Below are 226,099 nucleotides of genomic sequence, written 5' to 3'. Positions count from 1 at the left end.
GGCGCGAAGCTGGCGGAGGCGCTGATCAAGCTGATCACGGGCGGCGAGCTCATCGACGCGCGCCATCTGAACAAGGGCTTCTTCTCGTTCCTGCCATCGTTCAAGGTGACCATCTCGGGCAACCACAAGCCCAAGATCACCGGCCATGACGACGGGATATGGCGGCGCGTCATGCTGGTGCCGTGGGACGTGCAGATCGCCAAGGAGGCAGTCGACAAGGCGCTGCCGGAGAAGCTGAAGAAGGAATCGTCCGGCATCTTCAACCGGCTGATGGAGGGCCTTCTCGACTGGCGTGAGCACGGTCTCGTCGAGCCCGACAGCGTGATCGCGGCGACGGCCAAATACCGCGAACAGAGCGATCAGCTAGGCCGGTTCCTCGACGAGTGCACCAAGGCGGTCGCTGGAGCGCGCTCAAAGTCGTCGGCGCTGTTCGACCTGTTCAAGGCGTGGTCCAAGGCCAGCGGCTCGGCGGAGTGGCAGACACAGGGCTTCTCGAAGGCGATGGAGGATCGCGGGTTCGAGAAGAAGCCGTCGAACGGCATCCAGTGGCTCGACATTGAGATGACGAAGTCGGTTGCCGACTATGTCGACGCCGATGCTGGCCGCTCTGGATACGGCGGTGATCCCGGACCCTACTTCGATGATGAGCCGCTTTAAGCTGAATTTGGAAGGGGTTTGCCTTCCGGCTGGAACTACGATTGGAAGGACAAAAATGGCGGTTTTCTGCGGGCTTGGAAGGGGTGGAAGAGCTTTGCTTGGTCTCCCCGTCATGTGCGCGTGTGCGCGCACATGCGCACACGAAAGACCCTAAGTTATCATTCCACCCCTTCCAATCTCTTCGATCGAACAGATTGAACCAAACAGAAACGGCGGAAATCCGCCAATCATGCGAACCAGAAGGACCGATATAATGGAAGGACCACCCGCCGACGTATCCCCTCCGATGGAAGGACAGCCCCTTCCACGCGCGTTCATGTCATTCGACGACGTGCAGGATCGTCTCGTGGAGGCCATGCTCACGTGCTGGCGCTACCCGGACCGCGAGCGTGGATGGCAGACGCTGCGGTGCGCGTGGCCTGAGATTAGTCGAGACGTGTCGGCTGGTGACTATGACGCGCGCGGTGGCGACGGGACCAGTGCCGACGTCGCCCTACGTCCGGCATCGCAGACCCGTGAGGATATTGCCGAGATGGAAGAGGCTTTCGGCTGGCTTGATGCGATTGCGCCTGATGATCGCAAGCTAATCGGGCTGGCCATCCACGAACTGGCGCGTGGCAGGCGCGAGATCCCGTGGCGGCGGCTGATGCCGAAGCTGGGCGTGCGCATGGGGGTGACGGGCGTGCAGATGCGTTACTCCCGAACTATCACCGCCATCTGCAACGCTGTGAACCGCACAAATCCTAGTCCGCACGTGTCAAGAGGGTGAAAATCAATGGCCGCAACATTCTCTTGTGGTCCTATCGCGCCAAATCCATCTATTTATTGACACGCTGGGTTGGGCCTTCGGGTTCGCAGCATCCCTCCCCTGATGACCCCTTCGACGGGCGGCGCGGCTTCGGTCACGCCGCCCGTCGCCGTTTAGGCATATGCGCATGGGCCGACTGAAGAGCCTGCCCCCTCGCCTATCCGCGCCTGCATCCCGGCTGTCATACCTGCCGGGCGATCGTCAGGCGTTCGATCGGGACCGTGACCAGCAGGGCTGGCGCAAGTGGTACAAGACGGCACGGTGGCAGAAGCTGCGCATGTCCGTGCTCATTCGAGATCTGTTCACGTGCCAGATGAAGGGATGTGGTCGGATCGAAGGCGATACATCGCAGCTGGTTGCCGATCACCGGCTTCCGCATCGCGGCGACGAACGGTTGTTTTGGGACGAGGGAAACCTCCAGTGCTTGTGCAAACCATGTCACGATGGACCTAAAGCTCGTGCTGAGGCTGGCAGTTAGCCTTTCGACTCCGCTTCATCGAAAGCGGCTTCGAAACGTGCTAGAGCTTCATGCATGCGCTCTCTGTCTACTGATGGACTGGTTCGCCAAGTTACTTTGAAACTTGATTTGCATTTATCGCAAGCAAACGTCTGATCCGTTCCACGATCAGCCGCTGTCTTATTTCCAGACACGTTGCCCTTAAATTGCATGAAGGACTTAATACCTTGTTGGAAGCAGCTTATGCAAAGCCAATGCGGAGGCTCGCCTTGCTCCATGCCAACCTTCGGCACGTAAGCCATAGCACCTCTTCCAATATCGTGAAGTTTGTAGCGCTCCTTCTCTGCGCTCCAGTCTTTCATTTGCACGATTTGCTGTTCAAGCTCTCGTATGCGGCCGGTGCTCGCAGACTGCGCCTCTTGTGCAGCAAACAAGCTTTGTTGGGCATCGAGCATATGACCCTGCAGCGTGAGCTTGACGTCATTGATAGCAGCGCCTGTCTGCATACCGTTCATGGCTTGGATCAAGTCCTTCGCCGCCTTCAGGCTGCCAAGGCCCGCGCTGATCTCTGCAATCATTCGTAAGCTCCCCCTCGAATCACTGGACGAACGGTAGCCGAAGCAAGGCCGCTGCCCAAGTCGATGCCAAAGGGGGGGGGCGAAACCTCGGGAGGGCGTCGGCGCCTAGACCGCTACCGTTCTCACGCGGAGATTTTATTTCGTCATGGCTGAAATTTCGGGGCTCGATCTCTTCGGTGACCCCGTCCAGCCGGACCGGGAGACCCGTGGGAGGCCCGAGCATTCGTGGTCGCTCGCGAACTCAAACAAGGTTCTGATCGCGTTCGCGCGCGGTATGACGGTGAAGGAAGCGGCAGTGGCGATCGGGGTCTCGGTCCCGACGCTGCGCAAACATTATTTTGCCGAGGTCGCGAAGCGACAGGCAGCGCGGGTCCGGATGGAGATCGCGCAGCTGGCCCGCCTCAACGACGCCGCGGCAGACGGCAACGTCGCTGCCGAGAAGGAACTGTTCAAGCGGATGGACAAGGCGGCGCTCGCCGACCTGGCCGAACGCGTGGCAGATCGAGGCTCGCGGACGCCAACGCCGCAACCCAAGCTTGGCAAGAAGGCGTCGGCGAAGGCTGCGGCCGATCTGGTCACGGGCAAGTTTGCCCCGCCGCCTCAGCCGAAGCTGCTTAATTGACGCCGGTCTGGTCGACAGCCTGCCGAGACTGGGAAGATCGGATCGTCCAGCGTCGTTCGCTGATACCTTTCGATCCACTGTTTCCTGACGAGGCTGCTGCCGCCCTGGCGGTGTTCAAGTCGCTGCATATCGTCGACCTACCGGGCAAGCCGACGTTCGGCGAAGCCTGCGACCAGTGGGTGTTCGACTTCGTGTCGGCCATCTTCGGCGCGTATGATCATCAATCCGCACGACGTCTGATCCGTAAGTTCCTCCTGCTGATCAGTAAGAAGAACTCGAAATCGACAATCGCCGCTGGGATCATGGTGACGGCACTGATCCGCAACTGGCGATTCAATGCCGAATTGCTGATCCTGGCGCCGACGATCGAGGTTGCTGGCAACAGCTTCGACCCCGCTGCCGGCATGGTTCGCCACGATCCGGAATTGAACGCGCTGCTGCATGTCGTTGACCACCAGCGGCTCATCAAGCACCGGACCACGGAAGCCGAACTGAAGATCATCGCCGCTGACAAGGATGTCGTCAGCGGCACCAAGGCAGCGTTCGTGCTGATCGACGAGCTTTGGATCTTCGGCAAACGCGCCAACGCGAAGGCGATGCTGCGTGAGGCAACCGGCGGTCTCTCGTCGGCACGGGAAGGCTTCGTCATCTACTTGACGACGCACAGCGACGAAGAGCCACGGGGCGTCTTCAAAGACGAGCTCGACCATTTTCGCGGCGTCCGCGACGGCACGATCAACGATCCTGCCAGTCTGGGCGTCCTCTACGAATACCCGCCAGCGATGCTGGATGCGGATGAATACCTCAAGCCCTCGAACTTCTACGTCACCAACCCGAACATCGGGCGATCGGTGCACGAGGATTGGATCGAGAACGAACTTGCGCAGGAACAGCGCGGCGCGGGTGAAGGGTTGCAGATCTTCCTTGCGAAGCATCTCAACGTGGAGATCGGCACCCGGCTCAGCCGGGATCGCTGGACCGGCGCCGAGTTCTGGGATGGCGCGGTCGACAAAACGCTGTCGGTCGCCGAACTGATACGCCGCTGCGAAGTCATCGTGGCAGGCGTGGACGGGGGCGGTCTCGACGATCTGCTCGGGCTCTGCCTGATCGGACGCGAGAAGGGCTCGAAGCGCTGGCTGGTGTGGTGCCATGCCTGGGCATGGTCGATCGTGTGGAAGCGCCGTCAGGACATCGTCACCAAGCTCAACGAGCTGGTCGGCGAAGGGTCGTTGACCAAGTGCCTGATGCCCGACGACGTCACGATCGACATCGATCGCGACGACGCCGACGAGGAACTGACCGAGGATATTCGCGGCGTCGTGGAGATCCTCGTGCAGGTTCGCGACGCCGGTCTCTTCCCGGATAAGGAAGCGATCGGTCTCGATCCGGTCGGTGTCACCGCGATCGTCGACGAGTTGGCGACCAAGGATTTCACCGACGAGCAGTTCTCGGCGATCGGACAGGGCTTCAAGCTGTCCAGCGCCGTGAAGGGCTCGGCACGCAAACTCGCAGCGCGGACGATGCGTCACGACGGCTCCGCCATGATGTCGTGGTGCGTCGGCAACGCGAAGATGGAGCCGCGCGGCACCAGCGCGGTCGCCATCGTCAAGGCGTCCGCCAGTGCGAAGATCGATCCGCTTGCCGCGATGTTCAACGCGGTGATGTTGATGACCAGAAACCCGGAGGCGAAGATGAACACGGATGACTGGATCGCAAGTTTCGCCTGATGAGTCGCAGCTTCAACATCACGTACGCTAATGGCGTCGCCGAGGCTGAGCGCGTCATGTCTGGCACGCGCGCCAAGGATATCGAGCCCTGGCGTGGTGGCGCAGCCTCGACCGAGAACGGCAACAACTTCGTAACCAACCAGGTGACGGTGGCTGACTGGTCGGACACGCGGTCGCGCGGGTCGCATGGCATGCTCGGTCTGTCCGCCGTCTGGGCATGCATCAACCTGCTGGCCGGCACGATCGCCAGCCTCCCGCTGATGATCTACCGAACCGATCGGAACGGCGTCCGCACTATCGCGCGCGACCATCCGCTCTATCTGCTGCTCCACGACTCGCCGAACTTTGATCAGACGGCCGTCGATTTCTGGGAGCTGCAGGTCGGCGCGATCGAACTGGCGGGCAACGGCTATGCGATGATCGATCGTCGTCAGGACGGTTCAATCATCGCCTTGCGCCCACTTCGCCCTGACCACGTCAAAGCGACGCGGACGAACGGCCGCCTCGAATATAGCTGGATCGAAGACGGCGACCGCGTGACGCGGCCAGCCAGCGCCATCCTTCATGTCCGCGGTCCGCTCGGCGATGCGTTGTCGGGTTGTTCGACGCTTTCTGTCTGTCGCGGCGCATTTGATGCAGCCGCATCGACCAACACCGCCGCTGCAGCCGTGTTCGCGAACGGTGCCCGCCCGTCGGGCATCCTGTCGACCGATCCTACCGTCGCGCTGAAGAAGGATCAGCGCGATGATCTCGAGGGTCTGCTGAACGAAAAGTTCGTCGGCGCTATGAAGGCAGGCCGGCCGATGCTGCTCGACCGCGGTATGAAGTGGCAGCAGCTGGACCTCAATCCCGAGGACGCGCAGATGCTGGAAAGCCGGCGCTTCTCGGTCGAAGAGATCTGTCGGATCTTCGGCGTGCCGCCTCACATGGTGGGGCACACCGAAAACAGCACGTCATGGGGCACTGGCCTCGAGCAGCAGACGCTCGGCTTCGTGAAGTTCTCTTTGCGGCGCCGACTGAAGCGGATCGAGCAGGCGCTCGAAAAGCAGCTGCTCACCGCGCGCGACCATGTCCAAGGCATCAGCATCGAGTTCAACCTCGAAGGCCTGCTGCGCGGCGACAGTGCCGGTCGCGCCAGTTTCTATCAGTCCGGCCTCAATAACGGCTGGATGACGATTAACGAGGTACGTCGGTTGGAAAACCTGCCGCCTGTCGAAGGCGGTGACGTGCCGCGAATGCAGTCCCAGAACGTGCCGATCACGGCAGCCGGTCAGCCGGCAAAGGAGGTATGATGAGGACGATCGACTTCCCGCTGGAAGTAAAGGACGTCGGCGAAGACGGCGTTATCGAAGGCCTCGCGGCCGCCTATGGCAACCTTGACCTGGGTGGTGACATCATCCTGCCCGGCGCTTTCACCAAGACGATCCGCGGGCGCAAAACCCTTCCGATGCTGCTCTATCATGACACGCGCCGTCCCGTCGGGGTCTGGACTGATTTCGAGGATAGCGCTCGTGGGCTCAAGCTGAAAGGTCGGATCACCACCGCCATCTCGGACGGTGCCGAAGCTCTCGCCATGGCGCGCGACGGCGTGCTCGCCGGTCTTTCGATCGGGTACCGCGCGGTGAAGGAGCGCTACACCGAAAGCGCGCGTGAGCTGATCGAGCTCACGCTGCTGGAAACGTCGCTTGTCGCCGTACCGATGAATGACAAAGCCGGCATTACGAAGGTCAAGCATATCGCAGGCGATGGGCAATTGCCCACGCTTCCGGATTTCGAAGAGTTCCTGCGCGAGGCAGGCTTTTCGCGAACGCAGGCCACTGCCGTCGCCGGCAAGGGCCTGTCGCATCTGCTCCGGGGTGAGCCCGGCGATGCATCCGGCGCCGACTTCCTGTCGGCTCTTCGGGCGGGCCTTTCCGCCCAGCTCACCTAACCACGGAGAATACCATGCGTAAGTATATGATGCTGGGTAGCGCAGCCGCGCTGCTCGGAGCGATGACGCCTGCCGAGCGCGCACGTGGCCGCTACATGCGCGGCCCCGAGGGGCATTCCGAAACCAAGTCAGCCACCCAGCTCGCGGCCGAGACCAAGGACCTCGTCGACCGCAAGTTCGACGAGGTTAAGGGCATCGCGGAGCGCGCGATCGCCATGGCCGAGAAGGGGCAGCAGCTCTCGCCCGAGGATAAGGCGAAGGCCGACGAAGCGCTGACGACGGCCAACGAGGTCAAGGGCCTGCTGACCCAGCTCGAGCAGCGCGTCGCCAGCGAAGCTCGGCAGACACAGGCGCACGCGTCGGCCGGCGAGCGCTTCATCGAAGACGAAGGGTTCAAGTCGTTCGCCGGCCAGACCCGTCCGCGTGGTCGCGCGATCGTAGAGGTGAAGGACATCACCTCGCTGTCGACCGACGCGGCTGGATCGGCAGGTGCGCTCATTCAGTCGGACCGCCGTGGCCTGCAGGTCGAACTGCCGCAGCGGCGCCTTACGATCCGTTCACTCCTGCTTCCTGGTACCACCGTCAGCAGCCAGATCGAATATGAGCGCGAGAAGCTGTTCACGAACAATGCCGCGGCGGTCGCGGAGGGCAACCTGAAGCCGCAGTCCGAGCTGCAGTTCGAGGACGTAACCGCGAACGTGCGCACGATCGCGCACTGGATGCGCACCTCGGTGCAGATCCTTGCCGATGCACCGGCACTCCGCTCGATCATTGATCAGCGACTGCGCTATGGCTTGTCGTACGTCGAGGAGCAGCAGCTGCTCAACGGTTCGGGCGTCGGGCAGAACCTGCTCGGGCTGGTGACGGCCGCGACGCCGTATGCCGCAGCCGGCGGCCTCGTCGCCGCATCGCAAGTCGACATCATCCGCCTGATGATCCTGCAGGCGGCTCTCGCCGAGTATCCGCCGAACGGGATCGTGCTGAACCCGATCGACTGGGCGGCGATCGAGATGGCGAAGGACGGTCAGGGCCGTTACCTGATCGGCAATCCGCAGGGTACGATCTCGCCGACGCTCTGGGGCCTTCCAGTGGTCGCGACGCAGGCCATGGGAATCGACAAGGCACTGGTCGGCGCGTTCAACCTCGCCGCTCAGATTTTCGACCGGCAGGATGCTACGGTCGAGGTGTCGACCGAGGATCAGGACAACTTCGTCCGCAACAAGGTCACGATCCGCGCCGAAGAGCGCTTGGCGCTGGCGATCTATCGTCCGCAGGCGATCGTCTACGGCGATTTGGGTCGCGTTCCCTAATTACCTCGGGGGCGGTTCGCCGCCCCCGTTTTTGTGAGCGCCGTCCGCGACGCTCACAAAAACGAAGGAGGCTACCATGAACGTCAATGCCATTCTGCTGAAGCCGCTCGACGGATATGCGCCCGGTTCGCCGCGCCAGTTCGACAAGGCCGATTTCGATCGCCTGCGCGGTATGGGTGCCGTTCGCGAGGCGGGTGACAACGATGACGTCGAGGAGGTACGGCACGACGATGCCCATCTGCTCGAGCAGTTCCGCGACCCTACCAAAGGGCCGACCCTGCTCGCTGAGTTGAAGACGTCGTTCGAGACGCTTGGCACCGCCAAGGCGCTGTTGGAGACTGACCTGCTCACCGCCCGAAAACTCGGCGACGATGCTATGACCGCGCGCGACCAGGCTATCGTGGAACGCGACACGGCGATCGTGGATCGCGATACGGCACGGCACGCGCTGAAGGCGGCAGAGACGGACCGCGACCGCGTCCAGGCCGAGCTGGACAGCTTGCGGAATACAAAAGCGAATCCTGTTGTCACGCCGAAAGCGAAGACGGGCGCCTGACTGTGGTCGATGCCGTCACGCTCGAAGAGCTCAAGGCCCAAGTACGAACGGACGGCGATAGCGAGGATGGGCTGCTAGAGATCATGCTGGCAGCGTCTACCCGGACCGTTGAGAACAGGACGGGTCGGACATTCGCAGACGGCGAAAATCCAATTGCGGCCATTGATGCTGACGTCGCACGGATGGCAGTGCTGCTCCTCGCGGCTCACTGGTTTCGGAACCGGGAGACCGTGACGGTGGGAGTGATGGCTTCCGAATTGCCAATGAGCGTCGAATACTTGATCGCGCCTATCGCGAAACTGGCCGTCTGATGTCGGGAGTGGCAGCAGGAAGCCTCGATCGTCGCGTCATAATCGAGCGCCCAGTCACCAAGGTGGGCCTGCTGAGCGCAGGATCGGGCACCTGGGAACCGGTCGCTACTGTCTGGGCAAGCGTGCAGGATGCCCTGCCGAGCCGAGCCGAGCGGCTTGCCGATGGCATCAATGTCGCATCGCGCCCGGCGCGCGTCCGGATGCGCTATCGCAGCGATGTAACGCCGGCGATGCGCTTCGTCATGGGCAACCGTATCATGCAGATCATAGCTGGGCCTGCCGAACTAGGCAGGCGGGAAGGCCTTGAGTTCATGGTCGAGGATTACAGCGTCGCCGGCAATCCCGCCTGATGGCGAAGCGCAGAAGCAACGCGAACGTACTGCGCAACCTCGGAGAGTTACCCGCGCTGCTCGTGAAACGCGTCCTGCCCGGCGCGGCTCGTGCCGGCGCTCAGGTCATTGCGCAGGAAGCCAAGAGCCTGCTGGGCGGCAAGCGCGCCGATGGCGGTGGTGGCGGCAAGGTGCTGATCGCCGACGCGGTCAAGGTGCGCGCGCGCAAACGTAGCGGCCTGATCGTCGCGCGCGTCATGCTCGACGGTCCCGGCGCCTATGTCGGTCGGTGGTTGGAATACGGAACGGACCCGCACTTCATCAGTGTTGATCCGGGCCTGCGGGACGGCATGACGGCTCGGCGGATCAACAAGCGGGTCAAGGGCGGCGATGCTGCCCTGCATTCCACGCTGATGATCAACGGCAAGCCGGTCGGGACAACCGTGCACCATCCCGGTGCCGCTGCTCACCCGTTCCTGCGGCCCGCGCTGGATACCAAGGAGGCCGAGGCAAAGGCCGCGGCGCAGGCGTACATCCAATCACGCATCAGTCGCGCCGGCATCGTCGGCAGCGACGACGGGGGCGATCAATGACCGGTGTGGAGATCGTCGGCGACCTGCTTTCAAAGCATGAAGCCCTGCTGGCCATCGTGCCGGTAGAGAACATGAAGGCGGGGGCTTTGCCGGACGGCGTGACGCTGCCGGCCATCCTGTTGCGTACCGTCAGTGTCGTCGATTTCCAGCCTCTCAAGCGCGGTGGCCTCGTGCGATCGACGGAACGCGTATCCGCTGCCGTCCGCGCCGCCAGCTATGCCGAGCAGAAAGCCGTGATCCGCCTGATCCGCGCTTGCTGTGCAGGACGCACCGGCGACATTGCCGGCGGGCGCAACGTCTCGATCCTGACCGCCGGTACTGGCCCCGATATCGGTGGCCCCGCCAACAGTTTCGAGCAGACCCAAGATTTCCGCGTCTCGTTTGACGCACCACCCTGAAGGAGACCGACCATGTCGACTGCCAAATCCGAAGCAAGCCCCAAGAAGATGTTCGCGACGCGCGATTTCAATGATGCGGGCGCCGAGAAGGCCTTCCTCGCCGGCAAGCAGGTTGAGGCCGACGAGGCAACGCTCGCCAATTACGCCGCAGCCGGCCTCGTCAGCGCCGAGCAGCCGAAGGGCGATCAGCCCGCCGCCTAACCTATTTCCCCCGGTGCCCGCCGGGTGAACCACTCGCCGGCCCGCGCCGGCATATTTTTCCAGGAGAATGACTATGGGTCTTCAGACCGGAGCGGGCTCGGCGATCGCGATCAGCGTCGCCGCTCCCGCCACGCAGGACGCTACCGGCTACGCAGCGCTGTCCTACACGGAGGCAGGAAACTGCGAGAAGATCGGCACGATCGGCGCCACGTTCGCCAAGACCGAATTCCAACCGCTCAAAGGTCCCAAGCAGAAGCTGAAGGGGAGTGCGGATTACGGCTCGCTCCAGCCGCAGTTCGCGCTCGACGACGCAGATGCCGGACAGACGCTGTTCCGTACGGCTGCCGATGACGAGACCAACGCGCTCTACTCGGTCCGCGTCACGTACCAGTCGGGCGCCAAGCGGTATTTTCAGGGCCGCGTATTCGGCTGGCCGGAAACGGTCGACGGCGCCGATCCGGTGATGATGGCGACCCCGACGGTCGAGATCTGCACCAAGGTGGTGCGCGCACCCGCCGCTTAACCCCCTCCCGGCGCCCGCGACGCCGGCTCTACCTCATGTGTCGACCTGCCCCGCTATCGCGGGTTGCGGGGCGGGCCGGCGCACCATCTTCCCGCGAAGGATGAACCATGACCAAGCTTTTCAACATCGCCGCCCTGGCCGTTACCGCGACCGCCTCGCTCCACGTCAAGGGACCGACCGGCGAACCGCTGTACGCGAACGGTGACCGCAACCTGCCCGTGCGTATCCACCTTTATGGTCCCGGCAGCGACGTCGCGGGCGAGATCGAATCGCGTCAGTCCGCGCGCGCGCTCAAGCGCATGCAGGATAACGACGGCAAGATCACGGCCGCCACGCGCGAGGAACGCGTCGCCGAGACGTCGCAGGATCTCGCGCTGCTCACCGCGCGCTTCGAGAATTTCGAGTATCAGCCGGAAGGCGCGACCGAACCGCTGGTTGGCGAAGCCATGTTCCGCGCGGCCTATGCCGACCAGTCGCTTGGCTTCATCACCAAGCAGGTGGCGAAGTTCTTCGGTGACTGGGGAAACTTCAGCGCCGCGTCGGTAGCGGCCTAACCCTCTACGTCCGGCAACTGGCGTGGCTCGGTGCCACGCCAAAGCCGGCCGCTGGCACCAAGCGGGCAAAGATCGCCGACGATCAGCCTCGCCTCAGCCGGATGGAAGAGATGAAGCGGCGCAAACTGACGCCGCAGATGCCCCCAAACCCTGCTCCGCATATCTTCGACTGGCTGATCGAGATCGGCCTGACGGAGGCGGCCGGCATGGGTGCGGCGCCTATCAGTTCGCTCGAACTGGCGGCGTGGCAGGCCAATACCTGCGTGCGTCTGGCGCCGTGGGAAGCGCGGCTGATCCGCGATCTGTCGAAAGCCTACCTCGCCGAAGGCCGACGTGCCGAAGACGAGACCTGTCCGGCGCCATGGAAGGCGCCGGTGACGGAGCGTGAGCTCGAAATCGAGGAAGCCCAGCTGCGCAGGCTGCTTGGCTAGAAACCGGGAGGATTGCCATGAACGATGACGACTCTACCGGCCTCGGCGTAGATTTCACGATCAACCCGTCCGAATCGTTCGAGCAAATGGCGAAGCTGCTCGCGGTCATGTCGTCTGCCGAGGGTAAGATCCTCGCCAGCGCGACAAAGATCGAGGGCAGCACGTCCTACATGGTCAAGCTCGACGGTCCGGCCGCGAGCGTAAAGCAGTTCGCCAGCACCGCGACGCGCGAGATGAACACCGTTCGCTCCGCGCTGGACGGTGCGGGGCTGTCTGTCGAAGCCTTGGCGCGCTCCGCCAGCCAGATGGCCGGAATGTCGATCGTCGGTCCGGCGACGTCGCGTGACGCAGCGGCCGCAACTCGTGAGGTCAACCGGACCGAGAAAGAGATCGAGAAGCTGATCGTCACGATGGACCGTGAAGCGGCATCGGTCGGCAAGACGCGCGACCAGCTGCGCGACCAGCGTATCGAGACGCTCGCGCTCACGGCGGCCGAGCATAACCTCGGGGACGCCAATGATCGCCTGCTTGCGAGCCGGCGCAACCTCGAAGCGGTTCGGCAGAGCCATGCCGAGGACAAGGGCGCGGCCGAGAATGCGGAAGCCGCAGCCGTCGCCCGCGAGGCGCAGGCCCTGCGTGACGCTGCGTTCGCCTTTGACCGGTTCGAGGCAGCGGCCCGAAAAGGCGCGGCAGCCCAGCGCGAATTCGAAGCCGCCCAGGCAGCGTCCGCACGCGATGATGAAGCGCAGCGCCTGCGTGCGGCCGCGTTTGCGCATGATCAGTTCGAGGCGACGGTCCGTCGCGGTGCGCAGGCCATGCGCGAGGAAGAGGCTGCCGCGGCAAGCGATGCGGCGGTGCTGGCACGCCTGCGCGCCATGCTCGACCCGGCTGCAACCGCGCAGGCGCGACTCAATGCCGAACTGGTCGAGGCGCGGCGCGTGATGACCGCGGCCGGTGCCTCGGCGGAAGACCTTGCACGCGCGGAAAGCATGCTCGTCGATCGGGCGAACCTCGCCACGCAGACGCATGGCGCCATGGCGGGTGCGGCGCGTAAGAGCGGGACCGCACTACAAACGATCGCCGTCCAGCTGCCCGATATTACGCAAGGGCTCCTGACCGGGCAGAAGCCCATGCAGGTCTTTATTCAGCAGGGCGCCCAGATCTTTCAGGTAGCCCAGATGGGCCAAGGCGGCCTGCGGGGCTTCGGCAAAGAGGTAGCCGGGCTGGCCGTCCGTTTCGCACCGTTCCTCGTTGGCCTGGCCGCGGCCGGCGCAGGGTTCGCGCTGTTCAACCGGTGGGTCAACGAGGGCGTCAAGTCCGATCAGCTGACCCGCGACCTCGGCAAAATCACGGGCGGTGCCAACGCGACCAAGGCAGAACTGTACAAGCTGAAGGACGAGACGATCACCTGGGCGGATACGTCCAAGGCCCTGTTCAGCGTCGTCGGCAAGGACATCTCGGATTACTTCGTCGGCGACATGAAGGGCATGTCGAAGGGCGTGAAGGGCGTTCTCGACGATCTGACGTCGTACATGCGCCAGACGCTCGCCGGCATCTATGCAGGCGTCGCCGGGACCAAGGCCTATCTCGGCGAGATCGAGAAGGGCGGTGTGCTAGGCCTCGGAAAGATGCTGATCGGTCAGGGCGACCCCAAGTTGCTCGAAAAGACCTACGGCGCCGCATACGACGCAGCCGACAAATATCTGACGAAGCTGGGCGCTCGGGTGAAAAAGGGCGCCATCGACAACGCGCGTGACCGCATCGCCAAGTCGATCGGGTATAACGACATCCCGAAACCCAAGACCGACAAGCATGCCGAGCAGCTGGCCCGCGATGCGGAGGCCACCGAAGCGCAGATCCGCAACCTGTACAAGCTTGCCGACGCCTACGGGGTGTCGGGTGCGGCAGCGCTGATCGCCGAAGCGCGCGTGAAGGCCGAGAGCAAGGCAATCAAGCAGCGCGCCGACATCGAGGCTGCCGTGAACCGCGAGATCCGGCTCGATATCGCCCAGCGCGTATCGGATTCGGCAAAGTCGTCCGCATCGATGCGCGACCAGGCGCGGATCCAGACCGAGGTCAACGCTATGGTCGCTGCCGGAAACGTCCCGGCCGAGCGCGCCGCAGCTCTCGTCCAGGAGCGCATTGCCGAGCTTCCGCTGCTCGCCGCGATCGAGGCGGCGCAGCAGCGTGGGCTGAAGGACGAAGCCGATCGGGCGACCAAGGCGCTGGGCGACCAGCGGGCGGCGCAGGCATCGGTGAAGGCTGCCGCGATCGGCGAACGGTTCACGCAGGCCGACACCGCTGCTGACAAGCGCCTTGCCGAGTTGCGCGAAGAGCTTCGCCTCGTCGGCGCCACGGATGCCGCGCGCGTCCATGCGCTCGCCACCTTGCGTGCAACGCAGGAGGCTGACGCCAACTATGAGCCCGGCTCGTATCACGACGAGTATATCCGCAAGCAGGTCGAGATCGCCGACAGTCAGCAGGCGATCAACGATCAGCAGGCCGCCTTCAACGCCTCGCTGACCGCAACGTCGGACCTGTTCGACACGATCGACGACGGCGCGCAGCGGGCGGCTCAGGGCATGGCGGACGCGTTCGGCAATGTCGGTACCGTGATTGGTGACGCCCTGACCGTGATGACCGGGTATTACGCCGATCAGGCAAGGTTGCAGGCAGCCCACAAGGCCGCCATCCGCGAAGCCGGCGATGATCAGGAACGGATCGCGCGCGAGAACCGCCTGTATTCGCTGCGATCGTCGTCGCAGCAGATCGGCGCGTTCGGCGACATGGCAGCAGCCGCCAAGGGGTTTTTCAAGGAAGGCTCGGCCGGCTACAAGACGCTGGAAACGGCGGAGAAGGCATTCCGTCTCGTACAGTTCGCACTGTCCGTCCGTGCCATCGCGCAGGACGCGATCGAGACCGGCACCAAGATCGCCAACAGTGTCGCGCGTATCGCCGTCGGCGCGACCGAGGCGGTGGTCAATGCAATCAAGAGCCTGCCGTTCCCGCTGAACCTAGCGGCCGGCGCTGCGACGATCGCGGCGCTTGCCTCGATCGGTGTGTCGATCGCCGGCTCGTTCGGCGGTGGCAATAAGAACACGCTGGCGCCGACGAACACCGGCACCGGCACCGTACTCGGCGACACGTCCGCCAAGAGCGACAGTATCAAGAACGCCATCGACGCGCTGAAGGAGGTCGACACCGTGACGAACACCTTCGCCCGTCAGATGGCCGCTTCGCTTAAGTCGATCGACAGCCAGATCGGCAACGTCGCGTCGCTGGTTGTGCGCGCCGGCAATATCGATGCGTCGTCGGGCGTGACCGAGGGGTTCAAGTCGAACGCGATCGGCTCGGTACTGAGCAAGATCCCTGTCATCGGTGGCCTGCTGGGTGGCCTGTTCGGATCGAAGATCAGTGTCATCGGCAGCGGGCTGTACGGTGGGGCGCAGTCCGTCGGCAGCATCCTGGGCGGCGGGTTCGACGCCTCCTATTATTCCGACATCGAGAGGAAGAAGAAGCTGTTCGGCATCACGACCAGCACGAAGACCTCGACGCAATATAGCGGGGCCGATGCGGGCCTCGAAAACCAGTTCACGCTGATCCTGAAGTCGTTCAACGATGCAATTGCAGCCGCAGCCGGACCGTTGGGTGTGGCAACCGGTGACGTCCAGGCGCGCCTGAACGGCTTCATCGTCAATATCGGCAAGATCGATCTGAAGGGGCTGACGGGCGCCGAGATCGAGGAGAAGCTTTCGGCCGTGTTTGGCGCCGCGGCCGATGGCATGGCTGCCGCGGCGTTTCCCGGCCTCGAGCAATTCCAGAAGGTCGGCGAAGGCGTGTTCGAGACGCTCGTCCGTGTCGCATCGACCGTCGAGGCGGTCGGCGCATCGCTCGACCTGCTCGGCACGAACACGCAGGCGATGGGGATCGGCGTGAAGCTGGCGCTGGCGGATCAGTTCGACAGCGTGTCGGCCTTGACCGATGCGGCCGGCGCGTATTTCCAGACCTACTATTCGAAGGAAGAGCAGGCCGCGGCGAAGACCGCACAGATGGCAAGGGTATTCGGCAGCCTCGGCGTCGCGATGCCGGCAACGCTGACCGCGTTCCGCCAGCTGGTCGAAGCGCAGGATCTCACCACCGCGGCGGGTCAATCGACCTATGCCACGTTGCTGAAACTAGCGCCGGCCTTCGCTGATCTGCAAGCGTCGATGGAGGGCGCCAAGAGCGCGGCCGACATCGCCAGCGAGCGGCAGGATCTCCAGCGTCAGCTGCTCGAATCGCAGGGCGATACCGCGGCAATCCGCGCGCTCGACCTCGCCAAGCTCGACGCCAGCAACCGCGCCCTTCAGCAGCAGATCTACGCCGTGCAGGACGCGCAGGCTGCGGCAACGGCCGCCAAGGCGCTGTCCGATGCCTGGACGTCGGTTGGCGACAGCATCATGGATGAAGTGAAGCGGATCCGTGGGCTGACCGATGTCGCGGGCGGCAATAGCTTCGCGGTCCTGCAAGGCCAGTTCAACGCGGCGACGGCCGCTGCGCGTGGTGGCGATCAGGACGCGGCGAAGAGTCTGCCGGCGCTGAGCCAAGCCCTGCTCACGGCCGCGTCGGAACAGGCCACGAGCCGGCAGGAACTGGCGCGCGTGCAGGCGCAGACTGCTGCCAGCCTGGAAGCAACCTACGGTGTCGTCTCCGCTCTTACGAAAAGCGCCACCACGCCGACGTCGACCGCACAGGCACTAGGGGCCGCCTCCGTATCGCAGCCGGCGACGGCAACGGCTGCGACGAACGATGACATGGCTAGCGAGATCCGCGCGCTACGTGACGAGATCGTGCAGCTGCGTACCGACAACAATGCTGGCCATGCCGCCACCTCGAGCAACACCGGTCGGATGGCGCGGAAGTTCGACGACGTCACCGCCGCCAGCGGTGGCGAAGCGATCAGCGTTGCCGGAATTGCGGCATGAGGGTCGTTACAGACGGCGGCGTGTCGATCGATCTTGGCACGGTCGAGACTGCGCCGACGATCGGCATCATCGACTATAGCCGGCGTGTTACCGACGACTTTGGCGTGACGACTATTGTGGAGCGTGGATTCGCGCGGCGGATGTCGGTGAAGCTCGGCGTACCTTTCGACGACGTCGACACGCTTCAGCGCCAACTTGCCGATCTGCGCGCGACTCCCGCTAATTGGATTGCTGACGATCGGTTCGAAAGCCTGACCGTGCGCGGGTTCTATAAGGACTTCGCGCTAGACCTCGCCACGTCGCCGCTTAGTTATTGCACCTTGACTGTCGAAGGGCTGACAGTCGGTTCAAATATCGTCGACAACGGCGGAGATCCTGCACCGGTCGGCCAGCCGTCAACGTTGCAGCTGCTTGCACCGATCACGGTTACGGACGCCGTGTTTACGTCCAGTTCGGTTGACGAAGCTGACTATCCAGCCTGGGCGGCCAGCGTGAGTTATCCGCTTGGGACTCGTGTCATCGTAGCAGCGGCGCACCGCGTTTACGAAAGCGCAACGGCGGCAAACGTCGGCAATGACCCCGTCGGCACGACAGGCATGTGGCTTGACGTAGGCCCGACAAACCGCTGGGCAATGGTCGACCAGGCGCTCGGTACGGCAACGATTGCCGGTGCGCCCATCGAAGTCGCGCTCGTCCCCGGCGTCCCGACGTCGGCACTCGCGATCCTCGACACGAACGCGGGGACGGTGCGCGTGCGCGCGCAAAACTACGATCGGACCCAAACGCCCAACCGGGCAGGCAAGGTGCTGTTCCTCGATTTGGCAGTCGCCGCAGGCGCAAGCGTCACCGTGACGGTAACGCCGGCCTCTGCTAACCCTGGGCCTAGACGGTGGGATGACGGTGCAGCCTGGTTGGACGAGGGGGTTTGGCGCGACAGTCTCGCGGCAGGCGATGGCACCGTGACTGTTGGCACGCTGCTGATCGGCTCGATCATGGGTCTGGGGGTTACCGAGGCGGCGCCAACCGCCGGCATCATCGATTACAGCCGCAAGGTGACCGACGAGTTTGGCGAGGTGACGGTTGTTCCGCGCGCCTGGGCCAAGCGGATGACTGCTAACGCGCTCATCGACACCGATGCGCTAGATCTTGTTGCTGGTCGGATCGCAGCTGTCCGAGCGCGGCCCGCGTTGTGGATCGGAGAAGTCGGGCTCGACAGCCTGACGGTTTATGGCTTCTTCAAAGACTTCTCGATCGAGGTCGGCGTCAGCGTCAGCAAATTGTCGCTTGCGATCGAGGGGCTGAGCCAAGCAGCCCCGATCGTTCCATTCGCGCCAGGCGGGTCGGTTGCATGGCCGGATATCACGGATCCGAACGGCACCAAGCCAACCAACAACGCGGACAAGACCAGCGACAATACCTCCAAGGATACAGCCGCGGTCGGCGGCAAGCCGGTCAGCGAGGTGCTTGCCACCCTCGACAAGATCGTGCCGATCGAGGCGCGCTTCGAGCCAATCGAAAGCGACATCTTCGCACTCGAATTCGCCAAGGTCGGTACCGATGCGTCGCTCGAATCGCTGACCCGCGCGACCGTCGACCAGGACGCAGTATTGCGGCAGATCGAGCGTGACGCGGGGCGTCTCGACGAGACGTTGCTCCGCCTGCTGTCGGAGAGCACTCGCACCCGCGCAGTCCTGCGCGACGCCGGCATCATCGTCGATCCGGTCACGGGCATTGCGCGGATCTACGCTGTCGACCAGCTGGCCGACCGTACCTCGCGCGCCGAGCTCGCGATCGATGGCGTCAACGCCAAGGTCACGACCAAAGCGTCGGTCGAGTATGTGAACGAGAAGATCGCCTTGGCGGTGCTCGATCCTGTGCAGGCAGCGCAGTTGGAGCCGATCATCGCGCGACTGACATCGGCCGAGCAGACGATCGATGGCCTGAACGCGGTTGTTGCGCTGAAGGCGGAGGCGATCGAACTGACCCGCGTGTCGGGCAGCGTCACCACGGTTCGGCAGGATCTCAACGCACTGGCAGGCACCGTATCGACCAAGGCGGAAAAAACTGTCGTCGACGCGCTGGGCATCCGCACCGGCTCGGTCGAGCAGACGCTTTCGACGCTGGGCAACGTGTCGGGAATATCGGTCACGATCCGGCAGGCACAGGCGGCCGCAGACGGCGCGGCGACGGCCGCTCTGAGCGGATTGCTTGCCGGCGAGAATGCCGATCGCCGTCGCATCGTGGCGCAGAGCGAGATACGGCAAGAACTCTACACGAAGATCGTCGACGGCCTTTCGGCCGAGGCCGTCGCGCGCACGCTGCTGTCGGTCAAAGTCGGCGATCTTGATGCGCGATCGGTGCAAGAACGGACCGTAAGGGTTGGTGCGGAGAAGGCGCTCGCCGAGAGTATCGACGCGCTCGGCATCGTCAGCCGTGACCAGGCTGCGGCGATCGCAACCCTTACGCAGGCGTCGATCGGCGCCGGGGGCGGCGTCGCTGGTATTCAGACCACCATTCGTCAGCAGGTCCGCGACCAAAACGAGACGGCCGAGGCACTGCTCGGCTCACTGATCGCCGGTGACCAAGCGGGCCAGCGTCGCGCGGCGCAGCTCGTCCAGATCCAGACTGAGTTCACGACCACGCTGGTAGCCAATGAAGCGGCGTCCGCGATCGCCCGGCAGGCGCTGCTGGCGCGCATGGGTGTGGCCGAGGCCGCGATCGTTACGACGTCGAAGGTTCTGGCGGACACGAAACAGGCTTTAACGTCGCGCATTGAGGCGGCCGAGGCCGTGTTCAACGATGCCAATACCGGCCTCGCCGCGACCCGCGCCCGACTCGTGCGCGAGGAAGGTCTGCGCGGAGCGGGCGACCAAGCGAACGCGTACGATATCACCGTACTCGACGCTGAACTGAGCCACCCCACGACCGGCCTTCCGGCCACGCGGGCGACCGTCGCAACCAACAAGCAGGCGCAGGTAGACGGAGACAGTGCGAATGCGCGGTCGATCGAGCAGCTGAGTGGGCAGGTCTTCGACCCTTCGACCGGCCTTCCGGCTGCCATTGCGCGCATCGATCGGGAGCGTGAAGCGAGCGTCCAGCGGGACAACGCAAACGCGATCGACACCAGTGTCCTGGCGGTCGAACTGCACGATCCAACAACCGGCCTTGTCGCCACCCGCGCCACAGTCGCGTCGGACCGGCAGGCCAGCGTTGATCGCGATAACGCGAATGCGAAGTCCGTCCAGCAGGTTGCCGCTCGACTGGACGGTGTCGGCGGTGTCGGCGTCGAGCAGGCGATCTCGGCCACCACAGACCGTCTCGGCAAGATCGAGGGCCGGTATACCGTCACGGTGGATGCGAACGGCAACGTCTCGGGCTTTCAGCTGATTGGGTCCGACGCCGGTCCTGGCTCCCTCAACCTCATCAATACGGATCTGCGCATGGGCATTGGACGCATCATCTACAATAATGGCACGTACATGGAGGTGCAGGGCGTCGCCTTCGGCATCGCGCGTGACCTCCTGGAATGGTTCGGCCCGACGATGCCGATCGACCAGTGCAGCCGCGCCAACGCCAAGATCTACAAGGCGATCGACGGCGACGCGTATTTTGGCGGTTCGTTGTCGGCCGGAGTTCTGCGCAATGCGTCCAGTTCGAGCGGCCTTTCGGTCAGCGAGGTGGCTCAGATCGGTCCGTTTGGCTCCAATGGCCGGCCGGTCAAATATGTCGTCAGCTGGTCGTATCGCACCACGATCACCGCGACTTATCCGCCGACTGCTCAGGGCCTTCAGCAGTACAACGCGGCCGCATCGGGGGCCAATGCGCCGAGCGACGGCGCCGGCGGAAACTTCGGGTACAAGACGATCGAGCAGGCCGGTTCAAGTATCACGCTTTCTCGCGCGTTCGGCGGTGGCTCGTTTGCACAGATCGACCAACGCAGCTTCACGACGCAGACCTCGACGTTCTCGGGCACCGCGCCGTCGCCTGGCGACGCTCCTGGCCGTGCCGACATCACGACAACGATCGGCGGCGGCTTCACCGTAAATGATCCCGTCCAGTCCGCCAGCGACCGAACCGTCAAACTGACGCTCGCTCGTGGCTTCAGCGCCAGCGGAGACACGGTCTCGCAGCGCCTCACTATCGTCGCAACCGAGGAATAATCATGGCATGGTATCGCGCAGGCACCGTCAGCGTAACGAACGGCAGCGCCGTCGTCACGGGCGCCAACACTGACTTCGTCTCGAACACGCAGCAAGGCGAAGCGTTTCTCGGACCGGACGGCCGTGTTTACGAAGTCGGTCTGGTCATCTCTGCCACGCAGCTGACGCTGGGCGGCAACTACCAGGGGGCCAGCGCAGGCGGCCAAGGTTACGCCGTGCTGCCGACGAGCAGCTTTGCCCGTGATCTGGCGCTGCTTGCAGCGCAGCTGCTCAACAGCTTCGCAGGCGTTCGCGATGGGATCGGCGCCGGTCTGCTCCCCGACGGTACGGTGGCAGCCCCCGCGCTCCGCTTCGCCGCCGACCAGGATACCGGAATCAATCGTCTCGCGGCAAATGTGCTGTCGTTGGTGGCCGGTGGCGTGGTGCGCGCGAGTGTCAACGGCGACGGCCTCACGGTCGCCGGGGCTGTATCGATCGGCAATGGTACGTTTGCGGCAACCAACTTTTCGACCAATCTCGCCAACTGGTCCTGCGGCATCCCGGACGGTGCCAACCGCTGGCGAGTAATCGAAAATCAGTTCGGGTCCGAAAAGCTGGCTATCGAGAGTGGCGGCGCTGTTCGGCCGGGGGGCGACAACGGCCAATCGCTCGGCGCCGGTGCTTACCGCTGGTCTGTCGTGTACGCCGGCACCGGATCGATCAACACGTCCGACGCGCGGACCAAGGAAGACATCGAGCCGGTACCGGATAGCTGGCTCGACGCCTGGGGCGATGTAGTCTGGTCGCGCTTCCGCTTTCGCGATGCAGTCGAGCACAAGGGCAGCGACGCGCGCTGGCATCTTGGCCTGATCGCGCAGCACGTCCGCGATGCGTTCGCCGCGCGCGATCTCGATGCGACCGAGATCGGTCTCCTGTGCTTCGATCGCTGGGATGCAGTGACGGCTTCGCCAGCTACCGAAGCGACGCGAGATGCAGACGACAAGGTGATCGTTCCCGCGAGCCCCGGCACTCCCGCCCGTGCGGCAGGCGACCGGTGGGGCCTGCGCTACGACGAATGTCAGGCCGTCGAAGCGGCTTGGCAGCGGCGACGGATCGCACGGCTGGAAGCACGGCTGAACCTGTTGACCGACAACGACCAAAGCTGAGGAGCAGCATCATGAGCAATACCAGCTTCGCGGCCCAGGCTGTCGCGAACGGACCCCGCACGATTGCGCAACCCAGCTTCGAAGGCATGGGATGGTTGGTCGTCATCAACCTCGCGGTCATGACGGTCGCAACACTGATCGGTGTGATGGTCGTGGTAAAGCTGGCCGGCGATGCCTGGAAACACCGGCGCCTTGACGTCTGGCTTTCACCAGCGTGGATCTACCGCGCGCTCGGCATTCTGTTCGCTTGCGGCATCACAGTTCGCTGCGGTGCCGAGGCGCTGACACTCTGGGGGTACGATCCGCGAGATCCGGTGATGACCGGCATGTTCGCGACGGTGAAGCGCCTGTTCGATCCGTTCGCCGTCGCCTGCGGGATCTCCGGGCTTATGCTCTACATTTGCTCGGAACCCGGCATGATCGAGCAGCAGCGCAAAGAGCCGTTCCCAATCGATATGTGGCTCGCCTGGCCGATGGTCCGGCGCATGCTGTGGCTTGGTCTCTTCACATTCATCGCCGCGATCGGCGTGGTCTCCACGCGATGATCGGCACTGACGGCATTTACAAAGGGGGCGCAACGATGGCGGCTACACTACCTGTCGCCGCAGCTGCGCTGACAGAGAAAGGCGCGACGATTGCAACGTCGGTGCCGGTGATCTGGCACTTCCTTGGCTACCCGTTCGAGGCGGCGGGCATGATCGCAGCGCTGTTCGCCTGCTTCGCGGCGCGGTTCTGGATCGGTGCTGCCCAGGCCGTCCGTCAGGAGCATCGATGGAGCCTCGACATTCCCGTCACCGGCATGGCGCTAGCGGTATCCGCGGCGATCGTCATTGCGATGCGCCCCGAGCCGCTGGGTGGTCTGCTCTACGGCGCCGGGCTGGGCGTGCTCGGCGAGGGCATCTTCAAAATTGCCGAGAAGTATCTGCAGAAGGCTGGCGCTGTGTTCGGCGTCGAGACCGACAAGCCAGCGGGATAACGGCCCGCCCCCGGGGGTTCGGAAAAGCGGGCCGACCAAGGTCAGGTGCGATCCGAACACTCAGCCACGGTTGAACGGGTCGACCCCGGAAAAGCCTCACATCGAAGGGAAGAATTATGACCGACCGTAAGGTAGGAGCGCCTGCGCGCGTCACGACGGCGATCGAGGCGGCAGCGCTGGCGATCGTCGACAAGGATCTCGACACCGATGAGGGCGTGATCCCCTACGTCTACCTGGACAGCCTCGGCTTTCAGACGATCGCCCGCGGCATCCTCGTCGACAAGCGCAAGGGCGGGAAGCTGTTTCCCGAAGAGATCGCGTTCATCAACCGCAACCGGCTGGGTATGTTGCTCGCCGGGGTGGTCGACGAGCCGTGGTACCCGGCCGTCGCGAATGACCCCGTCCGCCTTGCCGGCATCCTCAACATGCAGTTCCAGCTCGGCAGCGGCAGTGACGAGGCCTTCGTGAACTCGTTTCGCTTCATCGCCGCGCGCGACTGGAAGGCGGCAGGGGCGAACCTTCGTAAGTCGCTGTGGGCGAAGCAGACGCCGGCCCGCGCAGCTCGCGTGATCGCAATGATCGAGACCGGCAAGCACGCCTGACATCGCAATCCTCAACCTGGAGAAGACCCATGAATATCGGAAAACTGCTCGGCGCTGCCTTCAAGGCGATCAAGGCCAACCCGTCGCTCGTGATCAGCGCGGTCACCGCGATCGGGCCCGTCGTGAAAGCCGTGAAAGCGGAGATCAAGAAGCCGGCGGCGTAATCCCTACAGACGATAGGAGACCATGATGGCCGACCCGTTCAGCAGCGTCTTTTCCGGTATATCGGATCCCGGTGAACGGGCATTGGCGATCGTCCCAAGCGATGCCAACGATCTGCCGGAAACGCCTAAGGCAATCTACGTCGGCACGGCCGGCGATATCGCGATGATTGGCGACAACGAGGCGCCTGGCGCCGAAGCCGTCGTGTGGACGAACGTGCCGGCCGGCGCGATCGTGCCGTTCCGCCCGCGGCGGGTCATGGCAACCGGCACGACCGCTGCCGACATGATCGCGATCTACTGATGAGGCTCGGCCTGGGCATCACTTCCCTGCGAGGACGACCGACGCTCGCGCTCCTCCTCGCGGGCACCGCACTACCAATGATCTTCGCCCGCTGGTCCGACGTCGGCAGCTGGGATGACACCAAAGCTTGGAGCGACCGCGCATGACTGTCCTCAATACCATCCCGAACGGCGCGTCCAATAAGGACATCCGCGATACCCTTAACGATGCGCTCGCTCGCATCTTTACGCTTGAGGGGATGCCGGCACTGCCGACACCGACGCCGACGCCGACGCCGACGCCGACCCCTACGCCAAGCATGACAATCACCCGCTCCTCGGCCAACGCGGCTGCGCGTCCCGGCCAGGGTATCGGCACCTTCCTCGGTTTGGAGCGGGGGGCAGCCCTTTCGCTCGTCGACAACGCAGGCGGGGCAGTTTCTCTGTTCGGTTACGAGCTGTCACTAGGCGCAACCGTGCCGCAGGCTGCTGCAACGATCACGCCTATCGTCCGCAAGACGCTTAACAGCGTGACGACCGATTACTCGATCCCAATCAACGTCGGTGTCGCGTCGTACATCACCGATGCCCTCGCCGGCGCAGCGGGTACCGCGCTAATCGGACGCACCACGACGACCGGAGCCAAGACTTGGTCAGGTCAAGCCGGTTGGACGCTCGACGGCAGCGGCCGCGTCGTCTCGCCAGCTAGCTCGGGCAATGTCACCTTCGACGCGGCTCGCACGAGCTACAACCTGTCGAGCACATTGCGGTCCTATTCGTCGGCGGATTTTGTCGTGTCGCTGGCGAACCTGCTGTTCCGCTTCGTCGACAACAGCAACTATTTCTACGTACGGACTGAAAGCCGCGCGATCAACGGCGGCACCACCGGCATGGTAGTGCTCAATAAGGTCATCGGCGGTACAGAAACAGAACTCATCGCAGCCGGCCACACCTACAATTCTGGTGACGAGGTGAGGGTCGCCGTCCGGGTCATCGGATCGCAGCTAACCTTGTTCGTCGAAGGCGTTGAGGTCGCGACCGTCGTAGATGCCGATCTGATTTCGGCGACGCGCGTCGGTGTCGGTGTTGGCTATGCTGGCTCGCCCCCAGGACAGGCCACGTTCGGCCAGATTGATGTCGCGCCAATCATGGGCACGTCGATCAACTGGCAGGCGTATGCAAACACCTCAACTACGACACCAACACTGCCCAAGGGCGCGTCCGGCGAGTGGGACAGCACCGACCTCAACAATCCGAATGTCATCCGCGATCCGGTCGCGAACCGGTGGGTCATGGATTACACGGGCTATCGCAATGATGGCTCCGACGATGGCGTGCAGCATGCTGGTAATGCGTACGCCAGCAGTCTCGCTGGACCGTGGACGAAGGACCCGGCTAATCCGGTGTTCCTTGCTGGGGAAAACGGGAAGTTCGGCATGAACGGTGGCCGGATCTGGTCGCCGTCGCGTGGGCTCTTTATCCTCGCGTACGGCTCACACAGTGCTGGCGCGATCAGCATCGCCACCTCACCGACCGGAGCGGCCGCCAGCTGGGCGCGGCACGGACTTGTAGTCAGCAACGATAAGCCGTGGAAGAGCGACGGCGTGTTCGACGCCGCGTTGTATCGGACCAAGGATGGCCGCCTCGAGCTATGGTATTGCGGACAGGGCGCCGCCGGGCCGCAGCACCGGTCCTTTGGCCGCATGGTCAGCGTCGACGAGGGAGTCTCGTGGACCGACGACGCCAACAATCCACTGTTTACGCCCATCAGCAGTGCTCAGAACGGCGGCGAGGGCTCGCTCTTCCAGAACTTCATCGGGGAAGGTTTCGTATCCTCGACGGCTGGCGCGGAGGTCAACCACCACCTGATAACGTTCGATGGCATCAAGGGCATCTCGCAATTTACGGGGCCGACGTACTTCTACAAGGAAGAGCGCACTCTGCATCAGGCGGTCACGCTCGACGATGGCAAGACGTGGCACAGGCGGGTCGATGCGCTGCGTCCCGCAGGCAGCGGGTTCATGTCAAAGCAGGTGTTCGACAGCTGCATCTATGACGACGGCACGACGACGCACCTTTACCACTCGGCATCGGATGTCGCGGGACCGGCGCTCAACCTGAACATCCAGATCGGCCACGCGACCGCGCCATCGGTTGCAACGCTGGTCGCAGCATAGGGAATCGGCATGCGATATATCCTCATCCTCGCCTCGCTGTTGATGGCCAGCCCCGCGGTCGCGCAGAGCCTTACCCTGACGAACCTGAAGGCGCCGATCGCCAAAGTGTCGGGCAAGGCGCCGGCAAAATCGGTTGCGGAGCTTTGGGCGCAAATTAACGGCTTAGTGGCCAGGGCCGCGCCGACGCCTGCTCCCACCCCGCTACCCACGCCGGTCGCCGCGTTTACTGACTGCGCCAAGGAAGGAGAAAGCTGCAAAGGTCTCGGCTGGGGCGAGGTCCGCTATGGTGCAGGCGACCAGACGCGGCGGCTGACGGTCCTCGGTGACGTCCGCTGCGACAACGTCACGATGGGCGATCCGGCACCCGGCGTCGTGAAGCGGTGCGTGCGCCGGTCCGTTGCCGCGCCACTGCTGCCGACGAGCATTGTGCCGATCGCCAGCAACTTCGACCTAGCGAGCTTCCTTTCGCCAGGTGCCAATGCGGTCGTACCATCCGGCAAGCCGGACGTGGTCGGCGCCTTCCGGATGATCTGCAACGCTGGCCAGATCAACCAGGACGATCCGATCCTCTACCCGGGTCAGCCCGGCGGCTCGCCGCACCTCCACCAGTGGTTCGGTAACACCCGCGGCAATTACGCCTCGACATACGCCAGCTTACGCTCAGGAGGGGATAGCACCTGCTCGAACTCGCTCAACCGATCGGCCTATTGGGTGCCCGCGCTCATGACCGCGGCCGGCAAGATCATCCAGCCCGATTTTATACAGCTCTACTACAAGCGCTTGCCCGACAATGATCCGGAATGCCTCAGGGAGGCGGCCAAGGGCTGCACCGGTTTGCCAACCGGTCTGCGCGTCGTCTCCGGCTTCGACATGAAACGCATGGGGGAGAAGCAGCCGGAAAACTCCACGTTCCACTTCCGCTGCATCACCGCGGGCAGGCCGTCCGACCATCGCCTGCTGATCGGTGAGGCCATCGGCGACTGCGGCGGGGCAGGCCAGGTTATGGCAATGATCGGATTTGGCAACTGCTGGACCGGCACGCTCGACAGCGCAGATCACCGCTCGCACCTGACCCATGGGGCCTACGGACAGATGACCGGGCAGCTGCGCTGTCCCGACAGCCACCCCTACATGATCCCGGAGCTCACGCAGGGCGTCGTCTACACGATCGAGAAGAGCGACGGCGAGGTGTGGTTCTCGTCGGACCGGATGGCCGGCATGCGAATGCCGGGCGGCTCGACCTTCCACGCTGACTATATGGAAGGCTGGGAACCGGAGGCGCGCGAAACCTGGAACCGCAACTGCATCGGTAGGCTGCTTAACTGCAGCGACGGCGAACTTGGCGACGGTACGATGCTGAAGCGTGGAACGCTCAACTATCGCGCCGCCTCGCGTTTGATGGTCGCACCGGTGCTTTAAGCTGCGAACATGACAAAGCCGCCACCCTCTCCCGAGGGGGCGGCCTGTCGGCAGTCGATTTGGTCTCTTACGAAGCCGCGATCGCGCGCACGTGGTTCGTGAAGTTTACTTCCGACACCTTGATGCGGCGACGCATGGCGAAGCCTACGGCGCCCATGCCGAGGATCATCATCGCCCAGGTTGCGGGTTCAGGCACTGCGCCTGGCGAAGCTGCTGCTGCGAACGTAATGTTGCTTCCTACGCCAGCAGGCGCTCCAGTGACATTTCCCCGATAAGCGATCGTGTAAAGCCCTTGGTTTAGCTGAAACTGATCGAGCGACGCCCTGCGGGCATTGCCTTCCGCCGTAATCAAACCGCTCTGAAGTAACTGACCAGCCACGCCAGTTCCGGCGTAAAGCGCGATCGACGTAAAATCGAAAACACCTGTTCCGCCGATCGAACTGTTCGTGAAGCTGCTAACCGTCAGCGTCATGGCCTGCGAAATTGCAAATTCGAAGTTCGCTCCGTTCATTCCGGCTTCGAGAAAGGTCAAACCAGGAGTAAACGTTTGCGTTGGCGGCACGATAATTACGCCGATTGGAATGTCGTAGACCACGGCTGAGGCAGGGGCTGCCATTAGTACGGCAGATCCAAATAGTCCGGCTACTGCAAAAAAACGCTTCAATGCCATAACAGCCTCCACATCCGTGGCGAATCATCTACCACTTATTTAGATGTTAATCTCATATTAACGATGAAGAGTCGAATCACTAGTAGTAAATTTATGTTAATTTCGTCATGTACGAGACCGCGTTGATCGCATCGACAGCCGCAGCAACGCGGCGCCAGTCCTCGACCGCCGTACGATCGCCGAGCACGTCGCCCAGCTGCTCGGTGATATACTCGGCAGTCAAAGTGCCATGCTCAGCGACGATTGCCCCGGCCTTCACCCACACGTCGCGCTCGCTCATCATATGTCGAGGTTACTCCGCTCGATCTCGGCGAGCAGCGCGTTGGCAACCATGTCTTTCGACCGCCCGGTCATCTGCTGATACGCGCGCAGAACTTCGGCGTCTGCCATGTCGTCGGCTACGGTGTCGGATCGCCCATGGCCGGAACCTATGCGCGATACCCCCTGCCTTACAAGCTATTGATATCCCTTGCGCGTGATATGCGGTTCCGTCGGGCAAACGTCTCTGAAAACAAACGAGATTACGGCTCCACGGCTAAAGCGCGGTTACGATGCGGCATGAATCAAAGCGTTCGACTGCCGTTATACTAATTTACAGAGCAGCGTCCGTGTCAACTGCAACCGCCTGACTTCCACCTAGAAGCGTCATGCTCCCAAATCGGAACCCGTCGTTAGTTACCGTGATAATTGTGTCAAATGATACACCAGTCATCTCTATAAAGGACTGCTTCTGTTCGATCACGAACCCTCTTTTAACGAGGCTAGCCATTAGTTCGGCAGCAATTTTATCCCCTCGACCACGACTTCGCCAGAGAATAGAAACCGGCCTGTTAATGTCCAAATTAGCAACAATCCTATCTACTTCGTGATCACTCATCTCAAATCGAGGCTGCCCGATATTCACCGAGTCGGCTATAATGTTATGGCCTACGCCACTATGGTTCTGTTGATAATTTTTCGTGGCTGACATGACAGACTCCCCTTTGATCGGTTCAGCTTTTGAAAGCACACTCCACATTAAAACTCCTAAACTTACAAGAGTCAATGAGATCGGCAAACCTATTGGCGAGTTTGAAAGAGTCTTGAGCGCGTCACTCGCGTCTGACGGCATATTTATAATGGACAGAGTCGAGCTGATGAGCGTCCATATAATGCCAAATGTCGAAACCGCCCCACTTACCACGACTTTTTTCTGAAGCATGATTCACCTGCTTTAATAATTCCAAAGCTGTCGTTGCCAGCCTACCTAGACCTATAATCGATAGATAACGTAAATATCCCTGCCTTATACAATTTCATTCGGATCAACTAAACTAGCAACACCCTGAAGAATTTTTACCCAGACTTGATTTTTAGTATCTTTTGTTGGCCAGACCAATCTGTATTCCTGCTGCCAACTATCCTGCTGACCTTTGAGAAAATGACCTCTCTCCACACCATCGGTGTATTTAACCGCTCCAACGAGGCATGATGCCCCCATCTGCGAATTCAACGTTTGTATAAGTTGATGTAAATTGTTTATTTCTAGGCAAATCTTTTTTCCCAACCGCTTCATCAACGATTCAGAGCAAGCAGTAGAGAAACACAAAATGTACGCATCTTCATTATATGAATTAATGGTACCATTTACTGCTTTACCGTTGAACGTACAGTTCTTGAAAACCAAACTCCGCGCATCAACGTTTGGGCCTATTTTGATACCAAGCGCGTCAAGAGCTTCCTGGCCTCCCCCTCCCGGAAATTCAAATTGCCGGACCTCGTCGGGGGTGAACGTTTCGCGCCTCTCGCTCGATAAGTATGTGCTCGCAAGATTTAGTGGCACCTCACCCCCATGCAGCCAAGTGTCAGCGTATGCTTCTTTCTCCAGATATAAATATAGCTGCCCTTCGTAAGCCCCCGGTGAATGCCTACTACTTGCGCGTATGTCTCTATAATTTTCTAGATCGGTTGGCTGATTCAACAGAGGAGGTACGAAAGCGTGTTGCAAGCTTCCAGAATGCGACGGCTGGGTGCTGTACCTACGACCCAAACGCCGCTGATTTCGCTTCGACGTCATACTTCCCCCTTGAATAATACATTGCGGCAAACCCTGAAACAAACATCCACACGGCCAATTATTGCTATCGAAATTAGATTCGGTTTTACGGAATTGTCGCCCCCATACTGGTCGTGTCTCCACTGGATAAGGTTGCAGCGCAAGCGAGACGATGATCCAGCGCGCTGTCCACCATCCGCGACAGCAACAACCACAATCGTCATTTGGTCGGCTGAACGGTCGGCCGCAAATTGGGGGAGGGCGCGCAACATCCGAACGGTTGGCTGCGGGCGGTTTCCAACGGCTGCTAACGAACGACCGCCGTTCCCAGCGCGAACCCGGTTGGTATCGCGCTGGTATCGCAAACTGCCCATAGTGACCGTTCCTCTTCGCAGTTCTCGTGCGTGCTTCCCTCATATCGCGCTTGAAAGCGCAGTACTGGGAGCAATCGCACTGCAGCGCTCACCCAGACAAAGGAGGTGATAGGAATCGCCTCGAGCGCCGCTCTCAGCTAGCACGTTGCCTATCATGATCATAAATTCGATATCGACCGTTCCAGGAAGCCAAGCGAACTCGCTGACTTGGTTACGACTACGCCGATTCCAGAATGTTCCATACGTTACCGGATTCCTGATGGATCTTCATCAGCTGCCTGCCAGCCTACGTAGCAATGCGAAAAAACAGGCCGAACAAATCCGATTTTGCCTAATCCAAGCCGAAGAATACCTTATCGCTGCTAGAGCTGTCAGCCTAGCGACTAGACCACTCCTTACCTATTACGGCGTCATGAGTTTTGCTCTGGCCGAAATACTATTAAAGCAGTCGGGGGACAGTAGTCTTGACCGAGCGCGCGCGGAGCACGCTCACCATGGACTCATTTTAAAGCAATCCAAGGATCCTTCAAAGTATGAAAACCTCGCGGATAGTGCCAGTTCGCTGATAGCAGCGCCAATGATCAACGGAGTATCACGGCAAGGCACGTTTGATCTCTGGCATAGATCGGCGCGCGAAACACCCGCCGTCGGAAAAAGGATCACAGCGTTCGCAGCAAACACTGAGGAAGGGTCTGAGCTTTTACTTGGCCCCGTCGACGATCGGTTTGAACTTATACCTGCCGGCGGAAGAACGTTATTGAGCGTCTTATCCAACCTGCCGGGAATGGAGCAAACGTTAAGAGAATCGGGGTTGCACGCAAACGTTATACGCGCGACTGGCACGTCGACGCACAGTACCATTGATCGCACATCCAACTATACGTTAGTAATCCATCCAAGTCACCCTGACACCCTAACGCTTATGTTAGATCTCTTTTCATTCTCACCAAATGCGTTCCCTAATATCAGTATTGAAGAGTTAGCACGAGGGTATCGCATAAACTGGAATTATGCGCCGGATTTACCGTTGGGTCACTGCAGGTTTCCGCAATTATTCCAACGCAACGTCAGCGAGATAAAATTCACTGCCGAGACGTCAGTGAACGAGTTCGGTCTCATATATTTGGCTACGTACATTCTCGGTAATTACGCCAGATATTTTCCTGATCAATGGATGAAGGAGGTAGAGACTGCCTCGGCGCTTTCGCTCGCAGCGTCGACGGTCGTCGATATTGCTATTGAACGCGCGCCATTCCTGACAATGTGTGAGCTCGGCCGAAGATGGTACTTTGAAACCTAACGGTCCCTTAGGTTCGCCATCACTGTCGCGCGCCAGAGCAAACATGCTCAGGCGAGGCAATGCTAGCCATCGGAAACTACTAATTTCGCTGAATTATTTGGGACCCGGTCGAAACCACACCTAGACTCGAACGCTGATTAACAGGAGGCTGGAAACCACCGCTGTTTGCGATGGAGCGGGTGAAGGGAATCGAACCCTCGTCACTTGCTTGGGAAGCAAAAGCTCTACCATTGAGCTACACCCGCGAGCGGCGTCTACGCCGGTCGGGCCGGGTAACGCCCCGGCTTTCGATGGTCGGCCGAGTGCCACAACCCTGGCGGCAACGTCAACGCCAAATCGTCCGGCGTTTCTCCGACGCCCCTTCCGCGGATCGCCTAGCCGCGCAGACCAAACACCTGCGAGCGGTCGGCTTCGGGCACCAGTCCTTCCAGTACCGCCCAGAACCCCGATACCGCGCTTTGCCCGGCGCTCGCATACGCCTCGGCCATCCGGACCCGCGCGGCCTCGAACAATTCCCGCTCCATCTTCGAACCTTCTGCCGTCAACCGCAACAACCGCTGCCGACGATCACGCTCGCCGGGGCGCGTTTCAACGAGCTTGCGGTCCGCCAGTTCGTTCAGCACCCGTCCCAGCGACTGCTTGGTGATCGCCAGCAGCGACAGCAATTCACTGACCGTCATGTCGGGCTTTCGCGCGATGAAATACAGCGCACGGTGGTGCGCCCGCCCTAGCCCCTCTTCGGCAAGACCCTGGTCGATCGACCGGGTCAGGTGGCTATAACCGAAGTACAGCAGCTCCATGCCGCGGCGGAGTTCGGGTTCGCGAAGGAACAGGGGCGAAGCAGGAGACGCTGTGGCAGGCATGTTGACCGGTTTAGACATCGCCCGTAGTCGTCGGCAACCCGCAACGAGAGAGATTTTCGATGTCCGTTCCAGCTTTTACGCCGTCTTCCGCCTTCCGCCATGAGCCGAACGCGACTCCGGTCGAGGCGAACGAGCGGGCGAAGCGGCTGATCGATCCCGGATTCGGTCGAGTCTTCACCGATCACATGGCGATGATCCGCTATAGCGATACCAAGGGCTGGCACGATGCGCGCATCACCGCGCGCGCGCCGCTGACGATCGATCCGGCGTCGTCCGTCCTGCATTATGCGCAGGAGATCTTCGAGGGGATGAAGGCGTATCGGCTCGCGGACGGCGGCACCGCGCTTTTCCGCCCCGAGGCGAATGCACGCCGCTTCCAGGATTCGGCGCGGCGCCTTGCGATGCCCGAGCTGCCGACCGAGCTGTTCCTCGAGTCGGTCGAGCGGCTCGTGAAGACCGACACGAACTGGATTCCGGACAGCGACGGCGGCGCGCTGTACCTGCGGCCGTTCATGTTCGCGTCCGAAGTGTTCCTTGGCGTGAAGCCGTCGGCCGAATATCTCTACATGGTGCTCGCCTCGTCGGTCGGGGCCTACTTCAAGGGCGGCGCCCCGACCGTGTCGATCTGGGTCAGCCAGCAATACACGCGCGCTGCTCAGGGCGGTACCGGTGCTGCCAAGTGCGGCGGCAACTACGCGGCCAGCCTGCTCGCGCAGTCCGAAGCGATCCGCAACGGTTGCGACCAGGTCGTCTTCCTCGATGCGGCCGAGCGACGCTGGGTCGAGGAACTCGGCGGCATGAACATCTTCTTCGTGTTCGACGACGGCAGCATGGCGACCCCTGCCCTCACCGGCACGATCCTGCCCGGCATCACGCGCGACTCGATCCTCACGCTCGCCCGTGCACAGGGCATCACCGTGCGGGAGGAGGGCTACACCATCGACCAGTGGCGCGCCGATGCGGCGAGCGGCCGACTGGTCGAGGCGTTCGCCTGCGGCACCGCTGCGGTCGTGACTCCGATCGGTACGGTAGCCAGCCCCGAGGGTCGCTTCACGATCGGCGACGGTGCGCCGGGGCGGCTGACGATGCGGATGCGCGACGCGCTCGTTTCGATCCAGCGCGGCACTGCGCCGGACGACAACAACTGGCTGCACCATCTCGCCGATTGACATCGACAAGGGCTTTTCACCGGCCGCCGCCCCGCTATAAGGCCGCCTCTGTTGGGGCGTCGCCAAGTGGTAAGGCAGCGGCTTTTGATGCCGCCATGCGCAGGTTCGAACCCTGCCGCCCCAGCCAATTTCCACCTCGGCCACTGATCCGGAAAGCTGGGCCGGGTTCGCTGCGGTTCTCGCGACCATCCAGTCAGTGGTCGCTGCACGCGGAAATCCGAAACTCCGGATGCCTTCGGGGACCGTGATTGGTTCGCGCTCGCCATCCGCGTCCATTTCGCAGCTCCCCCACCCCGCGGATGACCTCGAAGTATTACTCGTCGGTGCCGACACTATTCGAGACTCCGTCGCGCAATCATCCGACAGCTTCTTCGTCGATCCAACATCGACATCGACTAAGGACAAGTACGTAGGGAGCAATACCTAAGTCGCCATACGTACTATAACTTCGATTGGATTGGTTGGATGTAGGTGCCCGAGAGGGTGGTCCTATGAGCGTCATCGACAGAATGAATGTGCTGGTACGACCCAGCCCAAGCGCACTTGCGCAGCGTTGGAGCGTGGCCTGGTTCGAACTTGATGCGCAGGCCCGGCTGGTGCTCGACGATGCGCTGCGGCTGCAGCGAACGAACCAGGCGGGACAGCGATTGCTCGACGCCGGTATGGTCGCCCCGCATGTCGGCCACCGCCTGCGATTTGCCGAACCTGCGTCCAATCGCTTGTTCCAGCAACAGGCGGCGCTTGCGTTGTCGCGCGACGAGGCTGTGGCAGCGTTGATCCTGCCTTTCGGCGTTTCGCGCTGGGTCGCGGTGACGATCCTCAAGACGATCGTCGATGGTGGCTGGGTATTGCTGGTCACGCTCGATGACATCAGTTCGCGCACCCTGATCGACGCAAGCATAGCGGGCGCGATGTTCGGCCTGACGCCGTCCGAGTTGCCGGTTTTCCAGGGGGTGGCCGACGCGGTCTGCCCGAAGGAAATATCGCGGACGCTCAACATCTCCGTGAACACGGTGCGCGCCCATCTGCGGTCGATCTATGCAAAGATGAATGTCAGCGGGGCACCCCAGGCACAAAGAATAGCCTTGTCGCTCTCGGTGCATGTTCAACGCAAATTACACCATAGCGATAGTCAATCAGACCTATTCAACTGAACGATTTGTGAACGAAGGCTAGTGTGTAGACAACGACCATCGGCGATCCAGTCGATCAACAGCACGGGAATTCATCATGCTCAGCCTCAAAATTCTCTCCATCGCTATCGTTGCTTCGACCGCATTTGCAGGTGTTGCCAGCGCTGCCACGTTGACCGCGTCGGGCACGATCACGCCGGTCTGCAAAGTCGACACGACCGCGCGTTCGTTCGATCCTGCGCATCAGACGCTGCAGAACATCGCCGGCGTGCTGGTCACCTGCAACAAGTCCGGCAACAAGGCGATCACCGTCGATGCAGCAAACGGCTATTTTTCAGGCCCATCCGGGTCGCAGGTCCACTACAATTTGACGCTCGATCTCGACGGTAACCTTCTGCCGTTCAACAACGTCAACATGACCAGCGCCGCGATTACGGCGGGTATCGGCGCACCGGATGCGACCGTCGCCAACGGCCTGCCGGGCAATTTTTCGGTCACGCTGCAGTCGCTGCCGTTCCTCGCTGGCACGTACAGCGAGTCCTGGGATGTGACGGTCGGCTGATTTTACTGGGGTGGACGCTGCAATCCGGTGGCGTCCACCTCCTTTTTTTCCGGGGGGAAACATCGTGCTGAGAACATCGCGTCGCGTCATCGCCAGCCTCGCCCTCACGGCCCTGACCTCGACGCTGGCCTTCGCCTACAGCGTACAGCCGATGATCTACACGCTGACGCCCAGCGGCGCGCGATCGACCGCCCGGATCACGGTGACCAATACCCGTGCCGAAGTCCTCAACGTCGAGCTCCAGCCCTTCTCGGTTGCGGTCGACGAAGCCGGCAAGCGGACCTTTACCCCGGCACCCAGTGACTTCCTGATCTTCCCGCCGCAAGCCAGCATCGCCGGCAACAAGTCGCAGCTGATGCAGGTCCGCTATGTCGGTGCGCCGACCATGGACCAGGGCAAGGTCTTCGTCCTCCGCGTGAAGCAGACCAATTCCACCGAGATGGTCAAGCAGGACGCCGCAGCGGCAATGCAGAGCCACCTGGCGATGTCGCTCAATTTCAACACCACCGCGATCGTCCAGCCGGACTCGCTCAAGCCCGCGCTGGCGATGACCGGCGATCTCGTGCTCGGAAAGGACGGCGCGCTTCACGGGCGCATGACGAACAGCGGCGCCGGCGTCGCGGACCTGACGCTGTACAGTTGGCAATTGAAACGCGGTGACAAGGTCGAACCGTTGGCGCTCGACCAGATCCGCTATGGCGATGCCGTGTTCGTGATGCCCGGGGCGTCGCGCGAAATGTCCCTTGTCGACACGATCAAGGGACCCGCCCAGCTCATCATCGGCGCTCTTCCGGAGGAGCGAGGTGGCCGCGGGCTATGACCGCGCACGGCGGTCCCGTCGGCGTGCCCGTCGGCACATAAGGCGATCGGCGGCCTGCCTCTGCGCATTGTCCTGCGGTTCGGCCGCAGGCGCAGCCGTTTTCCCGTTCGCGACGCTGGACGTCGCCGCGTTGGTTGCGGCCGACGATGCCGTCGCTGGCGCCGGTGAGGCCCGGCAGGAGAGCGGGCGCGTTCCCTCCACCGTCCCGCAGGATGTGCAGCCTGCGATACCGCCGCCCTCGGCGACACCGCCTCCAACGACACCCTCCCTGGTGACACCCCCCCTGGTGACACCGCCGCTGGTTCCGCGCGGCCTCGTCGACCTCGACGCGCCGTTGCTTGTGAACGGGCGCCTGGTTGGTGAGATCGGCGTTCGCGTCGATACGGCGGGCAATGGCGATATCGACGCCGTCCGCCTGTTGGCGCTGCTTGGGCCCAGCATCGACGCCACGCTGTTCGCCAAGCTGAAGGCGAAAGTCGGACCGGCTCTCCGGGCACGCTTCGACGCGCTCGACGTCCCGCCGATCCACGTCGGCTACGATCCGGCGACGCTTGAGGTTGCCGTTACCGTGCCGGCGAGCGCGCTCGCGCTCCAGTCGCTGAGCATGCGCGGCGACGTTCGCCCCGATCCTTCGCGATACATGCAGCAGGCGCGGTTCGCGGGCGGCGTCGGGTTGGCGGTCGACCAGGGATTCATCGACATCGGGCCCGACCGCGGACGGTCGCCGTTGCGCGTGACGGCGGACGGGTTCGTCACGTTCGGCGCGTTTCCAGGCGTCACCCTCCGGTCGGGCGGTGTCCTCGCCGAGCATGACGGCGGGCATTACGGGTTCGATCGAGCGGTGACGCGGCTGACCTATGACGATTTCGACTCGGCTGTCCGCTACGCAGCAGGAGAGCTGACGCCGCGCATCACGGGCTTCCAGGGCAGCGACACGATCCTCGGCATCGCGGTTGCCCGCGACTATCAGGGGATCCGGCCGTTCGAGAATATCCGTCCCTCGGGGCGCGGCGGTGTGACGCTCGACCGACCATCGACGATCATCGTCGAGACCAACGGCGTCGAGACGCGCCGCCTGCGACTCGATCCGGGCCGCTACCAGCTGACCGATCTGTCGTCGCAGTTCGGCGCGAACGACGTCCGGCTGATCGTCGAGGACGATCTTGGCCGTCACGAAGTGGCATCGGCAGCTTTCTTCACCGCGACCGCGATGCTGGCCGGCGGGCTCACCGATTTCGGCGCCGCGCTCGGCCGGCAGGAGAATGGCGAGCGCCGCTATGGCGGTCCGATGACCGCGACCGGCTATATCCGGCACGGCTTCGCCAACCGCTTCACGCTCGGCACCGGCGGGCAATATGCGGACGGCAACTGGCAGGTCAGCGGGGAAGGCGTGGTCGGCACGCCAATCGGGCTATTCCGTGGCCAGGCCAGCACCAGCCGGTTCGACGGAAAGCAGGGGACCGCGTTCAGCATAGACTGGCTCCAGACGCTGACGCTCGACCGCGACACCTGGAATTTCACGGTCCTGTCGAGCCGCTACAGCAAGGACTTCTCCTCGCCCTTCGATCGCGACGGACGGATCAACGACGAGCGCTGGCATGTCGATGCCCGTGCCGACTGGCGACGCGGCAACTACGGTCTCGCCGCGATCGCAAGCTACGGCAGCACGCGCAGCAACACCGGACGGCAAGGCCTCGACCTGAACGGCTATCTCACGCGCGGTCGCTTCGTCTGGACGGCCACCCTCGGCGTCGAGCGCAACCTGCCGGGCGGCTGGCATCCGCAAGGCCTGCTCGGCCTGTCGATGCGCACCGGGCGACGCGATACGATCGCAGCGCGAGTCGACACCCGCCAGAATACCGGCGTGATCGAGGCCAGCCGGAGCCCGATCGACCAGGTCGGCGACCTGTCTGGCCGGATCCAGCTCGGTCGCAGCGACGAGCGCGCGGGCGTATCCGGCGATGCGCGCTATTTCGGCAACCGGTTCATCGCGTCGATCGAGCAGGACCTTCAATATTCCCGCTCGCCGACCGGCATCGGCGCGCGCGAGACGCGGCTGCGGGCGTCGACCTTTCTCGGTTTTGCCGACGGCAAGGTCTCGATCGGTCGCCCCGGCGTCGGCAATTTCGCGATCTTCGATCGACACGCCACGCTCGACGGCGCGGCAGTCACGATCAAGGACGAGGCGGATTACGTGGTTGGCCGGCAGGATTGGCTCGGCGCGCCGCTGGTGCCGCTCAACCGGGTCTTCAGCCCGATCCTTGACATCTACGACGTCGATCCGCTGCCCGCCGGCTATGATCTGGGCGACGGGCAATTGCTCGCCTTTCCGGGCTCCGCGTCGGGCTACCGAGTCGCCGTCGGATCGGCGGCGTCGCGGATCGCGATGGGGTTCATCGTCACCGCCAGCGGGCCGGTGTCGAACTACTCCGGCGTCATCGAGAAGATCGGCGACCAAGCGTTCGGCAAACGGCCGATCTTCACCAACGACGCGGGCCGGTTCGCGGCCGACCATCTCTCGCCCGGTCGCTACCGCGTGACGATCGAAACCGTGGCCACGGTCGAGTTCGCCGTCTCCGAACTCTCGAAGGGAATAGTCGATGTCGGTACGCTTCATGCAGTCCGCCCTTAGCCGCTGGCTTCCCGGCGCCGCGATCGTGCTGGGGTTGGCGATGCCCGTTGCCGCGTTCGCGTGCGATGTCCGGATCGGCACGCTGGTCGCGAGCCCCATCGCCTACGACCCGTTCGGCATGACCCCCGGCGAGGGATCGCTGCGAACGACCGTCGATCTGGTCGAGGGGGAGAATTGCGAGGCCACCGTCGCGCTGGTCGACGATGCGTCTGCACCACTGCGCACGATCCGATTCGGCGACGCGACACGGCCGCTCGTGTACCGGATCGAAGTGCAACCCGGCGACGGCGTAGTGGCGGGGCTGTCGCCTGATCTGTCAACCGTCCGCCTAAACACCGCGCGGCCCCGCGTCACGATCGTCTGGAGATTACTGGTCGACCAGGATTCGGTGATCGCAGCCGGTGAATATTCCCGGATCGTCCAGGCCATGGTCCGGGCGCCCGATGCCGCCGACAGCGTCTCGGCACCATCGACGATCGTCTTGCGCAGCATCGCCCGCGCCCAGGCGAACTTCGCGGGTACGAGCAGTGGTTTTGCCAGCGGAACCTCGGCGCAGGCGATCGATCTCGGCACGCTCACCACCGGCGAACAGCGCACCGCGATGCTTCAGGTTCGGGCAAACACCGTCGCGCATCTGCTCGTCGTCTCGGCGAACACGGGTCATCTAGTCGGCAGCGACTCCGGCCAGGCCCGTATCCCCTACGGCCTTGCGATCGATGGAACACCCGTAGACCTGTCGGGGCCGTCGTCGCGCACGATCGCCCCGCCGTTGACGATCGACGGCGTCGCGCTCGAACTCCGCGTCACGGTCGGCGATGTCGGAGGCATGCCGTCGGGCCGTTACAGCGACACGATCACGATCGACGTGTCGCCCTGATCTCCGGGGTTTCCACCGCCGGTTCTTCCGATATGTCCTCGCGCCGTCGATTTACCGCTCCCGGCGAAAGCCCCAGTTTCAGCCGCACCCAGTCGGTCGGCTTCTTTGAGTGCAGCTTCACCGCCAGATTGGCGCGGTACACCTCGACCGTCCGATGGCTGATCGCCAGTCGTTTCGCGATTTCCTTGTTGGACAGGCCGTCGATCAACCCCTCGAACACGTTGCGCTCACGCGGCGTCAACGAGGCCAACTGATCCACGTTCGCGCGATCCGCGGTCGTCGCCTGCAGGTCTCGATCCAGGCTTTCGAACCCTTCGAACAAGGCATCGAGCAGGTGCGACGCATCGAATGGGCGCGCGAGAAACTGGATCGACGCCACCTTCATCGCCTCGATCACGGTCGCAACCTCGAGCGTCCGCCCAAGAAGGATCAGGGATAATGGCGGCGATCGCACGCTCTCCACCCGCGCGAGAGCGAGTTGCGCCAGTTGCGCTGCGCTCGCCTCGACGATGACGCATCCCGGCTTGATAGTGTCGATGTCGTCCACGAACTCGTCGAAATCGGGAAGACTGAGAATAGTATAGCCCGCATTGCCCGAAACAAACCTGGAAATCTCCCTAAATGTCTGGCCGGTTTTTTCACCAACGATGTAAATACACTGTACGCGGCGTCGATCGCTCGAATCCACCCTGCATTCTCCCGGTTGCGTGCTGCCACTCTCGAGGGTGTCATTCACGTCGGCCGATCATGCGCTTTAAATATCAACGATCATAACGAAATACGGATCATATTCGTGTTGCTAGGCATATGGTAAACGTGTTGTAATTAATTGACCGTTTTAGTGGCCTAGATCATAAACCGTGTCTCCACATTTTGACGAAATATGGATTATTGTGCCTGGCAAAATTGGCGCACGACGGCTTAATCTCATCGGCGATAGTTTTTATCAAGAACTGCGCCACCGCTCAAACCCAATCGCAAACATCCGATACTCCTCGCGGGAGCGATCACAGCATTTTTGGAGCGACTCAAGGAAGAGAGTTCCGTACTTGTTTTTGAGACCCCGTATGCACTAACTCGACTGATCAAATCAGTCATTGTTGCGACGTGGAAAACAAGGGAAAAAAAGATGCAACGTTAGTAAATTCTTGGCGCATAGATTTTCCGATCGATTGAATCGGAATCATAATTCACGATTTACCGATCCACCTATCTTTGCAGATTGGTGAGTGTTTCATACTCCACTATATTGTAAAAAACGCATGCCGGCAGCCATGATTTCTCCGCTTCACTTGCGATCTTTCGTACTCTGTTCATTTAACTCAACGCTATACTGAATGTTCTTAGAGATACCCATATTCTCAAATATAGCATTATGTAACTATCGCGCTAGTATTTTCGTTTTTGTAAGTCCGCATCAAGTTTGACAAAAAAGCAAACAAATACAAGAGAATGTTCTCGTATTCCGGCCTCAAAACGATGGCAATAATCTTGAATATTTCATATTTAAATCGTTCGGCCTCACCTTAACGCTCTGCCCGATTTTTGCACCATCTCGCGTATTATTCGAAGCAGGCGCTAATACGTCTGCTACATCGGAGTAGATATAAGAGTGTAAGAATTGTTATCCCAGATAAGTCTCTGAGTATGTTCAAAGTTATTCCACGCACGCATGGAAACTGCTTTTCCTGGTAAAGGAGCGTGGATGACTGATTTGAGGACTAAGCTAAGTTCGAGACTAAGTGCGGCACTGGACGTAGCTAGGTCTCTTACAGTTATCTATGTCGTAGTCCATCATGTCGTCAATGCGCGAGGCGCGTCCCATGGCTTGGGACTTATGTTCAGGTTCGGACAGGAAGCCGTCGTAGTATTTTTCCTTTTGAGCGGATTCCTGATCTTCGCCAATGAAAGACGGCGAGCGCTATCGCCTACGGGGTATTATTGGCGCCGATTACGTTGGATCTATCCCGCGCTGCTCATTGCGATGGCAGTCTCTGCACTCGTCGCGCATTTTGACCACACATTGTTGAAACAATTTAGGCCTATCGATTTTTTCGGAACCTTACTGTCCTTGCAAGATTCGAGCGCGTTGAAGCCCGGTGTCGTTTCAGATCCATTTCTAAACAATGATCCGCTATGGTCTCTGTCTTACGAGGTAGCGTTCTATCTTGCGTTTCCGGCCGTTCTTAAAGCCTGGACGCGCAACACCAGGGTTGCAACGGCGGCCATCGGGCTGTCGTGCTGCACCGCGTACATAACTTACGTCGTTTGGCCCAACCACCTTTCGCTAGTTGCCGCCTACTTCCTCGTTTGGTGGACTGGGGCGATGGCCGCGAACGCCTATATGCGAGGCGCGTCCGACTACCGGTCGTTCCTACCGCCATTATACTGGCTGGGCGTGCTCTGCGTCATCGCGCTGACGACAGTGGAAATCGTCGGCTATGCGGGATTTGGATATTATCCTTTCCTGCCCTTCCGCCATTTTGCAGTCGCGCTCGGCATGCTGGTGCTATTTTCCAACCGGTTGGGGGCGACGATCTCGTCATGGTGCGTACCGCTTGCCAAGCCAGCAGCCTTCATGGCGTCGATCTCCTACGGCATATACGTGCTCCACTACCCGATCCTAGTCAGTTGGAGCGCATCTCGATCACCGAGTGGGTTCGCTTTCGCTGGGCTTATACTGATTTTGGTCGCGTACCTCGCGGATCGCCAATTGAACCAGAGCCTGCCACGCGCGCCGAGGGTTTAGTGCTCCAGAGAGCTGCCAACCGATTGCGGCATGCCCGGTCGCTGCTGGGGGAAAGCATCGGCCGCTAAGCCGGCACTATGGACTGGCAGGATCAACACGCTCAGGCCGTTCACCACGCCCTCGGTCAGGGGTGCACGCAATCGGCATGACGACCACCAGCGGAGCATTGGGCTCTACGCACTCAGCCCTCCTTGAACCGCACCCGCCGTTGGCGGATTTCCTTCGCGGGGTTTCCAGTGCAAATCGCCCAATCGGCTATATCGCGCATGGCACAGGCGCGTGCACCTAACACTGCCCCCTCGCCTATTGTCACCCCGGGCCCCACAAAGGCCTCGGCGGCGATCCATGCATGCCTGCGGATACGGATCGGCCGCGCCCGCAGCTGGAAGTTTGCGTCCTCCACGTCATGCGTACCGGCACACAGATGTGCTCCTTGTGAAACCAGTGCGTGCGGCTCGAGCGTGATCCTGGCCATCGAGTAAGCGATCGATCGCGGCCCGAGGCACGCATAATCGCCCATCTCCAAATTAGCCGGATACCAAATTTTCGCACTGCCATACACGCTTGCCGTCGGGGCGATGCGGGCACCGAACACCTGAAGCAGATACCGCCGCCAGGTCCGCAATTGTGGCGGCGTCCATGATGCCAGGAGCAACCAGGTCAGGCTCCAAATTAGTCTATAAGCAATATGGCCCAGGGTGAAGCTTCTCCCTCCCCCTGCAGTTCGGTGCTCTTTTGCGTCCAGTATCGCCATGATTTATCGACTACGCTACAGATTCACCGAGCTTGTGCCCGGTTAATTCTGACAAGCGATCCAACCTTTCCTGGTTACTTCCGCAAGACGAAATCCCCATTTCGTATTCGTAGATCTTTGCATTTACGAGATAGCGATACCAGAAACCCTGGAGAACATGATAGATCATCCCCGAACGGCCATCGAACACACCCCCCTGCGCGATGATGCGGTATAGAAAATACCCGAGGGGGCCAGCCCAGAGGGGGAGGCGATTGTAGATTTTTTCTTTGAAATGTCGCTTGAACGAGGCTTGTCCCGCATCACCCTCCGTCAATAGCCTATCTTCGGGAAACAGACCGTATTTGCGGGCAAGTACATCGATAGCCTCACGCGTGGCATATTTGTTGTGCTTGTCAGTGAAGAAAGTCAGGTCGTTCAGATTGCAGTCCGCGAAACCGCCCTCGAAACTCACCGTTCGTCCACCCCAGACGACGACATGCTCGTCCATCCAGCGATCTTCGATACGCCCTTTGCGGGTGCGCCACAGCCGCAAGAGCACGAGAGGGTAACGTCCACCACGTCGAACCCAGTGATCGAGAAAAATGTGCTTTCGGTTGAAGTTAACTCCGACGACATCGTCTGGCATCACCGGCAACCGGTCGGCAATCACCGCCGCAAGATCCGTTTCTATGATCTCGTCAGCATCAAGCCGCAATACCCACTCGGTCGTGATACCGCCATTATCCAGCCCCCATTGGAACTGCTTCGAGTAATTGACGAATGCGTTGCTCAAGACCCGCGCCCCGGCGGCATTGGCAATCGCTACCGTAAGATCGGTAGAGAAGCTGTCCACGACAAGAATTTCTCGCGCAAAGGGACGGACACTAGCAATTGCACGATCGATATGTCGCGCTTCATTGTAAGTTAGGATCAGGACCGTAACGTCGCGGATGCCGTCGCAGCGGGATTCGTACTGGTTCGGCCCAGCCTCCGCGAGCGCAGTCGCACTTGTCATTGCAGACGTCCTTTCAGCCAATATTTGATCCGTCTTGCTGACAGCGAGACAGATATTTGTCGGTGTAACGCATTAGGCGGCTAAGCCGCGATTGCGGCCTGCAGCACCTTCTCGAGGCTAAGAGCGGCATTGCGAATGTCGAAATGCTCGACGAAACATGCCCGAGCCCGCGCGCCCATCAAGGTACGTTCCGCGGCATTCAGGGCTAGCATTCGGCTCAGCAGCTCACGCGTACCGTCGAGCGTATCGGCCGCGACGAACCCAGCGTTACAAGCCATGACCTCCCGCCAGATATTGACCTTGTTGGAAATCAATATCGGACGGCCGCATGCCATAGCTTCCGCAACGACGATGCCGAAATTTTCCTGATGCGATGGCAGCACGAAGGCGTCGGCGGCGCGGAATGCTCCCATCTTGGCGTCGCCTTCGAGCATGCCCGGCCAATGGATACGCGGGCCTACGCCGCGGCGTGTCGCCAAAGCCTCGAGCTGTGACCTCAGCCCGGTCTGATCCGGCCCTGCAATGACCAGGTCTACATCGGTGACCTGCTGCGCGACCTCGGCAAACGCTTCGACCAGAAGATCGCAGCCCTTCTTTTCGTGAATACGACTCAGATACAGCAAGAAGCGCCGCTCGCCGAGCGCTGGCAATGCTGCGCGGAACGTCGCCACCTCTCGTTCGGCGTTGGACGCTAGCAGATCGGGGGCGCCATAGCTGACGACCTGCTCGTGCAGCCGATAGGGTTTGAACACACCTCGCGCCCGCAGTTTCTCTTCTTCGCTCGTGAACAAGACACGGTTCGCATGGCGAAGTAACGGCCCTTCGTTGATCAGCCAAACCGCCTGCTTCGCGAGTGCCTTGATCGGGTATTGTTCGTTGAACCACGGATCGAGCATACCATGGGTAAACACGACATAGGGCGTATTGCCGCCGGCGAGTCCCCATCGCGCCGCGACCGCAGCGTAGTTCCATAACCCCGATACGATAGCCACGTCATATTCGCACCGATGCGCTTTGAGCCACGGAATGGCCTTCGGCGCGTAGCCGAAGCGCTTCCAGAGCGGCTCTTGCCGGTGGCTCAACGTACCGCCGTTCGACGCATCGTTACCGGTAGCGATGACGCGCGCGGGACTTTTCGCCAAAAACGCCGCGCTAGGTGGATCCAACGTCATCACGTCCTGGACATGACCAAGCCGCTCAAGCTCCGCCCCGACGCGGAATACGCCTTCGATCGGCCCTCCATGGGTCGGGTTTGCCGATGCGATGATGCGGAGGATTTTCAGGCTCTTACCCTTTGTTGGACCTTACCGGAAAAGGAGGTTTCCAGCCAGTATTGAACGGGCGTCGTACGCAAATCATTCAGGATAGTTTACGCGTTCAGCATTGGTACTTCACACTTTCACAATATTTACGAGCGGTGCCATTTAATCGAATAACCTGCTGATTTTGCGAACACTATTAATAGGCCCTATAAATATTCGACTATTCGATAGCCCTTATAACAAATAGCCTGCTATTCGCACTTGCAGCATATCATGAGACTGCGCAAGACGCGCCGATTCCGGACGCCGCGAAATCAGGAAAATCGATGACAATTCAAAGCGCGACGAAGGCAGACGAAATCGACGCCGCTGAAAATCTCAAGAGCAAAGTTCACAGCCTTGCGTATGTCGACTCGTCGCGTGGCATTGCGATTCTCATGGTGATGGCGGTTCACCTATCGCAGCAATTCGTCCACATGGCCCCGATTATACGGCATGTTATGGCGTTTGGACAAATGGGCGTTCAGCTATTCTTCGTCGCATCTGCTTACACATTGTTCCGATCGATCGACCACCGAGGCTATCAATATAGATGGATCAGTAACTTCTATATACGGAGGGTATTTCGGATTGCGCCGTTATATTGGCTCGCTATCATTATCTATGCTTCTCTGAACTATTTCCAGAGGACTGTATTGCACCTCACGAATTATAATGGATTTGATTATTCCGCTGGAAGCGTGATTGCGAACGCAGCTTTTTTACATGGCTTCGTTCCGGCCGCGTTCAATTCCGTCGTGCCTGGTGGCTGGTCGATCGGCACCGAGATGATCTTCTACGCGATTTTTCCGGCTCTTTTTGCGGCGCTCTCGTCAATCAACGCGCGACTGGGGATCGTCGGCCCGGCACTGTGCGTCGCTGGCACGTTCGCTTGCGCTGTCGCCCTGTTTTCTTGGGCTGGACCATATAGTAACAACGGATTTTGGTATTGCTTTATCATCAATCAGCTTCCGGTCTTCATGACGGGAGCATTGCTGTACTATGCCATCTCCGGAAGGGTTTTGACACTTAGTCCGCTGCGGGATTCGATAGCCTTCGTCGTTTTCGCTTCGATCGGATATTACTGCCTACGCTATGAGCATCTGGTAGTTCTGCCGCTAGTATGTGCTGTTGCATTCGCGTTTTTGTTCAACGTGTTGCGTGGTACCGTCACACGCGTCGGCTTGTTGGAACGTATCGGCCAAGCATCGTACAGCATGTACGTGTTCCATTTCGTGCTAGCGAAATTCGGCGCGAAGTTAGCACTGGCGAAGCTACCAGGTCTTGCGCGGTGGGAAAACATTGCCTTTCCGCTAGCCTTCATCGCGATCGTCGCGCTGACCTATGCCGCAGCGCGTATCTCCGAGCGGCTGATCGAGGATCGCTTCATTCTCTATGGCAGGCGCCTGATTGCCTGGCGCACGACATGAGGGAGCAATGCCAGTGCGACACAAAGGGCACGTGACATCGACGCTTCGCGTGCTCTGCGCCGCGTCGCTGCTGTTGGGATTGACCGCCGCTACGTCGGCCCGACCCACCCGAATTCTCGGTCTCTACGTGATCGGCCAGTCCAATGCCGGTAGCCGTGGAGCAGACCAACCGCCGTTCAGCCGCGCCTTGTTTCCAGACGCGGTGATCGGCGCCAGCACTGGCTTTTGGACACGCGGCGCACGCGCGTCCGATCGATCGGCATTCACCCGGTTTGTCCCACTCCGCGACATCGCGACGCCAATGAACGGTCCGTTGCGCGCGACGACGACCGCGTTCGCAACGGAATTTCAACTCCGGAGATCGGAAGGAAGCCGTTCGATCTACGCTTTTACCGACTTCGACGACGGGATGCCTCTGCCGGCCTTCTTCGATGGTAATGGTCATCACAATCAGGCGAATGTGCTCGCTGACGTCAGACGAGCGATGTCAGTTGCGCAAGCGAATGGAAGCGAGTTCCAGGTGTTCGCGCTCCTGTGGATCCAAGGGGAAACGCCGTCCCCAAACTACGAAGCGGATTTGCGTCGGCTGAAAACAAACCTTTCCGCGGAAATCGTGAAGCTGACCGGCCAGAGCGAGCCTCCATATTTCATGATACAGCAGGTCAACCAAGGCGACGGCTACTCGGGTGCCAGTGGGGTCGAGCAAGCACAATTGGACTTCGCGCGCCACGACAAGGATGCCCGCGTCGTGATGATAGGCCCTACCTATCAAGCACGATACCTGCCCGGCGACGCCAACCACGTCGGCAGTCTCGGGCGAATGATGCTGGGTGACATTGCCGGCCTGGTCCTCTCCCGCTTGATCGAGGGTAAGGGGTTCGTGCCCTTGTTGCCGACCGCAGGCATTTTGCGCGGCAAAACGGTGACGTTGAGTTTTGCGGTTCCTGGCGGACCCATGGCATTCGATCATGAAACCATGCCGCCCATCCCCAATGACGGGTTCGTCTTTTCCGATAGCAACGGTTCCGTACGAATCGCGTCGGTCAAATTGGCTGCCCACGATACGGTCGAACTCGAACTGACGGATGTACCCACCGGATCGAACCCGACCATCAGCTATGCGATCGACACAGAGCGCGACATGGATGGTTATGGAAGTGGTCGGGGCACCCTCTTCTCGACGGATGAGGCGCCATCTCTGTTTGCCACGCTTGGTTTCGATGTGCCCGCCAGAATTCGCCACTATGCCGTACGTTTTCGGTGGAAGCTGGCTCAATCAAGCCGCCAGCATCAGCCTGGCGCCGCCTTGATTGGCAATCCGTCAGCGCGTTGATACTCCGTCGATCCGACCGCGGACAACGGAAGGAGCCAATCGCACATCGCGACGTCCATTACCGAAGAACATGTTGCCCGAAACCGAGACATCGCGCGCGCAAGAGATCGTCATCGAGGCATTGTCGGTCTCGCGAAAGATCACGTTGTTGGCAATGAGCAAGCCGTCCCAATAGCTCGCATTTTCGAATTCGGCGATGTCCTCGATCGCGACATCCATGCTGTTGTGCGCAAACTGGTTCCCGGTGACGACCAGTTGCCCGAATCGTACGGGAGAGGCTTTAAGGTTGCGGCGGTTGGTCAATCTGATGGCCGCTTCGCCCGAATGCTCGATTGAGTTGGATTCGATGATCAGGATGGAAGTGCTCGCCTCGAGTTCCATCATGTACGCGGATCGACCGCCGTTGAACTTGTTCGCCACGACCCGCAACCCGCCTGAAGAACGCTGCAAGATACCAACGCCGAGAGATTGAAAAGTGCTGTTGCCGTTGAAGAAATGGCATCCCGATACGAGACTGTCGCCCGCGTCGCCATCGATACCGTTTCCGACGAGCACCGCTTGATCGGCGTAGAAGAAAAAATCGCAGTTGATGATGCGGAACGACGAGGCGTTGAGGGTATCGATGCACGTCCGCCATCGTCGAAATTTCACATTCTCGATCTGCGCAAAAAGCGAGGATGTATGCACCGCGCTTGCACCGATCCGGATCGCCGACATCGGGGCCACCCGCGGCCCCGTGGAGTCGTCGGAGCCTATGATCGAAAAGTCCCGAAAAATGGGCACGGCGGCCGGGTCGGCGCCGCCGCCCGTGTGCGTGATCGCAGCGGCACCCCCGCTGCCCATCGGTTTCAGAACCGTCGACGGCCCATCACCGGCGATACCGCCTTTGCGGAGATGCAACGCGGAGAAGAGGTACGTACCGGCTGGGTAATAGACCATGACCGCAGCATCGTGTGCGCGCTGGAGTGCGGCAGTATCGTCCTGATTGCCGCTGCCCGTCACGCCGAAATCGCGGACATCGACGCGTGAGCGCTGCGCTACCGCTGCGCCTTTGCCAACTGCCGAACTTGCTCCCTGCGAGGCCAAAGCGAGAGCAGACCCCAATACGGTACGGCGGGTGGGCAAACTTGGACGGCGCAAAGATGACATGGCCGGCCTCTTCGGTTACGTGGAGCTTGTGCCTAGGCTATAAGAATCCTTTGTCGAGCCATTCCTTACGACCCGATCCGCAAAATCGACGGCGGCTCATTCCGGGAAATGCTCATGTTCGAGATTCCAATAGTCATCAGTTCCTATCTTCTGCTATCGATGCAGGGCATCGGGAATTATCTACTGAACTCTGGCCCCCTATCTGCCTGGAAACAGGTGATAATTGGCCTGCTTTTTGTTTATGCTTGCGTGCGTCATGCCACCACTCGTGGAGCGCTGATCGTATTTTGCCTGCTGATCGCAGCCATCCTGATCATCAATACGTTGACGCTGGGCAGGCCGGTCGCTTCCACGACTTACAATATCTTCTTTTTCGTCGGCTGGGTTCCGTTTTTCGTGTTCGCACAGTCAATAGATCTGGAAAACAGACCCAAGCTCGGGCGTCTTTTTGCATCCCTGATCATATTGTCGGCAGTCGGATTGTGGTTGCAGCTGACGACGCATCTGCTTGATTTTCTGAAACTTACGCTCGAATCGGAGCTGCGTGACAAGACGGGTGAGGCGCAGCGGTTCGCCCTCGTCTACGTCACTTCGACTGGCGTGATGCCGACGCTCGCCGGATTCTATTGCTTGGCACTCAGCGCACGCATCAACACCTTCTGGCAGGTTCTCGCAACTATTGCCTTGATCGTCTCCGCTATTCCAACCGCCTCGTTGGCTGCCTTCGTGATGCTCGCTTGCAGTTTGTGCGCGTTTGCCGTGGTTGCCAGAGGTTGGGGTCGATCGCTCCTGATTGCGCTGGCAGCCATCTTCGCGCTCGCAGCGCCGCTACTCCAGAGCAACGACGTAGCTAAGCAACTCGCGCGCATTGGCGACAGCACGACATCGTCCCAGTCCAACTCCGGCCGACTGGAACTCTGGCAGCAGTCGATCGCGATCCTGGCAGAGTCCTCCCCGCGTGAGGCGATCGTCGGTCATGGTATCGGGACGACGAACGGTAATCTCGGCGCAGAAGCCCTCTACACCAACGGGGAGTCCTCCTATTTTCAAGCCGCGATCGAGGGTGGCCTGCTCGGGTTGGCCCTACGCTTTCTCCCCCTCTGTCTATTGCTCATATCCTCGGCGTACGTTCCGGATCGGGCGATGTACTGGCTGTACGGGATCGGGATCGCGATATGCTGCGCGGTCGCACCGGTGTTCGCATTATACGGTCTGCAGTGCAGCGTCGGCATGGTTGCTGGCTATACCGCGGGACGCCGGAGGCGATTGCGGCAATCCCGGCAAGCCCCCACCTCCACTGCGTAAAAACTTTACTCATCTAGATATGACAATATCTCTAGAACAATCCTCGTTGTACTGGGCCCACAATTCGATAAGAGGACGGTAGAGCATCGGATGCGAAGGTCGTTAACAGTATGCGATACATGTTGGCGAATATTATTCTTCTCTTGCTTCCCCCAACTAGATGTTTTCAATTCAAACGCTATGTACTTATAAAACTTGGCATAAAGATCGGGCGCGGCACCAATATCTGTGGCGGTGTCCAATTTTTCGGTGGTGGGGGAATCGATATCGGCAGCGACTGCTGGATCGGGCTGAATACCAAATTCATCACGTCGTCCGATACCGTCGTCCGCATCGCCGATAATTGCGATATCGCGCCCGACGTCATCTTCATGTGCGGCACGCACGAAATCGGGAAGCCCTCCCGCCGCGCGGGCGCGGGTCGAGGCAACGACATAGTGATCGGCGCAGGTTGCTGGATCGGTGTCCGCTCGACTCTGCTCGGTGGCGCGGTTCTTGAGGGTGGTAACATCGTCGGTGCCGGCACGCTGGTGCGTGGCGTCCAGTTCGCCCCCGACACACTCGTCCTCGGTGTTCCCGGCCGCATCGCAAGGAGCCTGTAGGTGATCGCAAACACACGACCGCGAATATTCTACATCGCCCCCGCTTATCTGGGCCCCGATGCGGACCTCGGCATTCCCGCCGTTCGCAACAAGGTCTTCGGCGTCTGCTCGGCGTTGCATGCCGCGGGCGCCCTTCCCGTCGTGTTGGCGATCTCGCCTGTCGGAACCGAGGTCGGTCGCAACTGGCTAAGCCAGCATCGCGCCGGCGGCACGGTTAGCTACCAGTTGCGAGGTTGGGGGCGCGCCGGGATCCGGCGACTGGTGTCGATGGCGGTGCTTGCATGGGGCGGCGCGCACCTGATCCGCCGTCAGGATACGGTCCTGTTCTACAATTTTTTCCCCGAATATCTGCTGTTGGCCGCCTGGCGCGCAGCGATTGGGCGCAGGTGCGTGATCGACATCGAGGATGCGCCACGTCCCGACGAGAAAGGCGCTCGCGGATTGATGAACCGCTGGGCGTTCCGCGCGCTCCGTTTGCTGTGCGCTCCACGTCACGTGGTCGCGTCGCGCAAGCTGGTCGAATATGTCGGTCTAGACAATGTCCTGCCCGTTTACGGCGTCGCGTCTTGGTTTCAGGATGTGGCAGCCAACGCCGCGCCACGCTTTTCGGGCGAACGGATCAACGTCCTCCTCGGCGGCGCCATACAGATCGACACCGGCTTGGCGGTATTCGTCGAGGCTCTGCGAATGTTGTCGATCGATCCAGCACGCGATCAATTTCGATTTTTCGTGACGGGACACTTCCAGCCCGATGCCAAGCATATGTTGCAGCGTCTATTGGCAGAAACCGATATCGCTCTCGTCCTCTCGCAGGATCTGACAAACACCGATTACGCGGCGCTTCTTTCGCAAATCGACGTCGGCTTATGCCTCAAGCTGGAAAGCAATGAGGTTGGCAAGAGCACATTCCCATCGAAGGTCATCGAGATTGCCGCCCGCGGCCTCCTGCTCTGCTCCACCCCGGTAAGCGATGTGCCGACGCTGTTCTCCAGCGATACCGCACTGATCCTCCCATCGGAAAAGCCCGAGGATCTGGTTGCCGCGCTGCACGCGATAAATCTCGACCGGCCCGGTTACGCCGCGATCGCGGAGCGCGGTCGCCTGATGATCCTTGATACGCAGTCCGCCGCACGGGTCGGGGAGCGATTGCTGAACTTCCTCACGGCCGGGCGTTAAGATGCGCCGGCTGGTTTTCTGGGAGCCGACAGTCTCGCCGCACAAGCTGGACTGGATTCGGCAGTTGCAAGTGCAACCTGAGGTCGAACGCTGCATCTATGTTTCCGACGCACATCTCCGACGCGAGCGCATCGAACTCGGCTGGAACGTCGATGAGGATTCCGATCTCGAACTGATCGTGGCGCCGACGCCCGAACGGATTCGCGCGATATTTGTCGAGCATCCTGACGCGATCCACATATTTTCGGGAATGCGCCACGCGCCCTCGATCGTCCTCGGGTTGAGATGCGCCATCGAGTTCCGCGCCCGGTTTGGCTTATGCTCGGAACCGCGCGTACTGGAGGGTGGCGCCGGTAAAGTGCGGCTCCTGCAAAGCTGGCTGACCGAGCGAGCACTACGGCGGCATGCCGAATTCATCCTCGCAATCGGCGCCAATGGGCCACGTTGGTTCCAGCTCGCTGGTTATCCGCGCTCCCGTATCTTTCGCTTCGGGTATTTCGTCGATCCCATGGACATGCGTGCTGCCGTCGCTGGGACGAACGCCGAGCAACGTCCTACGATCGCCTATATCGGGCGGCTCGTGGGTGAAAAAGGATGCGATGCGTTCCTGGAAGCCGCGGAGCAGCTTTTGGAGTTCGACAAGCTTTTCGCTGGCACGGGGATCGTCGAGGCGGACATCATGGCCGCCGCGCGTCGCGATCCGACGATCCGTTTCCTAAGCGTGGTCCCGCGCGCAAAGCTGGCCGAAGTGTTCGCGTCTGCCGATATTCTCGTTCTGCCTTCGCGAACGACTGCCGACGGATGGGGCGTTGTCGTGAGCGAGGCGCTGATGTCCGGCTGCTTCGCGATCGTCAGCCGCTTTGCGGGCTCCTCGGCCGCGATCGTCGATGCGTCTCTGGGAACAACTCTTACAGTCGTTACCGCCGACGCCATCGTACAAGCGGCCCGCCAAGCGAACGCGGATGGCCTGTTAGATATCGAACATCGTGTGAAGCGTCAGGGATGGGGCCAGCGCGAGCTATCTGCCAGCGCCGGCGCTCGCCGGTTCCTTGCTATTCTCGATGCTGTCGAGACGGGCACCGTCGTGCCGCAGTGGCCAGGCTTCTGACGTCGCGAAGCACATCCCCACGTCGCCGATCGATAGCCGTGAACTCCAGGAGGCGCGTCCGTGTCTGAACACCTAGCCCATCGCGCCAGCCGACTCCGCAACATTCGACTATCTGGCGGCGTCGGCATCGCCGGGCGGCTCGTCGCGATGGTGACGATGTTCGTCTCCTATCCAATGACCCTGCATTATCTTGGCGCGGAGCGGTTCGGGCTCTGGATGATCGTCAGTTCCTTCAACATGGCGGTGTCCTTCTCCGATCTCGGTCTCGGAAACGGGCTTCTGACGGTGATTGCCGAAAACAATGGACGCGATGATCATGAGGCGATCCGGAGGGCAATCGCGTCCGCATATGTGATGGTCTCGTCATTGGCATTGTTGATCATGATCGGCCTCGGCTTGAGTGCGTTCCAGCCCTTCTGGGCGAAGGCGTTGGCCATCCACCAGCCCGACACGATCGCGCAGTTGCCGTATGCACTCCTTGCGTTCGCGGCCTGTTTTACCGTCAATATTCCGCTGTCGCTGGCGACCAAGATCCAGTCGGGAATGCAGCAGGGCTACACCGCGGCGCTGTGGCAGGCGGTCGGCAGTATCCTGTCGCTGCTGCTGATAGTCCTGGCCGTGTTGATGCGGGCCGACGTCGCCATCCTCATCCTCGCGTTCATGGGCGGCGGCGTCATCGCGAATTTGCTCAACTCGATCTTTCTTTTCGTTCGCCGGCCCGAAATCCGGCCCAGGCTTGCCTCGGTATCGGCAGCAATGACGAAGACGCTGTTGCGCACCGGGATGGCGTTCTTCTTCCTGCAACTCGTGATCTCGCTGAGCTTCGGCTATGACTCCGTCATCGTTGCGCGGTCCATGGGTGCCGTATCCGTACCGCAATGGGCGATCCCCGAGCGCCTGTTCAGCATCATAGGCATTCTCTCCGCTTTTGCGCTCCAACCGCTATGGCCGGCTTATCGAGAGGCGATCAGTCGCCGTGATCTGGATTGGGTGCGCATCGCATTCCGCAATTCACTGTTGTTGACCGCCGGAGGTGCAGCGGTCGTTGCCACGCTCTTAACGCTGACTGCTCCATTCGTCATACCCTTGTGGGTGGGCGACGCGATCCACCCGGCCCTCTGGGTCGTGGCGAGCTTCGGGTTGTGGCGTATCATTGATGCCACCTATAACTGCCTGACAACGTTCCTGAACGGTTTGGGGAAGCTTCGCCTGCAAATGTGGGTGACCAGTGTTGTGTGTAGGCAGACTCGCCAACCCCACAAACCAGCGCCTTCCACGGTCAGCCTTCGCAATCCTCTGCGGGATAATCGTACCGCTGCGACCAGGCCGCAGGTTCATCCGGTCGTCGCCGATTTCGGTAAGGTGTAGCTTACGAACGGTCCACGGGTGGCAGCTACCGCCCCGCGACGCGACGATCGATACGTCGATTGAGCGACAGCTTTTCGCAGGATCGGGTGGTTGAGTAACACCCGATCAAAGTCTCGGCGTCGCTCGGCAGATTAGCGGCCGGCGATTAATGTGTCGCGGCGCCAAAGCCCTCCGCTCTAGATACTCGCCCTTCTGCGCGGCGGCGTTCCAGCTTGAGCAGTGCTGGATCGATACGGCGAAGCGTATGCCCGTGCCTCTGATGTTCGGCAAAATCACGACGAGCCGATCGCAAACCTAGAGTCCAAGACTGCGTTTGCCTTGCGGTGGACGGATGAATACCGCCGCTCGGTCATATTGGCGAAGGATCCTTTGCCGCCTCAAATCAGGTTCGGCGAGGAAACGGATTGTCTTGAATGCCAATATTGAGGCGCAAAATACGACTTCAGCGCGATGGTCGGGGAGACAGGATTCGAACCTGCGACCCCCTGGTCCCAAACCAGGTGCGCTACCAGCCTGCGCCACTCCCCGACCGAGGCGCCCCCTTAGGGGAAGCACCTTTGCGAGTGCAAGCGGTATCTGTCTAAGCGGCAACAAACGGCGGAACGCGGCGACAACGCACCCGAACTGTCCCGGATTATCCCCGAAAGATGTTCGCCAGACGTTCCGCTACTTCCCGCGCCGCAGCGCGCGGTCTTCGGACGGCCTGGCGACGACACCCGCTTGCCGCGGATCCGTCACGCGCTAAGCAGGGGCAACCGCTGTCCTGCCGGAGCCCCCGATGCGCCTTACCGTCACCGCCGCCCTTCTCCTCGCGACCGCCGCGCCTGCGTCGGCGCAGGTCCCCCACCAATATGGCGGGCTCGCGCTGTCCCCCGCCGGTGATCGCACCGCGACCGTCGAGAGCAGCGGTGCGCACGGTGTCGTAACGCTCCGCAGCGTCGCCGACGGTCGCGTGCTGCGGACGATCGATCCGTGCGCGACGTGCAGCTATGCGGGGCTGACCTTCGCGCCCAATGGCGACCTGGTATTTCTGGTCCGCGACACCGTGGCGGGCAACGTCCGGCTGACCTATGCCGACGCCAAGGCGACGCGCACCGTCGCGACCATCGCCGGCATCGCACAGACGCCGCGCGTGTCGCCCGACGGCAAGCGGATCGCGCTGCTGGTGACGCTCGGCGCCGCCAAGGAATCGGGCGCGACGCAGGCCGGTGTCCGGATGATTGGCGAGATCGGCGAGAAGAGCGACGAGCAACGCCTCGCGGTGTTCGACATCGCCAAGGCCACGACGACGGTGACGCCGCTCTCGCCGGCGGGGCGCTACGTCTATGAATATGACTGGACGCCCGATGGCCGCGGGTTCGTCGCGACCACCGCGCTCGGCAATGGCGACAACAACTGGTGGGTGGCGACGCTCGACGCGATCGACGCGCAGACCGGCGCGGTCCGCTCGATTGCCAAGCCGACGACGCAGATCAACCAGCCGCGCGTGTCCCCCGATGGTCGCACCGTCGCCTATGTCGGCGGCCTGATGAGCGATTTCGGATCGATCGGCGGCGACGTCTTCACGGTCGGACTGGAGGGCGGCACCCCGCGCAACGTCACCGCCGGCGCCAAGTCGACGGTGACGACGATCGCCTGGACCCGCGGTGGCCTGCGCACGGTGACGCTGGCCGGCGACCAGATGCAGTTCGGCACGCTCACCCCCGGCCAGCCGGTCGTGTCGGGGTTTGCCAAGCCGGCAAGCTCGAGCGCAGGCGATGGCCGCGCCGTTTTCTCCGCCGACGGACGGATCGCCGCCGCCGTGGTCCAGGATTACGAGCACGCACCGGCGATCTACGCAGGTCCGCTCAACCCCCAGGGACAGGGCGTGAAGCAGATCACGCACGACAATGACGCGATGCCCGCGCTTGCCGCAGCGCGTAGCATCAGCTGGAAGAACGAGGGCTTCGACGTCCAGGGCTGGCTGCTCGCGCCCCGCCCCACCTCGGGCACCGCGCCGGCCGGCAAGGCCCCGATGATTACGATCGTCCACGGCGGCCCATCGGCGGCCTCGACGCCCGGCTATCTTTATCCGACCTCGCTCAACGCCGCTTTGGTCAAGGCGGGCTATTACGTCTTCCTGCCCAATCCGCGCGGCAGCTACGGCCAGGGCGAGGCATTCACCGCCGCGAACAAGCGTGACTTCGGCGGTGGCGACTTGCGCGACGTGCTGGCCGGCGTCGATGCGGTCGAGCGCGTCGCCCCGGTCGACGACAAGCGCCTCGGCCTCGGCGGGTGCAGCTATGGCGGGTTCATGGCGATGTGGGCCAACACGCAGACCAACCGTTTCAAGGGCATCGTCGCCGGCGCCGGCCTGTCGAACTGGGTCAGCTATTACGGCACCAACGGCATCGACCAGTGGCTGCTGCCGTTCTTCGGCAAGTCGATGTACGACGACATGAAGGCGTATGAGGACGTCTCAGCGATCTATCACGCGAAGACCGCGCGGACGCCGACCTTTATCTATGTCGGCGAGCGCGATATCGAGGTGCCGCCGACCCAGTCGATCGAATGGTGGCACGCGCTGAAGGATCGCAACGTCCCCGTCAGCCTGGTGATCTATCCCGACGCCGGCCACTGCGTGACGGGCCCCGAACAGTCCGCGGACGTCCGCCAGCGGTCGATCGCGTGGTTCGACAAATACGTGAAGAACGCGAAGTAGCGTCTGGGCGGCCGAGGGGCTTCGGGCTAGGCAGGCGCATGCCGCAGAACCGTTATTACCAGGGCCCCCCGTCCGACCATTTCGATGGTCTCCGGTTCTTCAATCCGGGTCAGGCGCCGACCGACCGCGGCCTGAAAGACGTGCTGCGGTGGAAGCTGGCGCCCGGTGTCGCGAAATGGCCGCGCTCGGTGCCGGTCACGCCGGCCAAGCCTGACGCGCGCGTCGACGGCATCCGCATCACGATGATCGGGCACGCGTCGCTGCTGATCCAGGTGGCCGGGCTCAACATCCTGACCGACCCGATCTGGTCGGAGCGCGCGAGTCCCGTCTCGTTCGCCGGGCCAAAGCGAGTCGCGGCGCCCGGTATCGCCTTCGACGACCTGCCGCCGATCGACGTCGTCCTCATCAGCCACTGCCATTACGATCATTTCGACGTCGCCACTTTGCGCAGGCTCCAGGTGGCGCATACGCCCCTGTTCGCCCTCCCGCTCGGCAACGATACGATCCTGCACGCCGCGGTGCCCGACGCCCGATGCGTCGTCGGCGACTGGTGGGACCGCCTGCCGATCGGCGACGGCATTACCACTACGATCGCGCCCGCCTATCACTGGGCGAACCGCTGGCCGAGCGACGTCCGGATGGCTTTATGGGCCGGACACTGGCTCGACACACCCGCCGGTGCGATCTGGTTCGCGGGCGATACAGCGTACGGCAATGGCGCGATCTTCGGCCAGATCCGCGAGCGTCTTGGCGCGCCCGACGTCGCACTGATCCCGATCGGCGCCTACGCCCCGCGCTGGTTCATGGCCGGGCAGCATGTCGATCCAGCCGAGGCGGTGCGGATCTTCGGCGAGGTCGATGCGAAACAGGCGCTCGGCATCCATTGGGGCACGTTCCAGCTGACCGACGAAGCACGGGACGCGCCGCAAATCGCGCTGGGCGAGGCGCTGGACGCAGCGACGATACCCCGCGAGAGGTTTGTCGCGGCACCACCCGGCGGCGTTTTCGATTTCGGCTGATCGACGGGAGCCGAACCCAGGAACCGAGAAATTCGCCGCTGATGTGAGCCCATCGAACGGTCCAAACGTTATCCACCGATGACAGTACGAACTTTACGGATGCAGCTCGCTCTGGGTTGCATGCCGGTCCTGGCTCTGGCGCTCGGTGGATTTGCCCCGGCGCCCAAGCCCATCGCCCCAACAAAGGCCATCGCGGAAGGCCAGCCCCGCACCGCGTCGAAGTCGGCACCAAAGGCAGTTGGCAAGGCCACTCCGACCAAGGCCGCTTGGACCGCGGCAAACATAGCGGCCTTCGATCAAATCCTTGCCGACCGTGCGCGCCACGGCCTCGATCGGGTCGAGTTCCTTCCCGCACCCGCCGACGGCGCTCCGCCCGTCGACGATGCCGCGCGAACCAAGGCCGCACTCAATTATGCCGGCGCGCTCGCACAGGGCCGCGTCGACCCCGCCTCGCTGCATCAGGTCTACACGCTGCCCCGCCCCAAGGTCGATCTCGCCACCGGGCTGTCGCGCGCGCTGGCCAGGGGCGATCTCGTCGCCTGGTTCGACGGTCTCCCACCGCAGGATGCCGAGTATAAGCAACTGTCCGACGCGTATCTCGCGTTCAGCGCCAAGGCGTCGACCGCAACGCCCGTGCAGGCGATACCCTCCGGCGTCATCCGCGTCGGCAACCGCGACGCGCGCGTCGCCACAATCGTCGAGCAGCTCGCGGAAAGCGGATATCTTCCCTCGTCGACCGGCCCGCTCGCCGTAGCGCCCGTACCGACGCCATTTTCGCCGACGGCGACCACGCCGACGACCGCGGCACCAATGATCTACACGCAGGCAATGGCCGAGGCGCTGAAAGGGCTCCAGACCGACTACGGCATCGCCGCAGACGGCGTGGTCGGACCCGAGACGTTGAAGGTACTGAACCTTGGTGCGGGCGATCGTGCGCGCGCGCTCGCGGTCGGGCTCGAACGGCGGCGGTGGCTGGCACGAACGCCGCCGCCCACGCGGATCGACGTCAACACCGCCGCCGCACAACTTCGCTACTACCGCGACGGCACGATGATCGATCAGCGCAAGGTGATCGTCGGCGAACCCGGCCGCGAGACGCCGGCGCTGTCGTCACCGATCTATCGTCTGGTTGCCAATCCTACCTGGACCGTGCCCAAATCGATCTAGAACGGCGAGATGGCCAATGTCGGCGAGGAGTATCTGACCGCGCACAACATGGTCGTCCGCGATGGCTGGATCGTCCAGCAGCCGGGGCCGAGCAACGCGCTGGGCATGGTCAAGTTCGACATGGCGAACGATCAGGCGATCTATCTTCACGACACCTCCGCGCCGGGCTTGTTCGATCGCAGCCAGCGTCATCTGAGCCATGGTTGCGTCCGCGTCGAAGATGCGTTGGGGTTCGCACGCATACTCGCAGAGGATGAAGGCGTCGGCGAGGCGTGGCAGACGGCGCAGGATTCGGGCGAGACGAGCTTCGTCCCCCTGCCCCGCCGCATTCCGGTCCGGCTGCTTTACCACAACGTCTATGTCGACGATGCCGGCAAGGTCGCGTTTCGGACCGATCCTTACGGCTGGAACGATCCGATCGCGGAGCAACTCGGCTTCGCCAAGGCATCCGCCAAACGCGCCGAGGCGCAGGCGATCGATATCGGGCCTTAAGGGGCTTTCGACGTTCCGGGCATCGCGAACGTCTTCGACAACCCGTGGTACAGCTTCTCGCGGCAGACCCATTGGCTGGCCGCATCGGCGATGAACGCGGTCGCGAACATCGGCAGCATCAGCCCGCGACTGGCGGTCGTCTCCGACAGGATGATGACCGCGGTCAGCGGTGCGCGGACGACACCCGCGAAATACGCGACCATCCCCAGGATCACGATCGCGCTCGCGGGTTCGCCGGGAAACACTTCGCGGAGCAGATTGCCGACGCCAGCACCGACCGCAAGCGACGGCGCGAAGATCCCGCCCGGCAACCCCGCGATCGCGGTCGCGGCGGTTGCCACGAACTTCGCGGGTCCGAACCACAAGGGTGCATCGACACCGACGATCATCGCGCGCGCCGCGGAATAGCCCGTTCCCCAGGTCAGGCCGGTGAACACGCCCAGCACCGCGACGACCGCACCGCACGCCCCAGCGAACTTGACCGGGTTGGCGCGGGTCCAGGCCGTCATGCGGTTGCGGCTCTGCGCCATCGCCAGCAGCGTGCGGGAAAACAGACCGCCCGCCATCCCGCCGGCGATCCCGGCAACCGGTGCTACCAGCAGCGCCGATAGCAACGGCATATGCGCGCCGATCGCGCCGAAATAGATGTAGTCGCCCTGCACCGACTGCGCGACCATCCCGGCGATGACGATCGCCGCGAGGACCAGCAGCGTCACGCGCTGCTCGTACGCCGACGCCAGTTCCTCGATCGCGAACAACAGCCCGGCGAGCGGTGTGTTGAACGCGGCTGCGACACCCGCCGCGCCACCGGCGATCAGCACGCCGCCCCGCAACGGTACGCGGACGAGCCGGTGCGTCGCGCCCATCACCGCCGCGGCAAGCTGCACCGTCGGCCCCTCGCGCCCGACCGACGCGCCACCCAGCACCGCGCCGATCGTCAGCACGGCCTTGGCGGCGACGGTGCGCGGCGAGATCAGCGTCCGCGTCGCCTCGTTCGGATCGGCCTGTGCCGCGATCACCTGCGGAATACCCGATCCCCGCGCGAACGGCGCGTACCGCCGGGTCAGCCAGACCAGCGCCATGAACGTCAGCGGCGTCGTCAACAGCGGCAGCCAGTGCCAGCTCTGCGCGTACCCGGCGAACACCCCCGCCGCCCAGTCCGCTGCTTCGGCGAACAGCGTCGCGACCACCCCGATCAGGATCGCGCCCGTAAGAATCGCCGCACGAGTGCGGAACTGCACGGACCGTGGCCCCCGTGCACGCAGCAACGCACGGTACCGCGACGGCGTCCAGCGTTTCGCCGGCATAAGATGATCGAAGAGCCCAGGCATGATGTCGATCTAGTTCATGCCGCCCGCCACGTCACCCGCCTGCGTCACCCGCCTACGGCCTGGCGGCGCGCAGGCCTTGGCGGCCCGGTAAGCGATTGACATCGTCCCGATATCTAACAACGATAGCGCTATCACAAAAATATAATGAGGATGCTTCGTGGACATTACACGACGGGACGGACTGGGCATGCTGGCGGGGCTCGCGGCTGCCGGCGCTACGGCGAATGCGCAGGCGCGATCGATCCTGCGCCCGACGGGGGCCGACGGGAGCCTGCAATCGCTAGCAGCAGCCAAGGGCATGCGCCTCGGCTCCTGTTTCGCGTGGAGCGAACCCGGCGCGGACCGCGGCTCGTTCGCCAACCCGGCCTATGCGAGACTTATGAAGCGCGACTGCGGGCTGCTGGTGCCTGAGAACGAGATGAAGTGGCAGGCGCTCCGCCCCAGCGCCACGACCTTCGACTTCACGCGGTTCGACGCGATGATGGCCTGGGCCGATGCCAACGCGCTGCCCGTCCGCGGCCACAACCTCCTGTGGCACCAGCCGAAATGGATGCCGAAATGGGAAGAGACCCACGATTTCGGCGCGACGCCTGCGCGTGCGGCGGAACAGTTGCTCGTCCGGCACATCACCACGGTATGCCAGCGCTACGGTACGCGTATCCGCAGCTACGACGTCGTCAACGAGGCGGTCACCCCCGCCGACGGCACGCTGTACACGACCGCCCTGTCCCGCGCACTCGGCAGCCCCGAGGCGACGCTCGACCTCGCCTTCCACACGGCGCGCACCGCAGCCCCGCACGCCCAACTCGTCTATAACGACTATATGAGCTGGGAGCCGGGCAACGCACAGCACCGCGCCGGCGTCCTCAAGCTGCTGGAGGGGTTCAAGGCGCGCGGCGTTCCGGTCGACGCGCTCGGCGTCCAGTCGCACCTCGTCACGCAAGGCACCGACACCCGCGCTACGATCGCCGCGCTGGAAGGCGATTGGCGTCGTTTCATCGATGCCGTCACCGCGATGGGCTATGCCATCGTCATCACCGAACTCGACGTCCGCGACAACAATCTTCCCGCCGACGTCGCCGCACGCGATCAGGGAGTGGCCGACTTCACGCGCGGCTATCTAGACCTGATGTTCGCCTACCCGGCGCTGAAGGACGTGCTGTTGTGGGGCATGACCGACCGCTACAGCTGGATCGAGGGTTTCGAGCCGCGCAAGGACAAGGCTCGCCGCCGCCCCTGCCCATACGACGCAGCGTTCGTCGCCAAGCCGATGCACGCCGCAATCGCCGCGGCCTTCACCGGGGCTGCACCGCGCAGCTAGCCATTCCCACGGCATTCGACGCCGCCTCTAGCGCGCCGCAGCGGCCATTTCGGCGTTACGGCGTTCGGAAGCGGCAAGCGTTGCAGTAAGTAGCGCGACTAGGGCGTCGTCGCGGTCGAGTACGTTCAGACCCTCGCGAGTCGATCCGCCGGGGCTGGCGACGCGATCGGCGAGTACGTCCGGAGATACGTCCGCCTCAGCCGCCATGATCGCCGACCCTTCCAGCGTCGCGATCGCCAAACGCGCCGCCTGGTCTACCGGCAGCCCGAGCGCTGCCCCCGCCCTGGCGAGCGCATCGACAAATCGGAACACGAACCCGGGGCCGGATCCGGCAAGCGCGGTCACCGCATCGAAATGCGCTTCGTCGGCGATCCATTCGTAATGACCGAGCGGCGCTGCGAACGCTTCCGCCGCCGCGGTCGCCTCTTCCGACGCCCCAGCGGTGTAAAGCGACGTCACGCCCTTGCCGATCGCCACCGGAAGGTTGGGCATCGCGCGGACGATCGTGTCAGCCGCGAGCCGCTGGGAGAGTGCCGCGTGGTCGACACCGGCGAGGATCGACAGGAGCAGCTGCGGCTTGCCTTGCATGGGTGCCAGCAAAGCCTGCGCCGCATCGATCTGCTGCGGCTTCAGCGCGAGCATCATCGTCGCGGGCGCCTCTTCGTCGGGGAGCGCAGTCAGCGAACGGACACCTTCGGGTGCCCCCTGCCCGCTCCGCGTGATCACCGTAACAGTCGCCGGATCGAGCCCCGCGGCGATCCAGCGCCGCAGCATCGCGCCGCCCATGTTGCCGCAACCGATCAGCCACAGCGGACCTGCCGGAAAGCTCATGCCTCGCCGTGCGTTTCGATCAGTGCCGCGGCGATCGCTTCCTTGGGGCTCTTTCCGCCCCACAGCACGAACTGGAACACCGGATAGAAGCGCTCACACTCCTCGATCGCCGATTCGACCAGCAGTTCCGCCGCGTCGAGCGACATCGTCCCGTCGTCTCCGCCGTCCACCATCGCCGCGTGCCGGAACAGCAGGATGCCGCTCGACGACCAGAGTTCGAAATGTCCGATCCAGAGCTGCTCGTTGACCAGCCCGATCGTCTCGTAGACGGCCTGACGCCGCTCGTCGGGCACCTTGATGTCGGGAAAAGCGAGGAATTGCAGGACGCTATCGTCTTCGCGCCACAGCGCGCGCAGTTCGTAGGTCGCCCAGCTTCCCTTGACGGTCGCGACGATCTCGTCGTCGTGGCGCTCATGCTCCCAGCCATGCGCAGCGTAATAGCTCTCGAGCATGTCGATCGGGGCGGCGTCTTCGTGGTCGTGGTCGGCGTGTTCAAGCATCATAGGGTCCTGGCGGTCCTTATCGCACGACAAAGGGTGCCGAGGCAAAAACGCCCCGACAACCCCATCGGCCCCAATTCTGCGGAAAACTGTGGAAAAGTCAGTCGACCGACGCCCCGAGCGGTGCATTTACCGTCGATTGTGCTGCGAACTTGGCTTCAAGCGCGTCGAGCCGAGACTTCAACGCGTCGTTCTCGTCGCGTGCGGCCGATGCCATCGCCTTGACCGCGTCGAACTCTTCACGGCTGACGAAGTCGAGCCCGCCGAGCCATTCGCGCGCGCGTTCCCGCGCACCGGAACCGGCTTCGCGACCGACGCCCGCAAGCGTACCGGCAGCACCGTTCAAGACCTTGACGATATCGTCGAACACGCGGTTTTCGGACTGCATTGCTTCAAAATCCCAAAGACTGTCGCAGTGACTGTTACAGTGACTGCTGCGTCACAGCATTTGGGACGTATGCGGCGCGGGTGCAAGGGTTTCGGCATCGGGGTTCAACTGCCCGATGCTGAACGCGAGCACGCCGGCAAAGCTGATCCACACCATGTACGGCACCATCAGCCACGCCGCGGCGGGGCGGATGCGCGCGAATACGAAGGTCGCGGCGATCGACAGCGCCAGCATCGCGACGATCACCAGTACCGACAGCCCGATCCTGTGCGCGCCGAAGAACATCGGCGTCCAGGCGAGGTTGAGCAGGAACTGGCCGACGAACAACGCAACGGCCAGCCCGCGCAACCGAGCGCCGCGTGCATTGAGGATCATCGCGAGCGCCAGCCCGATCAGGATGTAGAGCGTTGTCCAGACGACCGGGAAGACCCAGCCCGGCGGGTTCAGCGCGGGCTTGGCGAGCGCCATGTACCAGGCATTCTCGCTGCCGACGCTGACCGATCGGCCGGACAGAAAGCCCAGCAACAGGATCAGGGGCACGGTCACGACCGCCCAGCGGAGGAACGACATCCTCAACTGGCCCTTCGAAGCGATACCGCCCACACAAATCCTTCCGCCTCTACGCGCGCTCGTCCTGGCGCGCATTTTGCGATCGGTAAACCGAGTTTGACGGGTAATCGTTCCGCTAGTGGTTCATTCCGGTACGCTACTTCCCCACGCCGTCCTCCTGACGAACGTCAGGATCCAGGATACCGAGCGAACCCCGGGTGGCTCTGGATCCTGACTTTCGTCAGGATGACGGAGGTGATTGGGTGTCGCTTGGCGCTTCCTGTAGCAGCGGTTCAGAAGCCCGCCGCCCATGCAAAGCCGCAATCAGGAACTCCACATTACCCTCAGGCCCCGTGATCGGGCTCTCGACCACGCCGACCACGCTCCATCCCTGCCCCGTCAACCACGCCGCGACCTCGTCGCAGACGCGCTGGTGGATCGCGGTATCGCGGACGACCCCGCCTTTCCCCACTTCGCCGCGCCCCGCCTCGAACTGCGGCTTCACCAGCGCCATCAGCCGCGCGTCCGGTTTGGCAAACGACATCGGCCGCTCCAGCACCTTCGCCAAACCGATAAAGCTCGCATCGCAGACGATCAGGTCGATAGGCTCCGGGATATGCCCAGGCGTGAGGATCCGCGCGCTGGTCTGCTCGTGAACGATGACGCGGTCATCCTGCCGGAGCGACCAGGCAAGCTGGTTGGTGCCGCTATCGACCGCGTAGACCTTCACCGCGCCGTTCTTCAGCATGACGTCGGTAAAGCCGCCGGTCGACGAGCCCACGTCGATCGCGACCGCGCCGGTCACGTCCCAACCGAAATGCGCAAGGCCGTGTGCCAGCTTGATCCCACCGCGCGAAACCCAGGGATGATCGCGGCCACGTACGTCGAGTTGCACGTCGTCCGTGAGCGTCTGTCCCGGCTTGTCGACCTTCTTCGTCCCCGCGAACACGAGGCCCGCCATGATCAGCGCCTGCGCGCGCGTCCGCGACTCGACGAGGCCTCTGTCGACCAGCATCTGGTCCGCGCGTATCTTCACCATGGCGTGCGTATCGCCGTCCGATCCGATTGCCGCAAGCTGCCTTCCTTTCGCCGCAATGCCATTGCCTACTGATCGAGTAGGATTATCTTGAGCGCATGGGATCGTGACCGGATGGCGTGCCCTAGAGCGTCCTTCGGCCACGCTCCCGACCTCGAAGAACGAGGTTTTGGAGAAGGAGAAGCGCTGTGGGTAGTTTCGCACCGTATGATTCCGTCCAGCCGACGATCCTGACTGTGCCCGGCCTTGGTGGATCGGGTCCTTCGCACTGGCAGACGTTATGGGAAGAGGCGCGGCCCGACACGGTGCGCGTCGAACTCGGCATGTGGAACACGCCGCACCGCAACGCCTGGGTGACGCGACTCGACGAGGCGATCCGCCGCGCCGACGCGCCGGTGATCCTGGCCGCGCACAGTCTTGGCTGCCTCGCGGTGGCGTGGTGGGCCGAACTCAGCCCGCAACCTTATGGTTGGCCGGTCGCCGGCGCGCTGTTGGTGGCCCCCGCGGACGTCGATCGCGGCGGTGCCCAAGCCGAGCTGAAAGGCTTCTCGCCCACCCCGCGCACACCGCTGCCGTTCCCGTCGATCGTGGTGGCGAGCAGCGACGACCCCTGGGTCACGCCCGAGCGCGCGCACAGCATGGCGGCGGACTGGGGCAGCCACTTCGTCGACGCCGGCCCGCAGGGGCATCTGAACGCCGCGAGCGGGATCGGCTGGTGGCGCGAGGGACAGGACCTCCTCGAACGCGTCATCGCGGCAAGCGGCGATGGCCGAGGGCAGGCTCTGCCGCCAAGTAAAGCGCGGTCGATCCTTGCGGTGAGCGCTACAGACGCCGCACAGACACATTACTTGGGCGGGTAACCGTACGCGTTTAAAGATGCACCACCCCGGCGAAGGCCGGGGCCCAGTTGGGGGACGTCGCTAACGGAGCGCTACCCTCGATTACTGAGGCCTCACCAACTGGGCCCCGGCCTTCGCCGGGGTGGCGTGTGGGGCTGGCGGTTCACGAAATCCGCGTACCGTTCTCATCGAACAGTTCCGGATTAGCCGCCTGCTCGGCCTTCGCCGCAGCCAGCCCACCCCGCATCCGCCGCCACATCGCGATATTCAACGACACCATCACGATCACCGCCAGCGCAATGATCACGAGGCCCTTGGTCGGCCCGGTCATGCGCGCGCTTCGGCAACCCCGCCCGAATTGTGGCGGAGCGCCTTAAGCACGGTATCCACCAGCGCGGTCGCGTCGAGCCCGGCTTCGGCATACTGCACCTCGGGCTTGTCCTGATCCTGATACACGTCGGGCAGACGCAACGTACGCAGCTTGAGCCCGCCGTCGATCAGCCCTTCGTCAGACGCCATCGTCAGCACGTGCGCACCAAAGCCACCAACCGAGTTCTCCTCGATCGTCACCGCGACTTCGTGCGTGGTGAGCAGCTTGCGGATCAGGTCGACGTCGAGCGGTTTGGCGAAACGGAGATCGGCGACCGTGGTGCTCAGCCCCTTGGCCTCGAGAACCTCGGCGGCCTTGAGCGCTTCCTCGAGACGCGTGCCGAGCGACAGGATCGCGATCTTCTTGCCCTCCCGCACGACACGCCCCTTGCCGATCTCCAGCAGCTGCGGGATCTCGGGCAGCGCGACGCCGGTACCGCTGCCGCGCGGATAGCGTACCGCGATCGGGCCGGTGTCGTACTGCGCCGCGGTATGCGTCATGTGGACGAGCTCCGCCTCGTCCGCCGCCGCCATCACGACGAAATTCGGCAGCGTCGCGAGGTAGGTGACGTCGAACGATCCGGCGTGAGTCGCACCGTCCGCGCCGACGAGTCCCGCGCGGTCGATCGCGAAACGGACCGGCAGGTTCTGGATCGCCACGTCATGCACGACCTGATCGTACGCACGCTGAAGGAACGTCGAGTAGATCGCACAGAACGGGCGCATGCCTTGCGCAGCGAGCCCGGCGGCAAACGTGACGCCGTGCTGTTCGGCGATACCGACGTCGAAGAACCGGTCGGGATACGCCTTGGCGAACGCGTCGAGCCCGGTGCCCGACGGCATTGCCGCGGTGATCGCGCAGATCCGCGGGTCGTTGGCGGCCTCGGCGACGAGCTGCGCGCCGAACACGTTCTGGTATTGCGGCGGGCCTGGGGGCGCCTTGGTCTGCACGCCCGAGATCACGTCGAACTTCTGGACGCCGTGATACTTGTCCGCGGCAGCCTCGGCGGGGCCGTAGCCCTTGCCCTTCTTGGTGACGACGTGGACGAGGATCGGGCCTTCCTCGGCATCGCGGACATTCTCGAGCACCGGGATCAGGTGTTCGAGATTATGACCGTCGATCGGGCCGACATAATAGAAACCGAGTTCCTCGAACAACGTGCCGCCCATCGTCATGCCGCGCGCGAACTCGTCGGTCTTGCGCATCCCGCTCGCGATCGGCCGTGGCAGCCGCTTGGCGAGCTTCCGGGCAAGATCGCGGAAGCCAAGGAACTCGCGACTCGATACGATACGGCTCAGATACGCGGACAGCCCGCCGACCGGCGGCGCGATCGACATGTCGTTGTCGTTGAGGATCACCACCAGCCGGTTGCCCGCCTGCGCGGCGTTGTTCATCGCCTCGTACGCCATCCCCGCGGACATCGCGCCGTCGCCGATCACAGCGATGCCCTTGCCGGGGGTGCCTGCAATCTTGTTGGCGATCGCAAAGCCCAGCGCTGCCGAGATCGAGGTCGAGGAATGCGCCGCGCCGAACGGATCGTATTCGCTTTCGCTCCGCTTGGTGAAGCCGCTGAGTCCGCCACCCTGACGCAGCGTGCGAATCCGGTCACGGCGTCCGGTGAGGATCTTGTGCGGATAACACTGGTGGCCGACGTCCCAGACGAGGCGATCACGCGGGGTATCGAAGACATAGTGGATCGCGGTGGTCAGCTCGACCACGCCAAGGCCCGAGCCGAGATGTCCGCCGGTGGTGCCGACCGCGGAAATCGTCTCGGTACGCAGTTCGTCGGCGAGTTGGCGGAGCTGGTCCGGGCGCAGCTTGCGGAGGTCGTCGGGCGTCGAAACGGTGTCGAGCAGCGGTGTCGAGGGAAGGTCGGCCATCGGACGGGCTTAATGCAGCGCGCGTATCGTGTCGATTGTTACCGTGTCATGGCGTAGCATTCGCACTGGAATCGCTCGGGAAGTGCACAAATATGAACTTTACGCACCGTGTTGCCGGTGAGGCGGATATCCCGGCGATCGCCGCGCTGATGGCCCGCGCGATCGGCGCGTTGCAGGGGGACTTCCTCACACCGGCGCAGGTCGAGGCGAGCCGCGCGGTGATGGGGCTCGATACGCAACTGATCGCGGACGGGACGTATTTGTTGGTCGAGGCCGAGGGTCGGCTGGCCGGATGTGGCGGGTGGAGTCGGCGGGCGACGCTCTATGGCGGCGATCACAGCACGGCGTTGCGCGATGCGGCGCTACTCGACCCGGCGCGCGACGCCGCGCGGATCCGCGCGATGTATACCGACCCGGATTTTACGCGGCGGGGTGTCGGGCGGCTGGTGTTGTCGGTTTGCAAGGCCGCAGCGCTAGAGGCCGGGTTTGCGCGTGCGGAAATGATGGCGACGCTGGCCGGAGAGCCGTTGTACCGGGCTTGCGGGTATCTTCCGATCGAGCGGATCGAGACTCCGGGCGACGTGCCTGTGCCGATGATCCGGATGGGGAAGTATCTGGGGTAGAACTTGATCCTCCCCCGCCAGGGGGAGGTGGCACCGAAGGTGACGGAGGGGGAGGACACGCGGACCAGAGGTTGCCCTTTCCTTCCCCTCCGTCTGGCAAGTGCCAGCCACCTCCCCCTGGCGGGGGAGGATTGCGCGATGGCGAGGCTACTTCGCCTCGCAGTCCGCACATCGCCCGCGGACTTCGATTACCGGGCGAACCGGCGAGAAGCCCGCCGCCTCCGCCGCGTTTCGCACACCCTTGGTGATCGTGTCGTTATCGAGATGCGTGGTCTGGCCGCACGAGTCGCAGACCAGGAAGATGCAGTCGTGCAGGCAATCGGGATGCGCGTTGGCGACATAGGCGTTCGCGCTCTCGACTCGCCGCGCGAGGTTCGCGCCAACGAAAAGGTCGAGGATGCGGTACACGCTGTTCGCCGCGACTCGGCGACCTTCGGCTTTCGAGACGGCCTCGGCGATATCGTAGGCCGATGCCGGCTTCTCGAAGCTGGCGAGCGCAGCGAACACACTGGCGCGCATCGTCGTCCATTGCTCGCCAGCCTTTTCGAGCGTCGTCTGTGCTGCGACGGTGAGATCGGCGCCCTGCGGTTCGGTGTGGTTGTGAGCGTGCGCCATGCTGGGTGAAGTAGGATGCCGGAACAGTTCCAGCAACCCGCTCAGCTTTCCGCGCGACGGTTGAGATCGTGGCCGAATGCGAGCAGGCCGACACCAACGATCGTCCACAACGTCTCGCCGCCGCCGCTGTCGTGCGGCAACGTCATCGCGCCCGCCATGATGCCGAGCCCAAGCGCGCCCATCGCGGCGGGCATCATATAGCCGTGGTTGAGCACGCCGCGGCCGAGCGCGAGCGCGCCGAGACCGATCGCGATCGTAAGGCCGACCTCGTGGAAGATCGGGTCGAGCAGGAAACCGCCCGCGGTCGACATCAGCGCGACCAGCACGGAGGTCGCCAGGCAATGCACCATGCACAGGCCCGACAGCCCGATCGCATAGCGATCGAGACCGGCGAAGCGGTGGGTATGCGTGGCCGAGGGCGTCATCGTTCGACGGATATAGACGTCTCGTTGACAGGATACAACATTACATTGTTAATTTTGGCGGCAAGTTAGACCAGATTTTGAAGGGTTCACTCCCTCTCCCTTGTTCTCCCGCGAAGGCGGGAGCCCAGACTGGGCTCCCGCCTTCGCGGGAGAACAAGGAAGTAGCGTGCGACGGTAGCGAGTCCGGCTTCTACCCAACCGCCCCCAGCAACATGAAGCAACGGCGCACCACGAACCGATGGCGCCCCGCCGCGCAAACCACTATCTCCTCACCATGCTTCAACCCAGCGCCGCCTTCCTCAGCAAAGCCCGTCCTCGTTCCGTCGCCCTGTGGCTGTTCACGGTCGCCGGCCTGATCGTCGCGATGGTCGTTATCGGCGGGATCACGCGGCTGACCGAGTCGGGGCTGTCGATCACGCAGTGGAAGCCGATCAGCGGGATCATCCCGCCGCTCAATGACGCGCAGTGGCAGGCCGAGTTCGACGCCTACAAGCGGATCCCCGAATACGCCGCGTTCAACGCCGACATGACGGTCGGCGGGTTCAAGGCGATCTTCTTCTGGGAATACCTCCACCGGCTATGGGGCCGCGCGATCGGGCTCGTGTTCGCGGTGCCGCTGATCTGGTTCGCGGTGCGCAAGCGGATCCCGGTCGGCTATGGCTGGCGCTTGTCGGCATTGTTGGCGCTCGGCGCGTTTCAGGGGGCGATCGGCTGGTGGATGGTCGCCTCGGGCCTGTCGGTTCGAACCGACGTCAGCCATATCCGACTCGCCGTCCACCTGCTGACCGCGCTGACGATCCTTGCCGGGATCGTCTGGACCGCACTCGACCTGATGGCGCTGCACGGCAATCCGCTTGCCGCCCCCGCCCGTCTCGCTCCGGTCGCGATCCTCGCGCTGGCGCTGCTGTTCGTCCAGCTCGTCTATGGCGCCTTCACCGCCGGTCTCGATGCCGGCTATGCCTTCGCGAGCTGGCCACTGATGGGCGACGGGCTGTTCCCGGTTGACGTGCCGATGGTAAACCCCGCCTGGAGCAACGCCGTCGACAATCCAATCGTCGTCCAGTTCATCCACCGCTGGTTCGCGTTCGCCGCCGCCGCCGGGCTCATCTGGCTGGCGATCAAGGCGACCAAGACCGGCAGCGGCGCGGGGTTTTTCGTCGTCGGGCTCGTCACGCTCCAGATCATGCTCGGCATCGCCACGCTGATGACCGGCGTGCAGATCGACGTCGCGGTCGCGCATCAGGGCAACGCCGCGCTCCTCCTGATCGCCGCGATGTTCGCCGCCCATGCCGTCGGCAGCGCACCCCGCTTCAAGCAGCGGGTATAATAATACCCGTCAGGAAACCGGCGGAAAGCTTGACTTGAAGCCCCCCTTTCAGCATTAGGCCGGCATTCGCGCTGCGGGGCCTCCCCTTGGTGCGCTTGCATTCAATCTGGAAGGTCTAACGCCCATGAAGGCGCTCATGAAGACCACCAAGTCGGCGAAGCCGGCAGAGGTGGACAAGCAGTGGCATATCGTCGACGCGGAAGGTCTCGTCGTCGGTCGTGCCGCATCGATCATCGCCAACGTCCTGCGCGGCAAGCACAAGGTGTCGTTCACCCCGCATGTCGATTGCGGTGACAACGTCGTCGTGATCAATGCCGACAAGATCCGCTTCACCGGCAACAAGGCCGCGAAGAAGATCTATTACAAGCACACCGGTTACGCCGGCGGCATCAAGGGCATCACTGCCGCCAAGGTCCTCGATGGCCGCTTCCCGGAGCGCGTTCTCGAAAAGGCTGTCGAGCGCATGATCCCGCGCGGCCCGCTGGGTCGTGAGCAGATGCGCAACCTGCGTATCTTCAAGGGCACCGAGCATCCGCACGAGGCACAGAACCCTGCCGTGCTCGACATCGGCAGCATGAACCGCAAGAACAAGGTGGGCGCATAATGTCCGACAACCGCCAGTCGCTCGCCGATCTCGCGAGCCTGACCAACCAGCCCGCGCCGGCTGCCCCCGCCGAGCAGGCTCTGCCGACCAGCGAAGGCGATATCGCAGCGCCGGTCTCGAACGAGCCCGTCCGCGAGCCGATGCCGCTGCGCGAGCAGATCATTGACAAGCAGGGCCGCGCCTACGCGACCGGCCGTCGCAAGGACGCCGTCGCGCGCGTCTGGGTCAAGCCCGGCACCGGCAAGATCACGATCAACGGTCGTGACCAGGAAGTGTATTTCGCACGTCCGACGCTGCGCCTCGTCATCAACCAGGTGTTCGGGATCACCGAGCGCGAAGGTCAGTACGACGTCGTCTGCACCGTCAAGGGCGGTGGCCTTTCGGGCCAGGCCGGCGCGGTCAAGCACGGCATCAGCCAGGCCCTGACCCGCTTCGAGCCGGTGCTGCGCGCATCGGTGAAGGCAGCAGGCTTCCTGACCCGCGACAGCCGCGTCGTCGAGCGCAAGAAGTACGGCAAGGCGAAGGCCCGTCGTAGCTTCCAGTTCTCGAAGCGCTAATCTCGCTTTCAGTATTGCGTATCAGAAGGGCGGTCCGGCAACGGGCCGCCCTTTCTGGTTTTGGAGTACAGCGTGATGACGCTAGGGTGAGAGCTGCAGCGTAGCCCAAACCCCAACGATCTCCCCTCCCTGAAAGGGAGGGGTCGGGGGTGGGTCGGCCAGCTTCAGCCCCAACGGTCGGACATGCGGAAGCCGACCCACCCCCTGCCCCTCCCTTCCAGGGAGGGGAGCCTGTTGGATTTAGCCGCAGCGTCGAAATCAAACCGGTTCGCGGACCTTCGAATAGAGCAAGCCCGCGATCCGGCCGCTACTCGAGCGCCGAAATGATCTCATCAAGCGAGGCGTTGCGGATCCCGCGGCGGTCGAACTCGTCGAGTATCACCGCCCACCATGCATGAAAACGCTTCAGATCCGCCCCGTCGCGAACATACGGCGTATGACCCGGCATCAGAGACGGCGAGTGGAAGGACAGGTTAAGCAACCGCAGACCTTCGCCAGCCGCCACCGCGACGGCCTCCAAAGCATCGGCGATCGGCATGTCCTCGGGCGTCAGCGCGATCCGGGACAGCAAGTGCGCGCGCGCGAAGATGCCCCTTCCCTTCGGAATGCGCCCGAGTGCCTGGTACAGCTGCGCGCCACCCCATCGCGCACCGCCCGTGAAGACCGTGGTCAGTGGCAACTCGAAGATGCCCTCCGCGCGATAGGCGCCGGCGTCGGCCATCGAGAAATCGGGACCGCCGTCAGCACTGTAATCATAGCCCGGACGGACCGAGCTATCGATCCGGTAGCCGAGTCCGGCAAGCAGCGCGAAGCTGTTGGGGCCGATCCCGTACCGACCGGCGCGATAGGCTCGCGGTGTCCGGCCGAACGCTGCCGTGATTGCCTTCGTCAGCGTTTCGAGCTTGGCGGTTTCCGAGCTGCGCGGCAGGTTACCGGCATAGCTCGACCCCGGCGGCGCACTGTCGGGGAACGGTGGATTGACCCAGGCGTGCAACTGCGTGCCGATCTCCGACCGCCCGTCCTCGACGACGCGAGTCAGGATCGCGACCGACGCAGAATCGGTGGCGATCGGATAGTCGACCATGCAGGTCAGTGCGACGTCGCGCTCCGCGAACCGCCGGTGCGCGTCCGGGAACGCCGCCATCGCGGTCGTCGCGCGGTTGCGTCGATCCAGCGGCGCACGCCAGTCGAACTCCTCCTCGACGTCGACGAATACGGTGAAGCGCGTCCCGAAATCGTCGGGCCAGACGATGCGTTGCGCGGGTGTCGGCCGGGAAGGACGATACGCGCGATCGCCGCTCACCGCTGTTCGTCGGCGATCCGCTCCATATCGTCCGCATCCGCGGCCGGCAGCTGCAACGTCAGGCGATCCAGCCCGATCGTCAGGACACCACCGAGCTCGACCGCGAGATTCTGCGCCAGACGGAGCGCGAACCCCGTGCCGAGCAAGGGCGCGCCATCGCCTTCCTGTTCACTGTCGATGCTTAACAGCACGTCGGTCGCATACGCGGCGAGCGCGGCGGGGCGGTCGAACTCGATCGTCACGGTATCGGCCACTGGGCGGACGACGATCCCGAGATGTTCGCCGTTCCGACCCGCCGAGACCAAGGCGGCGAGCAATCGGCCGACCAGCCGCTCGACCGCGCGGTCGTCGCCGAGGATCTCACAGTCGCCCGCCGGCATCGCGATGCTGAGGCGAGCCCCGCGGAGCGCGGCCAGCGGCTCGAGATCGCGGATGACGCGGTCGAGCAGCGGGCGGACCGGCACGGTCGTCGGGCGCAGGTCGAGGGCCCGACCCTCGATCCGCGCCGCCGTATCGAGATCGTCGATCGCGGACAGCAGGTCGCCCGCCTGCGTGCGGATCGTGGTCGCGCGCTCGCGGTACGTGGGTGAGACCGGGCCGAGCAACTGCGTCTCGATCAGTTCCGCAAACCCTGCGATTGCGTTGGTCGGCGTGCGCAGCTCGTGGACGAGCTGGCGAAGCGAATCGGACACGGGCGAGGACAGGCGAACCGGCTCGGCAGTCTCGTCGCGACGCGGTCGCCGCGCCGTCCCGCGGAAACCGATGAAGCGGCCCGTTGCGTGTTCGAACGCGGGCACGCCCGACAGCCGCCACGATCCGAACGCATCCGACAGACCGCCAACCTCGAGTCGGGCGTCGACGAAACGCGAGCGGCGACGGAAGGCGCCCGCCGCGACACCATCGAGATGCGCTTCGCCCTGCAGCGCAGGATAGGCGAGCGACACCCCGACCAGCGCCGAGCGAGCAACCCCGTCGACCATCCGGATGATGCCCTGCGCATCGGTCTCGAAGCGGAAGCCGTCGATCTCGGCAGGCTTGGGCGTCGGCGTCGCGGCGTCGACGGTACGGTCGCGATTGAACGCCTCGATCCGGGCGACGAGATCCGAAATCTCGAACCGGTCCGCCGGCGCTGCGTCCGCCGGTTCCGCGACCGGAGGCTCGCTGTCGGCAAGAGCGGCGTGACGCAATGCCTCGGCAACGAACGGCAGGCCGCGCGCAACCGCACCGAGCGCCATGAACGGCGTTTCGCTGAGCGGTGCTTTGTAAAGCAACGGTTCGGGTGGTTCGACCGGTGCCAGTTCGGGCAATGCGGCGATCGTCGCCTCGATGACAGGCGGTTCGTGGCTGAGCGCGGTCTCGGGGACGATCGGTTCGTCGGCGACCAACTCCGCCTCGATCGGCGCATCGGGTTGCGGCAACACGAAATCGGTCGGGCCGAAACTCTGCAACCCGCGCTGCACCTTCGCCGGGAGGTCGCGACGATGACGCAGGACGGAACGGCTCGGCGGGGTCAGCCGTGGCAGGAGCGCGAGCCATTCGTCCGGCGCCAACGTCGCCGTCCGCAGCACCGGCGCCGCGATCGCCAGCACGTCCTCGGCAAAGAACCCGACAAGGCGCGCATCGGGCTTCGCGAACGCCAGCGCGCGTGCGCTCGAGGCGCGGACCTCGACCGGCACCGCTTGGCGCAACAGCCGCAGCCGCGCGATGGCAGGCTCGTCGACTTCGGCGCGCCCACGGCCCATCAGATCGACCAGCTGCCGCCATGCCGATTGCGCACCGAAACCGGTGGCCATGTCGGCGGCAAGGATCGTCTTCAGGCTATCGTCGAACCGCACATCGTTCCCCGGCTACGGCGGGCCTAACACGCTCTCCGTACCGATTCCTTAACGCGCGCGGCGATGTGAAGGAACAACCCATTTCGGTAGGCAATGGCCTTCGTCGCATTGTGGGACAATTGCGTTTCGCCGCAACAATCTTATCGCTATGAAGAATGAATCGCTCGGTTTGCGATGCCCATCAGGAGTTGCGTGAAATGAGTTTTGACCGGATCGATCGCCAGATCCTGTCGCTGTTGCAGGCCGACGGTCGGATGACCAATGTCGACCTGGCCGACCAGGTGGGGCTCACTGCGCCGCCCTGCCTCCGTCGTGTCCGCGCACTCGAGGAAGCAGGCGCCATTCGTGGGTATCACGCCGATCTCGACGCCAGCCGTCTGGGGTTCCCGATCACCGTGTTCGCGATGGTGTCGCTGCGCAGCCAGGCCGAGCACGACCTTGCCGCGTTCGAGCATCACATCGCAGACATCCCCGAGATCCGGGAATGCCACATGCTCAACGGCGAGATCGATTTCATCCTGAAGATCGTCGCCGCCGACCTGAAGAGTTTCCAGGAAATCCTGACGACGCACCTGACGCCCGCGCCGAACGTGGCCAGCGTGAAGACGTCGCTGACGATCCGGACGGCGAAGGCGCTGTCAGGCATCCCGGTGGTGGTCGACTAGCATCTAGCCTTCCCCCCTCCCTGGAAGGGAGGGGTTGGGGGTGGGTCGGGTTCCGCTGGATCCAGACCGAAGCGATACCAGCAGGCCAACCCACCCCCTGCCCCTCCCTTCCAGGGAGGGGAGTTCGGACGCCGCGCTTGGCTAGCCAAACCCACAAACGAAAACGGGGCGGCATTTCTGCCGCCCCGCTTCCTTATACAAAACGCCGTGGCTTACGCAGCCGGTGCACCGAGCCAAGTCGTCCACAGGCCGGCAACATCCGCCTTCGGCGAAGCCTTGACGGCCGAGAATGCCGTCGTGGCACCAGCCTTGTCGCCCGACCGTGCCAGCGCGATACCTAGATGCAGGTTCACGTCGTCGGCATCGACACCGCCCTTGGTCAGTGCCAGGCGATACAGCTCGATCGACTTGGCGTAGTTGTTCTGGCCAAGATACGCATCGGCCGTACCCGCGGCCAGCTTGCCGTTGGGAGCCGCCGCAGCGCGCTTCTCGAGACCCGACAACGGACCGTCGTTGGCGATATTCTTGCTCGCGTCCGCCAGCAGGCCCTTCGCCATCGTGTTCGCCGCCGGGATCTTGCCCGCAGCAAGACCTTCCTTGATCACCGCCTGTGCCTCGCTCGGCAGGCCGCGACGGTTCACGCTGTCGGCATATTGCAGATAGTCGGTCTGGTCGGCGAGAGAGTTGGTCGCACGCATCAGACGGAAGATATCGACCTTCTGCGCTTCGTCGAGCGGGATCAGCGCGTTCTGTTGGATGCCCGACAGGATCAGCACGTCACGCCAGTTCTTTGCCGACGGGTATGCCGTGATCCACTTCTTCAGCCACGCCATCGTGTCGGCGTTGCGCTTGGCGGCGTAGGACTTCGCGATCGCGTACCGGTAATATTCCTCCGGCGCCTTCTGGCCCGATGCCGTCATCTGCGCGATGCTGGCATCCAGGTCGGCGGTCGCCCCGGCGACGTCGCCGCTGTCCATCTTCGCCTTGATGACCTGCAGCGGCAGGTTCGGATCGGTGTAGCCGAGCTCCTTCGCCTTGGCGAAATACTGGAGCGCGATCGGGTACTGCTTGCCGTTGAACGCGAGTGCGCCGCGGCGATAGGCGTAGCGACCACGATCGGCAGCCGGCGTCGCCGGGTTGGCGATCAGCGCGTCGAGTGGCTTTGCCAGCGTCGTCTCGTTCATCGGCGCGTTCGGGTTGGCCGTCTGCGCGGCAACCAGCTTCTCGTTCTCGAGCTGATAGCGCAGCGCTGCGCCAATATACTTCTCGTAGTCGGTCTTCGCGGCGGCATCGACCTGGTCGATCGCCGTCTGCGCGCCAGCATAATCCTTGGCGGCCAGCGCAGTCTGCGCGGCGACGCCGGGCTTCTGGACTTCGGGGCTCAGCTTCATCGCCGGCGCCTCTTCGGCCTTCTTGTCCTTGGCGAACGCAGGCGCCGACAGCGCAAGGCCGCTCGTGCCGGTGGCAAACGCCGCAATCAGTGCAAGCTTGGAAATGGTCTTCATGCGGAAACTCTCCCTCTGCGTCGGCCCGGTAACGTAAGTGGCGCGCCGCGACGCTATATGGTCCGTGGTGCATACGTTCAAGCAAGCGGTCCGGATCCCCTACCTGCAAATTAGCGGGTGAACGTCGATTGAACGCGCTCCCCGCCGCCGCTAGATCGCGACGATGATCGCTGTCCTATCGCCCGCCAAGACGCTCGATTACGAGAGCGCACTGCCCAAGCTCGACCCGACCGCGCCGCGCTTCGCCGACGAGGCGAAAACGCTGGCGCATGCCGCCGCGCACCTGACGCAGAAGAAGCTGTCCGAGCTCATGCATATCTCGCCCGCGCTGGCGAAGCTCAACGCCGACCGGTTCCGCGATTTCGACACGTTGCCCGAGCGGCCGGCGATGTTCGCGTTCGCCGGCGACGTCTATACCGGGCTCGAGGCCAAGACGCTCGACGAGGCGGCGGTGGATTACGCGCAGGATCACGTGCGGATGCTGTCGGGTCTATATGGCCTGCTGCGGCCGCTCGACCTGATGCGACCCTACCGGCTGGAAATGGGCACGCGCTGGGCGCCGCGGAAGACCAAGCTGACCGACTGGTGGGGGGACCGGATCGCCAAGCTGCTCGCCGACGACGTCGAGGCGGAGGGGTCGGGGACGATCCTCAACCTCGCGAGCCAGGAATATTGGGCGGCAGCAGACGGCAAGCTGCCCAAGGCGATCCGCGTCGTCGCGATCGATTTCCGCGAGGGCGAGGCGCAGAAGTTCGTCAGCTTCCACGCGAAGAAGGCCCGCGGCATGGTCGCGCGGTGGCTGGTCGAGCACCGCGTCGACGACATCGAGGGGATCAAGGGGTTCGACAGCGACGGCTACGCGTATGACGCGGCGGGCAGCAGCGACGCGCAGTTCCGGTTCGTGCGCAAGTGAGCAGCGCGGTCATCATCGGTGTGTCGGGTGGGATCGGCAAGGCGCTTGAGGAAGCGCTGATCGAGGAAGGTGCGTTCGACAAGGTCTACGGGTTCGCGCGGTCGGAGAGTGGCGATCGGCATCTCGATCTGGAAGACGAGGCGAGCATTGCTGCGGCAGCTTTGCGCGTCGGGTCGCCGACGCTGGTGATCGTCGCGACGGGGTTGCTGCACGACGGCGACATGGGTCCCGAGAAGGCGATGCGCGAGCTCGATCCGGTGTGGATGGCGCGCAACTTCGCGATCAACGCGATCGGGCCGGCGCTGGTGGCGAAGCACTTCCTGCCGACGATGCCGAAAGCGGGGCGGATTGTGTTTGCGGTTCTCTCGGCGCGCGTGGGGAGCATCGGCGATAACAAGCTCGGCGGCTGGTATGGCTATCGCGCGTCTAAGGCTGCGCTGAACCAGTTGGTGAAGACGATCTCGATCGAGGACAAGCGCCGGAACTCCAGCGGGATCGTCGTCTGCCTGCATCCCGGCACTGTCGACACCGGTCTGTCGAAGCCATTCCAGGGCAACGTCACCCCCGGCAACCTGTTCAAGCCGGACCGCGCGGCGGTGCAGTTGCTCGACGTCATCGACGGCCTGCGCGCACCGGACAGCGGCAAGCTCTTTGCCTGGGACGGGGTAGAGGTCACGCCTTAACTTCTGCTCCCCTCCCTGGAAGGGAGGGGTTGGGGGTGGGTCGGCCGGTTGCAGACCACGACCGCTAGCCAATGCGGAAGCCTACCCACCCCCTGCCCCTCCCTTCCAGGGAGGGGTGAGAAGCAGTCCTGCGCATGACGCGGATTTCACCTGCCTGCCACACTCCGTTCAGGTCCCCCGGCGCAGTCTCCTCCGCATCGTCCACCAAGGCCGAAACGAGAGGATACCCGCATGAAGAAGTCCCTCCCCCTCGCGATCCTCGCCGCCGCTACGCTGCTGTCCGGCGGCGCAGCAGTCGCCGCGACCCAGGCGCAGACCAGCGTCAAGCCGAAGACCGTCGCGACCCATACGATGACGACCAAGACCACCACGCCAATGGGCAACACCAAGGTCGCCAAGCGCACCACGACCGTCGCCAAGGGCCGCATGGTCACCACCAAGCTCGCGAACGGCAAGTCCGTCACCTACAATTGCTCGCTCGCCGGCAACAAGACCAAGACCGCCTGCAAATAACCCTCAAATTAACGATGAAACCTTGCTCCCTCGCGTGCGTACGCGTGCGCGGGGGTAGTAAGGTGCCCCCCCCTCGGCTAAGGTGTGTCACAACACCGCAACAAGCCGAAAGCGTTCAGATTTGACCGACGAGACCATACTCGCCGAACCCCAGGGCGGCGAGCCCGCCGGCATCGCCACGATCTCGATCGTCGACGAGATGAAGTCGAGCTATCTTGACTATGCGATGAGCGTCATCGTCGCGCGCGCGCTGCCCGACGTCCGCGACGGCCTGAAGCCCGTCCACCGCCGCATCCTGTACGGCGCGCACGAAAGCGGCTTCGTCGCCGGCAAGCCCTACCGCAAGTCCGCACGCATCGTCGGTGACGTGATGGGTAAATACCATCCGCACGGCGACAGCTCGATCTACGACGCCTTGGCCCGCATGACCCAGGACTGGTCGATGCGCGTGCCGCTGATCGACGGCCAGGGCAACTTCGGCTCGATGGATCCCGATCCACCCGCGGCAATGCGCTACACCGAGGCGCGTCTCGGCAAGGTGGCGAACGCGCTGCTCGGCGATCTCGACAAGGATACGGTCGACTTCACGCCCAACTATGACGGCTCCGAGCGCGAGCCTTCGGTGTTGCCGGCGCGCTTCCCCAACCTGCTGGTCAACGGCGCGGGCGGCATCGCCGTCGGCATGGCGACCAACATCCCGCCGCACAATCTCGGCGAAGTCATCGCCGCGTGCCTCGCGTACATGGACAATGGCGCGATCACGACCGAGGAATTGTTCGAGATCGTCCCCGGTCCCGATTTCCCGACCGGCGCGATCATCCTCGGCCGTGCGGGCGCCAAGTCGGCCTACGAGACCGGCCGCGGCTCGATCATCGTCCGCTCGCGGCACATCGTCGAGGAGGGCAAGGGCGACCGTCGCTCGATCGTCCTCACCGAGATCCCGTTCCAGACCGGCAAGAACGGCCTGGTCGAGAAGATCGCCGAAGCCGCCAAGGACAAGCGGATCGAAGGCGTCAGCGACATCCGCGACGAATCGAGCCGCATGGGCGTCCGCATCGTCATCGACCTGAAGCGCGACGCGACCCCCGACGTGGTGCTCAACCAGCTCTGGCGGCACACGCCCGCGCAGTCGAGCTTCCCCGCCAACATGCTCGCCATCCGCGGCGGCCGCCCCGAACTGCTCAATCTGCGCGACATCATCGGCGCGTTCATCACGTTCCGTGAGCAGGTCATCACCCGCCGCTCGAAGTTCGAACTCGCCAAGGCACGCGAGCGCGCGCATCTGTTGCTCGGCCTCGTCATTGCGGTCACCAACCTCGACGAAGTCGTCAAGATCATCCGCGGCTCGTCGAGCCCGGCCGAAGCACGCGGCAAGCTGCTCGCCCGCGAATGGCCGGTCGAGGAAATCGCGCCGTATATCGCGCTGGTCGAGGCGGTCGAGGACAAGCAGGCCGACGGCATCTACAAGCTGTCCGAGCCGCAGGTCCGCGCGATCCTCGATCTCCGCCTGCACCGCCTGACGCTGCTCGGCCGCGACGAGATCGGCGACGAGCTGAAGGCGCTGGCCGCGACGATCGGCGAGCTGCTCCACATCCTCGGCGACCGTGCAAAGCTGTACGAAGTGATGCGCGGCGAGCTGATCGCGATCCGCGACGAATTTGCCACCCCGCGCCGCTCCGAGATCGCCGCCGCCGCCAACGGCATCGACGACGAAGACCTGATCGAGCGCGAGGACATGGTCGTCACCGTGACCATGCAGGGCTATATCAAGCGCACCAGCCTCGACACGTTCCGCGCGCAGGCGCGTGGCGGCAAGGGTCGCGCGGGGATGTCGACGAAGGACGAGGACGTCGTCACCGAGCTGTTCGTCACCTCGACGCACACCCCGGTGCTGTTCTTCTCGAACCTCGGCAAGGTCTATCGCTACAAGGTCTGGCGCCTGCCCGAGGGTGGCCCGGCAACCCGTGGGCGCCCGATGATCAACCTGTTGCCGCTGGCGCCGGGCGAGACGATCTCGACCGTGCTCCCGCTGCCGGAGGATCTCAGCGAGTGGAGCCGCCTGCACGTGATGTTCGCGACGCAGCGCGGGCTCGTGCGCCGCAACGCGATGGATGCGTTCACCAACGTGCCGTCGAACGGCAAGATCGCGATGCGCTTCGAGGAGGGCTCGGAGGACAAGCTGATCGGCGTCGCCTTGCTTAGCGAGCATGACGACGTGCTGCTCGCCACCAAGCTCGGCAAGGCGATCCGCTTCGCCGGCGACGACGTCCGCGAATTCCAGAGCCGGACATCGACGGGCGTGCGCGGCGTGACGCTGAAGGGCGACGACGAGGTTATCTCGCTGTCGGTCCTCCACCGTGTCGGCGCGACGCCAGAAGAGCGCGAGACGTACCTCAAGTTCGCACCGTGGAAGAGCGAGCGCGAGGGCGATCACGGCATGGGCGCCGACCGCTACAACGATCTCAAGGACCGCGAGCAGTTCATCCTGACGGTCTGCGAGAACGGCTATGGCAAGCTGTCGAGCGCCTATGACTACCGCCGCACCGGTCGCGGCGGCCAGGGCATCACCAACATCGACAACATCGCGCGCAACGGCCCCGTCGTGGCGAGCTTCGCCGCGGCGAAGGGCCATCAGCTGATGCTGGTGACCAACCAGGCGAAACTGATCCGCACGACGCTCGCGTCGCTCCGCGTCATCAGCCGTAACTCGGCCGGCGTGAAGCTGTTCGACGTGGCGAAGGGCGAGCACGTCGTCTCCGCCGCACGCATCGAGGAAACCGAGGAAGACGCCGAGATCAACCTGGCGGATGCCGTCCCCGAGGTCGCTCCTGATACCGGCGCGACGATCGGCGAGGATACGGCTGCAGGCCCGGAGGACGGCGAATGAGCCGCGATCCGATCGCCTACAAGGTGCTGACGGCGGAGCAGTTGGCGACCCTGGAAAGCGGGAGCTTTGCAGGCGCGCCGGTGGATGTGGCCGATGGCTACATCCACCTGTCGACCGCGGAGCAGCTGACGGAGACGGTAGACAAGCACTTCGCCGGCCAGTCGGACCTGCACGTGGCTGCGATCGATCTCGAAGCGCTCGGCGACGACGTGAAGTGGGAAGAGTCGCGCGGCGGGCAACTGTTCCCGCACATCCATGGCGGCCCGCTGCTGCTGGAAGTCGTGCTGTCCTACGGCGCTCTGGAACGCGACGACGAGGGCAAGGTGAAGCTCCCCGTCGCGGGCTGACCGGCACTCAAACGCAAGCTTGTTCTCCCGCCTTCGCGGGAGAACAAGAAGCGGGAATTGCCGCTCGATTATTGCAGATCGGTTCCGACCATGCTGCAACCACCCCGGCGAAGGCCGGGGCCCAGTTGGGGAACGTCGCTAACGGAGCGCCGTCCTCAGTTACATCGACCTTTCCAACTGGACCCCGGCCTACGCCGGGGCGGATAGTCTACTCGAATACGCTGACCCCAGGCGCAAACTCACCCAGCCGCAAACGCAGCCCTTACAAACCGCGCACAAGCCTCAGGCGCAGTAATCGGGATCATGTGCCCGCCCTCGATCGTGTCGATCTTAGCCCCCGGAATCACCGCCGCAGTCCGGTGACCATTCCAGGCCGGATCGAGAATCGCATCCTGCCGCCCGAACAAGATCCGCACCGGCAAACCGATCTTCGCATACCGCCCGACCATCGCCGTCACATCGTCGTTCGCCCCGGCAAGATCCGCAGCCGCCGCCGCAATCGCGATCGGTCGCGCCGACAGCGCGCCGCCGCCCCGCGTTATGAAATCCTCCGGCACGGCCTCGGGCGCAAACACGCCTTCCAGCGTTTTCTTCGCTGTCAACCGGCTGAGCGGCGTCCCCAGCACCTGCGCAAACGCCAGACGCGCACCCGACGGAATCCTGGCGAGGCCACGGAAACTCTCCGGCACCTGCTCCAACGGCTGCGTCAGCGGCGCGATCAGCGCGAGCGCGCGAACCAGATGCGGATGGTCGAGCCCGACCGCGAGGCTCAGCGCACCGCCCAGCGAATGCCCGACCAGCAACGGCCGATCGAGCCCGAGCTTCTGGATGAAGTCGGCGATGATCGCGCCCTGCCCGATGATCCCCGGCATCGCCCCCGTCGCGGTCGAATAGCCCGACCCCGGCCGGTCGACGACGATCACGCGGTAGTCGTCCTTCAGCAGGTCGACGAGCGCATAGCTGAAATTGCGCAACTGCCCGGCGAGCCCGTGGACCATGACGATCGCCGGCCCGCTGCCGACATCGATATAGTGCAGCCGAGCGCCCGCGACGTCGAGAAAGCGCCCTTCCGCCGGCACCAAGTCCTCGGCAAGCCGCGCGACGCGGCTCGAATAGAGCGACAGCCCGATCCCCGATACCGCCGCCAGCAGCGCCCCGCCGATCAATCGCTTGCCCGTCCGCTTCATAGCCATCTCCTTCAAATCCTTAGTGCGCTGAACGCCCGGCCTTGTCCAAAGTCGCAGCCGCCCGCGCAGGGAACCCGTCGTGGTCACCAAACGTCCGACCCGCGAAGGAGATGCGCCGGTGGATCCACAGGCTCGAACGATACTCGACACGATAAAGACGCTCGCCCCGGACGCCGATCCGCACGCGGACGACGCACAGTGGCTTGCCGACTTCCGCTACCAGACGGCGCTGCTGAAGACCTTCTCCGGCGATCCGGAACCGGTCCATGCGATCACGCAGCTCATGCTGCCTTCCGAGTCCGGCCCGCTGAACGTCCGGCTATATCGCCCGAAACCCGGCCCATTGCCGCTCCTGCTGCACATCCACGGCGGCGGCGCGATCGCCGGGTCGATCGACGGACACGATCCGGCCTTGCGCGCGCTGGCCAACCGGACCGGCTGGCTGGTCGCCGCGCCTGCCTATCGCCTGGCGCCCGAACACCGCTTCCCCGCGCAACTCGACGATAGCTGGACCGTGCTTCTCGGCCTCGTCGCACAAGCAGACGCGCTGGACTTCGACCCGTCGCGCGTCGTCGTCTCCGGAGACAGTATAGGCGGTACGCTCGCGACCGCCCTCGCCTCCCGCGCGGCATCCGAAGGCGGACCAGCGCTACACGGCCAGATCCTGCTCTACCCGAACACCGACCTGCGCCGCGATGCCGCCTACCCCTCGCGAGCGAGCGAAGACGGCAACATCACCGACGCGAAGTCTCTAGAGCGACAGATCGACCTGTACCTCGCCTCGGACGCAGACCGAACCAATCCCCGCGCGTCGCCGATCCTGGCGGGCGACCTCGCCGCCCTGCCCCCGACGCTGCTGGTAACCTGCGAGAACGACCCGCTACGCGACGAAGGCGGAGCATACGGACAGCGCCTGCGCGACGCGGGCGTCACCGTCGACCACGACCGGTTCGACGGCATGATCCACGCCTTCCTGCAAATGGGCGGCAGACTGGACGCGACCGAACGGCTGCTCGATCGCATCGCCTACTGGCTCGACGCCCGATGATAGGAAAAATGGTGCACCCAGAGCGATTCGAACGCCCGACCCTCAGATTCGTAGTCTGATGCTCTATCCAGCTGAGCTATGGGTGCATCGCCGTCCCGTGACCGGTTCGACAAGCCCGCCGTGAAGCGGAAAATCCTGGTGCACCCAGAGCGATTCGAACGCCCGACCCTCAGATTCGTAGTCTGATGCTCTATCCAGCTGAGCTATGGGTGCACTGGAGGGGCGCTGATAGCAGGCATTTTCGGGGGCGCAAGGGTTTGCCGCGATAAAGTTGTGTCGGGCGGCGCGGACGCATAGAGCGGCGGGCATGAAACTCGCCGCTCCGCTCCGCTCGCTGTCGCTTCTCGCCCTGCTCGCGGCGTCTGCGTGCAGCAAGGATACCACCGCCTATCCGTCGCTCGGCCTGCGCCCGGTCGAGAAGCTCGGATTCGCCGAGCCCGAGGTGAAGACCGCCGTGGCCGCGCCCGATCCCGCGCTCGATGCGGATATCCGGACGATATCGGGCAAGCTCGATGCGATCGCCACTGGCTTCACGCGCGACGCAGCCAAAACCGAAGCCCTCGCACGGACCGCACGCGGCGGCGCGGTCGGCAGCGACGCGTGGCTCGCCGCGCAGACCGCACTCGCCGGACTCGACGACTGGCGTGCGCAATCGTCCGCGCTGGTGACCGATATCGAGCAACGCGCCACCGACCGCGCCGCCAAGCTGCAAGCCGACTATCCGGCGCTGGCCGCGATCCGCGACAAGGCACAGGCGGAAAACGATCGCCAGGGCGCCACGATCACGCGCATCCAGGCAAGCCTTCCGGCCGCTTGATCCCTACCCGTCAATCCTCCCCCGCCAGGGGGAGGTGGCTGGCGCTTGCCAGACGGAGGGGGAGGAAGGCGAAACGGCGGTCGCGTGTCCTCCCCCGCCAAGGGGAGGATCAGGCGGCTAGAACCCCTTCAGCAACGGCAGGATCGTCGAATAATCGTCGGTCCATGCGGTGAAGCCCTTGCGCGGCACCAGCGGCGCCCACGCCGGATCACCCGACTGCAACGCGGCGATCGCGCGCGGGTCACGCGACAATGCCACCCAGTCCGACGCCGACGCCCGATCGACCAGCAAGCTCGACGGACGGTATTTCAACTCGACCGCAGTCCACCCGCCCTCTTGCGCCGCCGCCGCGATCACCGGCTCGAGATCGATGAACCGGTTGGAAATATGCGCCAGCAACAGGCCGTTTCGCGACAGCACCCGGCCATAGGTCGCGAACGCCTCGCGCGTCATCAGGTGCATCGGCACCGAATCCGAAGAGAACGCATCGAGCGCGAGCAGGTCGAGACTATCCGCCGCATCATGCGACAGCGCGATCCGCGCATCGCCCATCCGAATCTCGGACTTCGGCAGGCACCGGGACAGATAGGTGAACTGCCCGGTGTCGCGCGCGATCCGTACGACGGCCGGATCGATCTCGTAGAACCGCCAGCGCTGCCCCGGTCTCGCATAGCAGGAGAGCGTCCCCGTCCCGAGCCCGACTACACCGATCCGCGCCTGCGGGCCGTACAAGGCAGGCGCGGCTTGCATCGCCTGCCCGACGCCCGATCCTGCCGCGTAATAGGTCGTCGGCGTCCGCTCGCGCTCAGGCGAACCGCGCAACTGGATGCCGTGCACCGTCGTCCCATGATCGAGTTCGCGCGTGCCGCCGTTCGGCCCCGGCTCGTCTCGCACGGTATAGACGCCGAAATAACTCCGCACGCGCGCGCCCGGATCGAGCGAGAACTCGAGCGACCGATACCCGCCGAACAGCACCAGTGCCCCCGCCAGCACGACCATGTACGGCCGCCGCGCGCCGATCGCGACAAATCCGATCGCCGCTATCACCAGGAAGACGAGGCCTTGGCGCCCCTCGCCGAACACGCCATCGGGATTGCCGATCCGCAATCCGGTAAGGACGGCCAACGCGACGACGATCGCGAGCAACGCGACGTGCTTCGCCGGCCCCTTGCCCATCCACAGCGCGCGGAACCGTCCGAACAGATAAATCTGCGGCACGAGCGCGCCAGCCGCGAGGATCAGCAGCGGATACTCATACGTCCAGTCGAACACTACCGGCGCCACCAGCGCCGCGAACACGCCACCAAGCGCACCACCCGCCGACATCGCGAGATAGAAGCCGGTCAGCCGGTCGGGCGCCGGCCGCTTGCGATACAACGTGGTGTGCAGCGCAACCGAGATCATGAACAGCAACACCAGCGCGATCCCCGCGCTGAAGAACGGGCGTTCGTTGACCCCGCCCATGATGATCCCGCCGAACAGCAATATGGTGATGGGCGCGATCCGCGTGAGCAGGTCGGCGAGCCAGCGATCGTTCGCGAACGCCACGCTGAAACTCAGCAGGTACAGCCCAAGCGGAATCACCCACAGCAGCGGCATCGCGACGATATCGGTGGTGATGTAGGTCGACGTCGCCAGCATCATTCCCGACGGCACGAGCGCCAGCGCGATCCAGTGCGCGATCCGCCGCGCGCCCGGCGGCGCGCTGGTCGCGGCAACGTGATCGACTGCCGCGGTCTTGGGCAGGCGCGTGGCGCAGGCGAGCACCAGCATGATCAGCAGCAGATACCCGCCACTCCACAAAAGGCTCTGACCGTGCACCGCCATCAGCGGCTCGACCAGCAGCGGGTACGCGATCAGCCCTGCGAAACTGCCGAGATTGGACGCTGCGTACAGCGCATACGGATCGCCCCCGCCGCTCGCCGCACTGAACCAGCGCTGGATCAGCGGCGCCTGCGCGGAGACCGCAAAGAACAACGGCCCGATCGACAGCCCGAGCAGCCACGGCACCCACAAGGCCGGCAGCGCATCCGCCGGCAGGTCCATCGCGATCAACCCGATCGGCAACCACAACGCCGCGACGATCAACACGCCAAGGTGGATCGCCGCCTGCGCCCGCGGCCGCACCCGGCCGAGCCAATGCGCGTACGCATAGCCAGCCAGCAACAACGCCTGGTACACCAGCATCGCCGAGTTCCACACCGCCGGCGCGCCCCCCAGCCGCGGCAACGCCATCCGCGCCACCATCGGCTGGACAAGGAACAGCAGGAACGATCCCGTCAGGATCGTCGCCACGAACATCGTCCGGCACCAGCGTGCCATTAGCGGCCGCACTTCCATCGCATCGGTGTCAGACATAAGCGGGGCGGTCGATCCGGTAGAGAATATGGCGACGAAGCGGGTCATCTTCGCCGAGCTTCGGGTGATCGAAATCGCCGTCGACCACGCGAGTCATCCCGAGCCGCTCCATGAGCGCGCGGCTGGCCGCGTTTGCCGGGACGGTGATCGCCCAGACCGTCGGCAAGTCCATCTCGCGCCAACCCCAGGCGAGGGAAGCCTCCGCGGCCTCCCGCGCATAGCCCTGCCCCCATTCGCTTTGGACGAGGCTCCAGCCGATCTCGGGTTTCCCGTCGATCGGCGTGCCGACCGGGCCCGGCTTGATCCCGCACCAGCCGATAAACGCGCCGGTATCCCGTCGTTCGAGCGCCCAGAAGCACGCGCCGTAGTCGGCGAACATCACCTTCTGGCGTGCCACCACCGCGGTGGACTCGGTCAGCGTCGGCACCGGCCCGAGATACGCCATCACTGCCGGATCGGCGCACATCGCATGATGCAAGGCGGCATCGTCATCACGCCAGCCGCGCAAGATCAGCCGTTCGGTCTGGATCATCCGCCGAGCAATTTCGCCGCATGCGCCGCGTGATACGTCAGCACGCCCGAACAGCCGGCGCGCTTGAACGACATCAGCGTCTCCAGCACCATCACGTCGCGCTCCGCCGCGCCGGCTGCGACGGCGTGCTCGATCATCGCGTATTCGCCCGACACCTGGTACGCGAACACCGGCACCTCGAACGCCTGGCGAACGCGGACGATGATGTCGAGATACGGCAGGCCGGGCTTGACCATCACCGTGTCGGCGCCTTCCGCCAAGTCCATCGCGACCTCTCGCAAGGCCTCTTCGGCGTTGGCATTGTCCATCTGGTACGTCTTCTTGTCGCCCTTCAGCAGACCGCGCGAGCCGACCGCAACGCGGAACGGACCGTAGAACGCGCTGGCGTACTTGGCGGCGTAGGACATGATCTGGACGTTGTGGTGCGAGTCCGCTTCCAGCGCGCTGCGGATCATGCCGATCCGGCCGTCCATCATGTCCGACGGCGCGATGATGTCTGCGCCCGCATTTGCCTGGTTGAGCGCCTGCGCGACGAGCATCTCGGCGGTGGTGTCGTTGACGACATAGCCCGCCGCGTCGACCAGACCGTCATGACCGTGGCTCGTGTACGGATCGAGCGCGACGTCGGTCAGCACGCCGACCTCGGGCACGGCATCCTTCAGCGCGCGGATCGCCTGGCACATGAGGTTGTCCGGATTGAGCGCCTCGCGACCGTCTTCGGTCCGACGGTCGACCTGCGTGTACGGGAACAGCGCGATGCACGGGATGCCGAGGTCGCGCGCCTCGCGGCCGCGCGCGACGATCCCGTCGACCGACCAGCGCGACACGCCCGGCAGGCTGGCGATCGGTTGCTCGACGCCCTCACCTTCGGCGACGAACAACGGCCAGATCAGGTCGGCGGGCGTCAGCACGGTTTCGGCATGGAGGCGGCGGCTCCAGGCGGAGGCGCGGGTGCGACGGAGGCGAAGCGCGGGATAGCTTGCGGTCATGCGGCGGGCTTTGCGGGATGCGCGGCGACGGATCAAGTTTTACGGGCAAAGCGTTACGGGTGCGAAACCGCATGCCGTGCGTTGGGGGCCTTATGTCGAACGATACGATCACGTCCGCCGCGCTCGTCGTCAACGCCAAGTCGCGCAAGGGCCAGAAGCTGTTCAAGCGCGCGTGTGCGGCGATGTCGGGGCTGCCTTATGAGGTCGACGCGCATGCGGTCGAGGATCCGAAGGATCTGGAGGCGACGGTGTTGCGGGCGCTCGCGAAGAAGCCCGACCTGCTGATCCTCGGCGGCGGCGACGGCACGGTCAGCGGGCTGGTCGATCTGATGGTCGGCCATGACGTGATCCTGGGCGTGCTCCCGCTCGGCACCGCCAATAGTTTTGCGCGCACGCTCGGCATTCCGTTGAATATCGAAGGGGCGGTCGAAGTGATCCGCACCGGCAAGCCGCGCCGGATCGACCTCGGCATGATCGACGGCGATTATTTCGCGAACTGTGCGGCGATGGGCATCAGCCCGAAGATCGCCGAGACGGTCCCGCACGGGTTGAAGAAGGTCTTCGGCAAGGTCGGCTATCTGGCGTGGGCGACGTATCAGTACATGCGCTTCCGTCCGTTCACGCTGATCGTCGGCGAGGGTCCGACCGCAGTGAGGATTCGCGTGGTCGAAGTGCGGATCTCGAACGGACCGTATCACGGCGGCACCGAACTGGTGGATGCGGCGGCGGTCGATTCGGGGGAGATCGTGGTGCAGGCAGTGATGGGGCATGTGAAGCGGCGGCTGGTGCAGAACTGGTATGCCAGCGTGTTCCGGCTAGAGTCGCGCCACGAAAAGGTGCGCGATTTTCGGGGGAAGAGCCTGAAGATCAACACGATCCCGCCGCTGCCGATCTCGATCGACGGCGAGGTGCTGGCGAAGACTCCGGTGACGGCGAAGGTCGCGGCCGGGATAATCCGGGTTATGGCACCGGCCTGAAGGCGCGCACGACTAGCCGCACCGCCCGCTTCCTTGTTCTCCCGCGAAGGCGGGAGCCCAGTCTGGGTCCCCGCCTTCGCGGGGAAACAGCTTTGGGTCACGATAGCCCGCCTCCCGAGCCACCACCCCGGCGAAGGCCGGGGCCCAGTTGGGGGACGCCATAACGACGCGCAGTTCGCCGTTACTGCAACCTTTCCAACTGGGCCCCGGCCTCCGCCGGGGTGGCGGCGTTAATCAAACCACGTAAGGCCTAGCCTTACTTCACCCTACGCACGGTCAGCACCTGAACCGGCGCAGCAATCATCTGCCCCTTCATCACCCCAACCCCAGCAGTCGGCGAAGTCGGCGCAGCAAGAATCCGCTTCACCACATCCATCCCCTCCACCACATGCCCAAACGCCGCGAACCCGGCCGTGTCCCCACTCCCCGCCGGATTAGCATCGAGCGACAACACCGGCCCGACGGTAATGAAGAAGTCCGCCGTCGCACTCCCCGGCGCAAACCTTGCCATCGAGATCGTCGCGTCGACATGCGACAGCCCGGTCTGGCTGGTCGGCTCGTGCTTCACCGGCGGCAGCAGCCGCTTCGCATCACCCCGCGGCCCGCCCTGGATCAACCCAGAATCCGCCCCCAGCTTCATCGCTCGATAGAACGTCACCCCATCAAGCCGCTTCTGGTCGACATACCGCAGGAAGTTCGCGGTCGTCAGCGGCGCACGCTCCTTCTCCAGCGCCAGCGTGATCGGCCCCTCGCTCGTCGTCATCACGATCGAGACGGTCGCCGGAGCAACAGGCGGCGGCGCAAGCGGAGCCTCCTGCGCCGAGACGGAAACGGCGCCGAGAACGGCAAGAGCGAGCGTGACGAATCTGGAGATCATCCGCCACGCTACCGCCTCCACCGCTCGCTGTCAGCGGCCCCGCGACACGATATTGCGCGCCGCAAAGTTTTGCTTGGGTTTGCACGCCCGCGCGCAATGCGTATCCGGAGAGCGATGACCGATCTCGCCATTCTCTACGAGCACCCGCTCTGGTTCGAACCGCTGTTCGCCGCCCTCGACCGCCGCGGCGTCGCGTTCACCCGCGCCACGCCCGACGACTTCTGGAACCCCGCCGACGAGAGCGCCCCCGCCCCCGTCGTCTTCAACCGCATCGCGATGTCGAGCTTCCTGCGCAACAACGAGCATCCGATCTTCGACACGATGGCGATGCTCGATCACTGGCGCCGCACTGGTGCGCGCGTGGTAAACGGCACCGACGTCCTCGCGATCGATGCCTCCAAGGCCCGGCAATTGTCGCTGATCGCCTCGCTCGGCCTCGCTATCCCCGAGACGCGCGTCGTCCACCGCGCCGCCGACGTCGTCCCCGCCGCGGAGACGCTCCGCTTCCCGCTGGTCGTGAAGGCGAACATCGGAGGATCCGGCGCAGGCATCATCCGATTCGACAGCCTCGAAGAACTGCGCACCGCAGTCGCTGACAGCGGCCTGCCAAGCAGCGTCGACGGCGTCCTGCTGGTCCAGGAATACGTCCCCGTCCGCGACGGTGCGATCACCCGGATCGAAACGCTCGACCGCAAACTCCTCTACGCAATCGAGGTCGCAGGCGGCGGCGCGTTCGATCTCTGCCCGGCGGACGCGTGCGTCGTCCCCGGCTCCGGCATCAGGATGGCCGCGGTCGAGCCCTCGCAGACCTTGAAGGACGCCGCCGAAGCGATCGCCCGTACGGTCGATCTCGACGTCGGCGGGGTCGAGGTGATGATCGACGACCGCGACGGCGTCGCGCGCTTCTACGACATCAACGCACTGTCGAACTTCGTCGCCAAGCCCCTCGACATGCTCGGCTGGGATCCGCACGACCGCCTCGTCGATTACCTGATCGAACAGATCGAGAAGGCCCGCTGATGCGCTATGGTTACTGGACTCCCGTCTTCGGCGGCTGGCTTCGCAACGTCCCCGACGAGGGGATGGAGGCGAGTTGGGCCTACACCAAGGCGCTGACGCAGAATGCCGAGCGCTGGGGCTATGACCTGACGCTGATCGCCGAGCTGAACCTCAACGATATCAAGGGCATCGAACAGCCTGCGCTCGATGCGTGGTCGACCGCAGCGGCGCTCGCGGCGGTGACCGACAGTATCGAGCTGATGGTCGCGGTCCGCCCGAACTTCCACCACCCCGCGCTGTTCGCCAAGGCGGCGGCGAACATCGACCGGATCTCGGGCGGACGCCTAGCGCTGAACGTCGTCTCGTCCTGGTGGGCGGACGAGGCCAAGCAATACGGCCTCCAGTTCGACCAGCACGACGATCGCTACGCGCGCACCGCCGAGTGGTTGACCGTGGTCGACGGGCTTTGGACGCAGGAGCGCTTCGACTTCGCGGGCCAGTTCTACACCACCGAACAGGCGATCTGCTCCCCCAAGCCCGCCAAGCGCCCGACCGTCTATGCCGGCGGCGAGAGCGAGAAGGCCAAGGCGATGATCGCCGCGCAGTGCGACGCGTACGTCATGCACGGCGACCCGGCGGAGGCGATCGCCCCGAAGATCGCCGACATGGCCGCGCGACGCGAGGCAGCCGGCGGCGCGCCGATGCAGTACGGCATGGCCGCCTACGCGATCGTCCGCGACAGCGAGGCGGAGGCCAAGCGCGAGCTCGACCGCATCACCAGCGTCACCGAACTCCCCGCGGGCTATGCGAACTTCGACCAGTGGCTATCGGGCACGCAGCTCGAACGCGAGCTGAAGATCCAGGAATACTCCGTCTCCAACCGCGGCCTGCGCCCCAATCTGGTCGGCACGCCCGAGCAGTTGAAGGAGCGTGTCGCGGAGTACGAAGCCGCCGGTCTCGACCTGCTGCTGCTCCAGATGAGCCCGCAGGCCGAGGAAATGGAGCGGTTCGCGACGCAGGTCATGGGCACCGCATGATCCGCCTGATCGACGTCGTTAAAACCTACCCGGCAAGCGAGGCGGCGGCACTGGACGGCGTATCGCTCCAAATCCCGGCGCGCGGCGTATTCGGCGTCATCGGCCAGTCCGGCGCAGGCAAGTCTACGCTGATCCGCCTTATCAACGCGCTCGAACGCCCGACGTCGGGCCGCGTCGAGGTCGATGGCGTCGACGTCGCGGCACTGTCGGCGGCGGACCTGCGCGCGCTACGCCGCCGCATCGGCATGATATTCCAGAACTTCGGACTGCTCTCGTCGCGCACGGTCGCGGCAAACGTCGCGTTCCCGCTAGTACTAGCTGGTGTCGCCAAAGCCGAACGCGAGACGAAAGTCGCCGCACTGCTCGACCGCGTAGGTCTCGCCGATCACGCCACCAAATATCCTGCCCAGCTCTCCGGCGGCCAGAAACAGCGCGTCGGCATCGCCCGCGCGCTCGCCACCGACCCCGACATCCTCCTCTGCGACGAAGCCACCAGCGCGCTCGACCCCGAAACGACGCGCTCGGTGCTGACCCTCCTCAGAGAGCTGAACCGAGACCTCGGCCTGACGATCGTCCTCATCACCCACGAAATGGACGTCGTCCGCTACGTCTGCGACCGCGTCGCCGTCCTCGAACGCGGCCGCATCGTCGAGACCGGCGACGTCGCCGACATCTTCGCCAACGCCGCCCACCCCGCGACGCAGCGCATGCTGGCGGCGCTGGCGGCATGAGCTTCTTCGCCAACATCGACTGGTCGGACATCGGCCAGGCCTGCCTCGACACGCTGATCATGCTCGGCGGATCGCTGATCCTGACGATCACGTTCGGCCTGCCGCTCGGCGTCCTGCTCTACCTCACCGACCGGGGCCGCCTGTCGCAGAACCGCGTCGCCAACGCCGTGCTCGGCATCATCGTCAACATCCTCCGCTCGGTGCCGTTCATCATCCTCCTGATCGTGATGATCCCGCTCACCGTCATGCTCGTCGGCACCTCGCTAGGCGTCGCCGGCGCCATCCCCCCGCTCGTCGTCGGTGCCGCGCCCTTCTACGCACGGCTCGTCGAAGGATCGCTCAAGGAAGTCGACCGCACCACGATCGAGGCGGTGCAGGCGATGGGCGCCACCACGCGCCAGATCGTCACCGGCGCGCTGATCCCCGAGGCGCTGCCCGGACTGATCGCCGGCGCCACCGTCACCGCGGTCGCGCTCGTCTCGTTCACCGCGATGGCGGGCGTTGTCGGTGCGGGCGGACTCGGCGATCTCGCGATCCGCTTCGGCTATCAGCGCTTCCAGACCGACGTCATGGTCGTAACCGTCGTGCTGCTGGTCGTGCTCGTCCAGATCATCCAATATGCCGGCGACGCGCTCGCCCGCCACTTCACCCGCCGCTGATTTAACGCCGCTAGGAATCGCCATGAACCGCCGCACCTTGCTCGCCTCGTTCTCGCTGCTCGCGCTCGCCGCCTGCGGTGGTACCAAGACCAATGACGGCAAGACGCTGACCGTCGCCGCGACCGCGGTGCCCCACGCGGAAATCCTGGAGTCGATCAAGCCGACGCTCGCCAAGGAAGGCGTCGACCTCCAGATCCGCGTCTTCAACGACTACGTCCAGCCCAACCTCCAGGTCGAGCAGAAGCAGATCGACGTCAGCTATTTCGAGACCAAGCCGTATCTCGACGAGTTCAACGCCTCGCGCGGCACGCATCTGGTGACCTATGCCGGCGTCCACGTCGAACCGCTCGGCGCCTATTCGCGCAAGTGGAAGTCGATCGCGCAGATCCCCAACGGGGCGACCGTCGCGATCCCGAACGAGCCAAGCAACGGCGGCCGCGCGCTGCTGCTGCTCCAGAAGGCCGGGCTCATCACGCTCAAGAACCCGACCAACCCGCTGTCGAGCTTGAACGACATCGCCACCAACCCGAAGAACCTGCAATTCAAGGAGCTGGAGGGCGCCACCCTGCCCCGCACGCTCGGCGAGGTCGATCTCGCGCTGATCAATACCAACTATGCGCTCGATGCGAAGCTCAACCCGGTCCGCGACGCGCTCGCGATCGAGGACAAGAACAGCCCCTACGTCAATTTCGTCGTCGGCCTGCCCAGCGGCGAGAAGGATCCGCGCGTCGTGAAGCTGATCGCCGCGCTGCGCAGTCCGGCCACCAAGACCTTCATTGAGCAGCATTATCGAGGTGCGGTCCTCCCGGCGTTCTGATACCGGCGCGGGCCTCGTTAGCGTAATCCTCGAGGCTCCATGACGGTCGTCGCCGCGTATCTCTATCGCCATGGCAAGCGCGTCCGCGCGGTCTCGATCGACGAAAAGGTCGATTGCCCGGCGGATCGCTCGGAGTTCGTCTGGATCGGCATCTGCGACCCGACCGACGCCGAGATGCGGACGCTCAAGGACCAGTATAACCTTCATCCGCTCGCGGTGGAGGACGCGATCAAGGCGGACCAGCTCCCCAAGATCGACGTCTATGGCGACCAGTTATTCGCGGTCGCCCGCACCGCGCAACTCGAAGACGACAAGATCGCATACGGCGAAACCGCGATCTTCGTCGGCCACAGCCACATCATCAGCGTCCGCCACGGCTCGGCACGCTCGCACAAGGCGTTGCGCGAACAGCTCGAAGCCGCGCCGACCTTGCTGATCAACGGCGTCGACTACGTCCTCCACGCGATCCTCGACTACGTCGTCGACGGCTATCTTCCGATCGTCGAGAGCATCGAGGACGAGGTGCTGGCGATGGAACAACGCACGATCGACGCGTTCCTAGGCCGCGACGAGATCGTCCGCATCTTCGGACTCCGACGCGAGATGATCCGCTTCCAGCGCATCCTGGGCCCGATGGGCGAGGTCGCGGGCAAGATCGTCCGCCTCGACCTCCCCTGCATCGATACCGAGGCGAAACCGTATTTAAGCGACGTGCTCGACCACGTCCGCCGCGTGCAGACGATGGTCGAGGGCCTGCGCGAAGTGCTGACCTCTGTGTTCGAATTCAGCAACCTGCTCGAACAGCAACGCACCGGCGCGATCACCCGCCAGCTCGCCGCCTGGGCCGCGATCCTCGCCGTCCCCACCGCGATCGCCGGGATCTACGGCATGAACTTCGAGAACATGCCCGAGCTGAAGACCGAATACGGGTATTTCGTCGTACTGGGCGTGATCGGGATCGTCTGCGCCGCGCTGTACGTGAAATTCAAGCAAGCGAAGTGGCTGTAACGAGAACTTAGCTAGCTTGTTTCCCCGCGAAGGCGGGGACCCAGACTGGGCTCCCGCCTTCGCGGGAGAACAAGAGAGCGGCCGGGACACATGCCAAAGTTCGTCCCCCGGCCGGCTCCTGCTCAAACCTTGACGAGCATCTTCCCCGTGTTCCCACCGGAGAATAGCCCGAGGAACGCGTCCGGCATCGTCTCGAGCCCCTCGTGCACGGTCTCCTGCCGCTTCAACGTCCCCGCCGCCAGCATCCCGCCCATGTCCTTGTAGAACTCCTCGGCGCGATTCATGTAGTCGCTGACGATGAACCCGCGGATCTGCACACGGTTACCGATCAGCCGCGCGAGATACTTCAGCTGCGTCGCAGCCCCGCTGTTATAGACGTCGATCATCCCGCACACCGCGAACCGCGCGTGCATCCGCGCATGCGCCAGCGCCGCGTCGAGATGCTCGCCGCCGACGTTATCGAAATACACGTCGATACCTTTCGGAGCGGCCTCGCCGAGCGCCTTCACCACCGGCACGTCGCTCTTATAGTCGATCACCGCATCCGCGCCGAGCGACTTCACCCAAGCGCATTTCTCCGCGCCGCCGGCCGAGCCGATCACCGTCATGCCCTTGGCCTTGGCGACCTGCACCACGGTCGAGCCGACCGCACCCGCCGCCGCCGACACGAACACCGTGTCGCCCGCCTTGGCTTCGGCGACTTGGAGCAGGCCGAAATACCCAGTCATCCCCGGCATGCCGAGCTGACCGAGAAACGCCTGTGGGGGAACATCAAGCGCGGGCAGCTTCTGCACCTGCGCCGCCGGCACCACCGCCTCGTCGCGCCACCCCGCCATGTGCAGCACCATGTCGCCGACCTTGATGCCGTCGTCGTTGCTCTCGACCACTTCGCCGACCGCGCCGCCCTGCATCGCCTCGCCCAGCGCGAATGGCGGGACATAGCTCTTCACGTCGTTCATCCGCCCGCGCATGTACGGGTCGACCGACAGCCAGCGATTGGCGACACGCACCTCGCCGGCGCCGAGCGTGGCCGTATCGAGATCGATCATGGCGAAGTCGGTATGCTTCGGCATGCCTTGCGGACGTGCCTTCAGGCTCCATGCACGGGCCATAAACTTGCTCCTGTCTTGATTATTCGTGTTGCGGGTATGGCGAAACGCACACTCAACGCAACCTGCAAAAAGGCCCGGACGTTTCCGCCCGGGCCCCTATTCGGCTGACATCATGCGACGCCAGCCAACGCCTTCAAACAGTTAGTACGTGGTAGAACCCGACTTGCCGAGCGTGTCCGACGTCGTGCCAGTGGCGGTGCCGCCGGTCGTCGTGCCGCCGGTGCCCGATGCCGTGCCGGTCGCCGTGCTGCCCGTTTGCGAGCTCGAAGCATAACCGCTGGTACCGGCATCCTTCTTGTCGCCGCCGGTGCGATCGCCGTACTCGAACATCGCCGAGTTGCGCTCTTCTTCCTTCCACGCCGCCTTGGCTTCGTCGGCCGACTTCGACAGCGTGACCTTGCCGTCTACGGTCTTGATCCAGCGCGACGGGATCGAGTGGTGCACGCCGCCCGCATCGCGATCGTTCTTGGTCAGCAGGATCCGGTCGCCCTTCACCTTGTCGACCGTGCCGACATGGCTGCCGTCGGAGCCGACGACTTCCATGTGCTCGGTAACCTGCGATAGCGAACTGCGCTGCCCCTGGCGCTCGGTCCGCCACGACGAGAACTCGTTCTCGAACTTGGAGCGGTTCTCGTTGCGATACTCGTCATAGTCGCGGTCGAGCGCCGCGATCTGCGTGCTGCGCCAGCTATGATAGTGATCATCGTGCGTATTCGACGAACGGTTGCCGAACGACCGGCTGTCCGAACTGCCCGAATAACCATAGGCGCGCTCGTCATAGCGCGCATCGGCTTCGCGACGGCGCTCGGCCTCGTCGTCACCGAACCACGAGCGTACTTCGTCACCCGCGCGAGCGATGAAACCGCGATCGTCATAGTCGTAACCCTGCGGCTGACGGCCGCAATCGCGGTTCCCGCCACGCGACGCGTTGCTGCGGCGATTATCGTCATCGGCATCGCGGTTGCGACCTACGTCCTCGAAGCGACGGCCATCCGATGCGTAGCTGCCGTGATATTCGGTATCGCCCGAACCCTGGCTGCGCTGGCCGTAGGACTGCTGGCCATAGCCTTGTCCAGACCGCTGCTGGCCATAGCCCTGCTGCCCGTTACCCTGCTGGCCATAACCCTGGCTCGAACCCTGGCCGTAGCGCGACTGCCCGTAGCGCTCACCGCCCGATGGCTGCGAGCGGTCATTGTGGCCGCCATAATAGTCACGACCGCCCTGCTCGCGACCATATTGGTCGCCGCGTCCCTGGTCGTCACGCCCCTGATATCCCTGACCACGGCCACCACGGTTGTCGTCGCGATCAAATTCACCGGCAGCTTCATACTCGCGCGCGCTGGAGCGGCCGTAGCCTCCACCGTCGGAGCGGAAATCGCGACCGTAATCCTGCGAGTTGGGCCGGCCGAAATAGTCGCCCGACTGGGGATCTCGGGTGTTGCGTTCGTAGACCATAGGAACCTCCTAATTGCTGTCCTGCGGCTGCCGGCGTCGTCGTATGCGGCGTCGTGCATTCCGAGCATTACAAGCCCCGGATGCGGGAAATGTTCCTGTCTTTGCGGTGACTTGACGGCGACACGACGCTGCAAAGCGACGACGTGCGAGAGGGTGAAGGGGCCCGTCCGATCAACCCGGTTGCAACGCCCAAATCGAGCCGCTAGATCATCGACTACGGCCTGTGGCCGACCGCGCGGGGCCGTAGCTCAGATGGGAGAGCGCCGCAATCGCACTGCGGAGGTCAGGGGTTCGATTCCCCTCGGCTCCACCACGCGGAAAATGCTGCAGAAGAGTCATTCTCTAGCCTCTTACCTGCGCGTGTCGAAGCAAGGCTGACGACACTGGTACCGCAGGTGCATGCTTGCGAAGCGCCGCATCTCCTGCCAGCAATCCTCGACCACGGTGATCAACTCGTCGAGATGGTCGGAACGCAGGTGACGATAGTTGCGCTTGTTCGCCCCCCTCCCCGGCATGGCCCGACGCCGCATCGATCTGCGCTTCAACCACGCCGCGCCAATTCATCTCGGTGATCACCGTATGCGGCAGCGGGATCTGCGCGCCCTTCCCTCTCAGAACTGGGCGGCCTTCAGTCTCGCCTGACTTGCGCGTGGGTGGGTGCATCTTGGGGGTGCCATCGGCGTTCAGGACAGGCTTGCAGATCCCTGCTTCGATTGACGCGCTCTCGAGCTGCTTGCCGGCGTCGTAGCAATCGCGGTCGAAATATTCGGGCGTTGCAGTGTCGAGGAAGGAGACCAACCCGCGGTCGATCTGGTGATCGTGGAGGTCGAGGATCGCCTCTCTGCGCCCAAAGGTGCTGAGCGCGATCATTAAAACGATGAGTGCGATCCAGAGCGCAATGATTTAAGAATGATCGAAGTGGTGCCAAGACGGCACCGGCACAATTCATTCTGCCGATCTGTTTCGTCGTGCTGAGGTAGAGCTGGGAGTCAGGACCTAGTCCCGTGACGCTAAGCTGAGGATATGATTTACCACCGGTTCGGGCAGCGGATTGGCTACATCCAAACCGAACTCGCCGGAGTGCGCCCAAGCAACCCAGCCTGAATAGCGGGAAAACGCTGGTACTTCTATCGCCAGAAACTGGCCCATCTTTACGGAATAGCCCGACTGGACCCGGAAACCGTGGGTGGCGATATCGATCACAGTGGCAGACAACGGCTCGCCTCCCGGCACCGTTAAGAACACGGGGAGGTGAATCGGCGTTCGTTTAACGATCCGCGCATCGTCCGGTAGCCAGCTTGGTTTAGGGGATGAATGGTCATGGAAACTCATCAACCTTCGTCTCACCCGGCGCTGAAGAACGCGTTAAGCGCTGTTGATCAAGATACTCTTTGTAACGATCTCAGCCCTGCTGGGCCGATTGTAACGAGCAGATTATCGCTAACTCAAAGTTAGCCAAACGGTTGTGCGGATGGAGATACGAATATTTAATAAGTCGCCCAATATCAAAGCCGTATAACGGGTTGGGATCGAAACATGCTTAACGTGATTAACCAGACATCTATGCTTCTGGATCGCATTTTGGCAACTGATGAAGAGCGTATGGAAGCACGCGAACGTCTGCGCTACACTGTTGCTAGACACGGCGAAGATGCGAACCATGTCCTTCAGGGAAAATTGAGTGACGTTCGACGGACCAAATCGAAGCGCTCTATCCGGCTTGCCATTGCGACGCTCGCCAGCGGGAAAATGGCATAAGGCACTGTAGCGGGGAGGCGTCTGGAGAAAGCTCGACCCGCTGCGATGAAGCGACAATGCCACTTACGCGTTCCGTTCGCGATATTCTGCGATCTGTGAAGTGAGACGGTGCCCCGACGAGCACGTGTAGAAACACGTATTAGGAATGCTCCCCGCGACGCGTCTAGGCAGCGCCAGAGCTTGTTGGGTAGCAACTGCCATCTCACGGGACGCCGTCTCCACGTCGCGCTCGCCACGCACATGCCGGTCGGTCCTCGCCCCACTTCATTCAGTTCTCCAACATCGACGCGGCGAGATGCTCGATCAGCGCATCGTCGTTGTTGCTCGAGCAGGCGCGGCACTGGCCAGCCATGTCGAGCCCCGGCGAGTTCGTTGCCGCTGCGCTTCTCGACAGAGAGTATCGCGAAGGCGAATCATGGTCGAATTGGCGATCTAGATCGTACGGGCCACTTTGATCAGGACCAGCGCGAAGCAGGTCGACAACGTGCCCGTTAGCTGGCGCTTCGTTATCGATGAGCGCCCTTCCCTAACCAATGACACTCTTGGTGATCCCAATCGTGCAGGAAGCAATAAATCGGCCTGAGTTACGGAGTCACGGTGTCATTAAACGGGATAAACGGGATCGTCAGGCGTCGGCGGCGATCTGGCGTGTATTCAGAAAGCGATGCACAGCCAGGAGGCGTCGGTAATAGTGCCCCAACCCGCCCGATACATTTATACAACCATCATCAGAGGTTCCATGGGGCGCCGGGTAGACGATGTATCGTGAAGGCAAATTTTAGAGTCTAGGTCAGCATCTAAAGCGTAGCGGATTTCAAAATTTGTAGCGCCTTGTGCCTTGTGTGTAATCCGCACGGTCGTAGGACTGGTCTTGACGGCAGTAGCCGCGAACAATCCAGCTTGATCACGAATATAGAAACCGGAAATATTCGTATCGGGTTCAAATGAAAGACCTTGAAACACGTTTAGATCGAGGTTCAAGGTCGTTGCATCAATACGGACCGCTGATGCACCACGAGGACCCCTTGGCGGGGTTGTTTTGCCCACATATGAAATGACTTGTTCAGCGAATCGAGCACCAGAGACGATTTGGCCCTCTTCGGATTGATGAATGCCATCCCGTGTTGGTAGGTCGTATGTCGAGAACCCATACCACACGTTACTTATCGACGCCGCGGCATCCAACTCAGCTAACCGCTGGAGCGCGAGAAGCTCTTGGGTTGCGGCATCTACTCCAGGGAGATCTTGGCTCGCGCCCAGAACAAATAGAATATCGGGTTGGCCGCAGGATACTCTGATGTCAGCAATTACGCTTTTGATCATATCGAGCTGGCCTTGACGGCTTGCTACCAGCCCGAAAGCTGCGTCATTACGTCCTACCTGCAGCAATACTATATCGGCGCCTCCAGACGCCTTGATCAGATCGATAAGCCTCAAACGGTACACCGAGTCCTTCGATGCCCATTGCTTGAGAGTTGTACCTTTCGCCCCAGCGTCAATGTAGTCGACAGACCTACCCGTCGACCGATTGATGGCTTGTCCCGCTATTTTACCGAAAGCACCCTTCTCAAGGATGGAAAACTGAGATCCGTCTCTGGTTACCCTAACGGCTTGGGAAGCTCCGGGACCATCATACTCGGATAAATATTCCGCGGGACTACTAGAACCTGCCAGCGCAATTTTGACGGCCGGCAAAGCTGGAGCGGGCACTGGCGCCGGAGTGGTTATCGGCGGCGCCGACGGCGTTGGCGTCGGGCCAGACACCACTGGCGTTTCAATCGAAGTCGTTGCCTGCCCACCGCACGCACTCAGCGTCAATGGGATGCCGAGCGTTGACAGGGCTCCGCCCAAAAAATGGCGCCGATTCATATTGTTTGCCATCAAACGCCACCCAGGAAAGCCGGAAAAGGCGGTTAGCGAGGTTGGTCGCCACTTCAAGTCAGTATGACTGCCTTTTCGACGGATTACTGCTGGTCAGTTTCGTCATTAAATGATCAAGCGATTTGATCAGGGTCTTGTAAACTGCGGTTTCACTAAGGCCGCCCCGACCATTCAGCAGCAAACGGAGCATTGGGCTGCGTCGTAGTATTTGCTCATGTATAAAGAACGAAACGGCAGACGTCAGGATGAATAGCACACTAAATCGTTCGAATTCGTTCATGTCCAATTTTCTGACGACATGGTTGATCCCCGCGATGATCGGGAAATGCAGCAAATAGATGGTATAGGAAGCGGCCGAAAAGCGCATTACCAGCCCTCGAGGCTTCGAGGACGACAATCCGGTTCCTATCACTATCACTGCCATTGCAGCCGCGCTGAGGGAAACCAGCGAGGCTGTAATCAGACCACTTAACATATCGTGCTTCGCGTTCAACAATGTTTCGTAGTATTGCACGAATAGTAGACTGACCAAACACATACTCGCTAATCCGATACGCATTAAATTCACGTTTAGTAGCTTCTCGCGTACCGTAGCGGATCTGGAAATATACAGTCCAGCGAAGTAAAAGACGCAATAGTAGGGACTTTGCAGGAGTGTTCCAACAAGGCTATGAACGTCCGATACCGACCCGGTCTTCGTAAAGATATCAATAAGTATGAAGCAGGCAACGCTAGCAAGGTTGGAACCTATCAAAAAAATCATCAACAACTGATAGCCGGTGCAGCCTCTAGTTGCGATGAGACAGCGGTCGATTATTCCGGCCTGTTCTAGAGAATAAGCTAACCAACTCGCTCCCAGCAGGGTCACTAAAAACCAGAGGTGATGTAGCGAGCTTCCCGCGAATCCGAGGGGCGGCATTATCACGCCCAAGACGACCGCCAGCGGTATGGCGATTATTCGGAAGCGGCTGATGATGAAATGAGTAGGATCTTTTTTGAGAGCAAACGCAGCTAGGAACCCTGAGACGGCAAAAAATGCCTCCATACGAAATGCATGTGACATGAAAATTATCAGTGTGAATATCGAAAGCTTGCCGTTAACTTTGTTCACCTCGGCGCAGTGAGCCATCACACCAAATATGAGAAGTGCAGCTCGCCAGGTATCTATTCCGTAAAATCGCTGGATTTTCATGCCGGCCGGATTACCGTTCGAAGATTAATCTGTAGTAAAACTGTCATTGAGCAATATTGATCCCGCGTGTTTTTTTGGTTTGAGTCGTCCGAACGGCTCATGTCCTGGCCTCCCTCCGGCCTCCCCGCCATCGCAGTTTTTCAGGACTCGGATTACGTCGAGCTGTTGCGAATGGCGTCCATGATCCGGGAAAAAAAAACGGAATATGCAGAGTGACGATAAGACGCCAATAGACCGACTACGCTCTGCCTTTGGCCACTGAGCTAGACTGTCACCGGTGCATCTGTATCGTAGTTCCAGCCGCGCAATAGGGACGGAGCCACCCGCCAGCTTAGGGGGGAGCGATCGCTCGTGCAGAGGTCAAGCCGGCGATCCAATAGGCGGGCAAAGTGGTGAGTCTGTGCTGGGTCCACCGACCCCTAAATGAGCGTTTACGCGCGTCCTTGCCACCAATGCGAAGCCGGCACATGATCCCCGCAAAAAGGGGGACGCGCGTGAATAAGTGGGTACTGATATTAGCGCTGGTCGTTGCAACGCCAGTCGCGGCGCGGGACCTGGGCGTGCCGGCCGACAAGGGCTGGAAACATGCCGAAACGGGCCTGATCCTCATGCCGCAGCTGGCCGATCTTTCGCGCACCACGCTTACCGATGCGACCGAGACCGAGCATGACGTGGCTGCGCAATATGACGTGGCGGACAAGAGCATGTTCGCGACGATCTACCTCTTCCACCCGGCGATACCCGACGTGGCCTTGTGGTTCGATCGCTCGCAGACCGCACTCGAAACCCGCGACATCTTCCGCCATGCCGCCCCCGCCAGCGCCGATCCGATCGCCTTCGCCGCAGCGAACAGCGGGTCGCCGACGTCCCTGCGCCAGGTCTATGCCACACCCGACGGCGCATATCGGAGCACCGCCCTTGCGGTCGTACCCGTTGGCGAATGGATCGTCAGCATCCGCATGAGTGCGAAGACACTGACAGGGGACCAGCTCGACGCCAGCCTGCAACAGGTGATCAAGGCCGTCCGCTGGCCGCCCTCCACTACCACCGCGACCATTGCGGCCGCCCCGGTCAAGACTTGCGCCACGCCGCTGACCTTCACCAAGGCCAAACAGGCCAAACCGAACGGTGGCGACCTGCTGATGTCCCTGATGGCCGGCACCATGGCAGCGAAGGCAAAAACGGAGAAAAAGCCTACCCCTCAGGTGCATCCAACCTGGTGCCGCGACGGAAGCGCGAGCACCGAATACGGCGTCTATCGGTCGGTCGCGGGCGCGGGCGCAGGCGCGGGCGGTTACATCATGGCGCTCTACGACGCCGGTCGTGTCGTCAGCGTCTATCCTTCGGTGATGGGCCAGATCGACAAGAGCGGGACCTATGCGGTGTCGCTGGAGGATGTCGAAGGCACGACGTCCGTTTTTCCGTCGTTCACGGCCCTGCCCTCGCCCAAGAAGGTGTGGGATCTGGTCGGAAGCGGCAAACGCAGCGGTACGATGAAGGGCAAGCAGATGACGATCGACCCGAAGGCGTTTTGACTAAGGCACCTGCCCGAACCGAAGGCCAGCCGCGATTGATGCGATCGATCAGCGCGGGCAGTTCGGCCAGGCTTCCCAGCGTCTCGAAACGATCCGAATCCTCGGGAGGCGTCGCATGTTCATGAGCCCACGCACCGTCCTGCGGAACATAGGCCGCCCACGCCCCAGCCTCCAGCGCCGGACGCACGTCGGAGCGCATCGAATCCCCTGCCATCACCGCCTCGGCAGGCTGCACCGCATAGCGCTCGAACAGCCGTGTGAAGGTATCGGCGGTCTTGTCGCTGACGATCTCGACACCAGAAAAGCGATCGCCGAGCCCAGACGCGGCAAGCTTCGCCTCCTGATGCAACAGGTCACCCTTGGTGAAGAGAACGAGCCGACCGCGATCGGCTAGCTGCTCCAGCGTCCGCGCGATCCCGTCGAACAGCTCGACCGGGTGCGCAAGCAGCGACCGGCCTGCCGCCAGAATGTCCGCGACCATCGTCGGCTTCAGATCGGCACCGCAAAGCTCGACTGCGGTTTCGATCATCGACAGCGTGAAGCCCTTCGCACCGTAACCGTAAAGCGGCAGGTTGCGCGCCTCGCACGCTTCCAGTGCCGGGCGTGCAGCATGCGCATCGGCGAACGGACGCAGCATCTCCAGCAACGCACCTTCGGCCGCATTGAAGTGCCGCATATTGTGCCAGAGCGTGTCGTCGGCATCGAGGCAGATGAGCCGTATCGTCATGGTCACGCTTTACACCCGGCCATCCTTCGCACCACCCACCGAGGGGATATGGATGACGAAGGTCGTTGTTTCGCTATCCAATATAGTCAAACTGCCCTTTTGCGCCTCGATCATAGAACGCGATATTGCAAGTCCGAGGCCTGTCCCGCCCATATCTCGCTTCGTCGTGAAGAAGGGCTCGAAGAGCCGCCCTCGATCGGCAAGAGGAACGCCGGGTCCGTCGTCCTGCACGCGAACTTCCAAATGCGTATCCGCGGTCGACAACCGGATCGTCACGGATCGCGCGCCAGCCTGCCTGCTGTTTTCGAGTAGCGTCCCGAGTACGGCTTCCAGGGTCGTTGCCGGTACGGTTGCGAAAGGCAGCACGTCCGGGCCCATGATTTCGATCGAGAACCCGACCGTTCGCGAAGCATCGGCCACACGCGCGACGACCTGAGCGACATCCGTCCTGTCCTCACCCGGCTCGCCCATGTCCGCGCGTGCAAGATCGAGCAACCGCGTGACCAGCAGCGCAAGCCGGCGCGCATCCGCGTCGGCGTTGGCGAGGAAACGGCGCCGGTCTTCCGTCGCCATGTCCGGGTGATCCTGCAGCAATTCCACCGCGCCGCGGATGCCGGCGAGCGGGGTCTTGAACTCGTGGCTGACCGCGTGGGCGAAGTCGCGCAGATAGCGCGAGCGACGATCGATTGCCGCCGCCATCACCGCAAAATCGGCGTAGAGACCCTGGATCTCGATCGCCGCGGTCGCCGGCGGATCGGGAACGCGACCGCGGCCGCTCGCGACGGCGCGCGTCGCCGCGCCGAGCTGCTCGATCGGGCGTGTGATCCCGCGGGAGATGACGCCGCTGAGCACCACGAGCAAGCCGAAGATCGCCGCGATGCCCAGCGCGATATTGCCGCGGTCTTCGTACAATCCCCGGAACAGCGCACGGGCCGAACGCGACAGCAGCAGCACGCCGACCACGCGGTCGCGGACGATGATAGGGCACGCGTAATGGACGCGGATCGCCGCGGCTCGGGACAGCCATTCGAAGCGATAGGTCGCGCGGTAGGCGCCGTTGCGACGGAGCATGGTCGAGGCTTGGCCGGCCAACGCCGCGGCAACTTCGGGGAGTGCGACATAACTGCCGACCGCTGAACTCCCGGCGACGATACTGCCGTTACGGTCGAGCAGGATGATCGAGGCGAATGTGGTAGACCGCGTCGCGTCCATGATCGGCGAAAGCCGGGAGGCGATGGCCACTGCATCGGGCGACGGTTTCGCGCCGGCCGCGACCGGTGGCCGCTCCGCGCCGATCGGCGTCGTGCTCAGGTCGATGCCGGAAGCAGGCGCCCGCACATAGGGGGTGGCGTCGCCTGCAACGTCATAACGCGCAACCCGACCGGGCGGGGCGGCAGGCCAGAGCGCCGCCGCCGTCGCGGACAGCGCCGCCCCCTGCGCGACCAGCTCCGCCTCGGTCTGCCGGACGAGCGTGTTCTCATAGACGCGCAGGAAGACCGCACCGAAACCCGGAAGCGCGGCGACCAGGAACAGCGTCGCAAACAGGATCGTCCGCAACCGCAACCTTGGCCAGTGGCGTTTCGCCCAGTCCTTGATCCTGCCGATCACGCGCCCGTGCACGATCCGAGGCGATAGCCGATCCCGGCGCGTGTCTCGATCAGGTCGTCGGCGCCAGCCTTCGCGAACTTGGCGCGCAGGTTGCGGATGTGGCTGTCGATCGTCCGGTCGGTGACCGCAAAACCGGGGCCGTGCAGCCGATCGATGATCGCGTCGCGGCTGAACACGCGGCCCGGCATCGACGCGAGCAGCCGGAGGATCTGGAACTCGGTCACGGTCAGTGCGATCTCGACCTCGTTCCACAGCGCGCCCCATCCCTCCAGGTCGAGCCGCAACCGGCCATGCGAGAGATCGCGCCCGTCCTCGACGTTCGGCGCCCGCGCGGAGGTGCGTCGCAGGATCGCCATCACGCGCGCCACCACCTCACGCGGCGAAAACGGCTTCACGACATAATCGTCGGCGCCGAGCTCGATGCCGAGCACCCGGTCGATCTCGTCGTCGCGGCTCGACAGGAAGAGGATCGGTATGTCCGCCCTGCCCTCTCCGCCACGAAGGCGTCGACACACCTCGAGCCCGTCCATCCGCGGCATGTTGATGTCGAGCACGACCAGGTCGGGCGCATGCGTCTCGACGAGCGCCAGCGCGGCCTCGCCGTCCGCCGCCTCGATCGCGCCGAGCCCGGCCTTCTCGAACGCGAACACGAGCAGCTGGCGGATATGAGGATCGTCGTCGACGACCAGGATGGTGCGAGGCATCGGGCACAGGATCATCGTTGCGCACCCGGCGTCAACGGCTTTGGTGCCGGAATGCCAGGCGCGGGCATCTGCGGCGCTGGAGCGGACGGCGGCGCTGACGGACCCTCCACCGCAAGCGGCGGCAGGATCACCCCGTCGCAACGCCGTCCGTCCGGCGCCGACCGCAGACGCGGCGCCTTGGTACCGGACATCGCCCGGACCGTCGCGAGCCGTCTCGCGTTGCGCGGCGTCCAGCGGCGCCAATCGGCTTGCGCGTCCGCAGTTTCGGTCTGGTTTTCCCACCGCAGATAGGCCAGCCGGTCGCGCAGACCGGCCCGTTTCGCATGCCGCTCCAGCATCGCCAGCGAGACCAGCGACGGGGACCCGAGCCGCGCCATATAGCAGAGGTCGAGCGGCGGTCCCGCCTTGCCTCTGGCGAGCGTCGTGCGGACATTCCACGCCGCGGCGGTCGCGCCAAGATCGACGACGCTCGCCGCCACCAAAACCGTGACAGCCGCCAGCGCATTGGCGTTGATCAGCCACGCCGCCGACTTGCGTGCCAGCAGTCGCCAGCCGATCAGCGCCAGTCCCGTGGCCACGAGGCCCATCCACGCAAGCGCGGACAGCCGCAGAACCGTCATTCCGTAGGCGTCGACATAATCGAGCGTTCGCAACGCACTCGACGCGACCAGCAGCAGGTTCTGGAGGAGCCAGACCGTTACTAGACGTCGCACCAGCGGGCTCGCGGCGGCTGCACTGCCCGGACGTAAAGCCAGCAGCACGAACACCGCAGCGAGCAGCGCAGTCACGATCAACGAATACGCGCCGCGGTGCGCATAGTCCGCCATCGTCACGCCCGCAGGCAGTCCCGCGCCGCTCCACAGAAACACGATGTCGAGCGTGTTTTCGACCGCGAAAATCACGTTGAACGTCACGAGCGAAAGAACCAGCGTCGCCACCCCCGGCTCGAACGCCACCCCCGGCTCGAACGCCATGCCGATCGAGCGTTCGTCCATACGCGATGCCCGCGTCGTGCGCCGGCTTGGCCGCAAGCTTGCCCAGATCGTAACCAGCACACAGAGCCCGAACACCGTCCGCCATGTCACCGCCCACGGATCCGGCAGCACGATCCGCGAGAATGCCTGACCGATCAGCGGATTGGCGTTCGCGAACAGCCCAACGAAAACCACGCCGCCCAACAGGGGCAACGCGACGACAGCCCCGATTGCGCGGATGCCGCCGGAGGGCGGCCCTCGACGCTGGTGGACCATCGACAGCCGCGCAGCATCCTTCAACGGTGCAATGACGGCGGACATCGCATGCCAGCCAAGCCTGCGAGCCCAGACGAGCGCATCGTCGAACCGGTGTCGCGGCAGGAGCGCAGCAAGCGAGATCGCCGTCCAGAACAGAACCCAGCCAAGGACGCTCGGATCGTCGACGAGCACCACCGCCAATCCGGCGCCGGCAATCAATGCCAGTAGCGCCGCCCCGTCGTTCCAGATCGCCCTACGCGTCAGGACTAGGGCGATGATCCAGGCGAATGCAAACCCACCCACCACTGCGCCATTGCCATCGGCGATCAATATCTCCGCCAGAACGATCAGCGCCAGGGCAGCGCCGATCTTGGCCACCAGACTTCCACGACAATTCATCTTCGCACTCCCCGTTTGTCGAGGACAGCGTTGCCGCAGTGCCGTCAGCATCGGATCGCGAGGTCCGTGTGCAGTCCGTTCGCTTGTCGTGCAGATCCTGTGCAGAGGATGGATCGAAACCCGGCCGATCTCCCGCAACCCGCGTTGCGAACGCCTCGGCGTAGAGCTAGCCTCGCTCCGGGGAGTAGCGACGCATGGAGTGGAAAGACCGGATCGGCCGGCGTTTCGTAACGAAGCGTTGTCGTCTGTCCGCTACCCGTTCGCCCATGCAGAACCAGAGTCCTCACCAGCGTTACGGCCGATGTTCGCGATCTTCCTGACGCCCGCCTACGCGCCCTTCGCGATCGCGTTCGTCATCATGATCGGGATCGGGCTGATCGAGGCGATCGGTCTGGGGCTCGGCCATCTCGATCTCCACGCGGACGTCCATGCCGACGCCGATGGCGGCGTGCTCGACTGGCTTGGGCTGGGCCATGAACTGCCGATCCTGATCTGGCTGACTTCGCTGCTTGGTTGCTTCACGCTGGCCGGGATCGCCATCCAGCAGGGCGCGACCGCCTTGATCGGCGGTCCGCTTCAATGGGGCCTGGCCTCGGGTGGCGCGCTGATCGCCGGCAGCCTGCTCAACACGCTTGCCGCCAACGGCCTCGCCCGGATCATGCCCGGCTTCGAGACCAGCGTGATCTCGACCGACGATTTCCTGCGCCGCCGCGGCACGATCCTCGAAGGCACCGCCCGCCGCGGATCGCCGGCCCGCGCAAAGATCGTCGACCAGCACGGCCAGGCGCATTTCATCATGGTCGAGCCGCATGACGAGGCCGACGCGATCGCCGCCGGCGAGACCGCGCTGATCGTCCGCCGCGACGGCAAACTCTTCTACGCACTGCCCGAAGCCAACGCGCTTCTGCGGCCGATCTAACCAACGCATAACCGGGGAGGGTTTCATGCCCGCACAGCTTCTGAACGTCCTGATCTACGCCGGTATCGTCCTGTTCGCACTCGTGGTGATCGGCATCATCCTGACCCGGCTCTACCGCCGCGCGACCAAGGACGTGGCGCTGATCCGCACTGGCTTCGGCGGCGAGAAGGTCGTGCTCAACGGCGGCATCATGGTCATCCCCGTGCTCCACGAACTGATGCAGGTCCGCCTGACGACCGTGAAGCTGGAGGTCTCGCGCCTGAACAAGGATGCGCTGATCACGCTCGACAAGCTGCGGGTCGACGTCGTCGGGCTGTTCCATATCAAGGTAAAGCCCGACGCGGAATCGATCGCCGCCGCTGCACAGACGCTTGGCGATTCGGTCAACAGCCCCGACGCGGTGAAGTCGCTGCTCGACGGCAAGCTGGTGTCCGCGCTGCGCTCGGTCGCTGCGACGATGACGATGGAGCACCTCCACGCCAACCGCGCCGACTTCATTCAGAAGGTGCAGGAGGCGCTGATGACCGATCTGGACATGAACGGCTTCCAGCTCGAGTCCGTCAGCATCACACATTTCGACCAGACCGCGTTCGAGCATTTCAACGAGAACAACGCGTTCGATGCCGAGGGGCTGACCGTGCTCACGCGGACGATCGAGGAGCGCAAGAAGATCCGCAACGACATCGTCGCCACCAACCGCGTCGAGATCGAGCAGCGTAACCTCGACGCCAACAACCAGTCGCTCGAGATCGCGCAGGCCGCCGAGCAGGCACGCCTGACGCAGGAGCAGACGCTGTCGGCCCGCCGCGCCGAACAGGCCACCGCGATCGCCACCGCCGAGGCCGAGCAGACCCGCCTCGCCGAGATCGCCCGCATCACCGCCGGCCAGGCGCAGACGGTCGCGCAGACCGAAGCCGACAAGGTCATTCAGACCGCAACCATCGCCCGCGACGGCGCGATCCAGACCGCGACCATCGAGCGCGACCGCACCATCGAGATCGCGCGCATTACGACGGCCGTGCAGACCGCGCAGAAGTCCGAAGAGGAATCGACCGCCACTGCCGCCGCCAACGAAGCGCGCGCACTCGCGGTTCGAGCCGAGGAAAGCGTCGCCACGGCAAAGGCAACCGAGATCGCCAACCGCAACAAGAACGTCGCCGTGATCGCCGCCACCCAGCGTGCGCAGGAAGAGGCGGTCGGCATCACCGTCGCCGCAACCGCCGAGAAGGAAGCCGCCGAAGCCCGCGCCAGTGCCCTGCGCACCGAGGCGACTGCCGAAGCCGATGCCGAGAAGGCGCGCGCGGAAGGTCGCGAGGCAGCATTCAAGGTCGACGCGGCAGGTCAGGCATCGCTCAACGAGGCGACCAACCTGCTGAGCGACGCCCAGACTGCGCTGCTGATCCGCCGCGCGATGCTCGAAGCACTGCCCGCAATCATCGCCGCGGCGAGCAAGCCGATGGAAAATATCGACAAGATCAGCATCCTCGATGCCCGGGGGCTACACGGTGACGGCGGGGGTGACGGCGCATCTGGCGGTGGCCAGGGCAATCTCGCCGATGCCGCGGTGGCGGCCGCGATGCGCTACCGCGTCGGTGGCCCGCTGATCGATGGCCTGATGGCGGAACTCGGGATGACCGGCAGTTCGTTGAACGGCATGCTCGCCGGCAGCAGCGTGGATGCAACGCCTGCCCGAACCTCTGCCACCGATACCCACAAACACCCCGCCGCACTCAATAACGGGTCGGGCAATCCCCCGGCCTGATCCAATGCCCCCGCAGGCCCAGTCGCGGGAAATCGGTCTACGCTTCGAAGACGACGGCGCGCAGATGTTTGCGCGTGCCTTGGATACCGCTGCATGCCTTTCGATCGAACAGGCCATCGCAGACCTACCGAGCGACGTCCCGGGCGTAAGGATCGGGTCCGCCCCTGCCCTGCGCGCCATGTTCGCGGTGGACGGTCCCATCGGCCGCATAGCCGCAGCGGCGTTGGGCCCCGACGTGCGCGCCGTTCGAGCCGTGCTGTTCGACAAGACGGCGGCCCGGAACTGGGCGCTGGGATGGCATCAGGATCGCACGATCGTCGTCGAGCGGCGTGCCGACGCCGACGGGTTCGGTCCCTGGACGATCAAGGCCGGCCTTATCCAGGTCGAACCGCCCTTCGCGATCCTGGAGCGGATGGTCACGATCCGCGTCCACCTCGACCCGGTCGACGCCACGAATGCCCCGCTCCGCATCGTGCCCGGATCCCACCGGCTCGGTCGCCTGCCGGAGACGAGCATCAAGCACGTCGTCGAGGAGCACGGCGAGCGCGAGTGCCTCGCGAACCGCGGCGACGTCTGGCTCTACGCGACGCCGATCGTCCACGGCTCACGCGCGGCCGATCCACCTCGTCGTCGACGCGTGCTCCAGATCGACTACGCAGCCATGGACCTGCCTGCCCCGCTGCGATGGCAGGGGCTATAAGCGGTCGATCATCCCGCCATTGTGGGCAGGATCCGCATTGCGTGCGCGTTTAGACAACAGCGCTTTACACCTCTCGGTCCAAAATCGGATGGCAAAGGTCAAGGCATATCCACGCTTTTCAAGCCACGCCCCTGCAATCGCACTGCAGGTCAGGAGGTCCATTCCCCGCTGCACTAGCGCTCCTTCCGAAAAGCAAATCGGCGGCGTGTTCGACATTTGGGTCCGCGGCGACTTTGCGCCACGCCTTACGCGTGGGCAGTTACCAGGCTATCACGCGGCATGGACGAATTGACGTGCAACGTGGTCGGCATCGACTTTCCGAACGCGGACCGGAGCAGGAGCAACCGCCGCATGGAACTGCTGCTCTGCGCGCCCGGCGAACCGGTCGAACTCCGCCGCGAACCCAAGAACCCGCACGATGCGAATGCGGTGGCAGTGTTCAGCGGGCGCGGCGTGCAGATGGGCTATCTTTCCGCCGAACGTGCCCCGCTGATCGGGCGACGCATGCAGGAGGAGGAGCATGTCGCCATATTCCAGGCCCTGGTCGGCAATTACGGGTATGTCCGCATCCGCTTTGGCGGCGGCGCGCCGACACTGCCGGATCTCGAAGCGCCCACGCCGCCGAGATCCGGCCCGGCGTCGTTCGACCCCGACACATTCTATCCCGACCCCGAGGGTCCCGAATGGGGCGCATGAACCCGCCGCAGTAATCAGTCCGCGCTAGATGCCCTGCGCAGCAACCACCCGTCCAGTCGCTTCCAGATCGCGCGTCAGGTCCGCGAGGCACCGATCCACGAGCGCCTCGTCCGAACTCCGCACGACGAAATTCGCACCGGTCTTGCCGTCGCGGAAGAACGGGTAGCTGCCGATCGCGACACCTTCGTGTGTCTTCTCCGCATCGCGCAGGATATCCGCCACTTCGCTCTCCGCGACCCAGCAGCCGATCGTCTTCGAGACCACAGGACGCCCGCCCTCGAGCGTCCCCGTCAGCGCATCGAGCATCCCCGCGGTAATGTGCGGCACGCCCGCCATGATGAAGATGTTGCCGATCCGGATCCCCGGCGCGCCCGACACCTTGTTGTCGATCAGGTCCGCCCCGACCGGTACTCGCGCCATCCTTGCGCGCGCTTCGGTCAGCCCGCCGCGTGTCGCGTAATACGCCTCCAGCACCGCCATCGCGCGCGGATGATGCTCGACCGCGACGCCCAGCGCCTCGGCGATCGCGTCCACGGTGATGTCGTCGTGAGTCGGCCCGATCCCGCCAGTCGTGAACAGGTAATCGTTGCGCGCGCGCAAGATGTTGACCGCCTCGACGATCGCCTCGGTCTTGTCGGCGACCACGCGCACCTCGGCGAGGCGGATGCCCTGCACGTTGAGCCAGGCCGCGATCTGCGCGACGTTCTTGTCCTGCGTGCGGCCCGACAGGATCTCGTCGCCGATAATCGTCAGCGCGGCGGTCCAGATGCGTTCGTCTGTCATGCCCCTCGCATAGCCTCGCAAAACCGCGCCCGCCACGCTATATCGCGTGGCATGACCGAATATGTAACCGTCACCTCGGACCAGCCCGACGCGCGCACCGGCGCCATCAAGCTACACGGCCCCGCCGCCTTCGAAGGCATGATGAAGGCGGGCCGGCTCGCGGCCGAGACACTCGACATGATCGTGCCGCACATGGTGCCGGGCGTCACCACCGCCGAGATCGACCGCCTCATTTACGACTTCATCGTCGCCGGCGGCGGCGTCCCCGCGACGCTCGGCTATCGCGGCTACACGCACAGCGTCTGCATCTCGATCAACCACGTCGTCTGCCACGGCATCCCGAGCGAGAAGACGCTGAAATCGGGCGATATCGTCAACGTCGACGTCACGCCTCTGCTCGATGGCTGGCACGGCGATACGAGCCGGATGTACCTGATCGGCGACGTACCGATCAAGGCGCGCCGCCTCGTCGAAGTCACCTACGAATGCTTGATGATCGGCATCGAGCACGCCAAGCCCGGCAACCGCATGGGCGACGTCGCCAACGCGATCCAGCGCCATGCCGAGAAGCACCGCTACGGCGTGGTCCGCGATTTCTGCGGTCACGGCGTCGGCCGCCTGTTCCACGACGCCCCCGAAGTCGTCCATGTCGGCAAGCCTGGCACCGGTCCCGAGCTTCGCCCGGGCATGATCTTCACGATCGAGCCGATGATCAACATCGGCCGCCCCGACGTGAAGCTGCTCGACGACGGCTGGACGGCCGTCACGCGCGACCGCTCGCTGTCTGCGCAGTTCGAGCATTCGATCGGGATCACCGAGACGGGTTGCGACATCTTCACGCTGAGCCCCAAGGGCTACACACAACCGCCCTACGGTTGACCGCCAACTCGGCGGACTTGCATTCCGAATAAAACGTATCTACAAATAATTCGTGGATACCGAGTTCGATCCGGTCAAGGACGAAGCGAACATTGCCAAGCACGGCATATCGCTCGCCCGCGCGGTCGAACTTGCTGGCGTCATAATCGTCGAGGACACGCGGTTTGCGGAAGATCGCTACCGTTTGTACGGCACGATCGACGGTATCCCTCACTGCGCGGCGGTGACGATCCGCGGTAAAGCCGTCCGCGTGATCAACCTGCGCCGCGCTCATGCTAAGGAGTTGCGCCGTCATGGCTGGTGATACCCCGGAGGTCGTATTCGATGACGACAATCCCGAATGGACCGAAGCCGATTTTGCGCGGTCGCGGCCGATCGCAGACTTCCCGGAATTGGCAGCGGCGTTTCCGAACGGCAGCAGACCACGCGGTAGGCCAAAGGGCTCCGTAACCTCTGGCAAGTCCCTCGTCTCCCTACGCCTCGACAACGACGTGCTCGAAAGATTTCGCGCGAGCGGACCCGGTTGGCAGTCGCGGATCAACGAAACGTTGCGCGCCGCCAAACCATAAGCGGGATAATTACGACCCCAAACCACATTGTCGTGGTCCGCATAGGGTGACGGACGCCCCCCACCCCGCTAAAGCCCGCCCCATGACCGAGATCACACCGCAGATCGTCGCCGACCACGGCCTGTCCCCCGAAGAATATGAGCGCGTCCTGCGCGCCATCGGCCGTGAGCCGAACATGGTCGAGCTCGGCATCTTCTCGGTCATGTGGTCCGAGCATTGCAGCTACAAATCCAGCAAGATCCACCTGATGAAGCTGCCCACCAAGGGCCCGCGCGTCATCTGCGGCCCCGGTGAGAACGCCGGCGTCGTCGATATCGGCGACAACCAGGCGGCGATCTTCAAGATGGAGAGCCACAACCACCCGTCCTACATCGAGCCCTATCAGGGCGCAGCAACCGGCGTCGGCGGCATCCTGCGCGACGTCTTCACGATGGGCGCGCGGCCGATCGCCAACCTCAATGCGCTCCGCTTCGGCCGCCCCGATCATCCCAAGATGCGCCACCTGATCTCGGGCGTGGTCCACGGCATCGGCGGCTACGGCAATTGCGTCGGCGTCCCGACCGTCGGCGGCGAAGTGAACTTCCACAGCGCGTACGACGGCAACATCCTGGTCAACGCGATGACCGTCGGGATCGCCGACCAGGACAAGATCTTCTATTCGGCCGCCAGCGGTATCGGCAATCCGATCGTCTATGTCGGCAGCAAGACCGGCCGCGACGGCATCCACGGCGCGACAATGGCGTCGGCCGATTTCGGCGAGGATTCGGACGCCAAGCGCCCCACCGTCCAGGTCGGCGATCCGTTCACCGAGAAGCTGCTGATCGAAGCCTGCCTCGAACTCATGGCGACCGACGTCATCGTCGCGATCCAGGACATGGGCGCGGCGGGCCTCACCTCGTCGGCCGTGGAAATGGCGTCGAAGGGCGGCGTCGGCATCGAGCTGACGATGGACGACGTGCCGCAGCGCGAGACCGGCATGACGCCGTACGAGATGATGCTCTCGGAATCGCAGGAGCGCATGCTGATGGTCCTGAAGCCCGGCCGCGAAGCCGAGGCCGAGGCGATCTTCAAGAAATGGGAGCTCGATTTCGCGGTGATCGGCCGCGTCACCGACACCGGCCGGATGGTGCTGACGTTCAAGGGCGAGACCGTCTGCGACATCCCGCTCGGGCCGCTCGCCGACGAAGCGCCGCTCTACGATCGCCCGCACGTCCCGACGCCGAAGCCTGCGCCGCTCGCCAACGCGCCGCATAGCAGCGACATCGCCGCCGACCTGCTCACGTTGATGGGCTCGCCGGACATCGCCTCGCGCCGCTGGATCTGGGAGCAATACGATCACATGGTCGGCGCCGACACGGTGCAACGCCCCGGTGGCGACGCCGCGGTCGTCCGCGTCCACGGCACGCAGAAGGCGCTGGCGATGACCACCGACTGCACGCCGCGCTACTGTTTCGCCGACCCGGTCGAGGGCGGCAAGCAGGCGGTCGCCGAAGCGTGGCGCAACCTGACCGCGGTCGGCGCGCTGCCGCTCGCCGTCACCAACTGCCTCAACTTCGCCAACCCGCAGCGCCCCGAGATCATGGGCCAGATCGTCGGCTGCCTCGAAGGCATGAGCGACGCCTGCATCGCGCTCGACTTCCCGATCGTCTCGGGCAACGTCTCGCTCTACAATGAATCGAAGGCGACCGGTGGTGGCTCGGCGATTCTGCCTACCCCGGCGATTGGCGCGATCGGGCTGCTCGCGGATTGGCAGAAGAATGCGACGATCGCGTTCAAGGGCTCGGGCGACATCATCCTCGCCGTCGGCACGCGCGGCGGCCATCTCGGCCAGTCGCTCTGGCTGCGCGAGTGCCACGGCCGCGAACAGCTCGACGCCGGCCCGCCACCACCGGTCGATCTGGCCGCAGAGCGCCGCGTCGGCGACCTGATCCGTGAAGCGATCGCGCTGGGCCAGCTGACCGCGGTGCACGACGTGTCCGACGGCGGCATCGCGGTGACGCTGGCCGAGATGGCGCTGGCCGGCGGCATCGGCGCGATGATCGACCGGAAGCAGCCCTTCGACTGCGCGCGCTCGTTCTTCGCGGAGGACCAGGGCGTCTACATCGTGACGGTCGACGACCATTCGCTGCTCGACTTCCTCGGCGCAGCACACGCCGCGGACGTCGAGGCCGAGCCGCTCGGTCGCACCGGCGGCAAGCGCCTGATCTTCGAACGCCCCGACCGCGACGACGTCATCGCGCTCGACACGCTGCGGACGGCGCACGAGGGGTTCTTCCCGAAGCTGATGGGGGTCGATGCCGCGCTGGCTTAAGGCAACGCGGCGGCGGGCGAACTGAAACGCAGCCTGCTGCGGGCTACCGTTGCGTGCAACTGCCTGCCCCCACGGACGCCACCCCGGCGAAGGCCGGGGCCCAGTTGGGAAGGCCGAGGTAACGGAGCACCGCGCTCATCATCGCCGCTCGCCAACTGGGCCCCGGCCTCCGCCGGGGTGGTTCTTCTTCGGGGTAAGGGAGCAACCTCAAACCACAGAATGTTTCCCCGCGAAGGCGGGGACCCAGTCTGGGCTCCCGCCTTCGCGGGAGAACAAGGTTGCAAGAGATGTCGTCCGATCGAGCTAAAGTAGGGCTTGGCCACCCCCCTCCGTCATTCGAGCGAAAGCTGGGATCTCCGGCATCGGGCCAAAGCGCTCGCCAACAAGAATTCCCTGGCTTCCGCTAGGGTAACGGGAGAGGCGGAGCGCGCTCGAAGAACAACAGGCGAGGCGCGGCAAGGCATCGCGCAGAAACGACATGCGGCGCAGTTCACCGACCGGATAGCGGCCCCACCAAAACGACACGCCACGCTACCTAAGACACCCGTCAAAGCGCCCTGTCCTACACCACCGCGATATGCCAGCGTCGAACCATGACCGCATTACTCTCCTGCCGCGCTACCAAGACGCCGAGCCCGAACCCAAGCGTCGATCGAGTGCCGCCCAGCACCGTCCGACCCAGCCAACCCCGTCCGCTCCTAAAGTGCAGCCAAACGCGACCATCTCCTGGCCCAACCCCTGTAACGGCCCCGCGAAATACTGCGCCAGCGTCTGCACTTCGTGCACTTCCGGCATTACGCATGACCCCCGCCCCCTCCAAAATGGCCACGCTCAACGTCCTTCACCGCGCCCGCGCCACGACGATTACCGACGTCGAAAGCACCGCATTCCGACCAGCGCAACGTCCCCGCGAAATACCGCGCCAGCGTCTGCACTTCGTGCACTTCCGGCATCTCGCATGACCCCCACCCCCTCCAAAACGGGCGCGCTCGACGTCCTCCCCTGCGCCGACGCGACGACGATTACCCGCGTCGAAAGCCCCGCATTCCAACCAGCGCAACGCCCCCGCGAAATGCTGCACCAGCGTCTGCACATCGTGCACTTCCGGCGTTCCGCATGACCCCCGCCCCCACCCGGATCGCCACGCTAGACCTCATCCGAGGCGTCGCCGTCATGGGCATCCTCGCCGCCAATATCGCCGCATTCGGCTTCCCCGAATTCGCCTACATGACCCCCGCCTCGATGGGCGCGCCGAGCACGCCCGACCTGATCGCCTGGACCACCACCTTCATCGTCATCGACGGCAAGATGCGCGGGCTGTTCTCGTTCCTGTTCGGCGCGTCGATGCTGCTGGTCATCGATCGGGCCGAGGCGAATGGCGAAGACCCGGCGACCGTCCACCTGCGCCGCATGGCATGGCTGTTCGTCTTCGGCATCGCACACCTGTACCTTCTGTGGTGGGGCGACATCCTCGCGCACTACGCGCTGGTCGGCGCGATCGCGTACATGTTCGCGCGGTTGCCGGTCCGCTGGCTGATCGGCGTGGGGCTCGCCTGCATCGCGCTCCAGACGGTCGAGCTGACGACGCTCGTCGCCTACACGTTCGACCTTCACGCCGCCGCGCACCGGCCCGGCGCGCCGGCGCGCATCATCGCCAACTGGCAATCGCTGGCGGATCAATTCGGCCAGCCCTCCCCCGCCGGCGTCGCGCGCGAACTGGCCATCGGGCGCGGCGGATGGAGCGATTTGGTAGCGTGGCGCTGGCAACACGCGGTCGGGCCGATGTCGCTGACCGCCACCGGCCCGGAAACGCTCGGCTTCATGCTGCTCGGCATGGCCGGGCTGCGATCCGGCTTCCTGACCGGCAATTGGTCAAGAAAGCGCTATGCCGTCGTAGCCGTCACCGGCGTCACGATCGGCTGGGCCGCCTACGCCGCCATCGCGACCTTCGACATCGCCCACGGGTTCGACGCACGGTACGTCGCCCTGTCGTGGCTGGCGCTTGCGACCCCGCTGAGGCCGCTCACGATCATCGGCTATGTGGCCGCGATCATCCTGCTCGCACGACCCGGCGGCTGGCTGACGACCCGAGTCTCCGCGGCAGGCCGGATGGCGTTCTCCAACTATCTCGGCACGACGCTGATCTGCACGACCATCTTCTACGGCTACGGCTTCGGACTGTACGGCGACCTCTCCCGCGCCCAGCTATACCTCGTCGTCGTGCCGATCTGGCTGCTGATGCTACTCTGGTCGAAGCCGTGGCTAGACCGCTTCCGCTACGGTCCGCTCGAATGGCTTTGGCGCAGCCTCTCACGGTTCGGATGGCAGCCGATGCGCGGTTCGGCGTTCACGATCAGCCGATGACGCTATTTGCGAATAAGACGCAAAAGGGCTTGCGAGTGGTTCGCATTATCCGTATCCCATGCTTACAGCTAGGGAGTTCCCATGGTCGTCTGCGTTTGCAATGCCATACGAGAATCCGACGTTCGCAACTGCGCACGCGGCGGTTGCACTACACCGTGCCAGGCCTTCCGTTCGATGGGCCGGAAACCCAAATGCGGCCAGTGCACGTCGATAGCGCGAGCGATTATCGACGAGGAACGCGCCGCTGCATAAGCGTCGCAACAGCTAAAAAAGCGCGGAAAACTGCCATTTTTTGGGGTTGTGCTAATCTGTGTCAGCCCGCTACATGTCTGTCAGAGGTGACGGAGATATGGCCATGCGCGGCGACCCCCAAGTAATCGAATTCCTGAACGAGGCGCTCAAGAACGAGCTGACCGCGGTCAACCAATATTGGCTCCATTACCGGATGCTCGAGCATTGGGGCGTCTACAAGCTCGCCCAGTACGAGCGGATGGAATCGATCGACGAGATGAAGCACGCCGACTGGCTGTCGGAGCGCATCCTGTTTCTCGATGGCCTGCCGAACTTCCAGCTGCTCGGCCGCCTCCGCATCGGCGAGACCGTCGAGGAGGTCCTGAAGTCGGATCTGGCGCTCGAAGTCGAGGCCACCGTCCAGCTCAAGGGTGCCATTTCGTACTGCGAAGAGGTCAAGGACTATATCAGCCGCGACCTGTTCGCCCGCATCCTCGCCAGCGAGGAAGAGCATGTCGACACGCTCGAGCGCCAGTTCGAGATGATCGCGCGGATGGGCATCCACAACTACATCCAGCTCAACTCGATCTCGGAACATGATTCGCCCAAGGCTGGCGCGGCTCCGTATCTGAAGGGCTGATCCACCCCCCTGTCATCTCGCTGAAAGGTGGGATGACAGGGCTGCATTGTCCGCCAATCTGGCGACGATTTTATTCCCCGCCGAACCCGGTCGGTACGGCACGACGCCCGAACCCACCGCCCGCAACGGGCTTGCGAACTGCAACCGGATTAGCCTCGCGCTCCAGCAGCGTCAGCGTCTCGACAAACAGCGGCCGCAACCGGACAATATGCTCAAGCGCCTCGTCGGGCGTATCCTGCATTTCCAGGCAATCGCGCGCAATCGCCTCGATCGCCTCCGCGAGATCGGCAAGCGGCTCCGCCCCAAACTGCCGCGCTTCACCCTTCAGCGTATGCGCGGGGATCACCATCGCCGCCGCATTGAGCGCGCGCATCGCCGCCTCGATCGCGGCAACCGACTTCACGCCGTCCTCACGAAAATATCCGAGGATGCGGCCAAATCCCGCGCCCAGTTCGTTGCGCGCCTGCACGAACGCGGGCCAATTGATCAGGGTGCTTCCCTCGAACGCCACTGTCGCCTTCTCCCGTTAAGCAAATAGCGCCATGAAGGTCAGAGCTGTATCATACATAACCTAGGTAAACACAGTGTTGTGATACTAACGAAAAGTTACGACAAAGATTGAAATAGATACATCCAAAACGATTTCTATTGTGGCATTGGCGGACGCCGCAACCGCCGCGAGTTCGGCCGGGGCTTGAGGGTCGTCCGCTATCACCTCGACGCGGGCGGCACCGTCCCGCAACGCGCGGGCGAGCCGCACCGCAGGCCAGGGGCAGCGCATGCTCCTGGCGTCGATACGGACCACGCCCGACACTACGCCTAGTGGCCGCCGCCGCCCTTGCCGTCGTCGTACGGATTCTTCGGCGCGCGGAACATCAACCGGACGGGAACCGCTCCGAAGCCCAGATCCTTGCGCATCGAATTGACGAGGTACCGCTCGTAGCTTGCTGGCAGCTGATCGACGCGGGTGCCGAAGATGACGAAGCTGGGCGGACGTGTCTTGACCTGCGTGACGTAGCGCATCTTGATGCGCTTGCCGCCGGGCGCTGGCGGCGGGGTCGCCTCGATCGCACGCTCGAACCAGCGGTTGAGTTCGCCGGTGCCGACGCGCTTCGACCATGCGTCGCGCGTGTCGAAGCACGCTTGCAGCAACTGGTCGATGCCCTTGCCGGTCGCGCCCGACACGGTCATCACGGTGACACCCTTGACCTGACTGAGGCCATCCTCGAGCGCCCGCTTGACGCCGTTGAACAGCGACGATGCACTCTCGGCGATATCCCATTTGTTGAGCGCGATGACGAGGGCGCGGCCTTCCTGCAGCACCTTGTCGGCGATGCGAAGATCCTGCGCCTCCAATCCCAACGTCGCGTCGAGCAGCAGCACGACGACTTCGGCGAAGTCGACCGCATGGAGCGCGTCCTCGACCGACATCTTCTCGAGCTTGTCCTGCACCTTGGCACGCTTGCGCATGCCTGCCGTGTCGATCAGGCGCACTTTCCGCGCCTCGCCACCGGTCGGATGCCAGTCGTAATCGACGCTGATCGAATCACGGGTGATGCCGGCTTCGGGGCCGGTGATCATGCGATCTTCACCGAGAATGCGGTTGACGAGCGTCGACTTGCCTGCGTTCGGGCGGCCGACGATCGCGAGCTTCAGCGGGCCCTCATATTCGTTGTCGGGCTGTTCCTCGGGCGGCTCTTCCTTGCCTTCGAGCAACGGAAGCAGGCCTTCGAACAGGTCGCCCATGCCTTCGCCGTGCTCGGCCGACAGCTGGACCGGATCGCCGAAGCCTAGTGCGAGCGACTCGAGAATACCGTCTTCACCTGCGCGACCTTCGGCCTTGTTGGCAACGAGAAGAACGGGAACGTCGGCGGTGCGCAGCCAGCGCGCGATCTCTTCGTCGAGCGGGACGATACCGGCGCGCGCGTCGAACAGGAACAGGGCGACGTCGGCCTGCTCGACGGCGGCTTCGGTCTGCTGGCGCATCCGGCCGGGCAGGGTCTGCGCGTCGTGATCTTCGTAGCCGGCGGTGTCGATGATGCGGAATTCGAGGCCGATAAGCGACGCATCACCCTCGCGGCGGTCACGCGTGACGCCGGGCCGGTCGTCGACCAGCGCGAGCTTCTTGCCGACGAGGCGGTTGAACAGAGTCGACTTGCCGACATTTGGGCGGCCGACGATTGCGACCACGGGGAGTTTGGACATGGCGTGCCCTTAGCGCGGGAACGCGCTGGCGTCACTAAGTCCCTCGCCCCTCTGGGGAGAGGTAGGGAGGAGCCTTAGGCGACGGAAGGGTGAGGGGTAGTTGGGACAGGTGATCCCAGCCCCACTCCCCTCACCCTTCCCACCGCAAGCACGGCGGGCCCCTGCCCTCTCCCTGGCGGGGAGAGGGAATTAGATCACCTATACGCGGTGACCTTGCCCTTCTGGTCGAGCGTGTAGAGCGTCGAGTTCACGACGATAGGCGGCAGCGAGAACGGCGTCTTGGTCTCGATCGTCGAACTCACCGTACCGTCCGTCGGCGCGACGAAATTGATCTCGCCGCGGGAGTTGGTGAGGACCAAGCGGTTGCCGGCGAGGATCGGACCGAACCAGGTGATAGCGTTGCTGCGCTTCTTTTCGTTCTGGAAGCGCGGCAGCTGGGCGATCCAGCGAGCCTTGCCGTTCGATCGCGACAAGCAGACCAGCTTGGCATCGTCGGTGACCACGAACAGCCATTCGCCCGCGATCCAAGGCGTCGAGATACCGGCGAAGTTCTGCTCCCACAGGCGCTGTCCGGTCGACAGTTCGAGCGCGACCATGCGGCCACCCTGCCCGACCGCATACACGCGGCCGCCGTCGATCACCGGCGCTGCGTCGATGTCCGACAGGCTCGACACCGACGTCGTGATCGAGGTGCGCGACAGCGCGTCCTGCCACAAGATTCGGCCATTCTCGTAGCGATAGGCGCTGAGCTCGCCGCTGGAGAAGCCGGCGACCACCGTGCCCTGGCTCACGGCGGGCGCCGCGACGCCGAACACACCCTGCGTCTCGAGCGTGCCCGACTGGACCCACTGGACCTTGCCGTCGGTCTGGTTCAGCGAAAAGACCTGGTTGTCCTGCGTCAGGACGTACACCGCGCCGTTGGCAACGGTCGGCGAACCGCGCAGCGGCGCCCCAGGCTTGGCGCGCCACAGGATCTTGCCGTCGGCCGCATTCAACGCGACGACGTCGCCGACACCGTCGGTGGCATAGAGCTTGCCGTCGTCATAGCTGACACCGCCACCGAAGCGCGCGGCCTTGTTGATCTTGCCCTCGGTGATCGGTGCGCTCCACAGCGCCGCGCCGGTATCTGCCGTGAATGCGTGGATGGTCGCGGTGACGTCGGTCACGAACAGTTTGCCATCCGCCACGACCGGCGCCGCGCCGAGACGCTCGCGGTTCGAACCGCCGTCGATGCCGGCCTGCCAGAGACGCTTGGGCTGGTCGCCGAGTGCGAGCTGACCCATCGACTTGGCCGGGTTGCCGCCGGGCTGGGCCCATGCATCGTTGATCGCGGGTGCGGGCAACAGGACCTGCACGTCGGCGATCGTCTTGTCGGTCTCGACCTCGTTCTCCGAAACCAGGATCGACACGCGGTCGCCCAGCGTCGGCGTCTTCTTCGCGCCACCCTTGAAGATGCCGCAACCGCTCAGTGCAACCAGCGCGGCGACGGCGACCGTCACCCGATATGTCTTCATCATTGCGCCTTGGTATCCTCGTTTGATGAAGCCGGAGTAATCACTCTGGCAGTCACGCCGGTATCGGCACCCGTACTGGCGACAGCATCAACGCCCAGTACGCCGGCCATCTGAACCGCACGTTGACGGATCGTCTCGGGCACGCCGGTATCGCGTGCGATTTGGCCGAATACCGTCCCCGCCTGCTGGCGCTGGTTCATGCGCAGATAGGCAATCGCGACCATTTCGCCCGCGCTGCCCAACCACGGCCCGCCCGGCACTGCGAGCGGACGCAGCCGCTCGACGACGACCTGCGGCTTCAGCGTATCGAACTCGGCCGATGTCTGGCGGACCAGTGCGAGATCGCGGAACGGCTTTGCCAGCGACGTATCCGCGGCAATGGTGCCAAGCTTGGCAGCAGCCCCCTTCAGGTCATCCTTCTGGAGGAGCACGTCGGCCTGCGTGAACAGCGCGAGCGCACGGTATCCGTCACGGTTCGACTTGGCGAGTTCGGCCAGCGGTTTCGCGGCTGCCGCGGCGTTGTTCGCGCCCAGCGAATCATAGGCGACCTGGAGCTGTTCGCCTTCAACGCCGGCGGCCTCGCCATTGTGATGCTGCCAGTAGAGGAAGCCGGCGAGTGCGGCGAGTGCGGCGACGACGCCGACCACGACCCATTTGCCCCAGTTCGTCCAGAACCCGGCGAGCTGGTCGCGTCGCAGTTCTTCATCGACCTCACGCAGGAATGCTTGATCGGTTTTCGGCGGGAGGGCCAAGGAATGCTCCGGGAATAGTGAGGGGGTGGGCGGCGCGGACCTTAGCCGCGCCGGAACCGAAACGGAAGCGGATCAATCCTTGGGCGCGTAGACCTGCTCGGCGCCCGGAAATGCGCGCGATCGGACGTCGTCCGCATAGGTCTGCGTCGCGGAGGAAATCGTGTCGGCGATGTCGGCGAACCGCTTCACGAACTTCGCGGTACGCTCGAACATCCCCAGCATGTCCTCGGTCACCAGCACCTGCCCGTCGCACTGCGCGGATGCACCGATGCCGATCGTCGGGCAGGCGATGGTGTTGGTGATCTCGATCGCGATCGGCTCGACCACGCCTTCGATCACCAGCGAGAACGCGCCGGCCTCAGCGATGCTCTGCGCGTCGGCAACGATCTTCGCGGCTTCCTCGGGTGTTCGACCGCGCGCGCCGTAGCCGCCGAGCACGTTGACCGCCTGCGGGGTGAGACCGACATGGCCCATCACCGGAATACCACGCTCGGTCAGGAACTTGACGGTCGGTGCCATCGCGGTGCCACCTTCGAGTTTCACTGCCGCTGCGCCGGTCTGCTTGAGCAGGAAAGCCGCGCTTTCGAACGCCTTTTCGGGTGAGGCTTCGTAGCTGCCGAACGGCATGTCGATCACGACCACCGCATGATAGCTGCCCCGCACCACCGCCGCGCCGTGCGCCGCCATCATGTCCAGCGTGACGGGGACGGTCGAAGGCAGTCCGTAGATCACCTGGCCTAGGCTATCGCCGACCAGCAACATGTCGCAGTGCGGATCGAGAAGTTGCGCCGTCCGCACCGTGTAGGCGGTGAGCATGACGAGCGGCGTCTTGCCCTTCTGGCGGCGGATCGCCGGGATCGTCAGGCGCTTGAGCGGCGCGGGCGTCGGGTTGGCGCGACTCGTCGCGGTGTCGAGGGTGTAGGTCGTGGACATGGCGGCGCTAATAGCGTGCGGCGTCGCGCTCGCCCAGTGTCGTGCGCGTCATACTGCCCAACCCTTCAGCCGGGCATGGCCGACGAGCCAGAGCGTGAAGGCAGCAATCGCAATGATGACGAAGGGCAACCCCAGCGTCTCGCTCGCGCCCTTGTGCGCGACGATGTCGGTCGAGGCGAACAGCCAGCCGAACTGCGCGACCGTGGCCACCAGCGACGCGATCAAGAACGGACGGGCACTGGCGCGTCGCATGATCAGCAGGACCGCACCGATCAGGCCGGTCAGGACCGCAACGGCAAACAGCGGGTCATACCAGTTGGGCAGCGCTGCATAGAGCGCGCGGTCATAGGCGCTGGACTGCCCCATCGCGTCGGCGCCGAGCCTAAGCTGTTGCAAGCACATGAAACAGCCGACGATCCCCCAGAGAACGAGCACGCCTGTCGTCATGCGAAACCACAAGGGCCCCTGTCGTACGAAGAACATGTCGCCGCCCCCGCCTGTTTCTTGGAAACAGACTGCGCGCAGTGGGCGCTACGCGCAAGAGCATGCGGGCATGCGGCAAGATGTCTCGGATTCGGAACCGGAGGGACATCGGGAGCTTCCGGCTGCGACGTCCCTCCGGGCCGTGTTCGAGACCTATCGCACCAAACCTGAACGCGTCGTGACGAAACACGGGTCGTGATCAGAACGATCGCGACACGGTCAAGCCATAGGTGCGCGGATCGCCGGGCTGCCCGACGACCAGACCGGTGCTGCCGGACTGTAGCGCGAGCACTTCGTAGTAGTTGTGATCGAACGCGTTACGCAGCCAGCCGAACACGTTCCAGCTGTCCTTCGCCTTGAATCCCAAGCGGAAGTTGCTGAGCGCATAGCCTTTGATGTCGGTGTAGAGCGAGCGCGACGGATTGGACGAGAAGGTCGAGCGGTAGCTGCCGTCATAGCCGAGATACACCTGGCCATCGAGCCCGCCGATCGTGGCCGGCAGATCGTATTCGGCGCCGTAGGAGAACGCCCACTTCGACACGCCGGGCAGGCGCTGACCGGAGATGTCGCAGTTGGCCGGGCTGACCGTCCCCGTCCCTGCCGGACCTGGCAGGCTGGTCGCCGTCGGGGCAGACCCTCCCGATAGCTCAGGCGGGCAAGGCGCATCGACGAACTTCACGTATTTCGCGTCGGTATACGCACCGTTGGCGTAGACGCTGAACCGGTCGGTGGGGCGGAAGGCCGAATCGAACTCCAGACCACGAGTCCGCACCTTACCGGCATTGGCGAGATAGCCGCGCAACACCCCAAGCTGCCCGTTGGTGACGGTCGCCTGGTAATCGCTGATCTCGGTCCAGAAGCCGGCGAGGTTGAGCGTCAATCGACGATCTAGGAACTGCGTCTTGAGGCCGAGCTCGTAATGGTTGACCTTCTCTGGCTTGACCGTGGCCGCCGAGAGGATCGGATTGTTGTTCAAGTCCAGCGGCAGGCCCGACAGGTTGATCCCGCCCGACTTATAGCTGCGCGCGTAGGTCGCATAGGCGTGGACGTCGTTTGTCACAGTGTAGGCCGCTGTGATGTCGCCCGACAGATTCCAGTTGTCGAAATCGGGCTGATAGCTTTGCGGCGCGAGCACCCCGCGCTGGTCGTTGAACCTTGCCGCACCGGTGACGAGTTCGCCGGCTCCCGTCGTCACGACCGAGACATAGTCGCCCTTCTTCTTGTCGTAGTTAAGCCGCAGGCCCGGCGTGATCTGGAACCGGTCGCTCACGTTCCAGGTCAGCTTGCCGAACAGCGCCGCGCTGGTGTTCTTGAAGCCGATCGTGTTGCGCGCGGTCAGGCCGTTCAGCGTGGCCGGATTCTTCCCGCCCGTGCTGGTCGGGTTGAGCAGAAACGCGCTGGCCGCGGGCCCCTGGACCTGAAGCCCTTGCGTATCGATCGTCTGGTAGAAATAGAACGCGCCGACCACGTAATCGAGCGTGTGCTTGCCGTTCGAGGCGATCCGCAGCTCCTGGCTGTACTGCGTCTGCTGCGACGGATTGGCGGACACGGTGGTGATCGGCAGGCCGATGAAATCGCGATCGTTCGACGGGTCCCAGTTCCAGAACCGCCACGCGCTGACCGACGTGATCGTCGCCGCGCCGAGATCCAGGTTGCCGAGCAGCGATACGCCGCCCAGTTCCTGCTTCGCGCGCAACGGCGTATCGACGTCGGTCACCCGGTCGAACGCGTTGGTCGACGGCACGACATAGCCTTGTGCGGCGGCAAGTGCGGCATATTGCCGGGTGAGCGGCCGCTGCGTCGCGCCGGTGCGTACGTAATATTGCACGCAGCAATCGGGGTTCTGCTGGCCGTAATCGCCCGACAAGGCGAAATCGAGCGTCTCGGTCGGCTTCCAGTAGAGCTGTCCCCGTACGCTCTTATTGTCCTGTGCATTCAGGTTCTTGCCGGTGACGACATTGTGGATCGTGCCGTCGCGCTCGGTCACCGATGCCGACAGCCGGATCGCGAGCTTGTCGGGAATCAGGGGGCCCGACACCGACGCCTTGGCCTGGATGAACTGGTAGTTGCCGGTGGTGAGTTCGATCCGCGCCTCGGGCGTGAAGCTGGGCTTGCGGGTCGTGATGTTGATCGCGCCGGCGGTGGTGTTCTTGCCGTAGAGCGTGCCCTGGGGTCCGCGAAGGACCTCGATCCGCTCGGTATCGGTGAAGTCGAACGTCGCCGAGGCGATGCGGCTGTAATAGACCTGGTCGACATAGATGCCGACGCCCTGTTCGATCCCGTCGTTGGTTAGGCCGAACGGCGCGCCGAGCCCGCGGATGTTGGCAGCGGAGTTACGCGGGTTGGTGGAGTAGAATTGCAGCGTAGGCTGTAGCTGGGTCAGGCGACTGACATTGTACGCGCCGGTCTCGGCCAACGCGGTGCCGCCGATGACGGACATCGCGATCGGGACGGTCTGGATCGTCTCGGCGCGACGACGCGCGGTGACGACGACATCTCCGCCGGCGCCCTGCTGCTGGTTGCCGAGGCGGCCGTTGGCTTGTCCGCTCGCCTGGTCGCCAGCGGGCGCCTGCGGGACGGTCGACTGGTCCGACGGCGTTGGAACGGTAGCGACCTGACCGGCCAGCAGCAGCGCGAGCGTAAGCGACATGTATTTTTCCCCTGAACCTTGGCGCGCAAAGTCTAGTAATTCGGGGGATGTTCAATGCGAGCTTGTCTTGGAGCGGAGAAAGCGCGGCTTCGTGGCGCTCGTGATTCAGACTTTCAGGCCGGAATGCGGAATTCAGGCCCAGGGTCTGATCCTCCCCCGCCAGGGGGAGGTGGCACCAAAGGTGACGGAGGGGGAGGACCACGAAACAGAGGTTTCGCTCACCGCCCCCTCCGTCTGGCAAAGGCCAGACACCGCCCCCTGGCGGGGGAGGATCAGATCCAGGGGTTCAGACCAGGCGGCTCTGCTTGACGGCAGCTTCGATGAAGCTGGCGAACAGGGGGTGCGGGTCGAACGGCTTGCTCTTCAGTTCGGGGTGGAACTGGACGCCGACGAACCAGGGGTGGTCGGGGCGTTCAACGATCTCGGGGAGCGTGCCGTCTGGGGACATGCCCGAGAAGACGAGACCGCCCTGCTCCAACGCTTCCTTGTAGCCGGTGTTGACCTCGTAGCGGTGACGATGACGCTCCGAGATCTCGGTGCCGCCGTAGATGGACGCTACCACGCTGTTGCCGTCGAGCTTCGCGTCGTACGCGCCGAGCCGCATCGTGCCGCCCATGTCGCCCTCGGCCGCGCGCGTTTCGAGGCCTTCGCGGCCCATCCACTCGGTGATCATGCCGACCACCGGCTCGTCGGTCGGGCCGAACTCGGTCGACGACGCATTGGGGATGCCGGCGAGATCGCGCGCGCCCTCGACGCAGGCCATCTGCATGCCGAAGCAGATGCCGAAATACGGGATCTTCCGCTCGCGAGCGAACTTCACGGACGCGATCTTGCCTTCCGCGCCGCGCTCGCCGAACGCGCCGGGGACGAGGATCGCGTCGCACGGCTCGAGCTGCCCGGCGATGTCGCTCTCCGCGTTCTCGAACAACTCGGCGTCGATCCAGCGGACATTGACCTTCACGCGATTCGCGATGCCGCCGTGGACCAAGGCCTCGTTCAGCGACTTGTACGCATCCTGGAGGCCGACATATTTGCCGACCACGCCGATCGTGACTTCGCCTTGCGGGTTGGTCAGGCGGTCCATGATCTCTGTCCAGCGCGACAGGTCGGGCGCCTCGGCGGGCTCGATCCCGAACGCGCGCAGCACTTCGATGTCGAGGCCTTCGCCGTGATACTGGAGCGGCACCGCGTAGATGCTCTTCGCGTCGAGCGCGGGGATGACCGCGCTAGCGGGGACGTTGCAGAACAAAGCGATCTTGGCGCGCTCCGACGGCGGCAGCGGGTGCTCGCAGCGGCAGACGAGCACGTCGGGCTGCACACCGAGCGCGGCGAGTTCGCGGACCGAATGCTGGGTCGGCTTGGTCTTCAGCTCGCCGGCGGCGGCGATGTACGGCACCAGGGTCACGTGGATGCTGATCGCGTTGCCGCGGCCTTCCTCGTTCTTGAGCTGGCGAATCGCCTCGATGAACGGGAGCGATTCGATATCGCCGACGGTGCCGCCGATCTCGCAGAGGATGAAATCGATGCCGTCCGTCTCTGCGCGCGCGAACGCCTTGATCGCGTCGGTGACGTGCGGGATGACTTGCACGGTCGCGCCGAGATAATCGCCGCGACGCTCGCGTGTGATGATCTGCTGATAGATGCGGCCCGAGGTCACGTTGTCCGACTGGCGCGAGGGAACGCCGGTGAAGCGCTCGTAATGGCCGAGGTCGAGATCGGTCTCGGCACCGTCGTCGGTGACGTAGACCTCGCCGTGCTGATACGGCGACATCGTGCCGGGATCGACGTTAAGATACGGATCGAACTTCCGAATCCTGACGGTATACCCGCGTGCCTGGAGGAGAGCGGCAAGCGATGCCGCCATGAGACCTTTACCGAGCGACGAAACCACGCCCCCGGTGATGAAAATGTACCGAGCCATGGGAAGAGTCTCGTAGCGTGTGTTGGGGACGAACGACAAGAGCCCCGCGGATCACGCAGGGGCCTTTTATCGGCGAATGGAGTGTTTAGTTGGCTAGCGGGACCGCGCCGTTGTCGGCAGGCTTGGTCGTGCCGGCCGGGACGCCAGCGTTTTCTGCGCCACCGGCGAACGGTGCCGCGTCACCCTTGGGCTGCGCGGTCGGGACGGCCGTTGCCGCCGCCGGGGTGCGCGCCAGCGACGTGTCGATCGTGGTGGTGCGGTGATTCGCCGCGAGGACTGCGAGCAGGATCGAGAACAGCACGAACATCGTTGCGAGGACGCCGGTCGCGCGGGTCAGGAAATCGGCCGCGCCGCGTGCCGACATCAGGCCCGACGGACTGCCGCCCATCCCCAGACCGCCGCCTTCCGACCGCTGCATGAGGATCACCGTGACGAGGGCGGCCGCGATGATCGCGTGGATGACGAGCAGGAAGGCGAACATTGCGCGGAAAACCCCGGAACTTTTGCGAAGGCGCGCACATAGGCGACGTCGCGGTTTCGATCAACCGGGCGATCGACCGTGGCGCTGCCTCCGCATATCGCAAGGCAATCGCAAAACTACGGAAACATGACGTCCGGGCGGCGTTGTGAACCCGTAATGACGCTCATGACTGGGTATCGTGCACATAAATTCAGATGGCGGATCAACGCTGTGGCATCAATGGCAGCCAATACCTTATCGACCTGGATGACCGCTCTGGTGGATTATGTCCGCTCGGGTGAACCCGATCTGACCAATCGTCAGATGGCGCTTCTTCTGCTCGTTTATCTCAAACCGGGGCCACATACGGTGCGTGGCCTTGCCCGTGCACTGAACGTATCGAAGCCGGTCGTCACGCGCGCCTTGAACAGATTGGGTGCCCTCGGCTATCTGCGCCGGCAACGCGACGATAGCGACAAGCGCAACATCTTCGTCGCGCGCACGACCGAAGGGGCAGATTTTCTTGAAGAGTTCGGGCAATTCATCGGCGACGGCCCCGCCCCTGCCGGCTCCAATGGGCGCGCAGCCGCTCACGCTTGAGCCGTTCGACGATCAGGCCCGTACGAGCTTTTCGCTGACGGGCCGCTCGGTCGACCTTGACCCGCGCACCCACGCGGTCCGCCGCGATATCGCCGACATTCGCCTCGCCGAATACGTATTCGCTCCACACTATGCCGTGCCGATGATACGGCCCGTCGCGCGCACAGCTTTGTTGCGCAGTGGGCGAGATGAAGCGAGCGATACGATGGTCGACCTCAACCCTGGCGACAGTTTCGAAGTACTGGAGATTGCCGGCGTTTCCGCATGGGGCGTCGCGCGCCCGAGCGGACTGGTCGGCTATGTTGCGGCAGACGCGCTCGATCTTTCGACGACGGGCGCGGCATGACGACGGTCTTCATCGATGGCGCAGTTGGCACCACGGGTCTCGAGATCCGCGAACGGCTCGCCGGGCGGACCGACATCACGCTGGCGTTGCTGCCGGAGGACCGGCGCAAGGATCCGGCGGCTCGGCGCGAGGCGCTGAACGATGCCGATTTCGTCATCCTTTGCCTGCCGGACGACGCATCGCGCGAAGCCGTCACGCTGATCGACAATGCGCGTACCCGCGTCATCGACGCATCCAGTGCACACCGCGTCGCTACCGGCTGGACCTACGGCTTCCCCGAACTGCCGGGTCAGGCCGAGAAGATCGCGACCGCGATGCGCGTGTCGAACCCCGGCTGCTACCCCACAGGTTTTCTCGCGCTCGTCGCGCCTCTGGTCGCGGCCGGTCTCATCCCCGCCGACCTCCCGCTGAGCGTCAACGCGACCTCTGGTTACTCGGGCGGTGGCAAGGCGATGATCGCGGCGTTCGAGAATGGCGAACCGGCGACAGCCTTCCGCGCCTACGCGCTAGGTCTCGCGCACAAGCATATCGCAGAGATGACGCAACATGCGGGCCTAACGCACGCGCCGATCTTCGCGCCTGCCGTGGCGAACACCTACCGCGGCATGGTCGTCGAAGTGCCGTTGCACCTCCACGCCCTGCCCGGCCGGCCCACGCTTGCGGCGATCGAAGACGTACTGCGCGCTGCGTTCAATGGCTCGAAGCTCGTCTCGGTTGCTCCCGGCGATATCGGCTCGGTCGATATCGAGGAGAACGCAGGGACCGATCGACTGACGCTGCGGGTCTGCGGCAACGATGCCGTCGGCCATGCGCGGCTGGTCGCGACGCTCGACAATCTGGGCAAGGGCGCCGGCGGTGCCGCGGTCCAGAACCTCAACATCATGGCCGGGGTCGATCCCGTAGCCGGCCTCGTTTTCTAGGACCGGCGTCTTCCGCCCGGTCCATCGCCAAATCCAGGAGCTTCCATGCACCGTAATCCCGTAGCCAAGCTGCTCCTGTTCGGCGCGACCGGCGATCTCGCGCAGCGCATGCTGCTGCCGTCGCTCTATGGCCTGCACGCCGACGGGCTGCTGCCCGAGGAGCTGACGATCACCGGCGCCGCGCGTCACGAGCATGACGACAAGGATTACCGCAAGTTCGCGAAGAAGGCGCTCGACGAGTTCCTGCCCGAGGATCGCAAGGACGAAAGCGCGATCGGGACGTTCCTTGACCGGATCTTCTACCAGCCGACCGACCTGTCCGATCCGGCGAGCTTCCAGCCGCTGGCGGACAAGATCGGCGATATCTCCGGCGGTCTCGCGATCTACCTGTCGACCGCGCCATCGCTGTTCGAGGCCGCAATCGAGGGACTGCACAAGGTCGGGCTTGCTGGCGAGACCGTCCGCGTCGGCCTCGAGAAGCCGCTCGGCTACGATCTGGAGACGAGCCGCGAGATCAACGACGCGGTGGCGAAGGCCTTCCCCGAGGACCGGACCTATCGGATCGATCATTATCTCGGCAAGGAAACCGTCCAGAACATCCTCGCGCTTCGCTTCGGCAACTCGTTCTTCGAACCTGTGTGGAACGCACAGGGGATCGACAACGTCCAGATCACAATCTCGGAGACGGTCGGGCTCGAAGAGCGCGCGGGCTATTACGAGACCGCGGGTGCGCTTCGCGACATGGTCGCGAACCACATGCTCCAGCTGCTCGCGCTGATCGCGATGGAGCCACCGGCGCGGTTCGAGGGCACCGACGTCCGCGACGAGAAGTCGAAGGTGTTCCGCTCGCTGCGGATGATCAAGCCTGAAGAAGTCCCGAACGTCACGGTCACCGGCCAGTATGGCGAAGGCGCGGTGAAGGGGAAGTTCGTCAAGAGCTACTCGGACGAACTCGGCCAGCCTTCGACGACCGAGACGTTCGTCGCGATCAAGGCGCATGTCGACAATTGGCGCTGGCAGGGCGTGCCATTCTACCTGCGCACCGGCAAGCGCATGGCCACGCGCCGCAGCGAGATCGCGATCCAGTTCAAGGCGGTGCCGCATTCGATGTTCGCCGGGCGTGGCGGGTTGCTGCAACCCAACATGCTGATCATCCGCCTTCAGCCGGAGGAATATATCCAGCTGCTGGTGATGGCGAAGGAGCCGGGTCTCGACCGCGAGGGCGTCCGCCTCCGTGAAGTCCCCCTGAACCTCAGCATGGATGCCGAGTTTGCCGGCTCACGTCGGCGGATCGCGTATGAGCGGCTGCTGCTCGACCTGATCGAGGGCGACCAGACGCTGTTCGTGCGGCGTGACGAGGTCGAGGCGCAATGGACCTGGATCGACGCGATCCGCGAGGGCTGGAAGGCCAACGCGATGAAGCCCAAGAGCTATGCCTCGGGTAGCTGGGGTCCGTCGGCGGCGATCGCGCTCACCGAACGCGACGGCGTGACCTGGCAGGACGACTGAGTTTTCGGGTGGGAACACCCTCCCAAAGGTTTTCAAGGAAAGATCGAATGACCGAAATCGAATGGTGGGAATATGACGACGCGGGCGAGCTCGCCAATGCGGTCGCTGGCGATATCCAGTTCGTCATCGAAAGCGCACTCGACGCGCGCGGCTCGGCGGTGATCGCGTTGGCGGGCGGCAAGACGCCGTTCGCCGCGTATGAGAAGCTCGCCCAGGCGAAGCTCGACTGGAAGAAGGTCACGATCATCCCCGGCGACGAGCGGATCGTGAAGCTTGGCGATCCGCTGTCGAACGTGACGGCGCTGGCGAAGATCTTCCTTCCCAAGGGCGCGCGCGTGAAGCCGATCGTTCCCGAGGCGATGTCGGACTACAAGGCGGCCGGGCGTTCGGCGGATGCACTGATGCAGGACCTGCACTGGCCGCTCGACTTCTGCCTGCTCGGCATGGGCGGCGACGGGCATACCGCGTCGATCTTCCCCGGCCGCGATTATGACGAGGCGCTGAGCGGTCCGAAGGAACGCCGTGCGCTCGGCGTGATGCCCGACCCGTTGCCGCCCGAGGCGCCGCTGGCGCGCGTCACGCTCTCGGCGGCGGCGATCGCATCGTCGAAGGCGCTGATGATCATGATCACCGGCGACGCGAAGAAGAAGGTGCTTGAGCAGGCGATCGAACAGGGGCCGTCGTCATCCTACCCGATCGGGCGCGTGCTCGCCGAGGTCGAGCTCCCGGTCGACGTGCACTGGGCGCCGTGACGATGCTCAACGCCGCCGTCTCCGCGGTGACCGACCGGATCATCGAGCGCTCGCGCGACAGCCGTGCCGCCTACCTCGCGCTGATAGAGCGCGAGGCGGCGGCGCAGGTCCGGCGTCCCGGCCTCGGCTGCGCGAACCTTGCGCACGCCTATGCTGGGACCGAGGAAGACCGCGACGCTATGAAGGCCGATGCCGGCATGAACATCGGCATCGTCACCGCGTACAACGACATGCTGTCCGCACACGCGGTCTACTATCGCTACCCGGAGCTGATGAAGGTCTGGGCACGCGAGGCCGGTGCGACCGCGCAGGTCGCGGGGGGCGTGCCCGCGATGTGCGACGGCGTGACGCAGGGCTATCCGGGGATGGAGCTATCGCTGTTCAGCCGCGACACGATTGCGCTGAGCACGGCGATTGCGCTTTCGCATGGCACGTTCGAGGGCGCGGCGCTGCTCGGCATCTGCGACAAGATCGTGCCGGGCCTGCTGATGGGCGCGCTGCGCTTCGGGCATCTGCCGATGGTGCTGATCCCCGGCGGGCCGATGCCGACCGGGCTTCCGAACAAAGCCAAGGCGGCGGTTCGCGAGAAATTCGCCGAGGGGCTGGTAGGGCGCGAGGAACTGCTCGAGGCCGAGATCGGTGCCTATCATTCGAAGGGCACATGCACCTTCTACGGCACGGCCAATACCAACCAGATGATGATGGAGGTCATGGGTCTCCACATGCCGGGCGCGGCGTTCGTCAATCCGGGCACGAAGCTGCGCCAGGAACTGACGCGGGCGGCGGTGCACCGGCTGGCGAAGATCGGCGCGCGCGGCGATTCGTACCGGCCGCTCGGGCATTGCGTCGACGAGAAGGCGATCGTGAACGCCGCGGTCGGCCTGCTCGCTACAGGGGGCTCGACCAACCATCTGCTGCATGTTCCGGCGATCGCTCGTGCGGCAGGGATCATCATCGACTGGGAGGATTTCGACCGTCTCTCCTGCGCAGTACCGCTGATCGCGCGCGTCTATCCCAACGGCTCGGCGGACGTGAACGCGTTCGAGGCTGCCGGGGGCATGCCCTACGTGATCCGCGAGCTGCTAGGCGAAGGCCTGCTGCACGGCGATATCATGACGATCGGTGGCGAGGACCTGTCGGCCTATGCGAAGACCGCGGTGGTCGAGGGCGATACGCTCGGCTGGCGCGACACGCCGGACAGCGGCGACGAGACGATCCTGCGTCCTGCGACCGCGCCGTTCTCGCCGGATGGCGGCATGCGGATTCTCGCGGGCAATATCGGCCGTGCGTGCATCAAGGTGTCGGCGGTCGAGCGCGAGCGCTGGATCGTCGAGGCGCCCGCGATGGTGTTCGACGACCAGCTCGACGTGATCGAGGCGTTCAAGCGCGGCGAGCTAGAGAAGGACGTCGTCGTCGTCGTCCGCTTCCAGGGGCCGCGCGCGAACGGGATGCCGGAATTGCACAAGCTCACGCCGCCGTTGGGCGTGTTGCAGAATCGCGGGTTCAAGGTCGCGCTGGTCACCGACGGCCGCATGTCGGGTGCGAGCGGGAAAGTGCCGTGCGCGATCCATTGCTCGCCCGAGGCGCTGCTCGACGGGGCGATCGGGTTGATTCGCGATGGCGACATGATCCGGGTCGATGCGGTCAATGGCACGCTGGAGGCACTGGTCGATGCCGACGTGTGGGCAACCCGCGAGATGGTCGCGGTTCCACCACCGGTCAGCGGCATGGGTCGCGAGCTGTTCGGGATGTTCCGCGGGCTTGCCGACGAGGCCGAGAAGGGCGCGTCGGCAATGCTGGCGGGGGCTGGGCTTTAAAACGTCGCACGCGCCGCCGTCGCCTCAGCCACACCCCCGTCATCCCGGCGAAAGCCGGGACCTCGCTCCACGGGGACGGACTATTCGGCTTGAGATCCCAGCTTTCGCTGGGATGACGGAGGTGGTGGCAATGATAAAATCGGACGGAGGATGACATGGAAATCGTAGCGGCAGATATCGGCGGAACGCACGCCCGCTTCGCGATCGCCGAGGTCGAGAACGGGCGCGTCGTGTCGCTCGGCGAGCCAGCGACGCTGAAGACCGCGGACCACGCTTCGCTCCAGACCGCGTATCAGGCGTTCGAGGCTGGCCTTGGCCGGCCCCTGCCTCGCGCGCTGGCGATCGCGGTCGCGTCGCCGGTCGCGAACGACGTCATCCGGCTCACCAACAACCCGTGGATCATCCGCAAGTCGCTGATCACCGAGCGGCTGAAGGCGGACCAGTGGGTGGTCGTCAACGATTTCGGCGCGGTCGGCCATGCCGTCGCGCAGGTGCCGAGCAGCGATTTCATCCATCTCTGCGGCCCCGATACGCCGCTGCCGTCCGAGGGCATCACGACGATCTGCGGCCCTGGCACCGGGCTCGGCGTCGCGCAGTTGTTGCGGCGCAAGAACGGCTACCAAGTCCTTGAGACCGAGGGTGGCCACATGGACTTCGCCCCGCTCGACGGGATCGAGGATGCTTTGCTTAAGCGGCTGCGCAAGACGTTCACGCGCGTTTCAGCCGAGCGCGTCGTTGCTGGCCCCGGCATTGTCGCGATCTACGAGACGCTTGCCGCGCTGGAGGGCCGCGCGGTCCCCAGCCATGACGACAAGACGATCTGGACCGAGGCGATCGACGGCACCGATTCGATCGCGCTCGCCGCGCTCGACCGGTTCTGCCTCGCGCTCGGCGCGGTTGCGGGCGATCTCGCGCTCGCACAGGGCGCCAAGGCGGTCGTGATCGCAGGCGGGCTCGGCTTCCGGATCAAGGATCGCCTGATCCGCTCGGGCTTCGACCAGCGCTTCGTCGCCAAGGGCCGCTTCCAGGGCATGATGGCGGCGATGCCCGTCAAGCTCATCACTCATCCCCAGCCCGGCCTGTTTGGCGCCGCGGCCGCCTTCGCACAGGAACATACGCAATGACCGCAACTATCGCAGACATCATGCAGACCAGCGCCGTCATCCCGGTGCTGGTGATCGAGGACGCGGCACTCGCCCGCCCGCTCGCCGAAGCACTGGTGGCGGGCGGCCTGCGCGTGCTCGAGGTGACGCTGCGCACCGGCGCCGCGCTGGAGGCGATCGCCGAGATGAAAAAGGTGCCGGGCGCGATCGTCGGCGCAGGCACCGTCGTCAACACGCAGCAGTTCGCGCAGGTCCATGATGCGGGCGCGGAGTTCATCGTCTCGCCAGGGCTGACCGAACGACTCGCCACGCCGATCATCGGGAGCGGCATTCCGTTCCTGCCGGGGATCGCCAATGCGGCGGATATCATGACCGGGCTCGACCTGGGGCTGACGCACTTCAAGTTCTTTCCGGCCGAAGCGAATGGCGGGTTGAAGGCGCTCAAGGCTCTGGCCGCGCCGTTCTATCAGTGCAGCTTCTGCCCGACCGGCGGGATCACCGAAGCGAGCGCGCCGGAGTGGCTGGCGTTCAAGCCGGTGCTCTGTGTGGGTGGTAGCTGGGTGACCGGCGGGACGATGGCCGAGATCGAGATCAAGGCACGCGCAGCTAACGCGTTGCGAAAGTAATTGTCTTCACCCCTCCCTGGAAGGGAGGGGCCGGGGGTGGGTCGGCCGCTGGGCGGTCGTGCCGGCAATTGCAAGACAACCCACCCACTACCCCTCCCTTTCAGGGAGGGGGGCCGGACGGTGGCTACATCTCGCCGCGGGCTTTGCGTATGGCGTACCATTTCTTCACGTTGGCGTTGTGTTCGGCCAGCGTGTTCGCGAACACGTGGCCGCCGGTGCCGTCGGCTACGAAATACAGCGCGTTCGTTTGCGCAGGATCGAGCACCGCGTCGATCGAGGCGCGGCCGGGGTTGGCGATCGGGCCGACCGGCAGGCCGGCTTCGGCATAGGTGTTGTAGCCGTTCTTCGCGTGCAGTTCCGACCGCAGGATACGGCGGCCTAGCGGACGGCCTTTGGTGATTGGGTAGATCACCGTGGGGTCGGCCTGGAGCGGCATGCCGTTGTGCAGGCGATTGCCGTAGACCGCGGCGACGGTGCGGCGTTCGGAGGGCTTGCCGGTTTCCTTCTCGACGATCGAGGCGAGGATGATCGCCTGTTCGGGCGTCGTCACCGCGATGCCGGGCTTGCGCGCGGCCCAGGCGGTGGCGAGGTAGATCTTCATCGCCGCCTGCATCCGCGTGACGACCGATGCGCGGGTGTCGCCGGCCTGGAAGGCGTAGCTGTCGGGGAGAATTGAGCCTTCAGCCGGAACGGGCACGGTGCCGGTGAGGCCATCCGCCTTCATCAGCCCGTCGTGGACGAGCACCGAGGGATAGCCTTCGGGGACGACGACGAGGCGCTGGACGACCTTGCCCCCCTGCATCAGCTTGAGAATGTCGGACTGGCTGGTGTGTGGCGCGATGCGGTATTCGCCGGCCTTGATCGGATCGCCCGAGCCGAACACGCGGGCGTAGAGGCGGAAGCGGCGGGCCGACGGGATCGCGCCGGCCTTTTCGAGTTCGGTGGCAGCGCCGGCCAATGTGCTGCCTTCGCCGATCTGCACGGTCAGCGTGCGCGGTGCTGGGCCAGCGCCGCCCCAGCCTTGGACGACCAGGAACAGCGCGACGACTGCCACCAGGCCGACGATGAATCCGAAACAGCCGACCTTGCGCATTGGTACTCCTTGGATCCCCGCGAAGGCGGGGACCCAGTCTGGGCCCCCGCCTTCGCGGGGGAACAAGGTTTTTAGCGGACCTTCGTCATCACCAGCGACGCATTCGTGCCACCGAAGCCGAACGAGTTGTTCAGCACCGCGCGGACTTCACGCTTCTTGGCCACATGCGGCACGAGGTCGACCCCCACACAGCTGTCGCTAGGATTGTCGAGGTTCAGCGTCGGCGGGACGATCTGGTCGCGCAGCGCGAGGATGCAGAAGATGCTCTCGACCGCGCCGGCGCCGCCGAGCAAATGCCCGATTGCCGACTTGGTCGACGACATCGACAGACCCGAGATCGCATCGCCGAACAGGCGGCGAACCGCACCGAGTTCGAGTTCGTCACCGAGCGGCGTCGAGGTGCCGTGCGCGTTGATGTAGTCGATGTCCTCTAGCTTGAGGCCCGACTTCTTGATCGCCATCTGCATCGATCGGAACGCACCGTCACCTTCCGGATGCGGCGCGGTCACGTGGTATGCGTCGCCCGACAGGCCGTAGCCGATCACCTCGGCATACATCTTCGCGCCGCGTGCCTTGGCGTGCTCGTATTCCTCGAGCACCAACACGCCAGCGCCCTCGCCCATCACGAAGCCGTCGCGGTCCTTGTCGTAGGGACGCGAGGCCTTTTCGGGCGAATCGTTGAAGTTGGTCGACAGCGCGCGGGCCTGTGCGAACCCGGCGATGCCGAGCGGGCAGACGGTGCCCTCCGCGCCGCCGGCGAGCATCACGTCGGCATCGTCCATAGCGATCATCCGCGCGGCGTCGCCGATCGCGTGCGCGCCGGTCGAGCAGGCGGTGACGACTGCGTGATTCGGGCCGCGCAAGCCGTATTTGATCGAGACCTGACCCGAGATCAGGTTGATCAGGCGACCATGCACGAAGTGCGGCGACACGCGACGCGGGCCCTTGGTGTGGAGGACGATCGATTCGCTCTCGATACCCGGCAGGCCGCCGATGCCCGAGCCGATCGAGACGCCGGCACGCCAGCTCTCTTCGAGCGTCATTTCGGTCAGCCCGGCGTCTTCCAGAGCCTGGCCCGCGGCGTCGATGCCGTAGATGATGAACGGATCGACCTGGCGCTGGACCTTGTGGTCGACGCGCTTGCCGGGATCGAAGCCGTATTCGTGGTCGGCCGGCTTCACCTCGCAGGCGATGCGGCACACCTGATCCGACGCGTCGAAGCGCGTGATCGGGCCCGCGCCCGACTTGCCGGCGAGGATATTCGCCCAGGCCGTTTCAACATCCGCCCCCAGGGGGGTGACCAGGCCTAGCCCGGTTACGACGACACGCCGCATGGCTTCAAACTCCGTCTGCTCTCAAAACGAAACGGCTCCCCGCCCTCTTTGCCCAAGGACGGGGAGCCGCTCAAATCACACCCTTCAGGGCAGGTCCAAAGGTTTGAACCCTAGACCCTGATCAGGCCTTGTGCTCGTCGATGTAGGTGATGGCGTCCTTGACGGTCGCGATCTTCTCGGCGGCATCATCGGGGATCTCGACACCGAACTCTTCCTCGAACGCCATGACGAGTTCGACGATGTCGAGGCTGTCTGCGCCCAGGTCGTCGATGAAGCTCGCGTCCTCGGTCACCTTGTCGGCTTCGACGCCGAGATGCTCGACGACGATCTTCTTCACGCGGTCAGCTGTCTCGCTCATGGTAGTTCCCTCTTCAAATCTGGGGGTTTTCGGTATTTCCTGAACGCACCTAGAACGCGGTAGTTCAGCGCGCAAGTTCAGATCATCGCCATCCCGCCGTTCACGTGCACGGTTTGTCCCGTGACGTAGCCGGCTTCACGGCTGGCGAGGTACACGATCGCCGCGCCGATGTCTGCGCCTTCGCCGAGGCGACCGGCCGGAATCTTGGCGGTGAGCGCGGTCTTCTGCGCCTCGGGCAGCGCGTCGGTCATCGGCGAGGTGATGAAACCGGGGGCGACGCAGTTGACGGTGATGCCGCGGCTGGCGAGTTCCTGCGCCATCGATTTCGACATGCCGATTAGGCCGGCCTTCGATGCGGCGTAGTTGGCTTGGCCTGGATTGCCCGTGACGCCGACGATCGACGTGACCGAGATCATCCGGCCGAACCTTGCCTTCATCATCGGCTTGGCGGCGGCGCGCATGAGGCGGAACGCGGCCTCGAGATTGACGCGGATGACGCTGTCCCACTCGTCGTCCTTCATCCGCATCGCGAGATTGTCGCGGGTGACGCCGGCGTTGTTGACGAGGATGTCGAGCTTGCCGAGCTTCTCCACCGCCTGGGGGACGAGCGCGTCGACGGCAGCGGCGTCGGAGAGGTTGCAGGGGAGCGCGACGTGGTCACCGCCGAGGCTGGCGCGGAAGGCTTCGAGCTTGTCGGCGTTGGAGCCGGATACGGCTAGGCGCGCGCCTTGGGCGGCTAGGGCCTTGGCGATCTCGGATCCGATCCCGCCGGATGCCCCGGTGACGAGGGCGGTCATGCCTGTGAGGTCGAACATTGTGGTCTCCAGATTCAAGAAATTTGTTCGCGCAGAGGCGCAGAGGCGCTGAGAGGATAGTGATTGTTGACGAGCCGGCGCACGCCTTCCTTGAGCGTTTCGCCTCCGAAGTTAATGAGCAAGCCGACCGACTGCTTGGTCAATCTGAGATAGGTTAGCAGTTGCTTGGCATGCACCGGGCTCAGCTGATCGATCGATTTGATCTCGAGGATCAGTCGCTCGTCCACCAACAGATCGATACGGAAGGCGGCGGCAAAACACATTCCTTCGAATTCGATGTCTACCGGACGCTGTCGTTCCACGCGATATCCCATCGCAGCGAGCTTGCCCGCCAAGACGGTTTCATAAACGCTTTCGAGCAGTCCCGGGCCCAAGTCGCGGTGGATGCGGATCGCGACATCAATGACGTCGCCAGTGATCCGATCGATATCCACCATCGCAATCTCCTCTGCGCCTCCGCGCCTCTGCGCGAACCACTCTTACTCTACAAACTCCGAACCAGCGCCTCGATGTCGTCCATGGTGATGACGCTCGTCGTTTCGACGTCGGGGGTGATGCGCTTGACCATGGGGCTGAGCACCTTGCCCCCGAATTCGACGAAGTGGCCAACGCCCGCCGCATGCATCGCCAACACTGATTCGCGCCAGCGAACCATGCCGGTGACCTGCTGCACCAATAGGTGACGGATCGCACCGGGGTCGGCAACGGCAGTTGCGTCCACGTTGGCGAAGATGGGGACCAGCGGCGCGCGGAGGTCGGCGTCCAGGAGGGCGGCTTCCATGGCTTCGGCGGCGGGCTGCATCAGGGGGCAGTGGAAGGGGGCGGAGACGGGCAACAATACCGCACGCTTGGCGCCGAGGTCCTTGGCCAGCGCGATCGCCTTTTCGATGGCGAGGCGGTGGCCGGAGATGACGACCTGCGAGGGGTCGTTGTCGTTGGCGACGGTGCAGATCAGTTCGGGGCCGCCTTCCGCGAGGATCGCGTCGACTGCGGCGCCGGCGATGACCTGCGCCTTTTCGAGGTCGGTGCCGAGCAGCGCGGCCATCGCGCCCTCGCCTACCGGAACGGCGGCCTGCATCGCGCGGCCGCGGAGTTTCAGGAGGCGCGCGGTGGTCGACAGGTCTAGCGCACCGGCGGCGCACAAGGCGGTATATTCGCCCAGGCTGTGGCCGGCGACGTAATCGGCCTTGTCGGCGAGGCGGATGCCGCCTTCCTTCTCGGCGACGCGCAGGGTGGCGATCGCGTTCGCCATGATTGCGGGCTGCGCGTTCTCGGTGAGGAGCAGGTCGTCGGCGGGACCTTCGCTCATCAGGCGGAACAGGTGCTGGCCGAGCGCCTCGTCGACTTCGGCGAAGACCTCGCGGGCGGTGGCACTGGCGTCGGCGAGCGCCTTGCCCATGCCGACAGACTGGCTCCCCTGGCCGGGGAAGATGAACGCGCGCATGATCTCTCCTGTGTGTTCGGTCTTCGTTTGAGCGCGGGGCCTATAAAGGTGCGGGCTGAGTTGCAACCTGAACGAACCCTGCGGCCTTGCGACAATATGCGACCATTTCGCCGACCTTGCGACAAGCGCCTGCGACAATCGGCTCCCAGATTATGGAGGACGCCGCAGCAACGGCGCCGTGTTTCAAACGGGAGATTATCATGAAAAAGTTCATCCTCAGCGCGCTTGCCGCCACGCTCGTCGCCAGCCCGCTGCTCGCCGCAGCCCCGGCCGAAGCGCAGCAGCGTCGCGAAGTCACCACCGTGCGCCACAACGATAACAACGGCCGCACCGTCGTCACCAAGCGCACCGTCGTCCGCACGCCGCAGTATCGCAACTGGCGCGCCGGCCAGCGTTTCGATCGTCGCCAGGCGCAGAACTACCGGGTGATCACGACGTACCGCAACTATCGTCTCGCACCCCCGCCCCGCGCGCATCAGTGGGTTCGCTCGGGTCGTGACGCGATCTTGATCGACGGTCGCGGCAACGTGGTCCAGGTTCGTGGCGGCGCGTTCCGGTAAACCTGAACACCTTGCCTTTCCCCGATAAACGGGTAAGGCCCTCTGCAACCGGGGTGAGAGATTCGCGTCTCTCGCCCCTGTTTGCATTCTAGACGCCGTTTTCTAAGACGACAGCCGGAGGGGTGCACGCATGGGGCGTGTATCAGCGATCGGCCAAGACGAAGGACAAGACATGGCTCTTTACGAGCACGTGTTCCTTGCGCGCCAGGATCTGGCACAAGCGCAGGTGGACGCACTGGCGGAAATCGCCACCAAGATCGTGAACGACAACGAAGGTCGGGTCGTAAAGACCGAGAACTGGGGCCTGCGTTCGCTGGCGTACAAGATCGCCAAGAACCGCAAGGCGCACTATGTCATGCTCGAGATCGATGCCCCGGGCAGCGTGATCGCAGAGCTGGAGCGCCAGACCCAGATCAACGAAGACATCATCCGTTACATGACGGTCAAGGTCGATACCCTCGAAGAGGGCCCGACCGTGATGATGCGCAAGCAGGATCGTGACCGCGAGCGTCGTGGCGACCGTGAAGGTGGCCGTGAGGGCCGTCCCGATCGTGGCGATCGTCCGGACCGTGGTCCCCGTCGTGACCGCGAAGAGGGAGCTGAATAATCATGGCACGTCCATTCTTCCGCCGCCGCAAGAGCTGCCCGTTCTCCGCCAAAGACGCTCCCCGGATCGACTATAAGGACGTCCGGTTGCTGCAGGGCTTCGTGTCCGAGCGTGGCAAGATCGTCCCGTCGCGTATCACTTCGGTGGCCGCAAAGAAGCAGCGCGAACTGGCCCAGGCCATCAAGCGTGCGCGTCATCTGGGCTTGCTGCCCTACATCGTTAAGTAAGGAGCGCCCACATGGACGTCATTCTGCTTGAGCGCGTCGAAAAGCTTGGTGCTATCGGCGACGTGGTGAAGGTCAAGGACGGTTACGCGCGTAACTTCCTGCTTCCCAACAAGAAGGCGCTTCGTTCGAACGAAGCCAACCGCAAGGTGTTCGAGTCGAACCGTGCGAAGATCGAATCGGACAACGCATCGCGTCGCAGCGATGCCGAGACCGAAGCGAAGACCTTCAACGACGCGACCGTGACCCTGATCCGTCAGGCGTCGAACACCGGTCAGCTCTACGGTTCGGTCGCGGTTCGCGATCTGGTCGATGCGCTGGTGGCCGACGGTCACAAGGTCGGCAAGTCGGCGATCGTGCTCGACAAGCCAATCAAGGCGATCGGTGTCTACACCGTCAAGGTATCGCTGCACCCCGAGGTGTCGGTGGCCGTCAAGGTCAACGTCGCCCGCTCGCCTGAAGAGGCCGAGATGCAGGCTTCGGGCGTCGACGTGATGTCGTCGATGTTCGAGCGTGACGAGGCTGGCTTCGTCGAGGATTACGATCCGAACGCAGAGCCCGGCGCGACCGCCGAAGCACCGCGCGACCAGGAGGAAGAGGCGCAGGGTTGATCCCTTCGCTTCCCTTCTAGCCGATACAGAAAGGCCCGCCCGGAGTGATCCGGGCGGGCCTTTTCTTTTGTGACTTTGCGGTGGGTGTCAGGGGCAGGTTACGCAGGCGCCGATCATTGCTGCGAAGGGGATGAGGGCGCAGAGGATGGGGACTAGGTGTTTCATGACCGGGTGACTCTTGGGGGTGTTGTCCGGTTAATGCGCGGGATGTGGAAAGGTTGCCGGGAGGTGAACGATTTTTGTACCGATCGGTTTTCGGTTCGCAAGAAGCCCTCTTTTAGCGCCACCCCGGCGGAGGCCGGGGCCCAGTTGGGAAAGCTAGCGTAACGGATCGCAGCGCCCATCATTCGCGTCTCCCAACTGGGGCCCGGCCTTCGCCGGGGTGGTTCAAAACTAAAGGTGTCAGCCTTCGACATTCTCCGGCTTCTCGATCAGCGCAGGCCCCTCGCCTAGCGCCAGTGCGTCGACCGAGGACACGTCCTCCAAATCGCGCGCACCCGTTTCGATGTTCAGGTCGCGGAACTTGCGGCCGGTTACCATCAGGCGGCCGTTGAACGAGTTTGTGAAGCCGTTGAAGTTCTTCACCGCGCTGTTGAGACCGACACCGACCTTCCGCAGGTCGTCCGCAACCTTGGCGAGGCGATCGTGCATTTCCTTGCCGAGTTCGCCGATCTTCCGCGCCTCGTTGGCGAGTTTCTCCTGGCGCCAGACCGCCGCGACAGTTCGGGCGATCGCGATCAGGTTGGTCGGAGTTGCCAGCAGCACGCGCTTTTCGAAGGCGAAGTCCCAGAGCGTCGGGTCGTGTTCGAGCGCGGCGGAGAGGAAGTGTTCGCCGGGGACGAACATGATGACGTAGTCGGGCGTGTCGGCGAACTGGCTCCAATAGGCCTTGTTGCCGAGGCCGTTGACGTGCGCGCGCATCGACGCCGCATGGGCGGCGAGACCGATCAGGCGTTCGGCGTCGTCGACCGCGCCGAATGCGTCCTGATACGCGTTGAGCGAGACCTTTGCGTCGATTACCAGGGCGCGGCCGCCGGGGACGCGGATGATCGCGTCGGGCCGGAGGCGCGCGCCGTCGTCGCCTACTGCTACCGAGACTTCGGTCTGGAAATCGGTGTGTTCGCTGAGGCCACAGGTTTCGAGGACGTTCTTCAACTGCTGTTCGCCCCAGCGGCCGCGGGATTTGGGGGCGTTGCGGAGGGAATTGACGAGCTTGGCGGCTTCGGTGGAGACCTTTTCCTGGCCGAGGCGCATCTGTTCGATCTGGCCCTTGAGGTCGCCGAACGCGTCGCGGCGCTCGGCCTCGACCTTGGCAACGCCCTCTTCGTAGCGTTGCAGGCGGTCGCTGACGGGTTGGAGCATCGACTTGAGGTTGAGGCCGGCGGATTCCTCAGACTGGCGGAAGCGGGCGTCGGCGCGTTCGAGAAAAGTCTTCTGCGCGTCGCTGAGCAGCTTGTTGGCGACGTCGCCGAACTGCGCGGCCATGACGTCCTTCGCCTCGCGGAGTTCGAGCAGGCGGGCTTCGAACGCTTCGCCTTGTGCCTTGAGCGTCGCGATTTCGGTGCGGGCGGCGTCTCGGTCGGCGCGGATCGTCGCGAGGTCGAGGCGCAGGCGATCGGTGTCGGTGGCGCGCTCGGCGTTCTGCGCGCGGAGCGTGGCGAGGTCCTGCATCGCGGCGTTGCGTTCGCGTTCGACTGCATCGCGCGCGGTGCGGATGAGATCGGCGTCGGCGACCTTGGTCTGCGCGACGGCGAGTTCGCTGGCTAGGGTGGCGGCTCGGCGGGACGCTAGGAGCCAGCCGAGGAGGATGCCGGCGGCTAGTGCGAGGACGGCGATGATGGCGAACTCAGCCATTTTGCGCGGCCGAAATTGAAGTGAAGTATAGGAAGTGCAGACGCTGGCGCAGCATTTCCTTGGGAGGAGATGGGGGCGTTGGCGGGCGGGTTTGGGGAGCGATTGGGGACGTCATGCTTGGAACATACGTCGAACGGTTGATGTAGGACAATCGGAATATGTCGTTCTTCCGCGGAGGCGGGAGTCCAGGGTTGCTGACGGTAGTCCTTGTGGTCCTGGGCCCCCGCCTTCGCGGGGGAACTAGGAGGGACGGGTCGGCAACTTTGGAGAGTCACCACCCTCTCTAATAATACCACCCCGGCGGAGGCCGGGGCCCAATTGGAAAGGACGTCGTAACGGAGGAATGCGCTCCGTTAGCGATGTCCCCCAATTGGGCCCCGGCCTTCGCCGAGGTGGTAGCGTGTTGGGTGAACGGGTGCCCACCCTCAAGCGCTCGTGCTCGTGCTCGTGCTCGCGCTGCCCTCAGCCCAGCTTGCGCTGCTTCGCCAGTTTCTTCAGCACCATGTCGCGCTTGAGGCGACTGATGTGATCTATGAACAGCACGCCGTCGAGATGGTCGATCTCGTGCTGCATGCAGGTCGAGAGCAGACCATCGAAATCTTCCTCATGCGCCGCACCGGTCTCGTCGAGCCACTTCACGCGGCACCGCGCCGGGCGTGCGACCTCGGCATATTGCTCGGGGATCGAGAGGCAGCCTTCGTTGTAGGTCGACATCTCTTCGCTGACCGACAGGATCTCGGCGTTGATGTACGCCTGGGGGTTCTTGATCGGCTTGTCGTCCTCGTCCTTTTCCTCTTGGAGATCGATGACGAGAACGCGCTGCTGCACGCCGACCTGGGTCGCGGCGAGGCCGATGCCGTTGAAGTCGTACATCGTCTCGATCATGTCGGCGACGAGCGTGCGGGTGGAGTCGTCGACCGTCTCCACCGGCTCGGCGACGAGGCGCAGGCGGGGATCGGGGACTTCGAGAACGGTCATGACGGTCATAGCGCGTCCGCTAAGGTACGCGTGGGCATCACGTCAAGCCGATGGGCGTCAAGCCATTGGCCTTCTGGCCCTTAATGCCTGCGCCAGCGTGCCCTCATCGAGATAGTCGAGTTCGCCGCCGACCGGCAGGCCGTGCGCTAGCTGCGTGACGCGGACGGGGAAGCGTTCGATGCGCTCGGCGATGTAGTGCGCGGTGGTCTGGCCTTCGAGCGTGGCGTTCATCGCGAGGACGACTTCGTCGATGCCGCCGGCTTCGATGCGACGGACGAGGCTGTCGATGCTCAGGTCCTCGGGGCGGATGCCTTCGAGCGCGGACAGGCGGCCGCCGAGGACGTGGAAACGGCCGGGGAACAGGCGGGACCTGTCCAATGCCCAGAGGTCGGCGACTTCCTCGACGACGCAGAGCGAACGCTGGTCGCGGCGCGGGTCGGCGCAGATCGCGCACGGGTTGGTGGTGTCGACGTTGCCGCAGGTTGAACAATTCTCCAGCCGCTCGTCGACCGCGGTCAGCGCCTCGCGCAAGGGACCAAGCGCCGCGTCGCGCTTCTTGAGCAGATGCAGCACGGCGCGACGTGCGGACCGGGGGCCGAGGCCGGGGAGCCGGGCCAGCGCCTGCGTCAGCGCCTCGATCTCGGGGGATGCCATAGGGAACAGATAGGGGGTTGCGCGGCTCCCCGCCAGCGTGTTCGAGAGGGCCATGCGGATCATCTTCATGGGAACGCCGGACTTCGCAGTGCCGGTGCTGGAGGCCCTCGTCGCGGCGGGGCATGACGTGGCGGCGGCGTATTGCCAGCCTGCTCGGCCAGGGGGGCGGCGTGGGCGCGAGCTGGTGCCGTCGCCGGTGCAGGTTCGGGCCGAGGCGCTCGGCATCGAGGTGCGGACGCCGGTGTCGTTCAAGGCGTCTTTGCCGGAGGGCCTGGAAGCTCGCGAGGCGTTTACGGCCTTGAACGCGGATGTGGCGGTAGTGGCGGCCTATGGTCTTATTCTGCCGCGCGCGGTGCTGGAGGCGCCTCGGTTCGGGTGCCTGAACGTGCATGGGTCGTTGTTGCCACGGTGGCGTGGGGCTGCGCCGGTGCAGCGAGCTATCCTTGCGGGCGATGCCGAGACGGGGGTCGGGATCATGCAGATGGAGGCGGGTCTGGATACCGGGCCGGTTCGGCTCGAGGGGCGCACGCCGATCGTTGGGAAGACTGCGGGGGACCTGACGTCCGAGCTGTCGGCGATGGGGGCTCGGTTAATGGTCGAGGTGCTGGGCGATCTCGACGCCTACCCTGCCCGGCTCCAGCCCGAGGACGGCGTCACCTACGCGGCGAAGATCGAGAAGGCCGAGGCGCGGATCGATTTCGAGCGGTCGGCGGTCGAGGTCGAGCGGCTGGTGCGGGCGATGAACCCGGCGCCGGGGGCTTGGTTCGAGGTTGCTGGCGAGCGGGTGAAGGTGCTGGCGGCGGACGTGTTGCCGTTCTCGTTTCTTGGGTGCGAGGGGCTGACGGTCAATGCCGAGCTGACGATCGGGTGTGGCGACGGCGCGATCCGGCCGACCTTGGTGCAGCGGGCGGGGCGTGGCGTGACGTCTGCTGAGGAAATGCTGCGCGGGTTTCCGATTCGGTCGGGGACGCAGCTTTGACGCGGTTCGCGTTGACGGTGGAGTTCGACGGGCGGCCGTTCATGGGCTGGCAGCGGCAGAAGCACGGACCGAGTGTGCAGGCGGCGCTGGAGGCCGCGGTGCTTAAGATGACCGGCGAGACCGCGTCGGTGCAGGCGGCGGGGCGGACCGATGCGGGGGTGCATGGGATGGCGATGCGCGCGCATGTCGACATCGCGAAGCCGCTCGCCGCGTTTCGGTTGATGGACGGGCTGAATGCGCTGGTGAAGCCGGCACCGGTGTCTGTGCTGGCGTGCGAGGTGGTCGACGACGATTGGCATGCGCGGTTTTCGTGCGTCGGGCGGTCGTATGAGTATCGGATCGTCAACCGGCGCGCGCCGCTGACGTTCGAGGCGGGGCTGGCTTGGCAGGTGCCGCAGTTGCTGGACGAGGGGGCGATGGCGGAGGCTGCGGGGGCGCTGGTTGGGCGGCATGACTTCACGACGTTTCGGTCGGCGCATTGCCAGGCGGATAGTCCGGTGCGGACTTTGGACCGGCTGGAGGTGGTGCGGAAGGGGGAGCGGCTGTTCGTGTACGCGGCGGCGCGGTCGTTCCTGCATCACCAGGTGCGGTCGATGGTCGGGTGCCTCGCGTTGGTGGGTATGGGGCGTTGGGCGGTTGGCGATGTTGCGGCTGCGCTCGCGGCGAAGGATCGGGCGATGCTGGGGCTGAATGCGCCGCCTGACGGGTTGTTCTTCGTGAGGGCCGTCTACCCGTAGGAAGCTTGTTCCCCCGCGAAGGCGGGGGTCTAGACTGGGCCCCCGCCTTCGCGGGGGAACAATCTTCTTCGGTTAGCGGACGAACTTGGCAGCCAACTCGACATGCGTCGACCAGCGGAACTGGCCGACCGGCTGGACCCAGTCGATCCGCCAACCCGCGTCGCACAGCTCCTTCGCATCGCGCGCGAAGCTGGCCGGATTGCACGAGACATAGGCGATCACCGGCGTCTTGCACTCCGCCAGCGCGGTCGCCTGTTCACGTGCGCCGGAGCGTGGCGGATCGATCACCACCGCGTCGAACCGGTCGAGTTCGGCCACCGTCAGCGGTCGGCGGTAGAGATCGCGGTGCTCCGGGTAGACCGGCCGCTGGGTCCGATGCGCGGCGGCCTTCAGCGAGCCGAGCGCGTCGCGCGCGCCTTCGGCCGCATAGACCTTGGCGGGGATTGCGAGCGTAAAGGTGCCGAGGCCGGCGAACAGGTCGGCGACCGTTGCGGGCTTGCCGATCGCTTCGAGTACAGCGGCGGTGAGTGCGGCTTCGCCATCGGGTGTGGCCTGGAGGAATGACGCGGGCGGGAGCGGCACGGGTACGCCGCCGAGCGTGATCGTGACCGCGTCGGGTTCCCAACGCGTCTCGGGACCGAGGCCGTCGTCGAACGCCACGCGCGCGATCTTGTGGTCTTCGCAGAATTTGGTGAGCGCTTCGGCGGCGGGCAGGCCTTCGGGCGCGAAGCCGGTGATCAGGATGTCCGCGCCCTGGTCCGCTAACGTCAGGTGAATGTCTGCGCGGCGGCGGAAGTTGAGGCGCTTGAGGAGCTGGCGGAGCGGCTGGACGAGCGCGAACAGGCGCGGATCTAGAATCCAGCATTCTTTGATGTCGACAATCGTGTGTGCTTTCTCCGCGGTGAAGCCGAGCGTGATCTTGCCGCCCTTGGCCTCGGCGTGGAGCGTCGCGCGGCGGCGGCTGCGTTCGGGCGAGATGTGGGGTTCGCGGATCGGCGCGGACAGGTCCTGGCCGTCGAGCGCGGAGGCGATGCGGTCGGTGACGAACGCGGCATAGGCCTGGTCGTCGAGATGCTGGAGCTGGCACCCGCCGCAGGTCGGGAAATGGACGCAGGGGGGCGTCTGGTGGTGCGGGCCGGGGATTACCGTGCCGTCGGGCGCGAGCGTATCGCCGGGTGCCGAGAAGGCGGCGTGGCGTCCATCGGCGGTCATGCCGTCGCCGCGCGCTGCGACGCGGACGATCGTGTCGATATTCGATTCAGAGGTCGAGTCAGTGGTCATGGGGCCGCTCTGGCCGACCGGAGCGCTTCCGCCAAGTCGTCGGCGATGAAAGCCGCGCCCAATCGGCGGGCAGCGTCACCGTGGAGCCACACTCCGGCACAAGCTGCGTCGAGCGGATCAAGCCTACCGGCGAGCATCGCGCCGATCGCGCCGGCGAGGACGTCGCCGGTACCGGCGGTGGAGAGCCAGTCGCTGGCCCCTTGCGCGATGCGGACGCGGCCGTCGGGGGCGGCGATGACGGTGTCGGCGCCTTTGAGGACGACGATGGCGTTGGCGCGGGTGGCGGCGTCGCGGGCTCGGGTGATCTTGTCGGTGTCGGATTTGCCAAAGAGCGCGTCGAACTCCCCCGCGTGCGGTGTGAGGATGACGGGGGCCCTCAGGGCCTTGATCCGCTCGGGGTCGAGCAGGCGAAGGGCGTCGCCATCGATGATCAGCGGGTGGCCCGAGGACAGCGCGGCGTCGAGGCGGGCCTTGGCGGTATCGTCGCGACCGAGGCCAGGGCCGATCACGAGTGCGCCGATGCGATCGTTGGCGAGCGCGTAGTCCGAGAATGGCGTGCGGACGAGCGCGTGCGGGGAGCCTTGGCTGTCGCCGAGCAGGGTTACGTAGCCGGCGCCGGCGCGCATCGCGGCGAGCGCTGCGAGGTCGCCGGCGCCGGACATGCTGCCCGCGACGATCGCGACCATGCCTCGTGTGTATTTGTGCGAGTCCGGGCCGGGGGTCGGGACGATTGGGGTTTTGAGGACTTCGGCTTGGCTGAGCGTGGGGACGCCGATGTCGAGGAGGCGGATCTGGCCGCAATAGCGCGCGGCCGGTTGGAGGAGGTGCGCAGGTTTTACGGCGCCGAGCGCGAGGGTGAGGTTGAAGACGGGGGGTGTGCTGAGGGCCTCGCCTGTGTCGGTGGCAAGACCGCTGGGGAGGTCAACAGCGATGCTGAGCTGCGCGGCGTTTGCGAGGAAATGGAGACACTCGACCACAGACCGTTCCCCCGCGGACGCGGGGGCCCAGGATAGGCCGCTAGGTGAGCCCTCGGGATTTAGCTGGGGCCCCGCGTCCGCGGGGGAACGGTTGGGGGTCGGTGTTGTACGGGCGTCGAGCGGGCGCGTGAGGCCGGTGCCGACCAGCGCGTCTACGAGGATCGGCGCGGGTTTCGCCTCCGTCAGCGTTTCGACGGGGCCTAGCCACCCTGCCCTCGCCGACTTCGCCGCATCCGTCTTGGGTTCCGACAGCGCCGCGACGCGGACCGTCACGCCCATTTCCGCCAGCACGCGAGCCGCGACATAGCCGTCGCCGCCGTTGTTGCCGGGGCCGCAGAGGATCAGAACGTCGTTCGTGCCCGCGAGCCGGCGGACTACCTCCGCGATCGCGGTGCCGGCGCGCTCCATCAGTGTTTCGACCGAGACGCCGGTGGCGATTACCACATCCTCCGCAGTGCGCATTTCGGCGGCGGTGAGGACCGGCTGGCCATCGATGCCGATCATGACGGCTTGGTCGCGCCTTGGACGGTGGCCGGGAGGCGATAGCGGTTGCCGCCTAGCGCGACCTCGATGCCGTCCGTGCCCATGATCGTGACCTTCGCCGCTTCGGCGCCGTCCGCCGCGATCACCCCGCGGCCGTCCTGCGTTACCAGCAACCGGCGGAAAGCTCCGTCGGGATGGCGGATCGTCAGGATCAGGCCATCCTTCCCCTGTGCCTGCTCAATCGTGCAGGTCGACGCGAACGCGGCTCCACCCTGCGCACAGGCGATACGGCTGTCCCTAGCGGTTTCGGTGCGCTGCTGCGCCGCGACTTGTTCGCTGCTCGGCTGCCCTCGCCCACACGCTGCGAGCGGGAGCGAGAGAAGCGCGGCAACCGCCAGTATTTGCTTAAATATCCGCGTAGACATGGGTTTCGGCTGCCGCTCCAGGGTGCGTGACGGCACCCTTGTACGCGGGGCCGACGGTCTTCGCATAGCGCCAGAGTGCGCCCGACCCGTAATCGTTGGTGCGCGGCACCCATGCCGCGCGGCGCTCCGCCATCACGTCCTCGGGCACGTCGAGGTCGATCGTGCCGGCTTCGGCGTCGATGTGGATGATGTCGCCGTTCTCGACCAGCGCGATCGGGCCGCCGTCCGCCGCTTCGGGGCCGACATGGCCGATGCAGAAGCCGCGCGTGCCGCCCGAGAAGCGCCCGTCGGTGATCAGCGCAACGCTCTCGCCCATGCCGAGGCCGTAAAGCGCGGCGGTGGTCGACAGCATCTCGCGCATGCCGGGGCCGCCCTTCGGCCCTTCGTAGCGGATGACGATGACTTCGCCCTCGTTGATCTGGCGATTCTCGACCGCGGCGAAGGTGTCCTCCTCGCAGTCGAACACGCGCGCCGGGCCCGAGAACTGGAGGCGATGCATGCCCGCGACCTTCACGATCGCGCCGTCGGGGGCGAGACTGCCGCGCAGGCCCACGACGCCGCCGGTCGGGGTCAGTGGGGTCTTGATGTCGTAGATGACCTTCTGATCGGGGTTCCATGTCACCTGGTCGATGTTCTCACCGAGCGACTTGCCGGTCACGGTCAGGCAATCGCCGTTGAGGAACCCGCCGGCGAGCATCGTCTTCATCAGCATGTAGACGCCACCGGCCTCGTACATGTCCTTGGCGACGTACTTCCCACCGGGTTTGAGGTCCGCGATGTACGGCGTTGTCTTGAAGATCTCGGCAACGTCGAACAGGTCGAATTCGATACCGGCTTCGGACGCCATCGCGGGGAGATGCAGCGCCGCGTTGGTCGAGCCGCCGGTCGCGGCGACGACGCGTGCGGCGTTGATGAACGCCTCGCGCGTGCAAATGTCGCGCGGGCGGATGTTGTCCGCGAGACACTCCATGACCTGCGCGCCGGCAGCCACGGCGATCTGCTCGCGCGTCGTGTAAGGAGCCGGCACCATGTTGCTGTTCGGGATCGACAAACCGATCGCCTCGGCGACGCAGGCCATCGTGTTCGCGGTGTACTGGCCGCCGCATGCGCCATGGCCGGGACACGCGACCTTCTCGATCGCGTGGACTTCGGACAGCGGGCACGCGCCGGCGGCGTATTTGCCGACGATCTCGAACACGTCGACGACGGTGACATCGCGGTCCTGGTAGCGGCCCGGCAGAATCGAGCCGCCATAGACGAAGACGGAGGGGATGTTGAGGCGGAGCATCGCCATCATCATGCCGGGGAGCGACTTGTCGCAGCCGGCGAACCCGACGAGCGCGTCGTAGCAATGGCCGCGGACCGAGAGTTCGACCGAGTCGGCGATGACTTCGCGGCTGACGAGGCTGGCCTTCATGCCCTGATGGCCCATCGCGATGCCGTCGGTGACGGTGATCGTGTTGAACCGGCGCGGCATGCCGCCGCCCTGGATGACGCCGGCCTGCGCCGCATCGGCCTGCGCATCGAGCGTGGTGTTGCAGGGTGCGGAGTTGTTGCCGGCGGACGCGAGCGCGACGAACGGGCGCGCGATCTGCTCCTCGTCGAGGCCCATCGCGTAGTAATAGCTGCGGTGCGGGGCGCGTTCTGGGCCGACGGAGACGTGGCGGCTCGGCAGGCGCGATTTATCGAATGTGCGGGTCATGGCGAACGCCTATGTCGCGGGAGAGGGTATTTACGCAAGAGAGTTGCGTTGATTTTTGCGTGCGGGGGTCGCGGAGGGCGTTCAAGTTCGTACATAATCCTCCCCTACAAGGGGAGGTGGCGCGAAGCGACGGAGGGGTATTGCGCCATCGAGAGCGGTCACCCCTCCGTCAGCGCAACGCGCTGCCACCTCCCCTCGTGGGGGAGGATGCGCAAGAACAGCGCGCCGGCGCGGGAGTTAAAGGCCTTCGAGTGCCTTCGCGACGCCGTCCATCGTGAAGGGCTTCTGCAACCGCGGGCGATCGCGAAATTCTGGCGCTACGCCATCATCGCCGCCGCCGGTGGCGAAGACGAAGGGGACGCCCTTTGCCGCCAGCGCCTCGGCGACCGCGGTGCTCTTCTCGCCGCCGCGCAGGTTCACGTCGAGGATCGCGCCGTCGACGCCGCCCTCTTCGATCCGCTTCAATGCGTCGGCGACGGTGTCGACGGAGCCCGCCACACCCTTGTCCAGCACTTCGAGAAAATCCTCGAGCATCATGGCGATCAACGGTTCGTCTTCGACGATCAGAATCTGCTGGGGAGCGGTCATGTCATGCGCATAGGCGGGATTGTTACGACTTGCCAACATCTTGTTCGAACCATCTTGGTTTAGCCTCGGGGCGTCGCAAGCACGTCTCGTGCCGCTTCGGCGAGTTCCTGGACCGAGAAAGGTTTCGGCAGGAACGCCACGTTGTCGAGGTCGATCGACTTGCGCAGCTGCTCCTCGGCATAGCCCGACATGAACAGGATCGGCAGGTCGGGGAATTTCTCGCGCGCATGCCGCACCATCGTCGGGCCATCCATCTGCGGCATGACGACGTCGCTGATCAGCAGGTCCGGGCGGCCGTGTTTCTCCAGCACTTCCAGCGCGATCTCGCCGTTTTCCGCGGTCAACACCGTATAGCCCTGCCGCGTGAGCGCGCGCTCGGCGACGGCACGGACCATGTCCTCGTCCTCGACTAGCAGGATCGTGCCCGTGCCCCACAAGTCGACCGGCTTCGGCGTGGGCTTGATCACCACGGGGCGAGTCGCGGCGGGGGCCGAATGGACCGGCAGGTACATCGAGAAGGTCGCACCCTGCCCCGGCTTGCTGTCGGCGAAGATGTAGCCGCCGGACTGTTTGACGATACCGTAGACGGTCGAGAGACCGAGCCCGGTGCCCTTGCCGAATTCCTTGGTGGTGAAGAACGGCTCGAAGATCTTGGGCAGCACGTCGGGCGGAATGCCGGTGCCGGTGTCCTGGACGATCAGCGCGGTATAGTCGGCGACGGGCAGGATGTCGGACGCCATCTCGCGCACTTCGGACGCGGGAACGGCGCGCGTGGTGATCGTCAGCACGCCGCCGCCGCGCGCGTTCGCCGAGACGATCGCGTCGCGCGCGTTGACTGCGAGGTTGACGACGACTTGCTCGAGCTGGCCCGGATCGGCGCGGACGGGGCCGAGATTGCGGCCGTGCGTCATGTCGAGGCGGACGTTCTCGCCCATCAGCCGCTTGAGCAGGTTCGAGACCTCCGAGACGACGTCGGGGAGTTGCAGAATCTGCGGGCGGAGCGTCTGCTGGCGCGAGAAGGCGAGCAGCTGGCGGGTCAGGCTGGCGGCCCGGTTCGAGTTGGTGCGGACCTGCTGGATGTCGTCGTAATCGCTGTCGCCGGGCGAATGGCGCATCAGCATCAGGTCGCAATGGCCGATGATCGCGGTGAGGATGTTGTTGAAATCATGCGCGACCCCGCCCGCGAGCTGGCCGACTGCCTGCATCTTGGTGGCCTGTGCCACCTCGCGCTTGAGGCGACTCTCCTCGCTATTGTCCTTGAGGCTGAGCAGCACGGCGGCATCGCCCAGGCCGCGGGCACCGGCGATGGTGAGCGCGACCGGCTCGTCGGGGTGATCCTTGAGGCGGACGGCCATGTCGGCGGAATGCGTCGCGCCGTTCGCGAACTTGCGGACCGCGTCGGCGACCGCGGCCTTGTCCTCGCGGACGACGAGGTCGCCTGGATAGAGCGGCGGTGCGACCGCATTAACTCCGGCAGCGCGCAGGAACGAGTCGTTCATCTGCAGGAAGCGACCGTCGCGGTCGACCAGCGCCATGCCGAACGGCATCATGCTGACGAGGCTGCGGACGTGGGCGGAGGCGCTGGCGCCAAGCGCGGGGGCGTTCTCTTCCTCGTCGAGCAGCGCCACCAGCACGGGGGCGTCGTCGCCGTCGAGGAACGGGATCTGGAGGACGCGGAGTGGCGTGCCTTCGAGGCCTTCGCGTTCGAAGCGGACGAGGCCGCGGCTGTCGGTAATCAGGAAGCGGGCGAAGTCGCGGCCTTCGATCGAGTCGTATTCGTTGCCGCACGCCCTCGCGCGCAGCACGCGGTTGGCGGTGCGGACGCGGCCGTCGGGCGAGAGCAACGCGGCCATGATGCCGCTGCCGCCGAGCCGGTCGCCGGTCGGGCCGGTCAGCAGCGCGGCGAGCGTCTCGGCGAGGTCGTGCTCCTGCGCGGTGACGAAGCGCCAGACGAGCATGTCGGCGTCGTCGCCGGCGCGCGCGATCTGGGCGGAGAGGCAGACGTTGCGGGCGTTGAGCCGCTCGACCTGTGCGGTGCCGTCGCGCCACGCGGAGCGGCCGGCGTCGGCGAGCGCTGCGTTGCCGGCTTCGTCGAGCGGCAGGCCGGGGGGCGTCGGGAAGCCTTCGAACAGCGCTTCGTAGGCGTCGTTGGCGCAAACCAGACGCCCGGCACGGTCGGTGATCGCGAGTGCGTCGGTGCCGGCTTCGGCGACGGTGCGGGTGAGGTCCCAGTCGACCGGGCGTGGTGCGTCCTTGGCGACGGGATTGAGCAGGCGCCAGGCGGTCAGCGCACCGATGACGATGATGGCGGCGGCGAAGAAACCGGCAGCGGCGATCCAGCTGCCGACGAGCAACAGCACGATCGCGGCGGCGGCGACGCCCGAGGCGATGGCGACGAATGCTGCGTTGCGGGCGGGGGTGGGTAAAGCGAACGATGCCATCGCGGGGAGTCATCCGCTGTTGCGGGGTGAGGCGTCAAGCGGGTTGCGGGGATGTTGGAGCGGTTACGCTTCTCACAGGCGATGTTCGCTAAGACAAATTACCACCCCGGCGGAGGCCGGGGCTCAGTTAGAAAGGGGGTAGTAACGGTACGCCGACCGTCGTCAGCAACGTCCCCCGACTGGGCCCCGGCCTTCGCCGGGGTGGTCGTCGTGGGTGGGGTCCGCAGGTCGCTCCTCTACCGTTCCCCTGTGCAGGGATCGGTCCAGGGTTACGGGCCGTAGCGTTTTTAATCCTGGGCCCCCGCTTTCGCGGGGGAACTGGAGTGTCACCGCCCCGCGACCGACGGCGATCTTTTGCTCCCCTCCCTGGAAGGGAAGGGTTGGGGGTGGGTCGGCCTGTTGGTGGACGATGCCCTCCCCAAGCGGCCGCCCCACCCCTTGCCCCTCCCTTTCAGGGAGGGGAGACCGTTGGGGGTTAGGCAGGCCTGAGCTCTTTCTTCTGAAAGACGCGCCCAGTTTCAGCTACCCTCGCTGTCTTAAAAGAAACCCCTACCAGATCCGAACGCGCTGCTCCGGCGTCAGGTACAGCTTCTGGCCCGGCGTCGGCTTGTATGCCGCGTACCAGGGGTCGAGGTTGCGCACGACCCACGCGCGCTGCTGCGACGGCGAGTGTGGATCGGTCAGCAAGCGATTGCGAAGGTTGGCTTCCCGGTAGTTGCGGCGCCAGACCTGAGCCCAGCCAAGGTAGAAGCGCTGATCGCCGGTGTACCCGTCGAGGACGGGCGCGGTCTTGCCGCCGAGTGCCGTGTGGTACGCATCGTACGCCACCGTCAGACCCGCGAGATCGGCGATGTTCTCACCCATCGTCAGCTGGCCCTTCACGTGCATGCCGGGCAGCGGTTCGTAGGCATCATATTGCGCACCCAGCTTGCCGGTGAGCGCCTTGAAGCCGGCGATGTCCTTGGCCGTCCACCAGTCGGTGAGCTGGCCCTTCGCATCGTATTTCGAACCCTGGTCGTCGAAATGATGGCTCAGCTCGTGGCCGATCACCGCGCCGATGCCGCCGTAATTGACCGCGTCGTCCGCCTTTGGATCGAAGAACGGTGGTTGCAGGATCGCGGCGGGGAAGACGATCTCGACCATGCCGAAATTGGCATAGGCGTTCACCGTCATCGGCGTCATGCCCCATTCCCAGCGCTGCAACGGCTTGCCGAGCTTCGAGATATTATCCTGGTGCTGCCATTCGTTCGCGCGCCATTCGTTGCCGAACGCATCGCCAGACGTGATCGTCAGGCCGGAGAAATCCTTCCACTGGCTGGGGTAGCCGATCTTCGGGGTGAACGCGGCGAGCTTGGCGTGCGCCTTGACCTTGGTCTCGGGCGCCATCCATTCGAGCTTGTCGATCCGGCGGCCCATCGCGGCGAGCACGTTCTTGACGAGCTTGTCGGCCGCAGCCTTGGTCTCGGGCGGGAAATACTGCGCGACGTAGAGCTTGCTGACCTCGTCGTCGAGCGCGCCCGAGGTGAACTGGACGCCGCGCTTCCAGCGGGCCTCCTGCTCGGGCGTGCCGCCGAGGACGGTGCCGTAGAACGCGAACTGCTCGGCATCGAACGCCTTGGGGAGGACGTCCGCATAGCCGTCGAGCGAGCGCAGGATCAGCTGGTCTTTCAGCACGCCGACCGGCGCGGCCGAGACGAGCTTGGCGATGCCGGTGATCGCGGAGGGCTGTGCGACGATGACGGTCGGGACGGGCGTGCCGATGCCCTTGAAATACGCGGCGAAATCGAAGCCGGGGGCGCGCTTGGCGAGATCGGCGACGGTCATCTTGTTGTAAGTCTTGGTGGCGTCGCGGCTGTCGACGCGGGTCCAGCTGACCTTGGCGATCTCGGTCTCGAACGCGAGCAATGCGGTGGCGCGCGCCTCGGCATTGGGTTCGCCGGCGAGGGTCAGCATCTTGACGATGTGCGCGCGGTAGGCGTTGCGCGCCTCGACTAGTTTCGCGTCGGCGCTGAGATAGTAATCGCGGTCGGGGAGGCCGAGGCCGGACTGGCCGAGCGAGAGCGCGTATTGCTCGGGCAGCTTGTCGTCCTGGCCGACGCCGCCGCCGAACGGGCCGCCGATCCCGGCGCGGTCGGCTTCGGCGAGGAGGGCGGGATAGGCGGCGCGGTCCTTCAGCGCTGCGATCTTGGACAGCCACGGCTTGATTGGCGCGAGGCCCTTGCCTTCGATCGTGCCGGTGTCGAGGAACGTCGCGTAGGCGCGGCCAATCTTCGAGTTGGGGTCCTTGGCGGCGGTGTCTAGGATGCCGCGGGTGCGCGTCTCGGAAAGGTCGGAGAGGAGATTGAACGAGCCGTAGTTCGACTTGTCGGCGGGGATCGGGGTGTTCTTGGACCAATTGCCGTTGGCGAAGGTGTAGAAGTCGTCGCCGGGCTGGACGGTCTTGTCCATGCCCTTCTCGTCGAAGCCGAACGTTCCGTATTGCGCGCCGGTCGGGGCTGCGGGAGCGGCTAGCGTTGGCTCAGCCGTTTGCGAGATGGCGGCGGTGACGCCGGTGATGGCGGTTGCGGCGAGCAGGCCGGCGACGATGAAGGACTTCATGGGGTTCTCCTAGAATTTCGTTGGCATCACCCACCAACACGCCTCCCCGGCGAAGGCCGGGTCCAGTTGGAAAGGTCTCGGTAATGGGGGACAGTCCGCCGCTACGTCTGTCCCCCAACTGGGCCCCGGCCTTCGCCGGGGTGGTGCAAGGTCGGGGTATGCGGCGGGGTCGTCGTTACCAGATGCGGACGCGGTTGGCGGGGGCGAGGTAGCTGGCCTCGCCCGGCTTGGCGCCGAACGCGGCGTACCAGGGGTCGAGGTTGCGAACCGTGAGGACGCGCTGGTGGCCCGGCGAATGCGGGTCGGACAGCAACGCTTGCTGGAGCGCGGCGTCGCGGAACTTGCTGCGCCAGACGCCCGCCCAGCCATAATAGAAGCGCTGGTCGCCGGTGGTGCCGTCGATGATAGGCGCGGGCTTGCCGCCGAGCGACTTGTGATACGCGTCGTAGGCGACCGTCAGGCCCGCCAAGTCGGCGATGTTCTCGCCGAGCGTCAGGCCGCCCTGAATGTGCTGGCCGGGGAGCGGTTCGTACGCGTCGTACTGCTTCACGAGCGCATCGGTGAACACCTTGAAGCGCGCGACGTCCTGCGGCGTCCACCAGTCGGTGAGCTTGCCGTTGAGGTCGTATTTGCGGCCCTGGTCGTCGAAGTGATGGCTGATCTCGTGGCCGATCACCGCGCCGATGCCGCCGTAGTTGACAGCCGGGTCCGCCTTCGGATCGAAGAACGGCGGTTGCAGGATCGCGGCCGGGAAGACGACCTCGTTCATCGTCGGGTTGGCGTAGGCGTTGATCGTCATCGGCGTCATGAACCACTCGGCCCGATCGATCGGCTGGCCGAGCTTCTTCAGGTCGCGGTCGTATTCGAACGCGTTGGCTCGCGCGACGTTACCGACGAGATCCCCGCGCTGGATCTGGAGCGCGGAATAGTCGCGCCACTTGTCTGGATAACCGATCTTCGGCGTGAAGGCGGCTAGCTTGGCGAGCGCCTTGGTCTTGGTCTCGGGCGCCATCCATTCGAGGTTCCGGAGACGCTCGCCCATCGCCGCGATGACGTTCTTCACGAGATCGTCGGCTGCAGCCTTCGACTCGGGCGGGAAATACTTCGCGACATATTGCTGGCCGATTGCCTCGCCCATCGCGCCCGACACGGTCGAGACGCCGCGCTTCCAGCGGACCTGCTGCTCCGGCGTGCCCGACAGCGTGGTGCCGTAGAACGCGAAGTTGGTCTTGTCGAAATCGCTCGACAGATACGGCGCGTACGAACGCAGCACCTTGAGCATCGCATAGTCCTGGAGGACGTTGACGGGCGTGTCGGCGAAGACCTTCGCCTCGCCCGTCACCGCGCTCGGCTGCGCGACGAGGTAGAACGGACGACCGTTGACGCCCATCGCGGTCATGTACTGCGCCCAGGGGAAGCCCGGCGCCTTTGCAGCGAAGTCGGCGGCGGTCCATTTGTTGTAGGTCTTGTCGGCGTCGCGGCTCTCGATCCGCGTCCAGTGCGCGGTCGCGAGGCCCTTCTCCATGTTGAACACGGCGGCAGCGCGGGTGGCGGCGTTGGGCTCGCCGGCGAGCGTGAGCATCCGCGTGAGATACGCCTGGTACGCGGTACGGATCGTGGCGAGCTTGGCGTCGTCCTTGAGGTAATAGTCGCGGTCGGGGAGGCCGATGCCGCTCTGGCCGAGGCTCACGACGTAGGTGGTCGGATCCTTGTCGTCCTGCTGAACGCCGACGCCGACGAGACCACCGACACCCATGCGCTGGAGCTTGGCGATCTCGGTGACGAGCGCGGTCTTGTCCTTGGTCGCCTTGAGCGCGGCGAGCATCGGCTTGACGGGGGTAGCGCCCTTCGCGTTGACCGCGGCCTCGTCCATGAAGCTGGAATAGAAATCGCCGACCTTGTCGCCGGGCGTCTTTGCGGAGACGTCGAGAATCGTGCGGGTGCGTTCGAGCGACAGGTCCTGGAGGACGTGGAACATGCCGTAGGACGAGCGATCGGCGGGGATCGGCGTGGTCTTCACCCAGCCACCGTTCGCGTAATCGAAGAAGTCGGTGCCCGGCGTCACGCTGGTATCGCGGCCGGCCATGTCGAAGCCGAAATCGCCGATCTGCGGCTTGTTGGCATCCTTGGCGGCAACGGGGCCTTTCGCAGCCTTGGCGAGCGTCGGCGACGGCGCGCCGGGGCCCGGTCGCGTCTGGGCAAAGGCCGAGGCAGCGGACGCGAGCAGGATCACGGTAACAATCGACTTACGCATCAAGGAACCTCGATAAGGACTTCAGGATGCGTGTGTTTTACGCCGATAGGACGGTCCGTCAATTCGGCTAGATCAAGAATAGTGACGATTGTTACGACTTGTGATCGTTGTGACGTTGGTCGTGACGATGGTCGCGTCAGTGATCGTGCCGGTGCCGCCATTTGCGCGCAATCCACAACCGCCAGCCCAGCGCGCTTAGCGCATAGCCGCCAACCGAACCAACGATGGTTATGATAAGTAGCCCCAGCGCGGTGGCGGGGCCGGCCTGCATCAGCCACGGGATCCACTCTGTCTGCGCCGCGGCCTCCGCGACCGGCTGGCCGGGGACATGCTCGTCCAGCCGCAGCAGCGACGAACCGATCCAGTACGCGGCGATCCACAGCGGCGGGGTGGTCAGCGGGTTGGTGATGAACGTGGTCAGCGCCGCGGTCGGCACGTTGGCCCGGAACGGCAGCGCGAAGATCGCGGCGACGGGCGTCTGCGCGACCGGGATCAAAATGCCCGCGACCATTCCAAGCGCGACGCCGCGCGGCACCGAGCGGCGGGTGAAACGCCACAGTTCGGGTGCGAGGACACGGTGCGCGACGGGACGGAGAAGGCGGTTCCGCTCCATCGATTCGCGGGTCGGCAGATTGCGACGCGACCACGCCGCGAGGCGCGCGAACAGACCGACCGGCGTGCTGGACACAGCCTATCCGCGATCGCGCATGATGCGGCCCTGCTCGCGCTTCCAGTCCTGTTCCTTCACCGAATCGCGCTTGTCGTGGTTCTGCTTGCCCTTGGCGAGCGCCAGTTCGATCTTCGCGCGGCCCTTCGAATTGAAGTAGATCATCAGTGGGACAAGCGTCATGCCCTGGCGTGCGACTGCCCCGAACATCTTGTTGATCTCGCGCTCGTGCAGCAGCAATTTGCGCGGCCGTTTGGGCTCGTGGTTGAAGCGGTTGCCGTGGCTGAATTCGGGGATGTTCGAGTTCACCAGGACGACGTTCTTGCCCTTCACCTCGGCATAGGCCTCGGCGATCGAGCCTTCGCCGCCGCGCAGCGCCTTCACCTCGGTGCCGGTGAGCGCGATGCCCGCCTCGAACACCTGCTCGATGTAATAATCATACCGCGCGCGCCGGTTCTCGGCGACGATCTTGGTCTTCTCGAAGGTCGGGGGTTTGGGACGTGCCATGGGACGCGCGATGTAGGAGGTCGGAGGGCTTAGGGGAAGCGGTGGGGTGCTATTGGCTGAAACAATCGCTGTTCTCCTGCGAATGCAGGAGTCCAGGGTAACACGCGGCTGTGTTCGCGATCCTGGGCTCCTGCTTTCGCAGGAGAACACGCAGGGGGTTCAGGCCAGGTCGGCGTGTGCCAAGGCAGCGTCGACCGCAGCGCGCGAGGCCTCACCGGCGGGGGTCATTGGCAGGCGGAGCGTCTCGGGGAAGCCCGCCCGCACCTTGGTCATCGCATACTTGACCGGGCCCGGCGAGGCGTCGGTGAACAGCGCTTCGTGTAGCGGATAGAGTTGGTCCTGATACGCCAGCGCCTTGACGAAATCGCCGGCCTGGCACGCCGCCTGGAACTCCGCGCAGAGCTTCGGCGCGACGTTGGCGCTTACCGAGATGCAGCCGGTGCCACCCATGACGTTGAACGCCAGCGCCAGATCGTCATTGCCCGACAGCTGGCAGAAATCCGGGCCGCATGCCGCGCGGTGCTGAGAAACGCGGGCGAGGACGCCGCTGGCATCCTTCACCCCGACGAACACGTCCGGGAACGCCGCGACGATCCGCGCTAAGGTCGCCGGCTGGATGTCCGTCACCGTCCGCGCGGGGACGTTGTAGAGGATGATAGGCAGCGGGGTCGACGCCGCGAGCGCCTCGAAATGGCGGAAGATGCCCTCCTGCCCCGGCCGGTTGTAATAGGGCGGGACCATCAGCGCGGCGTCGGCGCCTGCTTCCTTCGCGGCGCGCAAATTGGCGGACGCGACACGCGTGTCGTTCGAGCCCGCGCCGGCGATGACCGGCACGCGGCCCTTCGCCTGGTCGACGCAGACGCGGACCACATGGAAATGCTCGTCATACGACAAGGTCGCCGCCTCGCCGGTCGTCCCGCACGCCACCAGCCCCGACGAGCCCTCGACGATCTGCCACTCGATGAAGTCGCGATAGGCTGGTTCGTCGAAGCTGCCATCGCCGGCGAACGGCGTGACGAGCGCCGGAATAGATCCTGAAAACATGCGGTGGCCTGCGGTCCTGTTGCGCCGGATGTCTTGCAACATCCGGATTTCGTTCAGGACAGATACGGGTTCGGGGCGTATGCTGTCCACATGGTAGCATCGATGTTTAAAACGAGCCTTCTCCTTGCAGTCGTGGCGGGGACGGTCGCCGCGTCGGGAGGCGGGCAACAGACGCTGGATCGCTACAGCACGCAGCTGGCTAACATGGGCCCCAATGCGCAGCCGATGGCGACGGATGGCGCGATCGCCTCGACCATCGCGCAGTGGCGGGCGTTGCAGCAGACCGATGCGCTGCCGTTCGACAGCTATGCGGGCTTCCTGATGGCGCATCCGGGCTGGCCTAACGAGACGGCCAACCGGCGTGCGGCGGAGCGCAAGGCTTCTATGGGCTCGCCGACCAGCGTCGTCGCGTTTTTCCGTCGTTACCCGCCGCAGTCCGCGTCGGGCGGTGTCGCGTATGCGCGGGCTTTGCAGGCGACCGGCGCGCGGGATCAGGCTTATGCGGCGGTGCGGACGGCGTGGCGGAGCGCCGGCCTGACGCCGACCGACGAGGCGATGGTGGTGTCGGGCTTTCCGGGCGCGCTGACGCCGGACGACCAGGATGCGCGGATGGATGCGCTGTTGTGGGCGGGCCAGACCGGCGTGGCGCAGCGGCAACTGGTCTGGACGAGTGCAGCGCGGCGGCCGATCTTCGAGGCGCGGCTCGCGTTCCGGACGAATGCGCCGAACGCGTCGGATATCTCGGCGTCGACGCAAACCTTGTATGCGAACGACGCGGGCTATGTCGCAGACCGGGCGCAGTGGTTGCGCAATTCGGGGGCGAGCCCGTCGGCGCGGGCGTGGTTGGCGCGGCCTCGGTCGCTGGTGACACGGCCGGGCAATGCCGCCGAGTGGTATGAGGTGCTCGTCACCAACGCAAACGGCGCGGCGGACGACGGGCAATATCAGGTCGCCTACGACATCGCGCGGCAGATCGACGATGCGTATCCGTATGGCGCGGACATCGCGGCGAAATCCTATGCCGAGCGCGACGAATATACCAATCTCGCCTGGCTCGGCGGACGGGTGGCGATGAAGCAACTCGGGCGGCCGGCAGATGCGATGACGCTGTTCGACCGGTATGCGCGCGGCTCGCGCTCGCCGCAGGTGCGGTCGAAGGGATATTACTGGGCGGGTCGCGCGGCGGAGGCGGCTGGCTTGGCGCCTCAGGCGGCGGCGTTCTACGGCCAGGCGGCGGGGTACCGCGATCAATATTACGGGCAGTTGGCGAACGAGCGCACCGGGCGCGCGTTGGTCGCGCCGCCGTCGGTCGCCTCGATCGTCGTGGATCCATCAGTGCGCGCGGCGTTCGATCGGCGCGAGACGGTGCGGGCGGTCAAGTTCCTCGGTCAGATCGGCGACTGGCAGGACCAGACCGCGTTCGTCCGCCAGATCGCGGCGGACGCTACGACCGATACCGATCATTTGCTCGCCGCCGAGCTTTCGAAGAGCATCAACCGGCCGGACCTCGGCGTGATGGTCGGGCGGAGTGCGCTGGCGAACGGCCTCAGCGATTATTCCGCGGTCGGCTTCCCGATGGTCGCGGTGCCGGCGGGGTACGAGGATAACTGGACGATCATCCACGCGATCTCGCGGCAGGAGAGCCAGTTCGATCGTGCCGCGGTGAGCCACGCCGGCGCGCGCGGGCTGATGCAGCTGATGCCGGCGACCGCGCGCGAGCAGTCGGGGAAGATCGGCCTCGCGTACAACCAGGCGGCGCTGACGACCGATCCGAACATGTCGATCATGCTCGGGTCGAGCTATTTCCAGCGGGTCTACGCCAATTACGGCAGTTATCCGCTGGCGGTGGCGGCGTATAATGCGGGCGGCGGCAACGTGAACAAATGGCTCCGCGCGAACGGCGATCCGCGGACCGGGGCTGTCGACATGGTCGATTGGGTCGAGGCGATCCCGTACCAGGAAACGCGCAACTATGTGCAGCGCGTGCTGGAAAATGCGGTGGTGTACGATTTGATGAACCCCGCGCGGGCGAAGAGCCGGGGGGCGGCGCGGTTGTCGTGGTATCTGGGGAAGAACCGGCCGGGTTGAGGTCTCGCCACCTCATAAGATTGTTCTCCCGCGAAGGCGGGAGCCCAGACTGGGCTCCCGCCTTCGCGGGAGAACATGGTAGGGCACCGCATGGATCGCCCCAACTACATCACCCCCGCCGGCTACACGATTCTTCGCGAGGAATATGAGCACCTGCTCGCTGGCGAACGGCCGAAGCTGGTCGAAGTCATCTCGTGGGCGGCGGGAAACGGCGACCGGTCCGAGAACGGCGATTACATCTACGGCCGCAAGCGCCTGCGCGAGATCGATCGCCGGCTCGGCTGGCTGTCGAAGCGGATGAAGGCGGCCAAGGTCGTCGACCCCGCCGCGCAGGAAGATCGTTCGCGCGTGTGGTTCGGCGCGTGCGTTACGGTCGCGGACGACGATGATATCGAGCGGGTCCTGACCCTGGTCGGCGACGACGAGACCGACGCAGGCAATGGGCGGATCGGCTGGAACTCGCCGTTCGCACGCGCCTTGCGCGGCGCTGCGATCGGCGATGTACGGCGTGTGGATTTGCCCGCCGGCGAGCGCGAATATGAGGTTATGGCGATCGCCTATCCCTGACGTTGCGATCCTCCCCCGCAAGGGGTAGGTGTCGCCGAAGGTGACGGAGGGGGAGGACACGGAACAGAGGCTACCCTTTCCTCCCCCTCCGTCTGGCAAGCGCCAGCCACCTCCCCCTGGCGGGGGAGGATCGTGAGAGCGCGTCCCGTCAACGATCCGTTTCGATCTACGCGAATTGACCTCGCGCCGCCCCCGTGTGACGTTTCGCCCACGCAACGACACCCGAGGAATCCCCATGCCGATACCCGCCACCTGGTCCAGCCGCCTGCTCAGCGTCATGCGCATCGTCGTCGCGCTGGTGTTCTTCAGCCACGGCATCTCGAAATTTTTCGGCCTGCCCCCCTTCCCGATGCCGATGAACCCGCTGCTGACGGTCGCCGGCGTGCTCGAAGTCGTCGGCGGCGGGCTGCTGATCGTCGGCCTGTTCACGCGGCCGATCGCGTTCGTGCTGTCGGGCATGTCCGCGGTCGCGTATTTCATGGCGCACATGCCGAAGGGCCCCTTCCCCATCGCCAATGGCGGCGAGGCGGCGGTGCTCTACTGTTTCGTTTTCCTGTACCTAGCCGCGGCCGGTGGCGGTGTCTGGAGCGTGGACGCGCAGCGCGCGCGCGGCTAACCTCGCGCGCATGATCGATACCACAACGCGCAACGTCGCCCTCCTGATCGACGCGGACAATGCGTCCGCGGCGACCCTCGACCCGGTGCTGACCGTCCTTGCCGAGCTCGGCACGGTCAACGTCCGGCGGGTCTATGGCAACTGGTCCAAGCCCGCGCTGAAGGCGTGGAGCGACATGTCGATCAAGCACGGCATCGAGCCGCAGCAGCAGTTCGACCTGACCAAGGGCAAGAACGCGACCGACATGAAGATGACGATCGACGCGATGGACCTGCTGTTCCGCGGGCGGATCGACGGGTTCGGGATCATGTCGTCGGACAGCGACTTCATGCCACTCGCGACGCGCATCCGCCAGGACGGGATCCCGGTGTATGGCTTCGGCACCAGCCGCACGCCGGAAGGATTCCGCCAGGCGTGCACGCGATTCATCGATGTGGGGGCGCTGAACGAGACGTCTCAGCCGATGCAGGCACCGGCGCCTGCTCCGGTGGCTGGCGAGAAGCCCGCTACGCCCGCGCCGGTCGCTCGGCCTAAGACCGCGCAACCGATCGACGAGCAGGTCATCAAGCTGCTGATCGACGCCTACAACGCGGTGAAGCGGGACGAGAAGGGCTATGCGAGCGTTGCCGAACTGGGGCAGCTCGCGGGTAACCGGTCGAGCTTCGATGCGCGGAATTATGGGTTCAACCGGCTGTCCGACCTGATCGAGACGATCCCGAACTTCCAGCATGAGCGCCGGGAAGGTGGGCGTTCGTTCGTGAAACGGCTGCGGTAGGCACCCCTCAATAGCTCTCGTTACGCGCACCACCCCGGCGAAGGCCGGGGTCCAATTGGAAAGGTCGCAGTAACGAAGGGCTGCCCCTAGTTAACGTCGTCCCCCAATTGGGCCCCGGCCTTCGCCGGGGTGGTAGCTTAATACGAGCGCCTTACCCCGTGGGCTGCAACCGCCCACCCGGCTCGCTCATCCCGTGCGCCTGTTCCTCGCTATCGTCCGGCACGACCAGCGCACCCTTCCGCCAGTTGCCGTAGCGGTAATACCACGCGGCAATCGCCAGCGTTGCGAGCGACCCTAGCGGAAAGCTCCACCACAACGCGTCCGCGCCGAGCCACGGTTTCGCCAGCAACGCAAAGCCGATCCGCACCGGATACAGCGCGACGATCAGCGCGATCAGCGGCGCGATCACTGCGCCGTTCGCGCGCACCGTCGAGAACAGCACCATCGTCATCCCGAACAGGATGAAGTTCCAGCTCGCGATCAACTGGATATGCCGCGCGATCGGCAGCGCGGGGCTCGCGCCACCGATAAACAGCGTCATCACCGGGCGATCGAACAGCAGCACGACTGCAACCATCGCACCGGTCAGCGCTACGTTGAAGAGGAGACCATATTTCGTAATGTCGCCGACCCGGTCCCAGCGCCCTGCGCCGATATTCTGCGCCGCCATCGAACTGACCGCCGCGCCGATCGCCAGCGCGGGCATCTGGATATAGGTCCAGAGCTGCTGCGACACCGCATAGGCCGCCGCGGTATCGACGCCGAGCCGGTTGACCAGCCCGACCATCGCGAGCCCGGCGGTGGACATGACGAGCATCTGCGCGCCCATCGGCAGGCCTTTCCGGACGATCGTCCCGGTCAGCGCGCGCTCGGGGATAAGGTAGCGGAGTTCGTTGCCGCGCAGCCGCAGCGGCAGGTCGCGCTTGTAGATATAGGCGATCAGCCCAAGCAGCGAGACGTGGCTGGCGATCAACGTCGCCATTGCCGAGCCGGCAATGCCCATCTGCGGGAACGGGCCGATCCCGGCGATCAGCAACGGGTTGAGCCCGCTGTCGAGCAGCGCGCTGAGCAGCATGAACCATAGCGGCGTCATCGAATCGCCGGTGCCGCGCAGCCCCATCATCAGCAGCACCATCATCATCGACGCGGGCAGCCCGAGGAAGATCACGCGGAGGTACGCGAGCGCGAGCGGCATTGCATCGCCGGGGGTGGCTAGCAGGTGCAGGATCTCTGGCGCGAACACCCAGCCAAGCGCGGCGATCACGATCGCACCGCCGAGGACCAGGCCGACAGCGGATCCGAACGCCCGGCGTGCGCCCTCCAGATCGTGGCGACCGAAGCTCTGGCCGACCAGGATCGTCGCGGCCATGCCGAAGCCGAACACCGCGCCGAAGGTCAGGAACATGATTATGTTGGCATTCGAGGTGGCGGCGAGTGCGCCTTCGCCGAGATAGCGGCCGACCCAGATCGCGTTGATCGAGCCGTTGAGGGATTGCAGGATATTCGAGCCGAGTGTCGGAAGGGCGAACGCGAGCAGCGTGCGGCCGATGTGTCCGGCGGTGAGGTCGCGCTGGCCGGGTTTGCCGCGGGGGTGGTCGGGCTTTGCGCTGGATGGGTCCTGGGAAACGGTGCTGGCTTCGACGTCGGATGGAAGGTCGCTCACACAGTCTCTCCGTCAGGCCGAATTCGGTCCGGCAACCACCGGCTAACGGTCAGGCGCCCTGTCATGTCGAGTGCCTAGCCGCGGAGTGAACTCCGGAACAAGCCGGTAGGTCCCCTGCCCGGAATAACTATGACGCCCCGGAGAAGGCCGGGGTCCAATTGGGAAGGTCGTAGTAACGCAGCGCTTTCACCGTCAGCCACGTCACCCAGTTGGACCCCGCCTTCGCCGGGGGGAGCGGGGGAAACGGCGTTGCTGATTTGAGGGTCGAAGGCTCCCTCGCCTATGCTCGCCGGTTCGCCATCCCGGCGGAACCTGGGGGCGGACCTTGGTAGGAGCAACGAGGTCTTCAGGCACACATTCCCCTCCCGCTTGCGGGAGGGTCAGGGGAGGGCGCGACGTACGTACTGGCGTCCGGCCGCTTGGGGCACGCCCCTCCCCCAGCCCCTCCCGCAGGCGGGAGGGGAGCTAATCACCCCAGGCGTCCGAGTGCCGCCTGCAACCGCGTCGCTTCGGCGGCCTTGTCGGCGTGGTCGGCCTTGGCCTTTTCCACCGCTTCGGGCTTGGCGCGTTCGACGAAGCTGGCGTTGCCCAAGCGACCCGACAGCGCGTCGCGCTCCTTCTCCGCCGCCGCGATCGCCTTAGTCAGGCGGGCGCGTTCGGAGTCGAGGTCGATGACGCCTTCTAAAGGCAGGACGAACGTCGCTTCGTCGACCACGACCTGTGCCGCGCCGCCAGTGGCTTCGCCGTCGGCATGCGTGACGCGGGCCAGACGCGCGAGCGCCGGGGCCTGGCGTTCCAACCGCGCCAACGTCGCGGCATTCGCGTCACGAACGTGGAACGGCAAGCGCGCGCCCGGCGGCACATTCAGTTCATTCCGCGCGGTGCGGATCTCCTGAACTAGGCGGATCAGCCAGTCGACTTCCTTGCTCGCCTCGGGATCGAGCGCGCGCGCGTCCGCCATTGGCCATTTCGCGACGATCAGGTCGTGATCACGCGGGCCCATCGCGTGCCACAGTTCCTCGGTAATGAACGGCATGAACGGGTGGAGCAGGACCAGGATCTGGTCGAGCACCCAACCTGCTACCGCCTTCGATTCGTCATCGATGACGCCGCGCTCGTCGCCGACCATCTGCGGCTTGATGAGTTCGAGATACCAGTCGCAGAAGCGGCTCCACGCGAATTGGTAGATCGCGTTGGCGGCGCCGTCGAAGCGGTAGTCGGCGAGTGCGAGGTCGACCGTCTGGACGGTCGCGATCGTCTCGGCGATGATCCATTTGTTGACGGCGAGGTCCGCGCGCGGTGCCTCCAGCGTCGTGCTGGCGACGATGCCGTTGGCCTGCGCGAACCGGGCGGCGTTCCACAGCTTGGTCACGAAGTTGCGATAGCCCTCGACGCGCTTCTCATCCATTTTGATGTCGCGGCCCTGGCTCTCCATCGCCGCCATGAAGAAGCGCAGCGCGTCGGCGCCGTAGGTGTCGATCAGCCCGAGCGGGTTGACGACGTTGCCCTTCGACTTCGACATCTTCGCGCCGTCCGCCGCGCGGACGAGGCCGTGGAGGTAGAGCGTGCGGAACGGCACGTCCTTCATGAAGTGCAGCCCCTGCATCATCATCCGCGCGTTCCAGAAGAACAGGATATCGAAGCCGGAAATGAGGACATCGTTGGGGTAGCGGCCGCCGAGCTGGCCTCCCCTCCCGCTAGCGGGAGGGGATTGAGGGGTGGGCTCGCGCTCGACTTCGGGCGTAGCGGTCGAGGCGGGCGCGTGCCCACCCCCGGCCCCTCCCGCTTGCGGGAGGGGGGAAGAACCGTCCCACCCAAGCGTGGCGAAGGGCCAGAGGGCGGAGGAGAACCACGTGTCGAGGACATCCGGGTCACGAGTCAGGGCAACGCCCTCACCCGCAAGAGCCTGCGCTTCGGCCTCGGTCTCGGCCACGTACGGCGTACCGTCCGGACCGAACCACGCCGGAATCTGGTGTCCCCACCAAAGCTGCCGCGACACGCACCAAGGCTGGATGTTGTCCATCCAGTTGAAGAACGTCTTCTCCCAGGTCTTCGGGACGATATCGATCGCGCCGGTCTGGACCGCCTCGATTGCGGGCTGGGCGAGCGTCTTCGCGTCGACATACCATTGGTCGGTCAGCCACGGCTCGATCACCACGCCCGAGCGATCGCCATACGGGGTCTGGATCGTGCGCGGCTCAGCGTCGTGTTCTTCGCCGTCCTTGTCGACGTGCGGGATCAGGAAGCCTTCGTCCTTCAGCCGCGCGACGACCGCCTTCCGCGCCTCGGCGGTCGTCAGCCCGAGCAGCTCGGCCGGGATCAGCCCGTCGGACACCTGGACGACGCGCGCCTTCGCATCGAGCATGTTGAGCATCGATCCCGCGGCCATCCCTGCCCGCTTGCCGACCTCGAAATCGTTGAAGTCGTGCCCTGGCGTGATCTTCACAGCGCCAGATCCCAGCTCAGGATCGGCATGGTCGTCGGCGATGATCGGGATCAGGCGTCCGGTGATTGGCAACTTCACCTGCTTGCCGATCAGCGCGGTGTAGCGTTCGTCGGAGGCGTTCACCGCCACCGCCATGTCGGCGAGCATGGTCTCGGGCCGCGTCGTCGCGACCTCGATGAAGCCGGATCCGTCTTCGAGCGGATAGCGCAGATGCCAGAAGCTGCCCTTGATCTCGCGCGTCTCGACCTCAAGGTCGCTGATCGCGGTGCCGAGGCCGGGATCCCAGTTCACCAGGCGCTTGTCGCGGTAGAGCAGCCCCTGCTTGTGGAGGTCGACGAACACCTTCAGGACGGCTTTCGAAAAGCCCTCGTCCATCGTGAAGCGCTCGTTCGCCCAGTCCATCGAGCAGCCGAGCCGGCGGAGCTGCTGCGTGATCTCGCCGCCGCTCTCTTCCTTCCACGCCCAGACTTTCGCGACGAACTGTTCGCGCGTCAGGTCGGTGCGCTTCTGGGGAGGAACGGCCGCGCCCATCTGGCGCTCGACCACCATCTGCGTCGCGATGCCCGCGTGATCGGTGCCGACCACCCACAAGGCATCCTTGCCCTTCAGGCGGGCATGGCGCGTGAGGATGTCCTGCAGCGTGTTATCGAGCGCGTGGCCGATGTGCAGCGAGCCCGTGACGTTGGGCGGCGGGTTGACGATCGTCCAGGGCTCGGCGTTCGGGCGGTCGGGACGGAACTGGCCGCTCGCCTCCCAATGCGCGTACCAGCGCGATTCGATGGAGGCCGGGTCGAAGGTTTTGGGAAGCTCGCTCATGCCAAAGGCCTTAGCGAGCGTGTCGGGGCTAGGCCAGCCTTTGGGGAGCGTGTGGGATTTGGAATCGGCGTTGCCGCGCTTCAACCGGCCTACCCACCCCCAGCCCCTCCCTTTCAGGGAGGGGGGCAGGTTGGTTTAGGGCTGCTGGTTCATGATCTTGGCGATCTCACGCGAGACCATGTCCTCGACCATGTTGGGAAGGTTGGCATCGATCCACTCGCGCAGCATCGGGCGGAGCATTTCGCGCACCAAGCCCTCCAGCGTGCCGTCATTGCCTGTCTCGGGTTTTACCATCATCCGCGTCAACGCCTCGAGCGGCGCGCGCGTTGCAGCGGCGGTGTGGCGCGAGACGATCGGCTCAGCCGTGACATCGGTTGCCGGCTGCGGCTTGGCACTTGGCGCGACCTTTGGCGGCGTCATTTGCGGCGCCGCGTGGCGTGGTTCGGGCGGGGTATCGGCAGCATTGAGCACCGGGGACTTGGGCGGGCGCGGCGTACGATCGGGCATGGGGTCGCTCAGTTCGAGAATCTCGTCGTCGTCATGGTCGCCGTCGAAATAGGCCGGATCCAGATCGACCGGCGCGTACGTCGCGCGCGTTGGGCGACGCGACCGGCCGGGCGTATCGCCCTCTTCCGCGATGATGCGTTTGATCGACGAGAGGATTTCCTCCATCGACGGCTCGCCGTTGACATCCCCCATCCGGACCATCCCAAACCCCGTAGCCCCGCGCGCCCCTATTGGCGGCTCGTCGCGTCCTTACCTGTCGTCAAGGCGGGGTTCCTGTCAACCGGCGTATCGAGCAACGGGTCGTACTGCGCCTGGACCGTGGCGTTCTGCGCGGGCGACTGCGCAGTGCGGGTGGCGACCGGCACCGGCTCGCCGTCGCCACCGAAATCCCAGATCTTGTGGCGGACGCGGTTGTAGTTGGCGACCGGATCGTAGAGCACGCCGCCGTCCAACCCGAGATCGCGCGCCTCGGCCTGGCCCATCGCGGCTAGCAGCGCGAAGCCCGCGACATACGCATCGCGCCGCGCGGTCACGAGCGTGACCTGGCTGTTGAGCAATTCCTGCTCGGCGTTGAGGATGTCGAGGATCGTGCGCGTGCCGACGCTGTTCTCGGCGCGGACGCCTTCGAGGCTGAGCTTGTTCGCATTCACCGCGGTTTCCGACGACTGGATCACCTGCTCCGACGAGCGCCAGATGGCAAAGGCGGAGCGCGCCTGCGCGATGACGTTGCGCTCGGTCGCGGTGACGTTCTCGATCGCGCGCGACTGGAACGCCTCGGCCTGACGAACCTGCGCGGCGGGGCGCCCGCCCTGGAACAGCGGCAGCGTCAGCGACAGCCCGCCCTGCACCGACTTGTTGACGTTGGGGAAGGTGATGGCGCTGCCGTCGGCATTCGACGCGGAGCCGAGATAATTGGTGTAGCTGGCACCGCCGACCGCGCTGATCTGCGGCAGGCGGCTCGCGCGGGCGACGCCGACATCGTAGCGGGTCGCGTCGCGTTCCTTCGCGGCGGCGATCAGCACCGGGTTGTTGTCGATCGCCACGGTGACGGCCGAGGCCGGGCTATCGGGGAGATGCGGCAGCGTCGGGGGGGCATCGAGCGTGCCCGGTGGCGTCCCGACGAACTGGATATAGCTTTCGCGGCTGGAGATCAGATTGGCTTGCGCGGACTGGAGCTGTGCGCGGGCCAGTGCGAGCCGCGCCTCGGACTGCGCCACGTCGGTGCGCGTCAGGTCACCGACCTGGAAACGGTCGCGGCTGGCCTGCAGGTTGACGTCGAGCACGCGGACGTTCTGCGTGTTCAGGCCGACGATCGCCTCGTCGCGGATCACGTCCATGTACGCGGCGACGACATTGGTGAACAGGTCGGCCTCGGTGCTGCGCAGCGTCGCACGGCCAGCCTCGACGCGCGTCTTGGCCGCGGCGACCGAATTCCGGACCTGCCCGCCCTGGTACAGCGGCACCGACACGTTGGCGCGCGCCACGGCCTGTCGCGGCAAGGCGGTAAAGCTGTTCGCCGCGGTAACGACGAATTCGGTATAGTCGCCGGTGGCATTGACTGACGGAAGTCCGGACGCGCGCGCAATCGGGACGTTCTCGTCAGTGGCACGCAGGGTTGCCCGCTGTGCCGTGATCGTCGGGTTGGTATTATACGCCTTGACCAGCGCCTCGCGCAGCGTCTCCGCGTGGAGTGGTGCAGCGCTATACGTCAGCGCAACACTCAGGAGCAGACTGCGGAGAAGTGCGGCGCGGGCCATGGTTTTCTGCTCAGAACCGGAAGGGTTTGGGGGCGTCGAAGCCAGGCAGGCTCACGCATTCGACATCGACGAACGCTGACAACGCAAACCCGCCATCGGTCTTGCGTCCCGATGCGAGCCGGGTCAGCCCGCGCTCGGCGATCCCTGCCGTCACACGACCACCCGACTTGACCTGCGCGATCAACGCGTCGGGCACGGTCTCGATCGCTCCGTCGACGATCAGCACGTCATAAGGCGCGCCGCCAGCGTGGCCGTCCTGCATCGGTGCCTCGACGAGTTCGACATTGCCAGTCCCGGCGAGTGCCTCGCGGGCGATCGCCAGCAAGGCAGGATCGCTTTCGACCGCGACGACCGAGCCGACGATCTCGGCCAGCACAGCCGCGGTGTAGCCGGTCGCGGCACCGATCAGCAGGACGCGGTCGGTCGCGGTCAGATACGCCTCGGTCAGCAATCGCCCGGTTGCCATCGGCAGGTTGGCATAGCGCCCGCCGCCCAGCGGGATCGTCGCGTCGCGGTAGGCAATGGCGCGAACGTCGGCGGGCATGAATGCCTCGCGCGGTACGCGAGCCATCGCCGCGACGACGCGCTGGTCGTTCACCGCGTTGGTGCGCAACTGGCTGGCGACCATCGCATGACGCATCGTGTCGAACGTCGCGGGGGCCAAGGCCATGGTGGTCCCGCCGATCTCATGCGTGTCGGCTGCGAGCGAGGGAGTATCGAGAGTCGTCGTCGTCATGGCGCATCCTGTCGCACAACTGTTTTAGCCACGCAATACACTTGTTTCGGAACGTTCCGATATCGCGCGGCCGGATATGCTGCGTCTGTTATCGCGTGGGCGCTGCAACGCCAAGCATCGGTTGATCGGATTTCGCCGCGTTTCCCATCGGCTTGCCGGAACCGGGAGACGCCCCGCCCGCCCGTGTGACACCGAGATGCCGCGAACGGGGCGTCGAGGGTGCGCGAGAAAATCCCGGCAACACCTCTACCCCCGCCCTTAGCACCCGATCGCGGAACCGTCCCGCGAAATGACCCGCTGCTGCGCCGTACGGGTCGGGTCGTGCGACGGCGATTCGCGGGCCGGCGCTTTTGTGATGTCGTGCAGTACCTGCGTCGGCGATCCCAGCACCGCGTTCCGCGCCTTCAGACTGGCCGTCAGGAACGGCTTCGTCAGTGCCATGAACCGCCGCGGTGTCATCCCAAGGAACGTCGCCGAATCACGCAGGAAATGCGAGGCATCGAAATAGGAGCGGTCGATCGTTGTATAGTCCGCCTCGCCGCCGGCCATCATCAGCCGGACGAACGACCGAAGGAACCGCGCGCGCAACAGCAGCATCTTGGGCGGAAACCCGAAATGGCGCACCGACAGGCGGCGCAGCGCATGCGTCGGCACGTCGAGCTGGGCGGCGGCGGCGGTGATGTCGGTCGGACCGTCGGTCGCGAGTATCTCCATCAACTGGCGGATCTGCGGCGCATCGGAATGCGGCGGCCCAAGCCGCGCGAGCAGCATCGCATCGAGGATCGGCGCCACGGCCGCATCGTCCGGCGCGTCCTGCAAGGCCGCCACCAGATCGCGCGTGAAGGCCTTCCCCAGCGCATCGTCCAGCGGGACGATACGGTTGCGAAAATCGCCGGCCGATCGCCGAAACAAACGTGCCCATCCCAGCGCGCTGATCCCGAAGCCGATCATCACCCCGCCATGCGTCACCGCCTTCAACGCCTGGTTGGTCGGGCCGAACAGGCTTACCACGGGCAACGGGTCGTAGGTCCGTCGACCAATCGAGACCGCGATCGGCCCGGCATCGATCGCGATCCGCACATTGGCGGTCGCCGGCAGGAACCAGTCCACCTGCCCCGCTTCGCTACCCGTGTCGGTTCGATAGACGTGATAGCCGGTGATATAGTCGGCGAGCGCGGCTGCGGGTCGGTCATACCGGATCGCCATGCCGGACGGCATCGCGAACACCTCGTCATCGACACCCGTCGTATTCGTGCCGCCGGCAATCCTGTCCGTCTTCAAGCGCCCGTCCCCAAGCCATTCACGTCGTTATACTTAACCTTAAGCAAAGACGCTTTCGTGCGCGAGTCACGATACGGTAACTCGGACGAGAGCGCCGGGTGACCACGATACTCGGCAACGCGGCGGCCGAGCCCTGACGGATTATTCCGCCTCAGGGCGCAACTGCCGGTTGACCGCAGCGGCAAAACGAAGCATTTGCGCCGCCTTCACGCAATCGGGGCCCGATGGCGGAGTGGTGACGTAGAGGACTGCAAATCCTCGCACCCGGGTTCGATTCCCGGTCGGGCCTCCAGTGACCAAGCTATCGATTTGCCGTGCCCGAGTTCGACGATATCGCCTAACCGGTTCTAGTGAACGCCGAATCCTGCCCTGCTGCTTTCGCCCTTGCGGACCGGCAGGACGTTCTTAAGCCTGGCTAGCCAATGCGGCATGCCGATGTGCTGCATGCCCGGCGACAGCAGCGACCCCATTCTCGGGCACGGCGTAGATCAGCGCCTGGTTTCCGACACCGCCTCGTCAGCTTGTTTATTTGCCTAGACGACCCGGCGACATGCCGGCGTAACGAACGCCGTTCGCCGCCTGATCACCTGACAAGGCATAAGCAAAACCCACCTCTGCACTATGCGGACCGAAGACGGTACCAGTGGAGGTGCCGTTTAGGGGAACAGTGGATCCCGTGAGCGTACCCCGGAACTGATTGGTGCCAGCGAGCAGCGTGCCGGTGCCCGAAACAATGCCGATTGCCTGGCCGGTGCTATTGACGGAAACGCGAACCGTCACCGTGCGCGGAGCATAATCAACGGCCACCGTGCCCGAACCATCCGTATCGTTCCCTGGAACGTCGGCCTGTCCGGGCGCAAACGGCTGGACCGAATACTCGTGGCCCCGAGATACCGCGGCGAATGTCTGGGTGCCCGTTCCTGGTATATCAGCGACAATGGTCTGATAGCCAAACACGTGGCTAGACCATTGTCGAGATCGTCCCGACCACATCGCGCCAGACCTATTAGCTGCTATACCGGAGTTGGTATGCCAACTCACCGACAATGCCCTCGAGAGACAAATTGTTCAGCGCAAACACTTGGCTTGGGGCGAACCCAGAGCCGAAATTCTCGCGCCGTGCATCGGCACTATCGACGCCTTTGAAGAACGGACTGGTCGCTTCCCGGGTTTTGGCCGAAAATCGGTACTCGCCAGGTTGATTGGGATACGGCGAAACCAGGGAAACTCCCCCTCCCGTATCGTAATCCGCAGTCGTTGCTTCAGCCAAGCCGTTTGCCACACCGGAGTTAGACCGAATCGCCGCGTAGGCGCTGAGAAGCGTAAGGACTGTTCGCCCGTTGAGGGGAATGACGCGTAAGTCGGTGCCGGCATCGACGTCGGCGCTAGTACGGGAGTGGACGGAGTCACCGTCCCGCCATCTGCGCTATCGGAGCCGCACGCGGTCAAGGCAATGCGGCGGTAGCGAGCGATAATCGACGCATGACATCCCCTGTTTCGACCGGTCGGCACCACGTCTCGTCGTAAGCGAGCGACTATGACGAATCTAAACCCGCCACAGTAAAATCCGCGCGGTAACGACCTGCCCTGACGAGAAGATCGACGAGCCGGCCAGTCGCGTGTTGCAGCTACCCAGCGCTGTTTTGCGAAGAACGTTCGTACGGGTTTCAGGACACGGTCCGCCTAGCGTAGAAACATAATTCCTGTTGAATCGCCGCGCGATCGCGAAACCTTGTGACGGACGTCGCCTGATGGATTTGTCGCATCGGTGAATGTCTCACCGCCCCCCCCCCCGGGGGATATGACACCTGGTATGACGACGGCGCGGACGGGTTTCCCGTCATAGGTCGCCAAGCTCTAACGTTGCTCGTCGTAGAGGCATCCTTGCATTTGACACTGATCTCGGCTGTTGCCCGGCAATGGATATCCCCGCACTGTATCATTCGCTTATTCTTTGGATCGGCGACGGCACCGGCCTGCCCGACGCAATCCTCCATATCCATGCGGGTCTCATAATCCTCATGCTCGTGCGGCTCGTCAGCGGCCGATCGTTGGGGACGCTCATCCCCCTCCTCGTCGTCGCCCTCGCAGAATTGGGGAACGAGACGCTCGATTACCTGAATTACGGCATGCGTTGGGCGGACACGCTGTCCGACGTCGGCAACACGATATTCTGGCCTCTGATCATCAGCCTGGGCGTCAGGTTGCGTCCAATGGTGCGACGTGACCAGATCGCGCAGTGAGAAGGGCGTTAAGCGTAACCGGGCGGCGACTGAGTTTGCCCAAGCCAGAATGGGCAGCGCCTGCGCGCACCGACGTCTCGCTAAAAACGGAAACGGCTCGCTCGAGAAAAGGGAATAACACGCGCGAGCCGCAGTCCGGATGGCCGGATACGGTCTTGGGACGTAGCCGGCGCAATTTTTATGCGCTTGCAAACGTCCGGGATCAAGTGATTTTTTGAACACGGAGTATGCCGACCCACCCTGGTGACGAGCCAAAGATTGACGGCGCGCCGGCATACCTCCGCGTCAACCAACGGATGGGCATGTCGGACGCATTGTTGCCCACATTTGAATGCTTTGCGGAACGCTTATCGACGACGCGCGAAGATATCAGATCAGCGCATCCAGCAATCCGATCAGCGGGCGATCGGCGGGCGGCATCGGCAGAGCGTGCATCTCGTTCGGTCTCACCCAGCGCAACGCTGTCGCTTCGAGCGCGCGCGGCACGCCGGTCCACTTGCGCGTGATGTAGAGCAACAACAGCAAATGGCGATCGCCGAGCGGCGCGCTGGCGAACGCGGCGGGTGCGAGGCAGGCGTGCGGCACCGCGATCGCAAGCTCCTCCTCGAGTTCGCGGATCAGCGCCGCCTCGGGCGTCTCGCCGGGCTCGACCTTGCCGCCCGGGAACTCCCAGAGGCCGGCGAGCGACTTGCCTTCCGGACGTTGCTGCAGAAGCACGCGGCCTTCGAGATCAACGAGCGCGGCCGCTACGACGGGCAGCAGTAAAGGCGCAGCGAGCATCGGTCCCGATACGGACGGATCGTTGGTCATTCCTTAATTTCCCCGCGATTACACCGCCTGCATGGGCCCTATATCCATCGCGACGCATGCCGTCATCCGAACGATCGCACGCGTGACGCGCGAGAGACGCGGCGCGACCGCAATCGAATACGGGCTGATCATCGCGTTCGTCGTGATCGCGATGATTGCCGGTCTCACCGCCCTCGCCGACACGACGACCGGCATGTGGGGCAACGTGAACACCAAGGTCGCCAACGCGCGCTGATCCGGAAAAGAAACGGCAGCCGCTTTAAACCTTTCTCAACAAACCACTTGTATCCCTCAAATCGCTGATCCGGTCCGTCCGGTGCAGCCGGGTGACACAGACGCAATCTAAACCATGGAGACCGGAATGAAGACGATCCGCAAGTTTTTCAAGAATTCCAAGGGTGCGACCGCAATCGAGTACGGCCTGATCGCCGCGCTGATCGCCGTCGCCGCAATCGCTGCGATGCAGGGCCTGGGCACGAGCCTGACCAAGACGTTCAATAACGTCTCGACCAAGCTGAACACCTCGACTGGCGCCTAAGCTTAAAGTGGTGTGGGACGGTCCGCCTAAGGATCGTCCCATCTGACGAAAGGGCGGCGGAACCTCGGTTCCGCCTCCCTTTCTGCGTGGCTCAGAGGCGCCCCATCTTAAGGAACTTCGCCTGGCGATCCTTGCGCAGGTCGGCCGGTGCCAGCGCCGCAAGGTCGTTCAGTGCGGACGACAGCGCGTTGCCGAGCGAGTCGATCGCAGCCACCCAGTCGCGGTGCGCGCCGCCCAGCGGCTCCGATACGATGTCGTCGATTACGCCAAACGACTTCAGGTCCTGCGCGGTGATGCGCATCGCTTCGGCGGCTTCGGGAGCCTTGTCGGCGGTGCGCCACAGGATCGACGCGCAGCCTTCGGGACTGATTACCGAATAGATCGCATGTTCGAACATCAGCACGCGGTTGCCCGCGGCGAGCGCGACCGCGCCACCTGAGCCGCCTTCGCCGACGATCGCCGAGACGATCGGGACACCGGCGTTGAGACACGCTTCGGTCGAGCGGGCGATCGCCTCGGCCTGGCCACGCTCTTCGGCCTGGATGCCGGGGAATGCGCCGGAGGTGTCGACCAACGTGATGATCGGCAAGCCGAATCGATTCGCGAGTTCGACCAGGCGGATCGCTTTCCGGTATCCCTCGGGCTTGCCCATGCCGAAATTGTGGCGGAGGCGGCTGGCGGTGTCGTCGCCCTTTTCATGGCCGAGCACCATGATCTTACGCCCACGGAACGTCGCGAAGCCGCCGATGATCGCCTGGTCGTCGCCGAACGCGCGGTCGCCGGCGAGCGGCACGAACTCGTCGAACAGCGCGGCGACGTAATCCTTGAAGTGCGGACGCTCGGGATGACGCGCGACCTGCGTCTTCTGCCACGGGGTCAGGCGCGCGAACGTGTCCTTCAGCAGCTTGTCGGACTTCGCCTGCAAACGGGCGATATCAGTGGCGAGGTCGACGCTGCCTTCGGCGGCGGTGTCGCGGAGTTCGTCGATCCGGCCCTGGAGTTCGGCGATCGGTTTCTCGAAGTCGAGGAAGCTTGGCATCAGCGGCGGTTACGGCGCGCCGCCGCCCGCGTCAACGCGGCGGCATATCCGCCAGCGGGTGGCGCGAGTTGACGAGCTCGACGAGGCGGCTCGAATCGACGTGCGTGTAGATCTCGGTCGTGGCGATATCGGCGTGGCCGAGCATCGATTGCAGCGCGCGCAGGTCCGCGCCGCCGGCGAGCAGATGCGTGGCGAACGCGTGGCGCAGGACGTGCGGGCTGACGCGGTCGGGGGGGATGCCTGCATCGACGGCGATCGCCTTCACAAGTTGATACAGGCGGATGCGCGAGAGATGGCCTTTGCCCGAGGGGAACAGCCATAGCCGATCGCTCGCCACATACGTGCGCCAGACCGCGACAGCGGCGCGTGCGCGGTCGGAGATCGGCACGAGCCGCTCGCGCCCGCCCTTGCCGCGCAGGATCAGGAACGGGCGGTCGGGGTGGACCGCGTTGCGCGGCAGGCTGACGAGTTCGGTTGCGCGCAGGCCGGAGCCGTAGAGAAGCTCGAATAGTGCGGAAAGGCGCAGGTCGTTGGGGTCGAGCGGATCGCGCGCGGCGCGCTCGGCGATCGCCGCGAACAGCCGGTCGACGTCGGCGTGGCTCAGGATCTTGGGTAGGGTGCGCGCCGTGCCGGGTCGGGGCAGCGCCTTGCCGGGATCGTCCGCGCGGTGTCCTTCGTCGACCAGGAATGCGAAGAAGCGGCGGAGCGAGGCCGACTTTCGGCCAACGGTCGATCGGGACAGCGCCGACCAATTGCCCGCAAGTGTCGCCAGCGCATCGGCGTCGGCGTCGACCAAGCCCCCTTCGAGTACCTGCGAGGCGAGCAGCAGGTCGCTGCGATACGCCGCGACGGTGTTGGCCGCGGCACCGACCTCCGCGGTCATCATTTCGAGGAACCGGTCAATCAGCGCGCGGTCGCTACCGTGGCTCACGCGCGCGCGATCGCCTCGGCCGCGATCATCCGCGCCTCGCCGTCGAGACCGACGCCGCGCAGAGCGCCGACGATGCGGTACAGTGCTTCCGGGGGGATGTCTTTCCAGCTCCCCGCCTGCATGCCGACGGCTGCGAGCAGTACGACCGTCCCGGCCTGGCCGTCGCGTGCCGCACGATCGAGCGCGCGGGTCCAGGCATTGTCCGCGCCGATGCGAACGCCGAGCGACTGGGCCGCGCGTTCGATATCGCCTTGGTTGAGGCGACCGAGGCCTGCCAACCCTGCGAACAACATGCGCTGCTTCAACGCCGAATCGCCTTCGCCTCCGGTGTAGGACGCGAGGTCGGAATAGCTCAGGCGGCGATACGCGTCTGGATCGCTGAGCACGATCATCGCCCAGGCGTCGCTGCCGGCGGGTACCGAGCCCAGCCAGCGCGCCGCGGTGCGATCGAGCCCGGCGGACAGCATCGATGCGACCAGCAGATCCGCGTCGGCCTTCGCCAGATTGGGGTTCAACCGGGACGCCGCCCGCGCGGTCAGCACGAGCCGCGCATAGTTCGGGCGCGCGTTCGCGCCGCCCCACAATTGACGCAGCGCGGTGAGCCGCGAATCCGGGTTGCGATCGGCATAGGCGGTCTGGAGATCGTTGGCGGTCGCGGTCGCGCCACTCTGCGTATCGTCGTCGGTCGCAGCCGCAGCGTAGAGATCGACGAGCGCGGCGCTGGACAGCACCCCCTGCCCCGCGGCAGCCTCCGCCGGGGCCAGCCGATCGCCGAGCGCAACGGAAGGCGACAGCGCCTGCCAGTATTTCACCTGAGGACCCACGGTACCGTACAACTCGTCCGGCACGGTGACGCCGGTCGCCATTGCGAGGCCGAACCGCCACGCGGTCAGCCGGTCGACGCCGTCCCATTCGATCGTCACGGCCTGACGCCCCTGCGCGCCCGCACCGACGACTTTCTGCGCGAGCAGCAGGTCGACACCGCTGGCGACGTTGCGGCGCTTGGCGGTCGCGATCAGCGGGCTCGCCTGCGCGGGATTGCCCGACAGCCCGGCGCACATCGCCTGTGCCATCGTCCAGCCGCGCGCCGGCGCATCGCGCATCGCTCCCGTGACCAGTGGACACAGGCCCGCCGGATCGCCGGTCGCCAACGCGGTGTTCATCGCGACCTGATAGAGTTTCGGCGTGTAATTATCGGTGTCGACATTCTGCGCGACCGCGCGCGCGCTGACCGATTCGCCCATCCGCAGCAGCAGCCACGCGCGCTCGGCGGCAAAGTCCGCGCCGTTGGTGCGGCTGGGCGTATCGACATGCGACACCAGCGCGCGCCGCAACAGGATCGACATCCAGCGCGACGGCAGCGGCGCACTGAGGCGGCGCATCAGCGTCTCGACATATTGGCCGTCCGCCTCACCGAACGCATCGGTATCGAGCCCGCCTTCGCTAGCCGTAACCGGCCCGACCGTCGCGAGTGAGCGACGAGCGGACGCCGGCATCTCGTACTGCGCGAGCACCGCCGGATCGATCGGCGCCGGCGTCGCGACGGGTGGCACCAGCGGCGCGTCGCCCGGCGTCGTGGGCGGCAAAGGCTGGATCATCGCACCCGGTTGCGCGGGTGCCGGAGCCGGAGCGGTCGGTTGCGCGGGATCGGTCGGACGGCTGGGCTGCGTACCGGCAGGTGGCGTCGGTCGTGGTGCAGGCGCGGGCGTCGGTTCGCCGAACCCCGGCGGCAGGATCGATTCGGGCCGATCCTGGCCGGTTGCGGGTGCCAGCGCGACCAAGGCTCCGGCGGCAACCGCCGCCGCTAAGGATGCCTTAAGAGAGGTTCGCAAGCGTCACGGCCTTTTCGACGTGGCTCTGCGGACGCTCGGTCGCGCGTCCTGCCAGCAGGAACAGGCCGCCGACCACGACCACAAGAACGACGACGACCGAGACGATGAAACGGGACATACGACGTAACCTTGTAGTGGACAGGGGTAGTGAACGGGGCAGAAAATCGCGCGCCAAGAGCTTTTGCCCTCGCGCGGAGCCGCTGTATAGCGCGGGCTACGATGTTGCAAAGCCACAACCCTTCCGGCGGACCTTCGGGCGGTCGCCGCCCTGCCCCGATCGATCGCCCGATCGTGCTCGTCGGGCTGATGGGCGTCGGCAAGACCACCGTCGGCCGCCGCCTCGCGCTGCGCATGAACCTGCCGTTCGTCGATGCCGACCACGAGATCGAGGCCGCATCGGGGATGACCGTAGCCGAGATCTTCGCCAAATACGGCGAAGAGTATTTTCGCGATGGCGAGCGCCGCGTGATCGCACGGCTGATCGACGGTACGCCCAAGATCATCGCGACCGGCGGCGGCGCGTTCATCAACGACGACACGCGGGCGCTGATCCTGCGCGATGCGGTGTCGGTGTGGCTCAGCGCACATCCCGACATCCTGGTCGAGCGCGTGGGCCGGCGCGACACGCGGCCGCTGCTCCGCAACCGCGACGCGGGAAAAGTGCTCGCCGAACTGGCGCGCGTCCGCAACCCGATCTACGCGCAGGCGCACATCCATATTGTCAGCAACAAGACGCCGCACGAAGCGACCGTCGCCGCTATCCTGAGAGCGCTTGGCCGATGAAGACCGTTATCGTTGAACTGGGTGCGCGGACCTATCCGATCCATATCGAGGCTGGATTGCTCGCGCGGGCGGGTGAGTTCCTTGCCCCGCTTGCGAAGGGCCGGCGCGTGGCGATCGTCACCGACGAGAATTTGTCGGTCCACCTAGCCACATTACAGGCTTCGCTGACTGCGGCGGGGATCGCGTCGGAGGCGATTGTCCTCGCGCCGGGCGAGGGCAGCAAGAGCTGGGCGACGCTGGAAATGCTGTGCGACCGGCTGCTCGAACTCGGTGTCGAGCGCGGCGATCACGTCGTTGCGCTAGGCGGCGGCGTGATGGGGGACCTGGTCGGGTTCGCCTGCTCGATCCTCAAGCGCGGGTGCAATTTCGTCCAGATCCCGACGAGCCTGCTGGCGCAGGTCGACAGCTCGGTCGGCGGCAAGACCGCGATCAACACGAAGGCCGGCAAGAATTTGATCGGCGCGTTCCATCAGCCGGTGATGGTGTTGATCGATCCGCAGGTGCTCGACACGCTGCCGATCCGCGAACTGCGCGCGGGCTATGCCGAGGTCGTGAAATACGGCCTGATCGACGACTTCGCATTCTTCGAATGGTGTGAAGCCAACGGTGCGGCGCTGCTCGCGGGCGACATCGGCCTGCGCGAATACGCTATAGCGCACAGCGTATCGGCCAAGGCACGGATAGTGGCTGCGGACGAGCATGAGACGAACGGGACGCGCGCGCTGCTCAATCTCGGTCACACGTTCGGCCATGCGCTGGAGGCGGAGACCGGGTTCTCGCAGGCGCTGATCCACGGCGAGGGTGTCGCGGCGGGCTGTTCGCTGGCGTTCGGGTTCTCGGCATCACAGGGGATCTGCTCGGGACAGGATGTTGAGCGGGTCGCGGCGCATTGGCGCGGTGTCGGGCTTCCGGACGGTCTCGCGGCGGTGAAGATCGGCGCGAGCGGTGCGCGGCTGGTCGATCACATGCGGCACGACAAGAAGATGGCGGCGGGCACCCTGCCCTTCCTGCTCGCCCGCGGGATCGGCCAGACGTATCTCGACAAGACCGTCGACCTCGCCGACGTGGAGACCTTCCTAGACTCGCAGCCCCGCTGATGCCCAACGGTGTCGCCAAGCAGAACCTGCCGACCAAGATCTGCCCCGCATGCGAGCGGCCGTTCACGTGGCGCAAGAAATGGGCGCGCGACTGGGACAGCGTGATCTACTGTTCGGACGCGTGCCGGAAGAAGCGATAGCACCAAAATACCAGTAAGAATCTTGTTCACCCGCGAAGGCGGGTGCCCAGTCTGGGCACCCGCCTTCGCGGGTGAACAAGAAGGTCAGGTGCGTGCTGCACTCCACGCAAGCCACAGCCAGCCGCCGATCAACAATGCGCCACCGATCGGCGTGATTGGACCGAGCCATCGCCCGCCACCGGCAGCCAGACCGTAAAGCGATCCAGCGAAGAGCAAACCACCGACAACGAAGAGCCAAGCCGGACCACGTGCATCCATCTTGAGGGCAACCAGCGCCGCGACCGCGTGAACCAGTTGATAATGGCTGCCGGTCTTCAACAACTCACGCGCAGTATCACCCGCCCAATGCGACCCCATGGCCCCCGCCGCGACCGCGATCGCGCCCGACAAGGCCGCAAGAATGGCGATGATCATTGCGTATCATTCCCCCAGGGAAAGCGTTTCGCGGTCTCGGCACGCGCCGCGCGCATGTCGCCGGAGTCGATCTGCAACTGCAACCGCTCCTTGTCCCGCGCGCGGTATTGCTCCTCCGCGCGGTCGATATCGGCCGGTGCGATCTCGAGCCCGCGCAGCGCAAGCCGCGCCATCTTCACCGCCGACTCCATCACCTCGCGCACCACCGCGGTCGCCGACGTGTTCTTCAGCTTCACCAGCGCACGGCGATCGAACGCACGGACGTAGATCGCGGCGTCCGGGAAGGCCTCATGCACACCCTCGATCGTGTCCGGGTCGAGCTGGTCGCCGTCCATGCAGAAGCAGATGATCTCCGCCTCCGCCGCGCCCGCCTGCCGCAACAGGTCGAGCCGCGTGCCGTCGCCGTAATAGACCTTCGCGCCGAACTCGCCGGCGATATCGATCATCTCGATATCGGTGTCGATCAGCGTGACGGGGATATCCTGCGCGAGCAGCATCTGGCCGACCGTCTGGCCGAACCGCCCATAGCCGACGATGATCGCATTCGCGCCGTCGACCTTGGGACCGTCGCGCTCCTGCCCCTCGGCGATCGGCTCGGTCCGGAAACGCCGCGTGATCCCCATCAGGAACGGCGTCGTCGCCATCGACAGCGTGATGATCGCGCCGAACAGGCTCGCCGCCTGCGGTTCGATCAGCAGCCCGGCCTGCGCCTGAGCGAACAGCACGAAACCGAACTCGCCGCCCTGGCTGAGCAGCAGCCCGAGCGCGAACGCCTGCCGCCACGTCATCTTGAACGCCATGCCGATCAGCATGATGACGCCGGTCTTGGTCGCGATCAGCGCGGCGGCCATCGCCATCACGAAGAACGGGCGTTCGGCGATCGCGCCCAAGTCGAGCACCATGCCGACCGCGAGAAAAAACAACCCGAGCAGGATCGATCGGAACGGCTCGACATCGGCTTCGAGTTCATGCCGATACGGGCTGTCCGCGAGCATCACGCCGGCGATGAACGCGCCGAGCGCGGTCGAAAGCCCAAGCCATTCCATGATCGCGGCGCTGGCGATCACGGTGAATAGCCCGGCGAACACGAACATCTCGCGCTCGCCAAGATTGCCGATCAGGCGGAAGAACGGACGCAATAGGAAGCGTCCCGCGACGACGAGGCCGACGACGGCGAGCACGGTGTAGATCGCGAGCAACCAGCCGGGAGGCGCATTCGCGTCGGCTGGGTTGCGGCTCATCGCGGCGACGATCGTGATCAGCGGCACGATCGAGAGGTCCTGGAACAGCAGGATCGAGAACGCGCGCTCCCCGAACGGGGTCTTCATACGCCCCGAAGAGCGCAGCATCGGCAGCACCTGCGCGGTCGACGACAGCGCGAGTGGCAGGCCGAGCGCGAGCGCGGCGGGCAACGAGAACTTCGCTCCGACCCAGACGATCGCGGTGATCGCCAAGCCGCAGATCGCGACCTGAAGGAGTCCCAATCCGAAGATCTCCTCCTTCATCTTCCACAGCCGCGACGGGTTCAGTTCGAGCCCGACGATGAACAGCAGCAGCGTAATGCCGAGTTCGGCGAACCCGAGCTTCGACTCCGCATCGCCGACCAAACCGAGCACGTGCGGCCCGACAACCGCGCCCGCGACCAGATACCCCAGCGTCGCACCGAGACCGAGCCGGCGGAACAGCAGCACGAACATCAGCCCGAACCCAAGCAATACGACGCCGTCGCGGAGCAGCGACGGGGCCGTACCCTCCGCCATCAGACTTTCGCCTTTGCAGCGGTATCGGCAGCCTCGGCCGCGGCTTCGAACGCAAGCCGGATCGAGGGGTGCCGCGCGGTGTAGTCGAGCGCGGGGCTGAAGATATCCATTCCCGGCCAATCGGGCGCATCGCCCTCGCGTGCAAGCCACGCCGTCAGCGCGTCGCGCGTCGCGGCAAGTTCGGCGGGCGTGCGGCCGAGGATGTTCGACGCCAGCAGCGACGACGACGCCTGGCCGAGCGCGCAGGCGCGGACCAGCAGGCCGACTTCGCTAACCTTGCCCTCATCGTCGACAGCGACGTCGATCGTTACGCGGCTGCCGCAGATCGGCGAGCGCTTCTCCGCAGTCGCCATCGGCTCGGGAAGGCGTTCATGGTGCGGGATCGTCGCGGCAAGGCGGAGGATCTCGGCATTGTAGAGGGGCGCGCTCATGATTTCGGCTCGCTTGCGTTATCGGATTTGGAAGGCGGCGTGGTTGCGCCGAATACGGGCTTGCCGCGCCGGCGGCGGTCGACGAAGTCGGCGATCCCCGCGCTGGTCGCGTTGAGCAGCGGATATGTCCGCGATGTCGTCATCCAGCCGGGCCGCCGCGACGGGCCGCCGCTCATCGTGTCCATGACGAGCGTCGCGAGCAGGAAGACGAGGCTGGCGAGGATAAGCCCTTTCAACGCGCCGAACCCGAAGCCGAGCGCGCGATCGACCGGGCCGAGGATCGAGGTTCGCGTCCGGGCACCGATCGCGTTGGCCACCAGGCGGCCCCCGATATAGGTCACCCCGGTAATGATCGCGAAGGCGAGCACCGCGGCCCCACCCACCGTGCCGATCATCGGCGACAGCGCCGCGGCGAGCGGGATATGAAACAGCTTCAGCATCGCCACCATCGCCACCCAGGCGAACATCGACAGCACTTCGGTAACGAAGCCGCGGATCAGGCCGAGCACCGCCGACCCGGCGACGGCAAGCAGGACGACGATGTCTAGCGCGGAGAGGTTCATGCTGTCTGGAATAGGGACGCAGGGGCCGAACCGCTAGTGCGCGCAGTCGTCGACGCGGTCAGCCCCGTCGGTGGCGACTGCGTAAACCCGGAACGGCCGGCTGGACGATGGGTGCATCAACCGCCCCTTCCCTTGTGATTGGAACCGAAAACCGCGTAGCGCTCGCGCCATGCGGCAACTTCGCCCTGGAGATGCGCGGGCGCGGCGCCTCCCGAAAGAACGAAGCGCGCGACGTCGTTGTCGGGATGCATCAGCATCTTCTGTGCCCCGTCGCTGAACCAGACCGGGACGAGCTGGTCGCACACGCTGTCCAGCACGGTGGCCGCCATGCCGTTGGCAATCGCGTCGCTGCCGGCGAGCAGGCGGACGTTGATCGAGATGCCTTCGAAGCAGTTCTGTGGTTGGTCGACGAAATTGATCGAGACGAGCAAGCCGGACCGATCGGGTCGGGCCTCGTCGGGCAGGCTCGCCGCCCGCCGCCAGACGCAGAACCAGGTTCGGCAGATCCGGGGGCGGACCGCATGGATTCCGCACCCTCGTCCCGTAAGGTGGATACACGGCGTTCCCGCAGGCTTGGCGAGTTCGGGCGTGTCGACGACGAGTTCGGTGCAGCACGCGGTGCACGCCCCGCAATCCCGATCGGCTAGGACGGGGCCCAACAGCGCGGTTTCCAAGTCGGCATATGGTTGCATCTGCGCGCGCGCGTCCGTCGGGGTCGGTGTGTCACGCCAATCCACAATTCAATTCCCTTCGGAATCCACCGTGAAAACCATCGGCTTGCCCCGCGACATTGGCTCCCACCCCGCAGCTAAGGCCGCACGCACGCCGCGAGCGATCGTCGCGTCGTCGATCTGGAGCCGTCCGCGCGGCAAGCCCTTCAACAGGCGCTTCGGCGCCGGGAACTCGAGCAGCGCTTCGCGTTTGGCGTCGTCCTGCAACAGCGAGATCGTCATGCCCTTCCAGCCTTCGGCATCCGTGTGTTGCGGTTCGCGCTGGAGGTGCCAGTCGTATCGGGTGCCGTCGACCTCGACGGTACCGGTATTGCTTTTCGTGTTCGCCATGCGGGCGGCCATAGCATGGCTGTCGCGAGAGGCCATGTGTTGGGCTTGTTGCGGATTTGCGGGACGCGGTGCCGTTGCGTGGTTGGGTCGATCAGTGCGTGACGATAGCAGTGAGTGCACCACCCCGGCGGAGGCCGGGGCCCAATTGGAGCGGTCGTGATGGCTAAGCGCGGCGATCGCCAGCAGCGTTTCCCAATTGGGCCCCGGCCTCCGCCGGGGTGGTGCTGTCCTTTGAATAAACCGTGCCGAACAATCAAAAGGGTGACCAGGTACGCGGCTTTGAGCGCTAATTACCCTATCGGCCATGAAAGTACGGCTCAACACCGTCACGACCGCTGCCATGTTCTCCCGCGAAGGCGGGAGTCCAGTCTGGGTCCCCGCCTTCGCGGGGAAACAAGGTTTCTGGTGCCTAACCACGCCCCATCATGTGGTCGACGAACGACGCCAGCGTCTTGAACCCCGAGAGTTTCATCCCGCTCTTCTCACCCGTCATCGACGCCGGCACCAATGCGCGTTCGAAGCCAAGCTTGCTCGCCTCCTTCAATCGAAGCGGCCCATGCGCGACCGGGCGGATCTCGCCCGACAGCGCCACTTCGCCGAACGCCACCGCGTCGACCGGGACCGGTCGCTCCGACATCGCCGAGATCAGCGCCGCCGCCACCGCCAGATCCGCCGCGGGATCCTGTACGCGGTAGCCGCCGGCGATGTTCAGATACACTTCGGCGTTGGAGAAGCTCAGACCGCACCGCGCTTCCAGCACGGCCAGGATCATCGCGAGACGCCCCGAATCCCAGCCGACGACCGCACGCCTCGGTGTCGCACCCGACGCCAAGCGTACCGTCAACGCCTGAATCTCGACCAGCACCGGCCGCGTTCCTTCGAGCGCCGGGAACACCGTCGCCCCCGTCATCGCGTCGTCGCGGTGGGTCAGGAACAGCGAGGACGGGTTGCCGACCTCCGCCAGCCCTTCGGTCTGCATCGAGAACACGCCGATCTCGTCGGTGCCGCCAAAGCGGTTCTTGATTGCGCGGAGGATGCGGTATTGATGGCTGCGCTCGCCCTCGAAGCTCAGCACCGTGTCGACCATGTGCTCGAGCACGCGGGGGCCGGCGATCGAGCCGTCCTTCGTCACGTGCCCGACCAGGACGACGGCAGTCCCGCGTTCCTTTGCGAAACGGATCAGCTCTTGCGCCGACGCGCGCACCTGGCTGACGGTGCCGGGGGCGCCTTCGATCAGGTCGGAGTGCATCGTCTGGATCGAATCGATCACGAGCATCGCCGGCGGTCGCGTCTGCAATGTCGTCAGGATGTCGCGGGTCGAGGTCGCCGCCGCGAGTTGCACCGGCGCATTGCCGAGCCCGAGCCGTCGCGCGCGCAACCGAACCTGATCCGCCGCTTCCTCGCCCGAGACATACGCGACCGACTGCCCGGCAAGCGCCATCTTCGCCGCCGCCTGCAACAACAGCGTCGACTTGCCGATCCCCGGATCGCCGCCGATCAGCGTTGCCGACCCCTCGACGAACCCGCCCCCCAGCGCACGATCGAGTTCGGCGATGCCGGTCGCCATCCGGTCTGGCAGCTTGATTTCGGCATCGAGCCCGACGAGCTGGATCGCGCGGCCGCCGGTCTGAAGATTATGCTTCGAATGGAACGGCGTAGCGGCAGTGTTCGCCTCCTCGACCAGCGTGTTCCACTCGCTGCAATCGGCGCATTGCCCCGCCCAGCGGTGCGATACCGATCCGCAGGCCTGACATACGTAACGCTTCTGGGGTTTCGCCATGCCCCCGATGTACGAGAACGATACGGGAACATCAATGGGTGGCGGCCGGCCTATGTTGCGGATTTAGTGGCGCTTGGCGGCGCACGGCGTTATCCGCGCGACGATGCACGCCACCGACCTGCGCATCGCCCTGTTCAGCGGCAACTATAATTACGTACGCGATGGCGCAAACCAGGCGCTGAACCTGCTCGTCGGCCATCTGCTGGCGAAGGGCGTGACGGTGCGTGTCTATTCGCCGACCAACGCCAGGCCCGCCTTCCCGCCGACCGGCGATCTGGTCGCGGTGCCGTCGCTGCCGCTGCCTGCCGGGCGCGGCGAATACAAGATGGCGCGCGGGCTACCGGCCGCGATCCGTCGCGACCTGGATGCGTTCGCGCCGAACATCGTCCATGTGTCGGCCCCCGATTTCCTCGGCCACCGCGCGATCAGCTATGGCCGCCGCAACGGCATCGCGACGGTCGCCTCGCTGCACACGCGGTTCGAGACGTATTTCCGCTATTACCGGATGGCGTTCTTCGAACCGATCATGGTGAAGATCCTGACGCGCTTCTACAACCGCGTCGACGAAGTGCTGGTGCCGGGCCGCGGCATGGCGGAGATCGTCCGCGACTGGGGCGTGACGACGCCGACCGCGATCTGGTCGCGCGGGGTGAACCACGATCGATTCACGCCGACACGCCGCGATCTCGAGTGGCGGCGCGCGCGGGGAATTGCAGACGGCGAGGTTGCTGTCGGGTTTCTCGGGCGGCTAGTAAAGGAGAAGGGTCTCGACGTTTTCGCCGACGTGATCCGGACGCTGGAACAGCGCGGCGTGCGCCACAAGGTGCTGGTGATCGGCGAGGGCCCCGCGCGGAGCTGGTTCGCGGAGCGTGTACCGGGGGCGATCTTCGCGGGGTTCCAATCGGGCGACGATCTCGGCCGCGCGGTCGCGTCGATGGACGTGTTCTTCAATCCGAGCGTGACCGAGACGTTCGGCAACGTGACGCTGGAGGCCATGGCGGCGGGTGTGCCCGTCGTTGCCGCTCGCGCATCGGGTGCGGTCGGATTGGTCGATGACGGCGTGACGGGGTTTCTCGTGCCGCCGACGGATATTGCCGGGTACGCGGATGCGATCGGGCGGATCGTCTCGGAGCCGGGCCTGCGCGAGACGATGGGCTGGGCCGGGCACGACAAGGTCGCCGGGTATCTGTGGGATACGATCAACCAGACCGTCCTGGACACGTATCTCGAGGTGATGGCGCGGCGGGGTAAGTGATGCCCTGATCTGCCCCCCTCCCTGAAAGGGAGGGGTTGGGGGTGGGTCGGCTTCCGCATGTTCAGGCGTAGATGGCTCGAACCGGCCTACCCACCCCCGGCCCCTCCCTTTCAGGGAGGGGGCAGGTTGCACTTCGCTCAGGGCGCGGTCACCCAGTCGAACGTCAACGGCGCCTCGCGGAAGGCGAAGCGGTCGAGGTGGCTCGACACCACCCCACGCATCCGCTCGACGTCCTCTGCCTCCGGCACCGTCAGCGCGACGTCCAGCGTTTCGCTGTCCGCGCGCATCTCGAGCACGGCGCCGTTCGGGAAGGCGATGCGGCCTTCTTCCTCCGAGAAGGTGACCTCCATCTTGTGGCTCCAGTGCTTGGCAAGCTGCTGGAGATACTTGCTCGCCGAATGCGTCGGCACCCTCGCGACCGAGACGCTCACTTGAGCCGCTCGATCTTCTGCGCCGCCTCGTCGAGCAGCGCCGCGACTTCGTGCAGCGTATCCTCGTTGACGTCCTCGCGCATCAGCCGGTGCTGGAGCACCTGCCGAAGATTGCCCATCGCCCGCCGGATCGGCGCGCCATCGGTCCGCTCGGACTCCGCCCCGACCGCCGCCAGCCGCGCGAACAGACCGTCCACCACGGCCGCATTCTCGGCGAGATGCGCGCGGCCCTCGTCGCTCGCCGCAAAGCGCTTCTTCGCGCCTTCCGACTGCTGCTCTTCGATCAGGCCCATCTCGTCGAGCATGCTGAGCGTCGGATAGACGACGCCCGGGCTCGGCGCATAGCCGCCCCCGGTCAGCCCCTCGATCTCGCGGATCAGGTCGTAGCCGTGGCGCGGTGCGTCGGCGATTAGCTTCAGCATCACGAGCTTCAGCTCGCCGCCATCGAACAGCCGCCGACCACGCCCTCGTGGGCCGCCACCCTGCTTCCAAGCCGCATGCTCGGGTCCGTGGTCGCGACCGCCATGCCTGTGACCGTCGCCCCGCGGGCCACCGGTCCAAGCTCCATATCCCATACCAAAACGCATTTGAGTGTTCTCCGATATATCTTCATTCATGGATTGCGATATATCGCAGACTGTTTCGGGTTCAAGAGGGGCGACGAAAAGATTCGCTTTTTCAGGTCCGTCATTTCCGCGGAGGCGGGGACCCCGACCTTCGGACCGCACGAGCGTGCAAAGCCGTCAGCCAGTATGGATCCCCGCGTGCGCGGGGATGACGATGCGTATGAAGCTGACGAAGTGTGTCAGGATGCTCAGCGCGCTTGGCTGGCCGGCGGATGGGCAAACCGCCCCCCGGCCCCTATCTTCCGCCAATGGCCGATCTCTTCGCGGGCTTCGAACCCGCCGCCCCCACCGAAACGCATCCCGAAAACGCGCCGCTCGCCGATCGCCTGCGTCCGCGCACGCTAAGCGAGGTGGTCGGGCAGGATCACATCACCGGCCCCGAAGGCGCGATCGGCAGGATGGTGTCGGCGGGCCGGCTGTCCTCGATCATCCTGTGGGGCCCGCCCGGCACCGGCAAGACGACGATCGCGCGGTTGCTCGCCGACGCGGTCGACCTGCGGTTCGTCGCGATCTCGGCCGTCTTCTCCGGCGTCGCGGACCTCAAGAAATCCTTCGCCGAGGCACGCGAGCATGCCAAGATCGGTAAGCGCACCTTGTTGTTCGTGGACGAGATCCACCGCTTCAACCGCGCGCAGCAGGACGGCTTCCTGCCCTATGTCGAGGACGGCACGGTGACGTTGGTCGGCGCCACCACCGAGAACCCGTCGTTCGAACTCAACGCCGCGTTGCTCAGCCGCGCGCAGGTGCTGATCCTCGAACGGCTCGGCCGCGGTGCGCTCGAACAGTTGCTCGACCGCGCAGAGACTGAGATGGAGCGTCCCCTGCCCCTCACCCCGCCCGCCAAGGATGCGCTGATCGCCAGCGCCGACGGCGATGGTCGCTTCCTGCTCAACCAGGCGGAGACGCTGTTCTCGGTAAACCTGCCCGAACCGCTCGACCCCGCCGGACTGTCGAACTTCCTGCAACGCCGCGTCGCAGTGTACGACAAGGATCGCGAGGGGCATTACAACCTCATCTCCGCGCTCCACAAATCGATCCGTGGGTCGGATCCGCAGGCCGCGCTCTATTATCTCGCGAGAATGCTCACGGCGGGCGAGGAACCGCTGTTCCTGCTCCGCCGCCTGACCCGCGCTGCAGTCGAGGATATCGGGCTCGCCGACCCGCAGGCGCTAATCCAGTGCATCGCCGCGAAGGACACATACGACTTCCTCGGCAGCCCCGAAGGCGAACTGGCGATCGCGCAGGCCTGCGTGTATCTCGCGACCGCGCCAAAATCGAACGCGGTCTACAAGGCGCAGAAGGCGGCGTGGAAATCGGCGCGCGAGACCGGGTCGTTGATGCCCCCCGCGTCGATCCGCAACGCGCCAACCAAGCTCATGCGCGATATCGGCTACGGCAAGGGCTATGCGTACGATCACGATGCGGAGGATGCGTTCTCCGGCTCGGATTACTGGCCCGACGAGATGAGCGCGCAGACCTTCTATACGCCAACCGAACGCGGGTTCGAGAAGCGCCTGTCGGAACGGCTCGCCTATTGGGATGCTTTGCGCGCCGAGAAGAATGGCTGAACCACGCTTCACGCGGTTTGCGGCGATCGACTGGTCCGGCGCGCAAGGGCATCGACACAAGGGCATCGCGGTCGCGGTCTGCGAGACGGGCGATGCAGCGCCGGCGCTGGTTGTCCCACTAAGCGCCAGTGCATGGTCGCGCGACGACGTGCTCGACTGGTTGCTCGACCAGGCTATGCCGATGCTGATCGGGCTCGACCTCTCCCCCGCCTTTCCGTTCGTGGATGAAGGCGGGTATTTCCCCGGCGCGCCCGACAGTCCGCCCGACGCCCGCGCCCTGTGGAAGATGGTCGACGATGCCTCGACTGCCGACCCGCACCTTGCCGTCTCCAGCCTGCTCACCGACACCGAAATCCGCCGCCACTTCCGCCAGCACCGCGATTGCGGCGACCTGTTCCCCGGTGGCGCAGGCCGGATGCGCGTCTGCGAGCACGGGCAACGCGCGATGGGCCTTTCCCCCACGAGCTGCTTCAACCTCGTCGGCGCGGCGCAGGTCGGCAAGTCGAGCCTTACCGGCATGCGCGTGCTCCACCGCCTCGCCGGCCGCGTGCCGATCTGGCCGTTCGACCCACTCCCCTTGGAAGGTCCGGTAATCGTCGAGATCTACACCACCATCGCCGCGCGCGCCGCCGGTATCCGCAAGGGTCTCAGCAAGATGCGCGATGCCGCCTCGCTCGACACGGCACTCGCCAATCTCGGCAGCCAGCCGCACCAGCCGCTCGCTCGCTACGACGACCACGCCACCGACGCGATCCTCACCGCCGCGTGGCTCCGCGCCAACGCCGATCGCCCCGATCTCTGGACACCGGCAGCGATGACACCGCATATTGCGAAAACCGAGGGCTGGACCTTCGGCGTATCTTGAAGCATGGGGTCGCGACGCATCGGGCAGAGCCCGACGTAAGGGCCGGTTTAGCTCAGTTGGTAGAGCGCCAGTTTTGTAAACTGGATGTCGCGGGTTCGATTCCTGCAACCGGCACCACATCGCCTCTACAAGTTTCTAAAGCTCCAGCCTCTCAGTCGCGCGGGGCTCGTGCGATCACGGCTTGAGCGACGCGGAGGCGCGCCTTCCATGTTTTCACCGACGGATGCCCAGCCGCGAGGTCGCGTAGCCGCCCTTCGATCTGTGCCACCTCCCGCTTGGCTGCCTCGAGCTCGACGGAGGTCGGCGGCGGCTGGATATTGGCACGCGCATGTGCGCCGGTGCGTCCCTTGGTTTTGGTCATGGAAGGCTCGATGGGCTCAGATGCCCGTTCCGGTCAATGAGGGATGACATCGTGAAACCGCGGCGAGGATCACCGACGCCGCAACGGTCACGATAGGAAACCAGCCGGACGTGCCGCTCGTCCACGCCTATGCCATGTGAAGAGCGGCATCTGTGGTACCAGGACCGCCTTCGACGAACGTACCGCGGAACCAGCCTTCGAAGTTGAGCGCTTGGACCGTAGAATGCCGGCCTCGCCGGCGATGATGAGGTGCGAGCATGACGGAAGCGACCTGGGGCGACGACGCGAAAACGCCGGACATCGATTGGCGGATGAGCGCCGCGCTGGAGACGGTGCCGCGTGGCGACGAGGATCTGGCCGAGGTCACGAGCCTGGAAGGTGCCGTCCGTGCCTGGACCGCTCTCGATCCCGAGCATCGCAACACGGCGGTCCTCACGCCGGAGCGCTTCGTGCAGATCGACGGCGCGTCCCATGCCTCTCTCACCGGTGACGGCATCGCCGCGTTGGTCGATCGCCTGCCCAGCGCGAACGACGAAGGCTGACGCGTGGCAACCGCGAGCGTTCGCTTCGAGCTTGGCGAGTATGAATGGCTGGCGGAGCGGAACGGTATCCTCTTTCTCGGGCACACAGATCTCGGCATGGTCGAGTTCCTGATCACCAGCGAAGCATTGGTCGAACTGATCGATCCGGACCTCGAAGGGATCGACCGCGACACGGCTATCGAGACGTATTTGGAATTCGAGTCCGACATCCACCGGATCGCCCGGCGGGAGTTCGTCAGCCGGCTTGGCGGCGAGCCCCCCGTCCTCCTCACCGCGGCCGACGTTTCCGGATGAACCGTCGAGGGCGTGCAAGGCGCGGGCGATGCGGGCCGGGGTATCCTCGATGACCACGACGCTGACGCTTGCCGGTGGCGACATCCATGACATCCCGTCATTTTATGCGGAGATCAACCGCGTCTTCATGGCTGAAGAGGATTGGAAGCTGGGCGAAAGCCTCGACGCACTCGATGACATGCTGCGCGGCGGCTACGGTGCCATTCAGGGACGCGCACCGGTCCGCCTGGTCTGGCAGGATATCGCCAGGGCTCGCGCCGGCCTGGGGCTGGAGACAACGCGCGCGTACCTGCAGGCGAAGCTGGAACGACCCGAATTGTACGACGTCGAACGGATCGGCCGTCAACTCGCGGCGCTGGAGAGCGGTGCCGGGCAGACCTATTTTGAGATCATCCTTGAGGTCATCGCGGGACATCCAACGATAGAACTCGTTTCCACCTGACGGTATCATCATGGGAGTTGCGGGTTTTGTGTCCGAACTCGAGCATTGCCGCAGAAGCCACCTCGTGCCGACCCGCAATTCCCATGGAAGACGAATAACTTTCCACCGATCGAAAAGCCGTCGAGCGACGTGCACACCCAGGGCGCGCGGACGAAACGAGCGCTGCGATAGGGTTGGTCGCTCTCGGAGGGCTGTTGCCGACGCATTTCGACGTGCTCGAAATGGACCCGGTGATGAGCGTCGATGTCGCTGCCGGGCTGAAACAGGCGGCGATTATCGTGCGGCTGTGAGCGTCCCGCTGTTCACGGCGACCGTCGCCGTCGCCGCACGCGTGAAGTTACCTTACGCGTTCGGTGACGTAACTCTCAGACCGGGCCGGGTCAGCTGCCGGCGCAGCGACTGGCGGACCATGGACGGTTCCAGCATCCCCGACATGAAAAAATCCCCCGCGCCATAAGGCACGGAGGATCTTCATTCGACACCATTGGCTCGCGTCGACCGACACGAGCCGGCGTTGCATCAGAACCGGACGGTCGCACCCACGGCCAGGTTGCGACCGAGCGAGTCGTAGCGCTGTGGGATCGTGTTCGTGCGCGCGAGGGCGACGTTGTACGAGTCCGGAACGATCGGCGCGCTCTTGTCGAGCAGGTTGTTCGCGATCAGGCGCAGCGAGAACTGCTTGTCGATCGCGAAGTTGAGCGCGAGGTCGAAATAGCTCTTCGGCGACACCCGGTAGTAGCTGGTCCGCGCGCGTGCGTCCGTGCCACCGATCGCCGGGTCACCCGAATTGTCCGCGTTGGTCAGCGACCCGACATAGCGCCAGTTGAACGACGCGCTGAAGCCACGGTCGAGCGTGGTGTAGGTCGCGCGCAGGCCGTGCGACCATTTCGGGATCAGCTGGCCACAACCGTTGCCGTAATAGCCTGCGCAGTTGCGCTCCGGCTGGACCGGCGAGTCCTGGCCGCCCGCGAACGTCGTCAGCGACCCGTTGAAGTTCCAGTCGATCTTGCCGGCGCTGGCGAGGTCGAGCGTGTACTGCGCCTGGAAGTCATAACCGCGTGCGATCGACGTGTAGTAGTTGGTCGTGCCCTGACGGATGAAGCCGGTGGTCGGGTTGCTCCCGGCCGTCGAATACAGCGTGCCGGTGCCCGGATTCCGGACGATGCCCTGGCAGAAGAACGCGTCGCCGTTCGAACGCTGGCAGCCATCGGTGTAATAGCTGAAGTCGTTATAGCCGAGCGAATCGTTGATCTTGATCTGGTAGCGATCGACCGAGAACACCAAGCCCTTCACGAACCGCGGCTTCACGATCAGGCCGTAGGTCTGCGTGTAGGCGGTTTCCGGATCGGCGGTGTAGCCACCCGAGCGCACGGTGCATGCCGCCGAGCCGTTCGGCGCGGTGCCGTTGCTGCACAGCAGGGTCTGGCTGCCGTAAAGCGCATCGGACAGGCCGGTTGCACGACACACTTCGCGCGACGCGATCGGCGCGCCGTAGGTCACGCCATTGGCGCCGTTGACGACGGTCGGTGCGCAGAAATCGTTGAACGTGCCTGCGCCGCCCGACGCGAAATCGACGTTAGTCGCCTGGCGGATTTCGGTCACCGTCGGCGCGCGCTGCGCCTTGTTGAACGAGGCGCGGAACGTCAGGTCGCTGACGGGGGCATAGATACCCTCGATCTTCCAGGTGTTGAACGTGCTCGGGTTGCTGCTGTACTTCGACACGCGGTAGCCGCCGTTCACCTGCAACAGGTCGGCGAAGCGCTTGTGCTCGACCAGCGGCGCCTGGACCTCGATATTGGCCTCCCAGACGTCCTGCTTCAGATAGCTGTCGGTGCCACCCAGACCTGCGCGATACACGCTGTCGGCAGTCGATTTGAGCGTATCCTTGCGATATTCCGTGCCCAGCGCGATCGCGACGCCCTGCTCCGCGAACGGCGAGGTGATGCCGTATTTGCCGAGGTCGCCGGTGACGTTGGCCTGCACGTCGTACAGCGTGCCGGTGGTCGCCGCCGTACCCTGGTCATACAGATAGTCGATGAGGGCCGGATTGGTGTTGCCCGCGCTGAACGCGTCGAAGGGAACGCAGGCAGGATCCGTGGTCGTCGCGCAGGTCGGTGCGGCGCGCGTGCCACCGACGTTGATCGAGTTCCGCAGGTTGGTCGCGTTGACGAAGCTCGGCGTGTAATCCTGGTGGTTGCGCGCATAGACGCCGCCGACGTCATAGGTCCACGCGCTGCCGACCTTGCCGCGGACGCCGCCGGTCAGGCGAACACCGGTGTTCAGATACGCGTCGGGCTGATCATTGCCCTCACCAAGACGATAGCGAAGATCGATCGGTGCCGTCGCCACCGTGCCAGCCGCAGCACCGCAGATCGCGGTTGCCTGCGACGTCGACAGGAACGGGTTGTTGCAGTTCACCTGCACGCTACCGCCGGCGATCGCCGGGTAGTTGTTGTACGACTTGTCGCGGAACCAGATGCCCGACGCATACAGCTCGGCGTCGGGCGCTATGTCGAGGCTGACGAAGCCACCGGCGTTCACGCGCTCGGATGGGCGCTGATACGCGTAGTTGCTGAAATAGTTCGAGGCGTTGCCGGCACCCGGACCGAACGGCACGAAAGTACGCGTGCCGTTCGGGTTGTTGATGAGCTGCGCGTTCGCGTTCGCACCGCTGAGCGGCGTGATGAGCCCGCTGGTCGAGCTGCTGGGCGTCAGGCCGCACGACAGCGGCGCGTTCAGGCTGGTCTGCGTCAAATAGCAGCCCGAGTTCGAGCGAGCCGACAACAGCACTTCGTCGGTATGCTTGTAGTTGACGAAGCCGTTGATCCGCAGCGCGCCGTCGAACAGCTTCTTGCCCGCGGTCAGCGTGACGTCGGCACGACCGCCGTCGTTGGTCAGGCCGCGCGGGCTGCTGAAGCCCGACGAACGCGCCAGCGACGACACGACCGTGTCCTTGTTGTTATGGTTGTAGAAATTATAGTTGCCGTCGAGCTGGATGCCCTCGAAATCCTTCTTCAAGACGAAGTTGACGACGCCCGCGACCGCGTCCGACCCGTAGACCGACGAGGCGCCGCCGGTCAGCACGTCGACCCGCTCGAGCAGCGACGGCGGGATGATACCGACGTCCTGGCCGTTCTGCGTGCCGAGGCGCTTGCCGTCGATCAGGACCAGCGTGCGCTCGAACCCGAGGCTGCGCAGCTTGATGCGCTGGCGACCGTCGGAGTCGTTATAGGTTTGCTGGCTGTCCGGCGCGATCTGCGGCAGGCGGTTCAGCACGTCCTCGACGTTGACCGCCGCCTGCGCGCGAATGTCCTGCGCGGTGACCGAGGTGATCGGGGCCGCCGACGTCATGTTCGGACGCTGGATGCGCGAGCCCGTAACGACGATCGTGTCGTCCTTCGGCGTGTCGCGATCGACAGCAGTGGTTGCGGTGGTGGCATCCGCCTCGACCTTGGCTTCGGCGGGCGTGCTCGCGGCAGCCTGGGCGGGCGTCACGGCCTGCGCGGGCACGTCCTGTGCGAACGCCGTGGTAGCGGAAAACACGAGAGATCCGACGAGCGCGATCCGCGAAACAGAATGGCCGAAGTTCATACCTACCCCTAAAAAAGCCCGGTTGCGTGATAGCGCTATACCGGTTGCCCGTACTGGTTTGGTCAAAAGACGTCGCCAGTCAATGCCGAAGCAATACCGGTCTAGAACATTTGCGTTGGAATGTTGCAAATCGGCGTCACTACTGGCGGTCGCCATCTCCTTGCGATAGCGTGCACACAAGAACGCAAGGGGGATCTGATGGAGAACACGCGACGGTCGTTGCTCGCCGGCTTGGGCGGCCTGGGCATGATACCATTCGTAGCGACTCGCGCGGCTGCCCGATCGGGTGCCGCGACGGACGCCCCGGCGACCGGCGCCATGGTCCTGTCGACGTGGGATTTCGGCGCTGCCGCCAACGCGGTGGCCTTCGCGGAACTCGCCAAGGGCGGCTCCCTGATCGACGCGGTCGAGGCCGGCGCGATGGTACCCGAGGCGGACCCTACCAACCACAGCGTCGGCTATTCCGGCTATCCCGACCGCGACGGCTATGTCACGCTCGACGCGGTCATCATGGACGATGTCGGCGGAGTCGGGGCCGTCGCCGCGCTGGAGAACACGGTGCATGCGATCTCCGTCGCGCGCCGCGTCATGGAGCGGACGCCGCATACCTTCCTCGTCGGCGAAGGCGCGACACGGTTCGCGCGCGACCAGGGATTCCCGCAACAGTCGCTGCTCACTCCGGAATCGGAAAAGGCATGGCGCGACTGGCTCAAGACCGCGAAATACCAACCCGAAGCCAATAGCGAGAATCGCATCACCCGCACGCCAGGTGGCGCGCTCGACCATGACACGATCGGCCTGCTCGCGCGCACGGCCGACGGGCGGATGGCGGGCGCCTGCACGACCTCCGGCATGGCGTTCAAGATGCGCGGCCGGGTCGGCGATTCGCCGCAGGTCGGATCGGGGCTGTACGTCGAGGCGGGCGTCGGCGGTGCCACCTCGACCGGACTTGGCGAGGAAGTGACCCGCGTAGCCGGCTCGGCGCGCGTCGTCGCGTCGATGCGCGGCGGTTCGACGCCGCAACAGGCATGCGAAGAGGTCGTTCGACACATTGCCAAGCTGCGCGGCGATGCGATCCGCGGCGTTCAGGTCGGCTTCCTCGCGCTCGACACGAAGGGCAATGTCGGCGCGTTCTGCCTGTTGCCGGGCTTTACCTATGCTGTCACCGACGCGCGCGGCAAGACGACGGTGCTGAAGGCGCGGTCGCTTTTCCAGGCGTGAGCGTCGCGGAAGACATGGATCGGGGTTCGCGAACGATTCTCGAAGTCTGCGTCGAGGATCTGCACGGTATCGACGCGGCGATTGCCGGCGGCGCGGACCGCATCGAACTATGCGCGGCGCTCAGCGTCGGTGGGCTCACCCCGCCCGCGTCGCTGATCCGGGCAGCGGCGGCTTCATCGGAGGTCTCCGGCGTCCCCGTCCACCTCCTGGTCCGACCACGCGAAGGCGGCTTCGTCTATACCCCGAGCGAGCAGGCGCTGATCGCCGACGACATCCGCACCGCGGCCGAAGCTGGATTGGCGGGAATCGTCATCGGTGCGCTCGATGCCGACCACCGGCTCGATCTGCCCGCGCTTGCCGCTTGGGTCGCCCATGCCCGATCGCTGGGCGATGCTCGCGGACGTCCACTCTCGCTGACGCTGCACCGCGCCTTCGATCTATGCCGCGACATGCCCGACGCGCTGGAGTCTGCCGTCACGCTCGGTTTCGACCGAATCCTGACCTCGGGCGGCGCCCCTAAGGCGATCGACGGCGTCACGATGCTGGCGGCACTGCACCAGCAAGCCGCAGGGCGGATCATCGTGCTCGCGGGAAGCGGGGTCTCGCCGGAGACCTTGCCCGCGATCCTCGCGACCGGTGTCCGCGAAGTCCACGCCTCGTGTCGCGCGCCCTCCGCGACCGCCGCGGATCCAGCCGAACTCCGCTTCGGCTTCGCCTCGCCGGGACGCGCAGCCACAAACCGCGACGCGGTAGAGCGACTGGCGAACATGGTGGCCGGACATCAGGCGCTTGAATAATACCAATCCATAACTTACTCAAACCGGTCTGGGTCGGGGGGCCTCTCTCCTCGCCGAACGCCAATCGAAGCGAGCCGCCATGCACGACGCCACCCCGCCCCCGCTAACACCCCCGCCGATTGTGGAAACGGCAACGCTGATGTTCCGCGAGGCTGCGGAATCGTCCGATGCCGTCGCGCGGATGCTCGCGACCAACGCCGCGGCGTTCGCGGCGCTCGGTGCACGTCTTCGTAGCGCCCCGCCCGCGGTCGTCGTGACCTGCGCGCGCGGCTCCTCCGATCATTCGGCGGTGTATGGCAAGTATCTGATCTGGACGAAGACCGGCATACCCGTTGCGGCCGCAGCGCCGTCGGTCGTATCAATCTACGACGCACCGCTCGGCGCGCGGAACACGCTGTGCATCGCGGTATCGCAGAGCGGACGCAGCCCCGACCTGCTCGCCGCAGTCGCCGCGCAGAAGGCCGCCGGCGCGCATGTCGTCGCATTCGTCAACGACGAGACTTCGCCGCTCGCCGAAACCGCCGACACGCTTATCCCGCTGTGCGCCGGACCGGAAAAGTCGGTCGCGGCGACCAAATCCTACATCTGCTCGCTCGCCGCCTTCGCCGCGCTCACCGCCGAATGGGCCGACGACGATGCGTTGCGTAGCGCCGTTGCCGCCCTCCCCGCCGACCTCGCACGCGCCTGGGCGCTCGACTGGTCGGCCGCCGTCGCACCGCTGCGCACGGCGACCAATTTGTTCGTGATCGCGCGCGGCATGGCCTTCGGCATCGCCAACGAGGCGGCGCTGAAAATGAAGGAAACCTGCGCGCTGCATGCCGAATCGTTTAGCTCGGCCGAGGTCCGCCACGGCCCGATGCAGCTGGTCGAGGACGGCTTCCCGTTGCTCGCCCTCGCGACCTCCGACGCAGCCGGCGACGGCGTGCGCGATGCGGCGCGCGAGTTCGCCGAGCGTGGCGCAAGCGTGTTGCTCGCCGATGCCGGGCTCGATGGCAGCAGCGACGACGGCATTCTGCCCGCGTTGAAAGCGCATCCGGCGATCGAGCCGATCCTGATGATCCAGAGCTTCTATCGCATGGTCAACGCCCTCTCGCTTGCTCGCGGGTTCAACCCCGACGCACCGTCGCATCTCAGCAAGGTGACGCGCACGTTATGACGATCTTCCGGTTTTCGAATGGCCATGTGGTCACCCCCGCGGGCGTCCTGAACGACGCGACGATCGTCGTCGAAGACGGTCGCATTGCGCGTATCGGCGACGCGACTTCCGATCAGGCCGTGGATCACGCGATCGATCTCGATGGCGGCTGGCTGATGCCGGGCTTCGTCGATACGCAGGTCAACGGCGGCGGCGGCGTGCTGTTCAACGATACGCCCACGGTCGAGGGCATCGCCGCGATCGGCGCGGCGCACCGCCCGTTCGGCACCACCGCGTTCCTGCCGACGCTGATCAGCGATACGCCCGACGTGATCGCGCTCGCGCTCGACGCGGTCGACGCGGCGATCCTCGCAGGCGTCCCCGGCGTGCTCGGCATCCATATCGAGGGCCCGGTGATCAGCCCGGCGCGCAAGGGCATCCACGACCCGACGCGCTTCCAGGATCTCGACGACGATCTGCTCGCGCTGCTGACCCGCCCCCGCCTCGGCCGGGTCATGGTGACGCTCGCGCCCGAGCGCGTGACCGCGGCACAGATCGCGACGCTGACCGCGGCAGGCGTACTCATCAGCATCGGCCATAGCGACGCGGATCACGCCACCGCGAGCGCCGGGATGGCCGCTGGGATCACCGGCGTGACGCATCTGTTCAACGCGATGTCGCCGCTGGTCCACCGCGCCCCGGGCGTGGTCGGCGCGGTGCTCGACGACCAGGCGGTGTATTGCGGGATCATCGTCGACGGCTTCCATGTCGACGACGCGGTGCTGCGGATCGCGTTGCGCGCACGGCCGCACGACCGGTTCATGCTGGTATCCGACGCGATGCCCTGCGTCGGCGCGGCGGAGAAGTCGTTCGTGCTGCAGGGCCGTGAGATCCATGTCGAGAATGGCCGCTGCGTCGGCGCCGACGGCACGCTGGCGGGCTCCGATCTCGACATGACAGGCGCGGTCCGCAACACGGTAGACCGGCTCGGCGTCGCGCCCGAGATCGCCGCGGCGATGGCGGCGACCTATCCGGCGGCGTTCCTGCGGCTGTCGCAGGAGCGCGGCACGTTGCAGGTCGGCCGCACCGCCGACTGGGTCGTGCTCACCCGCGACCTGCATCCGGTCGGCACGTGGATCGGCGGGGCAAGCGCGGCCTGACCGCCTTAACCCTGCTTTTGCGCCCCTCCCTTTTCGGCATCGAGCCCTCCCCTTTGGTATCGAGAACGCACCCATGGCCTCCATCCTCCTGACCGCGCCGATGCAGGGCTGGGCAACGCCGATCGACGAAGTCCCCGACGCGGTGTTCTCGGAGCGGATGCTGGGGGACGGCGTCGCGATCGATCCGACCGGCGACTGTCTCTACGCTCCCTGTGCCGGGACCGTGCTGACGCTGTTGCCGAGCGGCCACGCGATCACGCTCGCCACGCCCGAGGGTGCGGAGATCCTGATCCACATCGGGCTCGATACGGTCGCACTCAGCGGACGCGGCTTCAGCCCCTGCGTCGCGGTCGGCGACACGGTCGAGCGCGGGGCACCGCTGATCCGCTTCGACCTCGACATGCTCGTGCGCGAGGCCCGCGCAGTCGTCACGCCGATCGTTGTCGTGAACCCTGACCGGTTCAGCATCGTCCACGCCGTTTCCAGCGAACTGGTCGCGGTCGGCGATCCGCTGATGACGCTCGAACCCAGCGATGCGGTCGCACACCGCGAAACGAGCCAGGACGGCGCGACGCACGCACGCACGGTCGTCGTGCCCCTCCCCCACGGCATCCACGCCCGCCCCGCCGCGCGCCTTGCCGCGACCGCCAAGCACTTCGACGCCGACGTGACGCTCGCATCCGGCGACAAGACCGCCAACGTCCGCAGCGCGATAGCCCTGCTCGCTTTGGCGATCCGCCACAACGAGACGATCATCGTGACTGCGGCAGGTGCAGACGCCGCCACCGCACTCGCGGCGATCTGCGACCTGATCGAGAGCGGCATGGACGAGCCGGCCGAGGCCCCCGTCCGTGCGCCCACCGTCGCTCCCTCGCCAGCCCGCCCCGCAGTCGACGGCGCGCTGACCGGCGTCACCGCAGCGCCCGGCCTGGCAATCGGCCGCGCCCGCTGGTTCCGTCCCGCCGATATCGTCGTCCCCGAACAGGGCGAAGGCATCGCCGTCGAGGAGGCTCGCTTCGATGCGGCCGTCACGACGCTGTCGACCCGTTTCGCGGAGCGCGCCCGCAGCGCAACCGGTCCCGAACGCGCGATCGTCGAGGCGCATGCGGCGATGCTCGACGATCCCATGCTCCACGAAACGACGCGCAACGGCATCGCGCGCGGCGAGAGCGCCGGTCATGCCTGGCGCGCCGCGATCCGTCCGCAGGCCGACGCGTTGCGCACCAGCACCGATCCGCGGCTTGCCGAGCGCGCCGACGACATGCTCGATCTCGAACGCCAGTTGCTCGCGCTGATCGCCGGGGTCGAGACCACGCCGCTGTCGTTCCCGCCCGACACGATCCTGCTCGCGGACGACCTGCTGCCGTCGCATGTCCTGTCGCTCGACCGCGCGAACATCGTCGGCTTCTGCGTCGAGCGCGGCGGTCCGACCTCGCACGTCGCGATCCTCGCCGCGACGATGGGCCTCCCCGCGCTGGTCGCGATCGGAACGCCGTTGAACACCGTCGCCGACGACACGCCAGTGATCCTCGACGCGGGCGAAGGCCTGTTGCGGATCGATCCCGACGCCGACACGCTCGTTGCCACGCAAGTCCGGATCGTCCAGGCGCAGGTCCGCCGCACCGAAGCCCTCGCGCGCGCCGGCGAACCCTGCCGCATGGCCGACGGCACCCGGATCGAGGCGTTCGCCAATCTCGGCGCGCTCGGCGATGCGCATCTCGCGGTCGAGAACGGTGCGGAAGGCTCGGGCCTGTTGCGCACAGAATTCCTGTTCCTCGAACGCGATGCCGCACCGACGGTCTCCGAACAGACCGCCGATTACCAGGCGATCGCCGACGCACTCGACGGGCGTCCGCTGATCGTCCGCCTGCTCGACATCGGCGGCGACAAGCCCGCGCCGTATCTGCCGATGGCGCCGGAAGAGAACCCCGCGCTGGGCCTGCGCGGCATCCGCGTCGGCCTCGCATACCCGCAGATCCTGGAGGATCAGGTCCGCGCGATCCTGTCGGTAGAGCCCGCCGGGCAATGCCGGATCATGGTGCCGATGATCGCTAGCCTCGACGAACTGCGCGCCGTCCGCGCGGTGGTCGACCGCGTCGCCGCCGAGATCGGCATCGTCGACCGCGTGCCCGTAGGCGTGATGATCGAGACGCCCGCCGCCGCCGTCACCGCCGACCTGATCGCCGCGGAGGCCGATTTCCTGTCGGTCGGTACCAACGACCTCACGCAATACACGCTGGCGATGGACCGCGACAACGCCGCCGTCGCGAGCGGGATTGACGGACTGCACCCCGCCGTCCTCCGGCTGATCGCGCAGACCTGCAAGGGCGGCGCGGTGCATGGGCGCTGGACCGGCGTATGCGGCGGGCTCGCGTCAGACCCGCTCGCCGTCCCGATCCTGATCGGGCTCGGCATCACCGAACTCTCGTCCGCACCCGCGCTCGTGCCCGAGATCAAGGCGCTGGTCGCGACGCTGACCATGGAGGCATGCCGCGCGCATGCCGCCGCCGCGCTGCAATGCGCATCCGCCGCCGACGTCCGCTCGCTCGCCCGGGAGTTCACCGCATGAAATCGATCCTCGAAGCCCTCCAGCCGCTCGGCCGCGCGCTGATGCTGCCGATCGCGGTGCTGCCGATCGCAGGCCTGCTGCTCCGCCTCGGCCAGCCCGACCTGCTCGACATCGCCTTCATCAGCGCGGCCGGCGACGCGATCTTCTCGCATCTCGGGCTGCTCTTTGCGATCGGCGTCGCCACCGGGTTCGCGCGCGACGGCAACGGTGCCGCGTGCCTCGCCGGCGTCGTCTGCTTCCTGGTCGCGACCGAAGCGGGCAAGGTCCTGATCACCGTCGCACCCGAAGTATCCGCAGGGCTGACCGGCGTCTCCGCGGACCTCGCCATCGCGGCGTGGAAGGCCAAGGCGATGGCGCGGCTCGACGTGCCGATCGGCATCCTGTCGGGGCTCGCGGGCGGGACGCTCTACAATCGCTATTCGACGATCAAGCTGCCCGAATATCTCGCTTTCTTCGGTGGCCGACGGTTCGTGCCGATCGTCAGCGGCGTGGCGGGTCTCGTGCTCGCGGCGGTGTTCGGCTTCGGTTTCTCGCTGCTGAGCCAGGGCGTCGACCAGTTGAGTGTCGCGATCACCGGCAGCGGTGCGATCGGCGTGTTCGTGTTCGGGCTGCTCAACCGCCTGCTGCTCGTCACCGGGCTGCATCATTTGCTCAACAACATCGTCTGGTTCGTCGCCGGCGATTACCACGGCACGTCGGGCGACCTGCGCCGCTTCTTCGCAGGCGATCCGTCGGCGGGAATCTTCATGGCCGGCTTCTTCCCGGTGATGATGTTCGGCCTGCCCGCCGCGTGCCTCGCCATGTACCATTCCGCCAAGCCCGAGCGCCGGAAAGCGGTCGGCGGCATGCTGCTCAGCCTCGCGCTCACCTCGGCGCTGACCGGCGTCACCGAGCCGATCGAGTTCAGCTTCATGTTCCTCGCGCCCGTGCTCTACGCGGTGCACGCGGTGCTGACCGGCCTGTCGATGGCGTTGATGGACCTGCTCGGCGTCAAGATGGGCTTCGGCTTCTCGGCGGGGCTGCTCGACTACGTGCTGAACTTCGGCAAGGCGACCCGACCGCTCGTCCTGCTGCCGGTCGGCGCGGTGTATTTCGTGCTGTATTACGGCCTGTTCCGCTTCTTCATCCGCAAGTTCGACCTCGCGACGCCTGGGCGTGAAGCCGAGACGGTCGCGGCAGTAGCAACCCCCGCGGCAGGCGGGCGCGGTGCGGCGTTCGCGCAGGCGCTTGGCGGCGGGGCGAATTTGACGACGGTAAGCGCGTGCACGACGCGGTTGCGGTTGATCGTGGTCGACCAGTCCGCGGTCGACGATGCCGCGCTGAAGGCACTCGGCGCGCGCGGTATCCTGCGCCCGTCGAACTCCGCACTCCAGGTCGTGCTCGGGCCGATCGCCGATGTCGTCTCGATGGAAATCCGCGATGCGCTGGCGTTGGGCGGCGATGTGGCGATCAAGCCTGCCGTGACTGTCGCGGAGGATACGATCAACCTGTCGTCCGCAACCGAGGGCGCGCTCGGCGGGGCAGCGAATGTCATTGCCGCTAGCCGCCATACTGGCCGAATGCGCGTTCTGCTGGTCGATATCGCGCTAGCGGACGATGCGGCGCTAGCGAAACTCGGTATCCGCGCAATCGCCCGCCCCGCGCCAGGCCAGCTTCACGTGCTCGCGACCGACACGGTTCTGACGACCCTGGTCCGCTAGACCACTGATCCTCCCCCGCCAGGGGGAGGTGGCTGGCACTTGCCAGACGGAGGGGGAGGAAAGGAAAACGCCTGTTCCATGTCCTCCCCCTCCGTCACCTTCGGCGACACCTCCCCCTGGCGGGGGAGGATCGAGCAGTGTCAGCGCGCACGCGGTTCCAGCGACACCGGCCCGACGATACCAGAAACCCCGTCCGCAGCAGCTTCCACCACCAGCACGATCTGGCGCGCGCCGCCGCCCGCGGGCAACGCTGCTTCCAGCGGCCCAGCCTCCACCCCAGTCTTCGACGCGAGCCGCCGGCCATCGACCCATAGTTCCGCCTTGCCCGCGATCGCGCCGAAGCGGATCGTGCCGCCCTCCGCACCGATCCGCCGCCACGGCGTCACGCTCACACGGTAGAGCCGCCAACGCCCCTCCGCCGCAGCCTGCACCGGCGTGCCGCTCCGCACGAACGCCCAGCTGTTATTATCGCCATCGATCGGCGCCAGCGCAGGATCGGGACGCGCAGCGAACGCCGGCGAGCGACGCCACTCCCGGATCGCCTGCCCCCCATAAGTCGCGGCCATCTGCGCGCGCGGTGCGATCGCTGCCCGGTCGATCACCAGCCGCGCCGGCTTGAGCCCCGGCGCGGTCGCCGTCATCACGATCCGCCCACGACCCGTCCCCGCCTGCACGATGACCTGCGCCAGCCCGTTGAACAACGACCGCGCATTGCCCTTCTCCGGCTCATGGCTGTTCGGATCGCCATTACCGACACCGATGATCGCCGCGCCGTCGACCGAGAATTGCGTCGACAGGTTCGCAGTCGGTACGTGACGCCCGGCGGCATCGATCGCGTCGATCGTCACCGGCTGCGTATCCTCGTCGTCGCCCGCCATCACGGTCCGCGCCGGCGTCAGCCGCAGCGCAGCCGGCTTGCCGACGGTCTCGTGCGCGGCCGTCGCGACGACCTTGCCGCCGCGCATCGCGACAACCTCGATCCGTCCCGGCGCATAGGGCACGCTGAACTCGTTGCCCATGATCCGGTCGACCACCTGCTCGCCGACCTTCCGGCCGTTCAACCGCAACTCGACGCGCTCGGCATTGCTCATCACCAGCACCACGACTGGCTGCCCCTCGCGTCCCGGCCAAGTCCAGTGCGGCGTAAGACTGACGACCGCAGCATCATCGACCCAGTGCGCACGATGAATATCGAACGCAGTCTTCGGGAACCCGCACAGGTCGAGGATGCCGAAGAAACTGGAGATCGTCGGCCATTCGTGCGGCGTCGGCTCGCCGTGGTAATCGAACCCGGTCCACACGAACCCGCCCGCGACGAACGGGCGATCGGCGATCTTCTTCCACGTCGCGCGGTGCGTATCGCCCCAGCTCGCCGCCTCGACATCATCGGACGACTGGACATGCGCGGCAGGATCACTAGCGAACGCGCCGCGCGTTTCATAGGCGCTGGTATCCTCCGAGCTCGTCATCGGCTTGGTCGGGTTGAGCTGGTGGAACCGGTCGTAGTCGCCCTGATAATAGTTGAAGCCGACCACGTCGAAAATGCTCGACACGTTGATCGGATCGAAGAACGCGCCGTTCATCGCGCCCGTTACCGGGCGGCTGTCGTCGAGCGCGTGCGCCGCGTGCGCCATCCGCCGCAGCATCTCGACGCCAGCCTCGGTGCCCTGCATCGGCTCCTCGTTGAACACCGACCACAGGATCACGCTCGGATGGTTGCGATCGCGGCGGACCATCCATTCGAGCTGCGCCATGTAATCGGGCGCGGGATTGAACTGGCGGTTCTCGTCCATCACGACGAAGCCCATCTCGTCGCACAGGTCGAGCAGCTCGGCGGCCGGCGCATTGTGCGAACAGCGGATCGCGTTGCAGCCCATCGCCTTCAGCCGCTCCAGCCGCCAGCGCAGCAGCGCATCGGGGATCGCCGTGCCGACCCCGGCGTGATCCTGGTGCAGGCACACGCCCTTCAGCTTCACCGACTTGTCGTTGAGCAGGAAGCCACGGTTCGCATCGAACCGGATCGTGCGGAAGCCGACCGGGATCCGCCGCTCGTCGACGATCGCCCCGTCGCGCAGGACATGCGTCACGACGGTGTAAAGCGTCGGAGTCTCGATCGACCACAGGCGCGGCGCAGGCACGGCCAGCGTCAATGCCGCAGTCGCGCGCTCCAACGGCAGGACCGTCGCGGTCGCCTCCGCCCCCGCCACGCGCTTGCCGTCGGGATCGAGCAGCGCGACATCCACCATCACGCCGACCGCCGCGCGATCGATGCTGCCGAGCTTCACTTCGACCGGCACGCTCCACGCACCGTCAGCGCCGCGCCTAGGATCGCAGTGCACGCCGTCCGTCACGATCGCCACTGATGCGCGGCGGATCAGCCACGCATGGCGATAGATCCCCGCGCCCTCATACCACCAGCCCTCCATCGCCTGCGCATCGACGCGCACCGCGATCACGTTGAGGTCGTCGCCGAACCGCGCGAACGGCGTCAGGTCGATCTCGACGCTGTTATACGCCGACCAGTTGTGCGCGACGACGCTGCCATTGACCCAGACCGTCGCGTTGGTCGCGATCCCGTCGAACTGCAGCCCGATCGTCTTGCCGCGGTCCGCCGGATCGAGCCGTAGAGTCCGCCGGTACCAGCCGATCCCCCGCGCGCGAAAGCCCTGCGAGATGTTGGCGGTCTTCACGAACGGCTGCGCGGAGGCCCAGTCGTGCGGCAACCGCACCGACTGCCAGTCGGAATCGTCATCGGAATCGTCATACGCCATCGCCGCGGCGCCGAGTGCGTTACCCGCCTTCACGCTCAGATACGTCGCGTTGTGGCCGTCGGGCGCGGGCGCGATCACGTCGCCCTCGTGGAACAGCCAGCCGCGCTCGATCAGCGTCCGCGACGGATCCTGCACCAGCGCGCGCGGCGGCAGGGTTCGCGACGGCTGCGGCATGGGCAGCGCGCCGGCACTGCCCTGCGCCTTGACGCTAGCCGCGAACCCGGTCTCGATCGGCCCTACGACCAGAGAAGCACCGGCGCCCGCCGTGCCAACAAGAAGCTCACGTCGGTTCATCGGGCACTCTCGGTATTAAAGGTCAGATATCGGCGAGTTCGGCGACGAAATCGTACGCATCGCCGCGGTAATAGGAGCGCGTGAACTCCGCGGCCCGGCCATCACGCAGGAAGCCGCGGCGCTCGATCAGCAGCCCGGCATGGCCCGCGTCGACGCCCAGCATCCGCGCATGCTCGCCGCCGAACGGCACCGCGCGCAGGCGTTGCAGCGCGCGAACCGGCCGGCTCCCGGCGTTCTCGAGCGCGGTGTAGAGCGAGTCATCGACCACCTCGACCGACGGCAGGCAATATCCCGCGATGGTCGAGAATTCGAGCGCCATCGCCTCTTCGTCGGCATAGCGTATGCGGTTGAAGCGGAACACTGCCGCCCCCGGCGACAACCCCAGCGCCATCGCCTCCTCCGGGTTCACCTGCCCCGCCGAGCGCGAAATCCAGCTGCTGCTCGACGTGCGGCCCCGTGCCGCCATGTCCTCGCTGAACGACGACAGCTTCGAAAAGCTCTTCTCCACGCGCCCGGCGACGAACGTCCCCGCCCCGCGCCTGCGCGTGAGCAGCCCCTCCTCGACCAGTCCGCCGATCGCCTTGCGCACAGTGATCCGCGAAACGTCGTACTCGATCGCGAGATCGCGCTCGGCCGGGATCGCATTGCCTTGTACCAACAGCTTCTCGCCGATCGCGTTGCGGATCAGTTCCTGCAACTGGAGGTAGAGCGGCGATGGATTTCCCTTGCGAAAGCGTCCGATGTCATCGGAAAACGCCATGTATTCCCCCTCCGACCGGCAGCTCAAAGCGAGCCTTGCCGCGTCCCTTATGGTAGCGTAGCCAAGGACCGCGTGGTGGGCAACCAGACTAAATCCATGGGCCATATTGGTATGTCCCATGACCGCCCCATGTCCGATCTTCTGTCAGAGCAGGACAAGCTTGCTGTCAAATGACGGGGTTGTGTCTGGACTTATATTGGTTACATTCCTCGACCAGCGGCCGTCAGGAGCCGATACAGGGAGCAGTCGACATGCGTGCAACCGCGAACCGAAATGCCGGGCGCTGGCTGACGGCGACGGCGCTGCTTCCCGCCGCTTTCTGCGCGATCCCGGCCCAGGCGCAGGACCGCCTGCCGCTGGTACCGCAACCTTCGGCAATCACGCGTACCGCCGGCAGTTTCACGATCGCCAACGGTGCGACGATCACAGCCGATCCTTCTGACACCGGTGCCGCCGCCGCAGCGCGCCTGCTCATCGCGCATGTTAAGACCGAGCGTGGGCTCGCTCGCCAGACGTCGCCGAACGGCACGATCCGCTTCGTCCGCGATGCCGCGATCAAGGGCGCTGAGGCATACCGGCTGGTCGTCGATGCTTCGGGGGCCAAGATCACCGCGTCGGGCGACGCCGGGCTTCTCTACGGCGCGATGACGCTTGCGCAACTTATCAGCCCCGATCGCGCGTTCGGCCAGCCGGTCCGCATCCCGGCGGTGACGATCGACGACGCCCCCCGCTTCGGCTGGCGTGGGCTGATGGTCGACTCCGCACGGCATTTCCAGTCGCTGCCCTCGATCTACGCGATCGTCGACCAGATGGCGTCGGTGAAGCTCAACACGCTGCACCTCCATCTGTCGGACGACCAGGGCTGGCGGTTCGAGGTGAAGGCCTATCCCAAGCTCACCGAGATCGGCAGCATCCGCACCAGCCCCTCGACCGGTGAAGCACCCGGTACGCGCGTCGGCGGCTTCTATACGCAGGACGAACTGCGCAAGCTCGTCGCCTACGCCGCCGAGCGCGGCATCGTGATCGTCCCCGAGATCGACCTGCCCGGCCATGCGCAGGCACTCGTCGCGGCCTATCCCGAGCTCGGCGTGATCGGCGACACGCCACAGGTTAGCAACGCATGGGGCGTCAACCCGTACCTCTTCAACCCCGGCCCCAAGGGCATCGCCTTCGTCAAGACGGTGCTCGACGAACTGATGGCGGTGTTCCCCGGCACCTATATCCATCTCGGCGGCGACGAGGCGGTCAAGGACCAGTGGGAACGCAGTCCCGAGGTCCAGGCGCAGATGGCGAAGCTCGGCATCAAGGACGAGAACGGCCTGCAAAGCTGGATGATCGACCAGTTCGGCACCTATCTGGCCAGCAAGAAGCGTCGCCTGATCGGCTGGGACGAAATCCTCGAAGGCGGCCTTCCCGCATCCGCTTCGGTGATGTCGTGGCGCGGCGAGAAGGGCGCGGTCGATGCCGCGAACCAGAACCACGACGTCGTGCTGTCGCCCGCACCGACGCTGTATTTCGACAATCTGCAAAGCGATCGCCGCGACGAACCACCCGGCCGCCTCGCAATCCAGTCGCTCGCAACGGTCTACAATTACGAGCCGATGCCGACGGGCATCTCGGCGGACAAGGCACAGCACGTGCTCGGCGCGCAGGCCAATCTGTGGAGCGAATACATCGTCACGCCGTACCAGATGCAGCACCTGATCTTCCCGCGCGCCGCTGCGCTTGCGGAGATCACGTGGTCGGGCAAGGACAAGCGCGACTTCACCGGCTTCCTCGACCGGGTCCAGCCGCAGATTCAGCGCTGGCGGAAGTCGGGGCTGGAGGTCGCGGACAGCGCGTTCGCAGTCGGCTACACGCTCGAGGGCACGCCCGGCGATGCGCTCCGCACGAACAAGGCAAAGGTCGTGCTCGCCACGCAAGCGCCGTACGGCACGATCCGCTACACGCTCGACGGCAAAATGCCGACCGCGCGCTCGACCGCCTACACCGCACCGCTGTCGGTCAAGCCCGGTGTGTCGATCCGTGCCGCCGCGTTCGATGCGAGTGGCCAGCCGGTCGCAGAACCTCGCCTGTTCGAGACCGGGCGCCAGGCGCTGCTGACCCGCACCGCGTCCGACATGATCGCCTGCCCTGCCGGTTCGCTCATCCTCCGCCTACCGCTGACCTCCGAGGCACAGACCAATGCGCCGGTGTTCAACGCCGACATCTTCGATACTTGCACCGCCTACCCCGCCGCGCCGATGGATGTCGCCAAGGGGTTCACGATCGATATCGCCCGCTTGCCGCGCAACTGGGGCCTAGCCCACGACGTCACCAAGGTCCGCCAGCATTACAACGTGACGCCGCACGGCGAGCTGATGGTGCTGGTCGGCTGCACCGTGAAGGGCGCGAAACCGGTGATCGCCGGCACCTTCCCGCTGCCCGATCCGAAGACCGCGCCGACGCGCTTCAGCGTGAAGGGGACGTTGCCGACGATTACCGGAGACCGCGACATCTGCCTCCAATTCACCTCCCCCACGTCCGACCCGTTCTACGCGGTCGAGCGCATGACCCTGTCGGAGACACGCTGATGCGTCGCTGGTTCGTCCTTCCCCTGATCGCGCTCGCCACGCCTGCGCTCGCCTCGCCCAAGACCGTCGTGCCGCTCGACGGCGCGTGGCAGGTGCGGATCGATCCGACCGACTCCGCCGCGATTGCCGCGCACAAGCGCGAGGCCACGTGGCTGCCGGCGGCCGTCCCCGGATCGGTGCAGCAGGACCTGATCGCGGCGCACCGCGTGCCCGATCCGTTCAAGGGCACGAACGAGGCGGCGATCCAGTGGGCGGGGCTGACCAAATGGCAGTTCCGCCGGGTGTTCGACGTCACCCCGGCGATGATGCAGCGCAATCACCTGGACCTCGTGTTCGACGGGCTCGACACGTACGCGACGGTCAGCGTCAACGGCACGGTGCTGCTGACCACCGACAACGCGCACCGGCGCTGGCGCGTCGATGCGCAGCCGGTCCTGAAGGTCGGCCGCAACGAGGTGCTGGTGACGATCGCCTCGCCGATCCGCACGCTCCAGCCGATGGTGCTCGCCGAGAAGAACCCGCTGCCCGGCGAATATGACAGCGCGTTCGGCGACGAGCCGAAGGGCAAGCAAACCTCGCCCTATATCCGCAAACCCAAATACAATTATGGTTGGGACTGGGGTCCCCGCATCGTCAACACCGGCATCTGGCGGCCGGTCCGGCTGGAGATCTGGGACGACGCGCGGATCGACACGCTCCGCGTCGACCAGGAGGCACTGACGCCGACCGAAGCGCGGCTGTCGGCCAAGCTCGACCTCGCCGTCGAGACGCCCGGCGTCGCGACGATCCGCGCCGCGGTCACCGGCCCGGACGGCAAGACGGTCTCGGTCGACCGGACGGTGACGCTCGTTAAGGGCAACAACGCGGTCTCGATCCCGCTGGCAATCGCCGACCCCAAGCGTTGGCAGCCGGTCGGTTACGGCGCGCATCCGCTCTACACCGTCACCGCCTCACTGGGCGGCGCGGAGCCGACTCCCGAGGACAGCGTGACCAAGCGGATCGGCCTGCGCACGGTCGAGCTGATCCGCAAGGACGGCAGCTTCGGGTTCAAGGTCAACGGCACGCCGATCTTCGCCAAGGGCGCGAACATCATCCCGTTCGACAGTTTCCCGGCGCGCGTCACGCCTGCCTATATGGAGACGATCCTGAAGGGCGCGCGCGACGCCAACATGAACATGGTCCGCATCTGGGGCGGCGGGACCTATCTCGACGACGCGTTCTACGACATCGCCGACCGCATGGGCCTGATGGTGTGGCAGGACTTCATGTTCGGCGGCAGCGTCACGCCGCCCGACGCCGCCTTCCGCGAGAACGTCCGGATCGAGGCCGAGGAACAGGTCGCGCGGATCGGATCGCACCCTTCCGTCGTGCTGTGGGCCGGCGGCAACGAGGTTTTGTCGGGCTGGGAAAACTGGTCCGACCGGAAAGCGTTCAAGAAGGCGGTCGGTGCCGACGAACAGGAGCGCATCGGCGCCGGCATGGCCGTGCTGTTCGACCGCGTGCTACGCGAAGCCGTAACGCGCAACGCCCCCGGCACGCCCTATTGGCCGGGCTCGCCCTCGACCGATTACGAGGGCCCCGTCGACACCGACAAGGACGGCGACCGCCATTTCTGGGACGTCTGGTCGGGCTCCAAGCCGGTCGAGAACTATCTCGACAGCTGCCCGCGCTTCATGTCCGAATACGGCTTCCAGTCGATGCCCGACCTGTCGACGATCCGCGAATTCGCCGGCAAGGGTACGCTCACCGCGGACAGTCCGGTGATGAAGGCGCACCAGAAGTTCCTCGCCGGCGAAGGCAATGAGCGGCTGATGATGTACCTGCGCGATCGGTTGCGCCCCGCGCGCGATTTCGCCGATCTCGTCTACCTCACGCAGGTCAACCAGGCCGAGGCGATCCGCATCGCCGCCTCGCATCACCGCGCCTGCCGCCCGGTGACGATGGGCTCGCTCTACTGGCAGCTCAACGACGTCTGGCCCTCGATCAGCTGGGCGAGCATCGATCATGCCGGCCGGTGGAAGCTCCTCAACTACGCCGCCCGGCGGTTCTTTGCGCCGCAAGCGATCGTCGCCGAGCGGAAAGATGGCGCGACGCGCATCTCGCTGATCTCCGATGCGACCACGCTGGTCGACTCCCGCTGGCGGGTGCGGACGATGACGATGGACGGCAAGGTGTTGAAGGACACCACCGCCGCGCTGATGCTCGAGCCGCTCTCGTCGAGACTGGTCGCGACGCTGTCCGACGATGCGCTGTTCGGTACCGCCGCGCCGACCGCCAGCTACGCGGTCGCCGATCTCCAGCTCGATAACGGCGGCACGAGCCGGGCGATCATCGAACGCGCCCTGCCCAAGGACATGGCGTATCCCG

Annotated in this window: 213 protein-coding genes, 8 tRNA genes and 2 pseudogenes (2 of these 223 only partly in view); 121 read left to right on the top strand and 102 right to left on the bottom strand. The window is 64.7% G+C overall.

Annotated features, from left to right (window positions below):
• Positions 1 to 657, top strand: partial view of a phage/plasmid primase, P4 family gene (locus tag AC1MH0_RS18125; protein ID WP_480963908.1) — the final stretch only. 2,148 nt of this gene lie to the left of the window's left edge; only the last 657 of its 2,805 coding nucleotides appear in the window; the start codon falls outside the window, past its left edge; its stop codon occupies positions 655 to 657.
• 316 nt (positions 658 to 973) lie between these two features.
• Positions 974 to 1,426 carry a hypothetical protein gene (locus AC1MH0_RS18120; RefSeq protein ID WP_480963907.1) on the top strand — a complete coding sequence of 151 codons (453 nt, stop codon included), beginning with the start codon at positions 974 to 976 and terminating at the stop codon, positions 1,424 to 1,426.
• 220 nt (positions 1,427 to 1,646) lie between these two features.
• Here the strand turns inward: AC1MH0_RS18120 and AC1MH0_RS18115 are convergent, their stop codons facing one another.
• Positions 1,647 to 1,907: a hypothetical protein gene (locus AC1MH0_RS18115; RefSeq protein WP_480963906.1), complete on the bottom strand. Its 261-nt coding sequence runs from the start codon at positions 1,905 to 1,907 to the stop codon at positions 1,647 to 1,649.
• Between the two features lie 32 nt (positions 1,908 to 1,939).
• Positions 1,940 to 2,500, bottom strand: a complete 561-nt coding sequence (locus AC1MH0_RS18110; protein ID WP_480963905.1) for a hypothetical protein — start codon at positions 2,498 to 2,500, stop codon at positions 1,940 to 1,942.
• A 145-nt stretch (positions 2,501 to 2,645) separates the two neighbouring features.
• Between AC1MH0_RS18110 and AC1MH0_RS18105 the strand changes: the two genes are divergently transcribed.
• The 24 genes from AC1MH0_RS18105 to AC1MH0_RS17990 all read left to right on the top strand — a co-directional run bounded on the left by AC1MH0_RS18105 (position 2,646) and on the right by AC1MH0_RS17990 (position 27,871).
• Positions 2,646 to 3,122, top strand: a complete 477-nt coding sequence (locus tag AC1MH0_RS18105) for a hypothetical protein (protein ID WP_480963904.1) — start codon at positions 2,646 to 2,648, stop codon at positions 3,120 to 3,122.
• Complete coding sequence (locus tag AC1MH0_RS18100) at positions 3,119 to 4,849, top strand: terminase large subunit (RefSeq protein WP_480963903.1); 1,731 nt, start codon at positions 3,119 to 3,121, stop codon at positions 4,847 to 4,849. The genes AC1MH0_RS18105 and AC1MH0_RS18100 overlap by 4 nt, the downstream gene beginning before the upstream one ends.
• Positions 4,849 to 6,141: a phage portal protein gene (locus tag AC1MH0_RS18095; RefSeq protein WP_480963902.1), complete on the top strand. Its 1,293-nt coding sequence runs from the start codon at positions 4,849 to 4,851 to the stop codon at positions 6,139 to 6,141. Before AC1MH0_RS18100 ends, AC1MH0_RS18095 begins: the two co-directional genes overlap by 1 nt.
• The gene (locus AC1MH0_RS18090) at positions 6,141 to 6,779 is read left to right on the top strand and encodes an HK97 family phage prohead protease (protein WP_480963901.1); all 639 of its coding nucleotides are present in this window, start codon (positions 6,141 to 6,143) and stop codon (positions 6,777 to 6,779) included. The genes AC1MH0_RS18095 and AC1MH0_RS18090 overlap by 1 nt, the downstream gene beginning before the upstream one ends.
• Positions 6,780 to 6,793: 14 nt before the next feature.
• The gene (locus AC1MH0_RS18085; RefSeq protein WP_480963900.1) at positions 6,794 to 8,089 is read left to right on the top strand and encodes a phage major capsid protein; all 1,296 of its coding nucleotides are present in this window, start codon (positions 6,794 to 6,796) and stop codon (positions 8,087 to 8,089) included.
• Positions 8,090 to 8,165: 76 nt separating this feature from the next.
• On the top strand, positions 8,166 to 8,645 hold the full coding sequence (locus tag AC1MH0_RS18080) for a hypothetical protein (protein WP_480963899.1): 480 nt from the start codon (positions 8,166 to 8,168) through the stop codon (positions 8,643 to 8,645).
• Between the two features lie 2 nt (positions 8,646 to 8,647).
• Positions 8,648 to 8,956 (top strand): head-tail connector protein, encoded by a 309-nt coding sequence (locus AC1MH0_RS18075; protein WP_480963898.1) that lies wholly within the window; start codon positions 8,648 to 8,650, stop codon positions 8,954 to 8,956.
• The gene (locus AC1MH0_RS18070; protein ID WP_480963897.1) at positions 8,956 to 9,306 is read left to right on the top strand and encodes a head-tail adaptor protein; all 351 of its coding nucleotides are present in this window, start codon (positions 8,956 to 8,958) and stop codon (positions 9,304 to 9,306) included. Before AC1MH0_RS18075 ends, AC1MH0_RS18070 begins: the two co-directional genes overlap by 1 nt.
• Positions 9,306 to 9,878: an HK97 gp10 family phage protein gene (locus tag AC1MH0_RS18065; protein WP_480963896.1), complete on the top strand. Its 573-nt coding sequence runs from the start codon at positions 9,306 to 9,308 to the stop codon at positions 9,876 to 9,878. The genes AC1MH0_RS18070 and AC1MH0_RS18065 overlap by 1 nt, the downstream gene beginning before the upstream one ends.
• Positions 9,879 to 9,883: 5 nt before the next feature.
• On the top strand, positions 9,884 to 10,276 hold the full coding sequence (gene gp17 / locus AC1MH0_RS18060) for a tail completion protein gp17 (protein ID WP_480963895.1): 393 nt from the start codon (positions 9,884 to 9,886) through the stop codon (positions 10,274 to 10,276).
• A 12-nt stretch (positions 10,277 to 10,288) separates the two neighbouring features.
• On the top strand, positions 10,289 to 10,477 hold the full coding sequence (locus AC1MH0_RS18055) for a hypothetical protein (RefSeq protein WP_480963894.1): 189 nt from the start codon (positions 10,289 to 10,291) through the stop codon (positions 10,475 to 10,477).
• Between the two features lie 73 nt (positions 10,478 to 10,550).
• On the top strand, positions 10,551 to 11,000 hold the full coding sequence (locus AC1MH0_RS18050) for a hypothetical protein (RefSeq protein ID WP_480963893.1): 450 nt from the start codon (positions 10,551 to 10,553) through the stop codon (positions 10,998 to 11,000).
• A 107-nt stretch (positions 11,001 to 11,107) separates the two neighbouring features.
• Entirely contained in the window at positions 11,108 to 11,554 is a 447-nt protein-coding gene (locus tag AC1MH0_RS18045) for a hypothetical protein (protein ID WP_480963892.1), read from the top strand.
• Positions 11,555 to 11,655: 101 nt separating this feature from the next.
• Positions 11,656 to 11,985, top strand: a complete 330-nt coding sequence (locus AC1MH0_RS18040) for a phage tail assembly chaperone (protein ID WP_480963891.1) — start codon at positions 11,656 to 11,658, stop codon at positions 11,983 to 11,985.
• 17 nt (positions 11,986 to 12,002) lie between these two features.
• Positions 12,003 to 16,949 (top strand): phage tail length tape measure family protein, encoded by a 4,947-nt coding sequence (locus AC1MH0_RS18035; protein ID WP_480963890.1) that lies wholly within the window; start codon positions 12,003 to 12,005, stop codon positions 16,947 to 16,949.
• Entirely contained in the window at positions 16,946 to 21,109 is a 4,164-nt protein-coding gene (locus AC1MH0_RS18030; protein WP_480963889.1) for a hypothetical protein, read from the top strand. The genes AC1MH0_RS18035 and AC1MH0_RS18030 overlap by 4 nt, the downstream gene beginning before the upstream one ends.
• A gap of 2 nt (positions 21,110 to 21,111) precedes the next feature.
• On the top strand, positions 21,112 to 22,254 hold the full coding sequence (locus tag AC1MH0_RS18025; RefSeq protein ID WP_480963888.1) for a tail fiber domain-containing protein: 1,143 nt from the start codon (positions 21,112 to 21,114) through the stop codon (positions 22,252 to 22,254).
• An 11-nt stretch (positions 22,255 to 22,265) separates the two neighbouring features.
• Positions 22,266 to 22,799 carry a hypothetical protein gene (locus tag AC1MH0_RS18020; protein ID WP_480963887.1) on the top strand — a complete coding sequence of 178 codons (534 nt, stop codon included), beginning with the start codon at positions 22,266 to 22,268 and terminating at the stop codon, positions 22,797 to 22,799.
• Between the two features lie 35 nt (positions 22,800 to 22,834).
• The gene (locus AC1MH0_RS18015) at positions 22,835 to 23,230 is read left to right on the top strand and encodes a hypothetical protein (RefSeq protein WP_480963886.1); all 396 of its coding nucleotides are present in this window, start codon (positions 22,835 to 22,837) and stop codon (positions 23,228 to 23,230) included.
• A 116-nt stretch (positions 23,231 to 23,346) separates the two neighbouring features.
• Positions 23,347 to 23,832 carry a lysozyme family protein gene (locus AC1MH0_RS18010; protein ID WP_480963885.1) on the top strand — a complete coding sequence of 162 codons (486 nt, stop codon included), beginning with the start codon at positions 23,347 to 23,349 and terminating at the stop codon, positions 23,830 to 23,832.
• Positions 23,833 to 23,861: 29 nt separating this feature from the next.
• Positions 23,862 to 23,996 carry a hypothetical protein gene (locus tag AC1MH0_RS18005; protein WP_480963884.1) on the top strand — a complete coding sequence of 45 codons (135 nt, stop codon included), beginning with the start codon at positions 23,862 to 23,864 and terminating at the stop codon, positions 23,994 to 23,996.
• A 25-nt stretch (positions 23,997 to 24,021) separates the two neighbouring features.
• Positions 24,022 to 24,297, top strand: coding sequence for a spike base protein, RCAP_Rcc01079 family (locus tag AC1MH0_RS18000; RefSeq protein ID WP_480963883.1), 276 nt, complete (start codon positions 24,022 to 24,024; stop codon positions 24,295 to 24,297).
• A 142-nt stretch (positions 24,298 to 24,439) separates the two neighbouring features.
• The gene (locus tag AC1MH0_RS17995; protein ID WP_480963882.1) at positions 24,440 to 26,452 is read left to right on the top strand and encodes a glycoside hydrolase family protein; all 2,013 of its coding nucleotides are present in this window, start codon (positions 24,440 to 24,442) and stop codon (positions 26,450 to 26,452) included.
• 9 nt (positions 26,453 to 26,461) lie between these two features.
• On the top strand, positions 26,462 to 27,871 hold the full coding sequence (locus AC1MH0_RS17990) for a DUF1996 domain-containing protein (protein WP_480963881.1): 1,410 nt from the start codon (positions 26,462 to 26,464) through the stop codon (positions 27,869 to 27,871).
• Positions 27,872 to 27,938: 67 nt separating this feature from the next.
• Here AC1MH0_RS17990 and AC1MH0_RS17985 read toward each other — a convergent pair whose 3' ends face one another.
• The 4 genes from AC1MH0_RS17985 to AC1MH0_RS17970 all read right to left on the bottom strand — a co-directional run bounded on the left by AC1MH0_RS17985 (position 27,939) and on the right by AC1MH0_RS17970 (position 30,501).
• The gene (locus AC1MH0_RS17985) at positions 27,939 to 28,487 is read right to left on the bottom strand and encodes an FxDxF family PEP-CTERM protein (protein WP_480965786.1); all 549 of its coding nucleotides are present in this window, start codon (positions 28,485 to 28,487) and stop codon (positions 27,939 to 27,941) included.
• A gap of 145 nt (positions 28,488 to 28,632) precedes the next feature.
• Positions 28,633 to 28,821: a hypothetical protein gene (locus AC1MH0_RS17980; RefSeq protein WP_480963880.1), complete on the bottom strand. Its 189-nt coding sequence runs from the start codon at positions 28,819 to 28,821 to the stop codon at positions 28,633 to 28,635.
• A 312-nt stretch (positions 28,822 to 29,133) separates the two neighbouring features.
• Positions 29,134 to 29,742 (bottom strand): hypothetical protein, encoded by a 609-nt coding sequence (locus tag AC1MH0_RS17975; RefSeq protein WP_480963879.1) that lies wholly within the window; start codon positions 29,740 to 29,742, stop codon positions 29,134 to 29,136.
• An 84-nt stretch (positions 29,743 to 29,826) separates the two neighbouring features.
• Positions 29,827 to 30,501 (bottom strand): hypothetical protein, encoded by a 675-nt coding sequence (locus tag AC1MH0_RS17970; protein WP_480963878.1) that lies wholly within the window; start codon positions 30,499 to 30,501, stop codon positions 29,827 to 29,829.
• A gap of 603 nt (positions 30,502 to 31,104) precedes the next feature.
• Between AC1MH0_RS17970 and AC1MH0_RS17965 the strand changes: the two genes are divergently transcribed.
• Positions 31,105 to 32,250 carry a YaaC family protein gene (locus AC1MH0_RS17965; protein ID WP_480965785.1) on the top strand — a complete coding sequence of 382 codons (1,146 nt, stop codon included), beginning with the start codon at positions 31,105 to 31,107 and terminating at the stop codon, positions 32,248 to 32,250.
• Between the two features lie 171 nt (positions 32,251 to 32,421).
• Here the strand turns inward: AC1MH0_RS17965 and AC1MH0_RS17960 are convergent.
• Together AC1MH0_RS17960 and AC1MH0_RS17955 are read right to left on the bottom strand one after the other, a co-directional pair.
• Positions 32,422 to 32,495: transfer RNA gene (locus AC1MH0_RS17960), tRNA-Gly, on the bottom strand.
• Positions 32,496 to 32,624: 129 nt separating this feature from the next.
• Complete coding sequence (locus AC1MH0_RS17955; RefSeq protein ID WP_480963877.1) at positions 32,625 to 33,113, bottom strand: MarR family transcriptional regulator; 489 nt, start codon at positions 33,111 to 33,113, stop codon at positions 32,625 to 32,627.
• Positions 33,114 to 33,172: 59 nt separating this feature from the next.
• Here AC1MH0_RS17955 and AC1MH0_RS17950 point away from each other — a divergent pair, with 59 nt between their 5' ends.
• From AC1MH0_RS17950 to AC1MH0_RS17920, 7 genes are all read left to right on the top strand, one after another.
• Positions 33,173 to 34,282: a branched-chain amino acid aminotransferase gene (locus tag AC1MH0_RS17950; protein WP_480963876.1), complete on the top strand. Its 1,110-nt coding sequence runs from the start codon at positions 33,173 to 33,175 to the stop codon at positions 34,280 to 34,282.
• 52 nt (positions 34,283 to 34,334) lie between these two features.
• A tRNA-Gln gene (locus AC1MH0_RS17945) sits at positions 34,335 to 34,409 on the top strand.
• Positions 34,410 to 34,773: 364 nt separating this feature from the next.
• Complete coding sequence (locus tag AC1MH0_RS17940; RefSeq protein WP_480963875.1) at positions 34,774 to 35,436, top strand: helix-turn-helix transcriptional regulator; 663 nt, start codon at positions 34,774 to 34,776, stop codon at positions 35,434 to 35,436.
• Between the two features lie 76 nt (positions 35,437 to 35,512).
• Complete coding sequence (locus AC1MH0_RS17935) at positions 35,513 to 35,977, top strand: hypothetical protein (protein WP_480963874.1); 465 nt, start codon at positions 35,513 to 35,515, stop codon at positions 35,975 to 35,977.
• A gap of 64 nt (positions 35,978 to 36,041) precedes the next feature.
• Positions 36,042 to 36,797 carry a fimbrial biogenesis chaperone gene (locus AC1MH0_RS17930; protein ID WP_480963873.1) on the top strand — a complete coding sequence of 252 codons (756 nt, stop codon included), beginning with the start codon at positions 36,042 to 36,044 and terminating at the stop codon, positions 36,795 to 36,797.
• A 286-nt stretch (positions 36,798 to 37,083) separates the two neighbouring features.
• Positions 37,084 to 39,429, top strand: a complete 2,346-nt coding sequence (locus AC1MH0_RS17925) for a fimbria/pilus outer membrane usher protein (protein ID WP_480963872.1) — start codon at positions 37,084 to 37,086, stop codon at positions 39,427 to 39,429.
• Positions 39,398 to 40,306, top strand: a complete 909-nt coding sequence (locus AC1MH0_RS17920; RefSeq protein ID WP_480963871.1) for a hypothetical protein — start codon at positions 39,398 to 39,400, stop codon at positions 40,304 to 40,306. The genes AC1MH0_RS17925 and AC1MH0_RS17920 overlap by 32 nt, the downstream gene beginning before the upstream one ends.
• Here AC1MH0_RS17920 and AC1MH0_RS17915 read toward each other — a convergent pair.
• Entirely contained in the window at positions 40,284 to 40,994 is a 711-nt protein-coding gene (locus AC1MH0_RS17915; protein ID WP_480963870.1) for a response regulator transcription factor, read from the bottom strand. The two genes, AC1MH0_RS17920 and AC1MH0_RS17915, sit on opposite strands and share 23 nt — an antisense overlap.
• Before the next feature lie 984 nt (positions 40,995 to 41,978).
• On the opposite strand from AC1MH0_RS17915, the gene AC1MH0_RS17910 reads away from it, so the two are divergent.
• Complete coding sequence (locus AC1MH0_RS17910) at positions 41,979 to 43,055, top strand: acyltransferase family protein (protein ID WP_480963869.1); 1,077 nt, start codon at positions 41,979 to 41,981, stop codon at positions 43,053 to 43,055.
• Positions 43,056 to 43,236: 181 nt separating this feature from the next.
• Here AC1MH0_RS17910 and AC1MH0_RS17905 read toward each other — a convergent pair whose 3' ends face one another.
• From AC1MH0_RS17905 to AC1MH0_RS17895, 3 genes are all read right to left on the bottom strand, one after another.
• Positions 43,237 to 43,809, bottom strand: a complete 573-nt coding sequence (locus AC1MH0_RS17905; RefSeq protein ID WP_480963868.1) for an LbetaH domain-containing protein — start codon at positions 43,807 to 43,809, stop codon at positions 43,237 to 43,239.
• Between the two features lie 10 nt (positions 43,810 to 43,819).
• Positions 43,820 to 44,806 carry a glycosyltransferase family 2 protein gene (locus AC1MH0_RS17900; RefSeq protein WP_480963867.1) on the bottom strand — a complete coding sequence of 329 codons (987 nt, stop codon included), beginning with the start codon at positions 44,804 to 44,806 and terminating at the stop codon, positions 43,820 to 43,822.
• An 80-nt stretch (positions 44,807 to 44,886) separates the two neighbouring features.
• Positions 44,887 to 46,038: a glycosyltransferase gene (locus tag AC1MH0_RS17895; protein ID WP_480965784.1), complete on the bottom strand. Its 1,152-nt coding sequence runs from the start codon at positions 46,036 to 46,038 to the stop codon at positions 44,887 to 44,889.
• A gap of 356 nt (positions 46,039 to 46,394) precedes the next feature.
• Between AC1MH0_RS17895 and AC1MH0_RS17890 the strand changes: the two genes are divergently transcribed.
• Entirely contained in the window at positions 46,395 to 47,537 is a 1,143-nt protein-coding gene (locus tag AC1MH0_RS17890; protein WP_480963866.1) for an acyltransferase family protein, read from the top strand.
• Between the two features lie 31 nt (positions 47,538 to 47,568).
• On the top strand, positions 47,569 to 48,870 hold the full coding sequence (locus AC1MH0_RS17885; protein ID WP_480963865.1) for a hypothetical protein: 1,302 nt from the start codon (positions 47,569 to 47,571) through the stop codon (positions 48,868 to 48,870).
• Here the strand turns inward: AC1MH0_RS17885 and AC1MH0_RS17880 are convergent.
• Positions 48,859 to 50,019, bottom strand: a complete 1,161-nt coding sequence (locus AC1MH0_RS17880; RefSeq protein WP_480963864.1) for a right-handed parallel beta-helix repeat-containing protein — start codon at positions 50,017 to 50,019, stop codon at positions 48,859 to 48,861. The genes AC1MH0_RS17885 and AC1MH0_RS17880 overlap by 12 nt on opposite strands.
• A gap of 114 nt (positions 50,020 to 50,133) precedes the next feature.
• Here AC1MH0_RS17880 and AC1MH0_RS17875 point away from each other — a divergent pair, with 114 nt between their 5' ends.
• From AC1MH0_RS17875 to AC1MH0_RS17855, 5 genes are all read left to right on the top strand, one after another.
• On the top strand, positions 50,134 to 51,324 hold the full coding sequence (locus AC1MH0_RS17875; RefSeq protein WP_480963863.1) for an O-antigen ligase family protein: 1,191 nt from the start codon (positions 50,134 to 50,136) through the stop codon (positions 51,322 to 51,324).
• 119 nt (positions 51,325 to 51,443) lie between these two features.
• Positions 51,444 to 51,926, top strand: coding sequence for an acyltransferase (locus AC1MH0_RS17870; protein ID WP_480963862.1), 483 nt, complete (start codon positions 51,444 to 51,446; stop codon positions 51,924 to 51,926).
• 144 nt (positions 51,927 to 52,070) lie between these two features.
• Entirely contained in the window at positions 52,071 to 53,102 is a 1,032-nt protein-coding gene (locus AC1MH0_RS17865; RefSeq protein ID WP_480963861.1) for a glycosyltransferase family protein, read from the top strand.
• A gap of 1 nt (position 53,103) precedes the next feature.
• A complete protein-coding gene (locus tag AC1MH0_RS17860) occupies positions 53,104 to 54,210 on the top strand; it encodes a glycosyltransferase (RefSeq protein ID WP_480963860.1) in 1,107 nt (368 codons plus the stop codon).
• Positions 54,211 to 54,270: 60 nt separating this feature from the next.
• Positions 54,271 to 55,578: a lipopolysaccharide biosynthesis protein gene (locus tag AC1MH0_RS17855; protein ID WP_480963859.1), complete on the top strand. Its 1,308-nt coding sequence runs from the start codon at positions 54,271 to 54,273 to the stop codon at positions 55,576 to 55,578.
• A 451-nt stretch (positions 55,579 to 56,029) separates the two neighbouring features.
• On the opposite strand, the gene AC1MH0_RS17850 is transcribed toward AC1MH0_RS17855, so the two are convergent.
• Positions 56,030 to 56,106: transfer RNA gene (locus AC1MH0_RS17850), tRNA-Pro, on the bottom strand.
• 250 nt (positions 56,107 to 56,356) lie between these two features.
• On the opposite strand from AC1MH0_RS17850, the gene AC1MH0_RS17845 reads away from it, so the two are divergent.
• The 3 genes and pseudogenes from AC1MH0_RS17845 to AC1MH0_RS17835 all read left to right on the top strand — a co-directional run bounded on the left by AC1MH0_RS17845 (position 56,357) and on the right by AC1MH0_RS17835 (position 60,957).
• Complete coding sequence (locus AC1MH0_RS17845) at positions 56,357 to 58,279, top strand: S9 family peptidase (RefSeq protein WP_480963858.1); 1,923 nt, start codon at positions 56,357 to 56,359, stop codon at positions 58,277 to 58,279.
• Between the two features lie 38 nt (positions 58,280 to 58,317).
• Positions 58,318 to 59,298, top strand: coding sequence for an MBL fold metallo-hydrolase (locus AC1MH0_RS17840; RefSeq protein WP_480963857.1), 981 nt, complete (start codon positions 58,318 to 58,320; stop codon positions 59,296 to 59,298).
• Between the two features lie 78 nt (positions 59,299 to 59,376).
• Positions 59,377 to 60,957, top strand: a pseudogene (locus AC1MH0_RS17835) (L,D-transpeptidase family protein).
• Here the strand turns inward: AC1MH0_RS17835 and AC1MH0_RS17830 are convergent.
• Entirely contained in the window at positions 60,954 to 62,288 is a 1,335-nt protein-coding gene (locus tag AC1MH0_RS17830) for a chloride channel protein (protein ID WP_480963856.1), read from the bottom strand. The pseudogene AC1MH0_RS17835 and the gene AC1MH0_RS17830 sit on opposite strands and share 4 nt — an antisense overlap.
• A gap of 157 nt (positions 62,289 to 62,445) precedes the next feature.
• On the opposite strand from AC1MH0_RS17830, the gene AC1MH0_RS17825 reads away from it, so the two are divergent.
• Entirely contained in the window at positions 62,446 to 63,609 is a 1,164-nt protein-coding gene (locus tag AC1MH0_RS17825) for an endo-1,4-beta-xylanase (protein ID WP_480963855.1), read from the top strand.
• Positions 63,610 to 63,636: 27 nt separating this feature from the next.
• Here AC1MH0_RS17825 and proC read toward each other — a convergent pair whose 3' ends face one another.
• From proC to AC1MH0_RS17800, 5 genes are all read right to left on the bottom strand, one after another.
• Positions 63,637 to 64,440, bottom strand: a complete 804-nt coding sequence (gene proC, locus AC1MH0_RS17820) for a pyrroline-5-carboxylate reductase (RefSeq protein WP_480963854.1) — start codon at positions 64,438 to 64,440, stop codon at positions 63,637 to 63,639.
• Positions 64,437 to 64,943 (bottom strand): type III secretion system chaperone family protein, encoded by a 507-nt coding sequence (locus AC1MH0_RS17815; RefSeq protein ID WP_165895101.1) that lies wholly within the window; start codon positions 64,941 to 64,943, stop codon positions 64,437 to 64,439. The genes proC and AC1MH0_RS17815 overlap by 4 nt, the downstream gene beginning before the upstream one ends.
• 97 nt (positions 64,944 to 65,040) lie before the next feature.
• A complete protein-coding gene (locus AC1MH0_RS17810) occupies positions 65,041 to 65,328 on the bottom strand; it encodes an accessory factor UbiK family protein (protein WP_480963853.1) in 288 nt (95 codons plus the stop codon).
• Positions 65,329 to 65,379: 51 nt separating this feature from the next.
• Complete coding sequence (locus AC1MH0_RS17805; RefSeq protein WP_192974637.1) at positions 65,380 to 65,898, bottom strand: TspO/MBR family protein; 519 nt, start codon at positions 65,896 to 65,898, stop codon at positions 65,380 to 65,382.
• Positions 65,899 to 66,118: 220 nt separating this feature from the next.
• Positions 66,119 to 66,916, bottom strand: coding sequence for a TlyA family RNA methyltransferase (locus AC1MH0_RS17800; protein WP_480963852.1), 798 nt, complete (start codon positions 66,914 to 66,916; stop codon positions 66,119 to 66,121).
• 185 nt (positions 66,917 to 67,101) lie between these two features.
• Between AC1MH0_RS17800 and AC1MH0_RS17795 the strand changes: the two genes are divergently transcribed.
• The gene (locus tag AC1MH0_RS17795) at positions 67,102 to 67,773 is read left to right on the top strand and encodes an RBBP9/YdeN family alpha/beta hydrolase (protein WP_480963851.1); all 672 of its coding nucleotides are present in this window, start codon (positions 67,102 to 67,104) and stop codon (positions 67,771 to 67,773) included.
• Between the two features lie 142 nt (positions 67,774 to 67,915).
• Here the strand turns inward: AC1MH0_RS17795 and AC1MH0_RS17790 are convergent, their stop codons facing one another.
• Positions 67,916 to 68,083 (bottom strand): hypothetical protein, encoded by a 168-nt coding sequence (locus tag AC1MH0_RS17790; RefSeq protein WP_480963850.1) that lies wholly within the window; start codon positions 68,081 to 68,083, stop codon positions 67,916 to 67,918.
• Positions 68,080 to 70,002 (bottom strand): 1-deoxy-D-xylulose-5-phosphate synthase, encoded by a 1,923-nt coding sequence (dxs, locus tag AC1MH0_RS17785; RefSeq protein ID WP_480963849.1) that lies wholly within the window; start codon positions 70,000 to 70,002, stop codon positions 68,080 to 68,082. Before dxs ends, AC1MH0_RS17790 begins: the two co-directional genes overlap by 4 nt.
• A gap of 92 nt (positions 70,003 to 70,094) precedes the next feature.
• Between dxs and AC1MH0_RS17780 the strand changes: the two genes are divergently transcribed.
• Entirely contained in the window at positions 70,095 to 70,625 is a 531-nt protein-coding gene (locus AC1MH0_RS17780) for a GNAT family N-acetyltransferase (RefSeq protein ID WP_480963848.1), read from the top strand.
• A gap of 147 nt (positions 70,626 to 70,772) precedes the next feature.
• Here AC1MH0_RS17780 and AC1MH0_RS17775 read toward each other — a convergent pair whose 3' ends face one another.
• Together AC1MH0_RS17775 and AC1MH0_RS17770 are read right to left on the bottom strand one after the other, a co-directional pair.
• Positions 70,773 to 71,240: a Fur family transcriptional regulator gene (locus tag AC1MH0_RS17775; RefSeq protein WP_107961831.1), complete on the bottom strand. Its 468-nt coding sequence runs from the start codon at positions 71,238 to 71,240 to the stop codon at positions 70,773 to 70,775.
• Between the two features lie 41 nt (positions 71,241 to 71,281).
• Entirely contained in the window at positions 71,282 to 71,665 is a 384-nt protein-coding gene (locus tag AC1MH0_RS17770; protein ID WP_056047781.1) for a MerC domain-containing protein, read from the bottom strand.
• Positions 71,666 to 71,939: 274 nt separating this feature from the next.
• Between AC1MH0_RS17770 and AC1MH0_RS17765 the strand changes: the two genes are divergently transcribed.
• The 3 genes from AC1MH0_RS17765 (at position 71,940) to rpsI (ending at position 74,153) form a co-directional block, all read left to right on the top strand.
• Positions 71,940 to 72,992 carry a COX15/CtaA family protein gene (locus AC1MH0_RS17765; protein WP_480963847.1) on the top strand — a complete coding sequence of 351 codons (1,053 nt, stop codon included), beginning with the start codon at positions 71,940 to 71,942 and terminating at the stop codon, positions 72,990 to 72,992.
• A gap of 124 nt (positions 72,993 to 73,116) precedes the next feature.
• Positions 73,117 to 73,596: a 50S ribosomal protein L13 gene (gene rplM, locus AC1MH0_RS17760; protein ID WP_082441436.1), complete on the top strand. Its 480-nt coding sequence runs from the start codon at positions 73,117 to 73,119 to the stop codon at positions 73,594 to 73,596.
• Positions 73,596 to 74,153, top strand: coding sequence for a 30S ribosomal protein S9 (rpsI, locus tag AC1MH0_RS17755; RefSeq protein ID WP_480963846.1), 558 nt, complete (start codon positions 73,596 to 73,598; stop codon positions 74,151 to 74,153). Before rplM ends, rpsI begins: the two co-directional genes overlap by 1 nt.
• 307 nt (positions 74,154 to 74,460) lie before the next feature.
• On the opposite strand, the gene AC1MH0_RS17750 is transcribed toward rpsI, so the two are convergent.
• Both AC1MH0_RS17750 and AC1MH0_RS17745 read right to left on the bottom strand, forming a co-directional pair.
• On the bottom strand, positions 74,461 to 75,456 hold the full coding sequence (locus tag AC1MH0_RS17750; protein ID WP_480963845.1) for a polysaccharide deacetylase family protein: 996 nt from the start codon (positions 75,454 to 75,456) through the stop codon (positions 74,461 to 74,463).
• The gene (locus tag AC1MH0_RS17745) at positions 75,453 to 77,291 is read right to left on the bottom strand and encodes a sensor histidine kinase (protein ID WP_480963844.1); all 1,839 of its coding nucleotides are present in this window, start codon (positions 77,289 to 77,291) and stop codon (positions 75,453 to 75,455) included. The genes AC1MH0_RS17750 and AC1MH0_RS17745 overlap by 4 nt, the downstream gene beginning before the upstream one ends.
• Positions 77,292 to 77,488: 197 nt before the next feature.
• Here AC1MH0_RS17745 and AC1MH0_RS17740 point away from each other — a divergent pair, with 197 nt between their 5' ends.
• Complete coding sequence (locus AC1MH0_RS17740) at positions 77,489 to 77,956, top strand: Lrp/AsnC family transcriptional regulator (protein ID WP_055880606.1); 468 nt, start codon at positions 77,489 to 77,491, stop codon at positions 77,954 to 77,956.
• Positions 77,957 to 78,168: 212 nt separating this feature from the next.
• Here the strand turns inward: AC1MH0_RS17740 and AC1MH0_RS17735 are convergent, their stop codons facing one another.
• On the bottom strand, positions 78,169 to 79,461 hold the full coding sequence (locus AC1MH0_RS17735) for a hypothetical protein (protein ID WP_480963843.1): 1,293 nt from the start codon (positions 79,459 to 79,461) through the stop codon (positions 78,169 to 78,171).
• Positions 79,462 to 79,624: 163 nt separating this feature from the next.
• Between AC1MH0_RS17735 and yaaA the strand changes: the two genes are divergently transcribed.
• The 5 genes from yaaA (at position 79,625) to AC1MH0_RS17710 (ending at position 84,804) form a co-directional block, all read left to right on the top strand.
• Positions 79,625 to 80,374, top strand: a complete 750-nt coding sequence (gene yaaA / locus AC1MH0_RS17730) for a peroxide stress protein YaaA (RefSeq protein ID WP_480963842.1) — start codon at positions 79,625 to 79,627, stop codon at positions 80,372 to 80,374.
• Positions 80,371 to 81,057, top strand: coding sequence for an SDR family NAD(P)-dependent oxidoreductase (locus AC1MH0_RS17725; RefSeq protein ID WP_480963841.1), 687 nt, complete (start codon positions 80,371 to 80,373; stop codon positions 81,055 to 81,057). Before yaaA ends, AC1MH0_RS17725 begins: the two co-directional genes overlap by 4 nt.
• Before the next feature lie 231 nt (positions 81,058 to 81,288).
• Positions 81,289 to 81,570, top strand: a complete 282-nt coding sequence (locus tag AC1MH0_RS17720; protein WP_480963840.1) for a hypothetical protein — start codon at positions 81,289 to 81,291, stop codon at positions 81,568 to 81,570.
• A 121-nt stretch (positions 81,571 to 81,691) separates the two neighbouring features.
• Positions 81,692 to 84,457: a DNA gyrase subunit A gene (gyrA, locus tag AC1MH0_RS17715; protein WP_480963839.1), complete on the top strand. Its 2,766-nt coding sequence runs from the start codon at positions 81,692 to 81,694 to the stop codon at positions 84,455 to 84,457.
• Positions 84,454 to 84,804 carry a DUF952 domain-containing protein gene (locus tag AC1MH0_RS17710; RefSeq protein WP_480963838.1) on the top strand — a complete coding sequence of 117 codons (351 nt, stop codon included), beginning with the start codon at positions 84,454 to 84,456 and terminating at the stop codon, positions 84,802 to 84,804. Before gyrA ends, AC1MH0_RS17710 begins: the two co-directional genes overlap by 4 nt.
• 239 nt (positions 84,805 to 85,043) lie before the next feature.
• On the opposite strand, the gene AC1MH0_RS17705 is transcribed toward AC1MH0_RS17710, so the two are convergent.
• The gene (locus AC1MH0_RS17705; RefSeq protein WP_480963837.1) at positions 85,044 to 85,991 is read right to left on the bottom strand and encodes an alpha/beta fold hydrolase; all 948 of its coding nucleotides are present in this window, start codon (positions 85,989 to 85,991) and stop codon (positions 85,044 to 85,046) included.
• A 118-nt stretch (positions 85,992 to 86,109) separates the two neighbouring features.
• On the opposite strand from AC1MH0_RS17705, the gene AC1MH0_RS17700 reads away from it, so the two are divergent.
• Positions 86,110 to 87,039 (top strand): alpha/beta hydrolase, encoded by a 930-nt coding sequence (locus AC1MH0_RS17700; RefSeq protein ID WP_480963836.1) that lies wholly within the window; start codon positions 86,110 to 86,112, stop codon positions 87,037 to 87,039.
• Positions 87,040 to 87,048: 9 nt separating this feature from the next.
• Here the strand turns inward: AC1MH0_RS17700 and AC1MH0_RS17695 are convergent.
• A tRNA-Arg gene (locus tag AC1MH0_RS17695) sits at positions 87,049 to 87,125 on the bottom strand.
• A 50-nt stretch (positions 87,126 to 87,175) separates the two neighbouring features.
• A tRNA-Arg gene (locus AC1MH0_RS17690) sits at positions 87,176 to 87,252 on the bottom strand.
• A 94-nt stretch (positions 87,253 to 87,346) separates the two neighbouring features.
• Here AC1MH0_RS17690 and AC1MH0_RS17685 point away from each other — a divergent pair.
• Positions 87,347 to 87,856, top strand: a complete 510-nt coding sequence (locus tag AC1MH0_RS17685; protein ID WP_480963835.1) for a hypothetical protein — start codon at positions 87,347 to 87,349, stop codon at positions 87,854 to 87,856.
• A gap of 117 nt (positions 87,857 to 87,973) precedes the next feature.
• On the opposite strand, the gene AC1MH0_RS17680 is transcribed toward AC1MH0_RS17685, so the two are convergent.
• From AC1MH0_RS17680 to hemB, 3 genes are read right to left on the bottom strand one after another with little or no spacing between them, the layout of a single operon-like run.
• The gene (locus AC1MH0_RS17680; RefSeq protein WP_480963834.1) at positions 87,974 to 90,214 is read right to left on the bottom strand and encodes a spermidine synthase; all 2,241 of its coding nucleotides are present in this window, start codon (positions 90,212 to 90,214) and stop codon (positions 87,974 to 87,976) included.
• Complete coding sequence (locus AC1MH0_RS17675; RefSeq protein ID WP_480963833.1) at positions 90,207 to 90,746, bottom strand: GNAT family N-acetyltransferase; 540 nt, start codon at positions 90,744 to 90,746, stop codon at positions 90,207 to 90,209. The genes AC1MH0_RS17680 and AC1MH0_RS17675 overlap by 8 nt, the downstream gene beginning before the upstream one ends.
• Entirely contained in the window at positions 90,743 to 91,735 is a 993-nt protein-coding gene (hemB, locus tag AC1MH0_RS17670; RefSeq protein WP_480963832.1) for a porphobilinogen synthase, read from the bottom strand. The genes AC1MH0_RS17675 and hemB overlap by 4 nt, the downstream gene beginning before the upstream one ends.
• Positions 91,736 to 91,827: 92 nt before the next feature.
• On the opposite strand from hemB, the gene AC1MH0_RS17665 reads away from it, so the two are divergent.
• Entirely contained in the window at positions 91,828 to 92,712 is an 885-nt protein-coding gene (locus tag AC1MH0_RS17665) for a diacylglycerol/lipid kinase family protein (protein WP_480963831.1), read from the top strand.
• A gap of 256 nt (positions 92,713 to 92,968) precedes the next feature.
• Here AC1MH0_RS17665 and AC1MH0_RS17660 read toward each other — a convergent pair whose 3' ends face one another.
• Positions 92,969 to 93,589: a peptidylprolyl isomerase gene (locus tag AC1MH0_RS17660; RefSeq protein ID WP_480963830.1), complete on the bottom strand. Its 621-nt coding sequence runs from the start codon at positions 93,587 to 93,589 to the stop codon at positions 92,969 to 92,971.
• Between the two features lie 114 nt (positions 93,590 to 93,703).
• Here AC1MH0_RS17660 and AC1MH0_RS17655 point away from each other — a divergent pair, with 114 nt between their 5' ends.
• From AC1MH0_RS17655 to AC1MH0_RS17630, 6 genes are read left to right on the top strand one after another with little or no spacing between them, the layout of a single operon-like run.
• The gene (locus tag AC1MH0_RS17655) at positions 93,704 to 94,609 is read left to right on the top strand and encodes an ATP-grasp domain-containing protein (RefSeq protein WP_480963829.1); all 906 of its coding nucleotides are present in this window, start codon (positions 93,704 to 93,706) and stop codon (positions 94,607 to 94,609) included.
• Positions 94,609 to 95,625 carry an LLM class flavin-dependent oxidoreductase gene (locus AC1MH0_RS17650; protein WP_480963828.1) on the top strand — a complete coding sequence of 339 codons (1,017 nt, stop codon included), beginning with the start codon at positions 94,609 to 94,611 and terminating at the stop codon, positions 95,623 to 95,625. The genes AC1MH0_RS17655 and AC1MH0_RS17650 overlap by 1 nt, the downstream gene beginning before the upstream one ends.
• A complete protein-coding gene (locus AC1MH0_RS17645) occupies positions 95,622 to 96,356 on the top strand; it encodes a methionine ABC transporter ATP-binding protein (RefSeq protein ID WP_480963827.1) in 735 nt (244 codons plus the stop codon). Before AC1MH0_RS17650 ends, AC1MH0_RS17645 begins: the two co-directional genes overlap by 4 nt.
• On the top strand, positions 96,353 to 97,015 hold the full coding sequence (locus tag AC1MH0_RS17640) for a methionine ABC transporter permease (protein WP_480963826.1): 663 nt from the start codon (positions 96,353 to 96,355) through the stop codon (positions 97,013 to 97,015). The genes AC1MH0_RS17645 and AC1MH0_RS17640 overlap by 4 nt, the downstream gene beginning before the upstream one ends.
• A gap of 22 nt (positions 97,016 to 97,037) precedes the next feature.
• A complete protein-coding gene (locus AC1MH0_RS17635) occupies positions 97,038 to 97,832 on the top strand; it encodes a MetQ/NlpA family ABC transporter substrate-binding protein (protein ID WP_480963825.1) in 795 nt (264 codons plus the stop codon).
• Between the two features lie 39 nt (positions 97,833 to 97,871).
• Positions 97,872 to 98,840 (top strand): magnesium and cobalt transport protein CorA, encoded by a 969-nt coding sequence (locus tag AC1MH0_RS17630; RefSeq protein ID WP_480963824.1) that lies wholly within the window; start codon positions 97,872 to 97,874, stop codon positions 98,838 to 98,840.
• 122 nt (positions 98,841 to 98,962) lie between these two features.
• Here the strand turns inward: AC1MH0_RS17630 and AC1MH0_RS17625 are convergent, their stop codons facing one another.
• Positions 98,963 to 99,952 (bottom strand): NADP-dependent oxidoreductase, encoded by a 990-nt coding sequence (locus AC1MH0_RS17625; RefSeq protein ID WP_480963823.1) that lies wholly within the window; start codon positions 99,950 to 99,952, stop codon positions 98,963 to 98,965.
• 141 nt (positions 99,953 to 100,093) lie between these two features.
• A complete protein-coding gene (locus AC1MH0_RS17620) occupies positions 100,094 to 101,407 on the bottom strand; it encodes a DUF2171 domain-containing protein (RefSeq protein ID WP_480963822.1) in 1,314 nt (437 codons plus the stop codon).
• A 237-nt stretch (positions 101,408 to 101,644) separates the two neighbouring features.
• Here AC1MH0_RS17620 and AC1MH0_RS17615 point away from each other — a divergent pair.
• Positions 101,645 to 101,720: transfer RNA gene (locus AC1MH0_RS17615), tRNA-Ala, on the top strand.
• 29 nt (positions 101,721 to 101,749) lie between these two features.
• On the opposite strand, the gene AC1MH0_RS17610 is transcribed toward AC1MH0_RS17615, so the two are convergent.
• Positions 101,750 to 102,277 carry a hypothetical protein gene (locus tag AC1MH0_RS17610; RefSeq protein ID WP_480963821.1) on the bottom strand — a complete coding sequence of 176 codons (528 nt, stop codon included), beginning with the start codon at positions 102,275 to 102,277 and terminating at the stop codon, positions 101,750 to 101,752.
• 126 nt (positions 102,278 to 102,403) lie between these two features.
• Positions 102,404 to 102,739 carry a hypothetical protein gene (locus tag AC1MH0_RS17605; RefSeq protein ID WP_480963820.1) on the bottom strand — a complete coding sequence of 112 codons (336 nt, stop codon included), beginning with the start codon at positions 102,737 to 102,739 and terminating at the stop codon, positions 102,404 to 102,406.
• 204 nt (positions 102,740 to 102,943) lie between these two features.
• Between AC1MH0_RS17605 and AC1MH0_RS17600 the strand changes: the two genes are divergently transcribed.
• Positions 102,944 to 103,165: a hypothetical protein gene (locus AC1MH0_RS17600; RefSeq protein ID WP_480963819.1), complete on the top strand. Its 222-nt coding sequence runs from the start codon at positions 102,944 to 102,946 to the stop codon at positions 103,163 to 103,165.
• A 714-nt stretch (positions 103,166 to 103,879) separates the two neighbouring features.
• Here the strand turns inward: AC1MH0_RS17600 and AC1MH0_RS17595 are convergent.
• Together AC1MH0_RS17595 and AC1MH0_RS17590 are read right to left on the bottom strand one after the other, a co-directional pair.
• Positions 103,880 to 105,046 (bottom strand): hypothetical protein, encoded by a 1,167-nt coding sequence (locus AC1MH0_RS17595; protein WP_480963818.1) that lies wholly within the window; start codon positions 105,044 to 105,046, stop codon positions 103,880 to 103,882.
• Positions 105,047 to 105,104: 58 nt separating this feature from the next.
• Positions 105,105 to 106,238 carry an acyltransferase family protein gene (locus AC1MH0_RS17590; protein WP_480963817.1) on the bottom strand — a complete coding sequence of 378 codons (1,134 nt, stop codon included), beginning with the start codon at positions 106,236 to 106,238 and terminating at the stop codon, positions 105,105 to 105,107.
• 494 nt (positions 106,239 to 106,732) lie between these two features.
• Here AC1MH0_RS17590 and AC1MH0_RS17585 point away from each other — a divergent pair, with 494 nt between their 5' ends.
• A complete protein-coding gene (locus AC1MH0_RS17585) occupies positions 106,733 to 107,773 on the top strand; it encodes a hypothetical protein (protein ID WP_480963816.1) in 1,041 nt (346 codons plus the stop codon).
• A 37-nt stretch (positions 107,774 to 107,810) separates the two neighbouring features.
• On the opposite strand, the pseudogene AC1MH0_RS17580 reads toward AC1MH0_RS17585, so the two are convergent.
• The 4 genes and pseudogenes from AC1MH0_RS17580 to AC1MH0_RS17565 form a co-directional block, all read right to left on the bottom strand.
• A pseudogene (locus AC1MH0_RS17580) lies at positions 107,811 to 108,500 on the bottom strand (HAD family hydrolase); the annotation flags it as partial.
• Between the two features lie 9 nt (positions 108,501 to 108,509).
• Entirely contained in the window at positions 108,510 to 110,108 is a 1,599-nt protein-coding gene (locus AC1MH0_RS17575; RefSeq protein WP_480963815.1) for a sensor histidine kinase, read from the bottom strand.
• Positions 110,105 to 110,812 (bottom strand): response regulator transcription factor, encoded by a 708-nt coding sequence (locus tag AC1MH0_RS17570; RefSeq protein WP_480963814.1) that lies wholly within the window; start codon positions 110,810 to 110,812, stop codon positions 110,105 to 110,107. Before AC1MH0_RS17570 ends, AC1MH0_RS17575 begins: the two co-directional genes overlap by 4 nt.
• Before the next feature lie 11 nt (positions 110,813 to 110,823).
• Positions 110,824 to 112,422, bottom strand: coding sequence for a DUF4153 domain-containing protein (locus tag AC1MH0_RS17565; RefSeq protein WP_480963813.1), 1,599 nt, complete (start codon positions 112,420 to 112,422; stop codon positions 110,824 to 110,826).
• Between the two features lie 322 nt (positions 112,423 to 112,744).
• Here AC1MH0_RS17565 and AC1MH0_RS17560 point away from each other — a divergent pair, with 322 nt between their 5' ends.
• From AC1MH0_RS17560 to AC1MH0_RS17545, 4 genes are all read left to right on the top strand, one after another.
• Positions 112,745 to 113,362 carry an OB-fold-containig protein gene (locus AC1MH0_RS17560; protein ID WP_480963812.1) on the top strand — a complete coding sequence of 206 codons (618 nt, stop codon included), beginning with the start codon at positions 112,745 to 112,747 and terminating at the stop codon, positions 113,360 to 113,362.
• Positions 113,363 to 113,387: 25 nt separating this feature from the next.
• Positions 113,388 to 115,124: a flotillin family protein gene (locus AC1MH0_RS17555; protein ID WP_480963811.1), complete on the top strand. Its 1,737-nt coding sequence runs from the start codon at positions 113,388 to 113,390 to the stop codon at positions 115,122 to 115,124.
• 79 nt (positions 115,125 to 115,203) lie between these two features.
• The gene (locus AC1MH0_RS17550) at positions 115,204 to 115,824 is read left to right on the top strand and encodes a phytanoyl-CoA dioxygenase family protein (protein WP_480963810.1); all 621 of its coding nucleotides are present in this window, start codon (positions 115,204 to 115,206) and stop codon (positions 115,822 to 115,824) included.
• 279 nt (positions 115,825 to 116,103) lie between these two features.
• Complete coding sequence (locus tag AC1MH0_RS17545; RefSeq protein WP_480963809.1) at positions 116,104 to 116,520, top strand: HIRAN domain-containing protein; 417 nt, start codon at positions 116,104 to 116,106, stop codon at positions 116,518 to 116,520.
• Positions 116,521 to 116,544: 24 nt separating this feature from the next.
• Here the strand turns inward: AC1MH0_RS17545 and AC1MH0_RS17540 are convergent, their stop codons facing one another.
• Positions 116,545 to 117,303, bottom strand: coding sequence for a competence/damage-inducible protein A (locus AC1MH0_RS17540; RefSeq protein ID WP_480963808.1), 759 nt, complete (start codon positions 117,301 to 117,303; stop codon positions 116,545 to 116,547).
• A 51-nt stretch (positions 117,304 to 117,354) separates the two neighbouring features.
• Here AC1MH0_RS17540 and map point away from each other — a divergent pair, with 51 nt between their 5' ends.
• From map to purL, 4 genes are all read left to right on the top strand, one after another.
• On the top strand, positions 117,355 to 118,182 hold the full coding sequence (gene map / locus AC1MH0_RS17535) for a type I methionyl aminopeptidase (RefSeq protein WP_107962952.1): 828 nt from the start codon (positions 117,355 to 117,357) through the stop codon (positions 118,180 to 118,182).
• 52 nt (positions 118,183 to 118,234) lie between these two features.
• Complete coding sequence (locus tag AC1MH0_RS17530) at positions 118,235 to 118,486, top strand: BrnT family toxin (protein ID WP_480963807.1); 252 nt, start codon at positions 118,235 to 118,237, stop codon at positions 118,484 to 118,486.
• Positions 118,476 to 118,751, top strand: a complete 276-nt coding sequence (locus AC1MH0_RS17525) for a BrnA antitoxin family protein (RefSeq protein WP_480963806.1) — start codon at positions 118,476 to 118,478, stop codon at positions 118,749 to 118,751. The genes AC1MH0_RS17530 and AC1MH0_RS17525 overlap by 11 nt, the downstream gene beginning before the upstream one ends.
• Before the next feature lie 82 nt (positions 118,752 to 118,833).
• A complete protein-coding gene (gene purL / locus AC1MH0_RS17520) occupies positions 118,834 to 121,062 on the top strand; it encodes a phosphoribosylformylglycinamidine synthase subunit PurL (protein ID WP_480963805.1) in 2,229 nt (742 codons plus the stop codon).
• A gap of 794 nt (positions 121,063 to 121,856) precedes the next feature.
• Here the strand turns inward: purL and AC1MH0_RS17515 are convergent.
• Positions 121,857 to 122,015: a hypothetical protein gene (locus AC1MH0_RS17515; protein ID WP_480963804.1), complete on the bottom strand. Its 159-nt coding sequence runs from the start codon at positions 122,013 to 122,015 to the stop codon at positions 121,857 to 121,859.
• A gap of 5 nt (positions 122,016 to 122,020) precedes the next feature.
• On the opposite strand from AC1MH0_RS17515, the gene AC1MH0_RS17510 reads away from it, so the two are divergent.
• The 4 genes from AC1MH0_RS17510 (at position 122,021) to bfr (ending at position 124,297) form a co-directional block, all read left to right on the top strand.
• Positions 122,021 to 122,182, top strand: coding sequence for a hypothetical protein (locus AC1MH0_RS17510; protein WP_480963803.1), 162 nt, complete (start codon positions 122,021 to 122,023; stop codon positions 122,180 to 122,182).
• Entirely contained in the window at positions 122,179 to 123,426 is a 1,248-nt protein-coding gene (locus tag AC1MH0_RS17505) for a DUF418 domain-containing protein (RefSeq protein ID WP_480963802.1), read from the top strand. Before AC1MH0_RS17510 ends, AC1MH0_RS17505 begins: the two co-directional genes overlap by 4 nt.
• 81 nt (positions 123,427 to 123,507) lie before the next feature.
• Complete coding sequence (locus tag AC1MH0_RS17500; RefSeq protein WP_082441433.1) at positions 123,508 to 123,678, top strand: (2Fe-2S)-binding protein; 171 nt, start codon at positions 123,508 to 123,510, stop codon at positions 123,676 to 123,678.
• Between the two features lie 103 nt (positions 123,679 to 123,781).
• Positions 123,782 to 124,297 carry a bacterioferritin gene (gene bfr / locus AC1MH0_RS17495; RefSeq protein WP_056486959.1) on the top strand — a complete coding sequence of 172 codons (516 nt, stop codon included), beginning with the start codon at positions 123,782 to 123,784 and terminating at the stop codon, positions 124,295 to 124,297.
• A gap of 70 nt (positions 124,298 to 124,367) precedes the next feature.
• Here the strand turns inward: bfr and AC1MH0_RS17490 are convergent, their stop codons facing one another.
• From AC1MH0_RS17490 to secG, 10 genes are all read right to left on the bottom strand, one after another.
• Entirely contained in the window at positions 124,368 to 124,808 is a 441-nt protein-coding gene (locus AC1MH0_RS17490) for an Hpt domain-containing protein (RefSeq protein ID WP_136189710.1), read from the bottom strand.
• Between the two features lie 84 nt (positions 124,809 to 124,892).
• On the bottom strand, positions 124,893 to 125,102 hold the full coding sequence (locus AC1MH0_RS17485; protein WP_480963801.1) for a sulfurtransferase TusA family protein: 210 nt from the start codon (positions 125,100 to 125,102) through the stop codon (positions 124,893 to 124,895).
• A gap of 14 nt (positions 125,103 to 125,116) precedes the next feature.
• A complete protein-coding gene (der, locus tag AC1MH0_RS17480) occupies positions 125,117 to 126,502 on the bottom strand; it encodes a ribosome biogenesis GTPase Der (RefSeq protein WP_056062647.1) in 1,386 nt (461 codons plus the stop codon).
• A 194-nt stretch (positions 126,503 to 126,696) separates the two neighbouring features.
• On the bottom strand, positions 126,697 to 128,019 hold the full coding sequence (locus tag AC1MH0_RS17475) for an outer membrane protein assembly factor BamB family protein (protein WP_480963800.1): 1,323 nt from the start codon (positions 128,017 to 128,019) through the stop codon (positions 126,697 to 126,699).
• On the bottom strand, positions 128,016 to 128,768 hold the full coding sequence (locus tag AC1MH0_RS17470; protein WP_480963799.1) for a tetratricopeptide repeat protein: 753 nt from the start codon (positions 128,766 to 128,768) through the stop codon (positions 128,016 to 128,018). Before AC1MH0_RS17470 ends, AC1MH0_RS17475 begins: the two co-directional genes overlap by 4 nt.
• A 72-nt stretch (positions 128,769 to 128,840) precedes the next feature.
• The gene (panB, locus tag AC1MH0_RS17465) at positions 128,841 to 129,701 is read right to left on the bottom strand and encodes a 3-methyl-2-oxobutanoate hydroxymethyltransferase (protein WP_480963798.1); all 861 of its coding nucleotides are present in this window, start codon (positions 129,699 to 129,701) and stop codon (positions 128,841 to 128,843) included.
• A 48-nt stretch (positions 129,702 to 129,749) separates the two neighbouring features.
• Positions 129,750 to 130,184, bottom strand: a complete 435-nt coding sequence (locus AC1MH0_RS17460) for a hypothetical protein (protein WP_480963797.1) — start codon at positions 130,182 to 130,184, stop codon at positions 129,750 to 129,752.
• Between the two features lie 199 nt (positions 130,185 to 130,383).
• Positions 130,384 to 132,834: a TonB-dependent receptor gene (locus AC1MH0_RS17455; protein WP_480963796.1), complete on the bottom strand. Its 2,451-nt coding sequence runs from the start codon at positions 132,832 to 132,834 to the stop codon at positions 130,384 to 130,386.
• A gap of 286 nt (positions 132,835 to 133,120) precedes the next feature.
• A complete protein-coding gene (locus AC1MH0_RS17450) occupies positions 133,121 to 134,755 on the bottom strand; it encodes a CTP synthase (RefSeq protein ID WP_060526950.1) in 1,635 nt (544 codons plus the stop codon).
• A gap of 85 nt (positions 134,756 to 134,840) precedes the next feature.
• Complete coding sequence (gene secG / locus AC1MH0_RS17445) at positions 134,841 to 135,236, bottom strand: preprotein translocase subunit SecG (protein ID WP_056050855.1); 396 nt, start codon at positions 135,234 to 135,236, stop codon at positions 134,841 to 134,843.
• Between the two features lie 246 nt (positions 135,237 to 135,482).
• Between secG and AC1MH0_RS17440 the strand changes: the two genes are divergently transcribed.
• The 8 genes from AC1MH0_RS17440 (at position 135,483) to eda (ending at position 142,888) form a co-directional block, all read left to right on the top strand.
• Complete coding sequence (locus tag AC1MH0_RS17440; protein ID WP_056050858.1) at positions 135,483 to 135,815, top strand: MarR family transcriptional regulator; 333 nt, start codon at positions 135,483 to 135,485, stop codon at positions 135,813 to 135,815.
• The gene (locus AC1MH0_RS17435) at positions 135,790 to 136,161 is read left to right on the top strand and encodes an SH3 domain-containing protein (RefSeq protein WP_480963795.1); all 372 of its coding nucleotides are present in this window, start codon (positions 135,790 to 135,792) and stop codon (positions 136,159 to 136,161) included. The genes AC1MH0_RS17440 and AC1MH0_RS17435 overlap by 26 nt, the downstream gene beginning before the upstream one ends.
• Entirely contained in the window at positions 136,158 to 137,081 is a 924-nt protein-coding gene (gene argC / locus AC1MH0_RS17430) for an N-acetyl-gamma-glutamyl-phosphate reductase (protein ID WP_480963794.1), read from the top strand. The genes AC1MH0_RS17435 and argC overlap by 4 nt, the downstream gene beginning before the upstream one ends.
• A gap of 45 nt (positions 137,082 to 137,126) precedes the next feature.
• Entirely contained in the window at positions 137,127 to 138,590 is a 1,464-nt protein-coding gene (zwf, locus tag AC1MH0_RS17425) for a glucose-6-phosphate dehydrogenase (RefSeq protein WP_480963793.1), read from the top strand.
• A gap of 47 nt (positions 138,591 to 138,637) precedes the next feature.
• The gene (gene pgl / locus AC1MH0_RS17420) at positions 138,638 to 139,342 is read left to right on the top strand and encodes a 6-phosphogluconolactonase (RefSeq protein WP_480963792.1); all 705 of its coding nucleotides are present in this window, start codon (positions 138,638 to 138,640) and stop codon (positions 139,340 to 139,342) included.
• Between the two features lie 2 nt (positions 139,343 to 139,344).
• Positions 139,345 to 141,159: a phosphogluconate dehydratase gene (gene edd / locus AC1MH0_RS17415; RefSeq protein ID WP_480965783.1), complete on the top strand. Its 1,815-nt coding sequence runs from the start codon at positions 139,345 to 139,347 to the stop codon at positions 141,157 to 141,159.
• A gap of 155 nt (positions 141,160 to 141,314) precedes the next feature.
• Positions 141,315 to 142,283, top strand: coding sequence for a glucokinase (glk, locus tag AC1MH0_RS17410; protein ID WP_187503210.1), 969 nt, complete (start codon positions 141,315 to 141,317; stop codon positions 142,281 to 142,283).
• The gene (eda, locus tag AC1MH0_RS17405; RefSeq protein WP_480963791.1) at positions 142,280 to 142,888 is read left to right on the top strand and encodes a bifunctional 4-hydroxy-2-oxoglutarate aldolase/2-dehydro-3-deoxy-phosphogluconate aldolase; all 609 of its coding nucleotides are present in this window, start codon (positions 142,280 to 142,282) and stop codon (positions 142,886 to 142,888) included. Before glk ends, eda begins: the two co-directional genes overlap by 4 nt.
• Before the next feature lie 124 nt (positions 142,889 to 143,012).
• Here eda and mltG read toward each other — a convergent pair whose 3' ends face one another.
• The 6 genes from mltG to fabD form a co-directional block, all read right to left on the bottom strand.
• Positions 143,013 to 143,981 (bottom strand): endolytic transglycosylase MltG, encoded by a 969-nt coding sequence (gene mltG / locus AC1MH0_RS17400; protein WP_480963790.1) that lies wholly within the window; start codon positions 143,979 to 143,981, stop codon positions 143,013 to 143,015.
• Positions 143,982 to 144,052: 71 nt separating this feature from the next.
• Positions 144,053 to 145,315: a beta-ketoacyl-ACP synthase II gene (fabF, locus tag AC1MH0_RS17395; RefSeq protein ID WP_056050875.1), complete on the bottom strand. Its 1,263-nt coding sequence runs from the start codon at positions 145,313 to 145,315 to the stop codon at positions 144,053 to 144,055.
• Between the two features lie 121 nt (positions 145,316 to 145,436).
• The gene (locus AC1MH0_RS17390) at positions 145,437 to 145,673 is read right to left on the bottom strand and encodes an acyl carrier protein (RefSeq protein ID WP_031393971.1); all 237 of its coding nucleotides are present in this window, start codon (positions 145,671 to 145,673) and stop codon (positions 145,437 to 145,439) included.
• 77 nt (positions 145,674 to 145,750) lie between these two features.
• Entirely contained in the window at positions 145,751 to 146,488 is a 738-nt protein-coding gene (gene fabG, locus AC1MH0_RS17385; protein WP_480963789.1) for a 3-oxoacyl-[acyl-carrier-protein] reductase, read from the bottom strand.
• Positions 146,489 to 146,502: 14 nt separating this feature from the next.
• Positions 146,503 to 146,925, bottom strand: coding sequence for a GxxExxY protein (locus tag AC1MH0_RS17380; protein WP_480963788.1), 423 nt, complete (start codon positions 146,923 to 146,925; stop codon positions 146,503 to 146,505).
• A 47-nt stretch (positions 146,926 to 146,972) separates the two neighbouring features.
• Positions 146,973 to 147,932, bottom strand: a complete 960-nt coding sequence (gene fabD, locus AC1MH0_RS17375) for an ACP S-malonyltransferase (protein WP_480963787.1) — start codon at positions 147,930 to 147,932, stop codon at positions 146,973 to 146,975.
• A gap of 200 nt (positions 147,933 to 148,132) precedes the next feature.
• Between fabD and AC1MH0_RS17370 the strand changes: the two genes are divergently transcribed.
• The 4 genes from AC1MH0_RS17370 (at position 148,133) to rplI (ending at position 149,934) form a co-directional block, all read left to right on the top strand.
• Entirely contained in the window at positions 148,133 to 148,492 is a 360-nt protein-coding gene (locus AC1MH0_RS17370; protein WP_480963786.1) for an RcnB family protein, read from the top strand.
• 172 nt (positions 148,493 to 148,664) lie between these two features.
• Positions 148,665 to 149,099, top strand: coding sequence for a 30S ribosomal protein S6 (rpsF, locus tag AC1MH0_RS17365; protein ID WP_056050884.1), 435 nt, complete (start codon positions 148,665 to 148,667; stop codon positions 149,097 to 149,099).
• 2 nt (positions 149,100 to 149,101) lie between these two features.
• Positions 149,102 to 149,326: a 30S ribosomal protein S18 gene (rpsR, locus tag AC1MH0_RS17360; protein ID WP_031393978.1), complete on the top strand. Its 225-nt coding sequence runs from the start codon at positions 149,102 to 149,104 to the stop codon at positions 149,324 to 149,326.
• 11 nt (positions 149,327 to 149,337) lie between these two features.
• Complete coding sequence (gene rplI / locus AC1MH0_RS17355; RefSeq protein WP_056050886.1) at positions 149,338 to 149,934, top strand: 50S ribosomal protein L9; 597 nt, start codon at positions 149,338 to 149,340, stop codon at positions 149,932 to 149,934.
• A gap of 402 nt (positions 149,935 to 150,336) precedes the next feature.
• Here rplI and AC1MH0_RS17350 read toward each other — a convergent pair whose 3' ends face one another.
• From AC1MH0_RS17350 to recR, 3 genes are all read right to left on the bottom strand, one after another.
• Positions 150,337 to 151,788, bottom strand: a complete 1,452-nt coding sequence (locus tag AC1MH0_RS17350; protein WP_480963785.1) for a DNA recombination protein RmuC — start codon at positions 151,786 to 151,788, stop codon at positions 150,337 to 150,339.
• 462 nt (positions 151,789 to 152,250) lie between these two features.
• Positions 152,251 to 152,775: a peptide deformylase gene (gene def, locus AC1MH0_RS17345; RefSeq protein WP_480963784.1), complete on the bottom strand. Its 525-nt coding sequence runs from the start codon at positions 152,773 to 152,775 to the stop codon at positions 152,251 to 152,253.
• 48 nt (positions 152,776 to 152,823) lie between these two features.
• Positions 152,824 to 153,420: a recombination mediator RecR gene (recR, locus tag AC1MH0_RS17340; protein WP_056052820.1), complete on the bottom strand. Its 597-nt coding sequence runs from the start codon at positions 153,418 to 153,420 to the stop codon at positions 152,824 to 152,826.
• Between the two features lie 52 nt (positions 153,421 to 153,472).
• Between recR and fmt the strand changes: the two genes are divergently transcribed.
• Positions 153,473 to 154,399, top strand: coding sequence for a methionyl-tRNA formyltransferase (gene fmt, locus AC1MH0_RS17335; RefSeq protein WP_480963783.1), 927 nt, complete (start codon positions 153,473 to 153,475; stop codon positions 154,397 to 154,399).
• Positions 154,396 to 155,136 (top strand): tRNA pseudouridine(38-40) synthase TruA, encoded by a 741-nt coding sequence (gene truA, locus AC1MH0_RS17330; RefSeq protein ID WP_480963782.1) that lies wholly within the window; start codon positions 154,396 to 154,398, stop codon positions 155,134 to 155,136. Before fmt ends, truA begins: the two co-directional genes overlap by 4 nt.
• A gap of 72 nt (positions 155,137 to 155,208) precedes the next feature.
• Here the strand turns inward: truA and AC1MH0_RS17325 are convergent, their stop codons facing one another.
• The 11 genes from AC1MH0_RS17325 to dapA form a co-directional block, all read right to left on the bottom strand.
• Positions 155,209 to 156,417: a class I SAM-dependent RNA methyltransferase gene (locus tag AC1MH0_RS17325; RefSeq protein WP_480963781.1), complete on the bottom strand. Its 1,209-nt coding sequence runs from the start codon at positions 156,415 to 156,417 to the stop codon at positions 155,209 to 155,211.
• On the bottom strand, positions 156,414 to 157,898 hold the full coding sequence (locus tag AC1MH0_RS17320; protein WP_480963780.1) for an NAD(P)H-hydrate dehydratase: 1,485 nt from the start codon (positions 157,896 to 157,898) through the stop codon (positions 156,414 to 156,416). The genes AC1MH0_RS17325 and AC1MH0_RS17320 overlap by 4 nt, the downstream gene beginning before the upstream one ends.
• The gene (locus AC1MH0_RS17315; protein WP_480963779.1) at positions 157,895 to 158,302 is read right to left on the bottom strand and encodes a hypothetical protein; all 408 of its coding nucleotides are present in this window, start codon (positions 158,300 to 158,302) and stop codon (positions 157,895 to 157,897) included. Before AC1MH0_RS17315 ends, AC1MH0_RS17320 begins: the two co-directional genes overlap by 4 nt.
• Positions 158,283 to 160,004 carry a dihydroxy-acid dehydratase gene (ilvD, locus tag AC1MH0_RS17310; protein ID WP_426280736.1) on the bottom strand — a complete coding sequence of 574 codons (1,722 nt, stop codon included), beginning with the start codon at positions 160,002 to 160,004 and terminating at the stop codon, positions 158,283 to 158,285. Before ilvD ends, AC1MH0_RS17315 begins: the two co-directional genes overlap by 20 nt.
• A gap of 237 nt (positions 160,005 to 160,241) precedes the next feature.
• Complete coding sequence (locus AC1MH0_RS17305) at positions 160,242 to 160,592, bottom strand: response regulator (protein WP_093399563.1); 351 nt, start codon at positions 160,590 to 160,592, stop codon at positions 160,242 to 160,244.
• A gap of 59 nt (positions 160,593 to 160,651) precedes the next feature.
• On the bottom strand, positions 160,652 to 163,033 hold the full coding sequence (locus AC1MH0_RS17300) for a hybrid sensor histidine kinase/response regulator (RefSeq protein WP_480963778.1): 2,382 nt from the start codon (positions 163,031 to 163,033) through the stop codon (positions 160,652 to 160,654).
• A 549-nt stretch (positions 163,034 to 163,582) separates the two neighbouring features.
• Positions 163,583 to 165,631 (bottom strand): M13 family metallopeptidase, encoded by a 2,049-nt coding sequence (locus tag AC1MH0_RS17295; protein ID WP_480963777.1) that lies wholly within the window; start codon positions 165,629 to 165,631, stop codon positions 163,583 to 163,585.
• 175 nt (positions 165,632 to 165,806) lie between these two features.
• Complete coding sequence (locus AC1MH0_RS17290; RefSeq protein WP_480963776.1) at positions 165,807 to 167,885, bottom strand: M13 family metallopeptidase; 2,079 nt, start codon at positions 167,883 to 167,885, stop codon at positions 165,807 to 165,809.
• 136 nt (positions 167,886 to 168,021) lie between these two features.
• Entirely contained in the window at positions 168,022 to 168,552 is a 531-nt protein-coding gene (locus AC1MH0_RS17285; protein ID WP_480965782.1) for a DUF2062 domain-containing protein, read from the bottom strand.
• Positions 168,553 to 168,576: 24 nt separating this feature from the next.
• Positions 168,577 to 169,059: an SsrA-binding protein SmpB gene (smpB, locus tag AC1MH0_RS17280; protein ID WP_055879372.1), complete on the bottom strand. Its 483-nt coding sequence runs from the start codon at positions 169,057 to 169,059 to the stop codon at positions 168,577 to 168,579.
• 159 nt (positions 169,060 to 169,218) lie between these two features.
• Positions 169,219 to 170,103 (bottom strand): 4-hydroxy-tetrahydrodipicolinate synthase, encoded by an 885-nt coding sequence (gene dapA, locus AC1MH0_RS17275; protein WP_480963775.1) that lies wholly within the window; start codon positions 170,101 to 170,103, stop codon positions 169,219 to 169,221.
• A 102-nt stretch (positions 170,104 to 170,205) separates the two neighbouring features.
• Between dapA and AC1MH0_RS17270 the strand changes: the two genes are divergently transcribed.
• From AC1MH0_RS17270 to AC1MH0_RS17255, 4 genes are all read left to right on the top strand, one after another.
• On the top strand, positions 170,206 to 172,191 hold the full coding sequence (locus AC1MH0_RS17270) for a lytic transglycosylase domain-containing protein (protein WP_480963774.1): 1,986 nt from the start codon (positions 170,206 to 170,208) through the stop codon (positions 172,189 to 172,191).
• A 90-nt stretch (positions 172,192 to 172,281) separates the two neighbouring features.
• Positions 172,282 to 172,758 carry a transcription elongation factor GreB gene (gene greB / locus AC1MH0_RS17265; protein WP_480963773.1) on the top strand — a complete coding sequence of 159 codons (477 nt, stop codon included), beginning with the start codon at positions 172,282 to 172,284 and terminating at the stop codon, positions 172,756 to 172,758.
• Positions 172,759 to 172,993: 235 nt separating this feature from the next.
• Complete coding sequence (locus AC1MH0_RS17260) at positions 172,994 to 173,374, top strand: DoxX family protein (RefSeq protein WP_480963772.1); 381 nt, start codon at positions 172,994 to 172,996, stop codon at positions 173,372 to 173,374.
• A gap of 10 nt (positions 173,375 to 173,384) precedes the next feature.
• Positions 173,385 to 174,149, top strand: coding sequence for an NYN domain-containing protein (locus AC1MH0_RS17255; protein WP_480963771.1), 765 nt, complete (start codon positions 173,385 to 173,387; stop codon positions 174,147 to 174,149).
• 151 nt (positions 174,150 to 174,300) lie between these two features.
• On the opposite strand, the gene AC1MH0_RS17250 is transcribed toward AC1MH0_RS17255, so the two are convergent.
• From AC1MH0_RS17250 to AC1MH0_RS17225, 6 genes are all read right to left on the bottom strand, one after another.
• Entirely contained in the window at positions 174,301 to 175,812 is a 1,512-nt protein-coding gene (locus AC1MH0_RS17250; RefSeq protein WP_480963770.1) for an MATE family efflux transporter, read from the bottom strand.
• Between the two features lie 469 nt (positions 175,813 to 176,281).
• On the bottom strand, positions 176,282 to 179,074 hold the full coding sequence (locus tag AC1MH0_RS17245) for a valine--tRNA ligase (protein ID WP_480963769.1): 2,793 nt from the start codon (positions 179,072 to 179,074) through the stop codon (positions 176,282 to 176,284).
• A gap of 135 nt (positions 179,075 to 179,209) precedes the next feature.
• The gene (locus AC1MH0_RS17240; protein WP_480963768.1) at positions 179,210 to 179,773 is read right to left on the bottom strand and encodes a DUF2497 domain-containing protein; all 564 of its coding nucleotides are present in this window, start codon (positions 179,771 to 179,773) and stop codon (positions 179,210 to 179,212) included.
• A 35-nt stretch (positions 179,774 to 179,808) separates the two neighbouring features.
• A complete protein-coding gene (locus tag AC1MH0_RS17235; protein WP_480963767.1) occupies positions 179,809 to 181,338 on the bottom strand; it encodes a TolC family outer membrane protein in 1,530 nt (509 codons plus the stop codon).
• 10 nt (positions 181,339 to 181,348) lie between these two features.
• A complete protein-coding gene (locus AC1MH0_RS17230; protein ID WP_480965781.1) occupies positions 181,349 to 182,008 on the bottom strand; it encodes a protein-L-isoaspartate O-methyltransferase family protein in 660 nt (219 codons plus the stop codon).
• A gap of 324 nt (positions 182,009 to 182,332) precedes the next feature.
• Complete coding sequence (locus AC1MH0_RS17225; protein ID WP_480963766.1) at positions 182,333 to 183,355, bottom strand: helix-turn-helix domain-containing protein; 1,023 nt, start codon at positions 183,353 to 183,355, stop codon at positions 182,333 to 182,335.
• Positions 183,356 to 183,573: 218 nt separating this feature from the next.
• On the opposite strand from AC1MH0_RS17225, the gene AC1MH0_RS17220 reads away from it, so the two are divergent.
• Positions 183,574 to 183,647, top strand: a tRNA-Cys gene (locus AC1MH0_RS17220).
• Between the two features lie 233 nt (positions 183,648 to 183,880).
• Here the strand turns inward: AC1MH0_RS17220 and AC1MH0_RS17215 are convergent.
• Both AC1MH0_RS17215 and AC1MH0_RS17210 read right to left on the bottom strand, forming a co-directional pair.
• A complete protein-coding gene (locus AC1MH0_RS17215; RefSeq protein WP_480963765.1) occupies positions 183,881 to 184,312 on the bottom strand; it encodes a hypothetical protein in 432 nt (143 codons plus the stop codon).
• Between the two features lie 49 nt (positions 184,313 to 184,361).
• The gene (locus AC1MH0_RS17210) at positions 184,362 to 184,625 is read right to left on the bottom strand and encodes a hypothetical protein (protein WP_480963764.1); all 264 of its coding nucleotides are present in this window, start codon (positions 184,623 to 184,625) and stop codon (positions 184,362 to 184,364) included.
• Positions 184,626 to 185,274: 649 nt separating this feature from the next.
• Here AC1MH0_RS17210 and AC1MH0_RS17205 point away from each other — a divergent pair.
• Positions 185,275 to 185,598, top strand: a complete 324-nt coding sequence (locus tag AC1MH0_RS17205) for a hypothetical protein (protein ID WP_480963763.1) — start codon at positions 185,275 to 185,277, stop codon at positions 185,596 to 185,598.
• A 369-nt stretch (positions 185,599 to 185,967) separates the two neighbouring features.
• Here the strand turns inward: AC1MH0_RS17205 and AC1MH0_RS17200 are convergent, their stop codons facing one another.
• Entirely contained in the window at positions 185,968 to 186,408 is a 441-nt protein-coding gene (locus AC1MH0_RS17200) for a (deoxy)nucleoside triphosphate pyrophosphohydrolase (protein ID WP_480963762.1), read from the bottom strand.
• A gap of 31 nt (positions 186,409 to 186,439) precedes the next feature.
• Here AC1MH0_RS17200 and AC1MH0_RS17195 point away from each other — a divergent pair, with 31 nt between their 5' ends.
• A complete protein-coding gene (locus tag AC1MH0_RS17195; RefSeq protein WP_480963761.1) occupies positions 186,440 to 186,643 on the top strand; it encodes a Flp family type IVb pilin in 204 nt (67 codons plus the stop codon).
• Positions 186,644 to 186,769: 126 nt separating this feature from the next.
• Positions 186,770 to 186,946 carry a Flp family type IVb pilin gene (locus AC1MH0_RS17190; protein WP_480963760.1) on the top strand — a complete coding sequence of 59 codons (177 nt, stop codon included), beginning with the start codon at positions 186,770 to 186,772 and terminating at the stop codon, positions 186,944 to 186,946.
• Positions 186,947 to 187,037: 91 nt separating this feature from the next.
• Here AC1MH0_RS17190 and AC1MH0_RS17185 read toward each other — a convergent pair whose 3' ends face one another.
• Genes AC1MH0_RS17185 through AC1MH0_RS17170 form a run of 4 tightly spaced genes read right to left on the bottom strand, consistent with a single transcriptional unit; the run spans position 187,038 to position 190,866 of the window.
• On the bottom strand, positions 187,038 to 187,985 hold the full coding sequence (locus AC1MH0_RS17185) for an acetyl-CoA carboxylase carboxyltransferase subunit alpha (RefSeq protein ID WP_480963759.1): 948 nt from the start codon (positions 187,983 to 187,985) through the stop codon (positions 187,038 to 187,040).
• Between the two features lie 31 nt (positions 187,986 to 188,016).
• Positions 188,017 to 188,916, bottom strand: coding sequence for a tyrosine-type recombinase/integrase (locus AC1MH0_RS17180; RefSeq protein ID WP_480963758.1), 900 nt, complete (start codon positions 188,914 to 188,916; stop codon positions 188,017 to 188,019).
• Positions 188,913 to 190,748, bottom strand: coding sequence for a hypothetical protein (locus tag AC1MH0_RS17175; RefSeq protein WP_480963757.1), 1,836 nt, complete (start codon positions 190,746 to 190,748; stop codon positions 188,913 to 188,915). The genes AC1MH0_RS17180 and AC1MH0_RS17175 overlap by 4 nt, the downstream gene beginning before the upstream one ends.
• Positions 190,732 to 190,866, bottom strand: coding sequence for a hypothetical protein (locus AC1MH0_RS17170; RefSeq protein ID WP_258191373.1), 135 nt, complete (start codon positions 190,864 to 190,866; stop codon positions 190,732 to 190,734). Before AC1MH0_RS17170 ends, AC1MH0_RS17175 begins: the two co-directional genes overlap by 17 nt.
• Positions 190,867 to 190,967: 101 nt before the next feature.
• Here AC1MH0_RS17170 and AC1MH0_RS17165 point away from each other — a divergent pair, with 101 nt between their 5' ends.
• Genes AC1MH0_RS17165 through AC1MH0_RS17155 form a run of 3 tightly spaced genes read left to right on the top strand, consistent with a single transcriptional unit; the run spans position 190,968 to position 192,768 of the window.
• The gene (locus AC1MH0_RS17165) at positions 190,968 to 191,531 is read left to right on the top strand and encodes a shikimate kinase (RefSeq protein ID WP_056062416.1); all 564 of its coding nucleotides are present in this window, start codon (positions 190,968 to 190,970) and stop codon (positions 191,529 to 191,531) included.
• Positions 191,528 to 192,628: a 3-dehydroquinate synthase gene (aroB, locus tag AC1MH0_RS17160; RefSeq protein ID WP_480963756.1), complete on the top strand. Its 1,101-nt coding sequence runs from the start codon at positions 191,528 to 191,530 to the stop codon at positions 192,626 to 192,628. The genes AC1MH0_RS17165 and aroB overlap by 4 nt, the downstream gene beginning before the upstream one ends.
• A complete protein-coding gene (locus tag AC1MH0_RS17155) occupies positions 192,628 to 192,768 on the top strand; it encodes a DUF2256 domain-containing protein (protein ID WP_081874135.1) in 141 nt (46 codons plus the stop codon). The genes aroB and AC1MH0_RS17155 overlap by 1 nt, the downstream gene beginning before the upstream one ends.
• An 84-nt stretch (positions 192,769 to 192,852) precedes the next feature.
• Here the strand turns inward: AC1MH0_RS17155 and AC1MH0_RS17150 are convergent, their stop codons facing one another.
• From AC1MH0_RS17150 to radA, 7 genes are all read right to left on the bottom strand, one after another.
• The gene (locus tag AC1MH0_RS17150) at positions 192,853 to 193,182 is read right to left on the bottom strand and encodes a DUF423 domain-containing protein (RefSeq protein ID WP_480963755.1); all 330 of its coding nucleotides are present in this window, start codon (positions 193,180 to 193,182) and stop codon (positions 192,853 to 192,855) included.
• Positions 193,179 to 194,942: a cation:proton antiporter domain-containing protein gene (locus AC1MH0_RS17145; RefSeq protein ID WP_480963754.1), complete on the bottom strand. Its 1,764-nt coding sequence runs from the start codon at positions 194,940 to 194,942 to the stop codon at positions 193,179 to 193,181. Before AC1MH0_RS17145 ends, AC1MH0_RS17150 begins: the two co-directional genes overlap by 4 nt.
• Positions 194,942 to 195,373, bottom strand: a complete 432-nt coding sequence (locus AC1MH0_RS17140; RefSeq protein WP_480963753.1) for an iron-sulfur cluster assembly scaffold protein — start codon at positions 195,371 to 195,373, stop codon at positions 194,942 to 194,944. The genes AC1MH0_RS17145 and AC1MH0_RS17140 overlap by 1 nt, the downstream gene beginning before the upstream one ends.
• Positions 195,370 to 195,936, bottom strand: coding sequence for a CvpA family protein (locus tag AC1MH0_RS17135; RefSeq protein ID WP_480963752.1), 567 nt, complete (start codon positions 195,934 to 195,936; stop codon positions 195,370 to 195,372). The genes AC1MH0_RS17140 and AC1MH0_RS17135 overlap by 4 nt, the downstream gene beginning before the upstream one ends.
• Positions 195,937 to 196,052: 116 nt before the next feature.
• On the bottom strand, positions 196,053 to 196,628 hold the full coding sequence (locus AC1MH0_RS17130) for a YkgJ family cysteine cluster protein (RefSeq protein ID WP_480963751.1): 576 nt from the start codon (positions 196,626 to 196,628) through the stop codon (positions 196,053 to 196,055).
• Between the two features lie 48 nt (positions 196,629 to 196,676).
• Positions 196,677 to 197,009, bottom strand: a complete 333-nt coding sequence (locus AC1MH0_RS17125; protein ID WP_426280797.1) for a hypothetical protein — start codon at positions 197,007 to 197,009, stop codon at positions 196,677 to 196,679.
• A 397-nt stretch (positions 197,010 to 197,406) separates the two neighbouring features.
• A complete protein-coding gene (gene radA / locus AC1MH0_RS17120) occupies positions 197,407 to 198,777 on the bottom strand; it encodes a DNA repair protein RadA (RefSeq protein ID WP_093399340.1) in 1,371 nt (456 codons plus the stop codon).
• Positions 198,778 to 198,880: 103 nt separating this feature from the next.
• Here radA and AC1MH0_RS17115 point away from each other — a divergent pair, with 103 nt between their 5' ends.
• The gene (locus AC1MH0_RS17115; RefSeq protein ID WP_480965780.1) at positions 198,881 to 200,032 is read left to right on the top strand and encodes a glycosyltransferase family 4 protein; all 1,152 of its coding nucleotides are present in this window, start codon (positions 198,881 to 198,883) and stop codon (positions 200,030 to 200,032) included.
• A 137-nt stretch (positions 200,033 to 200,169) separates the two neighbouring features.
• Here the strand turns inward: AC1MH0_RS17115 and AC1MH0_RS17110 are convergent, their stop codons facing one another.
• Positions 200,170 to 200,463, bottom strand: coding sequence for a DUF2218 domain-containing protein (locus AC1MH0_RS17110; RefSeq protein WP_480963750.1), 294 nt, complete (start codon positions 200,461 to 200,463; stop codon positions 200,170 to 200,172).
• Positions 200,460 to 201,050, bottom strand: a complete 591-nt coding sequence (locus tag AC1MH0_RS17105) for a PadR family transcriptional regulator (RefSeq protein WP_480963749.1) — start codon at positions 201,048 to 201,050, stop codon at positions 200,460 to 200,462. The genes AC1MH0_RS17110 and AC1MH0_RS17105 overlap by 4 nt, the downstream gene beginning before the upstream one ends.
• A gap of 287 nt (positions 201,051 to 201,337) precedes the next feature.
• On the opposite strand from AC1MH0_RS17105, the gene AC1MH0_RS17100 reads away from it, so the two are divergent.
• From AC1MH0_RS17100 to AC1MH0_RS17090, 3 genes are all read left to right on the top strand, one after another.
• Entirely contained in the window at positions 201,338 to 202,657 is a 1,320-nt protein-coding gene (locus AC1MH0_RS17100) for a replication-associated recombination protein A (protein ID WP_480963748.1), read from the top strand.
• Positions 202,650 to 203,522 carry a hypothetical protein gene (locus tag AC1MH0_RS17095; protein ID WP_480963747.1) on the top strand — a complete coding sequence of 291 codons (873 nt, stop codon included), beginning with the start codon at positions 202,650 to 202,652 and terminating at the stop codon, positions 203,520 to 203,522. The genes AC1MH0_RS17100 and AC1MH0_RS17095 overlap by 8 nt, the downstream gene beginning before the upstream one ends.
• Before the next feature lie 41 nt (positions 203,523 to 203,563).
• Positions 203,564 to 203,639 (top strand) — tRNA-Thr (locus AC1MH0_RS17090).
• A gap of 34 nt (positions 203,640 to 203,673) precedes the next feature.
• Here the strand turns inward: AC1MH0_RS17090 and AC1MH0_RS17085 are convergent.
• Positions 203,674 to 203,883, bottom strand: coding sequence for a hypothetical protein (locus AC1MH0_RS17085; RefSeq protein ID WP_480963746.1), 210 nt, complete (start codon positions 203,881 to 203,883; stop codon positions 203,674 to 203,676).
• A gap of 257 nt (positions 203,884 to 204,140) precedes the next feature.
• On the opposite strand from AC1MH0_RS17085, the gene AC1MH0_RS17080 reads away from it, so the two are divergent.
• The 3 genes from AC1MH0_RS17080 to AC1MH0_RS17070 are packed head-to-tail and all read left to right on the top strand — an operon-like array spanning position 204,141 to position 205,161.
• Positions 204,141 to 204,425 carry a hypothetical protein gene (locus tag AC1MH0_RS17080; RefSeq protein ID WP_480963745.1) on the top strand — a complete coding sequence of 95 codons (285 nt, stop codon included), beginning with the start codon at positions 204,141 to 204,143 and terminating at the stop codon, positions 204,423 to 204,425.
• A gap of 3 nt (positions 204,426 to 204,428) precedes the next feature.
• Complete coding sequence (locus tag AC1MH0_RS17075; protein WP_480963744.1) at positions 204,429 to 204,719, top strand: hypothetical protein; 291 nt, start codon at positions 204,429 to 204,431, stop codon at positions 204,717 to 204,719.
• Between the two features lie 49 nt (positions 204,720 to 204,768).
• The gene (locus AC1MH0_RS17070; RefSeq protein ID WP_480963743.1) at positions 204,769 to 205,161 is read left to right on the top strand and encodes a barstar family protein; all 393 of its coding nucleotides are present in this window, start codon (positions 204,769 to 204,771) and stop codon (positions 205,159 to 205,161) included.
• 519 nt (positions 205,162 to 205,680) lie between these two features.
• Here the strand turns inward: AC1MH0_RS17070 and AC1MH0_RS17065 are convergent.
• The gene (locus tag AC1MH0_RS17065; RefSeq protein WP_480963742.1) at positions 205,681 to 208,752 is read right to left on the bottom strand and encodes a TonB-dependent receptor domain-containing protein; all 3,072 of its coding nucleotides are present in this window, start codon (positions 208,750 to 208,752) and stop codon (positions 205,681 to 205,683) included.
• A 198-nt stretch (positions 208,753 to 208,950) separates the two neighbouring features.
• On the opposite strand from AC1MH0_RS17065, the gene AC1MH0_RS17060 reads away from it, so the two are divergent.
• The 6 genes from AC1MH0_RS17060 to nagE all read left to right on the top strand — a co-directional run bounded on the left by AC1MH0_RS17060 (position 208,951) and on the right by nagE (position 217,334).
• The gene (locus tag AC1MH0_RS17060) at positions 208,951 to 209,973 is read left to right on the top strand and encodes a glycosylasparaginase (RefSeq protein WP_480963741.1); all 1,023 of its coding nucleotides are present in this window, start codon (positions 208,951 to 208,953) and stop codon (positions 209,971 to 209,973) included.
• On the top strand, positions 209,970 to 210,770 hold the full coding sequence (locus tag AC1MH0_RS17055; protein ID WP_480963740.1) for a copper homeostasis protein CutC: 801 nt from the start codon (positions 209,970 to 209,972) through the stop codon (positions 210,768 to 210,770). The genes AC1MH0_RS17060 and AC1MH0_RS17055 overlap by 4 nt, the downstream gene beginning before the upstream one ends.
• Before the next feature lie 139 nt (positions 210,771 to 210,909).
• Entirely contained in the window at positions 210,910 to 211,926 is a 1,017-nt protein-coding gene (locus tag AC1MH0_RS17050; RefSeq protein WP_480965779.1) for an SIS domain-containing protein, read from the top strand.
• Complete coding sequence (gene nagA, locus AC1MH0_RS17045; protein ID WP_480963739.1) at positions 211,923 to 213,065, top strand: N-acetylglucosamine-6-phosphate deacetylase; 1,143 nt, start codon at positions 211,923 to 211,925, stop codon at positions 213,063 to 213,065. Before AC1MH0_RS17050 ends, nagA begins: the two co-directional genes overlap by 4 nt.
• A 73-nt stretch (positions 213,066 to 213,138) precedes the next feature.
• The gene (gene ptsP / locus AC1MH0_RS17040; protein ID WP_480963738.1) at positions 213,139 to 215,634 is read left to right on the top strand and encodes a phosphoenolpyruvate--protein phosphotransferase; all 2,496 of its coding nucleotides are present in this window, start codon (positions 213,139 to 213,141) and stop codon (positions 215,632 to 215,634) included.
• Positions 215,631 to 217,334, top strand: coding sequence for an N-acetylglucosamine-specific PTS transporter subunit IIBC (gene nagE, locus AC1MH0_RS17035; protein WP_480963737.1), 1,704 nt, complete (start codon positions 215,631 to 215,633; stop codon positions 217,332 to 217,334). Before ptsP ends, nagE begins: the two co-directional genes overlap by 4 nt.
• A 140-nt stretch (positions 217,335 to 217,474) precedes the next feature.
• Here the strand turns inward: nagE and galA are convergent, their stop codons facing one another.
• Positions 217,475 to 220,399, bottom strand: a complete 2,925-nt coding sequence (gene galA / locus AC1MH0_RS17030) for a beta-galactosidase GalA (protein WP_480963736.1) — start codon at positions 220,397 to 220,399, stop codon at positions 217,475 to 217,477.
• 22 nt (positions 220,400 to 220,421) lie between these two features.
• Positions 220,422 to 221,159 (bottom strand): GntR family transcriptional regulator, encoded by a 738-nt coding sequence (locus AC1MH0_RS17025; protein ID WP_056062350.1) that lies wholly within the window; start codon positions 221,157 to 221,159, stop codon positions 220,422 to 220,424.
• Positions 221,160 to 221,410: 251 nt separating this feature from the next.
• On the opposite strand from AC1MH0_RS17025, the gene AC1MH0_RS17020 reads away from it, so the two are divergent.
• Positions 221,411 to 223,732 (top strand): beta-N-acetylhexosaminidase, encoded by a 2,322-nt coding sequence (locus AC1MH0_RS17020; protein ID WP_480963735.1) that lies wholly within the window; start codon positions 221,411 to 221,413, stop codon positions 223,730 to 223,732.
• Positions 223,732 to 226,099, top strand: partial view of a beta-mannosidase gene (locus tag AC1MH0_RS17015; protein ID WP_480963734.1) — the 5' portion only. 218 nt of this gene lie beyond the right edge of the window; 2,368 of the gene's 2,586 nt are visible here — the first part of the coding sequence; the start codon lies at positions 223,732 to 223,734; its stop codon lies beyond the right edge, outside the window. The genes AC1MH0_RS17020 and AC1MH0_RS17015 overlap by 1 nt, the downstream gene beginning before the upstream one ends.

The organism is Sphingomonas sp. AP28, assembly GCF_056680455.1.
The sequence above is the reverse complement of the archived record's forward strand: the minus strand, read 5'-3'. Positions and strand labels throughout refer to the sequence as shown.

What these genes read in the sequence shown, in the direction of transcription:
- AC1MH0_RS18120 (WP_480963907.1), top strand. Translation starts at nt 974, where the DNA reads ATGTCATTCGACGACGTGCAGGATCGTCTCGTGGAGGCCATGCTCACG.
- AC1MH0_RS18110 (WP_480963905.1), bottom strand. Translation starts at nt 2,500, where the DNA reads ATGATTGCAGAGATCAGCGCGGGCCTTGGCAGCCTGAAGGCGGCGAAG.
- AC1MH0_RS18105 (WP_480963904.1), top strand. Translation starts at nt 2,646, where the DNA reads ATGGCTGAAATTTCGGGGCTCGATCTCTTCGGTGACCCCGTCCAGCCG.
- AC1MH0_RS18095 (WP_480963902.1), top strand. Translation starts at nt 4,849, where the DNA reads ATGAGTCGCAGCTTCAACATCACGTACGCTAATGGCGTCGCCGAGGCT.
- AC1MH0_RS18090 (WP_480963901.1), top strand. Translation starts at nt 6,141, where the DNA reads ATGAGGACGATCGACTTCCCGCTGGAAGTAAAGGACGTCGGCGAAGAC.
- AC1MH0_RS18085 (WP_480963900.1), top strand. Translation starts at nt 6,794, where the DNA reads ATGCGTAAGTATATGATGCTGGGTAGCGCAGCCGCGCTGCTCGGAGCG.
- AC1MH0_RS18080 (WP_480963899.1), top strand. Translation starts at nt 8,166, where the DNA reads ATGAACGTCAATGCCATTCTGCTGAAGCCGCTCGACGGATATGCGCCC.
- AC1MH0_RS18070 (WP_480963897.1), top strand. Translation starts at nt 8,956, where the DNA reads ATGTCGGGAGTGGCAGCAGGAAGCCTCGATCGTCGCGTCATAATCGAG.
- AC1MH0_RS18065 (WP_480963896.1), top strand. Translation starts at nt 9,306, where the DNA reads ATGGCGAAGCGCAGAAGCAACGCGAACGTACTGCGCAACCTCGGAGAG.
- AC1MH0_RS18055 (WP_480963894.1), top strand. Translation starts at nt 10,289, where the DNA reads ATGTCGACTGCCAAATCCGAAGCAAGCCCCAAGAAGATGTTCGCGACG.
- AC1MH0_RS18050 (WP_480963893.1), top strand. Translation starts at nt 10,551, where the DNA reads ATGGGTCTTCAGACCGGAGCGGGCTCGGCGATCGCGATCAGCGTCGCC.
- AC1MH0_RS18045 (WP_480963892.1), top strand. Translation starts at nt 11,108, where the DNA reads ATGACCAAGCTTTTCAACATCGCCGCCCTGGCCGTTACCGCGACCGCC.
- AC1MH0_RS18040 (WP_480963891.1), top strand. Translation starts at nt 11,656, where the DNA reads ATGGAAGAGATGAAGCGGCGCAAACTGACGCCGCAGATGCCCCCAAAC.
- AC1MH0_RS18035 (WP_480963890.1), top strand. Translation starts at nt 12,003, where the DNA reads ATGAACGATGACGACTCTACCGGCCTCGGCGTAGATTTCACGATCAAC.
- AC1MH0_RS18030 (WP_480963889.1), top strand. Translation starts at nt 16,946, where the DNA reads ATGAGGGTCGTTACAGACGGCGGCGTGTCGATCGATCTTGGCACGGTC.
- AC1MH0_RS18025 (WP_480963888.1), top strand. Translation starts at nt 21,112, where the DNA reads ATGGCATGGTATCGCGCAGGCACCGTCAGCGTAACGAACGGCAGCGCC.
- AC1MH0_RS18020 (WP_480963887.1), top strand. Translation starts at nt 22,266, where the DNA reads ATGAGCAATACCAGCTTCGCGGCCCAGGCTGTCGCGAACGGACCCCGC.
- AC1MH0_RS18015 (WP_480963886.1), top strand. Translation starts at nt 22,835, where the DNA reads ATGGCGGCTACACTACCTGTCGCCGCAGCTGCGCTGACAGAGAAAGGC.
- AC1MH0_RS18010 (WP_480963885.1), top strand. Translation starts at nt 23,347, where the DNA reads ATGACCGACCGTAAGGTAGGAGCGCCTGCGCGCGTCACGACGGCGATC.
- AC1MH0_RS18005 (WP_480963884.1), top strand. Translation starts at nt 23,862, where the DNA reads ATGAATATCGGAAAACTGCTCGGCGCTGCCTTCAAGGCGATCAAGGCC.
- AC1MH0_RS18000 (WP_480963883.1), top strand. Translation starts at nt 24,022, where the DNA reads ATGGCCGACCCGTTCAGCAGCGTCTTTTCCGGTATATCGGATCCCGGT.
- AC1MH0_RS17995 (WP_480963882.1), top strand. Translation starts at nt 24,440, where the DNA reads ATGACTGTCCTCAATACCATCCCGAACGGCGCGTCCAATAAGGACATC.
- AC1MH0_RS17990 (WP_480963881.1), top strand. Translation starts at nt 26,462, where the DNA reads ATGCGATATATCCTCATCCTCGCCTCGCTGTTGATGGCCAGCCCCGCG.
- AC1MH0_RS17985 (WP_480965786.1), bottom strand. Translation starts at nt 28,487, where the DNA reads ATGGCAGCCCCTGCCTCAGCCGTGGTCTACGACATTCCAATCGGCGTA.
- AC1MH0_RS17980 (WP_480963880.1), bottom strand. Translation starts at nt 28,821, where the DNA reads ATGAGCGAGCGCGACGTGTGGGTGAAGGCCGGGGCAATCGTCGCTGAG.
- AC1MH0_RS17975 (WP_480963879.1), bottom strand. Translation starts at nt 29,742, where the DNA reads ATGCTTCAGAAAAAAGTCGTGGTAAGTGGGGCGGTTTCGACATTTGGC.
- AC1MH0_RS17965 (WP_480965785.1), top strand. Translation starts at nt 31,105, where the DNA reads ATGATCATAAATTCGATATCGACCGTTCCAGGAAGCCAAGCGAACTCG.
- AC1MH0_RS17955 (WP_480963877.1), bottom strand. Translation starts at nt 33,113, where the DNA reads ATGCCTGCCACAGCGTCTCCTGCTTCGCCCCTGTTCCTTCGCGAACCC.
- AC1MH0_RS17950 (WP_480963876.1), top strand. Translation starts at nt 33,173, where the DNA reads ATGTCCGTTCCAGCTTTTACGCCGTCTTCCGCCTTCCGCCATGAGCCG.
- AC1MH0_RS17940 (WP_480963875.1), top strand. Translation starts at nt 34,774, where the DNA reads ATGAGCGTCATCGACAGAATGAATGTGCTGGTACGACCCAGCCCAAGC.
- AC1MH0_RS17935 (WP_480963874.1), top strand. Translation starts at nt 35,513, where the DNA reads ATGCTCAGCCTCAAAATTCTCTCCATCGCTATCGTTGCTTCGACCGCA.
- AC1MH0_RS17920 (WP_480963871.1), top strand. Translation starts at nt 39,398, where the DNA reads ATGTCGGTACGCTTCATGCAGTCCGCCCTTAGCCGCTGGCTTCCCGGC.
- AC1MH0_RS17910 (WP_480963869.1), top strand. Translation starts at nt 41,979, where the DNA reads ATGGAAACTGCTTTTCCTGGTAAAGGAGCGTGGATGACTGATTTGAGG.
- AC1MH0_RS17905 (WP_480963868.1), bottom strand. Translation starts at nt 43,809, where the DNA reads ATGGCGATACTGGACGCAAAAGAGCACCGAACTGCAGGGGGAGGGAGA.
- AC1MH0_RS17900 (WP_480963867.1), bottom strand. Translation starts at nt 44,806, where the DNA reads ATGACAAGTGCGACTGCGCTCGCGGAGGCTGGGCCGAACCAGTACGAA.
- AC1MH0_RS17890 (WP_480963866.1), top strand. Translation starts at nt 46,395, where the DNA reads ATGACAATTCAAAGCGCGACGAAGGCAGACGAAATCGACGCCGCTGAA.
- AC1MH0_RS17880 (WP_480963864.1), bottom strand. Translation starts at nt 50,019, where the DNA reads ATGTCATCTTTGCGCCGTCCAAGTTTGCCCACCCGCCGTACCGTATTG.
- AC1MH0_RS17875 (WP_480963863.1), top strand. Translation starts at nt 50,134, where the DNA reads ATGTTCGAGATTCCAATAGTCATCAGTTCCTATCTTCTGCTATCGATG.
- AC1MH0_RS17870 (WP_480963862.1), top strand. Translation starts at nt 51,444, where the DNA reads ATGTTGGCGAATATTATTCTTCTCTTGCTTCCCCCAACTAGATGTTTT.
- AC1MH0_RS17860 (WP_480963860.1), top strand. Translation starts at nt 53,104, where the DNA reads ATGCGCCGGCTGGTTTTCTGGGAGCCGACAGTCTCGCCGCACAAGCTG.
- AC1MH0_RS17845 (WP_480963858.1), top strand. Translation starts at nt 56,357, where the DNA reads ATGCGCCTTACCGTCACCGCCGCCCTTCTCCTCGCGACCGCCGCGCCT.
- AC1MH0_RS17840 (WP_480963857.1), top strand. Translation starts at nt 58,318, where the DNA reads ATGCCGCAGAACCGTTATTACCAGGGCCCCCCGTCCGACCATTTCGAT.
- AC1MH0_RS17830 (WP_480963856.1), bottom strand. Translation starts at nt 62,288, where the DNA reads ATGCCTGGGCTCTTCGATCATCTTATGCCGGCGAAACGCTGGACGCCG.
- proC (WP_480963854.1), bottom strand. Translation starts at nt 64,440, where the DNA reads ATGAGCTTTCCGGCAGGTCCGCTGTGGCTGATCGGTTGCGGCAACATG.
- AC1MH0_RS17815 (WP_165895101.1), bottom strand. Translation starts at nt 64,943, where the DNA reads ATGATGCTTGAACACGCCGACCACGACCACGAAGACGCCGCCCCGATC.
- AC1MH0_RS17810 (WP_480963853.1), bottom strand. Translation starts at nt 65,328, where the DNA reads ATGCAGTCCGAAAACCGCGTGTTCGACGATATCGTCAAGGTCTTGAAC.
- AC1MH0_RS17805 (WP_192974637.1), bottom strand. Translation starts at nt 65,898, where the DNA reads ATGTCGTTCCTCCGCTGGGCGGTCGTGACCGTGCCCCTGATCCTGTTG.
- AC1MH0_RS17800 (WP_480963852.1), bottom strand. Translation starts at nt 66,916, where the DNA reads ATGGTGAAGATACGCGCGGACCAGATGCTGGTCGACAGAGGCCTCGTC.
- AC1MH0_RS17790 (WP_480963850.1), bottom strand. Translation starts at nt 68,083, where the DNA reads ATGACCGGGCCGACCAAGGGCCTCGTGATCATTGCGCTGGCGGTGATC.
- dxs (WP_480963849.1), bottom strand. Translation starts at nt 70,002, where the DNA reads ATGGCCGACCTTCCCTCGACACCGCTGCTCGACACCGTTTCGACGCCC.
- AC1MH0_RS17780 (WP_480963848.1), top strand. Translation starts at nt 70,095, where the DNA reads ATGAACTTTACGCACCGTGTTGCCGGTGAGGCGGATATCCCGGCGATC.
- AC1MH0_RS17775 (WP_107961831.1), bottom strand. Translation starts at nt 71,240, where the DNA reads ATGGCGCACGCTCACAACCACACCGAACCGCAGGGCGCCGATCTCACC.
- AC1MH0_RS17770 (WP_056047781.1), bottom strand. Translation starts at nt 71,665, where the DNA reads ATGACGCCCTCGGCCACGCATACCCACCGCTTCGCCGGTCTCGATCGC.
- AC1MH0_RS17765 (WP_480963847.1), top strand. Translation starts at nt 71,940, where the DNA reads ATGCTTCAACCCAGCGCCGCCTTCCTCAGCAAAGCCCGTCCTCGTTCC.
- rplM (WP_082441436.1), top strand. Translation starts at nt 73,117, where the DNA reads ATGAAGGCGCTCATGAAGACCACCAAGTCGGCGAAGCCGGCAGAGGTG.
- rpsI (WP_480963846.1), top strand. Translation starts at nt 73,596, where the DNA reads ATGTCCGACAACCGCCAGTCGCTCGCCGATCTCGCGAGCCTGACCAAC.
- AC1MH0_RS17740 (WP_055880606.1), top strand. Translation starts at nt 77,489, where the DNA reads ATGAGTTTTGACCGGATCGATCGCCAGATCCTGTCGCTGTTGCAGGCC.
- AC1MH0_RS17735 (WP_480963843.1), bottom strand. Translation starts at nt 79,461, where the DNA reads ATGAAGACCATTTCCAAGCTTGCACTGATTGCGGCGTTTGCCACCGGC.
- yaaA (WP_480963842.1), top strand. Translation starts at nt 79,625, where the DNA reads ATGATCGCTGTCCTATCGCCCGCCAAGACGCTCGATTACGAGAGCGCA.
- AC1MH0_RS17720 (WP_480963840.1), top strand. Translation starts at nt 81,289, where the DNA reads ATGAAGAAGTCCCTCCCCCTCGCGATCCTCGCCGCCGCTACGCTGCTG.
- AC1MH0_RS17710 (WP_480963838.1), top strand. Translation starts at nt 84,454, where the DNA reads ATGAGCCGCGATCCGATCGCCTACAAGGTGCTGACGGCGGAGCAGTTG.
- AC1MH0_RS17705 (WP_480963837.1), bottom strand. Translation starts at nt 85,991, where the DNA reads ATGAAGCGGACGGGCAAGCGATTGATCGGCGGGGCGCTGCTGGCGGCG.
- AC1MH0_RS17685 (WP_480963835.1), top strand. Translation starts at nt 87,347, where the DNA reads ATGAAACTCGCCGCTCCGCTCCGCTCGCTGTCGCTTCTCGCCCTGCTC.
- AC1MH0_RS17680 (WP_480963834.1), bottom strand. Translation starts at nt 90,214, where the DNA reads ATGTCTGACACCGATGCGATGGAAGTGCGGCCGCTAATGGCACGCTGG.
- AC1MH0_RS17675 (WP_480963833.1), bottom strand. Translation starts at nt 90,746, where the DNA reads ATGATCCAGACCGAACGGCTGATCTTGCGCGGCTGGCGTGATGACGAT.
- hemB (WP_480963832.1), bottom strand. Translation starts at nt 91,735, where the DNA reads ATGACCGCAAGCTATCCCGCGCTTCGCCTCCGTCGCACCCGCGCCTCC.
- AC1MH0_RS17665 (WP_480963831.1), top strand. Translation starts at nt 91,828, where the DNA reads ATGTCGAACGATACGATCACGTCCGCCGCGCTCGTCGTCAACGCCAAG.
- AC1MH0_RS17660 (WP_480963830.1), bottom strand. Translation starts at nt 93,589, where the DNA reads ATGATCTCCAGATTCGTCACGCTCGCTCTTGCCGTTCTCGGCGCCGTT.
- AC1MH0_RS17655 (WP_480963829.1), top strand. Translation starts at nt 93,704, where the DNA reads ATGACCGATCTCGCCATTCTCTACGAGCACCCGCTCTGGTTCGAACCG.
- AC1MH0_RS17650 (WP_480963828.1), top strand. Translation starts at nt 94,609, where the DNA reads ATGCGCTATGGTTACTGGACTCCCGTCTTCGGCGGCTGGCTTCGCAAC.
- AC1MH0_RS17645 (WP_480963827.1), top strand. Translation starts at nt 95,622, where the DNA reads ATGATCCGCCTGATCGACGTCGTTAAAACCTACCCGGCAAGCGAGGCG.
- AC1MH0_RS17640 (WP_480963826.1), top strand. Translation starts at nt 96,353, where the DNA reads ATGAGCTTCTTCGCCAACATCGACTGGTCGGACATCGGCCAGGCCTGC.
- AC1MH0_RS17635 (WP_480963825.1), top strand. Translation starts at nt 97,038, where the DNA reads ATGAACCGCCGCACCTTGCTCGCCTCGTTCTCGCTGCTCGCGCTCGCC.
- AC1MH0_RS17630 (WP_480963824.1), top strand. Translation starts at nt 97,872, where the DNA reads ATGACGGTCGTCGCCGCGTATCTCTATCGCCATGGCAAGCGCGTCCGC.
- AC1MH0_RS17625 (WP_480963823.1), bottom strand. Translation starts at nt 99,952, where the DNA reads ATGGCCCGTGCATGGAGCCTGAAGGCACGTCCGCAAGGCATGCCGAAG.
- AC1MH0_RS17620 (WP_480963822.1), bottom strand. Translation starts at nt 101,407, where the DNA reads ATGGTCTACGAACGCAACACCCGAGATCCCCAGTCGGGCGACTATTTC.
- AC1MH0_RS17610 (WP_480963821.1), bottom strand. Translation starts at nt 102,277, where the DNA reads ATGATCGCGCTCAGCACCTTTGGGCGCAGAGAGGCGATCCTCGACCTC.
- AC1MH0_RS17605 (WP_480963820.1), bottom strand. Translation starts at nt 102,739, where the DNA reads ATGAGTTTCCATGACCATTCATCCCCTAAACCAAGCTGGCTACCGGAC.
- AC1MH0_RS17600 (WP_480963819.1), top strand. Translation starts at nt 102,944, where the DNA reads ATGCTTAACGTGATTAACCAGACATCTATGCTTCTGGATCGCATTTTG.
- AC1MH0_RS17595 (WP_480963818.1), bottom strand. Translation starts at nt 105,046, where the DNA reads ATGGCAAACAATATGAATCGGCGCCATTTTTTGGGCGGAGCCCTGTCA.
- AC1MH0_RS17590 (WP_480963817.1), bottom strand. Translation starts at nt 106,238, where the DNA reads ATGAAAATCCAGCGATTTTACGGAATAGATACCTGGCGAGCTGCACTT.
- AC1MH0_RS17570 (WP_480963814.1), bottom strand. Translation starts at nt 110,812, where the DNA reads ATGCCTCGCACCATCCTGGTCGTCGACGACGATCCTCATATCCGCCAG.
- AC1MH0_RS17560 (WP_480963812.1), top strand. Translation starts at nt 112,745, where the DNA reads ATGTTCGCGATCTTCCTGACGCCCGCCTACGCGCCCTTCGCGATCGCG.
- AC1MH0_RS17555 (WP_480963811.1), top strand. Translation starts at nt 113,388, where the DNA reads ATGCCCGCACAGCTTCTGAACGTCCTGATCTACGCCGGTATCGTCCTG.
- AC1MH0_RS17545 (WP_480963809.1), top strand. Translation starts at nt 116,104, where the DNA reads ATGGACGAATTGACGTGCAACGTGGTCGGCATCGACTTTCCGAACGCG.
- AC1MH0_RS17540 (WP_480963808.1), bottom strand. Translation starts at nt 117,303, where the DNA reads ATGACAGACGAACGCATCTGGACCGCCGCGCTGACGATTATCGGCGAC.
- map (WP_107962952.1), top strand. Translation starts at nt 117,355, where the DNA reads ATGACCGAATATGTAACCGTCACCTCGGACCAGCCCGACGCGCGCACC.
- AC1MH0_RS17525 (WP_480963806.1), top strand. Translation starts at nt 118,476, where the DNA reads ATGGCTGGTGATACCCCGGAGGTCGTATTCGATGACGACAATCCCGAA.
- purL (WP_480963805.1), top strand. Translation starts at nt 118,834, where the DNA reads ATGACCGAGATCACACCGCAGATCGTCGCCGACCACGGCCTGTCCCCC.
- AC1MH0_RS17515 (WP_480963804.1), bottom strand. Translation starts at nt 122,015, where the DNA reads ATGCCGGAAGTGCACGAAGTGCAGACGCTGGCGCGGTATTTCGCGGGG.
- AC1MH0_RS17510 (WP_480963803.1), top strand. Translation starts at nt 122,021, where the DNA reads ATGACCCCCACCCCCTCCAAAACGGGCGCGCTCGACGTCCTCCCCTGC.
- AC1MH0_RS17505 (WP_480963802.1), top strand. Translation starts at nt 122,179, where the DNA reads ATGACCCCCGCCCCCACCCGGATCGCCACGCTAGACCTCATCCGAGGC.
- AC1MH0_RS17500 (WP_082441433.1), top strand. Translation starts at nt 123,508, where the DNA reads ATGGTCGTCTGCGTTTGCAATGCCATACGAGAATCCGACGTTCGCAAC.
- bfr (WP_056486959.1), top strand. Translation starts at nt 123,782, where the DNA reads ATGCGCGGCGACCCCCAAGTAATCGAATTCCTGAACGAGGCGCTCAAG.
- der (WP_056062647.1), bottom strand. Translation starts at nt 126,502, where the DNA reads ATGTCCAAACTCCCCGTGGTCGCAATCGTCGGCCGCCCAAATGTCGGC.
- AC1MH0_RS17475 (WP_480963800.1), bottom strand. Translation starts at nt 128,019, where the DNA reads ATGATGAAGACATATCGGGTGACGGTCGCCGTCGCCGCGCTGGTTGCA.
- panB (WP_480963798.1), bottom strand. Translation starts at nt 129,701, where the DNA reads ATGTCCACGACCTACACCCTCGACACCGCGACGAGTCGCGCCAACCCG.
- AC1MH0_RS17460 (WP_480963797.1), bottom strand. Translation starts at nt 130,184, where the DNA reads ATGTTCTTCGTACGACAGGGGCCCTTGTGGTTTCGCATGACGACAGGC.
- AC1MH0_RS17455 (WP_480963796.1), bottom strand. Translation starts at nt 132,834, where the DNA reads ATGTCGCTTACGCTCGCGCTGCTGCTGGCCGGTCAGGTCGCTACCGTT.
- AC1MH0_RS17450 (WP_060526950.1), bottom strand. Translation starts at nt 134,755, where the DNA reads ATGGCTCGGTACATTTTCATCACCGGGGGCGTGGTTTCGTCGCTCGGT.
- secG (WP_056050855.1), bottom strand. Translation starts at nt 135,236, where the DNA reads ATGTTCGCCTTCCTGCTCGTCATCCACGCGATCATCGCGGCCGCCCTC.
- AC1MH0_RS17440 (WP_056050858.1), top strand. Translation starts at nt 135,483, where the DNA reads ATGACCGCTCTGGTGGATTATGTCCGCTCGGGTGAACCCGATCTGACC.
- AC1MH0_RS17435 (WP_480963795.1), top strand. Translation starts at nt 135,790, where the DNA reads ATGGGCGCGCAGCCGCTCACGCTTGAGCCGTTCGACGATCAGGCCCGT.
- argC (WP_480963794.1), top strand. Translation starts at nt 136,158, where the DNA reads ATGACGACGGTCTTCATCGATGGCGCAGTTGGCACCACGGGTCTCGAG.
- zwf (WP_480963793.1), top strand. Translation starts at nt 137,127, where the DNA reads ATGCACCGTAATCCCGTAGCCAAGCTGCTCCTGTTCGGCGCGACCGGC.
- pgl (WP_480963792.1), top strand. Translation starts at nt 138,638, where the DNA reads ATGACCGAAATCGAATGGTGGGAATATGACGACGCGGGCGAGCTCGCC.
- edd (WP_480965783.1), top strand. Translation starts at nt 139,345, where the DNA reads ATGCTCAACGCCGCCGTCTCCGCGGTGACCGACCGGATCATCGAGCGC.
- glk (WP_187503210.1), top strand. Translation starts at nt 141,315, where the DNA reads ATGGAAATCGTAGCGGCAGATATCGGCGGAACGCACGCCCGCTTCGCG.
- eda (WP_480963791.1), top strand. Translation starts at nt 142,280, where the DNA reads ATGACCGCAACTATCGCAGACATCATGCAGACCAGCGCCGTCATCCCG.
- mltG (WP_480963790.1), bottom strand. Translation starts at nt 143,981, where the DNA reads ATGCGCAAGGTCGGCTGTTTCGGATTCATCGTCGGCCTGGTGGCAGTC.
- fabF (WP_056050875.1), bottom strand. Translation starts at nt 145,315, where the DNA reads ATGCGGCGTGTCGTCGTAACCGGGCTAGGCCTGGTCACCCCCCTGGGG.
- AC1MH0_RS17390 (WP_031393971.1), bottom strand. Translation starts at nt 145,673, where the DNA reads ATGAGCGAGACAGCTGACCGCGTGAAGAAGATCGTCGTCGAGCATCTC.
- fabG (WP_480963789.1), bottom strand. Translation starts at nt 146,488, where the DNA reads ATGTTCGACCTCACAGGCATGACCGCCCTCGTCACCGGGGCATCCGGC.
- AC1MH0_RS17380 (WP_480963788.1), bottom strand. Translation starts at nt 146,925, where the DNA reads ATGGTGGATATCGATCGGATCACTGGCGACGTCATTGATGTCGCGATC.
- fabD (WP_480963787.1), bottom strand. Translation starts at nt 147,932, where the DNA reads ATGCGCGCGTTCATCTTCCCCGGCCAGGGGAGCCAGTCTGTCGGCATG.
- AC1MH0_RS17370 (WP_480963786.1), top strand. Translation starts at nt 148,133, where the DNA reads ATGAAAAAGTTCATCCTCAGCGCGCTTGCCGCCACGCTCGTCGCCAGC.
- rpsF (WP_056050884.1), top strand. Translation starts at nt 148,665, where the DNA reads ATGGCTCTTTACGAGCACGTGTTCCTTGCGCGCCAGGATCTGGCACAA.
- rpsR (WP_031393978.1), top strand. Translation starts at nt 149,102, where the DNA reads ATGGCACGTCCATTCTTCCGCCGCCGCAAGAGCTGCCCGTTCTCCGCC.
- rplI (WP_056050886.1), top strand. Translation starts at nt 149,338, where the DNA reads ATGGACGTCATTCTGCTTGAGCGCGTCGAAAAGCTTGGTGCTATCGGC.
- AC1MH0_RS17350 (WP_480963785.1), bottom strand. Translation starts at nt 151,788, where the DNA reads ATGGCTGAGTTCGCCATCATCGCCGTCCTCGCACTAGCCGCCGGCATC.
- def (WP_480963784.1), bottom strand. Translation starts at nt 152,775, where the DNA reads ATGACCGTCATGACCGTTCTCGAAGTCCCCGATCCCCGCCTGCGCCTC.
- recR (WP_056052820.1), bottom strand. Translation starts at nt 153,420, where the DNA reads ATGGCATCCCCCGAGATCGAGGCGCTGACGCAGGCGCTGGCCCGGCTC.
- fmt (WP_480963783.1), top strand. Translation starts at nt 153,473, where the DNA reads ATGCGGATCATCTTCATGGGAACGCCGGACTTCGCAGTGCCGGTGCTG.
- AC1MH0_RS17325 (WP_480963781.1), bottom strand. Translation starts at nt 156,417, where the DNA reads ATGACCACTGACTCGACCTCTGAATCGAATATCGACACGATCGTCCGC.
- AC1MH0_RS17320 (WP_480963780.1), bottom strand. Translation starts at nt 157,898, where the DNA reads ATGATCGGCATCGATGGCCAGCCGGTCCTCACCGCCGCCGAAATGCGC.
- AC1MH0_RS17315 (WP_480963779.1), bottom strand. Translation starts at nt 158,302, where the DNA reads ATGTCTACGCGGATATTTAAGCAAATACTGGCGGTTGCCGCGCTTCTC.
- ilvD (WP_426280736.1), bottom strand. Translation starts at nt 160,004, where the DNA reads ATGACCCGCACATTCGATAAATCGCGCCTGCCGAGCCGCCACGTCTCC.
- AC1MH0_RS17305 (WP_093399563.1), bottom strand. Translation starts at nt 160,592, where the DNA reads ATGACCGCTCCCCAGCAGATTCTGATCGTCGAAGACGAACCGTTGATC.
- AC1MH0_RS17300 (WP_480963778.1), bottom strand. Translation starts at nt 163,033, where the DNA reads ATGGCATCGTTCGCTTTACCCACCCCCGCCCGCAACGCAGCATTCGTC.
- AC1MH0_RS17295 (WP_480963777.1), bottom strand. Translation starts at nt 165,631, where the DNA reads ATGAAGTCCTTCATCGTCGCCGGCCTGCTCGCCGCAACCGCCATCACC.
- AC1MH0_RS17290 (WP_480963776.1), bottom strand. Translation starts at nt 167,885, where the DNA reads ATGCGTAAGTCGATTGTTACCGTGATCCTGCTCGCGTCCGCTGCCTCG.
- smpB (WP_055879372.1), bottom strand. Translation starts at nt 169,059, where the DNA reads ATGGCACGTCCCAAACCCCCGACCTTCGAGAAGACCAAGATCGTCGCC.
- dapA (WP_480963775.1), bottom strand. Translation starts at nt 170,103, where the DNA reads ATGTTTTCAGGATCTATTCCGGCGCTCGTCACGCCGTTCGCCGGCGAT.
- AC1MH0_RS17270 (WP_480963774.1), top strand. Translation starts at nt 170,206, where the DNA reads ATGTTTAAAACGAGCCTTCTCCTTGCAGTCGTGGCGGGGACGGTCGCC.
- greB (WP_480963773.1), top strand. Translation starts at nt 172,282, where the DNA reads ATGGATCGCCCCAACTACATCACCCCCGCCGGCTACACGATTCTTCGC.
- AC1MH0_RS17260 (WP_480963772.1), top strand. Translation starts at nt 172,994, where the DNA reads ATGCCGATACCCGCCACCTGGTCCAGCCGCCTGCTCAGCGTCATGCGC.
- AC1MH0_RS17255 (WP_480963771.1), top strand. Translation starts at nt 173,385, where the DNA reads ATGATCGATACCACAACGCGCAACGTCGCCCTCCTGATCGACGCGGAC.
- AC1MH0_RS17245 (WP_480963769.1), bottom strand. Translation starts at nt 179,074, where the DNA reads ATGAGCGAGCTTCCCAAAACCTTCGACCCGGCCTCCATCGAATCGCGC.
- AC1MH0_RS17240 (WP_480963768.1), bottom strand. Translation starts at nt 179,773, where the DNA reads ATGGGGGATGTCAACGGCGAGCCGTCGATGGAGGAAATCCTCTCGTCG.
- AC1MH0_RS17235 (WP_480963767.1), bottom strand. Translation starts at nt 181,338, where the DNA reads ATGGCCCGCGCCGCACTTCTCCGCAGTCTGCTCCTGAGTGTTGCGCTG.
- AC1MH0_RS17230 (WP_480965781.1), bottom strand. Translation starts at nt 182,008, where the DNA reads ATGGCCTTGGCCCCCGCGACGTTCGACACGATGCGTCATGCGATGGTC.
- AC1MH0_RS17205 (WP_480963763.1), top strand. Translation starts at nt 185,275, where the DNA reads ATGGATATCCCCGCACTGTATCATTCGCTTATTCTTTGGATCGGCGAC.
- AC1MH0_RS17200 (WP_480963762.1), bottom strand. Translation starts at nt 186,408, where the DNA reads ATGACCAACGATCCGTCCGTATCGGGACCGATGCTCGCTGCGCCTTTA.
- AC1MH0_RS17195 (WP_480963761.1), top strand. Translation starts at nt 186,440, where the DNA reads ATGGGCCCTATATCCATCGCGACGCATGCCGTCATCCGAACGATCGCA.
- AC1MH0_RS17190 (WP_480963760.1), top strand. Translation starts at nt 186,770, where the DNA reads ATGAAGACGATCCGCAAGTTTTTCAAGAATTCCAAGGGTGCGACCGCA.
- AC1MH0_RS17185 (WP_480963759.1), bottom strand. Translation starts at nt 187,985, where the DNA reads ATGCCAAGCTTCCTCGACTTCGAGAAACCGATCGCCGAACTCCAGGGC.
- AC1MH0_RS17170 (WP_258191373.1), bottom strand. Translation starts at nt 190,866, where the DNA reads ATGTCCCGTTTCATCGTCTCGGTCGTCGTCGTTCTTGTGGTCGTGGTC.
- AC1MH0_RS17165 (WP_056062416.1), top strand. Translation starts at nt 190,968, where the DNA reads ATGTTGCAAAGCCACAACCCTTCCGGCGGACCTTCGGGCGGTCGCCGC.
- aroB (WP_480963756.1), top strand. Translation starts at nt 191,528, where the DNA reads ATGAAGACCGTTATCGTTGAACTGGGTGCGCGGACCTATCCGATCCAT.
- AC1MH0_RS17155 (WP_081874135.1), top strand. Translation starts at nt 192,628, where the DNA reads ATGCCCAACGGTGTCGCCAAGCAGAACCTGCCGACCAAGATCTGCCCC.
- AC1MH0_RS17150 (WP_480963755.1), bottom strand. Translation starts at nt 193,182, where the DNA reads ATGATCATCGCCATTCTTGCGGCCTTGTCGGGCGCGATCGCGGTCGCG.
- AC1MH0_RS17145 (WP_480963754.1), bottom strand. Translation starts at nt 194,942, where the DNA reads ATGGCGGAGGGTACGGCCCCGTCGCTGCTCCGCGACGGCGTCGTATTG.
- AC1MH0_RS17140 (WP_480963753.1), bottom strand. Translation starts at nt 195,373, where the DNA reads ATGAGCGCGCCCCTCTACAATGCCGAGATCCTCCGCCTTGCCGCGACG.
- AC1MH0_RS17135 (WP_480963752.1), bottom strand. Translation starts at nt 195,936, where the DNA reads ATGAACCTCTCCGCGCTAGACATCGTCGTCCTGCTTGCCGTCGCCGGG.
- AC1MH0_RS17130 (WP_480963751.1), bottom strand. Translation starts at nt 196,628, where the DNA reads ATGCAACCATATGCCGACTTGGAAACCGCGCTGTTGGGCCCCGTCCTA.
- AC1MH0_RS17125 (WP_426280797.1), bottom strand. Translation starts at nt 197,009, where the DNA reads ATGGCCGCCCGCATGGCGAACACGAAAAGCAATACCGGTACCGTCGAG.
- radA (WP_093399340.1), bottom strand. Translation starts at nt 198,777, where the DNA reads ATGGCGAAACCCCAGAAGCGTTACGTATGTCAGGCCTGCGGATCGGTA.
- AC1MH0_RS17115 (WP_480965780.1), top strand. Translation starts at nt 198,881, where the DNA reads ATGCACGCCACCGACCTGCGCATCGCCCTGTTCAGCGGCAACTATAAT.
- AC1MH0_RS17105 (WP_480963749.1), bottom strand. Translation starts at nt 201,050, where the DNA reads ATGCGTTTTGGTATGGGATATGGAGCTTGGACCGGTGGCCCGCGGGGC.
- AC1MH0_RS17100 (WP_480963748.1), top strand. Translation starts at nt 201,338, where the DNA reads ATGGCCGATCTCTTCGCGGGCTTCGAACCCGCCGCCCCCACCGAAACG.
- AC1MH0_RS17095 (WP_480963747.1), top strand. Translation starts at nt 202,650, where the DNA reads ATGGCTGAACCACGCTTCACGCGGTTTGCGGCGATCGACTGGTCCGGC.
- AC1MH0_RS17085 (WP_480963746.1), bottom strand. Translation starts at nt 203,883, where the DNA reads ATGACCAAAACCAAGGGACGCACCGGCGCACATGCGCGTGCCAATATC.
- AC1MH0_RS17080 (WP_480963745.1), top strand. Translation starts at nt 204,141, where the DNA reads ATGACGGAAGCGACCTGGGGCGACGACGCGAAAACGCCGGACATCGAT.
- AC1MH0_RS17070 (WP_480963743.1), top strand. Translation starts at nt 204,769, where the DNA reads ATGACCACGACGCTGACGCTTGCCGGTGGCGACATCCATGACATCCCG.
- AC1MH0_RS17065 (WP_480963742.1), bottom strand. Translation starts at nt 208,752, where the DNA reads ATGAACTTCGGCCATTCTGTTTCGCGGATCGCGCTCGTCGGATCTCTC.
- AC1MH0_RS17060 (WP_480963741.1), top strand. Translation starts at nt 208,951, where the DNA reads ATGGAGAACACGCGACGGTCGTTGCTCGCCGGCTTGGGCGGCCTGGGC.
- AC1MH0_RS17050 (WP_480965779.1), top strand. Translation starts at nt 210,910, where the DNA reads ATGTTCCGCGAGGCTGCGGAATCGTCCGATGCCGTCGCGCGGATGCTC.
- nagA (WP_480963739.1), top strand. Translation starts at nt 211,923, where the DNA reads ATGACGATCTTCCGGTTTTCGAATGGCCATGTGGTCACCCCCGCGGGC.
- ptsP (WP_480963738.1), top strand. Translation starts at nt 213,139, where the DNA reads ATGGCCTCCATCCTCCTGACCGCGCCGATGCAGGGCTGGGCAACGCCG.
- nagE (WP_480963737.1), top strand. Translation starts at nt 215,631, where the DNA reads ATGAAATCGATCCTCGAAGCCCTCCAGCCGCTCGGCCGCGCGCTGATG.
- galA (WP_480963736.1), bottom strand. Translation starts at nt 220,399, where the DNA reads ATGAACCGACGTGAGCTTCTTGTTGGCACGGCGGGCGCCGGTGCTTCT.
- AC1MH0_RS17025 (WP_056062350.1), bottom strand. Translation starts at nt 221,159, where the DNA reads ATGGCGTTTTCCGATGACATCGGACGCTTTCGCAAGGGAAATCCATCG.
- AC1MH0_RS17020 (WP_480963735.1), top strand. Translation starts at nt 221,411, where the DNA reads ATGCGTGCAACCGCGAACCGAAATGCCGGGCGCTGGCTGACGGCGACG.